230 protein-coding genes, 2 tRNA genes, 1 other RNA gene and 1 pseudogene (1 of these 234 only partly in view) are annotated in these 219252 nt (G+C 62.4%); 130 read left to right on the forward strand and 104 right to left on the reverse strand.

The genetic code is table 11. The features are described from left to right. Positions 1-33: 33 nt before the first annotated feature. Positions 34-186, forward strand: coding sequence for a hypothetical protein (locus tag GQ59_RS32655; protein ID WP_037079592.1), 153 nt, complete (start codon positions 34-36; stop codon positions 184-186). A 39-nt stretch (positions 187-225) separates the two neighbouring features. On the opposite strand, the gene GQ59_RS07685 is transcribed toward GQ59_RS32655, so the two are convergent. Continuing rightward, positions 226-1032 carry an undecaprenyl-diphosphate phosphatase gene (locus GQ59_RS07685; protein ID WP_037079593.1) on the reverse strand — a complete coding sequence of 269 codons (807 nt, stop codon included), beginning with the start codon at positions 1030-1032 and terminating at the stop codon, positions 226-228. A 156-nt stretch (positions 1033-1188) separates the two neighbouring features. Here GQ59_RS07685 and GQ59_RS07690 point away from each other — a divergent pair, with 156 nt between their 5' ends. The 13 genes from GQ59_RS07690 (at position 1189) to guaA (ending at position 14581) form a co-directional block, all read left to right on the forward strand. Continuing rightward, on the forward strand, positions 1189-1881 hold the full coding sequence (locus tag GQ59_RS07690; protein ID WP_037079594.1) for a glutathione S-transferase family protein: 693 nt from the start codon (positions 1189-1191) through the stop codon (positions 1879-1881). Then, positions 1862-3037 (forward strand): tRNA epoxyqueuosine(34) reductase QueG, encoded by a 1176-nt coding sequence (gene queG, locus GQ59_RS07695; RefSeq protein ID WP_051903863.1) that lies wholly within the window; start codon positions 1862-1864, stop codon positions 3035-3037. Before GQ59_RS07690 ends, queG begins: the two co-directional genes overlap by 20 nt. Continuing rightward, on the forward strand, positions 3037-3909 hold the full coding sequence (locus GQ59_RS07700) for an SDR family oxidoreductase (protein ID WP_037080249.1): 873 nt from the start codon (positions 3037-3039) through the stop codon (positions 3907-3909). The genes queG and GQ59_RS07700 overlap by 1 nt, the downstream gene beginning before the upstream one ends. A 382-nt stretch (positions 3910-4291) precedes the next feature. Beyond that, positions 4292-4702 (forward strand): septal ring lytic transglycosylase RlpA family protein, encoded by a 411-nt coding sequence (locus GQ59_RS07705; protein ID WP_051903864.1) that lies wholly within the window; start codon positions 4292-4294, stop codon positions 4700-4702. 97 nt (positions 4703-4799) lie between these two features. After that, complete coding sequence (locus GQ59_RS07710) at positions 4800-6089, forward strand: RsmB/NOP family class I SAM-dependent RNA methyltransferase (RefSeq protein ID WP_037079595.1); 1290 nt, start codon at positions 4800-4802, stop codon at positions 6087-6089. A gap of 133 nt (positions 6090-6222) precedes the next feature. Then, positions 6223-7500 (forward strand): imelysin family protein, encoded by a 1278-nt coding sequence (locus GQ59_RS07715; protein WP_037079596.1) that lies wholly within the window; start codon positions 6223-6225, stop codon positions 7498-7500. A 51-nt stretch (positions 7501-7551) separates the two neighbouring features. Beyond that, the gene (locus GQ59_RS07720) at positions 7552-9090 is read left to right on the forward strand and encodes a di-heme oxidoreductase family protein (RefSeq protein ID WP_432762571.1); all 1539 of its coding nucleotides are present in this window, start codon (positions 7552-7554) and stop codon (positions 9088-9090) included. Next, a complete protein-coding gene (locus tag GQ59_RS07725) occupies positions 9090-10193 on the forward strand; it encodes an imelysin family protein (RefSeq protein ID WP_037079598.1) in 1104 nt (367 codons plus the stop codon). The genes GQ59_RS07720 and GQ59_RS07725 overlap by 1 nt, the downstream gene beginning before the upstream one ends. Positions 10194-10197: 4 nt before the next feature. Continuing rightward, positions 10198-11280 (forward strand): DUF1513 domain-containing protein, encoded by a 1083-nt coding sequence (locus GQ59_RS07730; RefSeq protein WP_037079600.1) that lies wholly within the window; start codon positions 10198-10200, stop codon positions 11278-11280. A 38-nt stretch (positions 11281-11318) separates the two neighbouring features. Continuing rightward, the gene (locus GQ59_RS07735; protein ID WP_037079602.1) at positions 11319-11771 is read left to right on the forward strand and encodes a TspO/MBR family protein; all 453 of its coding nucleotides are present in this window, start codon (positions 11319-11321) and stop codon (positions 11769-11771) included. A gap of 71 nt (positions 11772-11842) precedes the next feature. Next, positions 11843-12292, forward strand: a complete 450-nt coding sequence (locus tag GQ59_RS07740; RefSeq protein WP_037079604.1) for a PaaI family thioesterase — start codon at positions 11843-11845, stop codon at positions 12290-12292. Further along, positions 12289-12942 carry a 5'-methylthioadenosine/S-adenosylhomocysteine nucleosidase gene (locus GQ59_RS07745; protein ID WP_037079605.1) on the forward strand — a complete coding sequence of 218 codons (654 nt, stop codon included), beginning with the start codon at positions 12289-12291 and terminating at the stop codon, positions 12940-12942. The genes GQ59_RS07740 and GQ59_RS07745 overlap by 4 nt, the downstream gene beginning before the upstream one ends. A 61-nt stretch (positions 12943-13003) precedes the next feature. Beyond that, positions 13004-14581, forward strand: coding sequence for a glutamine-hydrolyzing GMP synthase (guaA, locus tag GQ59_RS07750; RefSeq protein ID WP_037079607.1), 1578 nt, complete (start codon positions 13004-13006; stop codon positions 14579-14581). 105 nt (positions 14582-14686) lie between these two features. Here the strand turns inward: guaA and GQ59_RS07755 are convergent, their stop codons facing one another. After that, the gene (locus tag GQ59_RS07755; RefSeq protein ID WP_037079609.1) at positions 14687-14983 is read right to left on the reverse strand and encodes a YciI family protein; all 297 of its coding nucleotides are present in this window, start codon (positions 14981-14983) and stop codon (positions 14687-14689) included. A 61-nt stretch (positions 14984-15044) separates the two neighbouring features. Beyond that, positions 15045-15878: an oxidoreductase gene (locus tag GQ59_RS07760; protein ID WP_051903865.1), complete on the reverse strand. Its 834-nt coding sequence runs from the start codon at positions 15876-15878 to the stop codon at positions 15045-15047. Between the two features lie 166 nt (positions 15879-16044). Here GQ59_RS07760 and GQ59_RS07765 point away from each other — a divergent pair, with 166 nt between their 5' ends. Next, positions 16045-16635, forward strand: a complete 591-nt coding sequence (locus tag GQ59_RS07765; RefSeq protein ID WP_037079612.1) for a TetR/AcrR family transcriptional regulator — start codon at positions 16045-16047, stop codon at positions 16633-16635. A 19-nt stretch (positions 16636-16654) separates the two neighbouring features. Further along, positions 16655-16840 (forward strand): annotated as a pseudogene (locus GQ59_RS31010) (YqaA family protein); the annotation flags it as partial. A 42-nt stretch (positions 16841-16882) separates the two neighbouring features. Here the strand turns inward: GQ59_RS31010 and GQ59_RS07770 are convergent. Continuing rightward, on the reverse strand, positions 16883-17440 hold the full coding sequence (locus tag GQ59_RS07770) for a methylated-DNA--[protein]-cysteine S-methyltransferase (RefSeq protein WP_037079614.1): 558 nt from the start codon (positions 17438-17440) through the stop codon (positions 16883-16885). Between the two features lie 395 nt (positions 17441-17835). Here GQ59_RS07770 and GQ59_RS07780 point away from each other — a divergent pair, with 395 nt between their 5' ends. Together GQ59_RS07780 and GQ59_RS07785 are read left to right on the forward strand one after the other, a co-directional pair. Continuing rightward, positions 17836-18495 carry a 2'-5' RNA ligase family protein gene (locus GQ59_RS07780; RefSeq protein ID WP_162183288.1) on the forward strand — a complete coding sequence of 220 codons (660 nt, stop codon included), beginning with the start codon at positions 17836-17838 and terminating at the stop codon, positions 18493-18495. A 76-nt stretch (positions 18496-18571) separates the two neighbouring features. Next, positions 18572-19054, forward strand: a complete 483-nt coding sequence (locus tag GQ59_RS07785; RefSeq protein WP_037079620.1) for a VOC family protein — start codon at positions 18572-18574, stop codon at positions 19052-19054. A gap of 19 nt (positions 19055-19073) precedes the next feature. Here GQ59_RS07785 and GQ59_RS07790 read toward each other — a convergent pair whose 3' ends face one another. Continuing rightward, entirely contained in the window at positions 19074-20516 is a 1443-nt protein-coding gene (locus GQ59_RS07790; RefSeq protein ID WP_051903867.1) for a methyl-accepting chemotaxis protein, read from the reverse strand. Positions 20517-20649: 133 nt separating this feature from the next. Continuing rightward, complete coding sequence (locus GQ59_RS32660) at positions 20650-20814, reverse strand: hypothetical protein (RefSeq protein ID WP_167336294.1); 165 nt, start codon at positions 20812-20814, stop codon at positions 20650-20652. Positions 20815-20988: 174 nt separating this feature from the next. Between GQ59_RS32660 and GQ59_RS07795 the strand changes: the two genes are divergently transcribed. From GQ59_RS07795 to GQ59_RS07805, 3 genes are read left to right on the forward strand one after another with little or no spacing between them, the layout of a single operon-like run. Further along, entirely contained in the window at positions 20989-21342 is a 354-nt protein-coding gene (locus GQ59_RS07795; RefSeq protein WP_037079627.1) for an ArsC family reductase, read from the forward strand. Positions 21343-21357: 15 nt separating this feature from the next. After that, positions 21358-21831: a Cys-tRNA(Pro) deacylase gene (gene ybaK, locus GQ59_RS07800; RefSeq protein WP_037079630.1), complete on the forward strand. Its 474-nt coding sequence runs from the start codon at positions 21358-21360 to the stop codon at positions 21829-21831. A 4-nt stretch (positions 21832-21835) separates the two neighbouring features. Continuing rightward, the gene (locus GQ59_RS07805) at positions 21836-22723 is read left to right on the forward strand and encodes an MBL fold metallo-hydrolase (RefSeq protein WP_037079633.1); all 888 of its coding nucleotides are present in this window, start codon (positions 21836-21838) and stop codon (positions 22721-22723) included. Positions 22724-22741: 18 nt separating this feature from the next. Here the strand turns inward: GQ59_RS07805 and GQ59_RS07810 are convergent, their stop codons facing one another. Beyond that, the gene (locus GQ59_RS07810; RefSeq protein ID WP_152564268.1) at positions 22742-23554 is read right to left on the reverse strand and encodes an Ivy family c-type lysozyme inhibitor; all 813 of its coding nucleotides are present in this window, start codon (positions 23552-23554) and stop codon (positions 22742-22744) included. A gap of 78 nt (positions 23555-23632) precedes the next feature. Between GQ59_RS07810 and GQ59_RS07815 the strand changes: the two genes are divergently transcribed. Next, the gene (locus GQ59_RS07815) at positions 23633-24886 is read left to right on the forward strand and encodes an aminopeptidase (RefSeq protein ID WP_037079636.1); all 1254 of its coding nucleotides are present in this window, start codon (positions 23633-23635) and stop codon (positions 24884-24886) included. A gap of 3 nt (positions 24887-24889) precedes the next feature. On the opposite strand, the gene GQ59_RS07820 is transcribed toward GQ59_RS07815, so the two are convergent. Then, entirely contained in the window at positions 24890-25483 is a 594-nt protein-coding gene (locus GQ59_RS07820) for an NAD(P)H-dependent oxidoreductase (protein ID WP_037079638.1), read from the reverse strand. Continuing rightward, positions 25483-27090 carry an exodeoxyribonuclease VII large subunit gene (xseA, locus tag GQ59_RS07825; RefSeq protein ID WP_037079641.1) on the reverse strand — a complete coding sequence of 536 codons (1608 nt, stop codon included), beginning with the start codon at positions 27088-27090 and terminating at the stop codon, positions 25483-25485. Before xseA ends, GQ59_RS07820 begins: the two co-directional genes overlap by 1 nt. Positions 27091-27392: 302 nt before the next feature. Here xseA and GQ59_RS07830 point away from each other — a divergent pair, with 302 nt between their 5' ends. The 3 genes from GQ59_RS07830 to GQ59_RS07840 all read left to right on the forward strand — a co-directional run bounded on the left by GQ59_RS07830 (position 27393) and on the right by GQ59_RS07840 (position 28321). Further along, positions 27393-27656 (forward strand): spike base protein, RCAP_Rcc01079 family, encoded by a 264-nt coding sequence (locus GQ59_RS07830; RefSeq protein WP_037079644.1) that lies wholly within the window; start codon positions 27393-27395, stop codon positions 27654-27656. A gap of 18 nt (positions 27657-27674) precedes the next feature. After that, positions 27675-27950 carry a hypothetical protein gene (locus GQ59_RS07835; RefSeq protein ID WP_037079646.1) on the forward strand — a complete coding sequence of 92 codons (276 nt, stop codon included), beginning with the start codon at positions 27675-27677 and terminating at the stop codon, positions 27948-27950. Between the two features lie 140 nt (positions 27951-28090). Next, positions 28091-28321 carry a hypothetical protein gene (locus tag GQ59_RS07840; protein WP_037079649.1) on the forward strand — a complete coding sequence of 77 codons (231 nt, stop codon included), beginning with the start codon at positions 28091-28093 and terminating at the stop codon, positions 28319-28321. Between the two features lie 15 nt (positions 28322-28336). Here the strand turns inward: GQ59_RS07840 and GQ59_RS07845 are convergent, their stop codons facing one another. Then, the gene (locus GQ59_RS07845) at positions 28337-30178 is read right to left on the reverse strand and encodes a hypothetical protein (protein ID WP_152564269.1); all 1842 of its coding nucleotides are present in this window, start codon (positions 30176-30178) and stop codon (positions 28337-28339) included. A gap of 137 nt (positions 30179-30315) precedes the next feature. Between GQ59_RS07845 and GQ59_RS07850 the strand changes: the two genes are divergently transcribed. Genes GQ59_RS07850 through GQ59_RS07865 form a run of 4 tightly spaced genes read left to right on the forward strand, consistent with a single transcriptional unit; the run spans position 30316 to position 32763 of the window. Beyond that, positions 30316-31323 (forward strand): glycosyltransferase, encoded by a 1008-nt coding sequence (locus GQ59_RS07850; protein WP_037080264.1) that lies wholly within the window; start codon positions 30316-30318, stop codon positions 31321-31323. Then, positions 31320-32018: a class I SAM-dependent methyltransferase gene (locus GQ59_RS07855; RefSeq protein WP_037079654.1), complete on the forward strand. Its 699-nt coding sequence runs from the start codon at positions 31320-31322 to the stop codon at positions 32016-32018. Before GQ59_RS07850 ends, GQ59_RS07855 begins: the two co-directional genes overlap by 4 nt. 9 nt (positions 32019-32027) lie before the next feature. Beyond that, positions 32028-32390 (forward strand): DMT family transporter, encoded by a 363-nt coding sequence (locus GQ59_RS07860; protein ID WP_037079657.1) that lies wholly within the window; start codon positions 32028-32030, stop codon positions 32388-32390. Between the two features lie 7 nt (positions 32391-32397). Further along, a complete protein-coding gene (locus GQ59_RS07865; protein WP_037079659.1) occupies positions 32398-32763 on the forward strand; it encodes a hypothetical protein in 366 nt (121 codons plus the stop codon). On the opposite strand, the gene GQ59_RS07870 is transcribed toward GQ59_RS07865, so the two are convergent. Then, a complete protein-coding gene (locus GQ59_RS07870; protein ID WP_037079661.1) occupies positions 32760-33746 on the reverse strand; it encodes a Gfo/Idh/MocA family protein in 987 nt (328 codons plus the stop codon). The genes GQ59_RS07865 and GQ59_RS07870 overlap by 4 nt on opposite strands. A gap of 191 nt (positions 33747-33937) precedes the next feature. Between GQ59_RS07870 and GQ59_RS07875 the strand changes: the two genes are divergently transcribed. From GQ59_RS07875 to GQ59_RS07885, 3 genes are all read left to right on the forward strand, one after another. Then, on the forward strand, positions 33938-34888 hold the full coding sequence (locus GQ59_RS07875) for an aldo/keto reductase (protein ID WP_037079664.1): 951 nt from the start codon (positions 33938-33940) through the stop codon (positions 34886-34888). A gap of 61 nt (positions 34889-34949) precedes the next feature. Then, the gene (locus GQ59_RS07880; protein ID WP_037079666.1) at positions 34950-35945 is read left to right on the forward strand and encodes an aldo/keto reductase; all 996 of its coding nucleotides are present in this window, start codon (positions 34950-34952) and stop codon (positions 35943-35945) included. Positions 35946-36021: 76 nt separating this feature from the next. Continuing rightward, positions 36022-36381, forward strand: coding sequence for a nuclear transport factor 2 family protein (locus GQ59_RS07885; RefSeq protein WP_037079668.1), 360 nt, complete (start codon positions 36022-36024; stop codon positions 36379-36381). Positions 36382-36396: 15 nt separating this feature from the next. Here GQ59_RS07885 and GQ59_RS07890 read toward each other — a convergent pair whose 3' ends face one another. The 6 genes from GQ59_RS07890 to infC all read right to left on the reverse strand — a co-directional run bounded on the left by GQ59_RS07890 (position 36397) and on the right by infC (position 42123). After that, positions 36397-37014, reverse strand: coding sequence for a hypothetical protein (locus GQ59_RS07890; RefSeq protein ID WP_037079670.1), 618 nt, complete (start codon positions 37012-37014; stop codon positions 36397-36399). 77 nt (positions 37015-37091) lie between these two features. Beyond that, entirely contained in the window at positions 37092-39515 is a 2424-nt protein-coding gene (pheT, locus tag GQ59_RS07895) for a phenylalanine--tRNA ligase subunit beta (protein WP_037079673.1), read from the reverse strand. Positions 39516-39528: 13 nt separating this feature from the next. After that, the gene (pheS, locus tag GQ59_RS07900; protein ID WP_037079676.1) at positions 39529-40611 is read right to left on the reverse strand and encodes a phenylalanine--tRNA ligase subunit alpha; all 1083 of its coding nucleotides are present in this window, start codon (positions 40609-40611) and stop codon (positions 39529-39531) included. Between the two features lie 130 nt (positions 40612-40741). Then, positions 40742-41146: a 50S ribosomal protein L20 gene (rplT, locus tag GQ59_RS07905; RefSeq protein ID WP_037079680.1), complete on the reverse strand. Its 405-nt coding sequence runs from the start codon at positions 41144-41146 to the stop codon at positions 40742-40744. Between the two features lie 40 nt (positions 41147-41186). Beyond that, entirely contained in the window at positions 41187-41390 is a 204-nt protein-coding gene (gene rpmI / locus GQ59_RS07910; protein ID WP_037079683.1) for a 50S ribosomal protein L35, read from the reverse strand. A 196-nt stretch (positions 41391-41586) separates the two neighbouring features. Then, positions 41587-42123 (reverse strand): translation initiation factor IF-3, encoded by a 537-nt coding sequence (infC, locus tag GQ59_RS07915; protein ID WP_046603008.1) that lies wholly within the window; start codon positions 42121-42123, stop codon positions 41587-41589. A gap of 182 nt (positions 42124-42305) precedes the next feature. Between infC and GQ59_RS07920 the strand changes: the two genes are divergently transcribed. From GQ59_RS07920 to GQ59_RS07930, 3 genes are all read left to right on the forward strand, one after another. Continuing rightward, positions 42306-43109 carry an alpha/beta hydrolase gene (locus tag GQ59_RS07920; protein WP_037079688.1) on the forward strand — a complete coding sequence of 268 codons (804 nt, stop codon included), beginning with the start codon at positions 42306-42308 and terminating at the stop codon, positions 43107-43109. A 130-nt stretch (positions 43110-43239) separates the two neighbouring features. Next, on the forward strand, positions 43240-43854 hold the full coding sequence (locus GQ59_RS07925; RefSeq protein ID WP_037079691.1) for a transglutaminase-like cysteine peptidase: 615 nt from the start codon (positions 43240-43242) through the stop codon (positions 43852-43854). 139 nt (positions 43855-43993) lie between these two features. Further along, complete coding sequence (locus tag GQ59_RS07930) at positions 43994-45574, forward strand: sensor histidine kinase (protein ID WP_152564270.1); 1581 nt, start codon at positions 43994-43996, stop codon at positions 45572-45574. A 141-nt stretch (positions 45575-45715) separates the two neighbouring features. Here the strand turns inward: GQ59_RS07930 and mbfA are convergent, their stop codons facing one another. After that, complete coding sequence (gene mbfA, locus GQ59_RS07935; protein WP_037079696.1) at positions 45716-46699, reverse strand: iron exporter MbfA; 984 nt, start codon at positions 46697-46699, stop codon at positions 45716-45718. A 240-nt stretch (positions 46700-46939) separates the two neighbouring features. Here mbfA and GQ59_RS07940 point away from each other — a divergent pair, with 240 nt between their 5' ends. Further along, the gene (locus GQ59_RS07940; protein ID WP_037079698.1) at positions 46940-48046 is read left to right on the forward strand and encodes a TRAP transporter substrate-binding protein; all 1107 of its coding nucleotides are present in this window, start codon (positions 46940-46942) and stop codon (positions 48044-48046) included. Positions 48047-48105: 59 nt separating this feature from the next. Here GQ59_RS07940 and GQ59_RS07945 read toward each other — a convergent pair whose 3' ends face one another. Further along, a complete protein-coding gene (locus GQ59_RS07945) occupies positions 48106-49008 on the reverse strand; it encodes an AraC family transcriptional regulator (protein ID WP_037079700.1) in 903 nt (300 codons plus the stop codon). 155 nt (positions 49009-49163) lie between these two features. On the opposite strand from GQ59_RS07945, the gene GQ59_RS07950 reads away from it, so the two are divergent. The 6 genes from GQ59_RS07950 (at position 49164) to GQ59_RS07975 (ending at position 52684) form a co-directional block, all read left to right on the forward strand. Further along, positions 49164-49892, forward strand: a complete 729-nt coding sequence (locus GQ59_RS07950) for an SDR family oxidoreductase (RefSeq protein ID WP_037079703.1) — start codon at positions 49164-49166, stop codon at positions 49890-49892. A gap of 145 nt (positions 49893-50037) precedes the next feature. Further along, entirely contained in the window at positions 50038-51144 is a 1107-nt protein-coding gene (locus GQ59_RS07955) for a TRAP transporter substrate-binding protein (RefSeq protein WP_037079705.1), read from the forward strand. Between the two features lie 359 nt (positions 51145-51503). After that, positions 51504-51713, forward strand: coding sequence for a cold-shock protein (locus GQ59_RS07960; protein ID WP_007770461.1), 210 nt, complete (start codon positions 51504-51506; stop codon positions 51711-51713). Between the two features lie 126 nt (positions 51714-51839). Next, entirely contained in the window at positions 51840-52127 is a 288-nt protein-coding gene (locus GQ59_RS07965; RefSeq protein ID WP_037079707.1) for a hypothetical protein, read from the forward strand. Between the two features lie 51 nt (positions 52128-52178). Then, on the forward strand, positions 52179-52421 hold the full coding sequence (gene rpsU, locus GQ59_RS07970; protein ID WP_037079713.1) for a 30S ribosomal protein S21: 243 nt from the start codon (positions 52179-52181) through the stop codon (positions 52419-52421). Positions 52422-52462: 41 nt separating this feature from the next. Beyond that, positions 52463-52684, forward strand: a complete 222-nt coding sequence (locus tag GQ59_RS07975) for a hypothetical protein (RefSeq protein WP_037079716.1) — start codon at positions 52463-52465, stop codon at positions 52682-52684. A gap of 61 nt (positions 52685-52745) precedes the next feature. Here the strand turns inward: GQ59_RS07975 and GQ59_RS07980 are convergent, their stop codons facing one another. After that, entirely contained in the window at positions 52746-53960 is a 1215-nt protein-coding gene (locus GQ59_RS07980; protein ID WP_037079719.1) for an MFS transporter, read from the reverse strand. 200 nt (positions 53961-54160) lie between these two features. Next, a complete protein-coding gene (locus GQ59_RS32665; RefSeq protein ID WP_167336295.1) occupies positions 54161-54331 on the reverse strand; it encodes a hypothetical protein in 171 nt (56 codons plus the stop codon). Between the two features lie 190 nt (positions 54332-54521). Here GQ59_RS32665 and GQ59_RS07985 point away from each other — a divergent pair, with 190 nt between their 5' ends. The 4 genes from GQ59_RS07985 to GQ59_RS08000 all read left to right on the forward strand — a co-directional run bounded on the left by GQ59_RS07985 (position 54522) and on the right by GQ59_RS08000 (position 58323). Then, positions 54522-55130, forward strand: coding sequence for a TetR/AcrR family transcriptional regulator (locus tag GQ59_RS07985; RefSeq protein ID WP_037079721.1), 609 nt, complete (start codon positions 54522-54524; stop codon positions 55128-55130). Positions 55131-55165: 35 nt separating this feature from the next. After that, positions 55166-56380: an MFS transporter gene (locus tag GQ59_RS07990; RefSeq protein WP_051903869.1), complete on the forward strand. Its 1215-nt coding sequence runs from the start codon at positions 55166-55168 to the stop codon at positions 56378-56380. A 111-nt stretch (positions 56381-56491) separates the two neighbouring features. Next, positions 56492-57565 carry an alpha/beta hydrolase family protein gene (locus tag GQ59_RS07995; protein WP_037080269.1) on the forward strand — a complete coding sequence of 358 codons (1074 nt, stop codon included), beginning with the start codon at positions 56492-56494 and terminating at the stop codon, positions 57563-57565. 137 nt (positions 57566-57702) lie between these two features. Further along, a complete protein-coding gene (locus GQ59_RS08000; protein WP_037079722.1) occupies positions 57703-58323 on the forward strand; it encodes an HAD-IA family hydrolase in 621 nt (206 codons plus the stop codon). Positions 58324-58370: 47 nt separating this feature from the next. On the opposite strand, the gene GQ59_RS08005 is transcribed toward GQ59_RS08000, so the two are convergent. The 3 genes from GQ59_RS08005 to GQ59_RS08015 form a co-directional block, all read right to left on the reverse strand. Further along, positions 58371-58733: a hypothetical protein gene (locus tag GQ59_RS08005; RefSeq protein WP_046634163.1), complete on the reverse strand. Its 363-nt coding sequence runs from the start codon at positions 58731-58733 to the stop codon at positions 58371-58373. A 134-nt stretch (positions 58734-58867) separates the two neighbouring features. Then, entirely contained in the window at positions 58868-59389 is a 522-nt protein-coding gene (locus GQ59_RS08010; RefSeq protein ID WP_037079725.1) for a GNAT family N-acetyltransferase, read from the reverse strand. Positions 59390-59420: 31 nt separating this feature from the next. Beyond that, the gene (locus tag GQ59_RS08015; RefSeq protein WP_037080274.1) at positions 59421-59996 is read right to left on the reverse strand and encodes a helix-turn-helix domain-containing protein; all 576 of its coding nucleotides are present in this window, start codon (positions 59994-59996) and stop codon (positions 59421-59423) included. Positions 59997-60170: 174 nt separating this feature from the next. On the opposite strand from GQ59_RS08015, the gene GQ59_RS08020 reads away from it, so the two are divergent. The 5 genes from GQ59_RS08020 (at position 60171) to GQ59_RS08040 (ending at position 65113) form a co-directional block, all read left to right on the forward strand. Beyond that, positions 60171-61424: an MFS transporter gene (locus tag GQ59_RS08020; RefSeq protein WP_037079728.1), complete on the forward strand. Its 1254-nt coding sequence runs from the start codon at positions 60171-60173 to the stop codon at positions 61422-61424. 82 nt (positions 61425-61506) lie between these two features. Next, a complete protein-coding gene (gene lepA, locus GQ59_RS08025) occupies positions 61507-63333 on the forward strand; it encodes a translation elongation factor 4 (protein ID WP_037079730.1) in 1827 nt (608 codons plus the stop codon). A 55-nt stretch (positions 63334-63388) separates the two neighbouring features. Then, entirely contained in the window at positions 63389-63619 is a 231-nt protein-coding gene (locus GQ59_RS08030) for a type II toxin-antitoxin system CcdA family antitoxin (protein WP_037079733.1), read from the forward strand. Next, a complete protein-coding gene (locus tag GQ59_RS08035) occupies positions 63619-63918 on the forward strand; it encodes a CcdB family protein (protein ID WP_037079736.1) in 300 nt (99 codons plus the stop codon). The genes GQ59_RS08030 and GQ59_RS08035 overlap by 1 nt, the downstream gene beginning before the upstream one ends. Positions 63919-64165: 247 nt before the next feature. Further along, a complete protein-coding gene (locus GQ59_RS08040) occupies positions 64166-65113 on the forward strand; it encodes a flagellin N-terminal helical domain-containing protein (protein WP_037079738.1) in 948 nt (315 codons plus the stop codon). Between the two features lie 876 nt (positions 65114-65989). On the opposite strand, the gene GQ59_RS08045 is transcribed toward GQ59_RS08040, so the two are convergent. After that, a complete protein-coding gene (locus GQ59_RS08045) occupies positions 65990-66241 on the reverse strand; it encodes a hypothetical protein (RefSeq protein WP_037079740.1) in 252 nt (83 codons plus the stop codon). 179 nt (positions 66242-66420) lie between these two features. Between GQ59_RS08045 and GQ59_RS08050 the strand changes: the two genes are divergently transcribed. Then, positions 66421-67104, forward strand: coding sequence for an ankyrin repeat domain-containing protein (locus GQ59_RS08050; RefSeq protein WP_037079741.1), 684 nt, complete (start codon positions 66421-66423; stop codon positions 67102-67104). A 19-nt stretch (positions 67105-67123) separates the two neighbouring features. Here the strand turns inward: GQ59_RS08050 and GQ59_RS08055 are convergent, their stop codons facing one another. Next, a complete protein-coding gene (locus tag GQ59_RS08055; protein ID WP_037080277.1) occupies positions 67124-67612 on the reverse strand; it encodes a MarR family winged helix-turn-helix transcriptional regulator in 489 nt (162 codons plus the stop codon). Between the two features lie 122 nt (positions 67613-67734). Here GQ59_RS08055 and GQ59_RS08060 point away from each other — a divergent pair, with 122 nt between their 5' ends. The 4 genes from GQ59_RS08060 to GQ59_RS08075 all read left to right on the forward strand — a co-directional run bounded on the left by GQ59_RS08060 (position 67735) and on the right by GQ59_RS08075 (position 72389). Next, positions 67735-69663 carry an FAD-binding monooxygenase gene (locus GQ59_RS08060; protein ID WP_037079742.1) on the forward strand — a complete coding sequence of 643 codons (1929 nt, stop codon included), beginning with the start codon at positions 67735-67737 and terminating at the stop codon, positions 69661-69663. A gap of 137 nt (positions 69664-69800) precedes the next feature. Beyond that, on the forward strand, positions 69801-70478 hold the full coding sequence (locus tag GQ59_RS08065) for a TetR/AcrR family transcriptional regulator (RefSeq protein ID WP_037079743.1): 678 nt from the start codon (positions 69801-69803) through the stop codon (positions 70476-70478). Further along, positions 70475-71350, forward strand: coding sequence for an amidohydrolase family protein (locus GQ59_RS08070; protein ID WP_051903870.1), 876 nt, complete (start codon positions 70475-70477; stop codon positions 71348-71350). The genes GQ59_RS08065 and GQ59_RS08070 overlap by 4 nt, the downstream gene beginning before the upstream one ends. Positions 71351-71432: 82 nt before the next feature. Next, a complete protein-coding gene (locus GQ59_RS08075; RefSeq protein ID WP_037079744.1) occupies positions 71433-72389 on the forward strand; it encodes a Bug family tripartite tricarboxylate transporter substrate binding protein in 957 nt (318 codons plus the stop codon). A gap of 31 nt (positions 72390-72420) precedes the next feature. On the opposite strand, the gene GQ59_RS08080 is transcribed toward GQ59_RS08075, so the two are convergent. The 9 genes from GQ59_RS08080 to GQ59_RS08120 form a co-directional block, all read right to left on the reverse strand. Beyond that, a complete protein-coding gene (locus GQ59_RS08080) occupies positions 72421-73227 on the reverse strand; it encodes a crotonase/enoyl-CoA hydratase family protein (RefSeq protein ID WP_037079746.1) in 807 nt (268 codons plus the stop codon). Next, positions 73227-74084, reverse strand: a complete 858-nt coding sequence (locus tag GQ59_RS08085; protein ID WP_037079749.1) for a hydroxymethylglutaryl-CoA lyase — start codon at positions 74082-74084, stop codon at positions 73227-73229. Before GQ59_RS08085 ends, GQ59_RS08080 begins: the two co-directional genes overlap by 1 nt. Beyond that, the gene (locus GQ59_RS08090; protein WP_037079752.1) at positions 74077-76092 is read right to left on the reverse strand and encodes an acetyl/propionyl/methylcrotonyl-CoA carboxylase subunit alpha; all 2016 of its coding nucleotides are present in this window, start codon (positions 76090-76092) and stop codon (positions 74077-74079) included. Before GQ59_RS08090 ends, GQ59_RS08085 begins: the two co-directional genes overlap by 8 nt. A 10-nt stretch (positions 76093-76102) precedes the next feature. Then, a complete protein-coding gene (locus GQ59_RS08095) occupies positions 76103-77710 on the reverse strand; it encodes a carboxyl transferase domain-containing protein (RefSeq protein ID WP_037079759.1) in 1608 nt (535 codons plus the stop codon). Next, a complete protein-coding gene (locus GQ59_RS08100) occupies positions 77710-78858 on the reverse strand; it encodes an isovaleryl-CoA dehydrogenase (protein ID WP_174459610.1) in 1149 nt (382 codons plus the stop codon). Before GQ59_RS08100 ends, GQ59_RS08095 begins: the two co-directional genes overlap by 1 nt. 157 nt (positions 78859-79015) lie before the next feature. Next, positions 79016-79378 (reverse strand): hypothetical protein, encoded by a 363-nt coding sequence (locus GQ59_RS08105; protein ID WP_037079765.1) that lies wholly within the window; start codon positions 79376-79378, stop codon positions 79016-79018. Between the two features lie 92 nt (positions 79379-79470). Next, a complete protein-coding gene (locus tag GQ59_RS08110) occupies positions 79471-80331 on the reverse strand; it encodes a C40 family peptidase (RefSeq protein ID WP_037079767.1) in 861 nt (286 codons plus the stop codon). 35 nt (positions 80332-80366) lie between these two features. Further along, positions 80367-80708 carry a MarR family transcriptional regulator gene (locus GQ59_RS08115; RefSeq protein WP_037079769.1) on the reverse strand — a complete coding sequence of 114 codons (342 nt, stop codon included), beginning with the start codon at positions 80706-80708 and terminating at the stop codon, positions 80367-80369. Between the two features lie 85 nt (positions 80709-80793). Then, positions 80794-82188, reverse strand: coding sequence for a leucyl aminopeptidase family protein (locus tag GQ59_RS08120; protein ID WP_037079771.1), 1395 nt, complete (start codon positions 82186-82188; stop codon positions 80794-80796). Between the two features lie 141 nt (positions 82189-82329). Between GQ59_RS08120 and GQ59_RS08125 the strand changes: the two genes are divergently transcribed. Beyond that, positions 82330-83163 (forward strand): tetratricopeptide repeat protein, encoded by an 834-nt coding sequence (locus tag GQ59_RS08125; protein ID WP_037079774.1) that lies wholly within the window; start codon positions 82330-82332, stop codon positions 83161-83163. 308 nt (positions 83164-83471) lie between these two features. On the opposite strand, the gene GQ59_RS08130 is transcribed toward GQ59_RS08125, so the two are convergent. The 9 genes from GQ59_RS08130 to GQ59_RS08170 form a co-directional block, all read right to left on the reverse strand. Next, complete coding sequence (locus GQ59_RS08130; RefSeq protein WP_037079777.1) at positions 83472-84446, reverse strand: type II secretion system F family protein; 975 nt, start codon at positions 84444-84446, stop codon at positions 83472-83474. 12 nt (positions 84447-84458) lie between these two features. Then, positions 84459-85472: a type II secretion system F family protein gene (locus tag GQ59_RS08135; protein WP_037079780.1), complete on the reverse strand. Its 1014-nt coding sequence runs from the start codon at positions 85470-85472 to the stop codon at positions 84459-84461. Positions 85473-85485: 13 nt separating this feature from the next. After that, positions 85486-86973, reverse strand: a complete 1488-nt coding sequence (locus GQ59_RS08140; RefSeq protein WP_037079783.1) for a TadA family conjugal transfer-associated ATPase — start codon at positions 86971-86973, stop codon at positions 85486-85488. Between the two features lie 15 nt (positions 86974-86988). Continuing rightward, positions 86989-88284, reverse strand: a complete 1296-nt coding sequence (locus GQ59_RS08145) for a CpaE/TadZ family protein (RefSeq protein WP_037079786.1) — start codon at positions 88282-88284, stop codon at positions 86989-86991. 21 nt (positions 88285-88305) lie between these two features. Further along, on the reverse strand, positions 88306-89031 hold the full coding sequence (locus GQ59_RS08150) for a CpaD family pilus assembly protein (protein WP_174459609.1): 726 nt from the start codon (positions 89029-89031) through the stop codon (positions 88306-88308). A gap of 6 nt (positions 89032-89037) precedes the next feature. Then, positions 89038-90579 carry a type II and III secretion system protein family protein gene (locus GQ59_RS08155; protein ID WP_037079789.1) on the reverse strand — a complete coding sequence of 514 codons (1542 nt, stop codon included), beginning with the start codon at positions 90577-90579 and terminating at the stop codon, positions 89038-89040. A gap of 13 nt (positions 90580-90592) precedes the next feature. Next, complete coding sequence (cpaB, locus tag GQ59_RS08160; protein ID WP_037080285.1) at positions 90593-91405, reverse strand: Flp pilus assembly protein CpaB; 813 nt, start codon at positions 91403-91405, stop codon at positions 90593-90595. Between the two features lie 113 nt (positions 91406-91518). Beyond that, on the reverse strand, positions 91519-92031 hold the full coding sequence (locus tag GQ59_RS08165) for an A24 family peptidase (protein ID WP_037080287.1): 513 nt from the start codon (positions 92029-92031) through the stop codon (positions 91519-91521). A gap of 141 nt (positions 92032-92172) precedes the next feature. After that, positions 92173-92367, reverse strand: coding sequence for a Flp family type IVb pilin (locus GQ59_RS08170; RefSeq protein WP_037079791.1), 195 nt, complete (start codon positions 92365-92367; stop codon positions 92173-92175). 421 nt (positions 92368-92788) lie between these two features. Here GQ59_RS08170 and GQ59_RS08175 point away from each other — a divergent pair, with 421 nt between their 5' ends. The 7 genes from GQ59_RS08175 (at position 92789) to GQ59_RS08205 (ending at position 98190) form a co-directional block, all read left to right on the forward strand. Further along, positions 92789-93181 carry a pilus assembly protein N-terminal domain-containing protein gene (locus tag GQ59_RS08175; RefSeq protein WP_037080290.1) on the forward strand — a complete coding sequence of 131 codons (393 nt, stop codon included), beginning with the start codon at positions 92789-92791 and terminating at the stop codon, positions 93179-93181. A gap of 100 nt (positions 93182-93281) precedes the next feature. Continuing rightward, complete coding sequence (locus GQ59_RS08180; RefSeq protein ID WP_037079794.1) at positions 93282-93920, forward strand: TadE/TadG family type IV pilus assembly protein; 639 nt, start codon at positions 93282-93284, stop codon at positions 93918-93920. After that, positions 93920-94513: a TadE/TadG family type IV pilus assembly protein gene (locus GQ59_RS08185; protein ID WP_037079797.1), complete on the forward strand. Its 594-nt coding sequence runs from the start codon at positions 93920-93922 to the stop codon at positions 94511-94513. The genes GQ59_RS08180 and GQ59_RS08185 overlap by 1 nt, the downstream gene beginning before the upstream one ends. Before the next feature lie 112 nt (positions 94514-94625). Then, positions 94626-95846 carry a phosphopentomutase gene (locus tag GQ59_RS08190; protein WP_037079800.1) on the forward strand — a complete coding sequence of 407 codons (1221 nt, stop codon included), beginning with the start codon at positions 94626-94628 and terminating at the stop codon, positions 95844-95846. Continuing rightward, entirely contained in the window at positions 95843-96859 is a 1017-nt protein-coding gene (locus GQ59_RS08195; protein ID WP_037079802.1) for an adenosine deaminase, read from the forward strand. Before GQ59_RS08190 ends, GQ59_RS08195 begins: the two co-directional genes overlap by 4 nt. Before the next feature lie 61 nt (positions 96860-96920). Further along, positions 96921-97550, forward strand: a complete 630-nt coding sequence (gene upp / locus GQ59_RS08200) for a uracil phosphoribosyltransferase (protein WP_037079805.1) — start codon at positions 96921-96923, stop codon at positions 97548-97550. Between the two features lie 124 nt (positions 97551-97674). Beyond that, the gene (locus GQ59_RS08205) at positions 97675-98190 is read left to right on the forward strand and encodes a TIGR02281 family clan AA aspartic protease (protein WP_084683107.1); all 516 of its coding nucleotides are present in this window, start codon (positions 97675-97677) and stop codon (positions 98188-98190) included. On the opposite strand, the gene deoA is transcribed toward GQ59_RS08205, so the two are convergent. The 9 genes from deoA to GQ59_RS08250 form a co-directional block, all read right to left on the reverse strand. Continuing rightward, entirely contained in the window at positions 98191-99501 is a 1311-nt protein-coding gene (gene deoA / locus GQ59_RS08210; protein ID WP_037079808.1) for a thymidine phosphorylase, read from the reverse strand. 4 nt (positions 99502-99505) lie between these two features. Continuing rightward, positions 99506-100276 (reverse strand): deoxyribose-phosphate aldolase, encoded by a 771-nt coding sequence (gene deoC / locus GQ59_RS08215; protein WP_037079810.1) that lies wholly within the window; start codon positions 100274-100276, stop codon positions 99506-99508. Between the two features lie 212 nt (positions 100277-100488). Continuing rightward, positions 100489-101277: a purine-nucleoside phosphorylase gene (locus GQ59_RS08220; protein ID WP_037079812.1), complete on the reverse strand. Its 789-nt coding sequence runs from the start codon at positions 101275-101277 to the stop codon at positions 100489-100491. Between the two features lie 10 nt (positions 101278-101287). Further along, complete coding sequence (locus GQ59_RS08225; protein WP_037079815.1) at positions 101288-101680, reverse strand: cytidine deaminase; 393 nt, start codon at positions 101678-101680, stop codon at positions 101288-101290. A 4-nt stretch (positions 101681-101684) separates the two neighbouring features. Beyond that, positions 101685-102656, reverse strand: a complete 972-nt coding sequence (locus tag GQ59_RS08230; protein WP_037079817.1) for an ABC transporter permease — start codon at positions 102654-102656, stop codon at positions 101685-101687. Between the two features lie 4 nt (positions 102657-102660). Continuing rightward, the gene (locus GQ59_RS08235) at positions 102661-103764 is read right to left on the reverse strand and encodes an ABC transporter permease (protein WP_037079819.1); all 1104 of its coding nucleotides are present in this window, start codon (positions 103762-103764) and stop codon (positions 102661-102663) included. A gap of 94 nt (positions 103765-103858) precedes the next feature. Beyond that, the gene (locus GQ59_RS08240; protein ID WP_037079822.1) at positions 103859-105382 is read right to left on the reverse strand and encodes an ABC transporter ATP-binding protein; all 1524 of its coding nucleotides are present in this window, start codon (positions 105380-105382) and stop codon (positions 103859-103861) included. A gap of 75 nt (positions 105383-105457) precedes the next feature. Beyond that, entirely contained in the window at positions 105458-106450 is a 993-nt protein-coding gene (locus GQ59_RS08245; protein ID WP_037079824.1) for a BMP family lipoprotein, read from the reverse strand. A 252-nt stretch (positions 106451-106702) separates the two neighbouring features. Further along, the gene (locus GQ59_RS08250) at positions 106703-107029 is read right to left on the reverse strand and encodes a hypothetical protein (protein ID WP_051903880.1); all 327 of its coding nucleotides are present in this window, start codon (positions 107027-107029) and stop codon (positions 106703-106705) included. Between the two features lie 221 nt (positions 107030-107250). Between GQ59_RS08250 and GQ59_RS08255 the strand changes: the two genes are divergently transcribed. After that, positions 107251-107340, forward strand: a tRNA-Ser gene (locus tag GQ59_RS08255). 93 nt (positions 107341-107433) lie between these two features. Here GQ59_RS08255 and GQ59_RS31795 read toward each other — a convergent pair. Continuing rightward, positions 107434-107703: a hypothetical protein gene (locus tag GQ59_RS31795; protein WP_152564272.1), complete on the reverse strand. Its 270-nt coding sequence runs from the start codon at positions 107701-107703 to the stop codon at positions 107434-107436. Positions 107704-107810: 107 nt separating this feature from the next. Between GQ59_RS31795 and GQ59_RS08260 the strand changes: the two genes are divergently transcribed. From GQ59_RS08260 to GQ59_RS31800, 3 genes are all read left to right on the forward strand, one after another. Beyond that, the gene (locus GQ59_RS08260; RefSeq protein ID WP_037079827.1) at positions 107811-108800 is read left to right on the forward strand and encodes a cytochrome-c peroxidase; all 990 of its coding nucleotides are present in this window, start codon (positions 107811-107813) and stop codon (positions 108798-108800) included. 10 nt (positions 108801-108810) lie between these two features. After that, positions 108811-110724 carry a methyl-accepting chemotaxis protein gene (locus GQ59_RS08265; protein WP_037079829.1) on the forward strand — a complete coding sequence of 638 codons (1914 nt, stop codon included), beginning with the start codon at positions 108811-108813 and terminating at the stop codon, positions 110722-110724. A gap of 179 nt (positions 110725-110903) precedes the next feature. Beyond that, positions 110904-111179 (forward strand): hypothetical protein, encoded by a 276-nt coding sequence (locus GQ59_RS31800; RefSeq protein ID WP_152564273.1) that lies wholly within the window; start codon positions 110904-110906, stop codon positions 111177-111179. A gap of 67 nt (positions 111180-111246) precedes the next feature. Here GQ59_RS31800 and GQ59_RS08275 read toward each other — a convergent pair whose 3' ends face one another. Beyond that, a complete protein-coding gene (locus GQ59_RS08275) occupies positions 111247-111576 on the reverse strand; it encodes a hypothetical protein (RefSeq protein WP_037079835.1) in 330 nt (109 codons plus the stop codon). A 234-nt stretch (positions 111577-111810) separates the two neighbouring features. Between GQ59_RS08275 and GQ59_RS08280 the strand changes: the two genes are divergently transcribed. The 3 genes from GQ59_RS08280 to GQ59_RS08290 all read left to right on the forward strand — a co-directional run bounded on the left by GQ59_RS08280 (position 111811) and on the right by GQ59_RS08290 (position 115598). Next, entirely contained in the window at positions 111811-113229 is a 1419-nt protein-coding gene (locus GQ59_RS08280; RefSeq protein ID WP_037079838.1) for a phosphomannomutase, read from the forward strand. Positions 113230-113266: 37 nt separating this feature from the next. After that, positions 113267-114694 carry a mannose-1-phosphate guanylyltransferase/mannose-6-phosphate isomerase gene (locus GQ59_RS08285; protein ID WP_037079841.1) on the forward strand — a complete coding sequence of 476 codons (1428 nt, stop codon included), beginning with the start codon at positions 113267-113269 and terminating at the stop codon, positions 114692-114694. Positions 114695-114785: 91 nt separating this feature from the next. Beyond that, the gene (locus tag GQ59_RS08290; protein WP_341872375.1) at positions 114786-115598 is read left to right on the forward strand and encodes an FkbM family methyltransferase; all 813 of its coding nucleotides are present in this window, start codon (positions 114786-114788) and stop codon (positions 115596-115598) included. A 91-nt stretch (positions 115599-115689) separates the two neighbouring features. Here the strand turns inward: GQ59_RS08290 and GQ59_RS08295 are convergent, their stop codons facing one another. Then, on the reverse strand, positions 115690-116697 hold the full coding sequence (locus GQ59_RS08295; RefSeq protein WP_037079845.1) for an NAD-dependent epimerase/dehydratase family protein: 1008 nt from the start codon (positions 116695-116697) through the stop codon (positions 115690-115692). 101 nt (positions 116698-116798) lie between these two features. Then, positions 116799-117194: a response regulator gene (locus tag GQ59_RS08300; protein ID WP_037079848.1), complete on the reverse strand. Its 396-nt coding sequence runs from the start codon at positions 117192-117194 to the stop codon at positions 116799-116801. Between the two features lie 319 nt (positions 117195-117513). On the opposite strand from GQ59_RS08300, the gene GQ59_RS08305 reads away from it, so the two are divergent. Continuing rightward, positions 117514-117912: a DUF1236 domain-containing protein gene (locus tag GQ59_RS08305; protein ID WP_037079851.1), complete on the forward strand. Its 399-nt coding sequence runs from the start codon at positions 117514-117516 to the stop codon at positions 117910-117912. Between the two features lie 79 nt (positions 117913-117991). On the opposite strand, the gene pncB is transcribed toward GQ59_RS08305, so the two are convergent. The 9 genes from pncB to GQ59_RS08350 all read right to left on the reverse strand — a co-directional run bounded on the left by pncB (position 117992) and on the right by GQ59_RS08350 (position 127539). Next, on the reverse strand, positions 117992-119296 hold the full coding sequence (gene pncB, locus GQ59_RS08310) for a nicotinate phosphoribosyltransferase (protein WP_037079854.1): 1305 nt from the start codon (positions 119294-119296) through the stop codon (positions 117992-117994). Between the two features lie 162 nt (positions 119297-119458). Beyond that, positions 119459-119788, reverse strand: coding sequence for a hypothetical protein (locus GQ59_RS08315; protein ID WP_037079856.1), 330 nt, complete (start codon positions 119786-119788; stop codon positions 119459-119461). A gap of 81 nt (positions 119789-119869) precedes the next feature. Then, a complete protein-coding gene (locus GQ59_RS08320; protein ID WP_037079859.1) occupies positions 119870-120820 on the reverse strand; it encodes a 2-hydroxyacid dehydrogenase in 951 nt (316 codons plus the stop codon). Between the two features lie 26 nt (positions 120821-120846). Beyond that, complete coding sequence (locus tag GQ59_RS08325) at positions 120847-122475, reverse strand: ABC transporter ATP-binding protein (RefSeq protein ID WP_037079861.1); 1629 nt, start codon at positions 122473-122475, stop codon at positions 120847-120849. After that, positions 122472-122969, reverse strand: coding sequence for a type II toxin-antitoxin system VapC family toxin (locus GQ59_RS08330; protein WP_037079864.1), 498 nt, complete (start codon positions 122967-122969; stop codon positions 122472-122474). The genes GQ59_RS08325 and GQ59_RS08330 overlap by 4 nt, the downstream gene beginning before the upstream one ends. Continuing rightward, on the reverse strand, positions 122969-123265 hold the full coding sequence (locus tag GQ59_RS08335; protein ID WP_037079867.1) for a hypothetical protein: 297 nt from the start codon (positions 123263-123265) through the stop codon (positions 122969-122971). The genes GQ59_RS08330 and GQ59_RS08335 overlap by 1 nt, the downstream gene beginning before the upstream one ends. A 63-nt stretch (positions 123266-123328) precedes the next feature. Then, positions 123329-124477 (reverse strand): ABC transporter permease, encoded by a 1149-nt coding sequence (locus GQ59_RS08340; protein WP_037079870.1) that lies wholly within the window; start codon positions 124475-124477, stop codon positions 123329-123331. Next, positions 124477-125559, reverse strand: coding sequence for a microcin C ABC transporter permease YejB (locus GQ59_RS08345; RefSeq protein ID WP_037079873.1), 1083 nt, complete (start codon positions 125557-125559; stop codon positions 124477-124479). Before GQ59_RS08345 ends, GQ59_RS08340 begins: the two co-directional genes overlap by 1 nt. A 144-nt stretch (positions 125560-125703) precedes the next feature. Continuing rightward, the gene (locus tag GQ59_RS08350; protein WP_037079876.1) at positions 125704-127539 is read right to left on the reverse strand and encodes an extracellular solute-binding protein; all 1836 of its coding nucleotides are present in this window, start codon (positions 127537-127539) and stop codon (positions 125704-125706) included. 196 nt (positions 127540-127735) lie between these two features. Here GQ59_RS08350 and mepA point away from each other — a divergent pair, with 196 nt between their 5' ends. From mepA to GQ59_RS08375, 5 genes are all read left to right on the forward strand, one after another. After that, complete coding sequence (gene mepA, locus GQ59_RS08355) at positions 127736-128791, forward strand: penicillin-insensitive murein endopeptidase (RefSeq protein WP_037080297.1); 1056 nt, start codon at positions 127736-127738, stop codon at positions 128789-128791. A gap of 119 nt (positions 128792-128910) precedes the next feature. After that, complete coding sequence (locus GQ59_RS08360; protein WP_007758050.1) at positions 128911-129291, forward strand: methylglyoxal synthase; 381 nt, start codon at positions 128911-128913, stop codon at positions 129289-129291. 8 nt (positions 129292-129299) lie between these two features. Further along, positions 129300-130322: a glucokinase gene (locus GQ59_RS08365; RefSeq protein ID WP_037079880.1), complete on the forward strand. Its 1023-nt coding sequence runs from the start codon at positions 129300-129302 to the stop codon at positions 130320-130322. Positions 130323-130477: 155 nt separating this feature from the next. After that, positions 130478-131296 carry a 4-hydroxy-tetrahydrodipicolinate reductase gene (gene dapB, locus GQ59_RS08370; protein WP_037079883.1) on the forward strand — a complete coding sequence of 273 codons (819 nt, stop codon included), beginning with the start codon at positions 130478-130480 and terminating at the stop codon, positions 131294-131296. A gap of 25 nt (positions 131297-131321) precedes the next feature. After that, positions 131322-131957, forward strand: coding sequence for a 2,3-bisphosphoglycerate-dependent phosphoglycerate mutase (locus tag GQ59_RS08375; protein ID WP_037079885.1), 636 nt, complete (start codon positions 131322-131324; stop codon positions 131955-131957). A gap of 14 nt (positions 131958-131971) precedes the next feature. On the opposite strand, the gene GQ59_RS08380 is transcribed toward GQ59_RS08375, so the two are convergent. Genes GQ59_RS08380 through phnF form a run of 3 tightly spaced genes read right to left on the reverse strand, consistent with a single transcriptional unit; the run spans position 131972 to position 133382 of the window. Next, positions 131972-132301 (reverse strand): BrnA antitoxin family protein, encoded by a 330-nt coding sequence (locus tag GQ59_RS08380; protein ID WP_037079888.1) that lies wholly within the window; start codon positions 132299-132301, stop codon positions 131972-131974. Between the two features lie 48 nt (positions 132302-132349). Next, a complete protein-coding gene (locus tag GQ59_RS08385; RefSeq protein ID WP_341872377.1) occupies positions 132350-132583 on the reverse strand; it encodes a BrnT family toxin in 234 nt (77 codons plus the stop codon). Positions 132584-132641: 58 nt separating this feature from the next. Then, positions 132642-133382 carry a phosphonate metabolism transcriptional regulator PhnF gene (gene phnF / locus GQ59_RS08390; protein ID WP_037079891.1) on the reverse strand — a complete coding sequence of 247 codons (741 nt, stop codon included), beginning with the start codon at positions 133380-133382 and terminating at the stop codon, positions 132642-132644. 84 nt (positions 133383-133466) lie between these two features. On the opposite strand from phnF, the gene phnG reads away from it, so the two are divergent. From phnG to GQ59_RS08465, 16 genes are all read left to right on the forward strand, one after another. Further along, positions 133467-133940 carry a phosphonate C-P lyase system protein PhnG gene (phnG, locus tag GQ59_RS08395; protein WP_037079894.1) on the forward strand — a complete coding sequence of 158 codons (474 nt, stop codon included), beginning with the start codon at positions 133467-133469 and terminating at the stop codon, positions 133938-133940. Beyond that, positions 133940-134542 carry a phosphonate C-P lyase system protein PhnH gene (phnH, locus tag GQ59_RS08400; RefSeq protein WP_037079896.1) on the forward strand — a complete coding sequence of 201 codons (603 nt, stop codon included), beginning with the start codon at positions 133940-133942 and terminating at the stop codon, positions 134540-134542. The genes phnG and phnH overlap by 1 nt, the downstream gene beginning before the upstream one ends. Positions 134543-134631: 89 nt before the next feature. Then, complete coding sequence (locus GQ59_RS08405) at positions 134632-135738, forward strand: carbon-phosphorus lyase complex subunit (protein ID WP_037079899.1); 1107 nt, start codon at positions 134632-134634, stop codon at positions 135736-135738. Next, entirely contained in the window at positions 135735-135944 is a 210-nt protein-coding gene (locus GQ59_RS31805) for a hypothetical protein (protein ID WP_152564274.1), read from the forward strand. Before GQ59_RS08405 ends, GQ59_RS31805 begins: the two co-directional genes overlap by 4 nt. Beyond that, positions 135941-136822: an alpha-D-ribose 1-methylphosphonate 5-phosphate C-P-lyase PhnJ gene (locus GQ59_RS08410; protein WP_037079902.1), complete on the forward strand. Its 882-nt coding sequence runs from the start codon at positions 135941-135943 to the stop codon at positions 136820-136822. The genes GQ59_RS31805 and GQ59_RS08410 overlap by 4 nt, the downstream gene beginning before the upstream one ends. Continuing rightward, complete coding sequence (gene phnK, locus GQ59_RS08415; RefSeq protein WP_037079905.1) at positions 136819-137595, forward strand: phosphonate C-P lyase system protein PhnK; 777 nt, start codon at positions 136819-136821, stop codon at positions 137593-137595. Before GQ59_RS08410 ends, phnK begins: the two co-directional genes overlap by 4 nt. A 68-nt stretch (positions 137596-137663) precedes the next feature. Continuing rightward, positions 137664-138374 carry a phosphonate C-P lyase system protein PhnL gene (gene phnL, locus GQ59_RS08420; RefSeq protein WP_037079908.1) on the forward strand — a complete coding sequence of 237 codons (711 nt, stop codon included), beginning with the start codon at positions 137664-137666 and terminating at the stop codon, positions 138372-138374. Then, on the forward strand, positions 138371-138988 hold the full coding sequence (locus GQ59_RS08425; RefSeq protein ID WP_037079910.1) for a DapH/DapD/GlmU-related protein: 618 nt from the start codon (positions 138371-138373) through the stop codon (positions 138986-138988). The genes phnL and GQ59_RS08425 overlap by 4 nt, the downstream gene beginning before the upstream one ends. Positions 138989-139102: 114 nt before the next feature. Beyond that, positions 139103-139957 carry a phosphonate ABC transporter ATP-binding protein gene (phnC, locus tag GQ59_RS08430; RefSeq protein ID WP_037079913.1) on the forward strand — a complete coding sequence of 285 codons (855 nt, stop codon included), beginning with the start codon at positions 139103-139105 and terminating at the stop codon, positions 139955-139957. 80 nt (positions 139958-140037) lie between these two features. Further along, the gene (gene phnD, locus GQ59_RS08435; protein WP_037079916.1) at positions 140038-140949 is read left to right on the forward strand and encodes a phosphonate ABC transporter substrate-binding protein; all 912 of its coding nucleotides are present in this window, start codon (positions 140038-140040) and stop codon (positions 140947-140949) included. Between the two features lie 72 nt (positions 140950-141021). Further along, positions 141022-142002 carry a phosphonate ABC transporter, permease protein PhnE gene (gene phnE, locus GQ59_RS08440; protein WP_037079919.1) on the forward strand — a complete coding sequence of 327 codons (981 nt, stop codon included), beginning with the start codon at positions 141022-141024 and terminating at the stop codon, positions 142000-142002. Beyond that, a complete protein-coding gene (gene phnE / locus GQ59_RS08445; RefSeq protein WP_152564275.1) occupies positions 142002-143345 on the forward strand; it encodes a phosphonate ABC transporter, permease protein PhnE in 1344 nt (447 codons plus the stop codon). Before phnE (GQ59_RS08440) ends, phnE (GQ59_RS08445) begins: the two co-directional genes overlap by 1 nt. A 112-nt stretch (positions 143346-143457) precedes the next feature. After that, positions 143458-144171, forward strand: a complete 714-nt coding sequence (locus GQ59_RS08450) for a DUF1045 domain-containing protein (protein ID WP_037079925.1) — start codon at positions 143458-143460, stop codon at positions 144169-144171. Then, on the forward strand, positions 144168-145307 hold the full coding sequence (locus tag GQ59_RS08455; RefSeq protein ID WP_037079928.1) for an alpha-D-ribose 1-methylphosphonate 5-triphosphate diphosphatase: 1140 nt from the start codon (positions 144168-144170) through the stop codon (positions 145305-145307). Before GQ59_RS08450 ends, GQ59_RS08455 begins: the two co-directional genes overlap by 4 nt. Beyond that, positions 145307-145906: a phosphonate metabolism protein/1,5-bisphosphokinase (PRPP-forming) PhnN gene (gene phnN, locus GQ59_RS08460; protein WP_037079931.1), complete on the forward strand. Its 600-nt coding sequence runs from the start codon at positions 145307-145309 to the stop codon at positions 145904-145906. Before GQ59_RS08455 ends, phnN begins: the two co-directional genes overlap by 1 nt. A gap of 75 nt (positions 145907-145981) precedes the next feature. Continuing rightward, the gene (locus tag GQ59_RS08465) at positions 145982-146278 is read left to right on the forward strand and encodes a hypothetical protein (RefSeq protein ID WP_037079934.1); all 297 of its coding nucleotides are present in this window, start codon (positions 145982-145984) and stop codon (positions 146276-146278) included. A gap of 9 nt (positions 146279-146287) precedes the next feature. Here the strand turns inward: GQ59_RS08465 and polA are convergent, their stop codons facing one another. Beyond that, positions 146288-149278, reverse strand: coding sequence for a DNA polymerase I (polA, locus tag GQ59_RS08470; protein WP_037079937.1), 2991 nt, complete (start codon positions 149276-149278; stop codon positions 146288-146290). Positions 149279-149691: 413 nt separating this feature from the next. Between polA and GQ59_RS08475 the strand changes: the two genes are divergently transcribed. Next, positions 149692-150123 carry a MarR family winged helix-turn-helix transcriptional regulator gene (locus GQ59_RS08475; protein WP_037079940.1) on the forward strand — a complete coding sequence of 144 codons (432 nt, stop codon included), beginning with the start codon at positions 149692-149694 and terminating at the stop codon, positions 150121-150123. Between the two features lie 130 nt (positions 150124-150253). Then, the gene (locus GQ59_RS08480; protein WP_037080300.1) at positions 150254-151642 is read left to right on the forward strand and encodes a M20/M25/M40 family metallo-hydrolase; all 1389 of its coding nucleotides are present in this window, start codon (positions 150254-150256) and stop codon (positions 151640-151642) included. Between the two features lie 479 nt (positions 151643-152121). Here GQ59_RS08480 and GQ59_RS08485 read toward each other — a convergent pair whose 3' ends face one another. Beyond that, positions 152122-152331, reverse strand: coding sequence for a cold-shock protein (locus GQ59_RS08485; protein ID WP_007754264.1), 210 nt, complete (start codon positions 152329-152331; stop codon positions 152122-152124). Positions 152332-152802: 471 nt separating this feature from the next. Here GQ59_RS08485 and GQ59_RS08490 point away from each other — a divergent pair, with 471 nt between their 5' ends. Then, the gene (locus GQ59_RS08490) at positions 152803-153288 is read left to right on the forward strand and encodes a YbaK/EbsC family protein (protein ID WP_037079945.1); all 486 of its coding nucleotides are present in this window, start codon (positions 152803-152805) and stop codon (positions 153286-153288) included. On the opposite strand, the gene GQ59_RS08495 is transcribed toward GQ59_RS08490, so the two are convergent. From GQ59_RS08495 to GQ59_RS32670, 7 genes are all read right to left on the reverse strand, one after another. Continuing rightward, entirely contained in the window at positions 153285-153656 is a 372-nt protein-coding gene (locus GQ59_RS08495) for a hypothetical protein (RefSeq protein WP_037079948.1), read from the reverse strand. The genes GQ59_RS08490 and GQ59_RS08495 overlap by 4 nt on opposite strands. 76 nt (positions 153657-153732) lie before the next feature. Continuing rightward, positions 153733-153945, reverse strand: coding sequence for a hypothetical protein (locus GQ59_RS08500; RefSeq protein WP_046638097.1), 213 nt, complete (start codon positions 153943-153945; stop codon positions 153733-153735). 296 nt (positions 153946-154241) lie between these two features. Continuing rightward, positions 154242-154436: a hypothetical protein gene (locus GQ59_RS08505; RefSeq protein WP_037079954.1), complete on the reverse strand. Its 195-nt coding sequence runs from the start codon at positions 154434-154436 to the stop codon at positions 154242-154244. Between the two features lie 93 nt (positions 154437-154529). Beyond that, entirely contained in the window at positions 154530-154772 is a 243-nt protein-coding gene (locus tag GQ59_RS08510; protein WP_037079957.1) for a hypothetical protein, read from the reverse strand. A gap of 134 nt (positions 154773-154906) precedes the next feature. After that, the gene (locus tag GQ59_RS08515; protein WP_244447934.1) at positions 154907-155110 is read right to left on the reverse strand and encodes a hypothetical protein; all 204 of its coding nucleotides are present in this window, start codon (positions 155108-155110) and stop codon (positions 154907-154909) included. A gap of 119 nt (positions 155111-155229) precedes the next feature. After that, positions 155230-155412, reverse strand: a complete 183-nt coding sequence (locus tag GQ59_RS08520) for a hypothetical protein (RefSeq protein WP_037079960.1) — start codon at positions 155410-155412, stop codon at positions 155230-155232. Between the two features lie 151 nt (positions 155413-155563). Then, positions 155564-155737: a hypothetical protein gene (locus GQ59_RS32670; protein ID WP_007754297.1), complete on the reverse strand. Its 174-nt coding sequence runs from the start codon at positions 155735-155737 to the stop codon at positions 155564-155566. Between the two features lie 197 nt (positions 155738-155934). On the opposite strand from GQ59_RS32670, the gene GQ59_RS08525 reads away from it, so the two are divergent. The 3 genes from GQ59_RS08525 (at position 155935) to dnaJ (ending at position 161741) form a co-directional block, all read left to right on the forward strand. Then, complete coding sequence (locus tag GQ59_RS08525; protein ID WP_037079963.1) at positions 155935-158412, forward strand: transglycosylase domain-containing protein; 2478 nt, start codon at positions 155935-155937, stop codon at positions 158410-158412. A gap of 196 nt (positions 158413-158608) precedes the next feature. Beyond that, positions 158609-160510: a molecular chaperone DnaK gene (dnaK, locus tag GQ59_RS08530; RefSeq protein ID WP_037079966.1), complete on the forward strand. Its 1902-nt coding sequence runs from the start codon at positions 158609-158611 to the stop codon at positions 160508-160510. 97 nt (positions 160511-160607) lie between these two features. After that, complete coding sequence (dnaJ, locus tag GQ59_RS08535) at positions 160608-161741, forward strand: molecular chaperone DnaJ (protein WP_037079969.1); 1134 nt, start codon at positions 160608-160610, stop codon at positions 161739-161741. A 68-nt stretch (positions 161742-161809) separates the two neighbouring features. Here dnaJ and GQ59_RS08540 read toward each other — a convergent pair whose 3' ends face one another. Together GQ59_RS08540 and GQ59_RS08545 are read right to left on the reverse strand one after the other, a co-directional pair. Further along, complete coding sequence (locus GQ59_RS08540; protein ID WP_037079972.1) at positions 161810-162793, reverse strand: carbon-nitrogen hydrolase family protein; 984 nt, start codon at positions 162791-162793, stop codon at positions 161810-161812. Between the two features lie 204 nt (positions 162794-162997). Beyond that, positions 162998-163579 (reverse strand): LysE family translocator, encoded by a 582-nt coding sequence (locus GQ59_RS08545; RefSeq protein WP_037080305.1) that lies wholly within the window; start codon positions 163577-163579, stop codon positions 162998-163000. 220 nt (positions 163580-163799) lie between these two features. On the opposite strand from GQ59_RS08545, the gene GQ59_RS08550 reads away from it, so the two are divergent. After that, positions 163800-164978, forward strand: a complete 1179-nt coding sequence (locus GQ59_RS08550) for a low temperature requirement protein A (protein WP_037079975.1) — start codon at positions 163800-163802, stop codon at positions 164976-164978. 15 nt (positions 164979-164993) lie between these two features. On the opposite strand, the gene GQ59_RS08555 is transcribed toward GQ59_RS08550, so the two are convergent. From GQ59_RS08555 to GQ59_RS08565, 3 genes are all read right to left on the reverse strand, one after another. Beyond that, a complete protein-coding gene (locus GQ59_RS08555) occupies positions 164994-165200 on the reverse strand; it encodes a SlyX family protein (RefSeq protein ID WP_037079978.1) in 207 nt (68 codons plus the stop codon). Then, positions 165193-165747, reverse strand: coding sequence for a cupin domain-containing protein (locus tag GQ59_RS08560; RefSeq protein ID WP_037079981.1), 555 nt, complete (start codon positions 165745-165747; stop codon positions 165193-165195). Before GQ59_RS08560 ends, GQ59_RS08555 begins: the two co-directional genes overlap by 8 nt. Positions 165748-165816: 69 nt before the next feature. Further along, positions 165817-167316 carry a globin-coupled sensor protein gene (locus GQ59_RS08565; RefSeq protein WP_037079983.1) on the reverse strand — a complete coding sequence of 500 codons (1500 nt, stop codon included), beginning with the start codon at positions 167314-167316 and terminating at the stop codon, positions 165817-165819. Between the two features lie 314 nt (positions 167317-167630). Between GQ59_RS08565 and recF the strand changes: the two genes are divergently transcribed. From recF to GQ59_RS08580, 3 genes are read left to right on the forward strand one after another with little or no spacing between them, the layout of a single operon-like run. Then, entirely contained in the window at positions 167631-168755 is a 1125-nt protein-coding gene (gene recF / locus GQ59_RS08570) for a DNA replication/repair protein RecF (protein WP_037079986.1), read from the forward strand. A gap of 43 nt (positions 168756-168798) precedes the next feature. Continuing rightward, positions 168799-169584 (forward strand): molybdopterin-synthase adenylyltransferase MoeB, encoded by a 786-nt coding sequence (locus GQ59_RS08575; RefSeq protein ID WP_037079989.1) that lies wholly within the window; start codon positions 168799-168801, stop codon positions 169582-169584. Further along, positions 169584-170069 (forward strand): GNAT family N-acetyltransferase, encoded by a 486-nt coding sequence (locus tag GQ59_RS08580; RefSeq protein WP_037079992.1) that lies wholly within the window; start codon positions 169584-169586, stop codon positions 170067-170069. Before GQ59_RS08575 ends, GQ59_RS08580 begins: the two co-directional genes overlap by 1 nt. Here the strand turns inward: GQ59_RS08580 and GQ59_RS08585 are convergent, their stop codons facing one another. Continuing rightward, positions 170070-171074 (reverse strand): 2-hydroxyacid dehydrogenase, encoded by a 1005-nt coding sequence (locus GQ59_RS08585; protein WP_037079995.1) that lies wholly within the window; start codon positions 171072-171074, stop codon positions 170070-170072. A 252-nt stretch (positions 171075-171326) separates the two neighbouring features. Between GQ59_RS08585 and GQ59_RS08590 the strand changes: the two genes are divergently transcribed. Beyond that, the gene (locus GQ59_RS08590; RefSeq protein WP_037079998.1) at positions 171327-171869 is read left to right on the forward strand and encodes an SH3 domain-containing protein; all 543 of its coding nucleotides are present in this window, start codon (positions 171327-171329) and stop codon (positions 171867-171869) included. Between the two features lie 18 nt (positions 171870-171887). Here GQ59_RS08590 and GQ59_RS08595 read toward each other — a convergent pair whose 3' ends face one another. Next, complete coding sequence (locus GQ59_RS08595; protein ID WP_037080001.1) at positions 171888-172880, reverse strand: adenosine kinase; 993 nt, start codon at positions 172878-172880, stop codon at positions 171888-171890. A gap of 388 nt (positions 172881-173268) precedes the next feature. Between GQ59_RS08595 and GQ59_RS08600 the strand changes: the two genes are divergently transcribed. Continuing rightward, entirely contained in the window at positions 173269-174213 is a 945-nt protein-coding gene (locus tag GQ59_RS08600; protein ID WP_037080004.1) for an AEC family transporter, read from the forward strand. Between the two features lie 88 nt (positions 174214-174301). Here GQ59_RS08600 and GQ59_RS08605 read toward each other — a convergent pair whose 3' ends face one another. Further along, positions 174302-174883, reverse strand: coding sequence for a c-type cytochrome (locus tag GQ59_RS08605; protein WP_037080007.1), 582 nt, complete (start codon positions 174881-174883; stop codon positions 174302-174304). A 151-nt stretch (positions 174884-175034) separates the two neighbouring features. Between GQ59_RS08605 and GQ59_RS08610 the strand changes: the two genes are divergently transcribed. Continuing rightward, positions 175035-175793 (forward strand): 3-deoxy-manno-octulosonate cytidylyltransferase, encoded by a 759-nt coding sequence (locus GQ59_RS08610; RefSeq protein ID WP_037080010.1) that lies wholly within the window; start codon positions 175035-175037, stop codon positions 175791-175793. Positions 175794-175804: 11 nt separating this feature from the next. After that, positions 175805-176668 carry a prephenate dehydratase gene (locus GQ59_RS08615; protein ID WP_037080013.1) on the forward strand — a complete coding sequence of 288 codons (864 nt, stop codon included), beginning with the start codon at positions 175805-175807 and terminating at the stop codon, positions 176666-176668. A gap of 483 nt (positions 176669-177151) precedes the next feature. On the opposite strand, the gene GQ59_RS08620 is transcribed toward GQ59_RS08615, so the two are convergent. From GQ59_RS08620 to GQ59_RS08635, 4 genes are all read right to left on the reverse strand, one after another. Beyond that, complete coding sequence (locus GQ59_RS08620) at positions 177152-177523, reverse strand: VOC family protein (protein WP_037080016.1); 372 nt, start codon at positions 177521-177523, stop codon at positions 177152-177154. A gap of 69 nt (positions 177524-177592) precedes the next feature. Beyond that, the gene (locus GQ59_RS08625) at positions 177593-178288 is read right to left on the reverse strand and encodes a helix-turn-helix transcriptional regulator (protein ID WP_037080019.1); all 696 of its coding nucleotides are present in this window, start codon (positions 178286-178288) and stop codon (positions 177593-177595) included. Positions 178289-178292: 4 nt separating this feature from the next. Next, a complete protein-coding gene (nudC, locus tag GQ59_RS08630; RefSeq protein ID WP_037080022.1) occupies positions 178293-179252 on the reverse strand; it encodes an NAD(+) diphosphatase in 960 nt (319 codons plus the stop codon). Further along, positions 179249-179656, reverse strand: a complete 408-nt coding sequence (locus GQ59_RS08635) for an HIT family protein (protein WP_037080025.1) — start codon at positions 179654-179656, stop codon at positions 179249-179251. The genes nudC and GQ59_RS08635 overlap by 4 nt, the downstream gene beginning before the upstream one ends. 86 nt (positions 179657-179742) lie before the next feature. On the opposite strand from GQ59_RS08635, the gene ffs reads away from it, so the two are divergent. The 4 genes from ffs to GQ59_RS08650 all read left to right on the forward strand — a co-directional run bounded on the left by ffs (position 179743) and on the right by GQ59_RS08650 (position 182794). Next, positions 179743-179839, forward strand: an RNA gene (gene ffs, locus GQ59_RS31020) — signal recognition particle sRNA small type. 86 nt (positions 179840-179925) lie between these two features. After that, positions 179926-181812, forward strand: coding sequence for a DNA polymerase III subunit gamma/tau (locus tag GQ59_RS08640; RefSeq protein WP_037080028.1), 1887 nt, complete (start codon positions 179926-179928; stop codon positions 181810-181812). An 18-nt stretch (positions 181813-181830) separates the two neighbouring features. Further along, positions 181831-182154 (forward strand): YbaB/EbfC family nucleoid-associated protein, encoded by a 324-nt coding sequence (locus GQ59_RS08645; RefSeq protein WP_037080031.1) that lies wholly within the window; start codon positions 181831-181833, stop codon positions 182152-182154. 28 nt (positions 182155-182182) lie between these two features. Further along, on the forward strand, positions 182183-182794 hold the full coding sequence (locus GQ59_RS08650) for a LysE family translocator (RefSeq protein WP_037080034.1): 612 nt from the start codon (positions 182183-182185) through the stop codon (positions 182792-182794). Here the strand turns inward: GQ59_RS08650 and GQ59_RS08655 are convergent. After that, positions 182791-183402, reverse strand: coding sequence for an MOSC domain-containing protein (locus GQ59_RS08655; protein ID WP_037080037.1), 612 nt, complete (start codon positions 183400-183402; stop codon positions 182791-182793). The two genes, GQ59_RS08650 and GQ59_RS08655, sit on opposite strands and share 4 nt — an antisense overlap. Positions 183403-183454: 52 nt before the next feature. Between GQ59_RS08655 and recR the strand changes: the two genes are divergently transcribed. Together recR and GQ59_RS08665 are read left to right on the forward strand one after the other, a co-directional pair. Then, on the forward strand, positions 183455-184060 hold the full coding sequence (recR, locus tag GQ59_RS08660) for a recombination mediator RecR (protein WP_037080040.1): 606 nt from the start codon (positions 183455-183457) through the stop codon (positions 184058-184060). 216 nt (positions 184061-184276) lie between these two features. After that, positions 184277-185545 (forward strand): lytic murein transglycosylase, encoded by a 1269-nt coding sequence (locus GQ59_RS08665; RefSeq protein ID WP_037080308.1) that lies wholly within the window; start codon positions 184277-184279, stop codon positions 185543-185545. Here the strand turns inward: GQ59_RS08665 and GQ59_RS08670 are convergent, their stop codons facing one another. Both GQ59_RS08670 and GQ59_RS08675 read right to left on the reverse strand, forming a co-directional pair. Next, positions 185546-186001, reverse strand: a complete 456-nt coding sequence (locus tag GQ59_RS08670; protein ID WP_037080043.1) for a GNAT family N-acetyltransferase — start codon at positions 185999-186001, stop codon at positions 185546-185548. 5 nt (positions 186002-186006) lie between these two features. Continuing rightward, complete coding sequence (locus GQ59_RS08675; protein ID WP_037080046.1) at positions 186007-187638, reverse strand: MFS transporter; 1632 nt, start codon at positions 187636-187638, stop codon at positions 186007-186009. Positions 187639-187880: 242 nt separating this feature from the next. On the opposite strand from GQ59_RS08675, the gene rimP reads away from it, so the two are divergent. The 4 genes from rimP (at position 187881) to infB (ending at position 193767) form a co-directional block, all read left to right on the forward strand. Then, positions 187881-188471: a ribosome maturation factor RimP gene (rimP, locus tag GQ59_RS08680; protein WP_037080049.1), complete on the forward strand. Its 591-nt coding sequence runs from the start codon at positions 187881-187883 to the stop codon at positions 188469-188471. A gap of 67 nt (positions 188472-188538) precedes the next feature. Beyond that, positions 188539-190155 (forward strand): transcription termination factor NusA, encoded by a 1617-nt coding sequence (gene nusA / locus GQ59_RS08685; protein WP_037080050.1) that lies wholly within the window; start codon positions 188539-188541, stop codon positions 190153-190155. After that, positions 190152-190856 carry an RNA-binding protein gene (locus GQ59_RS08690; protein ID WP_037080052.1) on the forward strand — a complete coding sequence of 235 codons (705 nt, stop codon included), beginning with the start codon at positions 190152-190154 and terminating at the stop codon, positions 190854-190856. Before nusA ends, GQ59_RS08690 begins: the two co-directional genes overlap by 4 nt. 100 nt (positions 190857-190956) lie before the next feature. Continuing rightward, positions 190957-193767, forward strand: a complete 2811-nt coding sequence (gene infB, locus GQ59_RS08695; protein ID WP_037080053.1) for a translation initiation factor IF-2 — start codon at positions 190957-190959, stop codon at positions 193765-193767. A gap of 164 nt (positions 193768-193931) precedes the next feature. Here infB and GQ59_RS08700 read toward each other — a convergent pair whose 3' ends face one another. Continuing rightward, positions 193932-194135: a hypothetical protein gene (locus tag GQ59_RS08700; protein WP_037080055.1), complete on the reverse strand. Its 204-nt coding sequence runs from the start codon at positions 194133-194135 to the stop codon at positions 193932-193934. A gap of 222 nt (positions 194136-194357) precedes the next feature. Here GQ59_RS08700 and kduD point away from each other — a divergent pair, with 222 nt between their 5' ends. The 5 genes from kduD to GQ59_RS08725 all read left to right on the forward strand — a co-directional run bounded on the left by kduD (position 194358) and on the right by GQ59_RS08725 (position 199109). Beyond that, positions 194358-195116, forward strand: a complete 759-nt coding sequence (gene kduD / locus GQ59_RS08705) for a 2-dehydro-3-deoxy-D-gluconate 5-dehydrogenase KduD (RefSeq protein ID WP_037080057.1) — start codon at positions 194358-194360, stop codon at positions 195114-195116. 293 nt (positions 195117-195409) lie between these two features. Further along, positions 195410-196576, forward strand: a complete 1167-nt coding sequence (gene exbB / locus GQ59_RS08710; protein WP_051903882.1) for a tonB-system energizer ExbB — start codon at positions 195410-195412, stop codon at positions 196574-196576. Position 196577: 1 nt separating this feature from the next. After that, complete coding sequence (gene exbD, locus GQ59_RS08715; RefSeq protein WP_037080059.1) at positions 196578-197084, forward strand: TonB system transport protein ExbD; 507 nt, start codon at positions 196578-196580, stop codon at positions 197082-197084. Then, positions 197081-198070 carry a cell envelope integrity protein TolA gene (gene tolA, locus GQ59_RS08720; RefSeq protein ID WP_037080061.1) on the forward strand — a complete coding sequence of 330 codons (990 nt, stop codon included), beginning with the start codon at positions 197081-197083 and terminating at the stop codon, positions 198068-198070. The genes exbD and tolA overlap by 4 nt, the downstream gene beginning before the upstream one ends. Before the next feature lie 49 nt (positions 198071-198119). Beyond that, positions 198120-199109: an Ldh family oxidoreductase gene (locus tag GQ59_RS08725; RefSeq protein ID WP_037080062.1), complete on the forward strand. Its 990-nt coding sequence runs from the start codon at positions 198120-198122 to the stop codon at positions 199107-199109. On the opposite strand, the gene GQ59_RS08730 is transcribed toward GQ59_RS08725, so the two are convergent. The 4 genes from GQ59_RS08730 to GQ59_RS08745 all read right to left on the reverse strand — a co-directional run bounded on the left by GQ59_RS08730 (position 199106) and on the right by GQ59_RS08745 (position 203361). Next, positions 199106-200377 carry an ABC transporter permease gene (locus GQ59_RS08730; RefSeq protein WP_037080064.1) on the reverse strand — a complete coding sequence of 424 codons (1272 nt, stop codon included), beginning with the start codon at positions 200375-200377 and terminating at the stop codon, positions 199106-199108. The two genes, GQ59_RS08725 and GQ59_RS08730, sit on opposite strands and share 4 nt — an antisense overlap. Beyond that, entirely contained in the window at positions 200374-201063 is a 690-nt protein-coding gene (locus GQ59_RS08735; protein WP_037080313.1) for an ABC transporter ATP-binding protein, read from the reverse strand. Before GQ59_RS08735 ends, GQ59_RS08730 begins: the two co-directional genes overlap by 4 nt. 2 nt (positions 201064-201065) lie before the next feature. After that, the gene (locus GQ59_RS08740) at positions 201066-201530 is read right to left on the reverse strand and encodes a hypothetical protein (RefSeq protein ID WP_037080066.1); all 465 of its coding nucleotides are present in this window, start codon (positions 201528-201530) and stop codon (positions 201066-201068) included. Between the two features lie 79 nt (positions 201531-201609). Beyond that, on the reverse strand, positions 201610-203361 hold the full coding sequence (locus GQ59_RS08745; protein WP_037080068.1) for an alkaline phosphatase: 1752 nt from the start codon (positions 203359-203361) through the stop codon (positions 201610-201612). Positions 203362-203833: 472 nt separating this feature from the next. On the opposite strand from GQ59_RS08745, the gene GQ59_RS08750 reads away from it, so the two are divergent. The 3 genes from GQ59_RS08750 (at position 203834) to GQ59_RS08760 (ending at position 207519) form a co-directional block, all read left to right on the forward strand. Next, a complete protein-coding gene (locus GQ59_RS08750) occupies positions 203834-204457 on the forward strand; it encodes a ribonuclease D (RefSeq protein WP_037080070.1) in 624 nt (207 codons plus the stop codon). A gap of 129 nt (positions 204458-204586) precedes the next feature. Continuing rightward, on the forward strand, positions 204587-205621 hold the full coding sequence (locus tag GQ59_RS08755) for a hypothetical protein (protein WP_037080071.1): 1035 nt from the start codon (positions 204587-204589) through the stop codon (positions 205619-205621). A gap of 239 nt (positions 205622-205860) precedes the next feature. Further along, entirely contained in the window at positions 205861-207519 is a 1659-nt protein-coding gene (locus GQ59_RS08760; protein WP_037080072.1) for a hypothetical protein, read from the forward strand. A gap of 77 nt (positions 207520-207596) precedes the next feature. On the opposite strand, the gene rpsA is transcribed toward GQ59_RS08760, so the two are convergent. From rpsA to GQ59_RS08775, 3 genes are all read right to left on the reverse strand, one after another. Next, positions 207597-209303 (reverse strand): 30S ribosomal protein S1, encoded by a 1707-nt coding sequence (gene rpsA / locus GQ59_RS08765; RefSeq protein WP_037080073.1) that lies wholly within the window; start codon positions 209301-209303, stop codon positions 207597-207599. A gap of 139 nt (positions 209304-209442) precedes the next feature. Then, a complete protein-coding gene (cmk, locus tag GQ59_RS08770; RefSeq protein WP_037080074.1) occupies positions 209443-210102 on the reverse strand; it encodes a (d)CMP kinase in 660 nt (219 codons plus the stop codon). After that, positions 210099-210740 carry an FMN-binding negative transcriptional regulator gene (locus tag GQ59_RS08775; protein WP_037080316.1) on the reverse strand — a complete coding sequence of 214 codons (642 nt, stop codon included), beginning with the start codon at positions 210738-210740 and terminating at the stop codon, positions 210099-210101. Before GQ59_RS08775 ends, cmk begins: the two co-directional genes overlap by 4 nt. 248 nt (positions 210741-210988) lie before the next feature. On the opposite strand from GQ59_RS08775, the gene GQ59_RS08780 reads away from it, so the two are divergent. Beyond that, positions 210989-211378, forward strand: a complete 390-nt coding sequence (locus GQ59_RS08780) for a TIGR02300 family protein (RefSeq protein WP_037080075.1) — start codon at positions 210989-210991, stop codon at positions 211376-211378. Between the two features lie 169 nt (positions 211379-211547). After that, positions 211548-211623: transfer RNA gene (locus GQ59_RS08785), tRNA-Ala, on the forward strand. 68 nt (positions 211624-211691) lie between these two features. Here the strand turns inward: GQ59_RS08785 and GQ59_RS08790 are convergent. The 3 genes from GQ59_RS08790 to GQ59_RS08800 are packed head-to-tail and all read right to left on the reverse strand — an operon-like array spanning position 211692 to position 216232. After that, positions 211692-212588, reverse strand: coding sequence for an EamA family transporter (locus tag GQ59_RS08790; protein WP_037080076.1), 897 nt, complete (start codon positions 212586-212588; stop codon positions 211692-211694). Continuing rightward, the gene (locus tag GQ59_RS08795; protein WP_037080077.1) at positions 212585-214987 is read right to left on the reverse strand and encodes a PIG-L family deacetylase; all 2403 of its coding nucleotides are present in this window, start codon (positions 214985-214987) and stop codon (positions 212585-212587) included. The genes GQ59_RS08790 and GQ59_RS08795 overlap by 4 nt, the downstream gene beginning before the upstream one ends. 18 nt (positions 214988-215005) lie before the next feature. After that, entirely contained in the window at positions 215006-216232 is a 1227-nt protein-coding gene (locus GQ59_RS08800; protein WP_037080078.1) for an ROK family protein, read from the reverse strand. A gap of 247 nt (positions 216233-216479) precedes the next feature. Between GQ59_RS08800 and GQ59_RS08805 the strand changes: the two genes are divergently transcribed. The 3 genes in view from GQ59_RS08805 to GQ59_RS08815 are tightly spaced (at most 29 nt apart) and all read left to right on the forward strand, a layout consistent with a single transcriptional unit that may run on beyond the window. Next, complete coding sequence (locus GQ59_RS08805) at positions 216480-217745, forward strand: sugar ABC transporter substrate-binding protein (RefSeq protein ID WP_080955779.1); 1266 nt, start codon at positions 216480-216482, stop codon at positions 217743-217745. A gap of 29 nt (positions 217746-217774) precedes the next feature. After that, entirely contained in the window at positions 217775-218710 is a 936-nt protein-coding gene (locus GQ59_RS08810; RefSeq protein WP_037080080.1) for a carbohydrate ABC transporter permease, read from the forward strand. After that, positions 218707-219252 carry the 5' portion of a carbohydrate ABC transporter permease gene (locus GQ59_RS08815; protein WP_037080081.1) on the forward strand. It continues 297 nt past the right edge of the window, so only the first 546 of its 843 coding nucleotides appear in the window; it begins with the start codon at positions 218707-218709; its stop codon lies beyond the right edge, outside the window. The genes GQ59_RS08810 and GQ59_RS08815 overlap by 4 nt, the downstream gene beginning before the upstream one ends.

Raw genomic sequence — 219252 nt, forward strand, 5'->3', positions numbered from 1 at the left:
ACGATAAAATCATCCATCGAAAGGCATTCCTCCATGGGCAAGCCCATCGCCCTTTTTTTTGCATGCGCAGCGCTGATCATCCTCGCGGGCTCCTTCATGGCCCCGACGACGGGAGCCGCCGGCAAGAGCGAATGCACGCCTGCATACGGCGTCGATCCGTGCAGCACGGCATCCATCCAGCACTAAGATGATTTGGAAGTTGGCGGCCTTTTGAGCCGCCTTCTTTTATGCTCCGAGGAGCAGTGCGACCAGGCCCAGCGCACCAACGGCGATTCGCCAGTAGGCGAACGGTGCATAACCGCGGCTCGACACGAAATCGAGCAGCGAACGCACTACCAGGATGGCAGTGACGAAGGCGGCGACAAAGCCGACCGCGATCACCGCGCCGTCGTCGAAACTCAAGGCATTTCGGTTTTTGTAAAGATCGAGCACGAAGGCGCCGAGCATGGTCGGCATGGCGAGGAAGAACGAAAATTCCGCCGCCGAGCGCTTGTCCGCACCGAGCAGAAGCGCGCCTACGATCGTCGCGCCGGAACGCGAGGTCCCGGGGATCATCGCCACGCATTGGAAGAGCCCGATCTTGAACGCGAGCAATAGCGGATATTCCATCACGTCGTGGTATTTCGGCTGGAACTTGATCCTGTCGACCACGAGCAGCACGAAGCCCCCGAGGATCAGCATGATACAGATCAGCATCGGCGTCTCGAACAGCACGGCCTTGATAAAGCCGTGGGCCAGAGCGCCGATCACCGCGGCCGGCAGGAAGGCGATCAGTACCGTCACCACGAAATGGCGGGCCTTCGGGCTGGTCGGCAGGTCGGCCGCGATCTGCAGCAGCTTGCGGGCGTAAACGAGCAGGATGGCGAGGATCGCACCGAGCTGGATCAGGACCGCGAACGTGTTGCCGGGAGATTGGAAACCGAGGAAATGACCAGCCAAAAGAACATGGGCGGTCGAGGAAACAGGAAGAAATTCAGTGAGCCCCTCGATCAAACCGAGGACGAGCGCGCTGATGATGGACTGATCCGCCATTCTTAATCCTTTATTGAGCAGATAAGGGCAGTTTTAAGCAGTTTATGAGCCGTTGCTTGTCTTGGGCCTACCAAATCCATATAGCTGCCATATGTCAGGCGGGCGCGCGAGGCGCCCCTGCCCCTCCTATACGAAGTTCGTGAAGTTCAAGTATCCATGCCCACGCTCTATCATCATTCCATGTCTTCGGCCTCGCGGTTCGTCCGGCTGATTCTCGCCGAATATGGCTTCCAGGCGGATCTGGTCGAGGAGCAGCCGTGGGAAAAGCGGCGGGAATTCCTGACGCTCAATCCTGCGGGCACGCTCCCGGTCTATGTCGACGACAGCATGAGAGTGCTTTGTGGCCCTTCCGTGCTCCTGGAATTTCTCGATGAAACCCACGGCGTGCTGAAGCGCGACCGCCGGCTGCTTGCGGAAGACCCCTGGCAGCGCGCCGAGATCCGGCGCCTGACGGAATGGTTCCTGCAGAAGATGGAGCAGGACGTCACCCGGCCGCTGACCCGGGAGCGGGTCTACAAGCTGCAGATGACCACTGCCCAGGGCGGCGGCGCGCCGGACTCGAAGGTGCTGCGCACATCCCGCGCCAATATCCGCCAGCACATGAAATATCTCTCCTGGCTTGCCGGCTCCCGGCCCTGGCTGGCGGGCGACCGCCTGAGCTATGCCGACCTTGCCGCCGCCGCCTCGATTTCGATCCTCGATTATCTTGGGGAAATCGACTGGTCGGAGACGCCGGTCGCCAAGGACTGGTATCAGCGGCTGAAATCCCGCCCTTCCTTCCGGCCGATGCTTGCCGAACGCATCCGCGGCCTTACCCCGGTATCCCATTATGCGGACCTTGATTTCTGACGCGACCTCGCGGGAGGAAGAAAAGGCGCTCCGGCGGCGGGAGAAGCTGACCGCCTTCATTCGCGAGGAAGCGGCGGCCCAGGGCTTTGATCTTTGCCGAATCACGGGCCCTGACAGCATTCCGCGGGCGCCGGAGCGGCTGGAGATCTTTCTCGCCGACGGGCACCACGGCAGCATGGACTGGATTGCGGAGACGAGGCTGCGCCGCGCCGACCCGAAGGTCCTGTGGGATCAGGTGCGGTCGATCGTGATGTTCGGACTGAACTACGGGCCGGAGGAAGATCCGCGCGGCATTCTCGATAAGCCGGACAAGGCGGCGATCTCGGTTTATGCGCGCAATCGCGATTATCACGACGTCATCAAGGGCCGGCTGAAGGAGGTCGCCACGCGTTTTGCGGCGCGGGCCGGCGAGGACGTCAAGGTTTTCGTGGACACGGCGCCGGTCATGGAGAAGCCGCTGGCGGAAGCGGCCGGGCTTGGCTGGCAGGGCAAGCATACCAATCTCGTCAGCCGCACCCACGGCTCCTGGCTATTCCTCGGCAGCCTGTTCACCACGGCGGACCTTATCGTCGACGAGGCCGAAACAGACCATTGCGGCTCCTGCCGAGCCTGTCTCGACGCCTGTCCCACGGCAGCCTTTCCGGCGCCCTATCGGCTCGATGCCCGCCGCTGCATTTCATACCTGACGATCGAGCACAAAGGTCCGATCGATCCCGAATTCCGGCCGTTGATCGGCAACCGCATCTATGGCTGCGACGACTGTCTTGCCGCCTGCCCCTGGAACAAGTTTGCGGCAAGCGCCTCCGAGATGAAGCTGCAGGCGCGCGAGGACTTGAAGGAACCGTCGATCGCGTTTCTGCTGACCTTGGCGGATGCGACTTTTAGGACATTCTTCAGCGGCTCGCCGGTCAAGCGCATCGGCCGTGACCGGTTCATCCGCAACGTGCTGATCGCCGCCGGCAATTCCGGCGATGCCAGCCTCATCGGGCAATGTCTGCAACTTGCCGGCGACCCCTCGCCCACGGTGCGCGGCATGGCTATATGGGCCCTGAAGCGGCTGATGACGGATATGGACTTCGCGCGGTTTGCCGAGGCGCGTGGTGTGGAAGACGATCCGGACGTACGGCAAGAATGGCGATTGGCGGGAGCGGCCTGATGAATGTGATGATCTTCGGATGCGGCTATTCGGGCCAGGCGATCGCCGGGGCCTTCAAATCCGAAGGTCATCGGGTCTCCGGCACCGTCAGAACAGCCCACAAGGCACTGGAACTCGCGGCCCGTGACATCAAGGCCTTCGTGTTCGATGGCAGCCCGTTCAGCGACGAATTGCTGACAGAGCTTCGGGAGACCACGCACTTGGTGCAGTCGATTCCGCCCGGCACCGAGGGCGATCCGCTGCTCAAGCTCGTCTCGGGGCAGCTGCGCGCGCTTTGCCCGAAGCTCGAATGGATCGGCTATCTCTCGACCGTCGGCGTCTATGGCGATCATGGCGGCGGTTGGGTCACCGAGGAGACCCTAGGCAGCCCGAGCCAGGGGCGGTCGATCGAACGGGTGGATACGGAAGAGGCTTGGACCACGGAAGGGCGGGCCGCCGGCGTGCCCGTGGCAAACCTTCGCCTCTCCGGTATCTACGGCCCCGGCCGCAACGCCTTCGTCAACCTCGCGCGCGGCACTGCGCGACGCATTATAAAGAGAGACCAGGTCTTCAACCGGATCCGTGTCGAGGATATCGGCGGCGCGGCGCTCTTTCTCGCCAAAGGCAATATGGGCGGCCTATATAATGTCACCGACGACGAGCCCGGTCCGCCGCAGGATGTCATCCTCGAAGCAGCACGACTGATGGGCGTCGAGCCTCCGCCGGAACAGGATTTCGAGACTGCCGACATGACGCCGATGGCGCGCTCCTTCTATGGCGCCAACAAGCGCGTTTCGAACGCCAAGATCCGCGCGGCCGGGTTCGAATTCCGCTTCCCGAACTACCGGATGTCGCTCGCCGAAATGTGGACCTCGGGCGGCTGGCGAGGTTGAAATTCCCGTTTTGAAACGGGTGAAATTTTCATCCTGATCGGTTGATCTAGTTATTATTTCTTAATGCTTATGGCTGACCGCCGCAAAATTTGCTCAAATAGGGCAATAGGCCTCGCATCACGATAAATTTTTTTCTGCACTTTTCGTGATCGCAGACTCCTTGCGAGTCTCGCTGAAACTACATTCCGCTTTCTGACTGTTTTTAAAGGTTTTCTTCCGCAGAAGCTTAGCTGGCTTCTTAAAAAGATCGACGGCAATCTAATCACAAATGTTACAGGCTGTAACGTTCCGTGATCGAAAGTCTCACTTTTTTGCCACTTTTCGCCCCGCTTAGCCTTTTTGCACGCAACGTGCAGGGACAAAACGAACGGGGACGACCGACTTGACAACAATTCGACGCTCGACTTTCGCCGCGGCCTCCATTGCTGCTTTTGCAACTCTCGGCGCCGCGCAGGCCCATGCTGCGCCCGGATGCGGTCACGCATCCTGGTATGCCCTCGGATCCAAGACCGCATCCGGGGAAAGAATGAACCCCTCTCTGATGACGGCGGCCCACCGGACGCTGCCATTCGGCACCAAGGTTGTCGTGACGAACAAGCGCAACGGCAAAAGCGTGGTCGTTCGCATCAACGACCGCGGTCCATTCATCCGCGGCCGGGTGATCGACGTTTCCAAGGCCGCCGCCAAGAACATCGGCATGATCAGCTCCGGCACCGCCCAGGTCTGTTACCAGATCGTCGATGCCGGCGATCAGAAGGTCCCGGGCAAGGGCCTGAAAGCGATCGAAGGCTGAGGCTGGCCAGAGGGACGGTTTAGACCGGCCTATTGCCCTATCGCGCAATCGCGGTTACGACCCGTGCCATACGGGTGCAACCGACACGGAGAGCGACATGCGATTGGGCGGACGAATTGCCGGGGCCATTGAGGTTCTGGCCGATATCGAGACGCGCAGGCGTCCTGTCGCCGACGCCCTCAAGGACTGGGGCCTCGCCCATCGTTTCGCCGGCTCCGGCGATCGTGCCGCAATCGGCAACATCGTCTACGACGCGTTACGCATGCGGCTGTCGCATGCCTGGCTCATGGACGACGAAAGTCCGGCGGCCCTCGCCTACGCGGTCCTGATCCGGCAATGGGGCCTGACGCCCGAGGCACTCCAGGCCGAGTTCACCGACGACCGTTTCGCGCCGCCGGCCCTGACCGAGGCGAACCTCTCGTTGCTCGCCTCCCGCAACCTCGAGGACGCGCCCCTGCATGTGCAGGGCGACATACCCGACTGGATCCAGCCGTCCTTCGAAGCCAATTTCGGCGAGGACTGGCTCGCCGAGGCCAAGGCCTTGGCAGGCCGCCCGACCCTCGATCTGCGCGCCAACACGCTGAAGGCGTCCCGCGAGAAGGTCGTCAAGGCGTTGGAACGCTCGAACGCAAAGGCTTCGCGCATCGCCCGCAACGGCATCCGGATTGCCGCCGGCGAAGGAGCGTCCCGCCTGCCCAACGTGACCGCCGAGCTTTCGTTCCAGAAAGGCTGGTTCGAAGTTCAGGACGAAGGTTCGCAGATCGTCGCCGAGCTCGTGCAGCCGGGCGAACACGACCAGGTTCTCGATTATTGTGCCGGTGGCGGCGGCAAGACGCTCGCCATGGCGGCCGCGATGCACAACAAGGGCCAGATCCACGCCTACGACGCCGACCGCAAGCGGCTGGCCCCGATCATCGAGCGGCTGCGGCGCGCCGGCACCCGCAATGTGCAGGTGCATGACGACGCGCGCCAGCTCAACGCCCTGAAGGGCAAGCTCGATGCGGTCCTGGTCGATGCGCCCTGCACCGGCACCGGCACCTGGCGCCGCCGCCCGGACACCAAATGGCGGCTGACCCCGAAGAACCTCGACGAGCGCATTGCCCAGCAGCAGGAGGCGCTTTCCGAAGCCGCCATCTTCGTGAAGCCGGGCGGCGCACTTCTCTATGTCACCTGTTCCATCCTGCCGGAGGAGAACGATGCCCAGGTCTCGCGCTTCTGCGCCGAAAACCCGGAATTCTCCATCGTGCCAGCCGCCGAGCACTGGGACTACATTTTCGGAAAAGAGGCGCCGCAGCCTCGCTCCAGGGATGCACTGACCGTAACGTTGACGCCCGCAAGTACCGATACGGACGGATTCTTTTTCTGCCGCATGCAACGCAAAGTTTGAGTGCGCTGGGGTGAAAGTCGAAGTCGAATTCCTTTTTTAAACTATTCTAAACTAGATAATTTGACACCAGTTTCCAATTGCGCGATGAACCCTTTGAACGGCCGGGGAAATCCGAGCCGTGAAGGAGAGGGACATGATCCGAAAGACCGTTCTCGGCGCCGCCCTGGCGCTTTTCGCCGCCTCCGCGGCGTTCGTCGTGACTGAGGCGCAGGCCGCCACCACATCCGCCGCCGTCCTCAAGCATTATGCCGAGCTGGCGCATGCGAAATACGAGGACTCGCTGACGACCGCGCAGGCCCTCGACAAGGCCGTCAACGCGCTGATAGCCAAGCCCAGCGAAGAGACGCTGAAGGCTGCCAAGGACGCCTGGCTCGCCGCCCGCGTTCCCTACCAGCAGACGGAAGTCTATCGTTTCGGCAACCCGATCGTCGACGATTGGGAAGGCAAGGTGAATGCCTGGCCGCTCGATGAAGGTTTGATCGACTATGTCGACGCCTCCTATGGCACAGAGAGCGACGAGAACGCGCTCTATACCGCCAATGTCATCGCCAACCCGAAGATCAAGGTCAACGGCAAGACGCTCAACCTCTCGAAGTTCGACGCCAAGACGCTGCGCAGCCTCAACGAGGCCGGCGAGATCGAGGCGAACGTCGCGACCGGCTACCACGTCATCGAATTCCTGCTCTGGGGCCAGGACCTGAACGGCACCGGACCAGGCGCCGGCAAGCGTTCCTATACCGACTACGACAAGGCCAATTGCACCAACGGTCATTGCGACCGCCGCGCCGACTATCTGAAGGCCGCGTCCGCCCTGCTCGTTTCCGACCTCAAGGACATGGTCACCGCCTGGGGACCGAAGGGCAAGGCGACCAAAAACGTCGAGGCCAACTCCAAGAAGGGCCTGACTGCCATCCTGACGGGCATGGGCTCGCTCTCCTATGGCGAGCTCGCCGGGGAGCGCATGAAGCTCGGCCTGCTGCTGCACGATCCGGAAGAAGAGCACGATTGCTTCTCCGACAACACCTACAACTCGCATCTCAACGACGCGATCGGCATCAAGTCGGCCTATACGGGCGAGTATACCCGTGTCGACGGCACCAGGATGACCGGGCCTTCGCTCTCCGAACTGGTTGCTGCGACCGACAAGACGCTCGATACCGAGATGCTCGGCAAGCTCGACGCGACGCTCGCCGCCATGAACACCATGGCCGACCGGGCGAAGACGGTCGAGGCCTATGACCAGATGATCGGCGAGGGCAACAAAGAAGGCAATGCGGTCGTCCAGAAGGCGATCGACGGCCTGATCGACCAGAGCAAGAGCGTCGAGCGCGTCATTGCGTCGCTGAAGCTTGGCAAAGTAGAGCTTGAAGGTTCCGACAGCCTCGATAATCCTGACGCCGTCTTCAAATAAGCAATGAAAAGGCGGGCCGCGGCTGACCTTCAGCCTGCGGCCCGATTTCCCATGAGAACGCCCAGGTCTTTCGTCTTCCTGTTGCCGGCACTGTCGGGTGCTCTTCTTCTCACGCCGCTGATGGCGACCGGTGGCGATGCCCTCTTCCCGACCGTACGCACGGATCTCAATCCGAAGGACCAGAAACGCGTCGAGAGCGTTACCCGCCCGACGACGGATTTCTCCAAGCCCGAGCCGTTCGAGACCATGTCCGCCGGGGCGGCGACCAGCCGCGCCGACATCAATGGCGACGCCTTTTCGCATTTCTCCGCCAACATCACCTTCGAGGAAGAAGGGACGTTCAAGCTCGGCAATGCGCTGTTCACCAAGCTCTGGGTCTCGGCGCCGTCCTCGACGCAGGCATCCGACGGGCTGGGGCCGCTGTTCAACGCCCGCGCCTGCCAAAGCTGCCACCTGAAGGACGGCCGCGGTCATCCTCCGGAAGGCGGTGCCGACGCGACCTCGATGTTCTTCCGGCTCGCTCGTCCGGCGCGCACCGACGAGGAGCGCGAAGCGGTCGCCGATTACAGGAAGCTCAATTTCCCCGACGCGATCTATGGCGAGCAGCTGCAGGACCTCGCCGTGTCCGGCCTCGCCTCCGAAGGCCGGATGCAGATTTCCTACGAGGAAATCCCGGTCAAGCTCGGCGACGGCGAAGTGGTCCACCTGCGCAAGCCGACCTATTCGGTGACCGACCTCGGCTACGGCGCGATGGAGGGCGACGTGACGTTGTCGCCACGGATCGCGCCGCCGATGATCGGCATGGGGCTTATCCAGGCGATCCACGATGCGGATATTCTTCGCCTGGCCGACCCGGATGACAAGGACGGCGACGGGATTTCCGGCAAGCCGGCCATGGTGCGCGACCACAAGACCGGCGAACTGAAGCTCGGCCGCTTCGGCTTCAAGGCGCAGAACGCCTCGGTCCGCGACCAGAGCTCGTCCGCCTTTGCCGGTGACCTCGGCATCTCCACTCCCGACAATCCGTTCGACCACGGCGACTGCACCAAGGCGGAGGCTGCATGCCTCGCCATGCCGACCGGCGTGCAGCAGCGGCTCGGGCCGGTCGAGGCGCCCGACCCAGTTCTGCCGCTCGTCACCTTTTATTCCGAAAACCTCGCCGTGCCGGCCCGTCGCGACATCGGCGACAAGACGGTGCTGAAGGGCAAGGAGCTGTTCTACCAGGCCGGCTGCGCCGCCTGCCACGCGCCGAAATTCGTGACCAGCCGCGATGCTGGCAACAAGGCTCAGGCTTTCCAGCTGATCTGGCCCTATTCGGATTTCCTGCTGCACGACATGGGCGAAGGCCTCGCCGACGGCCAGCCGGTGGGCGTTGCCACAGGCAACGAGTGGCGCACACAACCGCTCTGGGGCATAGGGCTGACCGAAACCGTCAATGCCCACACGTTCTTCCTGCATGACGGCCGGGCGAGAAACCTGACCGAAGCCGTTCTCTGGCACGGCGGAGAGGCGCAGAAGGCCCGCGACGCCTTCGCTGCCCTCTCGAAACAAGACCGAGCTGCCCTCCTCAAATTCCTGGAGTCTCTCTGATGCGGAAGATCCTCTTTGCCGGACTGGTCTCGCTGCTCCCCACCGCCGTTGTCGCACAGGAGGACGATGCCGCTCCATCCGTCGATCTGCCGATGGCTGAGGTCACAAAGGTGATGACGGCTGCGGTCGACGGCTTCATCCGGCCTGGTTACGACGCATTCCATGAATCCGCGGACAAGATGACGACCGCGATGAAGGCACTCTGCGAGGCACCCTCCAAGACAAAATACGATGCCGCGAAAAGCGCCTTCCGCGATGCGGCCGTGAGCTGGGCGCATATCGAAGTGGTCCGCGTCGGTCCCGTCATCGAGCAGAACCGCTTCGAACGCATCCTCTTTTATCCCGACCGCAAGAGCACGGGACTGAAGCAGGTCCAGTCGGTCCTGTCCAAGGTCGATGAGACCGCCACCGATCCCGCCACGCTCGGCACCAAGAGCGTCGCCATGCAAGGTTTTGGCGCGCTCGAATATGTTCTTGCCGGCACCGGCTCCGACGAACTTCTGAAGGCGAAGAACAGTTACCGCTGCCGCTATGGCGCGGCCATCGCCGGCAATATCGCCAATGTCGCCAAGGAACTTTCCGATATCTGGGACGCGCCCGAGGGCATCCAGAAGGCCTGGGAACAGCCGGGGCCGGACAACCTCAATTTCCGCACCGGCGGCGAGGCGATCACGGCGCTGCTCGGCATTCTCGTGCATGGCGCCGAAGCGGTACGCGACCAGCGGATCGAGACCTTCTACAAGGGCGCCGACAAGGCGACATTCCCGAAACAGGCACTGTTCTGGCGCTCGGAAAACACCTGGCCGGCTATCAAGGGCAATCTCGAAGGCCTTTCGGCTCTGCTCGAAAAGTCCGGGATGGTGGAACTGCTGAAGGAGAAGGACAGACCGATCGTTGCCGCCACCCAGGCGAAGCTGAAGTCGATGATCGTGCTTTCGGCGAAGATCACGCCGGATCTCGAAAAGGCGGTCGAGAATGCCGCCGAGCGAAAGAAGCTCGATACGCTGCTCGCGGACGGCAAGGACGTTATCGCCAAGCTGAACGACGGTTACGGCGGGGCGATCGGCCTCAGTTCCGGCTTTTCCTTCTCGGACGGCGACTAAGACCATGTGGCGCGGCGAGGCCATCGACCGGCGCGGTTTCCTCAAAGCGGCGGGGATCACGTTTACCGCCGCGCTTGCTCCCCGCTCGCTGATGGCGCTCGAACGCGCCGATGCGGTCTATGCCTCGGGTTTCCGCGCGCCGGACGGTTCGTTCGGCATTGCCACCGTTTCGGAACGCGGCGAAATCATCGACCGCGTCGCCCTTCCCGCCCGCGCCCACGGCCTGGCCTATAGCACTGCGACCGGCCGCACTGTCGCCTTCGCTCGCCGCCCGGGCACGTTCGCCATGGTGTTCGATCCGGCGCGGCAGGCCGAACCGGTGATGATCACCTCCCCGGAAGGCCGGCATTTCTACGGCCACGGCCATTTCTCGCCGGACGGGACCAGACTCTATGCCAGCGAGAACGATTTCGACGGCAATCGCGGCATGATCGGCATCTACGATGCCCGAGGCAAATTCCGCCGCATCGGCGAGTTCGACGCCCACGGCATCGGCACCCATGACATGACCGTCTCGGACGATGGCAAGCTGTTGATCATCGCCAATGGCGGCATCGAGACCCATCCGGATTTTGGGCGCACCAAGCTCAATGTCGACCGCATGGAACCGTCGCTGGTTCTGCTCGATGCGAAGACCGGCGCTCTCATTCAGCGGCACCACCTGCCCTCCTCACTGAAACAGCTCTCCACCCGCCATCTCGACATCGCTGACAACGGTCGCATCTGGTTTGCCTGCCAGTGGGAAGGCGCGCGCAACGCCCTGCCGCCGCTCGCCGGCTGGTTCTCCAGGGGCGAGGACCTGTCCTTCGTCCCGCTGCCCGAGGAGACGGCCCTCCGCCTCGGCAACTATGTCGGCGCCATCGCCGTAAACCGCCGTGACGGCGTCGTCGGCCTCACCTCGCCGGTGGGCGGGGCCGCGGTCACGCTCGATGCCAGGACCGGTGCCGTTCTGAAGGAAGAGACCATCCACGAAGCCGCCGGCGTCGCGCGGGCGGCGCATGGCATTGCCGTTTCGTCCTACGAAGGGCAGTTCAACGAGACCCGTAGCCGAGTTGCCTGGGACCAGCATATCGCTCGGCTCGGCTGATCTGGCCAGCGGCGGCGTCCGCACTATCTCAGGCCGGCATGAACAGAACCCTTGTCACCATCCTCTTCATCGTCGCCTGTGTCGCCCTCGGCGCCTTGAGCGGCGCAAGCAATGTCCCGGGCGAATGGTATCAATCGCTCAACAAACCCTTTTTCAATCCGCCGGGCTGGATCTTTGCGCCGGTCTGGACGGTCCTCTATGTCCTGATCGGCGTCGCACTTTCCGAGACCTGGTATGACGAGAACAACGGCCGCCGCCTCGTTCTCTTTGCCATCCAGGCCGCGCTCAACCTTCTGTGGTCGCCGGCTTTCTTCGGCCTGCAGAGCCCTGTTCTCGGCCTCGTCGTCATTGTGCCGCTGCTGGTCTCGATCCTGCTCTTCATCGCCGCCAGCTGGCAGGAGAACCGCAGGGCTGCGTGGCTTTTCGTGCCCTATGCACTCTGGGTCGCGTTCGCGACGCTCCTCAACCTGTCGATCGTCCTCATGAATTAAGCACGCTCCATCGTACGGCTTGCCGAACATCGCCCGCCATGCCAATTTCGCAACTGCGAAAGGGATGGGACATGAACGGGAAAGATACGGGCGACTTCCGCGAGCGGGTACGCCAGAGCTTCGCCCGGCAGGGCGCGATGGGGATGCTCGGCGCAGAACTGACACGCGTCGAACAGGCGATAGTCGAGATCGAGCTGCCTTTCGACATCAAGCTCACCCAGCAGCACGGATTTTTGCATGCCGGCGTGATTTCCGCGGCGCTTGATGCCGCCTGTGGTTATGCCGCCTATACCGTCATCGAACCGGAAGCCTCGATCCTCACCATCGAATTCAAGGTGAACCTGATGTCGCCCGGCCGCGGTGAACGCTTCCTGTTCCGCGGCGAAATCACCAAGCCGGGCTCGACGATAATAGTCGCCGACGGCCGCGCCTATGCAATCGGCGACGGCCCCGCCAAACTCATCGCATCCATGACCGGCACCATGATGGTGATCCGCGGCCGAGAGGACGTAACCGGATGACTTCTTTACTTCCGCTCGGCGAACCGAGCCTTGCCGGCGGCAAGTCCATTCTCTTCGTCATGGCTGTCGATGCCGAATACGGTCCGGCGCTCAAGTCCCGCATCAAGCCCTTGATGACGGGGGTCGGCCCGGTCGAGGCGGCTGTCGTGCTTTCCCATGCCCTGACCCGGCTCGAAGCGACAGACGATCTGCCCGATCTCGTCGTCTCGCTCGGTTCCGCCGGTTCCCGCACTCTTGAGCAGACGGAAATCTACCAGGCCTCGTCGGTCGCCTATCGCGACATGGACGCCTCGCCGCTTGGCTTCGAAAAGGGCCGCACGCCGTTCCTCGACCACCCGGCGATCATACCGCTTCCCTTGCGCATCCCGGGGGTCAGACAAGCCTCGCTGTCGACCGGCGGCAATATCGTCTCAGGCGCCGCCTACGATCTCGTCGGCGCCGACATGGTCGATATGGAGACGTTCGCGGTGCTGCGCTGCTGCCAGCTTTTCGGCCTGCCGCTGATCGGCCTGCGCGGTATTTCCGACGGCAAGGAAGAGCTGAAGCATGTCGGCGACTGGACCGAATACCTGCATGTGATCGACCGGAAGCTGGCGGATGCGGTCGACAGCCTGTTCGAAGGGCTGGAGGATGGCGCCATCGCGCTTTGAAGGCACGATTTTCGCCTCATTCCCCGTTGCCAGAAAGGGGAAGTTTCTTTAAAGGCTCGGCATGACCCAGATAGCTCATCCCGACAGCATTCTCATCATCGATTTCGGCAGCCAGGTGACGCAGCTCATCGCGCGTCGCGTCCGTGAAGCCGGCGTCTACTGCGAAATCCACCCATTCCAGCATGCGAGCGCCGCGTTCGAGAAACTTCAGCCCAAGGGCGTGATCTTCTCCGGCGGCCCGGCCTCGGTGACGACCGAAGGCAGCCCCCGCGCTCCGCAGGCGGTGTTCGACAGCGGCGTTCCGATCCTCGGCATCTGTTACGGCCAGCAGACGCTGGCAACCCAGCTCGGCGGTGTCGTCGAAGGCGGGCATGCAGCCGAATTTGGCCGCGCCGACGTGGAGATCAAGGCCAAGAGCCCGCTGTTCGAAGGTTTCTGGGAGGTCGGCGGCCGCTATCCTGTCTGGATGAGCCATGGCGACCGCGTCACCCAGCTTCCGGAAGGTTTCGAAGTCATCGCGACTTCGGAGAATGCGCCCTTCGCGATCGCTGCCGACGAGAGCCGGCACTATTACACCACCATGTTCCATCCGGAAGTGGTGCATACGCCCGACGGCGCCAAGCTGCTCTCCAATTTCGTGCACAAGATCGTCGGCCTGAAGTCCGACTGGACGATGGCGGCCTATCGCGCCGAGATGATCCGCAAGATCCGCGAACAGGTCGGCAAGGAACGGGTGATCTGCGGCCTTTCCGGCGGCGTCGATTCCTCCGTCGCGGCCGTGCTGATCCACGAGGCGATCGGCGACCAGCTGACCTGCATCTATGTCGACCACGGCCTGATGCGGATGGGCGAGACCGAGCAGGTCGTCGGCATGTTCCGCGACCATTACAATATTCCGCTTGTCCATGTGGACGCTTCCGATCTGTTCCTCGGCCAACTCGAGGGCGTCACTGACCCGGAAGTGAAGCGCAAGACGATCGGCCGGCTGTTCATCGAGGTGTTCGAGGCGGAAGCTGCCAAGATCGCCGCCGACGGCAAGGGCTCTCCGGCCTTCCTCGCCCAGGGCACGCTCTATCCGGACGTGATCGAAAGCGTCTCCTTCTCCGGCGGACCTTCGGTCACCATCAAGAGCCACCACAATGTCGGCGGCCTGCCCGAGCGGATGAACATGAAGCTGGTCGAGCCGCTGCGCGAGCTCTTCAAGGACGAAGTGCGAGCGCTCGGCCGCGAACTCGGCCTGCCGGAAAGCTTCATCGGCCGCCATCCCTTCCCCGGTCCGGGCCTCGCGATCCGCTGCCCGGGCGGCGTCACCCGCGAAAAGCTCGACATCCTGCGCAAGGCGGATGCGATCTATCTCGACGAAATCCGCAAGGCCGGCCTCTACGACACGATCTGGCAGGCTTTCGCCGTGCTCCTGCCGGTGCAGACCGTCGGCGTCATGGGCGATTACCGCACCTACGACTTCGTCTGTGCACTCCGCGCCGTCACCTCGGTCGATGGCATGACGGCGGATTTCTATCCCTACGACATGAACTTCCTCGGCCGCACCGCGACCCGCATCATCAACGAAGTCCGCGGCATCAACCGCGTCGTTTATGACGTGACCTCGAAGCCGCCCGGCACGATCGAGTGGGAATGACGGAAGGCGGGCAATAGCTTCGGCGGTGATTTTGCCGCCGGACCGCCATTGTCCCCCGTCATATCCGCGCCCGACGATTATCGGCGGCGCGTCGCAGCAGGGATGTCAGCCGCGCGCCTTCAGGTGGAGCATCGGATGATGCTCGTAGTGACCGGCGCCGTGCTTCACGATGGGGTCTTCCGACGTGATCGCCCCGATGTCCAGATCATCGGCGATCTGGTAGAGCGACACACCATACCCACCGCTCGGGTCCATCACGGGGCCGTGCGCGACGATCTGCCCCTTTTCGAGCAGGTCGTCCAGGAACGCACCGTGCTGCTTCATCCAGTCTTTCTCGTCGGCGGTCATCGTCGCCAGAAAATCCGTACGCGGCGGAATATATTTGCACAAATAGTATTTCATTCTTTCGCTCCTCGGGTGAAGGCACGCGCCTGCTTGTTTCGGCGTGCCACGATTTGAGAGATCAGTCGGCCACGCCCATCTGCTTGCGGAAGCTCTTGTCGAACATCTTCTCGGGGACGAAACGCCGCATGAGGCGGAGACGGCCTGCCGTTTTTCCGGGCGTGTAGCGAATGCTCGGCTCCTTTTCGGTGGCGGCGAGCACCACCTTGTCGGCCACGGCTTCCACGGGATCACCATTCGCGATGCCGTTGCGCCAGGTCGCATTCGCCGCTGCCCGCCCCTTGTCGTAGACATTCAGGATTTGGTCGGGTTGGTCCCCATGATCTCCCAGCCCCGTGCGGGTGAAGACGGGTTCGACCAGGGAGACGCGAATTCCGAACGTGCGAAGCTCGTGATCGAGCGATTCGGAATAGCCTTCCACGGCGTGTTTGGTGGCGTTGTAGAGAGCCGTATAGGGTCCGGGCAGGAAACCGGCCACGGAACTGATATTGATGATCCGACCGCTGCGCTGCTTGCGCATGATCGGCAGCACTGCGTTGGTGGCGCGAAGGATGCCGTAGACATTGATGTCGAACAGGCTTTGCGCCTGAGCGATCGATGATTCTTCGGCGGCACCGATCAGGCTGCGGCCAGCATTGTTGACGAGCACGTCGATCCGGCCTGCAAGCCCGATGACGTCCTGAACCAGCTGCTTGACGGATTCATCGTCGGTGACGTCACAGCGCAGCATATGAATGCCCTCGCGCACCTCATTGGTCGCGGCCTGACGGCTGGTGCCGAACACCCGATATCCCGCGCGGATGAGTGCGACCCCGGCCGCAAACCCTATGCCACCCGATGCGCCTGTGATCAGCGCGACCTTTTCACCTGCCGCCCGCGATTGACCCTCTACCATCCCTGGATTCCCTTTTCTGCTACAATGATTATGCTCGACATCATTGGTGAGTTATGATTACTATCATAATCATTGTCAAGCACTGTTTCGGATGGTGCCGGGAGCTGATGAAAAAGGCCCCCTGTGCTTGTATGCCAGGCATCATCATTAACGAGGGAATACGGTCGTGAAGGTAAGCAAGGAGACGGTCGAGCAGAATCGCGAGCGGGTGATCGATACCGCCGCAAGGCTCTTCCGCGAACGAGGGATCGATGGGATTGGCCTTGTCGACCTGATGAAGGCGGCCGGGCTCACCCACGGAGGTTTTTACCGACAGTTCAAGTCGAAGGACGACCTCGTCGTTCAGGCCGTCAAGCGCGCCTATGACGACATGAGCGAGGATCTGGCGCGTCATATAACCGGTAGCGATGATCCCCTGCAGGCGCTCGTACGCCACTACGTTTCGGACTATCACCGGGATGACCCGGGGCACGGATGCAGCCTGGCGTCGCTGGCTGCCGACGCGGCACGGCACGACGATCCGGCGCTACGGGAATTGTTCGGCAACATCGTCGGTAACTATATCGAGCTTCTCACCGCGCTCGTCCCAGGACGCGACCCGACAGAGAAACGGAGTACAGCGATCGCCGCACTTGCCGAGATGATCGGATCGATTGTCCTCTCCCGCGCCGTGCCCGATCCGAAGCTTTCCGGCGAAATCATCGACACCGTCTCCCATGATCTCGTGACGCGCCACCCGACATCGACGTCCGCATGAACGGCGACGTGGAGCCGCTCCGATCAAGGCGGTGACGACCCTGTCCGGTGTGGCGCAGGTCAATCTCGGCCTGTTCGTGATTTCGGCGATTGCCACCCGCGGCGCCCGTTTCCTCCTGCTCGCCTGGCTGCTGCGCCGTTATGGGAAGGACATCCGTCATTTCGTCGAAAAGCGGCGGGGCCTGATCGCCATGGTGGCGGCAGGAGGGCGGATTGTCGCCCTGCAAATTTCTGACATGCTGAGACGATCAGAACCCCAGGGATTGCTGTGCGGGCTCCGGCGGTGTCAGTCGCACGCCTTCGAGTTCCAGCATGCGCGTCTTTGAAGTCGAACCGCCTGGAGCCGAGAACCCGCCGATCTTGCCACCGGCGGCAAGCACGCGGTGACATGGGATGATCAGCGCCACGGGGTTTTTCGCCATCGCCTGGCCGACGTCGCGGGCGGCCTCAGGACCGGCGCCGAGTTCTCTGGCGATCGCGCCATAGGTCGTCGTGTGGCCCCAGCCGATCCGACGGGCGGCGGCATAAATCTGCTTGAAGAAATCGTCTTGGCCTTCGAGATCGATTTTGACCCTCGAGAAATCGACTTCCTCGCCTGCAAAATAACGCTTCACGGCATCGACAGCTTCCAGAACCTCGGCCGGCGGCGTGCCCGGCTCGGCTTCAGACAGCCGGCGCAGCAGCAACTTCTCGGTCGAATCCGCGCTTTTGGTCGGGAGCTGGAAACGAGTGATACCGACCTCATTCCAGGCAATGCCGCAGAAGCCGGCTGTGGTTTGAAAAATCAGGTATTGATGCGTTGTCATGAGGAAACCTCCGCATTGCGATTGACCTTAAACTCGTACCTTGGACCCAGGGATTCAACCCGTTTCTTGCCTGCGAGAGCGAAGTTCTCACATAACTGTTGTTGGCTGGAAGAGCGCGACTGACGGCAGCGGACGCTTTGGGATATCGCACCTGGCGCTCGGGGTGCTCGCCTTCCGCATAAAGGACGGCAAGATCTGGGAAGCCCGCAACTTCTCCCAGGATCAGGCTGCCGCCGACAACTTTTTCCGGCAGGCCTATCAATTAAAGCCGTTGCCGGACCGGCTTGCGAATTAACCATGATTGCAATTGTTCCGCATTTGTTCTTTACTCATCCAATGAGCCCCGCTAGATTTCGTTCAACGGCATGAGGTCGCATTACTATGACGGTAGCAAGATGAGCTTGCGCAAGCACGCCGGCCAGCCTTCGCTCCCCTTTGGCGAAGGCTGGCTTTCGAAAAAGGCCCCGCCTGCCCGACGCAAGAGCAAGCTCATGTTCGTGCTCAAGCCGTCCGCTCCCGTCGGTCTCGTCATGCATGACGACGCAATGATCCACGCCGCGAACGAGAATACCCGCGATGCCTATCCCGCCGAGCTTCTCCATATGAGCCTGCTCTGCATGGAACAGTTCGAAGAGCCGCCAACGCCGCTTATCGAGGCAACCAAAATGGTCGCAGCCAGCCTCCAGGCGAGACCTGTCCCGATCACGCTCGACAGCAGCGCCCTGTTCGGAGGCAAGCGTCATCTCGCCCTCTATCGCGCCAGGGGCAACCCGGTGGTCGTCCAGTTCGCGCAGATGCTGCGCCGCGCTCTCGCCCGTCACAACCTTCCGAACTCCTGGATGGCGGACACTACTCCGCATGTCACGCTGATCTATGGCTGCGGGCGCATAGAACCCATGCCCATCGAGCGGAATTATGCCTGGATCGCCGGCGAGTTCATGCTGGTCTACAGCCATTGCGGCGAGACGCGGCACGAGGAATTCGGAAGATGGAGCTTCGATCCGAATGCTCCTGCCTATCCGACGCGGCCGGAACAGCTCCGCATGATGATCTGAAAGAATTTTGCCAGGCGAGTCGGATTGGCGGGCGCCTGAGCGTCCTATGGACGGTCGCCCATTTGAGGAGAGAACAATGGCCATCCAGAGGCATAAGATCGTTCCGCATCTCTGGTTCGATAACAACGCGGAAGAAGCCGTCAATTTCTACATATCGGTATTCGAGGATTCGAGGATCACCGATGTCTCGCGTTTTGGCGATGCCGGTCCCGGGCTCAAGGGTTCGGTGATGGCGATGAGCTTCGAGCTTGAGGGCCAGAATTTCGCGGCGATCAACGGCGGACCCTGGGCGAAGTTCAACGGCGCTGTTTCCTTCCTTGTCCATTGCGAGACGCAGGACGAGATCGACCATTATTACGACAAGCTCGTCGAGGGCGGCCAGCAACAGCCTTGCGGCTGGCTGACGGATCGTTTCGGGCTGATCTGGCAGGTCACCTACACCAGGATGCCTAAAATGCTGACGGACAGCGATAGCACCCGCGCCCATCGCGTCATGCAGGCCATGTTCTCGATGAGGAAGATCGATATTGCCACGCTGGACGCGGCCTACGCGGGATGACCGAAGCTGTCTCCCGATATCAAACCTTGATGGCGAGCCGCAGACCGCCCCAATGGCGCCCGTTGACGGTGATCGGGGCGGAAATGTCCTTCATCAGCACAAATTCACCGCCCCCCATGTCGCGGCGGTAGGTCTGCAGCAGGAAGGGCTCCTTGTTACGGCCGGCCGCCAAGCCCACGCGGTCGTTGAAGATGCGCCGGTTGCGGCAGTTGGCCGTATTCCATGTCACGTCGCCCGGACGCTGGCGCTGCGAGAATTTTCGGTTGTGGGTCGGCAGGTAGCCGTTTTCATCTATGGCGGCGCAGAACGCGACCTGCGGGTCGCTTTCGGCCGCCCGTTCCTGGATAGGCGGCAGCACGGTATCGGTAAATTCGGTAAAGCGCGTCATGTACTGGACAGGATCGCTGCCGGGGATCGCAACATATTGCCGGTCGAACAATGCGCCGAGATCGATGCGTCCCGACTTTACGCCTGCCTCGAAGGCGGAGGAAACCTCGGCGGCATAGGCCATGACCGCACGGATGTGGGGAGTGTCCGGGGTCTCTATGCCGGCACTCGCCGTCGTCTGGATCATCCGCTCGGAAATCGTCACCACCTCTCCGACGCGGGACGAGGTCTGCTGCAACTGATCATTGGATTTCAGGATCGCGCTGGCCGCGGACGCAATCGACGAGGCAAATTCGCCGCATTGCCTGTCGACCGTTTCGGTCGTTCCGGCGAGCGAAGATGCCTTGTCGAGGATCTGAGTCATGACGCCTTCGACGCCCTTGAATGAGCCCTGAACCTTCATCGCAGTCGTCTTGACGCCCTCGGCCGACTGGCTGGCACCTTCGCCGGCCATTACCAGCTTGTCGATGCGGCTGTTCAACTGATCGAGCGTGGTCTGGATCGAACTTGTCGTCTGGGAGGTTTGCAGCGACAGCGCGCGTACCTCCGCGGCAACCACGGCAAAACCCTTGCCGGCTTCGCCCGCACGCGCCGCTTCGATTGCGGCATTCAATGCCAGAAGGTTCGTCTGCCGGGCAATCATGCCGATCGCATCTGCCAAACGTCCAACGTCTCCGAGTGCCGCGGAAAACAGCTTGATCTCGGCGCCGATTTCCTGGGACGCATGGACCATGTGATCGATAGCGGTGATCGAGCCGGAAAGCTGCTCAGCCTGCTCGCCGAGCACCTTACGCGCGTTCGCCGTCAGCTTGTCGGATTCCTGGAGGGAGCGGGCAACGTGGCCATTGGCGTCCGCGATCGATTGCGCTGACTGCGTCAGGCGGCCAAGCAGTGTCGCGTGTGCGGAGGATTGCGCAGCCGTATCCTGGATAGCACCTGCAATGTCGACCAGATGGAGGCCGAGCGCGGAGGCTTCGTTCGCCAGCTTGGCGACGGACCGCTTCAACCCATCGCCGTCGACAGATACCGGCCCCGACGGCGCTTCTTCCCTGACAACCTGCCCGACCAAATCCACACCTCCCGGAATATTAGGAGAATATAGGATGGCATGGTTAACGGACAGTTTCCGCGGGTACTCCGCAAAGCCTTATACTTAAGGCTGAGATACAAAGCCCTTTCCCAGCCCACGCAAGGCCGGGAAAGACGGATCAGCCGAGACGATCGAAAGCCTTCGGGTCGATGCCAAGGGTGGTCAGGTCGCGGTTGCTCGGGCGGCGGTGGTTTTCCACGGCAGCCGAAACCGAGATTGCGGCGCTCATAACTGCGAAGGCGCGGCCAATGGCGCTGCCACGGATCTTCTTCTGTACGGACATGTGAAACTCTCCTTTTTCATTCTGCTAAAATATGATGCCTGTGCTGTTTTTGTGCAATGCACAACGGGACAGGGGAGCCATGCAACTGTCACATAACAACCGTTAACCACGCCGAAAGGCTTGCACGGCAAGGGGTGCCCTTGGTATCGGTCGAGCCCGAATGAAGAGGCTTCGATGGCAATCACGATCTACGGCATCAAGAACTGCGACACGATGAAAAAGGCACGCGACTGGCTCGACCACAAGGGCGTCACTTACACTTTTCACGACTACAAGGCCGAAGGTATCGACCGCGCACATCTGGATACCTGGACGGATCGCGCCGGCTGGGAGATCGTGCTCAACCGCACCGGCACCACCTTCAAGAAACTCGACGAAGCCGACAAGACGAACCTCGACCGTGAGAAGGCGATCACGCTGATGCTCGCCCAGCCCTCGATGATCAAGCGGCCTGTCCTGGAGGCGGACGGAAAGCTGATCGTCGGTTTCAAGCCGGAGGTTTATGAAGAGGCTTTTGCCGGTATCTGAAACCAGGATTCATCCATGTCCAAGACAACCCGTGCCACCCAGATGCTCGAAAGGGCTGGCGTCGCCTTCGCCACCGTCACCTACGAATACGATCCGACTGCGGACCGGATCGGCATGCAGGCGGCGGAGGCGATCGGCGAGGAGCCCCGTCGTGTCTTGAAGACGCTGATGGCGGAGGTGGACGGCAAAGCGGTCTGCGTCGTGGTGCCGTCGGACCACGAGGTTTCGATGAAGAAGCTCGCGGCCGCATTCGGTGGCAAATCTGCGAACATGATGAAGCCCGCCGATGCGGAACGGGCAACCGGCTATCATGTCGGCGGCATCAGCCCCTTCGGTCAGAAGAAGCTCGTTCCGACGGCGATCGAGATCACCGCGCTCGACGAACCGCATGTCTTCATCAATGGCGGCCAGCGCGGATTGCAGGTGCGGCTGGACCCGAAGGCGGCCCGCGATGCACTGAAGGCGGTCGCAGCACCGCTGGTGGCATGAAATCATGAGTGAGATGACCTCGACGCTTCGGATTCTCGAACCCTATCCCGGCATCTTCGCCTATTATGACGGCCGAATATCGGGCAAGCGGCTCCATGCGAAAACCGCGAACTGGCTGGACGACGGCGCCTATTCGCTCGGCGTCGCCTCCTATGCGATCGTCGATCGGGACGAGGCGCTGGTCTATGATACGCATATCTCGCTCGACCACGCCAAGGCGATCCGCACCCATCTGGAGGGGCTCGGCGTCACGAAGATTCGCGTGGTGCTCAGTCACTGGCACAAGGATCATATTGCCGGGAACGCGATCTTTTCCGATTGCGAAATCATCGCGCTGACGCTCACGGCCGAGAAGCTGAACGAAAACCGAGAGAAGATCGAGAGCGCCAACCCGCCGATCTCGCCGCTCGTTTTGCCGACCACCCTGTTCGACGGCCGGCTGGAGCTGACCGTCGGGCGCCGCCGGATCGAACTGCACCATTTCGCCATCCACAGCGCCGACGGCAACGTGGTCTGGATGCCGGACGAACGGCTTCTGCTCGCCGGCGACACCCTGGAAGACACCGTGACCTATATTTCGGAAGCCGCCGAGATCGGCACGCATATCGCCGAGCTCGCCCGGATGGCCTCCTGGCCGATCGCAAAAATCCTGCCGGCGCATGGCGATGCAGAGCGGATTGCCTCAGGCGGTTATGGGCCGGACCTCATCGAGGCCAACCGCGCCTACCTGCGCCACATGGCAGGCGCAATCGCCGCTGGTCAGGATATCGATCCTTCCTTGAAATCATTCGTCGAGGAGGAAATCGCCTCGGGCCAAGTGCTCTATTTCGCGCCCTACGAGGAAGTTCATGCCAGCAACATCGCCGCGGTCAGAGCGGCGCTGTTGCTCTGAAGGGGCTTTGTCCCACCTTCACGGCCACTTTGCCGACCATTGCTTGAGCGCGGCCAGCGCCGGTGCCGGCCATCTGCGGACCGCTGGACGCAGTATGATCTTCTTGCCCGCGGGCTTCCAGGCGAGATAGAGCTTTCTCGCCGAATTGTCGGCGGCGATCAATGCCTCAGCCTCGGTGCACATATGCGGCGTGCAGGCTTCGCCGATGTAGAAGCCGTTCTTGAACGCACCGCTGCCGGGCCCGGTGATGGAACTCTCGAACTCCTGCCTATGCTCGCCGAGCATCGCGTTTGCCGCCTCGGCAATCGGCCCGATGCCGAGGAGGTCGGACGGATGCTGCGCCTTTTTCATGTCGTCCCACCCCATCGTCGCATTCGGCTGGAAGGCGACCTTGCCAGCCTCGGCGAAGCCTTTTTCAGGCGTCCAGATCCAGCGCAGGCTCGGCTGGCCGGCAACCGCCTGCGTCGCAAGGAGAAGATGGTCGTCGTCCTGCACGGTGATCGAGGCGGCACCGCGGCAATCGTCTATCGGCTCATCGACGCGCGGCTCCCCACCCGGCGGGAACGAGACGATCAGAGGCGAACCCGGGCAGGCGTTGCCGCCGTCCGAACTCACCACCACGACGAAGGGTACACCTGCGACCAGACCAACATTGTCGATCAGCAGGAACCGGTTGGAATGGACTTGCCTGCCGTCGATCGTCAGTTTCTCCTCATCGTCATCGGATGCGATGACGACCTGATGATCGAACATCGTCGCCGCAAAGTCGGCCGAGAGACCGGCAGAAGCCGAGGCGCCGAACAGACCGGCACACAGCAAGGCGGTTTTCATGAACATGGTTCCCTCAGCTTCAATTTTGCCCCAAACCTCTTTAAGTCTCTTCGATGCAGAAATCAGGTGAGGTCCAACATGACAATCGTGCCGAATTTTCAAACCGTCGTCGATCCTCAAAAACTCGAAAAGCTGGCGGAAGTCGCCATCAAGGTGGGCTTGCGCCTCGAGAAGGGACAGGATCTGGTGATCACGGCACCGCTCGCCGCCCTGCCGCTCGTGCGGCTCCTCACGAAATACGCGTATATCGCCGGCGCCGGCATCGTCTCGACCTTCTATTCCGACGAAGAGACGACGCTCGCGCGCTATGAATACGCGCCCGATGCAAGCTTCGACAAGGCGTCGGACTGGCTCTACGAGGGCATGGCCAAGGCCTATGCCAACGGCGCCGCGCGGCTTGCCATCTCCGGCGACAACCCGATGATGCTCTCCGGCCAGGACCCGTCCAAGGTGGCGCGCGCCAACAAGGCCAATTCCATGGCCTACAAGCCGGCGCTCGAAAAGATCGCCAATTTCGACATCAACTGGAACATCGTGTCCTATCCCAACCCCTCCTGGGCGCGGCAGGTCTTCCCGGATGTCCCGGAAGACGTCGCAGTCGGCAAGCTGGCGGACGCGATCTTCGCCGCCTCGCGCGTCGATCTCGCCGATCCGATCGCGGCCTGGGCCGAACATAACGGCAATCTCAAGAAGCGTTCGACATGGCTCAATGGCGAGCGCTTTTCCGCGCTCCACTTCACCGGCCCGGGCACCGATCTGACGGTCGGGCTCGCCGACGGCCACGAATGGCATGGCGGCGCCTCGACAGCCAAGAACGGCATTACCTGCAACCCGAACATCCCGACCGAAGAGGTCTTCACCACGCCGCATGCGCTGAAGGTGGAAGGCCATGTCTCCAGCACCAAGCCGCTGTCGCACCAGGGCACGCTGATCGACAATATCCAGGTGAAGTTCGAAGGCGGCCGGATCGTCGAGGCCAAGGCTTCGAAAGGCGAGGAAGTGCTGAACAAGGTTCTGGATACGGACGAAGGCGCCTGCCGGCTCGGCGAAGTGGCACTGGTGCCGCATTCCTCGCCGATCTCCAAAAGCGGCATCCTGTTCTACAACACCCTGTTCGACGAAAACGCCTCCTGCCACATCGCGCTTGGTCAGTGCTATTCGAAATGCTTCCTCGACGGTGCATCCTTGAGCCAGGAGCAGATCAAGGCCCAGGGCGGCAATTCGAGCCTGATCCACATCGACTGGATGATCGGTTCCGACAAGGTCGACATCGACGGCGTCCGCGCCGACGGCTCGAAGGTGCCGGTGATGCGCAAGGGTGAGTGGGCCTGATCCTCACCTTAACTTCTGGAGCGTGGCCTTCACACGCTCCAGATGCCGCCGGCGCTTGTCATCCGTGGCGCGGTCCATGTCGTGCAGCGCCAGCATGCGGAATTCGGCTTTTCTGTTGCAGAAGACAGCGATGCCGCGCTTGAGCTGTCGGCGCACGGGATCGCCCATGTAGAACTTCACCACCCACCAGGGCGAACCTGTGGTGGTGAAGACCCAGAAATGGCGAATGTTGGTGAGCAGCGGGACGATCCGTCCGCCCGCCTTGTCGTGGCGGAAGGCGACGCCTGGCGCGAACACCCGATCGAAGAAACCCTTCAGCACCGCCGGCAGATTGAACCACCATTGCGGGAAGACGAACACCAGCGCCTCGGCCTTCTGCAGCCGCATCACGAGATCCGCGACCCCCGACGTGTCATAGGGCACTTCGAAATAACCGCGCCGCTCCTTTTCCGTCAGCCGCGGATCAAAATTCTCGGCATGAAGATCGAGGAGGTCGACGCTGTGACCCTGCCCTTCCAGTGTCTCGCGAACGGTGCGAGCGACCGAATGCGCGAAACTCTCCGGCAGCGGATGGGCAAGCACCAGGAGCAAATGCATCAGAAGAGCGTGCCCTGTTTTGGCGCGCCTCCCGGCGGCTCCGGTTTCGCCGGTCGCTTCCTGGGCTGGGATGACACAGCGGACGGAACAGCAGGATCGCCACCCTCGCCCGTCATCGCCGCAATCCGGCCGTCGGCGAATTCCACGGAAATCGCCTGCCCTTCGCCAATGCCGGCGGCGCGCGTCAGCGGCCGGTCGTCCTCGCCGCGTACCACGGCAAAGCCGCGCTTCAGCACGTTCTTGTAGGAGAGCGATTGCAGAACGCGATCCTGCGCGGTGATTGCCGCGCGGCTGCGGATAAGCGTGTGCGAGATCGCCGTATCCGCATGGCGGGCCATCGACGCGAGATGCTGGCGCTCGCGCTGCAACTGGCCGAGCAATCTTGCGGGCAGCGCCGAAAGCGAGACGCCGGCCCTGGCGACACGATTGTTCTCCTTCAGCAATTGCCGCTCCAGGCAACGGTCGCTGCGCGTCAGACGGTCGGCCAGCAATTGCCGCTGCTGGACAAGGCGGTTGGTCAGCAGTTCAAGACGCAGTCCCGACGATGCCCGCTCGAAACTGCGGCGCTTGACCACCGTCGTGCGCTCCAGCCCGCGGCCGAGACCAGCCGCCGCCTCGTCGAAACGACGGCGCGGCAAAGCCAGCAACTGGTCGATGGAGGGCAGCGCGCGGACCAGCGCCCGCACCGACTGGCGGCGCAGGTCCATCTGCCGACTGGCGGCACCCCGCAGGCGGGCCGTCAGATTGGCGACCTGCGCTTCCATGTCCGCCTTGACCGGCACCGCCATTTCGGCGGCACCCGTCGGGGTTGGCGCGCGGACATCGGCGGCGTGGTCGATCAGCGTCCAGTCGGTCTCGTGGCCGACAGCCGAGATCAGCGGGATTTGGCTGTCCGCCGCGGCGCGCACTACCGCCTCGTCGTTGAAGCTCCAGAGGTCTTCAAGACTGCCGCCACCACGCGCGACGATCAGGACGTCCGGCCGCTTGATCGGGCCGCCCGGCGCCATCGCGTTGAAGCCACGGATCGCATTGGCGACCTCATCGCCCGATCCTTCACCCTGCACCTTGACCGGCCAGACGATGACATGCACCGGAAAACGGTCGGCGATACGATGCAGGATATCCCTGATGACGGCGCCGGTCGGCGAGGTCACGACGCCTATCACTTGCGGCAGGAAGGGAAGAGGTCGCTTGCGGCTCTGGTCGAACAGGCCCTCGCCGCCTAGCCGCCTCCGACGTTCTTCGAGCAGCGCCATCAGCGCGCCCGCACCTGCCGGTTCCAGGTTCTCGATGACGATCTGATATTTCGAGGAGCCCGGGAAGGTGGTGATCTTGCCCGTCGCTATCACTTCCATGCCCTCTTCCGGGCGGAATTTGATGCGCGGGAAGGTGCCCTTCCAGATCACGGCGTCGATCCGGGCGCGATCGTCCTTCAGCGAGAAATAGGCGTGGCCTGAGGAATGCTGGCCGCGATAACCGGAGATTTCGCCACGTACGCGCACATGGTCGAACGCGTTCTCTACCGTGCGCTTGATCGAGCCGGACAGTTCCGACACCGAAAACTCGGTGAGGTTCGTGGGCGAATCGTTGTCGAGCAAACTGGTCATCCTTCTCTTCTAAAGGAAGAGCGCGGCGATTTCACCAGTACCAGACAGCGGAAACGGGGATGACGTCGCCTGCAAACCTGCCGTTTTGCCGGGCTTTTCCAGCGATGCGTGAGCGCCTGTCCGCTCGCTCCTGCGCGCCCAAGTATTTGACGCTGCATCTTTTCTTTTGCCGGACACGCCACATTTCCTTCTCTGGAGAGGCAGGAAACTTCCGGCACGCGCCTTTTTAAGGCCTCGTATTTTCCCCGCCGGAGAGAGGAGGGCGACAATGAAGGGCAGCGATATTCAAGGAGATCTCGCCCATGCCAGACCGTTTCGCCAATACTCAAGCCTCGCTCTCCGGCCCCGCCGCCTCCGGATTTGCGATCACGCCCGGCGACAGCGCCGACCTGCCGGAGACGACGCGCGCGCTCTATGTGGGCACCGGGGGCCATCTGTCCGTCCGCATGCTGTCCGGAGAAACACTGACGCTTTCGAACGTACCTGCCGGCGGCGTGCTTCCGTTGCGGGTGACCCGCGTATTTGCGACCGGCACGACGGCGGTGGCGATCACCGGGCTCGTCTAAGGGGAACGGTGGTCAGCAATGCGGCGTGAACCCTTGCTGCTGCGCTTCGAGGACAGGCAGCAAGCGATGTCCGTGCTCGGCGAGATCGGCATTAAGTTCGATGCCGTCTCCGGTGACGGCATCATCCGCAAGCCGACGGGCGAAACGGCCGAATTCGAAGGCGAGGTCGTCGCCTTCACCTGCCCGGTTTCGGGCTACCATGTCCGGCTGGTCTGGCGAGGCGAAGAACTGCCTTGTTCATTGACGCCATATCTTGTGAATGCCGGCGCTTCAGGCAAGGACCAGAGCCATTGAACATGGCCAAGCCGCACCGAATCAGGTCGTATCACAGCCATCGCGTGGCGCATTAGTGCCTGCCACGCTGGAACGAAAGCATTTATTAGCAAGTCGCTAATAGGCTCAGTTTCACTGAAGGCCGATAAGGAGATATCCGCGTGCTTTTCCTGACCGCTGTATCGATAGGCGTTTGCGTCGGCATGATGCGGTCGGTGTTCTCGACCGCTTTCATCGCTGTCGTGATCACTGCGACATTCGCGCTTGCGACCGCCGTATCGCCTGGGCCTGCGTCCTATTTCAATCTTCTGATCGCCGTTCTCGGTTATAATGCCGGCTTGATTGCGTTCCTTGCAGGTCTTTTCGCCCTGCAGAGCCGCCAGGTGGCCTAAGGGCACTTCCCGCCATCAATTCCTGTCCGGCAGTACCTTGTAAAGGCGGAAGCCGCTCTTGCTCGGTTGTCCGAACGGCTGGAGATAATCCGGCACCTGACCGCGAGCGAGGTTGGCATAGAGCCCGTCCGGCTTGCGCCGGATCAGGGCATCGGTCTGCGGATCCGTCTTGCAAAAGGCGAGCGCAGTCACGTCGGCCCCCCTCAGGAAGGCTTTTGCCTCGCTCGGCTGGGCCATCCCGATATAAAGTTCGGTCAGCATGCCCTTCTGGTTGCGATGATAGGGCGCCGACAGCACCCGATGAGGGGTGAAGCGCAAGATGTCGGCGCCGCTGTTGGAGGGTGCGACTATGACACCGGTAGGCAATGCGTTCAACGCCGTCATATCCGCCGGATCGCCGCACTCCCCGACTTCGCCGTTGGAAATGCCCGCCCTCGAAAGCGTCCGCATGTCGGCCGCCTGTTTCCAGCCATGTACCGCAAGGACGCCGCCCAAAGCCCAGACGACGGGAACGGACATTAGCACCGCGCTGACATAGGCAAAGGCGGCACTGGGATTTCCGGGGTCGGCCGCGGAGGCGCGTCGCAGGTCGCTGATCAGCAGTGACAACGGCAGGATGGCCAGCATGTTGGAAAAGAAGGCGCCGCGCACCTGCAGCAGCGCGATCCCCCATGACGCCCCGATCAGCGCGAGAAGCACGAGATGCAGTTCGGTCTCTTCGCGCCTCAGGCTGCGGACAAGGCAGACGACGATCGCAAAAAGCCCGACGGCGTAGAACCCGCCCACCATTTCCGGTTCGGTCTGGGCCTCGGCCAGAAACGAGCGCGCCTCCGTCACGCCGTTCAACCAAAGCTCGACCAGCAGCGGGTCGAGCGTGCTCAACGGATCGGCAAGGCATTGCGGCGCGATGATGCGGGCCGTCAAAAGGATGAGCCCGCCGGTAATGCCGGCCAGGCCGATACGGACGAGGCGGGAGGGCTGTTTCGGCAGGCTTGCGAGGAGGAAGAGTGCCGCTCCTCCCAGCGCGGAAAGGGCATAGAAACCGAGCGAAAAGTTGTCGCAGGTGACGACCGCATAGGCGCGCGGCGGTATCGTCAGGAAAAAGACCGCCGAGACGGAGAGGGCCAGCGACAGGCCGAAAGCGCGGGCCGGCCGGGAGAACGGTTGGCCATGCCAGACCCACTGAAGCGCGACGCAGACGCAGACGACGGCAACAAAAGGCGTCGTTTCGACACCGATCGCCAGTGCCAGCGCGCAGGCGATGGCAGCGACGACGTAGCTCGATGCCCGCCGTTGCGGATCGACCAGCATGGCAGCGATCCACATCACAAGCATGAGCTGGACGTTGTGATGGTCGATGGACCCGGGCTTGAAGCGGACGCAGCCGAGGACGAAGAGCGCTCCAAGGCCGAGCGCGATATGCATGGCCGCGACACCGGCCAAGCGGCGGACAGCCAGGCCAAGCGGCAGGAGCAGAAGCGGCACCAGAAGGAGAGGCCAGATCGTGACGACGACGGCCTCGGCCTTGTCCGGGGTGAGGAAGAGCGAAAACAGCCGGATCAGCAGCGCGATCGGCAGATCGATCAACCGAGACCAATGCATCAAGGTGCCGCCCTCGAGGCCGAGCCGGTACTGGGTGAGATCGAACCAGTTCTGGCCGCCGAGAAAATCCCTAACCTCGACGAGCCGCATGACGTCGTCGTTGTCGGCCCCGACGTAATCGGTCGCACCGGGAAGAAAAAACGAGAGAGCCGCGATGGCGACGATGACCGTGTAAAGGGCAACCGCCGGCAGAAGCTGCGACAAGAGCGGCACGGCAGCCTGGTCTGTCGCCCTCGATAAGGATCTGTCTGCCATGTTTTCCGTCATCTTGGTGCGGACTTTTCGCCTGTTTCGAGGGTCGAGGAAACCTAGCCTTAACCTTCCCAAGAAATAGTAAAGCCTGCGGCACGGGAGACTCCCGCGTTCGGTTTTCAGTGTATCGAGTGAACAACATGACCGACGCCCTGACCGGCCATTTCGACATCGCCATCCTGCTGCCCTGTTACAACGAAGCGATGACCATCGCCGGCGTGGTGCGCGGCTTCCGGGAGGCGCTGCCGGGTGCCCGGATCTTTGTCTACGACAACAATTCCACGGATGGCACAGCCCTCCAGGCCATGCTGGCGGGTGCCCTGGTGATGCGCGAGCGCCGGCAGGGCAAGGGCCATGTGGTGCGCCGCATGTTCGCCGACATCGAGGCGGACGTCTACATCATGGCCGACGGCGACGGCACCTATGCTCCCCACGATGCGGAAGAACTGGTCCGCACCCTGCTCACCGAGCGCGCCGACATGGTGGTCGGCACCCGCCGCGGGGTGCATGCGGATGCGGGGCGGCAAGGTCATGCGGCCGGCAACCGGCTGTTCAACTTCCTCTACCGGACGATGTTCGCTTCCGACTTCACCGACATCTTCTCCGGTTACCGCGCCTTCTCGCGCCGTTTCGTCAAGAGCTTTCCGGCCGTCTCCGGCGGCTTCGAGATCGAGACCGAGATGTCGGTGCATGCCTCGCTGCTGAAGCTGCCGGTCTGCGAGATCGAACTCGACTACGGAAGGCGCCCCGAAGGCTCGCATTCCAAGCTCTCGACCTTCAAGGACGGCGCCAGGATCCTTTGGATGTTCGCCATGCTGATGAAGGAGACGCGGCCGTTCGCCTTTTTCGGGCTGATCAGCGGCGCCTTCATGGCGGCAAGCCTGGTCTTCATGGCCCCCGTCCTCGTCGCCTATTTCCAGACCGGCCTCGTGGAGCGTATGCCCACCTGGGTCTTCTCGCTGGTGCTGATGCTGGTGTCGCTCTTAATCTTCACCGCCGGGCTGATCCTCGATTCCGTGTCCCGCGCCCGCGCCGAACAGCTCCGCATCCACTATATGAGCCTGCCGGCCAGCGCCCATGTGGCCGGTCCCGCGCAGGCGCCCGCCAAGCCCGCCAAGCCCGAACGGCGCAGGACCAAAGCGGCATGAACCGGGAAACCACCAATCGCATCCGCTTTGTCATCGAGGACCTGCTGCCGCCGATCCTGCGGGATTCGCCGCTTTTCCTCTGGCTCGCCAAGCGCGTCTGGGGCGACCATATCAGCCACCTCGCCCGCTTTCGCGAGCGGGCGCCTTTCCTGACCGCGGAGGAATATGCGGACCTCTACCGCAACCATCCGCGCGTCCATGAAGGCACGGATAATTCGGCGGCCTGCATCCGGCGCATCAATTCCATGATCACCGGGACAAGCGTCTGCGACGTCGGTTGCGGCACGGGCGCGCTGCTCACCCATATCCGCGCCGCCCATCCCGAACTCAAGCGTCTCGTCGGCGTCGATTTCGTCGTCGAAGATGCGGCCGCCATCGAAGGCGTCGAATACGTGGCGGCCAAGATCGAAGACCTGCCGTTTGCCGACGGCGAATTCGACACGGTGGTCTGCACCCATGTGATCGAGCATGTGCTGGAATATCAGAAGGCGATTGCGGAACTGCGGAGGATCGCGAAAAGACGGCTGATCATCGTCGTGCCGCGCGAACGGGAATCCCGCTACACGTTCAACCCGCATTTCAACTTCTTCGCCTACCCGCATTCCTTCCTGCGCGCCGCGCATCCGGTGCCGGACGTCTATGTCTGCGAGGATATCGGCCGCGACATCTTCTACAGCGAAGACCGGCCGGGCTGAGGATATCGCATGTTCGCCTCGCTTTCCCCCATCACCTGGCTCGGGCTTCTCGGAACGCCCCTGCTGATCGCCATGGGGCAGGTTCTGTTCAAGATGACCAGCTCCACCGCCGGAGACTTCTCGCTGCGCGGGCTCGCGGCGCTCGCCGCCAATCCGGTGCTGATCGCGGCGCTGGCGCTTTACGGATTCGGCACGATCGTCTGGATCTATGTGCTGAAATCCGTGCCGCTGACGCTCGCCTATTCCTTCATGGGGCTGACGTTCTGCTTCGTGCCGCTGCTGGCGCAACTGTTCTTCGGCGAGCCGCTGACGTTTCGATATGCGCTCGGGACCGCGCTGATCTTTGCCGGTCTGCTGGCGATCAACGGCTGACGGCGCGATGACCAGCCGCGCCCGGTTTGCCATTCTCCTCGCGCTGCTGGTCTTCATCGATGCGCTGTTGCTGCAGCTGCTGACCACGGCGACCGAGGCCGGCACGCTGATAGACCGGCTGATATCGCTCGGCGCGGGCCTCGTTGCCGCGCCGATCCTGCACAGGATCGTTCCCGCGGCCCGGGGCCAAGTACGCCAGCCGGGTTTCTGGCCGCTCGTTGCAGTCGGCCTTGCCCTCAATTACGGGATTTTTGCAGTATTGGCTTCGCGCGCGCCGCACGTGCAGCCGCTCGTGCATCTCGGCTTTTCCTGGGCCTGCACACTCATCTTCGGTGGCTACGGCCTATATCGCATCCGCCGCTGGCAGAACTAGACCTTTTCCCAGCCGTCGTGGCCGCCGGCGCGATAGATCGCGTCGATGAACTTCTGGTTGGCCAGCGAATTCTCCAGCGTCACGACTTCGACCGGTTCGCCCTTGGCAGCCTTTGCAAAGGCCTCCGCCTGGCGCTTGTATTGCCGGCTGTCCGGGAAGCGGAAGATCTGCGACACCGCGTGGTTCTGGTTGGTGAGCTCGATTTCCTCGGCGCCCCAGCGGCCGGCATTGAAGGGCGACTTGACCTCGATATAGCCCTCGGTGCCGTGGAAGACCATCAGCTGGCGGGCGGCCATCTGGGTCGCGATATAGAAGGTCATCTCGAACGAACCGAAATCCGCCTTGACGCTGGAATAGATATCCGTGCCGAAACCGGGATCGCGCTCTACGCGCGCCTGCACCCGCTGCGGCTCCTGGCCGGTCACGAAACGTGTGGTGATCGTCGGATAGACGCCGATATCCGGCAGGGCGCCGCCGCCGAGTTCCGGGATGTTGCGCATGTTGGACGGATCGCGGTTGAAATAGCTGAACGAGCCTTGCACGTGCTTCAGCTCGCCGATCGCCTTTTGGCTCAGGAGTTCGCGCACCTTCAGCCACACTGGTGCGTAAGTGACCATGAACGCTTCGCAGATCAGCTTGCCGGTGCGGTCGCGCACCTTGATCAGCTCTTCGATCTCGCTCGCCTTGATCGCTATCGGCTTTTCGGACAGCACGTGCTTGCCGGCTTCGGCAGCCTTGATCGACCATTCGACATGCTGGCTGGACGGCAGGGGAATGTAGACGGCGTCGATGACGTCGGAGGCCAGCATCTCGTCGTAGGAACCGAAGGCATGCGGGGCGCCGAAACGGTCGGCGAGCGCCCGCGCCTTGGCGAGATCGCGGCTGGCAAAGGCGGTAACGACGCAGTTTTCCGCGTCCTGGATCGCCGGCACCACCTGTTCATGACCGATTCTGGCAGTCGACAGGATTCCGAAACGCAGCATGTGAGCCTCCCTATGGCATTGTTGCCGCACCTTATTGGCCTACCACGGACCGCGCAACGGCCCGCCGGATGCAGCGCTTGAAAAAGTGATCGTCCGCCCAAAATAGGGACTGGTCGGCGGCGGAACATCGGCTAATCTCGGGCTCCTTTCCCAGGCTCAGCCACTCACTTAAAAAATTTTGGAGGAATATCATGGAGCTGCGCGCACTCGGCCGAACCGGCCTTTCCATTACGCCCGTCGTTCTCGGCTGCAACGTGTTCGGCTGGACCGCCGACGAGAGGACGTCCTTCGACATCCTCGACCGGTTCTTCGATGCCGGCTTCAACACGGTCGATACGGCCGATTCCTACAATCGCTGGGTACCCGGCCATGTGGGCGGCGAGTCCGAGACGATCATCGGCAGATGGCTGAAGAGCGGCGGCATCTCGCGCGACAAGGCGGTCATCGTCACCAAGGTCGGGTCCGACATGGGCCAGGGCAAGAAGGACCTGTCGGCCAAGTGGATCCTCGAAGAGGTCGAAAATTCCCTGCGTCGCCTGCAGACCGACTATATCGACCTCTACCTCGCCCACTGGCCGGACGACACGGTCAGCCACGAGGAAACGCTCGGCGCCTTCGCCAAGCTGAAGGAACAGGGCAAGATCCGCGCGATCGGCTGCTCCAATTACGACGCCAGACTGCTGCAGGAGAGCTTCGACGCCGCCAAAAAAGCCGGACTGCCCCGCTACGACGTGCTGCAGCCGCAATACAATCTCTATGACCGCGATACGTTCGAAGGCCCGCTTGCGGATCTCTGCGTCAAGGAAGAGATCGGCGTCATCAACTATTACGGCCTCGCCTCCGGTTTCCTCACCGGCAAGTATCGCGACAAGGCCGATACCGAAGGCAAGGCACGCGGCGGACGCGCGCTCGGTTATCTCAATGACAAGGGCCTGCGCATCCTGGCAGCCCTCGACGAGATCTCGGTCGAGACCAATGCCGAGCCCGCCTCGATCGCTCTCGCCTGGCTGATCCAGACCCGCGGCGTCACCGCGCCGATCGCCAGCGCCACCAGCGTCGGCCAGCTCGACGCGATCATCGGGGCCGGCAACCTGACGCTTTCAGCTGACCAAATGAAACTGCTCAACGAAGCCGGCGCCTGATCCATTCGGCGGGCGCTGCAGGGCGCCCGCCAGTTATTCTGCGATCACAAAGGAGGCTCTCATGAAAATGAGGAAGCTCGGAAAAGAACTGACCGTCTCTGCCGTCGGTCTCGGCTGCATGGGCATGAGCCACGGCTACGGCGGCCAGGACGAACAGGAAGCGATCAGGACGCTGCACCGCGCCGTGGATCTTGGCGTCAATTTCTTCGACACGGCCGAAGTCTACGGTCCTTTCAAGAACGAGGAACTGCTCGGCAAGGGCCTCAAACCCTTCCGTGACAAGGTTGTCATCGCCACCAAGTTCGGCTTCAGGATCGATCCGAATGCATCCGATGCCCGGGCCATGTCCGGTCTCGACAGCCGGCCGGAACATGTGCGCGAAGTAGCCGAGGCCTCGCTGAAACGCCTCGGCGTCGAGGTGATCGATCTGTTCTACCAGCACCGTGTCGATCCGAACGTGCCGATCGAAGATACGGTGGGCGCGATGGCCGAACTGGTGAAGGAAGGCAAGGTGCGTGCGCTCGGGCTTTCCGAAGCGGGTGCGGCCGTCATTCGCCGTGCCCATGCGGTTCATCCGATCACCGCCCTGCAGAGCGAATATTCGCTCTGGACCCGCGAGCCGGAAGGCGAGATCCTCGATACCTGCCGCGAACTCGATATCGGTTTCGTGCCGTTCAGCCCGCTCGGCCGCGGTTTCCTCACCGGCAAGATCCAGAAGCCGGAGGATTTTGGTCCGGACGATTTCCGCAACACGCTGCCGCGCTTCAGCGCCGAGAACATGGCCGCCAATGCTGCCCTGGTGAAGATGCTGGAGGATATGGCAGCCCAGAAGGGTGTGACAGCCGCGCAGCTGGCGCTGGCCTGGGTTCTCGCCCAGGGCGATTTCATCGTCCCCATCCCCGGTGCCCGAAAAATCCCGCATCTGGAACAGAACGTCGCCGCCACCGAGATTTCGCTGTCGGCGGATGAGCTGAAGACGCTCGGCGACCTGCTGGCCCCGGAGAAATTCTCCGGCACCCGCTATGCGGCACAGGCCATGGCCTGGACCAATCGTTAAGTTTGCCCTTGCTAACGCAACCTTGGATTTCCATCTTCCCGTGTTAGCATGATGAAGCTAACACGGGAGGAGATCGATGTCCGAGGAACGGGCCGTTCAGGCCGTGATCCATCTCTATGTGGACGGAATGACATTTGCGCATGAGGCTGCGCTTCGGAAGGCGTTTCATCCGAAGGCGTGCATCATCGGCAATTACGATGGGGCGGTCGAGTGGCTGTCGCTTGACGATTTCATCGGGGCGGTCACCTCTGAAGGTGCAGCCCCCGCCGGCACGCAGCCGCTGATCCAGATCGAAACGCTCGACGTGACCGGCGATGCCGCGACCGTCAAGGTCGTCGACCAGTTCGCCGGCATGCGGTTTTCGGATTACCTCTCGCTGCTGAAGATCGACGGCCGCTGGGTGATCGTCAACAAGCTCTATTACCTGCATTCCTGAACCGTTAGCCATTGCTTACCGTTCAAGCGCTGGAAACCCGATGTAGTGCTCGGAATGATCGCCTTCGTTGTTGGGCATGCCGATCTTGGTGAGCACGCCGCGCGGCTCGGCGAAACTGCGGATTCGGCGGGCGGGCTTCTCATGCCACTGGATGTTCATGGCCCAGAGTTTCGGGAAAACCATGATGGAGCTGTAGGGCAGATGATCGTGGATCCACCAGGCCATTTTCTGCCAATCGCCCTCGTCCTGATAGTTGTCGATCAGCCACGGGAAGACGACGCAAGCGGTGGCGCCCATGAAACCCTTGGCATCGCGCCGATCCCAGATATGGTCTGCCGCCGTGTTGGCATTGGAGGAGCAGTTGAGGTTGTTGCGGTTGCCGAATTCGTTGACCTTGGCGCAACGATAACCGGAGCGCAGGTGCAGCCGCCCGAAGGTCGCCTGCAGCGGCTCCAGCAGCTCTTCGCAGAGGTGCCGACCAGCTTCGATTGCCAGGTCCGGGTCTTCCGGCATGTTCGGGATGGCGTAGAAATTGGCGATCTCCGAAAACAGGAAATCGCGGAAGAAGAAATTCTTCGACAGCCGCACCCGGCCGAGTTCCTCGAGCCCCTTCATCGATCCCGGTGTGCGCATCGTTCCTCCAACAAAAAGCCCGCCCCACATCATCCGTGAGGCAGGCTATCTTTCGGAGGTGATTCCGGCCACCCGTTTCAGGCGCGCAAAGTGCCGCCAGTGGTCTTCTCGACATTGGCGACGATCTTGCCGGTCAGAGTGTCGAAATCCTCGTCGGTCAGCGTGCGCTCGACCGGCTGGATCAGCACTTCGATCGCCACCGACTTCCTGCCTTCGCCGAGCGACGCGCCCTCGAACACGTCGAAGACGTTGACGCCGGTGATCAGCTTGCGGTCGGCGGTCACCGCCGCCTTGACGATCGCGCCGGCTTCCACATCGCTCGAAACCACGAAAGCGAAGTCGCGCTTGACCACCTGGAAGGGTGAAAGCTCCAGCGGCGGCTTGGTGCGCGTCGCCTTCTTCTTCGGCTCGGGCATGGCATCGAGGAAGACCTCGAAACCGCAGAGCGCGCCGGAAACGTCCAGGGCGCCCAGCGTCTTCGGGTGGAACTCGCCGAAATAACCGAGGACGACTTTCGGACCCATCTTGATCGTGCCGGAGCGGCCCGGATGATACCATTCCGGGGCGCCCTTCTCGATCTGCACATTGCCCATCGGCAGGCCGCAGGCTTCGAGCACCGCCAGCGCATCGGCCTTGGCGTCGAAGACATCGACCGGCTTGCCGCCGCCCTTGGCGTTGTTCGACCAGAGACGGCCGGTGCCGTTGATGGAAGCCGTGCCACGGCGGATGCCGCCGGCGACGCGGCGCTGGCCTTCCGGCCTGTCGTTTTCGTAGGTGCCGGAGACTTCGAAGATCGCCACGTCACCATAGCCCTTGTCGGCATTGCGCTGCGCTGCCGAAAGCAGGCCCGGCAGCAGCGACGGCCGCATGTCGGACATGTCTGATGCAATCGGGTTGGCGAGCTTCAGTGCCCGGGCGCCGCCGCCGAAGAGCTTTGCCTGGTCTTCCGGAATGAACGACCAGGTGACCGCTTCCAGCATGCCGCGCGAGGCAAGCGCCCGCTTGGCGGTGCGGGTGCGGATCTGCAGGGTCGTCAGGATCTTGCCATTGACGCTCGACAGTTTCTCGATCGGCTCCGGCTTGATCTGGTCGACGCCATGGATGCGCATGACCTCTTCGACGAGATCGGCCTTGCCGTCGACATCCGGCCGCCAGGACGGAACGGTCACAGAGACGCGGTCGCCGGAACCCTCAACGACGAAGCCGAGGCGCGTCAGGATATGGCGGCTTTCCTCGGTCGAGACTTCGAGGCCGGTGAGACGCTTCACTTCCGAATAGGGGAAATCGACGACCTTCGGCTGATAACCTTTGTAACCGACGACTTTCGCTTGCGCGGCCACGCCGCCGCAGAGTTCCAGCACCAGCTGGGTGGTGCGATCGAGGCCGGGAACCATGTATTCCGGATCGACGCCGCGCTCGAACCGATAGCGAGCATCGGTGATGATGCCGAGCGAACGGCCGGACTTGGCGATGTTGATCGGATCCCACAGAGCCGATTCGATCAGCACGTCGACGGTATTTTCGTCGCAGCCTGAATGTTCGCCACCCATGATGCCGCCGATCGACTCGACGCCATTGTCGTCTGATATGACGACGTTATTGGGGTTCAGCTTGTATTCGCGGGTATCGAGCGCCAGCACCGTCTCGCCGTCCAATGCGCGCCGCACCGTCAGGTCGCCCTTCACCTTCGCGGCGTCGAAGACGTGCATCGGCCGGCCGTGGTCGAAGGTCATGAAATTGGTGATGTCGACCAGCGCGTTGATCGGGCGAAGACCGATCGCTTTCAGCCGCTGCTGCATCCAGAGCGGGCTCGGCCCGTTCCTGACGCCGCGCACGAGGCGCAGACCGAAACCGGGGCAGAGCCGCTCGTCGTCGAGCACGATCTTGAGGCCGACCGAGGTCTCGCCTTCGGTCCTGAAGTCCGGCTTTGCCTGCGGCTTCAGCGAGCCGAGGCCCGACGCCGCCAGATCGCGGGCGATGCCGTGGATCGAGGTGCAGTCCGGACGGTTCGGCGTCAGGTTGATCTCGATGACCGGATCGTCGAGGCCGGCATAGGAAGCGAACGGGCTGCCGACCGGCGCATCCTCGGGCAGATCGATGATGCCGTCGTGATTGTCCGACATGTCGAGCTCTTTTTCCGAGCACATCATGCCATGGCTTTCGACGCCGCGGATATTGCCGACGGCCAACGTCACGTCGATCCCCGGAACGTAAGTACCGGGTTTCGCAAACGCGCCGACCAGGCCGGCGCGCGCGTTCGGCGCACCGCAGACGACCTGCACCGGCTTGCCGTCGCCGGCATCGACCATCAGCACCTTGAGGCGGTCCGCAGACGGGTGCTTTTCGGCAGAGAGGACCCTGGCGATGACGAACGGCTTGTAGGCCGCCTTGTCATCGACATCCTCGACCTCAAGCCCGATCGCCGTCAGGCGCTCGCAGATCTCATTGAGGGTCGCATCCGTTTCCAGATGATCCTTCAGCCAGGAGAGTGTGAATTTCATTGTCGTTTCTCCCTTACGCGCTCAACCCGCCGAACAGCGTCGGCATGTCGAGCGGGCGGAAACCGTAGTGGTTCATCCAGCGGACGTCGGCGTTGAAGAAGTCGCGCAGGTCCGGCATGCCGTATTTCAGCATGGCGATGCGGTCCAGCCCCATGCCCCAGGCAAAACCCTGGAACTCGTCCGGGTCGAGCCCGCCGGCGCGCAGCACGTTCGGGTGCACCATGCCGCAGCCCAAAATTTCCATCCAGTCGGTGCCCTCGCCGAACTTGACGATCGGGCCGGAACGGTCGCACTGGATGTCCACTTCGAAGCTCGGTTCGGTGAACGGGAAGAAGGACGGGCGGAAGCGCATGGTGACGCTGTCGACCTCGAAGAAGGCCTTGCAGAACTCCTCGAGGATCCAGCGCATGTTGCCGACATGCGACTTGCGGTCGACGACCAGGCCTTCGACCTGGTGGAACATCGGCGAATGGGTCGCGTCGCTGTCCTGGCGATAGGTCTTGCCCGGAATGATGATGCGGATCGGCGGCTTCTGCGATTCCATGGTGCGGACCTGCACCGGCGAGGTGTGGGTGCGCAGGACCTTGCGCTCGCCATTCTCGTCCGGCTGGAAGAAGAAGGTGTCGTGCATCTCGCGGGCCGGGTGGCCTTCGGGGAAGTTGAGCGCCGTGAAATTGTAGTAGTCGGTCTCGACGTCCGGACCTTCGGCGATCGAGAAGCCCATGTCGCCGAAGATGGCGGTGATCTCGTCGACGATCTGGCTGATCGGATGGATGCGGCCGCGCTCGGCGGGCGAGGAGCGCACCGGCAGCGAGACGTCGACTGTCTCGGCCTTGAGGCGCGCCTCGATCGCCGCGTCCTTCAGCACTGTCTTGCGCTCGGTGATCGCGTCGGTGATCTCGTTCTTCAGCGCGTTGATCGCCGCGCCACGGGTCTGGCGCTCTTCCGCCGACATCGAGCCCAGCGTCTTCAAGAGCTCGGAGACGGAGCCCTTCTTGCCAAGCGCGCCGACGCGCACGGCCTCGATCGCCGCCTCGTCACCGGCGGCGGCGATTTCCGCTAGAAGCGAAGTTTTCAGGTTTTCCAGATCGGACATGATTTCTTCCGTTTGATGCTCGGCGAGGTGGATTGCGAGGACGTGACGGGCAAAAGAAAAACCCGCGCCAGCCGTAACCAGCGCGGGTTTCCCAAAATCAGTAGAGCTAATTAAGCTTGGGAAGCGCTGGTTAACGAACCGCGCTTTCAAACTCGTTGGTGGTGCCGGCTTCCTTGAGGTAATCAAGAGCCTTCTTGGCAGCAGCAACCAGAGCACCGAATGCTTCCGGCTCATGGATTGCCATGTCGGAGAGAACCTTGCGGTCGACTTCGATGCCGGCCTTGTTGAGGCCGTCGATGAAGCGGCCGTAGGTCAGGCCGGATTCGCGGACGGCAGCGTTGATACGCTGGATCCACAGGGCGCGGAAATTGCGCTTCTTGACGCGACGGTCGCGCGTGGCGAACTGACGCGAACGATCGACGGCAGCCTTGGCGGCCCGGATCGTATTCTTGCGGCGGCCGTAGAAGCCCTTGGCTGCCTTCAAAGTCTTGGTGTGCTTGGCGCGGGAAGTGACGCCCCGTTTTACGCGTGCCATGTCATGATCTCCTTAACTGATCCAAAAGTGACGAGGGGTCTCAGAGACCATTCGGCAGGTAGTTCTTGATAACCTTCTTGCCATCGGGTTCGGCAAGGACCATCGTTCCGCGTGCATCGCGGATGAACTTGTTGGACCGCTTGATCATGCCGTGGCGCTTGCCAGCGGCGGCTGCAACGACTTTGCCGGTCGCGGTGATCTTGAACCGCTTCTTGGCAGCCGATTTCGTCTTCATCTTGGGCATTTTGCTACTCCAGTTTTGTATCGAAACCACAGACGATGCTGGTTTCAAGCATTTAGAACAGCCACGGCATGCCCTGCCGGACCGTTCGGAACGCGCGCTTATAACCGCAGTCGGTCGAAAGCGCAATGGGAAAGAAAAACGCGGTAAAAGCCCGGCCGAAATGCCGGCTGATCCGCTAAAAGCAGATGGTGGGCGCTTATTTCGGCGCCAGCACCATCATCATCTGGCGGCCTTCAAGCTTCGGCTCGGCTTCCACCTTGGCTATTTCCGTGGTGTCGTCCTTCACCTGAAGCAGGAGCTTCATGCCAAGTTCCTGGTGGGCCATTTCGCGGCCGCGGAACTTCAGCGTCACCTTGACCTTGTCGCCCTCTTCAAAGAAGCGGTTCATCGCCTTCATCTTCACGTCATAGTCATGCGTGTCGATGTTGGGGCGCATCTTGATTTCTTTGATTTCGACGATCTTCTGCTTCTTGCGGGCTTCTGCCGCTTTCTTCTGGTTCGCATATTTCAGCTTGCCCAGGTCGAGGATCTTGCACACTGGCGGCTCGGTGTTCGGCGAGATCTCGACGAGATCGAGGCCGGCGTCCTCAGCCATCTTGAGAGCCTGCTCGGTCGGAACGATACCAAGGTTCAGGCCTTCGGCATCGATAAGCTGGACCTTGGGAATGCGAATTTCCCGGTTGGAGCGCGGCCCGTCCTTAACAGGGGCATCGGTTTTGAATGGTCTGCGGATGGTCGTATTCTCCTAGATTGTTTCGGCACCGCAGCGACACATCGAGAGCGTCCGGCTTGCGGCCGACGGCAATGTCGTGATCGCTACGGCGAAGTCAATAGCATAGCCGCGCGAAAAAATCACCTGCTGTCCTACGCCTAAGAATCTGTTTTATAGGCGCGGCAAAACCTCAGGATTCCAACATGACCGACGCTGCCAGCCTCACCCGCAAAACGATCACCGTCGGCTCCGGAACGCTTGCGCGGGATATCGCGATCATCCACCGGGCCGCGCGCAGGAAAAAGGCGGGTCCCGCCTTCGTCTGGCTCGGCGGCTACCGGTCGGACATGACGGGCACCAAAGCCGCCGAACTCGACGCGCTTGCCGGCGAACTCGGGCTTGCGGCGATCCGGTTCGACTACTCGGGCCACGGCACTTCCGGCGGCGCCTTCCGTGACGGAACGATTTCGCGCTGGCTGGAAGAGGCAATCGCCGTCCTTGACGACATCAAGCCGAAACGCGTCATCCTGGTCGGCTCGTCGATGGGCGGGTGGATCGCGCTGCGCCTCGTGCAAGAATTGAAGAAGCGCAAGAAGGCCGCGAAGGTCGACGGCATCGTGCTGATCGCGCCGGCTCCGGATTTCACGGCGGAACTGATCGAGCCCAATCTCACCGAAGCCGAACGGCAGTCGCTTGCCGAGCGCGGCTATCTCGAGGAGCGGTCCGAATACAGCCCGGAACCCAACATCTACACGCGCGCCCTCATAGAGGACGGCCGCAGCAATCTGGTCATGACAGGGATTATAGAGACCGGCTGCCCGGTCCATATCCTGCAGGGCATGAAGGATCCGGACGTGCCTTACGCCCACGCATTGAAGCTTGTTGAATTCCTGCCGGCCGACGATGTCGTCCTGACGCTGATCCGCGACGGAGATCACCGGCTTTCCAGGCCCCAGGACATCGAAAAATTGCGGGCTGCAGTCTCGGCCCTAATATTTAATGATTAAATTTTGGGCTGAGACAAAAATGTTGCAGCCTTAACCATAATACGAGCGATGACCCGTTAACAAAACTCGCTGATTGACTCTTTCGCCCCTCCGCCCTTAACGTTTCATTAGGATTTGAAGGGACGGGTCCATGATGATAGCCTTGCAGGCGCGGCGCATAGCCGTGATCCTAGTTAGCGTACTTGTACCAGTGAGTGCTGCAGTTCCGGCTCCAAGGCCAATGGCCGCAATGGTCACCGGCGCCGTCACTTCCCAGCCGATCGGCCATTACGAATTCTGTCACAAATATGCGGCGGAATGTTCGATCAAGAGCCGCTCCGCTCCTTCCCCCAAAGTCAGCGCCAAGGGCTGGGCCACGGTTCGTCAGATCAACCGGGCTGTCAACGCTCGTTACATCGCCAAGACGGACAAGGAAGTCTACGGCCGCGAAGAGGTCTGGAGCTATCCGAGCAATTTCGCCGATTGCGAGGACTTTGCGCTCGAGAAGCGCAAGGAACTCGCGGCGCAGGGCTTCGCCCTATCCGATCTCCTGATGACCGTCGTCCGCAAGCCGGACGGCGAAGGCCATGCGGTCCTGACATTGCGCACGTCCGACGGGGATTTCATCCTCGACAACCTCGATAACGAGGTGAAGCCCTGGTTCTCGACGCCCTACACCTTCCTGAAGCGTCAGGCCTCGTTCAACACGGGGCGCTGGGTCACCATCGAAAACGGCCGCGACCTGCTGGTCGGCGCATTGAAATAACATGCAGCCCTGAATACGAATTGACAGTCGCCCGCATCATCCAAGTTGCGGGCGAAGGTTTTTGGTATCGCCTTATCGGAAGACATTTCCCCGGTGCACCCAACCTGCTAGGAGGGAACCTCTGAAACCGGAGCGGGTTGTGCGTGACGATGTGAAACCAGTCTTGCCGCACGCGGCCCGTGCAACGAGGCCCATCCTCCCGATCCTGCTGACCGGTTTGTTCGCCGTTGCCCTGCTGGCGGTCGCCGGCCTTATCATCCTCGAAAACTACCGAACTGCCCTGAAGGAAGGCGAAGCTCGCGCGCTCTCGTCTGCGCATGTGGTCGCGGCCCATCTGGAGTGGATGATCGAGGCAAGCGATCAGGCACTGCGACGCATCGGAACCGAGGTGGAAGACAGGCCGATCGATGGTTCGCCCGGCCTTGCGGCCGACCTGTCGCGGGCTGTCGGGCAACTGCCGGCGGGTTTTCAATATTCGCTTCTGGATGACACCGGCCTGGTCCGCTTTTCCAGTGCCGGCGGCAATGCCCCTGGAAATGTATCCGACAATCACAGTGAGCGCGCATATTTCAGCAGGTTGAGGGATGGCCAGGAGCTGGCCTTCACCCGGCTGCTCGACAACGAACGTGCCGGCAAGCCATCCTTCACCGTTGCACGACGGATCGAACGAGACGGGATTTTCCGGGGCGTCGCCAGCATTACCATCCCGAACGAGAGCCTGGACGGTTTCTGGGCCTCCTTGGGGCTCGGGCCGAACTCTACGATTCTGATCATCAGGGATGACGGGTGGCTGATCGCCCGACGGCCGGCGACTACGCGCCCGATCGATCTCAGTACCACCGCGTGGTACCCGATGACGCGCCAAATGCCCTCCGGCTTCTACCACAGTCCGGCCTCGCCGATCGACGGCCATGCCCGTATCGTCGCCTTCTGGAAGGTCTCCGGCTGGCCGCTCATCGCCCTTGCGGCCATCGCGCGGCAGGAAGTTCTAGACCAGTTCTGGCGCAATCTCTTTTCGGACACGCTGGTCATGCTGCCGTTGATGGCGCTGCTGGTCCTCGGCGCCTTCTGGATCAACCGCCTTCTCTATCGCACTGCCGTCCGCAACGAAGAACTGGAGCAGGCGGTGGAGCGCAACCGCTTCCTGCTGCGGGAAATTCATCACCGGGTGAAGAACAATCTCCAGGCGGTGTTGGCGCTCGTGCGGCTTCAGGCCTTGCCGGTCGATGCTCGCGACGACATGACGAGGCGGATTGCCGCGATGATCGCCGTGCACGAACAGATCTACCAGAACGATCAGTTCGAACACGTCGAGGTGGCGCCCTATGCCACCAAACTGATCACCGACATCGCCTCGGGCTATGAGACGCCCGTCGTGCTCGACCTCAAGCTGCAGCCGCTCAGCGTGGATCGCGAGCAGGCTTTGCCGCTTGGAATGATCATCAACGAGGTCGTTTCCAACTCGTTCAAATATGCCTTTGCCGGTCGTCAAGGCGGCAGGCTTTCGGTCGAACTCCGCGAAGAGGGCGACAATCTGAGCCTCGTCATCCGCGACGACGGGCCGGGCATCGAGGCCTTCAGCCGGGCCGGCGGCATGGGCAGCAAACTGATCGCCAATTTCGTCAAGCAGCTCGGCGGGAATTTCACCACTCGCAACGACGGCGGCGCAGTGTTTACGCTCGAGGTACCCCGGACGCGGTCACCACAGGCGGCTGCGTGAGGATGGTTCACAGACCCCTGCCCACGCGTTTGGGCTCAGGGAGTATGACGCGCCGTATCCCGGCCCCTCGCTTTCGCTCAGGGCGTTCGAAACTGCAATCGATTCACTGGATCGATTGCTCGGGCTCCGCCTGACCGCTTCTCACCCATTCCCGATCAAGATACCTGCGGCCAGCACCAGCGATCCGCCGAACACCACCTGGACGACTGCCCTCAGGAACGGCGTTTCCATGTAGCGGTTCTGGATAAAGGCGATCGCCCAGAGTTCGAAGAAGACGATGATCGCGGCAACGATGGTCGCGGTCCAGAAATGCGGGATGAGGTAAGGCAGCGTGTGGCCGAGGCCGCCGAGCGCCGTCATGATGCCGGAGGCAAACCCACGCTTGATCGGCGAACCGCGGCCGGAAATCTTGCCGTCGTCGTGGGCGGCTTCGGTAAAGCCCATGGAAATGCCGGCACCGACGGAGGCCGAGAGGCCGATCAGGAACGTCGACCAGGTGTCGCCGGTCGCAAAGGCCGCCGCAAAGATCGGCGCCAATGTCGAAACCGACCCATCCATCAGACCTGCTAGTCCCGGCTGCACGTAGGTGAGGATGAACTGGCGGCGGGCGGTCTCGTCTTCCTCGGTCTTCACGTCGTCGGTCACATGCTTGTCGCCGAGCATGCGGGCGATATCCTCATGCCCCTGTTCGGCAATCGCCAGATCGCCGAGCAGCTGCCGCGTCGAGGCGTCGGAGACCTGCTTTACCGCTTCGGTATAAAACCGGAAAGCCTGTTGCTCCATGGCTTCCGCCTGTTCCCGGATGGTGTCGAGCGGCAGGTTGCGCGTCAGCCAATCCGGCTTGCGTTCGTAGAAACCGCGCACATGTTCGCGGCGGATCAGCGGGATGCGCTCGCCGAAGCGTGAGCGGAACATTTCGATCAGCATGTTCTTGTGGGTCTGCTCGACCTCCGCCATGTCCTCGAACACCTTCGCGGAGGCCGGAAACTGGTCTTTGAGATTGTCCGCGTAGGCGAGATAGATCCGCGCATCCTCTTCTTCCGAAGCGATGGCGAGCGCCAGGATCTCCTTCTCGTCGAGGGAGGCGAATGGACGCTTGGAGCTGGAAAGAAGGCGGGCGAGCATGGAAAACCTCTTATTAGAATAATTCTAAACTAAAGCCTCACCTGAAAACTTCAAGGGATTTCTGCCTTCCCGCGATTCGAAAGGCGGCGGGAGGGCGTGGCGCAATATCCGGAAAGATTTGCTGCACCGCAGCGTAATCTTCTGGATTTTTTTCTTGCTGTTCCCGAAACGAAAGGACTATGAGCGGCCCCGCGCGGGCAAAAATCCGGGCACTCCCAAAGTTTAGAAGGCATAGAACCCATGAACCGCAGAAACTTCTTCCGGCAGGCCGCGACCGCCGGCGTGGGCGCCGCTGCAGCGACCGCGCTCGCAGCGCCTGCCATTGCCCAGGAATCTCCGAAGATCACCTGGCGGATGACCTCGTCGTTCACCAAGAACACCGACATCCTCTGGTCCGCCGCCACCGACATCGCCGAAAGCGTCAAGGAAGCCTCGGACGGCAACTTTACGATCCACACCTTCTCCGCCGGCGAAATCGTGCCGGCTCTCCAGGCGGCGGATGCCGTTTCCAACGGCACGGTCGAAATGGCGCATACCTGCGCCTATTACTACATCGGCAAGGACCCGACGTTTGCGCTCGGCACCGCCGTTCCGTTCGGTCTCAACGCCCGCCAGACCAATGCATGGTTCTCGGTCGGCGGGGGTAACGAGCTGCTCAACGACTTCCTCGGCGGCTACAATCTGTTCGCGCTGCCGGCCGGCAATACCGGTGCCCAGATGGGTGGTTGGTACCGCAAGGAAATCAACACGATCGAAGACCTGAAGGGCCTGAAGATGCGCATTGCCGGCCTCGCAGGCCAGGTGATGCAGAAACTCGGCGTCACGCCGCAGCAGATCGCCGGCGGCGACGTCTACGCAGCGCTTGAAAAGGGCACGATCGACGCCACCGAATTCGTCGGCCCCTATGACGACCAGAAACTCGGCTTCGTGAAGGTCGCGAAATACTATTATTATCCGGCATGGTGGGAAGGCGGCCCGGCCGTCCACGCCTTCATGAACAAGGACAAGTTCAACGCCCTGCCGAAGAGCTACCAGCGCATGATCAAGGATGCATGCGCCAATGCCAACCAGAACATGCTCTCCCGCTACGACACCAGCAACGCCAAGGCGCTGCGTCAGCTCGTTTCGGAAGGCGCGGTCCTGAAGCCGTTCAGCCCGGAAATCCTCGAAGCCAGCTACAAGGCTGCGCTCGAAGTCTATGCCGAACTCAACGCCAAGAACGCCGCCTTCAAGAAGATCTACGACAGCCAGCAGGCCTTCAAGAAGGAAGGCTATCTCTGGAACCAGATCGCCGAATACAGCTACGACACCTTCATGATGGTGCAGCAGCGCAAGGGCACACTGTAAACAGCGTCCGAAATCGAACATCAAAAGCCCGGAGCATCGCTTCGGGCTTTTTTTGTTTGTCAGCCTTCGACCAGCTCGATATCGCCAGCCATCCTGTCGCGCAGGCGCCCGACATCGCGGGCCGGCGAGGCGCCGAACTGGCGGGAGTATTCGCGGCTGAACTGGGTGACGCTTTCGTAGCCAACCGAAAAGGCAACCCGCGCCGTATCGCCCGCTTCCGCCAGCAGCCGGCGGCGGGCTTCGTGCAGGCGGATGCTCTTCTGGTACTGGATCGGGCTCATGGCGGTCACTTCCTTGAAGTGGCGGTGAAAGACCGAGGCGCTCATGCCCGCGAGCCGTGCCAATTCATCGATCCTGAGCGGTGCATCGAAATGCGTGCGGATATGGCCGATCGCTCTGCGGATATGGCCAAGCCGGCTTTCCGGCCGCGCCAATTGGCGGATCGCCGCCCCCTGTGGCCCCTGCAACAGCCGGTAGAGGATTTCCCGTTCGATCAGCGGACCGAGCACGCGAACATCCTGCGGCCGTTCGATCAGCCGGGCAAAGCGCAGGAAGGCATCCGCCAGTTCCGGCGTCACGGGGCTCACCCCGAAACACGCACCGCTGCAAACAACGACATCATCCGGCATGTCGATGAGGATTTCGGCAATTGCCGCCATGTCGAGCGTCAGGCTGAGCGCAAGATACGGCTGTTCCGGGCTCGCATCGACAATCTGCCCGGAGGCCGGCACTTCGACGGACGAGACGAAATAGCTCGCACTATCGTAATGCATCGCCTGGTCGCCGATCACCACGCATTTCGATCCCTGCAGAACAAGGCAAAGCATCGGCTCGTAGACGCTCGGCAGCATGCTGGTCGGGTTCGTGCCCTTCATGATGACAAGCGGCACCGGCGTTTCGGTGCGGCGGCCGACAGCACGTCGCGAGACCAGATCGCGGATTTCATCCATGGGCTTCGTCATGCCCCTGAGATGCCAATTGGCTGGCGCGGGCACAAGAGCCCCCACGCATGCGGGAGCCTCAGTCGGGAGGATTAGGCAAGAAATCGGCAGTTCTTGGCTCACGCCCGGTGGTGGCCCGCTGCCATCTGTGGCCAGCAACAACAGGAGTTTTGCACATGACCAAACAGAAGACAGCACTCGTCACCGGCGCCAACAGGAGCATCGGTTTCGAGATCGCAAGACGGCTCGCCACCGAGGGATATCGCATCTGGCTCGGCAGCCGCGATGTCGGCCGCGGCGAGGAAGCCGCCCGCAAACTGCGCGACCAGGGGCTCGACGCGCATGTCCTGCAGCTCGATGTCACCAGCGACGAAAGCGTCGCCTCGGCGATTGCGGAACTCAACCGCCAGACCGACCATCTCGACGCGCTCGTCAACAATGCCGGCATCGCCGACAGCTTTACGCACCAGCCCTTCGATGAGCCGATCGAAGTGGTAAAAGCCGTCTATGAGGTGAATACGTTCGGCCCGATCCGCCTCACCCAGGCTGCGCTGCCCCTGCTCAAGGCATCCGGCGCGGGACGTGTCGTCATGCTGAGCAGCGAACTCGGTTCGCTCCAGGCTCTGCTCGACCCGCAGAACCAGTTCTACGGCATCAATGCGCTCGGCTACAATTCATCCAAGACGGCGCTCAATGCCGTGACCGTATCGCTCGCCAAGGCGGCAGAACCCTTCGGCATCAAGATCAATGCCGCCGATCCGGGTTATACGAAGACCGACATGAACGGCCATTCGGGCTACCGCACCGTCGAACAGGCGGCGGAGGCGCCGGTGCGGCTTGCCATGCTCGGGCCGGACGGTCCGACGGCGGGCTATTTCTTCGACGACCAGACACTTCCCTGGTAAATCCCGCGACCCGGCCGGCCCGACGTTGGGCCGGCCACCAATGCGAGTTTTTGGAATTTCCTTGCCGTTCCCGAAATGAAAGGATTATGAGCGAAACCGACAGGGCCGGGACAGGCCGCATACACTTCGCTTCAAGGAGGATTTCATGGACCGCAGACGTTTCTTCAAGCAGGCCGCCACGGCGGGGGTCGGCGCCGCTGCCGCAACCGCGCTCGCCGCTCCGGCCATCGCCCAGGAATCCCCGAGAGTGAACTGGCGGCTGACATCTTCCTTCCCGAAAAGCCTCGACATCATCTTCAACGCCGCCAACCAGATCGCCGACAGCGTCAGAAACGCCACGGACGGCAAGTTCACCATCCAGACCTTCGGGGCCGGCGAGATCGTGCCGCCGCTGCAGGCGGCGGACGCGGTCGCCAACGGCACGGTCGAGATGGCCCATACCTGTTCCTATTACTATATCGGCCAGGACCCGGCATTTGCGCTCGGTACCGCCATTCCCTTCGGCCTCAACGCCCGCATGACCAATGCCTGGTTCACGGCCGGCGGCGGCAACGATCTGATCAACGAGTTCCTCGCCCCGCGCAATCTCTACGCCCTGCCGGCCGGCAATAGCGGCACCCAGATGGGCGGCTGGTTCCGCAAGGAGATCAACACCATCGATGACCTGAAGGGCCTGAAGATGCGCATTGCCGGCCTGGCGGGCCAGGTGATGCAGAAGGTCGGCGTCACGCCGCAGCAGATCGCCGGCGGCGACGTCTATGCGGCGCTCGAAAAGGGCACGATCGACGCCACCGAATTCGTCGGTCCCTATGACGACCAGAAACTCGGCTTCGTGAAGGTCGCCAAGTACTATTATTACCCGGCCTGGTGGGAAGGCGGCCCGGCCATGCATGCCTTCTTCAACCTCGAAAAGTTCAAGGCCCTGCCGAAGAGCTACCAGCAGATCCTCACCGACGCCTGCGCCGCGGCCAATATGAGCATGCTCGCCAATTACGATGCCCATAACGCCACCGCGCTGAAGAAGCTCGTCGCCGAAGGCGCGATCCTGAAGCCCTTCAGCCGTGAGATCATGGACGTCTGCTTCAAGGCGGCAATGGAGACCTATGCCGAACTCTCGGCCAAGAGCCCGGCTTTCAAGAAGATCTATGACAGCCAGCAGGCCTTCAAGAAGGACGCCTATCTCTGGGCCCAGATCGCCGAATACAGCTACGACACCTACATGATGACGCAGCAGCGCGCCGGCACGCTCTGACCGTCCCATCGCAATGACATAAACCAAGCCCGGAGCAATCCTCCAGGCTTGGTCTTTGAAAATGCGGCCGCCAATGTGTCAGCATTGGCTTGCTAGACGGCCAAAGCGGTTGCTAATTTCAATATTGTATCGTAAAATCATGTCGTTGATTGAGAAAAACGGCATCACCGTCGAGCTCCCGGAAAATTAAATCTCCGTGGCAGCATTGATTATCAACGGATAAAGCTTATATTGACGCTATCGAAAATTGCTTGCGACCTTTGTTCACGGGCCTGGTGCTCAGTCAGATTTCCTCTCAAATATCGATCAAAGCGGATGGAATACTGTCCGCAATCTCTAACGATTGAAAGGAAATCGTTATGAATACTGGCACCGTGAAGTGGTTCAATAGCACCAAGGGTTTCGGCTTCATTCAGCCTGATGACGGCGCGACGGACGTTTTCGTTCACGTTTCGGCTGTCGAACGTGCCGGCATGTCTTCCCTGACGGAAGGTCAGAAGATCTCCTACGAGATCGTTCGCGACCGCAAGTCCGGCAAAAGCTCGGCCGACAACCTCCGGGCCGCATAAGGATGTCATTCGCCTCGGCTGACCACGGATGTACTGGCAGCGACGGCTTGAATGACGGGAAGAGGTCGGGGTAACGCCCGGCCTTTTTGTTTTGCCCCGGCTTTCGGCCGGTCCAAGGAGAACACGATGAGCGCAAATGTCTATGCCATAGGCGATAACATCGTCCTCAAGGCAGGCCTTACCCGGACCGCCACTGGCGACCGGACATGCCGCGTCGTGGGCCTTTTGCCGGCAGCCGATCGTGGTGAAAACCAATATCGGGTACGTTTCGGCAGCGAGAATTTCGAGCGCCGGATCGTCGAAAGCGATATCGACACTTCGGAGACCGCATCGTCTGCCAAGAAGGACGAGGCTTCCGCCGATGCTCCGAGCGGGCCTTGGCTGAAGCCGTCGAGCATTCGCATTGGCAAGTGATTCAACACTTCGATCGAACGCGGGATCTGCCCGCAATGGAAAGGATTTAGTTTGCAGGTTCTAGTCAGAGACAACAACGTCGAGCAGGCACTCCGGGTGCTGAAGAAGAAGATGCAGCGCGAAGGCGTCTTCCGCGAGATGAAGGCGCGCAGCGCCTACGAGAAGCCCTCCGAAAAGCGGGTACGCGAAAAGGCTGAAGCCGTTCGCCGCTACCGCAAGCTGGCGCGCAAGAAGATGCAGCGCGAAGGCCTCCTGCCGGCACCTAAGAAAGTGATCCGTCCGGCGCGCGGATAACTTGTCAACCGCACGGACATCCCATCAGGAAGGAGGATAGTATGGCCGCCACCAAGGACGAATTCTTCAATCCCATTAAGCTTTCCGCGCGTGACAAAGCCGCTGCGACAGATCACACCGCGCGCTCGATCATTAGTGCGGAAGCGACCCAGCGGGAAAAGAAAACCGAGAAATTGAGGCAGCTTCGTCTCGAACGGGAAGCTGCGGAGCCTGTTCCGGCCCCTGCTCGAGCCAAGGGCCGCAAGGCCCCGGCCGATCACTGAATTTCAAAAAGCCCGGAATTTTCCGGGCTTTTTGCTGTGTGGCTCACAGTTGCAGAGCTGCTCAGGCCGCCTGAAGCTGCGCCGGCTGGCGCGGCAGCGGCGGGAAGGCGAGAGCGATCGCCACGGCTCCGAGGCCGACCAGCGCCGAGCCGAAGAACAACCAGTCATAATTGGCGAAGTGGTCGAAGGCCCAGCCGCCGGCCAAGGGCCCGAAGGCCATGCCGAGGCTCGACAGCATGGTCGCGGCGCCGAACACGGTGCCCATGATCTTCGGTCCGAAATAGTCCCGCGCCAGCACCGCATAAAGCGGCATCACGCCGCCATAGGTGCCGCCGAAGATCACTGCCAGCATGTAGAACTGGCTGAGGTCGCTCGCCATCGTATAGGCGGCGATAACCGCGGCCTGGATCATCAGCCCGCAGATCAGCACCGGCTTGACGCCCAACCTGTCGGCAAGAACCCCAAACAGAATGCGCCCACCGAGACCGGCCGCGCCCTCGACGCTGTAGATGCTGACCGCCGCCATCGGCGCCACGCCGCAGAACATCGCGTAGCTGACCATATGGAAGATCGGTCCGGAATGGGCCGCGCAGCAAGCGAAGAAGGTAAAGCCGAGCACCAGGAACTGCGGCGAGCGGAACACCCGCGACAGCGGCATGCCGGCACCTTCGGCCCGGGGTTCAGACGTCATGCCGCCCGCGGTCGCCACGGCCGGCGGATTGCGCACCAGGAAAGCGGTCGGCAGGAGCAGGATCCAGGCGCCGATGCCAATGAAGAGCATGGCCAGGCGCCAGTCGTCATAGGCGGTGATCAGCCAGCGGGCGAAGGGTGAAATGGTCATCGGCGCCATGCCCATGCCGGCGGATACCAGCGAGACCGCCAGGCTGCGATGCTCGTCGAACCAGGACATGGTGACGGCGATCATCGGCGCGAAGAAGGCGCTCGCGGCAAGCCCGATCAGACAGCCATAGATCAGCTGGAAGGCTAGAAGGCTCTGTGCCTGACTGGCAAGCACCAGCGCCAGGCCGAGAAGTGCCGCTCCGATCAGCACGACGATACGCGCTCCGAAACGGTCGCTCAACGTGCCCCACATGAACCCGCCGAGGCCCATGACGACGAAATTCAGCGTCATCGCGCTCGAAATGCCGGCATGCGACCAGCCGGTCGCCTTGGCGATCGGCTCCAGAAAGATCGCCAGCGAAAACATCGTGCCGACGGCAACACAGCCCATCAGGGCGCCGGCCGCGACAATGACCCAACGATAGTTGCTACTCATGTCTACTCCCCATATGTCACAGGTTCCGAGATCCGGACGGATTGCGCGACATCGCAATGCCATCCTTGAACCCAGGACGTGCGAGGCCCCTCCCCGCCGACACACCAACCGATTTTTTTTCGCAACCGGATTTTGGGATCATATAACAAAAAGCCCCGCACGCGGCGGGGCTCTCCAAATCTGTTGATCGTGGTGACGTCCTAGCTACTGCCGGTGTTGGGACGGTTCTTGCCGACATTGGTATTCGTCGATGCCGTCTTGCCGTCCGGGTTCTGGCCGTAATAGGTGCCGCCAAGGTGGCCACCGGCACTGGTGTTCTCAACCTGGCGTTTGGCGCGTTTCACGGCTTGTTCTACGTCACTCTTGCTCATGTCTGCCTCCAGCTTTGGGGTTGGTGACAGAGGTTTAACTGCCCGGCACCCGAAGTGTTCCCCGCCCATTTAGCGGACCAGGCCCAAGTGCCGATACCAAAGCTTCACACGCCGCGAACAGGCTTTGCTCTTGACGAAGCGCAAACACGCTCCTATTAGGGAACGATCGTTTCCAAATTAAGCCGATATCATGAACATCAACACCGCGACGCGCACGCCGGGTCGCCCCCGCGAATTCGAGATCGAAGCAGCGCTCGACAAGGCGATCGTCGTCTTTTCCGAGAGGGGTTATCACGCGGCCTCGATTTCGGAACTCAAGGACGCCATGGGGCTTGCCGCCGGCAGCCTCTACAAGGCGTTCAAGGACAAGAAGGCGATCTTTCTCGCAAGCTTCGACCGCTACAAGCAGGTCCGCAACGCCCTTCTCGAACAGCAACTGGCCGAGGGCGAGAACGGCCGCGACAAGGTTTCCCGCATGCTGCGCTTTTATGCCGAGGCATCGCATGGAGACAACGGACGACGCGGCTGCCTGGTCGTCGGAACGGCGATCGAGCTTGCGGTCTACGATGCCGACGCTGCCGAACGGGTCGACCGCTCCATGGCCCGGAGCGAAGCCCTGTTCGATAGCCTGATCCGCGAGGGCCAGGCGGATGGCTCCATTCCTCAGGCGATCGATCCGGCCGCCACGGCCCGCCTTCTGCTCTCCGTCACCCAGGGCCTGAGGGTGCTGGGCAAGACCGGTCCGAACCGGGACCGGGCCTTTTCCGTGGTCGATACGGCCATGAAACTTCTCGACTGATTTTTTATCCGATCCTTCCTCCCAAGGAGCTTCCCATGACCACCAATACCGCAACCATGGCCACGCCGACGGCCGCTTCCGGACTGTCCGCCGCGATGACCTTCGTGATGGCCGCGGCCTGCGGGCTCATCGCCGCCAATCTCTATTATTCCCAGCCGCTCGCAGGCCCGATCGCCGCCTCGATCGGACTGCCGGCGCATGCCACAGGCCTCATCGTCACGCTGACCCAGATCGGCTACGGCCTCGGCCTGCTGCTGGTCGTGCCGCTCGGCGACCTTCTCGAAAACCGCCGGCTGATCCTCACCATGATCGGCGTCGTCACCGTGGCGCTGCTCGGCGCCGGCCTGTCGACCGCGTCGGTGCCGTTCCTTGCCGCATCGCTGGCGATCGGCATCGGCTCCACCGCGGTCCAGATGATCGTGCCGTTCGCCGCCAGCCTGACCAACGACGCCAATCGCGGCCGCGTGGTCGGCAATGTCATGAGCGGACTGATGATCGGCATCATGATGGCGCGGCCGGTCTCGAGCTTCGTTGCCGAGTTCTCCTCCTGGCACATCGTCTTCTTCCTGTCGGCAGCTGTCATGATCGTGCTCGGCTTCGTGCTCGCCGCCCGGCTGCCGAAGCGCATGCCGCAGACGAAGCTCTCCTATGTCGCGCTGCTCGCGTCGATGGGCAGCCTTTACGCCACCCAGCCGGTTCTGCGCCGCCGGGCATTCTACCAGGCCTGCCAGTTCGCCACCTTCAGCCTGTTCTGGACCGTGACGCCGCTGGTTCTGGCCGGCCCCGCCTTCCATCTCAGCCAGGCCGGCATCGCGCTCTTTGCGCTTGCAGGTGTCGCGGGAGCCATCGCCTCGCCCATCGCCGGACGTCTTGCCGACCGGGATCTTGGCCGGCCCGCGACGATCTTCGGCATCGCTGCCGTCGCCGTTGCCTTCCTGATCACCCATATCGCGCCGGAAGGCTCGATCATTGCGCTCGCGCTGCTGACTGTTGCTGCCATACTGCTCGATTTCGGGGTGACGATGACGCTCGTTATCGGCCAGCGGTCGATCTACAATCTCGGCGCGGACCTGAGAAGCCGGCTCAACGGCCTCTACATGGCGACCTTCTTCTGCGGCGGCGCAATCGGTTCGGCCGTCGGTGCCTGGGCCTTTGCCGAAGGCGGCTGGCTGCTCGCCTCCTCGCTCGGCCTTGCCCTGCCGGTCATCGCCTTCCTCTATTTCCTGACGGAAAAGCGCGCCAAGGCTTGAGGCGATAGGACAAGATCACGTTCGAGGACGACCTCGAACGTGATCGAGGTCGTCAACGTGCCGGCCTCCTGCCAGGGATCAGCCTTCGTTTCTCAGATCGACGAGGCTTCCATGCGACCCATCCTTCGCTTTTTTGCTCTTCTGCTGGCAGGTATCAGCAGTTCACCCGTCCTTGCCGCCGATCCCGTCGGCGTCCGGAAAATCAGCGTGGTTTCGCCCGAACACGACCGGGCACTTGCGGTAACCGTCTGGTATCCGTCAAAGGGTGACGGCGAAACGACGTCCATCGGCGACAACCGGATCTTCGAGGGATCGCCCGCGTCGAAGAACGCGTCCCTCGAAAGCGGCCGCTTCCCGCTCTTGCTCCTCTCCCATGGCTCCGGCTCGCGCGCCGAAGGCATGGCCTGGATTGCCACCAGGCTCGCCGAGGCGGGCTTCATCGTCGCCGGTCCCAACCATCCCGGCACCACGAGCGGCGATTCCACGCCGGCCGCGACACCGAAAATCTGGGAACGCACCCAGGATCTTTCCGACATCATCACCGCATTGACCGGCGAAGCCCCCTGGAAGGCGGCAATCGACGCGGAGCATATCGGCGTTCTCGGCTTCTCGCTCGGCGGCAGTACGGCGATGGAGCTTGCCGGCGCACGTGCCGATCTCCATGCCTACAAACGGTATTGCGACGACTATCCGGCCATGATGGATTGCACCTGGTTCCGAGGCGGGCGCGGTTTTGCCGATGGCGAACAGGTCGCGGTCGAAAAATTCGATCTCGACAGCATCGACAGGACACGCTTCGAGCGATCGAACCGCGATCCGCGCATCACGACGGCTGTCATGGTCGATCCCGGCCTTGCGACGGCTTTCACGGCGGGCAGCGTGGGAGCCATCGATATTCCGGTGGCCTTCATCAATCTCGGCAGCGTCGGGCAGATCCCGGTCGCGGTGCTTTCGGACGCGCTGGCGAAACAGGCCCCGAACGCCACTTACGCGCAGGTGAACGGCGCCAACCATTTCAGCTTCCTGCCCGTCTGCAAACCGGGTGCGGCCGCGTTCCTGAAATCGGTCGGAGAACCCGATCCGATCTGCGACGATAGCTCCAGCCGGACGCGGGCCGATATCCACCGGGAACTGACCGGCCTCATCGTTTCGGCCTTCGAGCGAGGCCTCGGGCCTCGTCGCTGAGCGGAAAGGCACGCTCTTCAAGCTTTCGTCGTTCGGCGGATTGGACAACCCTATCCGCCGGTCGTCATCATCCGGATATCACTCGTCGGTAAAAGCTGCGTCCAAACAAAACCCATTTTCAGAACCGGAAATAAGCAATGAAAGTTTTGATGGTCGATGTCGACGGCGTGCTCGTTCATGGACGACCCGCAGACGGCCTGCCGCTGTTTACCCATCTCGAACGCGACCTCGGCCTGTCCGTCGAGGTTCTGCAAAGGGAATTCTTCAAGCGCCACTGGCCGGATATCGTCGCCGGCCGCGAGCCGATCGAGCCACGCCTAAGCGCGGTGCTGCAGGAGATCGCGCCGCATCTCGAAGCGGAAACCTTGCTGCAATATTGGTTCGAAAACGATTCCCGGCTGGACCGGAAACTGATCGACGATCTTGCTGCGGTTCGGGAAACCGGCGTGGCGCTTTATCTCGCGACCAATCAGGAACACCGACGCGCCGCCTGGCTGATGGATGAACTCGGCCTCGCCCGCCATTTCGACGGCATTTTCTATTCCGCCAAATTCGGCCATCGCAAACCGGCGCAGGATTTCTTCCGCCTTGCCACTGCGGAGGTGGGTGCCTCGCCCGACGAGATCCTCTTCCTCGACGACACGCTCGAAAATGTGGAGGCCGCCCGAGTGTTCGGCTGGAACGCGGTCCAGTGGACAGCCGGGATGGTGCTGGAAACGGCCATCGCCCCGTTTACGGCCACTGAAGAAAACCACTGAAGCGAAGGGATCGGCCGGCCGAGCGGCCGATCCTGTTTCAGACCTGCTTACTCGACCAGGTTGATTTCCTCGGTCTCGCCGCCTTCGCAGACGTAGCAGCAGTCTTCGCAGCTCTCCTTGTTGTTCGGACCGGTGCCCCAATAGGTCTGCTTGTCGCCGGAGACCCACGCGCCGTAGCAGATGTTCTCACCCTGCTTGCAGGAGAGGTGGATCTGCTTGGATTCGCCGTCATCCAGGTAGTAGACCTGGTTGCCGCCCGGCCAGACATGCTTGCGGTCCTGGCTGTAAAGCTCGACCTCGACGGCGTTCGGATGCTCGTTGCGCATCACGAAGCTCACGTCCGCGGACAGCGCCTGTCCGGCCGTGGAGCAGATGGTTGCAGTCAGAACCACCAGGGCTGCGCGGCGCATCGCCGGCAGCGAAATAAAAGTCAACATGAAGTCCCCCATGATAGCGCCTGTTCAACGACGCCCATTCATATGTCCTGATTTGCAAGAATAAATCGAGATGGAGGGAGCCGTGTTGCTGGATTTTTATTTCGTCCTCAAGCAACCCTTTTGTAGAACAGCGTGGTGGCACAGAAACCGCCCTGCGGCCACAGGGCATAGTCCGGGATAACGCCGACGCGCTCCCAGCCGAAGCGCGGATAGATCTTTTCCGCATCGCTGCCGGTCGCCGTGTCGAGCACAAGAAGCGTGCGGCCGCGCCGTGCGGCTTCCGCTTCAACCGCCTCCATCAGCTTGCGCGACAGGCCGAGCCCGCGGGCGGAGCGATGCACGAGGAGCTTCATCAGGTCGCCGCGATGCGGCTGGTTCGGCTTCGAAGCAAGGCCCACCTGCACCGTGCCGACAACCTTGCCCTCCACTTCGGCCACGGCGAGGATGATGCCGCCCTTTTCGACCGCATCGGCAATCTCCTGCCAGTAACCGACCGCATCCTCCGGCTCGAATGGCAGCATGAAGCCGAGCGAAGCCCCGCCGTTGACGCAGTCGGACAGGGTCTCGGAGAGATCGGCGATCGCCGTGCGGGTTTCGCCGGCATTGAGGATGCGGATGGTGACGGTCATCTTGTGAAGGCTCCTGGCATCTTGGAAAGGTTCAGCGGCCGCGGTCGAGGATGACGGCGTAACGGGCCGGTTGGTCGGATGGATTGTGGAAGTCGAAGGCGTCGCCGATATCCATGTAGAGGCAGTCGCCGGGATGCAGCCTGTGGACGGTCTCGCCGATGATCATCTCCAGCACGCCTTCGAAGAGCCAGACATGCTGGGTCATCACCCGGCTTTCCTCGCGCGGCGGAAAGCTGACCCGCGCATGGGCGGGGAAATCCACCTCGACGATATCGACCCTGCTCGGCGTGCCCGGCGGTGAAACCGAGCGGCGCAGATAACCCGTATGCGGATCACGCCACAGCTTCTGCTCCGCCCTGCGGCTGAGCGGCGAGCTCTGAGTTTCGTCGTCGGCGAAGAAGGCGGAGAGCGAGAGGCCCAGTGCTTCCGACAGCCTTGCCAGCAGCGCCGCGGTCGGGCTCGCCTCCGCCCGCTCGATCCGGGAAATCATCGCGCGGCTGACGCCGGAGCGGCTCGCCAGTTCGTCGAGCGTCAATCCGGCCCGGGCCCGCAGGCTCTTCAGCCGCTCGCTGATGGCGCTCTCGATGTCATGATCCGTCGCTTCCATGATCTGAGAATTGCATTCTCTTATCATGGAATCAAGTGGCACTATGATGGAACCGTCGAATTTTACAAGCAATGGCGCTTCCGCGATAGCTCCTGTCATGGTCCATCGGCTATGGAGCATCATCGGGCTTCAAGTCGGCAGGAACTGCCGACGCCCGTGCTTGCGGGGGACGGGATGAGCGGCAAGATAATCGAAACGGCGTCGCCCCTGTCGATCGCCAGTATCGTCGTCTCGATGACGATCGCCGCCGTCGGCAGCGGCATCATGTCCGCCTATGTGCCTTTCGTGCTGACGCAGACGGGCGACACCTGGGCCGCCAGCGCCGCCGTTCCGACGCTCGCCTTCGGCGGCCTGGTCGGCTGCCTCGTCGGCGGGCCGCTGATCCGCCGGGTCGGGCATGCCCGCCTGTTCTCCTGCTCGATGGCGATGGTGATCATCGCCGCCGTGCTGATCGCCACCAACCCGCCGCCGATCTGGTGGGTTTTGGCACGCGGCGTTTACGGGGCAGCGTCCAACGTCAATTTCATCATTGCCCAGAGCTGGCTCAACCACGCCGCCTCGAACGAATGGCGCGGCCGGGCGATGTCCTTCTTCTACATGGCCTTCGTGCTGGGTCTCGGCGCCGGCGCCTGGCTGTTTGGCCGCATTCCCGCGGACGGCAATCTGGCGCCGCTTGCGGTTGTCTTCGTCACGGCGCTCGCCATCCTGCCGATCGGGCTCACCCGCCTGCCGAACCCGCCGGCGCCTGCGAGCGTCAGCGTCAATATTCCGATGGCCTGGCGCATCTCGCCCGTCGGGCTGATCGGCGTGCTCGCGTCCGGCGGGCTTTCGATGGTGGTACAGGGTTTCGTGCCGATCTATGCCACCACCAATCACGTGACGCAGACGGATGTGGCGCTGCTGATGCTGGTGATGCAGACCGGCCTGCTGTTCGTGCAATATCCGCTCGGCATGCTGTCGGACCGCATCGACCGCCGTTTCGTGCTCCTGATCACCTGCGCGCTGATCGTCGCGGCGGGTTTTGCGGCGCTGTTCGTGTCCTTTTCTATGATGATCATTTTGATGCTCGTCTTCCTCGTCTTCGGCGGCGCGGTCGAGACCGTCTATTCGGTCGCCAATGCGCATGCCAACGACCGGGCCGACCCCGGCGATTTCGTGCCGCTTTCCTCGACTCTGCTGGTTGCCTGGTCGACGGCGGCGACTATCGTGCCCCTCGGCGTCACCCTGCTTACTCCGGCTTTCGGCCAGCACACCTTCATCTATGCGGTAATCCTGGTGGCGATCGCCTATGGGGCTTATGTGATCTGGCGCCTCAGGGAACGCGAGGGCGTGCCTGCCGACGAGCGGGAGAATGTCGGGCTCAGAAGCGCCCAGCTTCCGAATGCCTCCGTCATGACCGGCCCGGAGGCGGAAAACCCCGCCAAATAGCCCGGGCTGCCGGGCTTTATCCTCAACGAAAGGTTATCTTTCCGCTTTGCGACAGGGATTCGCGCTGCTATATGCGCGAGCCATGAGCACCAATTCCACCCGCACTCCGCTTGACCATATCCGTAACTTCTCGATCGTGGCACATATCGACCACGGCAAGTCGACGCTGGCCGACCGGCTGATCCAGACGACCGGCGGCCTGGCCGAGCGCGACATGTCGGAACAGGTGCTGGACTCGATGGATATCGAGCGCGAGCGTGGCATCACCATCAAGGCCCAGACTGTGCGCCTGCACTACAAGGCGAATAACGGCGAGACCTATATCCTGAACCTCATCGACACGCCCGGCCATGTCGACTTCGCCTACGAAGTCTCGCGTTCGCTGTCGGCCTGCGAAGGGTCGCTTCTCGTTGTCGACGCCTCCCAGGGCGTCGAGGCCCAGACGCTTGCCAACGTCTATCAGGCGATCGACAACAACCACGAGATCGTCACCGTTCTCAACAAGATCGACCTGCCGGCCGCCGAACCCGATCGCATCCGCGAACAGATCGAGGAAGTGATCGGCATCGACGCGTCGCAGGCCGTGCTGATCTCGGCGAAGACGGGCTTAGGCATTCCCGACGTGCTGGAAGCGATCGTCCACCAGCTGCCGCCGCCGAAAAGCGAACTCGGCGAAAAAGGCCCGCTGAAGGCGCTGCTGGTCGACAGCTGGTACGACACCTATCTCGGCGTCATGGTTCTGGTGCGCATTCTCGACGGCGTGCTGACCAAGGGCCAGACCATCCGCATGATGGGCACCGACGCCAAATACCAGGTGGAGCGCGTCGGCGTTCTGACCCCGAAAATGCTGGCCGTCGACAGCCTCGGCCCGGGCGAGATCGGTTTCTTCACCGGCTCGATCAAGGAAGTGGCCGATACCCGCGTCGGCGATACGATCACCGAGGACAAGCGCCCGACCGCCAAGGCGCTTCCCGGTTTTAAACCTGCTCAGCCGGTGGTGTTCTGCGGCCTCTTCCCGGTCGATGCGGCCGATTTCGAGGACCTGCGCGCCGCGATGGGCAAGCTGCGCCTCAACGACGCCTCGTTCTCCTTCGAAATGGAAAGCTCGGCAGCTCTCGGCTTCGGTTTCCGCTGCGGTTTCCTGGGCCTCCTGCATCTCGAAATCATCCAGGAACGCCTGGAGCGCGAGTTCGACCTCGACCTGATCGCCACGGCGCCTTCGGTCGTCTACCAGCTGACGATGAGCGACGGCACCGAACGCGAACTCCACAATCCGGCCGACATGCCGGATGTCGTCCGCATCTCGGAAATCCGCGAGCCCTGGATCAAGGCGACGATCCTGACGCCGGACGATTACCTCGGCGGCATCCTGAAACTCTGCCAGGACCGCCGCGGCATCCAGACCGAACTCACCTATGTCGGCAAGCGCGCCATGCTCACCTACGAGCTGCCGCTCAACGAAGTGGTGTTCGACTTCTACGACCGCCTGAAGTCGATCTCCAAGGGTTATGCCTCGTTCGACTACCATCTGCACGGCTATCGCGAGGGCAACCTCGTAAAGATGTCGATCATGGTCAACGGCGAGCCGGTCGATGCGCTCTCCATGCTCGTCCACCGTTCCGCGGCGGAGAAGCGCGGCCGCGACATGTGCGAGAAGCTGAAGGACCTGATCCCACGGCACATGTTCAAGATCCCGATCCAGGCGGCGATCGGCGGCAACGTGATCGCCCGCGAAACGATCTCGGCCATGCGCAAGGACGTGACCGCAAAATGCTACGGCGGCGACGCCACCCGCAAGCGCAAGCTGCTCGACAAGCAGAAGGAAGGCAAGAAGCGCATGCGGCAGTTCGGCAAGGTCGACATCCCGCAGGAAGCGTTCATTGCGGCGCTGAAGATGAAGGACGATTGATCTTTCCAATGACCGTTTATGCGCATATGATCTGCGCATAAACTTGGAGCTCGGAATGTCCCAGTCCGCCCGAAAAGCAGCCAATCTTTCGCTGAACAGCAACCTTGTTTCCGAAGCACGCGAGCTGAAGATCAACGTGTCGCGGGCGGCCGAAGAAGGTATAACCAAGGCGATCAAGGCCGAGCGCGAACGCCTTTGGCGGCTGGAGAATGCGGAAGCAATCCGGCTGGAAAATGAATATATTGAGAAACACGGCTTACCACTCGCCAAGTATCGCCAGTTCTGATGGCACGTTTTCGTGCTTACAAAATGGCATCCAGCAAATTCGTGGTGCTCGACCTTCAGGCAGACCTTTTGGATGACCTCAAGACTCGCGTCATAGTCCCGCTATACCCGGTCGCGGAGCTTTCATGGTCGATGCCACGCCTTAACCCGCGTTTTGCAATCCGCGGTGAACTGCACGTGATGGCGACGCAAAGAATGGCCGCCGTGCCGGCCCAGGATCTCGGCGAACTCATTGCTGACCTTTCCGCATATCGCGACGAGATCCTCGCGGCGACAGACTTTTTGTTTCAGGGTTTTTAACGAACGAGAATGCAGTCGCGGTTACCCCGGCACTCCACATAGAGGAATTGCCCCGCGTCGCCCGCCCCTCAAAAAATCCGCCAATCACTAAAACCTTAATAAATCCTGCAAATGCTTTGAAAGCTCGCTCATGCAACGTCAATGCAGGTGATGGGTTCGTGCGCCAACGCGGCGACAGCTCAAGGGCATGACGCCAATCTTCACTGCCTGAGCCGTTAACGTGTCCTTCCCACCTGCGAGACGCTTCATGAGCAGCATTTCTTACAATCAGTCGGCGGCCTCTGCGCTGTTATTGCTGACCGGTTCCGCCAAGGCGCTGGAGCGTAACACGATCCAGGTGGCAACCGGGCGCAACGTCAATACGGCATCCGACAACGCCGCCTATTGGTCGATCGCCACATCCATGCGTTCGACCGGCATGTCGCTCTCGGCAGTCGGGGATGCGTCGGGCCTTGCCGCAGCGATGACGGATACGGCTTCGCTCGGCATGGAGGCCGCGACCAGCCTGGTTTCGGAGATCAAGGCGAAACTCATTCTGGCGCGCTCGCCGGGCGTGGACCGCGACGCGATCAATGCGGAGATCGGCCAGCTCAAGGAGCAACTGGGCATGGTCGCCGAATCGTCCTCCTTCAACGGCGAGAACTGGCTGAGTTCCGCCGGGGCACCGGGCGTCAAGTCGCTGCTTGCGTCCGCATCGACCAGCCCGGACGGCACCACGGGCCTTAACACGATCGATTTCGATACCGCCTCGACGACTCTGACCAGCAGCGGCGATGCGGCCAACGGCCTTCTGACCAAGGCCTATTCGGGCACCACCGACAACGGCACCGCCTACGAATATTATCTTCTCGATACGGGATCGCAGGGGTCGGCAACCGCCAGCGAAATCAAGATCTCGAATTCGACGACCGAAGACGAACTGGACGGCATGATCTCCGCCACCGACAGCATGCTTTCGAGCCTCACTTCCGCCGGCGCCAAGCTCGGCTCCACGTCGAGCCGCATCAGCGCCAATACGGATTTCCTCTCCAAGCTGCAGGACGCGATCGATCGCGGCGTCGGGCGTCTCGTCGATGCCAACATGGAAGAGAGCGCTGTCAAGCTTGCGGCCACCAAGGTGCAGCAGCAGCTCCAGACGATCGGTCTCAGCATCGTCAACGAGCAGTCGAAGCGCATTCTCGACCTCTTCCGCTGATCCTCCCCGATATCCGGCCCTCGGGTCTGCTCGGGGGCCGGATATGGCTTCTCCTTACGCACCGTTCCAGGCGCAACGCCCGGGTCTCGCCGTGCAGACGCACGGTGGCTGGATCCTCGGGTCAAGCCCGAGGATGACGCCGCTGGGTGGTGTGCTCCGCCCTTCCTCCGTCATCCTCGGGCTCGACCCGAGGATCCATGCCCCAAGCGCCAACCTATCCGGGCATATTCGACACCTCTCCATCAGCCTCATCAAACACTTAACCTCTCTCTCATCCCCGCCCTCCCAACCCATGCCTACAATCCCCCCGTTCCGTCACGGATACACCGGCAGGCGTGCCGGCGAGGCGGGACCGGCGCCGGGTGGGCAGGAAACGACGTAAGTCCTTCCAATCCGGGGTTCGCGGAAAATGGTCTCCCTCCGGCGACAACGGGGGAAGCAAAGGGCAACCGGACCGAGCCCCTTGCTTCTGATGCCCGAACGAGCGCGCCGGGCGTGCCTGTGCGGCACACAGGGTGGCAAACCGGATGGTTTCGCCGGATTTTCAAAAGTCCGACCGATTCCATCGGAGAAACCGGCGGAGACCCATGGAAGCCTTGCCGATAAGTCCTCGGGTTAAACCCGAGGATTCGGACGGGCGCCATGGGTCAGACGAACACCGTCCGGGAAAGCCACGGCAGAGGGACCGAAGTCGCGGGCATAAACAGCCGAACGGGGCGCTGAGAGGTGTCACTTATTACTTATCTTACGAGGCAGCTTTCAGCGCCCCGTCCGATCCTCGCCCTCGGGCTAAACCTGAGGGTCGCCCGAGGATGACGAAAAGAAACCGAGGATCGCCAAGGGATGACCATGCCTTCTTGCCAGTTCCAGCCTTTGTCAGTGGCGCCCCGGATGAAGCGGGCGCGGCATGTCGGAATGGGTAATCCAGACGCGCCCGTCGAAGGCCACTTCGCCGTGATCGCGCTTTCTGTTGGCGATCGTTTCGATGAGGCCCAGCTTCGAGCGCACGTCGCCGATCCTTCCGTCGTTGACCACGCAGACGGCCTGGCATGTGCCGCCGTCGCGCATGACCAGAAGCGTGTGATGGCTGTTTCGCATGATCTTGTTTGGCAATGTCACGAGCGTCATGCTCTTCTCCTTGCTGTAACCGGACCGAACGCGTGATGCGTGGATGGCAAGGCTCGGCAAATATGGTCAACAAAAGGTTAACGGAGCGCGATTTCGATACGCGGCAGGCTCCGGCAACCGGGCGGCCGGGCCTCGATAGTGCCGGTTTCCGGAGGGAAGAGACATGAACGAGGACCAAGATGTCTGCGCCTGAAAATTCCGGCCGAAGGCTGAAGGCGATGGTCGCGACGATCGCGATATCCGTAATGACCACGGGAGCCGCCATGTCCGATACCAGGGAGAGTCGCTTGATCGAAGCGGCGGAGCGCGGCGATACCGACGCAATCGGCTCATTGCTATCGAACGGCGTCAAGGTCGATGCCCGCAACGAGCGCGGTGAGACGGCGCTTCTTGCGGCGACCCATGCCAACAATATCGAGGCGGCCAAACGGCTCATGGCGGCGGGCGCCGATGTCAATGCCAAGGACCGCATCCAGGACAGCCCCTATCTCTATGCCGGTGCTCGCGGCCATCTGGAAATCCTGCGCCTGACGCTTGCGCATGGCGCGGATCTCAAGAGCACCAACCGCTACGGTGGAACGGCCTTGATCCCGGCCTCGGAGCGCGGCCATGTCGAGACCGTGAAAACCCTGATCGAGGCTGGCGTCGATGTAGATCACGTCAACAATCTCGGTTGGACGGCGCTGCTCGAAGCGGTCGTCCTCGGCGATGGCGGTGCATCCCATGTGCAGATCGTCAGGCTTCTAGTCGAGGCCGGCGCCAATACCCGGATTGCGGACAAGGAAGGCAAGACGGCATTGCAACACGCAAAGTCACGCGGCTTTGCGGACATCGCAGAAATCCTCGAAACCGCAAAACGCTAACGCCGCGGCCATGGGACCGTCAGGTGACAGGCTTGCTCTTGCCGGCCTCGGGAACCTCGCGCAGCGGCGCCCGGCTCAACTCATTGCCGGCGGCAATCGCCTTGCGCAACAGCCGCAGCAGTTCGTCGCCCTCCGCCGCCGTCAGCCCGCGCAGCATGAGTTCCTGCGCCGCCTCGACCACCGGCGCAACGCCGCTCAAGGTCTTGCGACCCTCGTCGGTGATCTGCAATTCGCGGGCACGCCTGTCCCTCGTGCTGGCATTGCGCACCAGCAGGCCTTTCTGGACCAGCCGGTCGACGACCCCGGTGATCGTCGTCCGGTCGTAGGCGATCAGCCCGGCGAGCGTCACCTGGTCGATCCCGGGATTGGTGCTGATCGCCGCAAGCGCCGCATATTGAACGGGTGTCAGATCGTAGCCGGCTTGCTCGACCTCGGCATGGAAGACCGCCACCGCGATCTGCTGAAACCGGCGGGCGAGATGGCCCGGCATGTCATCGTTGTCTTTCACCAGATTCTCCAAAACCAACGCAAGCTTGACACGTATACTGATAATCAGCATACTGATCAATATTGGATCCGCCGAATCCATTCCGCGGAGCCATCAAGAAACATGCGGAGGAAACTGGTTCCATGCAATTCCATCTGAACGGGTTCGAACCCGGCGACCCGGAAATCTTTCATCCTGAGGATCGATACGCCGCTCCCGCCAAGGGGCTGCCGCTTCCTCAGGAAGTCGATGTGCTGATCGTCGGCTGCGGGCCGGCGGGCCTGACGCTTGCCGCGCAGCTCTCCGCCTTTCCCGACATCAGGACCTGCATCGTCGACCAGCGATCCGGGCCCTTGCTGCGCGGCCAGGCCGACGGTATCGCCTGCCGCACCATGGAAATGTTCAACGCCTTCGGTTTTGCCGAGCGGGTGCTGAAGGAATCCTACTGGGTCAACGAGACCTCGTTCTGGAAGCCCGACGACGCAAAGCGCGAGAACATCGTCCGCAGCGGCAGGATTGACGACACGGAGGACGGGCTTTCCGAATTCCCGCATGTCATCCTCAACCAGGCCCGCGTGCAGGATTTCTTCCTCGACGTGATGCGCAAATCGCCGACCAGGCTCGAGCCGCATTATTCGCGGCGCCTGATCGATCTGGAAACCGACCCCGCCGCGTCGGATTATCCCGTGACCGCGAGGCTGGAGCGCCTCGACCCCTCCCACGAAGGTGAGATCGAGATCATCAGGGCCCGTTACGTCGTCGGCTGCGACGGGGCGCGCAGCACGGTGCGCAAGTCGATCGGCCGCGCGCTGCACGGCGATTCCGCCAATCACGCCTGGGGCGTCATGGACGTGCTCGCCGTCACCAGTTTTCCCGACATCCGTCTCAAGGCGCTGATCCAGTCCGCCGGCGAGGGCAGCATCGTGCTGATTCCGCGCGAAGGCGGCTATATGGTCCGCATCTATGTGGAGATGGACAAGCTCAACGAAAACGAGCGGGTCGCGAGCCGCAACATCACCGTCGACAAGCTCATCGCGGCCGTGCAGCGCATCCTGCATCCCCACACGTTCGAGGTGAAGGAGGTCGCCTGGTGGTCGGTCTACGAGATCGGCCAGCGACTGACCGACAGGTTCGACGACGTGGCCGAAGACGCGGTCGGGCAGCGTCTGCCCCATGTCTTCATCGCCGGCGACGCCTGCCATACGCACAGCCCGAAGGCCGGCCAGGGCATGAACGTCTCGATGCAGGACGGGTTCAACCTCGGCTGGAAACTGGCGGCCGTCCTGCAGGGACGGAGCAGGCCCGAACTGCTGCACAGCTATTCCGCCGAACGCCAGACCATCGCCAAGGAACTGATCGACTTCGACCGCGAATGGTCAACCATGCTGAGCGCGCCGCTGAAATCTCCGAACGATCCGGACGGCGTCGAGCCGGCGGAAGTGCAGAAGTATTTCGTCCGTTCGGGGCGTTATACGGCGGGCACGGCGACGCGCTACACGCCGTCAGTGCTCACCGGCCAATCGACCCACCAACATCTTGCCCAAGGGCTGACGATCGGCGCGCGGTTCCATTCGGCACCGGTAATCCGCCTGGCCGATGCCAAGCCAACACAACTCGGCCATGCCGCCAGGGCGGACGGCCGCTGGCGCATCTATGCCTTTGCCGGAGCGGACGATCGTGCACAGCCGTCTTCGCGGCTGCGCGCGCTTTGCGATTTCCTCGCGGACTCCCCCGCCTCGCCGGTGACGAGACATACGCCGGCAGGCCAGGACATCGACTCGGTGATCGATGTCCGCGCCGTCTTCCAGCAGGCCCACCGCACGCTTGCCGTCGAAACCATGCCGGCTTTCCTGCTGCCCCGGAAGGGCCGCTACGGGCTTTGCGATTACGAAAAGATGTACTGCCCCGATCTCAAGAACGGCCATGACATTTTCGACATGCGCGGCATCGACCGGGAACAGGGTTGCATGGTGGTTGTGCGGCCGGACCAGTATATCGCTCATGTCCTGCCGCTCGATGCCCACGCGGAACTCGCCGCATTTTTCGGCGGCTTCATGCTCCCACAACGCTAGCTCGTTTCCCTAGAAGGATCGGTTTCCCGGAGCCGGGCCGCAGCAAAATGGTCTCGACCCTCTCGTCGCGGAATTTCGATTGACGTCCAATTTGTACAACTGTACAAATTGGACGTACAGTTGATAATGGATCCTCGATGCGACCGAACCTGAGGGAAGCCTTGCTCAGAAACGCCGTCACCCTGTTTTCCCGCAGCGGCTACAATGCCGTGTCGCTGCGGGACATCGCCAAGGCGTCCGGAGCCAATGTCGGCAGCCTGACCTATCATTTCGGCTCGAAGGCGAAATTGCTGCGTGAGGTCTACGAGCGTCACACGGTGCCGATGAACGCCCGCCGGCGCGAACTGCTGGGCGAGGCCCTGCGGATCAGCGATGCGGATCAGCGGCTGATGGCGATCCTGCGCGCCTATGTCGTGCCGGCCTTTGTCTCCTCCTCGGAAGGCGATGGCGGCGGTGCCGAATTCACCCGCATGCGGGCAGTCCTGTCGGCAGAGGGAAACCCCGATGCGCAGGCGATCATCGCAGACGCGTTCGACGAGACCAGCCGCGCCTTCATCAAGGCTCTCGCCGACTGCGTGCCGGGCGCGCCATTGGGCGGGCTTGTCTGGCGCAGCCAGTTCCTGCTCGGCTCCCTCTATTACGCCCTCATCAATCCCGACCGCGTCACCCGTCTTTCGGGCGGTACGGTCGACGGAAACGACCGGGAAGCCGCCGTCAACCAGATCGTCGAGGCGAGCTATGCGAGCTTTAGAAGTCTCGGGGCCGAAGCCGGACAATCCGCGGCGCCCTTGAAATACGCGACGGAGGAAAAATGAGCCGGAATGTGCAGCAGAGCCACCACGGGGCCGACAATACCCGGCGCAAGCCGGACTTCACGCTGCTTGACGGCAGCTGTGACGCCCACTGCCATGTGTTCGGCCCCGGCGCCGTTTTTCCCTATGCGCCGAACCGGAGGTATACGCCGGATGACGCACCGAAAGAGGCGCTGGCACAGCTCCATGACCGGCTTGGCATCGACCGCGCCGTCATCGTCCAGGCGAGCTGCCACGGCACCGACAACCGCGCCATGCTCGACGCGATCGCGGGGCGGCCTGATCGTTACCGCGGCGTGGCGATCGTCGACGACAGTTTTGACGACCGCGCCTACCAGACGCTCGACGATGGCGGCGTGCGGGGCGTGCGGTTCAATTTCGTCCGACACCTCGGCGGTGCGCCGGACCTGGAGGTCTTCAACCGGGCGATCGACCGTATCAAGGGCCGCGGCTGGCATGTGGTGCTGCATCTCGACGCCACCGACATCGTGCCGCTTTCCGACATGATCGCCCGACTACCGGTGCCCTTCGTCATCGACCATATGGGGCGCATCGACACCAGCCTCGGGACCGACCAGCCGGCGTTTCGGACGCTGCTGGAACTGGTGCGGCGGGAAAACTGCTGGATCAAGGTCTGCGGGTCGGAGCGGATCTCCCGGTTCCCGTTCGATACCGCGGTGCCTTTCGCCAGGGCGCTGCTGGCGGCAAGCCCCGACCGGAGCCTCTGGGGCACGGATTTTCCGCATCCGAACCTCAAGGAGCCGGTCGACGAGGCCGACCTCGTCGATCTCGTGCCGAGGTTCGCGCTGACGGAAGAGGATCGGCGACGGCTGCTCGTCGACAATCCCGCACGTTTATACGGTTTTGCCGCCTGAGCGGCCTTTGGAGGAGGAGGAGAGAATGGATTACAAAATTACGGGGAGATCGGCGGGCCGATTCCGACAGCCGACGCGATGGATGAGATCACTGGCCGTCGCCCTGACGCTGATGCTGCCGACCGGCGCCTTGGCGCAGGATGCCTATCCGTCGAGAGACATCACCCTGGTTCTGCCCTTCGGCCCCGGTGGGATTGCCGACATTACGGCACGCCTGGTTGCCGAATCGCTCGGCAAGAAGCTCGGCAAACAGATCGTCATCATGAACCAGCCGGGTGCCGGCGGTTCCGTCGCGGCACGGGCGGCGTTGAACGCTCCGGCAGACGGCTACACGCTCGCCCTGCTTTCGAACGGCACCGCGATCAGCGTTCCGCTCTTCAAGAACCTGCAATTCGATCCGGTCGCCGATTTCGTGCCGGTATCGAGCCTTGCCTATTTCGATTTCGTGTTCGTCACCAAGGCGGATGGCAAGTTCAAGACCCTGAAGGATGTGCTGGAAGCCGCGAAGGCCAAGCCGGGCGCGCTCAATGTCGGGACGATCAATGTCGGCAGCAGCCAGAATCTTGCGGCTGAACTTTTCAAGTCGACATCCGGGATCGATTTCACGATCGTCCCCTACAAGGCCACGCCCGATCTTCAGGTCGCCCTGCTCGGTGGTGAACTCGACGTGATCGTCGACAGCCAGACGGCGCTGAAGGCGGCCCTGCAGCAGAACCAGGCGACCGCCATCGCCTCATCTGGCCCGGCGCGCTCCAGCCTCTCGCCGAACGTCCCGACCGCTGCTGAAGAAGGCGTCGAGGGCTTCGACGTGACCTCCTGGAACGCCATCTTCGCACCGAAGGGCACGCCACCGGAAGCGGTGAAGAAGCTGAACGCCGCGCTGGTCGAAGTCCTGGCCGACCCTGCCCTCAAGAAGCGGTTCGCGGATTTGGGCGTCGAAGCCCGATCCAGTACACCGGAGGAGATCGGCGGCCGCCTGAAGGCCGACATCCAGAAATGGTCGGACGTGATCCAGAAGGCGGGTATCCCGAAACAATGACGCTCGACTTGGTCCCGGAGCCCATCCGGGACTAATCCCCGCCTGCCTTGGGGGCCACCCAGGGCATCGGACGACGATTGAGGAAGGCCTCGATGCCGGCGCGGCCCTCGGTGCTTTCCCAACGGTCGGCGAGCAAGCCGGTGCTGTAGCCGACCGGATCTTCGATCGTCCGGCGGGCGAGATTTTGCACAAGGCTCTTGGCGCTGGCGACAGCGCCGGGAGCGCAATCGAGGAAAGCCGAGACCTCCTCTTCCACCGCAGCATCGAGTCGGTCGGCGGTGCGAACGGCGGAAACGAGACCGATCTCGCGGGCCGTGACCGCATCGAAGCGGCGGGCGTTGAGGAACAGCCGACGGGCATGGCCCTCACCGATCCGGCGCACGACATAGGGTCCGATGGTGGCGGGGATCAGGCCGAGCCGCGTTTCAGTGAGCGCAAACCAGGCGCTTTCAACCGCAATCACGATATCGCAGACGGCCATCAGGCCGATGCCGCCGCCGAAGGCATTGCCCTGCACCCGGCCGATCAGCGGTTTCGGCAGGTCGTCGAGCGCCTTCAGCATCAGCGCGAGTTCGGTGGCGCCCTCGATCTTGCCGGCACGGTCCCTTGCCGCCTGGTCGCGCATCCATTGCAGGTCGCCCCCGGCACAGAAGGTCGGGCCGGCGGATGCGAAAACCACGACGCGCACCGCCTCGTCGGCCGCGAGCTTGCCGGCCGCGTCCGCCAGATCGGCAATCATCCGCGCATTCATGGCGTTGAGCTTTTCGGGCCGGGCGAGCGTCAGGGTCACGACGCCGCGGTCATCCCGTTCCAGTGTCAGCGTGTCATAAGCGCCCATCAGCGCGCTCCTCTCAGGCTGCGGGCAAAATCTTCCGCTTCGGCAAGCCGGTCGCGGTCAATACGGGTCTCGAAACCCAGCGCATGCAGATGAGCGACCGTCTTGCCGGTCGCGACATTGCCCTCTGCTCCCGGGGCATAGGGGCAGCCACCAAGCCCGCCCGCCGCGGCATCGAAAACGCGCAGACCTTTTTCGAGCGAGACGGTGATGTTGTCGAGCGCCCGGCCGTTCGTGTCGTGAAAATGCCCGGCGAGATGTGCCGCCGGCAAGTACTTCAGCACCGCATCGAGCATGGCGGCGACCCGATCCGGGGTGCCGGTGCCGATCGTGTCGGCCAACGCCACCTCGCCGCAACCGAGCGCATGAAGCTCCGTTGCCACCCGCGCCACCTGCGCCGGTGGCGTCGGACCATCAAAGGGACAATCGACGGTGCAGGAGACATAGGCGCGGACGGGGATGCCGTCGCGGCGGGCGCTGTCGATCAGCGGCGCAAAACGCTGAAAGCTCTCCGCGATGCTGCAATTGATGTTGCGGTGGCTGAAGCCTTCCGACGCCGAGGCAAAGACGGCGACTTCATCCGCCTTGGCCGAGACGGCCCCCGCATATCCCCGCGCGTTCGGTGTCAGCACTGTGTACAGGGTGCCCGGACGACGGGTAATGCCGGCCATGACATCTGCAGCGTCGGCCATCTGCGGTACCCAGTCGGCACGCACGAAGCTCGTCACCTCGATCTTTTCGAAACCGCAGGCGGAGAGCAGGTCGACGAGGCGGATCTTGTCGGCCGTCGAAATGAGCCGTTTCTCGTTCTGCAGGCCGTCGCGCGGCCCCATCTCGTGGATGCGGACGAACTCAGCCATCTTCCGGCTCCACATCCTCGGGTTCCCCCTCTTCCGGCTCGAGGGTCAGCAGTAGGGCGCCTTCGATCACCTGTTCGCCCTGCGACACGAAGACATCGGCAAGCGTCCCATCGCGCGGGGCGGCAAGCGTTAGTTCCATCTTCATGGCTTCCATGACGACAAGGGCCTCACCCTTTGTGACAAAGGCTCCCGGCGTGGCACGAAGGAGTTTGACGAGGCCCGGCATGGGCGCGACGATGCGATCGCTGCTGGCAGCAATCTCATCTTCACCGGCGAGAGGGTCGATGAGGCCGAAGTGCCAGTGCTCGCCATCGCCGAAGATCGTCACGTCGCGTTCGCCGGAGACCAGATGGACGCGATGTTTCCGGCCGGCCGCCTCCAGAAGACAAGCCTCGGCGCCCAAGCGAGAGAGGCGGAAATCGACCGGCTTGCCGTCGACCGTGGCCGCATAGACGCCCTCTCCGATCGATCTGAACGAGACCGGCACGTGCTGACCACGGTAGTCCAACTCGACGAAATCAGAGGCTTCGGCCCATAACCGGAATCCGGATAAACGGTCCCAGGGATCACTTCCGTTCTTCGGCTCCAGGGCGCCGGAAAGCTTCAAGGCGGCCAAGGCCAGGGCTTCGCGAGACGGGACCTGACCGATCGTCAATTCCGCCAGATGCCTGTCGATCAGGCCGGTATCGGGCAAACCCTCGACGAAATCCGGCTGGATCGTTAGCCGGCGAAGAAATGCGGCGTTGGTGGTGACTCCGGTGGTACGAACTTCGGCAAGGGCAGCCGAGAGCAGCGAGAGCGCGGTCTGGCGGTCCGGGCCTCGAGTGACGATTTTCGCGATCATCGGATCGTAGAAGGGCGAAATGCGGTCGCCGGCGCGTACGCCGCTGTCAATGCGCGCCCGGTCTTCCGGCAGATCGAGATGGGCGAGCCTGCCGGTGGCAGGCAGAAAACCCCGCTCGGCATCTTCCGCATAAAGCCGCGCCTCGAAGGCCCAGCCGCTGATGAAAAGCTCATCCTGCAGCCGCGGAAGAGGCTCGCCGGACGCGACGCGAAGCTGCCATTCGACGAGATCGACGCCGGTGATCGCCTCGGTCACCGGGTGTTCCACCTGCAGGCGGGTATTCATCTCCATGAACCAGAAACGGTCTGCCTTCAGCCCGTCGGAGGCATCGGCGATGAACTCGATCGTGCCGGCACCGGAATAGGAAATCGCCATCGCCGCCTTGACGGCCGCCTCGCCCATGGCAAGGCGCATGTCTTCCGGCATGCCGGGGGCCGGTGCTTCCTCGATGACCTTCTGGTGGCGGCGCTGCAGCGAGCAGTCTCGTTCGAAGAGGTGCACGACATTGCCGTGGTCGTCGCCAAACACCTGGATCTCGATATGGCGTGGATGGGCGATGTATTTCTCGATCAGGCAGGCGGGATCGCCGAAGGCGGCCGAAGCTTCGCGCTGCGCCGAGGCGAGTGCTTCCGCGAAGTCCGCTGCGCTTTCGACCCGCCGCATGCCCTTGCCGCCGCCGCCAGCGCGCGCCTTGATCAATACCGGGAAGCCGATCCGCTCGGCCTCGCCCAGGAGAAAATCCGGATCCTGCTCGGCGCCGTGATAACCCGGGACGACAGGCACGCCGGCCTTTTCCATCAGCGCCTTGGCGGCGTCCTTGAGGCCCATGGCGCGGATTGCATCGGACGATGGACCTATGAACCGGACGCCGGCGGATGTTACCGCGTCGGCGAAATCCGGGTTCTCCGAGAGGAAGCCATAGCCGGGATGAATGGCGTCGGCACCTGTCCGCAGTGCCGCATCGATGATCGCGTCGCCGCGCAGGTAACTTTCGGCGGCAGGAGACGGGCCGATATGGACCGCCTCGCCGGCAAGCGACACGTGCAGCGCATCCCGATCGGCGTCGGAATAGACGGCGACGGTCGCGACGCCCAGACGGTGGCAGGTCCGGATGATGCGGCAGGCGATCTCGCCGCGATTGGCTATGAGGACTTTGCGGATCATGATGCGGCCCTCACATTCGGAACACGCCGAAGCGTGTATCCTCGATCGGAGCATTCAGCGCGGCGGAGAGGCTCAGGCCCAGGACCTGCCGTGTCCTGGCGGGGTGGATGATGCCGTCGTCCCAGAGACGGGCGGAGGCATAAAGCGGATGGCTCTGCTCCTCGAACTGGTCGAGCACCGGCTGTTTGAAGGCCGCTTCCTCGTCCGCGCCCCACGTCTTGCCGCCGCGTTCGATCGCCTCGCGGCGGACGGTGGCGAGCACGCCGGCCGCCTGCGGGCCGCCCATTACCGAGATGCGGCTGTTCGGCCAGGTCCACAGGAAACGCGGGGAATAGGCCCGGCCGGCCATGCCGTAATTGCCGGCGCCGAAGGAGCCGCCGACCAATATCGTGACCTTGGGCACGGACGTGGTCGCTACCGCCGTCACCAGCTTGGCGCCGTGCTTGGCGATGCCTTCCGCCTCATATTTGCGGCCGACCATGAAGCCGCTGATGTTCTGCAGGAAGACAAGCGGGATTTTCCGCTGCGAGCAGAGTTCGATGAAATGCGCGCCCTTCTGGGCGCTTTCGGAAAACAGCACGCCGTTGTTGGCGATGATGCCGACGGGGATGCCGAAGACATGCGCGAAACCGCAGACCAGCGTCATGCCGAACCGTGCCTTGAACTCCTCGAAACGCGAGCCGTCGACCACCCGGGCGATCACCTCGCGGATGTCGTAGGGGGTGCTTAGCGACGACGGGACGATCGCGGCGATTTCCTCCGGGTCGTAAAGCGGCTCCTCGGGGGTCGCCAGCACCACGGTATCCGGCTTGCGGGTGTTCAAGCCGGCGACGGCGCGGCGGGCGAGCGCCAGGGCGTGGGCGTCGTCGCGGGCGAGATGATCGGCGACGCCGGAAAGCCTTGTATGGACGTCGCCGCCGCCGAGATCTTCGGCCGAGACTTCCTCGCCCGTCGCGGCCTTCACCAGCGGCGGGCCGGCGAGGAAGATCGTTCCCTGGTCCTTGACGATGATCGCCTCGTCGGACATCGCCGGCACATAGGCGCCGCCGGCGGTGCAGGAACCCATGACGGCCGCGATCTGGGCGATGCCTTTAGCGGACATGCGGGCCTGATTGAAGAAGATGCGGCCGAAATGGTCGCGGTCGGGAAACACCTCGTCCTGGTTCGGCAGGTTGGCGCCGCCGGAATCGACCAGATAGACGCACGGGAGCCGGTTCTCCTCGGCGATTTCCTGGGCGCGGAGGTGTTTCTTGACGGTCATCGGGTAATAGGTGCCGCCCTTCACGGTGGCGTCATTGGCGACGATCATCACCTCGCGGCCTTCGACCCGGCCGATGCCGGTGACGATGCCGGCCGAGGGGCTCGCACCGCCGTAAAGCCCGTGGGCGGCGGTCATGCCGACCTCGAGAAAGGCAGAGCCGTGATCGAGCAGCCGGGCGATACGTTCGCGGGGAAGCAATTTTCCGCGGCTCGCATGCCGCGCCCGCGCTTCCTCGCCGCCACCAGCTTGGGCGAGCGCCACAGCCCCCTCGACCTCGGCAAGCTTTGCCTGCATCGCGGCGCGGTTCGCTTCGGCGGCTTCGCTCCTCAGATTGACCGCAGACCGGATGACAGCCATCAGGCGGTTTCCTTGAAGAGTTCGCGGCCGATCAGCATGCGGCGGATTTCCGACGTGCCGGCGCCGATCTCCATCAGCTTGGCGTCGCGCAGCAGCCGACCGGTCGGAAAGTCGTTGATATAACCATTGCCGCCGAGGATCTGGATTGCCTGCAGTGCCTGCTGGGTCGCCTGTTCGGAGGCATAGAGGCAGCAGGCGGCGGCATCCTGGCGCGTTACGGCGCCACGATCGCAGGCGGCGGCCACCGCATAGACATAGGCACGGGCGGAGTTCATCGCCGTGTACATGTCGGCGACCTTGGCCTGGATCAGCTGGAATTCGCCGATCGACTGGCCGAACTGCTTTCGCTCGTGGACATAGGGCATGACCACGTCGAGGCAGGCATGCATGATGCCGATGCCGATGGCCGAAAGCACGACGCGCTCGTAGTCGAGGCCGGACATCAGGACGCGGACGCCGCCGCCCTCGGCTCCCATGACGTTTTCGGCCGGCACTTCGCAATCCTCGAACACCAGTTCGCAGGTGTTGGAGCCGCGCATGCCGAGCTTGTCGAGCTTCTGGGCGGTCGCAAAACCCTTGAAACCCTTTTCGACGAGGAAGGCAGTGATGCCCTTCGAGGCCGCCGACGGATCGGTCTTGGCGTAGACGACCAGCACATCGGCATCCGGGCCGTTGGTGATCCACATTTTGTTGCCGTTCAGGACATAGCGATCGCCGCGCTTTTCGGCGCGGAGCTTCATCGATACGACATCGGAGCCGGCGCCGGGCTCGGACATGGCGAGGGCGCCGACATGCTCTCCCGAGCAGAGTTTCGGCAGGTAGCGCGCCTTCTGATCGGCATTGCCGTTGCGGTTGATCTGGTTGACGCAGAGGTTGGAATGGGCGCCGTAGCTGAGGGACGTGGAGGCTGAGGCGCGGGCCAGTTCCTCGACGGCGACCACGTGGGCGAGATAACCGAGGCCGGAGCCGCCGAAATCCGGGTCGGCGGTAATGCCGAGCAGGCCGAGCGCACCCAGTTCCGGCCAGAGATCGCGGGCAAATTCGTTGCTGCGGTCGATTTCGTCGGCGCGAGGCTTGAGTTTTTCCTGCGCGAAACGGTGGACCGTCTCACGAACAGCGTCGACCTCCTCGCCGAGCGCAAAATTCATGCTTGCGTGGAACACCCTGCATCCTCCCGGTGTACCAAGTTTAGTATGTCAGAAAGTAGTGGGGCAGCAGCGGCAGGTCGTCAATGCCTGGTCGGCGCTCCGGCGCGACATCGCAAGATACGGTCTTCCCGTTCGCCGCGTTTGAACGAAGATTGCCCTATTCGGGTAGATGATAGGGGTGAATGCCGGGAGCCCATGCATTGTTCGGCATGCGCGTGCCCGTAAAGGTCACGCCGCTCGGCGTCTTGCAGCGATAGATCCGGGTCGGCATCACGTCGCCATAGAGGATGTCGAAACTGCCGCGGCTGCGGTAGACGTTCTCGATATCGCTGGTGCATTCATAGGCCTGTTTCTTCGCGTGTTCTTCCTCGGGCACGACGCCTGGCAGGTTGCGGAAATAGGTCTGCACATCCTTGGGGAAGGCCTTGGGCTCGGCCGCGAATACCTCAGCCGGAACCAGCGCGGCGACAAGCAGCGCCACGAGCATCACGGCCGGCAGTATCCATGCACCTTTGAGCATCAATCTACTCCTCATCCACGAACGCTGCGGACGAATCAGAGATATGGACGGCAGGATGTCCAATCCATGGGCCATAGACCACGTTTGCGTGATCATCGGCAGTTATCCAGGCGGCGATAGCCGGTGGGTTGCTGGTAGAGCCAGCCGATCCGCTGGACGGCCGCCTCAAAATTCTCGCGGGCGACGCTCATCGTGTGACCGTTGGCGTGGAGAAGCGTCTCGGCATTCTCCATGATGCCGACATGACCCTTCCATAAAACGAGGTCGCCGCGGCGAAGTTCCCCTTGGCCGATCTCTTTGCCGATCGAGGCCTGCATATCGGAGTCGCGCGGGGCAAATTGGCCGGTCATCATCAGGGCGAGTTGCACGAGCGATGAGCAATCAAGACCGAAACCGGAACGGCCACCCCAGAGATAGGGCGTCTCGAGGAATTTTTCGGCGACGGCGACGTAATCGTCACCCAAGGTCTCCGCGATGGGGAGGCAATGGCGGGCGATCACCGCCTCGCCGCTTGCCAGGACGAAATAACGCGTGCCGCGGGTTTCCGCCTCGCCGACGACGGTGACGCGGCTGCCCATGGACAGGGCGCCGACCGGCGGCTTGCGAAGCTCCGGTTCCGGATACAGGAAGGTGCGGGGCACGGCGATGCGATGGGTGGGTTCGTCCAGGCTTCCGAGCATCGTCTCCGGCAGGTAGCCGACATAACCGTCCTGATCGGCCTGCACCCAGGCAAAACCATCGGCACGGTCGAAGACGCGGACGGTTTCGCCCCAGAGAAGTTCGGTATCGATGCCGCGGGCAAGGTCCGGTGCCGGGCGGAGCTGGGCCACCGGCACGGCGATGCGTGCCGGTTCGCCGCGGACGAACAGGTCTGCCTCGACGCTGCCCTTCAGCGTCTCGTCTGCGAGGTCGGGACGGAAGGCGTGCAGGCGTCTGTCGAGCAGTTCGGTCATCTCAAAATCCCTTCGGGCGCTTCACGGCAAACCCATCACTGGCGGCCTTCCCGGATGATCAAGTCGCCCAGCTTTTCCAGATAGAGCGCACCCGCCACGGTGCGCTTGATCACCACGTTGCGGCGGTCCCGCTCGTCGCGCTGGCGGTCCACCAGTCCCATCTCGCCCATCGTGTCGAGCGCGCGGGTGATGACCGGCTTGGTGACGCCAAGCGTCGCCGCCAGCCCGCGCACCGTATGCGGCGGCGGCACGAGGTAAATATGCAGCAGAATGGACATCTGGCGCAATGTCAGATCGCGGCCGTCGTGGCGCACCTGCTCCAGCGATACCCGGTGCCAGAGGCCCAGCGCTTCCGTGGCGGTCAGTTCAACCGGCATCACGACCCTCGGTTCAAAATCGGCCTTGGTTCAATATCGGGCGGACTTTAAGCCGAAGGTCTTACCGGTTTGTTTCGGAGCCGTTTTATTTCGCCGCCATGTCGCGGATCGTGCGGTAGAGCGCACGGATCGCAAACGCCTCGCCGCCGACCGGTGCCTGCGGCTTTTCGGCCGCCACCCAGCCATAGATGTCGAAATGCACCCAGCTCCTGGTCGCGGTGACAAAGCGCTTGAGGAAAAGTGCCGCGGTGATCGCACCGGCCATGCCGCCCGAGGGCGAATTGGTAATATCGGCGGCGCGCGAGCGGATATCCTTGTCGTAGCCCATCCACAGCGGCAGGCGCCACATCGGATCGGCTTCCGTGCGGCCCGCGTCCATCAGTTTGCCGGCAAGCGCTTCGTCGTCGGTGAAATAGGGCGCAAGCTCGGTGCCCAGCGCGACGCGGGCGGCCCCCGTCAGCGTCGACATATCGATCATCAGGTCCGGCGGGTTTTCGTCCGCGTAAGCCAGCGCGTCGGCAAGGACCAGCCTGCCTTCCGCATCGGTATTGTCGATCTGGACGGTGATGCCCTTGCGGCTCCTGTAGATATCGCCGGGACGGAAGGCATTGCCGGAAATGGAGTTCTCGACCGCCGGCACCAGAACCTGCAGGTCCACTTCAAGACCCGCATCCATAATCATCAGGGCAAGGCCCATGACGTTCGCGGCACCGCCCATGTCCTTCTTCATCAGCGCCATGTTGGCGGCACCCTTGATGTCGAGGCCGCCGGTATCGAAGCAGACGCCCTTGCCGACCAGGGTGACGCGCGGATGGCCCTTCTTTCCCCAGCGCATTTCGAGCAGGCGCGGAGGTGAGACGCTGGCGCGGCCGACCGTATGGACGAGTGGAAAGTTCCGCGTCAGCAGGTCTTCGCCGACGATAGAGGTGACGGTCGCGCCATAGTGTTCGCCGAGCGCCCGGAAAGCCGCTTCGAGCTCGAGAGGCCCCATCTCGTTGGTCGGGATATTGATGAGGTCGCGGGCGAGGAAGACGCCGGCAAGCTGGCGCTCGACATCGCCGGCATCGGCCGTGACCGGTATCGCAAGCCGGACATCCTTCTGCTTTTCGGACTTGTAGCGGCTGAAGCCATAGGTACCGAGGCCGTAACCGAGAGCAAGATGCGCATCGCCAAGCGTCGAGGTCTCGACATGCCAGTCACCCGCCGGCAGGAGCTTCGAGAGTTTTCCGGTGATGAAAGGCGCCTCGGCGGGTTCGCTGCCGAGGCCGAACAGGGCGCTGCCCACCTCACCCTCCGCCGTCGGCAACAGAAGCAGCGCGCCGGCTTCCGCCTTGAAGCCCGCCGCCTTCGCCCAGGCGAGTGCCACCGCGTCGAGCTTCCCAGCCTCGAGGTCGGAAGGCGTCACGGCATGGACCGGCCTGGTCGCCGCTCCTTTCGCGCTGAAGGGAGAGGGACGTTCGATATATTGATAGGGTGCCATGGAGGGAGCCTTCGGAAGCTGCTGGAATCGCTCATCTTAACGATCTGTTAGGGTTAACAGTTTATTGCTGGAGTGGAAATGCGCTATATGCCCGCTCCTTATTCGGAAGACGTGGCACCGGACCGAACGAGACCGCACCCCATGACCGCTTCCGCAGCCGTGACGCTTCGCAAGACCCGCCTCGCCCAGACCGCCGCTCTCGCAATTCTCGCCGTTCTCTCGGTTACCGGCTGCGCGACAAAGCGGGATGTGGAAACGACGGGCTCCATCCCGAGGACCTCGGCCGCCTCCATGGACGGCATGAACGCGAACGATCTTGCCAGCACCGAGAAGTCTGTCGGTGCGAGCTATGCCCGGGATCCCAAGAACAAGCAGATCGGGCTGCAATACGCGACAGTGCTCGGCATGACAGGCAAGAATACGCAGGCGCTTGCCGTGATGCAGCAGGTGGTGATCGCCCATCCTGCCGACCGCGACGTGCTGGCAGCCTATGGCAAGGCGCAGGCCGGCGCCGGCCAGCTCGAACAGGCGCTCGCGACCATCAACCGCGCCCAGACCCCAGATCATCCGGACTGGCGGCTTTATTCGGCCGAAGGCGCCGTGCTCGACCAGCTCGGCCGCTCGGCGGAGGCCCGCCAGAAATACCGCATGGCGCTGGACACACAGCCGAACGAGCCGAGCGTGATGTCCAATCTGGGAATGTCCTACGTGCTTTCCGGCGACCTGAAGACGGCGGAAACCTACATGCGCAATGCCGCCGGCCACCCCGCCGCCGACAGCCGCGTCCGCCAGAACCTGGCGCTCGTCGTCGGCCTGCAGGGCCGTTTCGCGGAAGCCGAACAGATCGCCCGCCGGGAACTCTCGCAGCAGCAGGCCGACGCCAACGTCACCTATCTGCGTTCGATGTTATCCCAGCAGAATGCCTGGGCAAAGCTCGCCGACAAGGACGGCAAAAGCAAACCCAGTACGAATTGATCGGGCTACCGTCATCCCAACAAAAAACCGGCTTAGCGCCGGTTTTACTGTTTTTGGGATGGGTCCTCCATCGCCACGCCCTCAGATGAGGCGCGAGATCACCGTAATGATTCCACCGATCAGGACGAGGTTCACGCAAAGTCTTGCCAGCATCGGGTATCCTCCAAAATCATGTGGTGCTTCGATCCGCGTTCGTAAACGGACGGAATTTTCGCTCGATGGGAGGATATTGATGGATCGCCGCTGAATACGGTCTGAAGCCGGAATTCAGGTGGCGTTCACCGTCGGCTCGGCGCCGGCCGGCTTTATCAAAACTTGTCGGCGACCTGGATGCCGGCTGGGCCGAGAATGACAGCAATCAGCACCGGCAGAAAGAACAGGATCATCGGCACGGTCAGCTTCGGCGGCAGGGCGGCGGCCTTCTTTTCCGCCTCGTTCATCCGCTCGTCGCGGCCTTCCTGAGCAAGCACACGCAGCGCCGAGGCGATCGGCGTACCATAACGTTCGGCCTGGATCAGCGCCTGGGTAACAGCCCGGACGATATCGAGCTGGGTGCGGATGCCGAGATTTTCGAGCGCGGTGCGGCGGTCCTGCAGGAAGGAGAGCTCGGCCGTCGTCAGCACCATTTCCTCGGCCAGCGGCGGCGATGCCTGCGCCATTTCCTCGGCCACGCGGCGCATCGCCGCTTCCATGGAAATCCCCGACTCGACGCAGATCAGCATCAGGTCTAGCGCGTCGGGCCAGGCCCGCTTGATGGAAAGCTGGCGCTTCTTGACCCGGTTGGAAATGTAGATGTTCGGTGCATAAAAACCGATATAGGCGACGACGATCGCCGCCAGCATCCGGATCGGGAACGGCCGGGTGGCGAGGTTGCCAAGCACGAAAATCCAGACGATGGCGCCTGCGAGGAAAACGAAGGGCAGCAGGAACCGGGCCAGCAGGAACATGTTGAGGGCGTTCTGCGACCTCAGGCCGGCGGCACGAAGCCTGTTGACGGTGTTGTCGTCCACCAGCGCCTTGCGCAGATTGAAGCGCTCGACGATCTGCCGGACGGACTGATTGTTCTGTGCGCGCAGCGAGGTCTTCGACTGTTCGGAATTCATGCGGGCGCGTTCGCGGGCGCGGATCTGTTCGCGCTCGGTGGAGACCGCCTTCATGCGCTTGTCGAGGTCTCCTTTTTCGAGGAACGGGCTCGCCAGCGTGTAGAGGGTCGCGAAAACCGCCACGGCCACCAGGATCGCCAGCAGTGTGGTCGGGTCGGTGAGCGTCGTTGCCAGTCCCATCGCTCCGTCCCCTCAGATGTCGAAGTTGATCATGTTGCGCATGACGAAAATGCCGATCGACATCCAGACGCCGGACATCAAAAGGATCAGGTGCCCGCGCGGATCGGTGAAGATGATCGAGATGTACTGAGGCGAGGTGAGGTAGACGAGCAGCGAGACGATGAAGGGCAAAGCGCCGATGATCACGGCCGAAGCCTTGGCTTCCATCGACAAGGCCTGCACCTTGGCCTTCATCTTCCTGCGCTCGCGCAGCACCTTGGAAAGATTGCCGATCGCTTCGGAAAGATTGCCGCCGGCCTGGCCCTGGAGGGTGATGACGATCGAGAAGAAATTCACTTCCGGCAGCGGCATGGTCATCATCATGCGCGAGCAGGCTTCCGGAATGCTCAAGCCCACCTGCTGGGATTCGATCACGCGGCGGAATTCCGTCTTCACCGGTTCCTGGCCGTCGGAAGCGATCAGCCGCATGGCATCGTTGAGCGGCAGGCCGGATTTGATCGAGCGCACCATCACGTCGAGCGCGTTCGGAAATTCCTCGAGAAACTTGTTCTGGCGACGCTTGACCAGGAAACCGATGATCCAGCGCGGCAGCCCGACCGAACTGACGAAGGCGGCACCGACGGCGGCAAGCAGCGGCAGGCCGGCGATCAGGGCCACAAGGAAAACGAAGACGCCGAACAGGACACTGAACATATAGAAGCGGCCCATCGTCAGGGACAGGCCGGTCTGGGGGAGCCTTGCCTTCAAGCTGCCGTCGGCCATCTTCTTGTTCTTCTCTTCCTGCTTCTTCTCCAGGTCCTTGATCGAATCCTGCATGGACTTGCGGCGCTTGGAAAGCTCCTGCACGCGGTCACGCGCGGCCTTGACCTTGTTGAGATCGGTTTCCGCCGATTTCACCCGGTTGAGCCGGCTGTCGGCCTTCTTTTCCACTTCCATGCGAGAGAACAACAGCGCGTAACAGACCGCCGCCGCGGCGACCCCCACGAGGGCGATGATCGCCACGACGTTGATATCCAACCCGAACATGGAACCCTGCTCCTCAGCTCTTGGTTTTTTCCATCGCGTCAAGCGCGGCAGAAAGGCGCTTTTCCTCGTTGTAATAACGGGCGCGGTCCCAGAAATGCGGCTTAACGATACCGGTCGACATGTGCTTGCCGATCAGGCGGCCATTGGCGTCCTCGCCGTCGATCTCGTAACGCATCAGGTCCTGGGTAATGATCACGTCGCCTTCCATGCCGACCACTTCGGTGATCTGGGTGATGCGGCGCGAACCGTCGCGAAGGCGAGCCGCCTGGATGATGACATCGATCGAACCGGTGATGATCTCGCGCACGGTCTTTGCCGGCAGCGAATAACCGCCCATGGCAATCATCGATTCCATACGGCTCAGGCATTCGCGCGGCGTGTTGGCGTGGATCGTGCCCATCGATCCGTCGTGCCCGGTGTTCATCGCCTGAAGCAGGTCGAAGACTTCGGGTCCGCGCACTTCGCCGACGATGATGCGTTCGGGGCGCATGCGCAGGCAGTTCTTGACGAGGTCGCGCATGGTAATCTCGCCCTCGCCTTCGATGTTCGGCGGGCGGGTTTCGAGCCGGACCACATGCGGCTGCTGCAGCTGCAGTTCGGCGGTGTCCTCGCAGGTGATGACCCGCTCTTCCTTGTCGATATAGTTGGTCAGGCAGTTCAGCAGCGTCGTCTTGCCCGAACCGGTACCGCCGGAAATGACGATATTGCAGCGGACGCGGCCGATGACCTGCAGAAGCACGGCGCCTTCCGGCGTGATCGCGCCGAACTTGACGAGCTGGTCGAGGTTCAGCTTGTCCTTCTTGAACTTACGGATGGTGAGCGCCGGCCCGTCGATGGCGAGTGGCGGCGCGATGACGTTGACACGCGAACCATCCGGCAGGCGTGCGTCGCAGATCGGCGAAGATTCATCGACGCGGCGGCCGACCTGACTGACGATGCGCTGGCAGATCGACAGGAGCTGGGAATTGTCGCGGAAGCGGATTTCGGATTCGATCGTCTTGCCGGCGACTTCGATGAAGGTCTGTCCGGCGCCGTTGACCATGATGTCGGAGATGTCGTCGCGGGCGAGCAGCGGCTCCAGCGGGCCGTAACCCAGAACGTCGTTGCAGATGTCCTCGAGCAGTTCCTCCTGCTCGGAGATCGACATCGCGAAGTTCTTGATGGTGATGATATCGTTGACGATATCGCGGATTTCCTCGCGCGCGCTCTCCGCATCGAGCTTGGCAAGCTGGGACAGGTCGATCGTATCGATCAGCGCCGAGAAGACCTGGCTTTTGGTGTCGTAATAGAGTTCCGTGCGCGCCGGGCGCTTGCGGGCTGCGGATTGCGGCGCGAGCGGCGGCGGAGAGACCTGCTGCCGCTGGGTAACCGGATCGCGCACCGGCTCGGCAAGGACTTCCGGAGCGGCGGACCGCGCCGCGGCAGGCGCAGGTGCAGCCGGCAGCGGCGGCGCTACGCTGCCGCTCTTCCCAAATCCCTCGTTTCCGCGTTTTCCAAACATACCGGTTTCCTGGTGTTATGCCTTCTTGCGCCCGAGCATGCCGAGCATCTTGCCGAGGCCACCCTTCTTCACCTTCTTCATGGCGACGCGACCCGTGACGATGTGGGCGATCTGGGAGAAGGTTTCGGCGATAGGCGACTTGGCGTCGATTTCGGAGATCATCCGGCCGCTATTGGCGGCATTGCCGAACAACAGCACGTCGAACGGCAGGATGGCGATCGGTTCGATCTCCAATGGTTCGATGAAATCGTTCGGAGCGATCTCCGGTCGTTTCGGCATGCCGACCTGGTTGAGGATCAGATGCGGTGCACGGTCGTTCGGGCGAAGCTTCTTCAACGCATCGATCATGTTCTTGGTATTGCGCAGGTTGGCGAGATCGGGAACCGCGCAGATCACCACCTCGTCGACCTCCGACAGAACCGCCCGCGTCCATTCCGTCCAGCCATGCGGGACATCCAGAACGGCCATCGGCGCGCTGCGCTGCAGAAGCTCGATGATCGGCGTGAAGGCGTTGCGATCGAAATCATAGGCGCGATCGAGCAGCGAGGGAGCCGCCAGCAGCGAGAGATGCTCGGAGCACTTGGTCAGAAGGCGATCGAGGAAGACCTCGTCCAGGCGCTCCGGCGCGAAGACGGCTTCCGCAATGCCCTGGGCCGGATCCTGGTCGAAATCGATATTGGCGGTGCCGAAGGGAAGATCGAGATCGGCGAGGATGGTTTCGGTCGAGAAGAGGTTCGAAATGCCGAAGGCGCAGTTATGCGCGATGGTCGAGGCGCCGACGCCGCCCTTGGCACCAATGAAGGCGATCGATTTGCCGAGCGGCTCGGCTTCAGGATCCACGAAGATCGCCGAGATCGAAGCCAGCATGTCAGGCATCTGCACCGGGCCGACAAGGTATTCGGAAATGCCGTTGCGGATCAGCTCGCGATAGAGCGAAATGTCATTGTAGCGGCCGACGACGATGACCCTGGTCGAGGGGTCGCACACTTCCGCAAGCGGCGTGAGCTCGTGGAGCAGGTTCTTCGGCTCGGCATCGGTTTCCAGGATGATGAGGTTGGGGGTCGGGGTGGACGAAAACATGTTGGCGGCCGCACTGGTGCCGCCGATGGTCACACGCAGATTGACCTTGGCCATGCGGCGATCACGGGCCATGCGGTCCATCATGCGCTGCATCCCGTCGCTTTCGCAGAAGGAATGGATAGAGATGCGCGGCAGCGGGCGCAGCGCGTCGAAATCGCCCGGGCGATCGGCGTCCTCGGCAAACCCTTCACCCTGGCCGGGAGTGCGGATTTCGTAGTTGATCGCGCTCATCGTGTTCTCCGGTTCACTGGCTTACGGCGTCGTCGTGGCGGTGCCGCCGGTGCGGTAGTCGCTGATGACCTTGGCGCGCTGGGTGGCGTCGATCGGTGTGATGGCCCGCGGGGCGATGAGGTCCGTGGGATTGGCAACCTGGGCTGCAAGATTGTTCTGGCTGGCGCAGCCGAAATTGTACCAGTTCTTGTTGCCGAACGTGTTGTCCGACAGGTCTGCCGGCCACTCGCCGCACTGGCCGGTCATCGCCTTGGTCGTCACGTAGGAAAGCCGGATCGGCGCTGCATCGCCATTCGGCGAGGCAGCGTAGCTGCTCATCAGTATCCGCTGCGTCTTGATGCCGGAACGCGTCAGCTCGCGGCGGATATCGCCCGCCAGATGCTGGGCTGCACCGGAATTATACGAGCCGGACGGCACCTGGATCTGCATCACGCCGGCCGGCGACGCCATGAAGTTCTGCGCAAATCCCTTGACCGTATCCCGCATCCCGGTCGACAGGCGGACATCACCCGAGGCGATCGGAATATCGAGGGTCGACTGGCCTTCCGCCAACACGATCGGATGCCGGGTGCGATAGTCGTCGGGGATGGAGCCCGTGGTGAGCTGGCTGTTGCCGCAGGCCGACAGGAGCAGGCCGGATACGGCAAGCGCCATGGCTGCGGCGACCCCGCTGCGACGGGGCCTGGTTACACCCTTGGTCATGGCATCCTGTCCTTCGGCCGAGATTTTCTGGGTTTCAATGTCCATGACCGCTCACTTGTAGATAAAGCCTACGGCGCCGTGATACTGGCCCGCCGCGACGGGTTCCTTGCGGCCGTAGATCTTGTTGACGCGGTTCAGGAAGAAGGTCGCGGCATCGTTTTCCGGATTGAAGTTGTCGTCCGGCCGGGCGATCTCGTTGCGCGCAACGGGACGGACCAGATAAGGCGTCGCGATGATCACGAGTTCGGTTTCGTTGCGGATAAAGTCCTTGCTGCGGAAAAGCGTGCCGAACACCGGGACCTTGGAAATGCCCGGAAGGCCGGACATTGCCTGTCGGACATTGTCCTGCACCAGGCCGGCGATCACGATGGAGCCGCCGGATGGCAATTCGACCGTGGTCGAAGCCTCGCGCTTGCGGATCGACATATAGGTATTGCCTGGAACCCGCAGCGAAGCACCATTGCCCGTCACGGCAGAACCTTCGTAAGTCGGCTCCGATACGTTGGTTTCGATCACCAGGCTGATTCGCCCGGGCGACAGAACGACGGGCTTGAAGTTCAGTTCGATGCCATAGTCTACCGTGTCGACCGTCTGCGTGACAGTGCCTTCCTGCCCATCGACTTCCTGCTGGCCTGGCAAGCGGTATTCGCCGCCTACATAAAATTTCGCCTGCTGGCCGGAAATGGCGGTCAGGCTGGGTTCGGCAAGCGTGCGCATGACGCCTGCCTGTTCCATGGCGTTCATGTAAGTCGAAAGGCCGACATTGCCTATGTTGCCGGACAAGACGCCTTGAGCAGCCAGGCCGACGGCGTTTCCAAGATTGGCGGGGTTGGCAAAGGAAATCGAGCCTTTGGGGCCGGTCACAGAGCCATTGAACCCGAGCTGCTTCAGCACCTGCCGGCTGACTTCCGCAACCGTCACCTTGAGCGTGACCTGGTCCTCGCCTTCGATCGTCAGAAGGTTGACGATCTGGGACTGCTGTCGAGCCTCGGCGAAGATATCCGCGTCGCCGTTATTGCCCTGGGCCGTAATATTCCGGGTGGTCGCCTCACCGCCCTTGAGGAAGGCGGTGGTCAGCTTTTCCGCCTGCGCCGAATCCTGCGGCGTCCTGACGCTGCCTGACAGAACGATGTTGTCCGAGATGATCTCGACCTTGATGTTCGATTCCGGGAGGAACCGGCTAAGGTTCTGCTCGAGACCGGAAATATCCCGCTCGATTGCCACGTCCAGGCTGACGATTTCCTCGCCGTTGGGTCCGAAGACGAAGATGTTGGTCTGGCCAACGGTCTTGCCGAACAGATAGATGCGACGCGAAGTGCGCGTCACCGCGTCAGCCATGCTTGGGTCGGCCACCAGAATGTCGTGGGCGTCGGATGGCAGGTCGACGACTAGGGCCTTGTTGAGGCCGAGTTGAAGCCGTTTGCGTATTCCAGGCCCGCCTTCGGTGATGCGGACGACGCTGTTTTCGGCCGCCAAGGCTTGCGCCGGCCGAAGGCTGATCGGGACGATATTCAGCGAAACGCCGGAAAAGGCGAGGCAAAAAGCCATGCCTGCCGCTACCGAGCTACGAATCTTGTGTTTCAGACTGTTCACTTGAGCGCTCCGTTCATTTCGCCTGCACCGCCGTCGCCGTGCTCTTGACGATCGCCCCCGATTTGATGACCTGGATATCCGCCTTGCCATCACCCCCATGCAGCAAATAGTCCGGGGCTACCGTGTCGCTTTCCTGCGAGTCGGCGACCGAGCGCAGCGCGAGCGTCAGCCTCTGAGCCATCTGCTGGGCAACGGCGATGACCTTTGCCTGATCCGGCGTCAGTTCCAGCGTCGCTGTCGTGCCGACGACGGATTTCTTGCCGTCCTCGCTCTCCTGGACCTGCTGGTCGATCGCGAGGACGCGGACGTTGCTCAGGATGTTTTCGGTAATGTAGTTGCCGTTATCCTTGTTCTCCCGCACCATGATGATGTCGACGCGATCATTCGGCAGCACGAAGCCGCCGGCGCCGGTCGCAACCGAGATCTCGGTAGCCACAGCCCGTTTTCCGGATGGCAGCAGCGAGGACATGATCCGGCTGGATGAATCAGCGATCTTCTCGGCCCGCATCGGCTCGCCCTTGAACATCGGCATGCGGACAACGACGCCCTGAAGCTCGGTCATGGCGTTCGGGCGCGTGGAATCGGTAATGAATCCATCGACGATGCCGCTCGAGGGCCAGGACATCCATGCCATCGACTTGTCGTTCAACCGGCTGCCCACGGGCAGGTTCTCGGCCGTAACGAGCACCTTGACCGTCGGCTCCTTCTGGATGACGGTTTCCACCAGTTCGGGTGCCTTGGTGCCGGAAAGGCGCATGGCAATCATGCCGGCGAGGCCCGCCGCCACCACGGCAACCGCTAGAATAATGATACGGGTGGGCTTCATGGCCATTCCTTGAGGGAACACTAACTTCCCGGAGAATGGCCTCCAATGGTGTAATTATAGTTAATGAGACGCTTACAATTCTGGTTAACGCGATCTTTCAATCGCTGAAACCTTTATTGAAACGCCTTCATGGCCAGGAGATGGATCGGTGCCTGCTCGAAGGTCAGGAAGCCCGCGATCGCGATGGCGATCCCATAGGGGATCTTCTTGGCATTGATGAGGGATGGCGGGAGGGGAATACCCATGGCCATGACCGAGCCCGCCTGCGAGCGCAGGAGGAGGAAAACGAGGGTCACAGCGCCACCGACATAACCGACCGTGACCAGGAATACGAGAAGCGAGTGATTGAAGCCAAACCAGATCGCGGCCGCGGTCAGTAGCTTTGCGTCGCCGCCGCCCATGACGTTCAAGGCGAATAGCGCAAAACAGACGCCGAACACGGCAAGGCCTGCGACGAGGTTCATGCCGATCTCCGGCCATGCGAGACCTGAGAGCGGCGCGAGAACCACGAAGGAGGCCAGAATTACCCCTGATACCCGATTCGGGATCGTCATGCTGACGAGATCCGAAATGGCGGCAAACGCCAGGCAAAGCGGCAGGATTGTAAGAATGGCCAGAGTGATCACGATCATTGGTGAACCACCGCCTCTGTCAGGTTTTACACGGGCAAGGTTCTTACGATCCGCAATCCTTGCTGAAATATAAAATAAGGCGAAGCCGCCCCGATGATGATCGAGCCGGCTCCAGCAAACTTATCACGACTGCAATCAGCAGGTCATGCCGCTGGCGGTGCAAGAAGCAGTCATCTTGCCGGAAATGGCGCTGAAGGTGTTATCCAGCGTGTTACCGAGAGTGGTAGCACCAGCGATCAGGGCAACTGAGATGAGTGCTGCGATAAGGCCATACTCGATGGCGGTCGCACCAGACTCATCTTTCATAAAACGAGCGAAAATCTTGGTCATGGAACTCTCCTACTCCACATTTGTTGTTCAGCACTTCCCGACAACTGTTTTCCGTTGTTCGGATGGCTGCAACCTACAGAGGGACGATTGCCATCGGCTTAAGGAACATCGTTACCTTCCGGTTAACGGAGGATTGCCGGTTGCGTGGTAAACGAAGGGGAAAGAAAAAGCCTTGTATCCGAGCGACCACCCGTTCCTGCTCATAATTTACTAATGTACTTTTTTTTACAGTGTCTTAATTTGCATGCAGAAAACCTGAAATTCGCCTCCATGGGTTGCATTCGAAGCCAATCGGCAATGGTTAAGGCGAGACCAGGAATCCGACTTCTGTGCCACTTAACCCTTCATTCACCAATCGCAGCCATCCTTGCGCAGATAACAATCTCACCTGAAGGCCCCTCCAATGCTGTTCCGTAGCGTCATGGTCCGACTCCTCGCCATATGCGGTGTCGTCTTCGCGGGCGCGGGGCAATCGGCGGCGCAGGATCAGGGGGACCTTCTGCGCGTATTCATGAATCACGCGCGCGTGCTGAAACTTGATAGGCCCGTCAGCAAGGTGATCGTCGGCAACTCGAACGTGGCCGATGCCACCGTTGCGGATTCGACCACGATCGTCCTTACCGGCCGCAGCTTCGGCACGACCAATCTCGTGCTGCTGGACGCCGAGGGCAATGCGATTGCCGACGAACGCATCCTCGTTTCGATCGACGAGGGAAACACGGTGCGCGTCTTCCGGCAAACCGAACGTTCCATCCTTTCCTGCACACCCAATTGCGAGCAGCACGCCGAGTTCAAGAACACCGCTACGCCCTGATCGGGGACAGGTGGTTAAACTGCGGCCAATCGCTGCAACGGAATCTCAATAATCCAGCCATAGGATCGGCACGCTCAAGCCGGGCTGTCGGACGGGAACCATGTGCCAGGATTATGACGATACCAGAAGCAAGGCGCCTCGGCCGGCGAGAGGCAAGGGCGCGTGGCGCCGGATTGTCCGCTCCAAGGACGGTGCGGCCGCAATCGAATTCGCGTTGCTGGCCATTCCCTATTTCCTGATCGTCTTCGCGATCGTCGAAACCTTCATCGCCTATACCGGAGAACAGCTAGTCGCCAATGCCGTCGACACGATGGCGCGCAAGCTCAGAACCGGCAACATTACCTATGGGCTCAATCGCGGCACAGACAAGAATGAAACGGAATTTCGCCGCGCCTTCTGCGATGAAATATCGATCATGATCAAGTGCAGCGAAGAGGAAATCGCGACGGCGGATAAACTTCACCTCGATGTCCGCTCGTTCGCCAGTTTTGCACTCATTCCAACCACAATTCCGCGTTCGGCATCCGGCGGTACTTTCGGCGAGCTTGACACGTCTTCCTTCGCCTATGCGCCAGGCCCCGCGAAAAGCATCAACATGCTGCGCGCCTATTACCGTTGGGACGTCATCACCGATCTGATCCGGCCTTACATCACCAATGTTCGGCCTGCGGGCGGCGGGCGTCCGAGCTATTTCCTGATCGTCGAAACATCCGCCTTCCGAGCCGAGGATTATCCGTGATGGAAGAGCAGCCGATCCAGCTCCAGAAGCGATCTCCGGGCGTGTTGACCCGCCTCAAGCGGCTGGTGGCTGACCGGCGCGGCGTCGGAGCAGTGGAGTTCGCCCTGATCGCGCCGCTCCTCCTCAGCCTCTATATCACATCGTTCGAGATCACCATCGGCCTCAGCGTGTCCAAGCGGGTGACGCATAGCGCCAGCACCATCGCCGATCTGGTTACCCGGGAAACGAGCGTCGACAAGACGATTCTGATGACGATGAAGGATGTAACCGCAAGTCTTTTTGCGCCCTATACGCCCAACACGCTCAGCATCAAAGTCACCGGGGTGACGCTCGATGCCAATGGCAATCCGACCGTCGCCTGGTCATGGGACCAGGCGGATGGCAGGCCGTATGCGATCGGTTCTGCGGTCCAGGTGCCGGCCGATATGCACATAGCCAATTCCTTCCTTGTCCGGGCGGAAGTCTCCGTCCATCATGAACTGTTGATGTTCATGTCGGGTCTTTTGCCGAGTGAGGTGCGGGACCTCACCATTTCGCGCGAGTATTTCTACCGTCAGCGCCTCGGAGACAGTGTCAACTGCACCAATTGCTGAAGCGCGTCGGACGTTATCCCCTTTGCCAATACGTGCACGCGGCTATATGAATCCCGATTCGAGCCGGCCAGCAGAACCGCCGGCTGACGATATTCAAACTTCCGGGTGACCGATGGCGCGTGCCTTCCTGTTCGTTCTTGATTCATTCGGCGTGGGCGGCGCCCCGGATGCGGATGAGTATGGCGATCTCGGCTCCAACACGCTCGGGCATATCGCGGAGTTCTGCGCTGCCGGCGTCGGCGACCGGGCGGGCCTCAGGGAAGGCCCGCTGCATCTGCCGAACATGTCGTCGCTCGGGCTTCTGGAAATCGCCAAGCTCGCCAGCGGCGACTATCCCGCCGGCATGCCGATGCCGGAGCGGATCTTCGGCCTGCACGGCGCGGCCAACGAAATCTCCCGCGGCAAGGATACGCCGTCCGGCCATTGGGAAATCGCCGGGACTCCCGTCATGTTCGATTGGGGTTATTTCCCGACCGAAGGCGAAGCCTTCCCGCCCGAACTGGTGGACGCCATCTGCCGCGAAGGTGACATTGCTGGCATTCTGGGCAATTGCCACGCGTCCGGCACCGAAATCATCGCCCGGCTCGGGGAAGAGCATATCCGCACCGGAAGGCCTATCTGCTACACGTCGACGGATTCCGTATTCCAGATTGCCGCCCACGAGACCTATTTCGGCCTCGACCGGCTGCTCAGGCTCTGCGAAACCGTGCGGGTGCTGCTCGATCCGCTGAATATCGGCCGGGTGATCGCGCGGCCGTTCCTGGGCGAAACGGCGACCACGTTCCGGCGCACCGGCAATCGCCGTGACTTCTCCGTGCCCCCGCCGGAGCCGACATTGCTCGACCGGCTGATCCGGGGCGGCCGGTCGGTGCATGCCATCGGCAAGATCGGCGACATCTTCGCACACCAGGGCGTTTCGCGCGTCATCAAAGCGGACGGCAATGCGGCGCTGATGGAGGCGACGCTTGCCGCGATGGACGAGGCGACCGTCGGCGATCTGGTCTTCACGAATTTCGTCGATTTCGACATGCTTTACGGCCATCGCCGTGACGTACCGGGTTATGCCGCGGCGCTCGAAGCCTTCGACCGTGCCCTGCCGGACGTCCACCGGCGGCTGAAGCCCGGCGATCTCGTGATCCTCACCGCCGACCACGGCTGCGATCCGACCTGGCGCGGCACCGACCACACCCGCGAGCGGGTGCCGGTTATGGCGTTCGGGCCAGGCATCCGCTCCCGCTCGATCGGGATCAGGTCAACCTACTCGGACATTGCCGAAACCATTGCCGCGCATCTCTCGATCCCGCTTGGGCCCAACGGATGGAGTTTCCTTTGACCAGACACCTCCTCAAGGCCGAGATTCACTGCCATATCGAGGGCGCCACGCCACCGGCGCTCGCCGCAGCCCAAGCCAAGAAATACGGCGTCGATGCCGGCAAGGTGCTGCACGACGGCGCCTATGTCTGGTCGGACTTTTCCGAATTCATCGTCTGCTACGATGCGGTCGCCTCCCTGTTCAAGACTGCAGACGACTACGCGCTGCTGACCGAAACCTATCTTCTGGAGCTAGCCGCCGCCAATACGATCTACAGCGAGATCATCGTCTCGCCCGATCACGGAGACCGGATCGGGCTTGGGGCAGATGCCTATCTTGCCGGCATCTGCGACGGCATCCATGCAGCACGCGAAAAAACCGGCATCGAGGCGCGGATCATCGTCACGGGCGAACGGCATTTCGGGCCGGACCGGGTGATCTCGGCCGCCGAATATGCAGCCCGTGCAAAGAACCCGCTGGTGACCGGCTTCAACATGGCCGGCGAGGAACGCATGGGCCGCGTCGCCGACTATGCCCGCGCCTTCGATATCGCCCGCGATGCCGGATTGGGTCTGACCATCCATGCCGGCGAGGTCTGCGGCGCCTTCAGCGTCTCCGACGCGCTCGATCTGGTGAAGCCTTCCAGGATCGGTCACGGCGTGCGGGCGATCGAGGATCCGGCACTGGTGGAACGGCTTGCCGAACTCGGCACCGTGCTGGAGGTCTGCCCGGGCTCGAACATCGCCCTCAAAGTGTTTCCGGATTTCGACAGCCATCCGCTGAAGCGCCTCAAGGCCGCCGGCGTGCGCGTCTGCATCAATTCCGACGACCCGCCCTTCTTCCATACCTCGCTCGCCCGTGAATACGACATCGCTTCGGGGATCATGGGAATGTCGGACGAAGCCATCGACGCGATGACGCGCACGGCGATCGAGGCTGCCTTCGTGGATGAAGCGACACGGGCGAAGCTGATCGCCCGGTTCGACGCGCAGAGCGGGCCAGAGGCTGGGGATGAGGCGGCCAGGCGCGCCTGACGGCTTGCAGAACCGGCCTTTTTCCTGAAAGAAGAGACAGGCAAACAACAAGGGGAAGCTCATGGACGGCGTCACTGTCATCGATCATCCGCTGGTGCAGCACAAGCTGACGATCATGCGCAAGAAGGAAACCTCGACGGCGGGTTTCCGGCGGCTGCTCCGGGAAATCTCGATGCTGCTCTGCTACGAGGTAACCCGCGACCTCGAACTGACCATGGAAACCATCGAGACGCCGCTCGTCGAAATGCAGGCGCCAGTCGTCGAGGGCAAGAAGCTGGTCTTCGCTTCGATCCTGCGTGCCGGCAACGGGCTTCTCGAAGGCATGCTGGAACTGGTGCCTTCGGCCCGCGTCTCGCATATCGGCGTCTACCGCGACCACGAGACGCTGCAGCCGGTGGAATATTACTTCAAGGCGCCGGAAGATATCGCAGAGCGGCTGATCATCGTCGTCGATCCGATGCTGGCGACCGGCAATTCCTCGATCGCCGCCGTGGACAAGCTCAAGGAACGCGGCGCGCACAACATTCGCTTCCTGTGCCTGCTGGCAGCCCCGGAGGGCATCGCAAACTTCCGCGCGGCGCATCCGGACGTGAGGATCTACACGGCCTCGATCGACAGCCATCTCAACGAGAAGGGTTACATCGTGCCCGGTCTCGGTGATGCCGGCGACCGCATGTACGGTACGAAGTAAGTAATTTAGAGTTCGCTTACCAAGCTTTGAAATGAACGGCCTGCGGAGATTTCGCGGGCCGTTTTCTTATGATTTCTCCGCTATGCAGGAAGTGGATGTCCGGTTCATGCCGAGAGGGTTGTTCATGCTTCTGCGCACCGTCATTTTTGCAGCCGTTACGGCGCTGCTGGCGACACAGATCCCCGCACTGATCCAGCGCGCCGATCATCCGTCGGCGGCGACTGTCGGGGTCGAGGCCCCGGCAAAGGCCATGCCGGTTTCTGTGACGTCCGGCAGCGTGACGCTGGAAGCGGATGGCCGCGGGCACTTCAACGGCACGTTCCGGATGAACGGCAAGCCCGTCGACGGCCTCTTCGATACGGGGGCATCGCTGGTAGCGATCAACGAGAGCACGGCGCGCAAGCTGGGCTACAGCGCCAACGGGCTGGACTTCCGCTACACGGTCAACACCGCCAATGGCGGCACCGAGGCGGCGCATGTGGTTCTCGACCGGATCGAGATCGGCGGGGTGCGCGTCAAGGACGTCGATGCGTTCGTCCTGCGCGACAAGGCGCTGGCTGGCACACTGGTCGGCATGAGTTTCCTGAAAAAGCTGAAATCCTTCCAGGTGGAAGGCGGGAACCTGAAGCTGATCCAGTGATCAGCCGATGCGCTTCAAGATGACCGGCGTGGCTGCGGGCGGGGCATCTGAGATGGTATAGAAGCGGGCAAAATCCTCAGCAATCCGCCTGGCATCCTCTTCAGTTCCGGCATGCACCATGGCGATCGGCTCGCCTTCCGACACCGGGCTACCGAGCGGCAGAAGCTCATTGATGCCGACACGATGATCGATCGGATCCGCGGCCCGCTTGCGGCCGCCGCCGAGTTCGACCACGGCAAGGCCGATGGCGCGGGTCTCGCAGGCGGCAAGGTATCCATCCTGCGGCGCCGGCACGCGCAGCCGCACCGGCGCGCTCTGCAGATAGACATCCGGCCGCTCGCAGAAATCCACTGGTCCGCCGAGCGCATGGACCATGCGGGCGAAACGCTCCATCGCTTCGCCTGAGGCCAGCGCCATTCGCGCGGTTTCCTCGGCTTGCGACAGGTCACGCGCCACACCTGCCTGAACCAGCATTTCCGCGGCCTCCGCCACGACGACGGCTTCGAGTCGCGTGCCTGCCTTCAGGCCGGCCAAGAAATCGAGACAATTGATGATTTCGAGCGCATTGCCGGCCGCATCGGCGAGCGGCTGGTTCATGTCGGTGATGAGTGCTGCCGTCTTCACGCCCGCTCCATTCGCAACCTCGACCAGCGAGCGGGCGAGTGTCTCCGCCTCACCGAAGCTCTCCATGAAGGCGCCGTTGCCGACCTTCACGTCCAGCACGAGGCTGCCAAGCCCGGCCGCAAGCTTCTTGGAAAGGATAGAGGCGGTGATCAGCGGTACGGATTCGACGGTCGCCGTCACGTCGCGGATGCCGTAGAGCCGGCGGTCGGCGGGGGCAAGGTCGCTCGTCTGCCCGATAATGGCACAGCCGACTTCGTCGACGACCTTCCGGAACAGCGTCTCGTCCGGCATCACGTTGTAACCCGGAATCGACTGCAGCTTGTCGAGCGTGCCGCCGGTATGGCCAAGCCCGCGCCCTGAAATCATCGGAACCGCAAGACCGCAGGCCGCAACGATCGGCGCGAGCATCAGCGAGACGTTGTCGCCGACGCCGCCTGTCGAATGTTTATCCGCCACCGGCCGGCCAATGCTGTCCCAATTCAGTACTGTTCCGGAATCGCGCATGGCAAGAGTGAGCGCGACCGTCTCATCACGGGACATGCCCCGAAAGAAGACAGCCATGGCGAAGGCAGCCGCCTGTCCCTCGGAGATTTCCTCTTTGGTCAGGGCCGCAATGAAGGCCGCGATCTCTTCACCGGCGAGAACCTTTCCGTCGCGTTTGCGGCGGATGATTTCCTGCGGGATCATCGCGTCAGTAGCCGCCCGACGCGCGGACAGCCGTGCTGCCGCTCAAAACGCCGAGGATGTCGTCGAGCAGGCCCGATGCGCCGAAACGGAAGGTGGAGGGCATGATCCAGTTGGGGGCCATGATCGTTTCGGCAAGCCGGAAGTAGAGATCGGCGTCGGCAACGGTCGAGATACCGCCGGCAGGCTTGAAGCCGACCCGCTTTTTCGAATCCCGGATCGCCTGCAGCATGATATCGGCAGCTTCGAGCGTCGCGTTGACGGCGACCTTGCCGGTCGATGTCTTGATGAAATCGGCGCCGGCGGCGATCGCCAGTTCGGAACCGCGGCGGATCAGCGCGCTGTCCTTGAGTTCACCCGTCTCCAGGATCACCTTCAGGGTGGCGTCCGGGCAGGCAGCGCGGACCGCCTCGACCATTTCGGTCACCGCCACCTCGTCACCGGCAAGCAGCTTGCGATAGGGAATGACCATGTCGATCTCGTCGGCGCCGTCTTCGATCGCCTGTCGCGTCTCTTCGATCACGGTCGCAACGGGCAAATCACCGGACGGGAAATTCACGACGGTCGCAATGCGGACCGGATGCTCGGGGCCCAAAATCTGGCGGGCATGGGCGACGAAACGCGGCCAGATGCAGATTGCCGCCGTATTGCCATAAGGCGTCTGCGCCCGCAGGCACAGGTTTTCGATCGCGGCGTTGTCGCAGTCCTCGCGCAGGTTCGTCAGGTCGAGAAGCGATAGCGCAAAGGCTGCCGCCTCGCGCGGGCTCAAGAGTTCCATGTCGAGTGCCTCCCCGGCTTGGTTACCGCACCGTGCGCCTGTGGCGCGCCGGGGACGCGGTAAATTCAAAGGCGACGCAGGTCCCGTCAAAATCTGTGGGATTTCCGGGTCATGCGGCTCGCCCATATTTATCGTTCAAACGATTAGATGCAAGCCGCACCCGGGCGACACATGGTCCCACGAGACGTATCCCATTGAAATATATCGTGTAATCAGGCCAACATTTCTTTCAGGATGGCCGCCAGGCACTGCCCGCCGATAGGCGCCATGTCCTTGGTTTCCGCATGGCTGAGTTCCGCACCGGTCATGCCTGCGCCGAAATTGGTGATGACCGAAGCGGCCGCGACCTTGAGCCCGAAATACCGGGCCAGGATGACTTCCGGCACAGTCGACATGCCGACCGCATCGGCACCGAGGGTTCGGGCCATGCGGATTTCCGCCGGCGTCTCGAAGCTCGGGCCGGAGAACCACATGTAGACCCCGGAAAACAGCGGAATGCCGCAACGGATCGCCGCGTTGCGCATGTCGAGCGCAAGGTCCGCATCATAGGCGGTGGTCATGCCGACAAAACGCCCGTCGCCTTCCTCGCCGATCAGCGGGTTCATGCCGGAATAGTTGATGTGGTCGGAAATCTGCATCACCGAGCCCGGCGGCATGTCTTCGCGCAACGATCCGGCGGAATTGGTGAGGATCAGCGACTGGACGCCGAGGCCTTGCATCACCTCGATCGGAAAGCGCATGACCTTGGCATCGCCGTGCTCGTAATAGTGAGCCCGTCCGGAGAGCATGATGACCGGCTGGGCTCCAAGATAACCGGCGACGATCTCGCCCGCATGGCCGGTGACACCGCTCACCGGAAAGCCCTCCAGCGCGCCATAGGGGATGCGGACAGCCTCCGTCACGTCATTCACCAGCGAGCCGAGGCCGGAGCCGAGCACGATCGCGTGGCGCGGCATCAGGCCGTCCAGGCGCTCGACGAGCAGATCGATCACGTCCTTCATGTCTGCCTCCTCAGCCGATCACGTCCGTCTCGAAAGCATAGGGAAGGAGTTCCGCCATGGTGACGGTCTTCTGGACACCTGTTTCGTCGCAGAGATAGATGCGCGTATTGGCGGAGGCGAATTCCGCGATCTTCTGCCGGCAGCCGCCGCAGGGCGAGCAGAGCGCCAGCTTTTCCGCGATCACGGCCAGCTCGACGATCTTCTTGCCCCCGCCCATGATCATTGCGCCGATCGCCGTCGGCTCGGCGCACCACCCTTGAGGAAAGGAGATGTTCTCGATATTGGCACCAAGATAGACCTTGCCGTCATCGGCGCGGATCGCCACACCCACTGGAAATTTCGAATAGGGGGCGTGAGCCTTGGACATCGCGTCGCGGGCGGCTTCGAAAAGGTCGTGAGACATCTGATCAGCGCTCCTTGGTATAGGGCACGCCGCCAGCCTTGGGCGGACGCGCGGTGCCGATGAAACCGGCGAGCAATACGCAGGTGAGGATATAGGGCAGCGCCTGGAATATCTGTACCGGCACTTCGCCGATCAGCGGCATCGATTTACCCTGCATGAAATTGGCGAACGCATCGAGGAAACCGAAGAGCAGGCAGGCGAGCATGACCGGCACCGGCTTCCACTTGGCGAAGATCAGCGCCGCAAGCGCGATATAGCCCTTGCCGGCCGACATGTTGTTGATGAAGGCCGCCGATTGGGCGATCGACAGATAAGTGCCGGCGAAACCGCAGAGGAATCCGGCGACGATCAGCGAGCGATAACGCAACCAGGCAACCGAAATGCCGGCGGTATCCACCGCACCCGGATTTTCGCCGACGGCGCGCAGGCGCAGCCCGAAGCGGGTGCGATAGAGAACCCACCAGGAGATCGGCACCATCAGGAAGGCGATATAGGTGAGGATGTTGTTGCCGGAGATCACGTTGGCATAAAGCGGGCCGATGATCGGCACGTCGCGCATCATGTCGGCGCCCGGCAGGACGATAGACGAGAACCGTCCCTCGGGCGGTACCTGGCCGGTGCGCCCGCCCTGCCTGAACCAGGCCTGGCCGAGCACGATCGTCAGACCGGCGGCCACGAAATTCAGCGCCACGCCGGAGACGATCTGATTGCCGCGATTGGTGATCGAGGCAAAACCGTGCACGAACGAAAACGCGATCGAGACGCCGATTCCGCCGAGCAGGCCGAACCAGGCATTGCCGGTCCAGTAGGCGACGCAGGCTGCCGCGAAGGCGGATGCCAGCATCTTGCCTTCGAGGCCGATATCGAAAATGCCGGCGCGTTCCGAAAAGAGGCCGGCAAGCGCCGTGAACAGAAGCGGGATCGAAAGGCGAACCGCCGAGCCGAGAATGCTGATGAAAATATCGAAATAATCCATGAGCCTACTTCCCGGTGAGCTGCTGGTAGAGCCGGACGATGGACGGGCGCAGCATGTATTCCAATGCACCGGCGAACAGGATCACCATGCCCTGGATGACGACGATCATGTCGCGCGTGATGCCCGGCATGTCGAAGGAGAGTTCGGCCCCGCCCTGATAGAGAATGCCGAAGAGCAGCGCCGCCAGGATGATGCCTGCCGGATGATTGCGCCCCATAAGCGAGACGGCGATGCCGACGAAGCCGGCGCCCCCGACGAATTCGATCTGCAGGCGGGCGGAAGCGCCCATCACCGGGTTCAGCGCCATCATGCCCGCAAGGCCGCCGGAGATCAGCATGGTGATCATGACGATCTTGGAATAGCGGATGCCGGCGTAACTCGCAGCCGTCGGGCTGATGCCGAGCGTGCGCATTTCGTAACCGAGCTTCGTGCGCCAGATCAGCACCCAGACCAGAAAGCACATGATCAGTGCGATCAGGAAGGAGAAGTTGAGCGGCGCCGCACCGATCTTGCCGCCGAACGCGGCGATCAGCCAGTCGAGCTTGGGAAGCTGGCCGCCGGGCAGGAAGGTGCGGGTTTCCGGCGCCATCTTGCCAGGCACGATCAGCAGGCGCACCAGCATGTAGTTCATCAGCGACGAGACGATGAAATTGAACATGATGGTGGTGATGACGATATGGCTGCCGCGCTTGGCCTGCAGCCAGGCGGGAATGGCGGCACAGGCCGCACCGAACAGCGCAGCGCCGATCACCGCGAAAGGCATGGTGACATACCAGGGCACATAGCGGTCCATGGCGAGCGCCACCAGCGCCGCGCCGAGGCCGCCGAGATAGGCCTGACCTTCCGAACCGATGTTGAACAGGCCGGCATGGATCGCGACCGCCACCGAGAGGCCGGTGAAGATGAAGCTCGTCGTGTAGAACAGCGTGAAGCCGATGCCCTCGCCACGGCCGAGCGCGCCGATCAACAGCAGCTGCAGCGCCTCGAACGGGCTTTCGCCGATCGCCCAGACGACCAGGCCGGAAAAGAAGAAGGCCAGGATGAGATTGAGCACCGGAATGAGGCCGTAATTGATCCAGGCGGGAAGCGGAACGGATGCGGTGCTCATGCCCCTGCCCTCGTCCGCCGCGCCGCCGCCACAGCAAGCTCAGTCATTCCATGCTCCAGATGGGTCATTGCTTCAAGCGTCATTGCTCCAGGCATCATGCGGCGATCCCGGCCATCATCAGGCCCAGCGTCTGTTCGCCCGCCTCGCTCGACTTTTCGCCGACGATCTTGCCTGCGAACATCACCAGGATGCGGTCGGAAAGCGAGCGGATCTCATCGAGCTCCACCGAGACCAGCAGCACCGCCTTGCCGGCATCGCGCATCTCGATGATCCGCTTGTGGATGAATTCGATGGCGCCGATATCGACGCCGCGGGTCGGCTGGCCGATGATCAGCATTTTCGGATCGCGCTCGATCTCGCGCGCCACGACGATCTTCTGCTGGTTGCCGCCCGAGAAATTGGCGGTCCGCAGCCGCGGGTTCGGCGGGCGGATGTCGTATTTGCCGATCTTCTCCTCGGCATCCTTCCTCATCGCGTCGAGATCCAGCAACGGGCCGCGGCCGTATCTGGGATCGCGGTGATAACCGAGGATCGAGTTTTCGTATTCCTCGAATTTCAGGACCAGGCCCATGTGGTGGCGGTCTTCGGGGATATGCGCAAGCCCGAGATCGCGCAGGCCCGCCGGATCGATGCCCGCGGCAGGCTTGCCTCCGATGAGGATCTCGCCGGACGACGGCTTGCGGATGCCGGCAATCGCTTCGAGAAGCTCCGACTGGCCGTTGCCGGCGACGCCGGCGATGCCGACGATCTCGCCGGCGCGCACGTCGAAGGAGACGTTGTCGACCATGGTGACGCCGCGGCTGTCCTTGACCGTCAGGTTCCGGACCGACATCAGGACCGCGCCGGGATTGGCTGCGCCCTTTTCGACGCGCAACAGGACGCGGCGGCCGACCATCAGCTCGGCGAGCTCTTCGACAGTCGTTTCGGCGGTCTTGCGGGTCGCGACCATTTCGCCGCGGCGCATGACCGACACCGTATCGGTGATCGCCATGATCTCGCGCAGCTTGTGAGTGATGAGGATGATCGTCTTGCCCTGGTCGCGCAGCACGCGCAGGACCTTGAACAGGTGGTCGGCCTCCGGCGGAGTCAGCACCCCGGTCGGCTCGTCGAGGATAAGGATTTCGGCGCCGCGATAGAGCGCCTTCAGGATTTCGACCCGCTGCTGGCTGCCGACCGGCAGTTCCTCGATGACCGCATCCGGATCGACCTCGAGGCCGTAGTCGTCCTCCAGCCGCTTCAGTTCCTTGCGGGCGCTTGCAACGCCCTTGGCGAGGAGCTGGCCGCCTTCGGCGCCGAGCATGACGTTTTCGAGCACGGTGAAATTTTCGACCAGCATGAAGTGCTGATGCACCATGCCGATGCCCGCGGCGATCGCCGCCTGGCTGTCACGGATCGTCACCGGCTTGCCGGAAATCCGGATCTCGCCGTGGTCGGCCTGGTAGAAGCCGTAGAGGATCGACATCAGGGTCGACTTGCCGGCACCGTTCTCACCGATGATACCGTGGATCGAGCCCTTGGCGACTGTCAGATTGATGTTCTTGTTCGCGTGTACCGTACCGAACTTCTTGTCGATGCCGACAAGCTCGATCGCGGGCTCCTTCGGAGAATCGAGGCTCAATGGTCCGCCCTTCCGCCTGATATGCAAAAAGGGCGCATGGCGATTGTCGTCGCCCTGCGCCCCTCGAAACCTGCCTTACTTGTTGCAGGCCTTATCCGACATATAGTCGTGCACCTTGATGGTGCCAGCGATGATGTCGGCCTTGGCCTTTTCGACGGCAGCCTTCATCTCAGGCGTGATCAGTGCCTTGTTGTTATCGTCGAGCGCGTAGGCAACCCCGTCTTCCTTGACGCCGAGAGCCTGGATGCCGGCCGTGAACTTGTCGTCCTTGGTGTCCTTGAAGGCATTGTAGACGGCGAGATCGACGCGCTTGACCATCGAGGTCAGAACCGAACCCGGATGCAGGTGGTTCTGGTTGGAATCGACGCCGATCGACAGCTTCTTGTTGTCGGCAGCGGTCTGCAGCACGCCGAGGCCGGTCGCGCCGGCAGCCGCGTAAACGACGTCGGCGCCCTGATCGATCTGGTTCTTGGTAAGTTCGCCGCCACGGACCGGATCGTTCCAGGCAGCACCGGTCGTGCCGGTCATGTTCTGGAAGACCTGCGCATCGGGCCTGGCCGCCTTGACGCCCTGGACATAACCGCAGCCGAACTTGCGGATCAGCGGGATATCCATGCCGCCGACGAAACCGACCTTGCCGGTCTTCGACGCCATGCCGGCGAGAAGGCCGACGAGGTAGGAACCTTCTTCCTCCTTATAGAGGATGGAGCGGACGTTCTTCAGGTTGACGACGGAATCGACAATCGCGAACTTGGTGTCCGGAAACTCGGCCGCGACCTTTTCCATGGCCGAGGTCCAGGCGAACGATACGGCGACCACCGGGTTGAAGCCGCGGCTTGCGAAGTTGCGGATAGCCTGCTCGCCCTGGGTGTCGCTGGTCGGTTCGAAATCCCGGAATTCGATCCCCGTTTCCTTCTTGAACCTTTCGGCGCCGACGGAAGCGGCTTCGTTGAAGGATTTGTCGAACTTGCCGCCCGTGCCATAGACCAGCGCCGGCTTGATCTCCGCGGCAAGCGCGGTTGCCGACATGGCAGCCATGGCAATGAGGCTCAAAAGGGTTTTCTTCATCGTGCAGCCCTGTTTTTTAGCTGTTAGGTCCCCCCGCAATCCCGTTATCCGGGCATGTCTGCGGCCACCGGCCCTTTTTCTTCAAGGGTCTGGCTTCGGTCACTCTTGCACGGGTTTCGGAAAAATTCACGAGATTTTTTTCAACTGGTAAAAAACAACGAACCTGCTGAAAACTTCGACAATGCTGTGGAAAAACTGCACAAACACGAGGCTTTAGGCGCGACCTTGGGAGAGCCGGCACGACCAGTCTTTTCAGGCGGAAAACCGCCCTGCGAAATGCGGCCGGCTGTATCCGGCCATCCAGAAGATCAGTGCGATTGCCAGAAACACCGCGAATGCCGGTTGCGCCAGCACCGGTGTCACGAAGGGCCGCCAGATATCCTGACTGAGGTAGGTGCTCACGACGAACTCCGCGAGCGTCAGACTTTCCGGATCGAGATTGAGCCAGGCGTTGCCAAGGCTGGTCAGCACCACCGACGAAGATGAAACGGACTGGATCGAATCCAGCGTGCCGGCAATGATCGCGGCAACCAGCGCAAGCCCGCTGAGCAGATGGAAGACGAACCGTATGACTGCCATTCCGAACAAGCCCGCGTCGTTGATCACGGTCGCGCCGCTGCAGCACGACGGCGTTTATGGGAGAAGAAATAGTCCGCGCGCCGAGGCTTGGCAACGCGGCCAGGAAGGTTTTCCCGCCCACTGTCAAAAAACGTTCAGATTCGGGTTGATCCCGGGGAATTGATCGGTATATATCGCGGCCGTTCCAACGTTTTGCTTCTCAGACGACGCAAAGCAACCAAGGACAGGTGGCCGAGTGGTTTAAGGCGCACGCCTGGAACGCGTGTGTGCGTGAAAGCGTACCGTGGGTTCGAATCCCACCTTGTCCGCCATTGGCTTCTTAAATAGCTTTTTCTGCTCAGTATTTAGTGGCCGGGGCTCATGTCCTCGATTGCCTCGGATGGTGTTCGGGCCGAACAGCGGCCTCACCCCTCGGAACCATCGCGAAATTTCCAGGAATTGTTCGATCCGTCTTCCAAAAAGGTTTTCGGGGCGGCCGGCAACGGTTGTATGCCTGCAGCCGCATCGCCACCCGGAGGTGGGACAAAGACGTCAGGACGCGCATCGCGCGATGCCGTCGAACCGAGGAACATCAGGCTCTCCGCGACCCGCCCAGCATCAAGGCCGGGTTGGAGCGGTTTCTTATCATTTGCCAATTTTTCAATAATAGGTTGAGTTAGAAACTTGTTATGCAAAAATTTTACTCTTTCTGGTTACTTTCCTTTCAGACGACAACCGGATGACTGCGACTCAAGCGCGTCCGGTCTTCGAGCGCTAAATTCACCTTCTGGATAATTCCGCCATGCGCCTTTCGGTTCTCTGCATCGCCCTCTTCGCAGCCGTGTCGTTCCAAGGCGCGACAGCTGGCAATCTTGCCGATTTCAAGCGGCCTCTCGCAATTCCCTTCGACAAGGTGACACCCTATTCGTTGCAGCTGGCGACGCTTGGAAAGATGCTGTTTTTCGATCCGCGGCTGTCGGGTGCGAAAAACATGAACTGCGCCAGCTGTCACAATCCGTCCTTCGGGTTCGAAGTGCCGGTCAAGACGCCGGTGGGTGCAGCCAACACACATCTGTCCCGACAGGCACCGACCATTCTGAACGTTGCGTGGACCACTTCCCTCTTCTGGGATGGCCGGTCGCCGACGCTCGAGGCGCAAGCCGCAGGACCAATCACCGCACCCGCCGAGATGAACGGCAAGCTTGACCAGATTGTCGCCGACCTGCGGGCCATTTCCGACTACGACAACTGGTTCAAGCAGATATTCCCGGACAAGGGCGCGACCCAGGAGACGCTGTTGGCGGCGATCGCGACCTATGAACGCACCGTTGTCTCCGCGTGGTCGCCGTTCGATCGCTGGGTGGACGGCGACCAAGCCGCGGTCTCGGACAGTGCCAAGCGGGGGTTTGAACTGTTTACCGGCAAAGCAAATTGCTCGGTCTGTCACACGGGTTGGAATTTCACCGACCACAAGTTTCACAATACGGGATTGGTCACAAGCGACATGGGGCGGGCCAAGCTGGAGCCGAACAATCCCAAAGCCTTGTATGCTTTCAAGACGCCCAGCCTTCGCAACACTCTCTATCGAGGCCCCTATATGCATAACGGCAGCCTGGCGACCATGGAGGACGTGATTGCCCACTACGAAAGCGGCGGTGCCGAAAGCCCGGCACGCTCGGATCACATATCCCCATTTTTCGTGACCGATCGCGAGCGGGAAGACCTGATCGCTTTCCTGAAGACCCTCACTCCCGAGCAGCAGGATTTGCTCCTGCCGACCTTGCCAAACTGAGTAGCACGCCATGGCACTTTCAGTCCGATTCCAAATCCTTCTTCCCCTTATTCTCTCCATTCTCGCGGGCCTGGGTGCTGCCGCTCTGGTCGGATCGCAGGCGATCGACGGCCAGGCGCAGGTGGAACGCGTCGTGCAAGACGCGATCGCCGCCAAGACGCTGGCTGCAAGGACAGGAGCACAGTTCGACAATGTGTCCGGCGTGGTTGCAAATCTCCTGGCGATGACGACGTTCGTTTCGGTCGAAGAGGTCAAGAAGCGGTTTGACACGACAAATGGCGCTTTGGAGACGACGCTTGCCGAGTTCAGCCGCAATTCGCTGTCGCCTGCCGTTTCCGACAACGTCAAAAACCTCACCGAACTGCATGCGGCATGGCGCAGCAATGTGCGCATCATGCTCGGACTCGATCGCTCGAACGCCATTCCGACGGCCGAGCAGCTTACCCGCTCGCGCACGGCCATATTGGCAAAGATTCTCGACATCAACACGGTTGTGGACAAGGCAGCATCCGACAGGGTTGCGTCAGCCGGCGACACGCTTGAGACCGAGATCCGCAACGAACTGACGACCGCCGCCGCACTCGCGGTCGTGGGCATCGTCATTCTGCTGTTCGTCGCCCAGCGGATCGCCGGTCCGATCGTGCGGATCACCGCGTCGATGAAGCTGCTTGCGGGCGGCAACATCGAGGTCGTCGTGCCAAAGCGTCGGGGCGCCAAGGAAATCCGCGCCATGATCGATGCCCTGGCGGTGTTCCGTGAAAATGCCCGAATGCGTGATACGCTGGAGAAGGAAGCGCAATCCCAGACCGCCAGTCTCGCCAATGTCTCGGCGGAAGCCGGGCTGCTGCAGAGCCAGGTCCGCGGCGTTGTCCACAAGGCCACCGAGGGCGATTTCTCCGGTCGCGTCGACGGTCCATTCGACCGTCCCGAACATCACGAGCTGGCTCAGAGCCTCAATACGCTGATATCGAGCTTCGAAGGCGGGCTCAACGAAACCAGCCGCGTCCTGGATGCACTTGCCAATGCAGACCTGACGATCCGGTTCGAAGGCGTCCACAAAGGCGCATTTGCCGAGCTGCAGAACAATGCGAACGCGGTAACGAGTCGCCTCTCGGCGGTCGTGTCGCGACTGGCCGATGCGTGCGCGTCCGTCTCGGCATCCAGCGACGAGATCCTGCGCGGGACCACCGAATTGAACGGGCGGTCTACGCGTCAGTCGTCGATGCTTCAGACAACGGCTGTGACAACAAATGCCGTTGCCGAAACCGTCGGCCAGAACTCCAAGCGGGCGGGCGAGGCCACCAGCGTGATTTCGGATACCAGCCACATGGCTGAAAACGGCAGCCAGGTCATGAACGGCGCGGAAAGCGCCATGGCGCAGATCACCGTCTCCTCCGGCAAGATTTCCGAAATCATCGGGGTCATCGAGGATGTCGCATTCCAGACAAACCTGCTGGCGCTCAACGCCGGGGTCGAAGCTGCGCGTGCAGGCGAAAGCGGGAGAGGGTTCGCGGTCGTCGCAACCGAGGTGCGCTCTCTCGCCCAGTCGACTGCCAATGCTTCCAACGAAATAAAAGCGCTCATTCAGAAAAGCCAGGCGGAGGTCAAGGCAGGCGCAGAACTGGTCCGCCAGGCGAGCGAGCAGTTTTCCCAGATCGTCTCGTCCATCGCATTCGTCTCTTCGCTTTCCAGCCAGATAACCAGCGAGAGCAACAATCAAAGTGCCAACCTGCGGCAATTGTCGAGCGCAATGAGGGATCTCGATGAGCTCAATGCCCATAGCAACCGGCTCGTCGGGGATCTCTCAGCGTCCACCGAGAGGACAAGCCGGGAAATGGAGGCACTGGCCGAGATCGTCAATCTGTTCCGCATCGACAGTCGGGAGCAATCCCGCATCCGATCGCGATCGGATCGGGCTGCTTGAGACAAGCCGACCCCGCGGGGCGTTGCGCTGTCGATATGAACGAAATTTTCAACGCAACGAGCGACGCCGCGGCCGGCAACTCTGACGAAACATGAACGCAGCCGTCAGCCTTGGTTCATTTTCTGCGGCCTACCTTCACGGAAACCGCCAATCCGGCGGCCAATCCGAAGGAGGAGAAAATGAAAAGGTTCATTGCCGCCTGCATCATCGGGCTTGGATGTCTTACCACGACCGCGGCCCCGACCCTCGCCGATGGTTTCAGCATAACGATCGGCGATCGAGGATACCGGCCGGCCGGACATCATTATCGGCCGGGGTACCACCGCTACCATCGCCCCTACTACCGGCAGTATTCCAGGCACCATTACCGACCGCACTGCCGCGTCCGGAGCGTCGAATACCGCCATCACGGGCGGTGGGTCACCAAGACGACACGCGTCTGCCGAGGCAGATAAATCGATCCCGCCCCGCTAGCCCCCCGACATGGCTGGCGGGGTCGGCTGGTTCGCGGCGCGCTCTGCATTATTGGGAGATCGAAAAGCTGACCTGCTGCCAGCGGCGCAGTTGCGGATCGAAAGCGACCACGAGTTCGAAATCCCTGCGGTCCAGCCCATTTTCCGTGTTGATGTCGGCATTACCGCCCATGGAGAACCGGCAATCGGCGATCCAGCGGAAATTGCCCCAGTCGACATCGACGATATCGGGGTGTTGTTCGACGAGCTGGCGCGACTTCTCAAACGCGAGGCTTCCCGGGCACCTCTGGTCTTCGACCGGTTCGCCCACGGCCATGAGAAACGCGAGGCCGGCAATCGGCACCACGAAGGCGACGCTCTTTACGATATTCGCTTCCATGACGGCTCTCCCAAGCTTCGAACCCGAAGCAGCCGAACTCAAGAACGGGCCTAAACATCCGGTACAAGGCCTGATCATGCCGTAAAGGATAGCATCATTTCGGCTGTCTGGCCAAGCTTTGCGGAAAGAGCTATGGCACGACACCGCCGATTTGGGGTATTGCCAATTTCAACTTTATCTTCATAGGAAATGAACTAGGACGATCATCCTTGAAGTCTCCTTGATGGATATCGCATGAAGTTTGGAACGAGCGGCCTTCGCGGCCTAGTGACTGACCTGGAGGGGCGGGCTTCATCCCTCTACACCCAGGCTTTTGCCCGGCATCTCCTGGAAACGGGTGCTGCCCGGCCGGGTGATGCGGTGCTGGTCGGCCGCGATTTCCGCCCGTCGAGCCCCGACATCGCCGCCACCTGCATCGGAGCGCTGAAGCGCGCCGGCCTTTCGCCGATCGACTGCGGCGCGGTGCCGACGCCGGCGCTGGCGCTCTACGGACTTCAACTCAAGGCCGCATCGCTGATGATCACCGGCTCGCACATCCCCGCGGACCGCAACGGGATCAAGTTCTACCGGCCCGACGGCGAGATCGACAAACAGGACGAAATGCGGATCACCGCGATCGCAGCCGAACTGGACAGGAGCGAGATCGACGCGACGCGTGGCGAAGCGCCGGATCATTTCGCGGAAGCCGAGGCGCTGTTCCTCGCCCGCAATGCGGCCGTGCTGCCGGAGAGAGCGCTCGCCGGCCTCAGGGTCGGCGTCTACCAGCACTCGACCGTCGCCCGCGATCTTATGGTCCAGGTTCTTGAAGGCTATGGCGCAGACGCCGTACCGCTCGGCCGCTCTGAAGAGTTCATTCCGGTCGACACGGAAGCGGTCTCGATCGAGACGATCGACCTCCTCAAGCGCTGGGCGCGCGAACATGGGCTCGACGCGATCATCTCTGCCGATGGCGATGGCGACCGGCCGCTGGTTTCCGACGAGACCGGAGACCCGCTGCGCGGCGACCTTCTCGGCCTGATCGCGGCGAAGTTCCTGAAAGCGCAGGTCGTCGTGACGCCGGTCACCTCCAATTCGGGCATCGAGGCGGCTGGTGATTTCGAGGTTGTCCGCACCAAGGTCGGATCGCCTTTCGTCATCTCCGGCATGCTCGCGGCACTCGAAGCCGGCAAGACGGGCGTCATGGGTTTCGAGGCGAATGGCGGGCTTCTGACCGCATCTCCTTTCGAAGCCGGCACGGGCAGGCTCTTGCCGCTTCCTACCCGCGACAGTTTCCTGCCGGTGCTGGCAACGCTTGTGCTGGCCGCGCGCGAGAAAAAGCCCCTGTCGCAAATCGCCGCCGGTTTCCGCCTGCCGTTTGCGGCGGCCGATCGGCTCGAAAATTTCCCGGTCAAGACCAGTGCCGCACTGATGGCCTATCTCAGACAATCCGACGACAATCTTGCAGCCTTCCTCGCACCGATTTCGACAGTCGCCGCCAAAAGCGATATCGATGGCCTGCGGGTGACGCTCGAAGACGGCCGGATCGTGCATTTCCGACCATCGGGCAACGCGCCGGAAATGCGCTGCTATGTCGAGGCCGAGACGGAAGACGAGGCGAAGGCCTTGTTGCACGAGGGGCTGAACCTCATCCGCGCCTGGGCCAGTAAAGCTTAAACGATAATTTTGGACGAGAATTGCCGGAGATATTGGAATGAATAGCAAGATCATCCCCGTCATCATGGCCGGCGGCAAGGGAACGCGGCTCTGGCCGCTGTCACGCGCCAGTGCGCCGAAGCAGTTCATCCAGTTCATCGGCGACAAGACGCTGTTCCAGGCGACGCTGTCGCGCGTTTCGGACCCGAAGCTCTATGAGGCTCCGGTCGTCATCACCAACGAGGATTTCCGGTTCCTGGTCGCCGAACAGGCCCGCGAACTCGGCATCAAGCTCTCCGGCATCCTGCTCGAGCCCGTCGCCCGCAACACGGCACCGGCAGTTGCCGCCGCTGCCGCCTTCGTCGAAGGCCGCTTCGGCGAAGATGCCATCCTGCAGGTGCTTGCGTCGGATCACGAGATCACCGCCGACGCCGGTTATTTCGATGCGATCCGGATCGCCAAAGAGACCGCCCTTTCCGGCAAGCTCGTGACCTTCGGCATTGCCCCGACTGAGCCCGCTACCGGTTATGGTTACATCGAGATCGGCGAGGCGCTGCCTTCCGGCGCCTGCAAGGTCAAGCGTTTCGTCGAGAAGCCGGTCCTGGCCGAGGCCGAGGAAATGCTGTCGACCGGCGGTTTCGCCTGGAACTCCGGCATCTTCATGTTCAAGGCCGGCCAGGTGCTGAGCGAACTCGGTAACTTTGCGCCCGAAGTCGAGGCCGCCGCCCGCGCGGCTCTTGCCAAGGCTTCGAGCGATCTCGATTTCACCCGCCTGGATGCGCAGGAATTTGCCGCAAGCCCGGATATCTCCGTCGACTACGCGCTGATGGAAAAGACCTCCAATGCGGCGGTCGTGCCCTCATCGTTTACCTGGTCCGATCTCGGAAGCTGGGACGCCGTCTGGAAGCTCGGCGCCCGCGACGAGGCCGGCAACGTCGCTTCAGGCAATGCCACGCTGATCAACACGACGAACTCGCTCGTCATGTCTCGCACCAGCCATCTCGCCGTTCAGGGCCTGGATGGCGTCGCGGTCATCGCCAGCGAGGACGCCGTCTATATCGGCCGGCTGGAAGACAGCCAGGATGTCGGCAAGATCGTCAAGCAGCTCGCCGCGGCCAAGGCGACCGCAGCGCTCACTGAAACCCATCCGACCTCCTATCGTCCCTGGGGCGGCTATACGTCGGTGCTCAACGGCGATCGTTTCCAGGTGAAGCGGCTGTTCGTGACGCCCGGCAAGAAGCTCTCGCTGCAGAAACATCACCACCGCTCGGAGCACTGGATCTGCGTCAAGGGCACAGCGGAAGTGACGATCGGCGAGGAAACCAGGATCGTCAGGGAAAACGAGTCCATCTATATTCCGCAGGGCGAAGTGCACCGGCTCGCCAATCCGGGCAAGATCATGCTCGAAGTGATCGAGGTGCAGACCGGTTCCTATCTCGGCGAGGACGACATCATCCGCATCGTCGACGAGTTCGGACGCGGCTGAGGCCTTCCTGGAAGTTTACCGCAGCTCTGAAACAGGCGGATTGTCCCGCCGATAGTGGAAAGGGTATCGCATGCGCTCCCGGAATTTTCTGTTGTCCGCATCAGCACGAAGCGTCGGATCGTGGCTGCACAACCCTTCCCTTCAAAGGAAAATATTTAACGCCGTGCGGCTGAACCGTCCCGAGGTAACGGATTGGCTGCAATCCGAGGACTTGTCGTTCCTGGCATACTCGATTGCGAGGCGCCGGAAATCCAGGGCGCAAATACTGCAGGATCTGTGGGTTTGTTATGAGCTCGGGGAAAAGCGCGGCGGGTTCTTTGTCGAGTTCGGCGCGACAAATGGACTGATCAACAGCAATACGTGGTTGCTTGAGAAAGAACTCAATTGGCGCGGGATCCTGGCGGAGCCAAATCCAGTCTGGCATGCCGCACTTGCTAGAAACCGGACGGTTCATATCGAACATCTATGCGTGTCTTCCAAGTCGGAAGAAGTCGTGAGGTTTCTGGCCATGGACGGCGTCGATCCTGAGCTCAGTGCGATCGCGTCTTTCGCTGACGGCGATCACTTCGCCGACGTTCGCAAGGGCGGAACCGTTCTCGACATCAGGACGATCTCTCTGAACGATCTGCTCGACAAATATGACGCTCCGCAAGAGATCGACTATATTTCCATCGATACGGAAGGCAGCGAGCTCGATATCCTATCCGCTTTCGATTTTCTCCGACGACGTTTCAGTCTCATTTCGGTCGAGCAAAATCCCAAGACCGAGAAGGGTATCGAGGAACTCTTGCTGCGAAACGGCTACACTCGCGTTTTTCCGCAGTTCTCGCAGTGGGATGGATGGTATGTTTCCTCGGAACTGAGATCGGGAGCCCCCTTCGAGATCGCCGCGCCATTTGTCTAAGGCAGGAAGCGCCGAGCGGCCGCGTTGTCAGGACCGCTACAGTGTTTACCGGCGCCGGTTTTCGGCCCGCACCTTCTCGGCAGGAAGCGGCTCAGTCGATCTCGTGGCGGTGGTCTAGATACCATTGCACGAATGCCTTGACGCCTTCCTCCAGACCGATCTCCGGCTTGCGGCCGGTCAGCGCCACGAGAAGATCGGGGCTGGCGAAGGTTCTCGGCACATCGCCCTTCTGCATCGGCAGCATCTTGCGCTTGGCCGGCTTTCCCATGATCCGTTCGATGGTCTCGACGAAATCGATCAAGCCCGACGGCTGGCCGCCGCCGATATTGACGACGCGGAACGGTGCCTGATGGGAGAGCGTATCGATGTCCGCGACGCGATTGTCCTCGCCGGGATAGACCTTGGACAGGTCGATGATCGAATTCACCAGGTCGTCGATATAGGTGAAGTCCCGGCTCATCTTGCCTTCGCCGTAGATCTCGATCTCGCGATCCTCGATGATCGCCTTGACAAACTTGAAGAGCGCCATGTCCGGCCGGCCCCAGGGACCGTAGACCGTGAAGAAGCGGAAGGCGGTGATCGGCACCTTGTAGAGATGGGCGTAGCTGTGCGCCATCAGTTCCATGGCCTTCTTGCTCGCCGCATAGAAGGTCAAGGGTTCGTCGGCGCGGTCGCTTTCGCGGAAAGGAATGTCCGGGTTGGCACCGTAGACCGACGAGGTCGAAGCGAGCATCAGATGGCCGACGCCATAGTTGCGGGCAATCTCCAGGATATTCCAGGAGCCGATGAGATTGGAATCGAGATAGGCCTTGGGATTTTCAAGGCTGTAGCGCACGCCGGCCTGGGCGGCGAGGTGGACCATCACATCCGGCTTGAAATCCTCGACCGACTTGTCGAGCAGCGACTTGTCTTCCAGCATGCCGATGACCGGGCGGAAGGCAGGGAATTGCGCGAGCCCGGCATTGCGGGCTTCCTTGAGGCGCAGGCTGTAATAAGGAGTCATCCCGTCGAAGCCGAGAACCTCGTGGCCATCCTCGAGCAGGCGTCGCGCCAAATGGAAACCGATGAAGCCTGCCGTTCCGGTGATGAAATAACGCATGTATGCCCCGCTGTCGCTCTGGGGCCGATCCCATAGCGCGGATATCCGGTCCTGTCATCCAAGAGGCGGGAAGTTATTTGAACGCCGAACCGAGATCAGGCTCAGTGGAAGAGCCGCAGCCGCGCCGGCGGCACGCCGGGCCGGCCGTTCTTGCGATCGACGGCGAACTGGATGAGATCCATCGAAGCCTGGTCGGTCATCGGTTTCGCCATCACCCCAAGGACCCCGGAGACGCCCGCCGCCACCAGCCCCGGATTACCGGTGATCATGATCACCACGATGCCGTATTCCGCCAGCGCCTTGGCGATCTCGGGACCGGTCTCGCCGTCGGCAAGTCGCACGTCCACGAAGGCTATATCCGTGTCACGGGTATAGTTCAGCGCCACGGTCATGTCGGGTGCTATTCCGACGACGTCATGGCCGCTCCGATGGATGGCGTCTTCGATATCCATCGCGACCAGCAAACTGTCTTCGACGATCAGGAAACGATATTCCAACGGCAGATCCTCCCAGACTGAAGGAGGCAAATAGACTCCGATCGCAGCTTGGCAATAGGAGCAGGGTCCCGATATCGATTTTTTGATCTAGACCGCTGGCGTCGAGCCGCCTCGCCGCCGCCAGGCCGATCGCTTTACCGGAACGGAGGTCGTGAGGCTAACGTTGCCGGCTCAGTTTTGGCGAACGGAACATGGCTACATCTCCCGACTACCTCCTCGCTCAAGATTTCATTGCCTTACGAAAGGTGACTGGCTGACAGGAACCACTCAAAAACTGGCGGGTTAGCCCTTCGGAAGTCCAACGAAAAGGAGAAGACCCATGAAGAAGATCATCCTGGCGTCCTGCGCCATTCTCGCCGCTTCCTTCGCGACACAGGCCGGAGCCCAGCAGGGCACCGTCAACGGCGCTGCCGGCGGCGCAGTCACCGGCGCAATCGTCGGCGGTCCAGTCGGGGCTGCAGTGGGCGGGGTCGTCGGCGCCGTAGCCGGTACCGCCATCGACCCGCCGCCGCGCGAGGTTGTCACCTATGTTCAGGAGCAGCCTGCTCCAACCACATCCGTGGTGGTCGAACAGCCGATCGCTGTCGGCAAGCCGATCCCGCAGAGTGTGGTCGTAACCCCGGTGCCGAGCAATCCGAAATATGCCTATACGGTCGTCAACAACCAACGCGTGATCGTCGATCCGCAGACCCATACAGTGGTTCAGGTCCTCCGATAGGCAGGCACAACGGCTTTCAACCAACAACAGCGGGCTCCGCCGGTCCTCGGCGGGGCCTGTTGTGGTTTGAGCGCTTCAATCAGACCAGGACGACCTGGTCGACGCGGTCTTCCTGACCGAAGAATTTCAGATACCGCTCGACCTCGGCCGGATCTCCGGTCGCCTTGCGCGGATTGTCCGAAAGTTTTACCGCAGGCCGGCCATTCGCCTCGCTTACCTTGCAGACGATGGAGATCGGCATCAGGCCGGCAATCTCGTGCGGCGCGCAGCCGGCGAAATCGTTGGTGAGGTTGGTGCCCCAGCCGAAGCTCATGCGCACGCGGCCTTCGAAATGCCGGTAGGTATCGACGATCGCCTCGACATCCAGCCCGTCGGAAAAGATCAGCAGCTTGTCCTTGGGATTGCGGCCCATCTTCTTCCACCAGGCGATGATCTTTTCGCCGCCTTCGATCGGCGGCGCGCTGTCGGGGCGGAAACCGGTCCAGTCGGCCACCCAGTCCGGCGCATCGCGCAGGAACGCAGCCGTGCCGAAAGCGTCCGGCAGGACGATCAGCAAGTTGCCGCCGTAGAGCCGGTTCCAGTCCTTCAGGACCTGATAGGGCGAGGCGCGCAGCTGCTCGTCGGTCTCGGCGAGTGCAGCAGCCACCATTGGAAGCTCGTGCGCATTGGTGCCCACCGCTTCGAGATCGGAATCCATGGCGAGCAGAACGTTGCTGGTACCGGTAAAGGCCGGGCCGATGCCTTCCTTCAGCGCCTCGACGCACCAGCGCTGCCAGAGAAAGCTGTGACGGCGGCGCGTTCCGAAATCGGAGATGCGCAGACCCGGCAAGGCCTGCAGCCGCTCGACCTTTTCCCACATCTTGGCCTTGGCCCGCGCATAAAGCACATCGAGCGTGAAGAAGCCGAGCGAGCGCATGGCGGAACGGGAGCGCAATTCGTTGATGATCGCGAGGGCCGGGATTTCCCAGAGCGTCGTTTCCATCCATTTGCCATGGAAGGTCAGCTCATACTGGCCGTCGCGCTTCGAGAGTTCGTATTCCGGCAGCTTGTAGGTGGACAGCCAGTTGAGGAATTCCGGCTCGAAAATCTGCTTGCGGCCATAAAACGTGTTACCCGCGAGCCAGATCATCTCCTTCTTGGACAGGCCGACCGTGCGGGCATGGTCGAGCTGCTCACGAAGCGCGCCCTCGTCGATCTCCTCCGCCAGCTTGACGCTGGTCGTGCGGTTGATCAGCGAAAACGTGGCGTCCACGTTCGGATACAGCTTCCAGATCATCTGCAGCATCAGGAGCTTGTAGAAATCCGTATCGATCAGACTGCGGATGATCGGGTCGAGCTTCCAGGTGTGATTATACACCCTGCTGGCGATATCGGTCTTTGTCATGCCTGCCCCTGCCCCGGCCCTCCCGGGCCGGCTCCGCCGATTCGATGCATAGGGAGGCAGCGGCTGATCAACCTCCGGGCATTTTTATCGAAAAAAATGCAGAGTAAGTCCAGACGCAATTCGGCCGCGAGGGATCGCGGCCGAATAAATCAGGGATGCCGGTCAGTTGCCGGTCTGGGAATTCGTTGCCGGCGGCGTGGCAGCTGGCGGAGCCGAGGGACTGGCGGTCGGCGGCGCATTCGGGTTCTGGGGCGTCGTGCTGCCGGCCGGCGGCGTTGCGGTCTGCTCTGCCGGAGGTGCGGTGCTTCGACCGTACCACTCGGCACCGGCCCAGGCGACCATTGCCAGGATGAGGCCGGCAATCAGTACCTTCAGCACCGGCGCCCCCCAACTGCCCTGACGCGCTTCCGTGGCGGTTTCCACCACCGGCGGCGAGCCGCTCTGGTTCGGATGACGGGGGTTGGCTTCCTTGGGATCGAAATGGCTGTTCATTGATTTCGCTCCTTATTCGGCCGGAATGCCCCGGCTCGTGAACAAGGAACGGTCAGGGGATATGAATGTTCCCCTTAAGGATCAATAGCCGGCCTTTCGGTCTACGACGTGCTGCAGAGGCGCACCCGTCTCATGGCGCTCCATCTGGGCTTCGGCATGGCGAAACAGCGCCCGGACGTCGGACGCCGAAGCGGCGTGCGGGGTGATGATGACCTTGTCCATTGCCCAGAGCGGGCTATCTGCGCCGAGCGGCTCCTTCTCGAACACATCCAGCGACGCGCCGCCGAGAATGCCGTTATCGAGCGCGGCGACAAGATCGGTCTCAACCTGGCTGCCGCCGCGTCCGGCGTTGATGAAGACCGCCTTGCCCAGGGCCCCGCCCTGGCGAAGTTTTGCAAACAGGGAGGCATTGAAGATGCCGCGCGTATCCGGCGTCAGCGGCAGGAGGCCGACCAGAATGTCCGTGCGAGCGAGGAAAGCATCGAGCTCGCCACCGTCGAAGGTTTCGACACCCTCGATGGTCTTTTTGCTGCGTGACCAGCCGATCACATCGAAGCCCATGACCTTGAGCTTGCTGACAGAATCCAGGCCGAGCACGCCAAGGCCCATGACGCCGACGGTCAGGTCCTTCGCTTCCGGTTGGGAGAGTTCGCGCCACTGGCGTTCGCGCTGCTGCCCGAGATAGGCCGGCACCTGCCGCAGGTGGCTCAGGGCCTGCAGCACGACCCATTCGCTCATCCGCGTCGTCAGGCTTTCGTCGACGAAACGGACGATCGGGACGTCAGGCAGGCCGGGCATGGTGAGGATATAATCGACGCCGGCGCCGCCGGAAAACAACACCTCCAGCTTCGGCGCCCGCTGGAAGAGGTCCGGGTCCGGCTTCCAGATCACCGCGTAACGGGCCTCCGAAAGATCGCCACCCGGATCGGAAGCGTGCAGAACCTGGCGACCGGCAAAAGCATTGGCGAGCGCGGCATCGACCTCGCGGCGTTCGAACTTGAGATCGATGACGACCGGATGTTTGGCGGGCATGGACGGATTGACCTTGATTGCTGTGATTACTGGTTGATGGCTTCGATTTCGACGGCTTCCAGATTGAAGGCAGCGGCCATCAGGGCACGGGTATAATCCTGTTTCGGCGCCTGGAAAATCTGGTCCGCGGGACCTTCTTCCACCACCTTGCCGAGCCGCATGACGATGACGTGGTTGGCGAGCGCCTTCACGACCTTCAGATCGTGGCTTATGAAGAGATAGGCGAGATCGTGCTTCTTCTGCAAGTCGCGCAAGAGATCGACAACCTGCGCCTGGACGGTCATGTCGAGCGCCGATGTCGGCTCGTCGAGCATCACGAAACGCGGTTTCAGCACCATGGCGCGGGCGATCGCGATGCGCTGCCGCTGACCGCCGGAAAATTCGTGCGGATAGCGCCAGCGTGTCGCCGGATCGAGGCCGACTTCCGTCAAAGCCCAGGCGACGCGCTCGTCGCGCCCGTCGGCGGATAGCGACCTTTCGTGGACCTTGAGCCCTTCAGCGACGATATCGCCGACCGACATGCGGGGGCTCAGCGAGCCGTAAGGGTCCTGGAAGACCACCTGAAGACGGTCGCGGAACGGACGCATCTCCTTGAAGGAGAACTTGTCGATATCCGTTCCGACGAAGGCGATGCGGCCGGTGGAAGAGATGAGCCTTGCGAGCGCCAGGCCGAGCGTCGTCTTGCCGGACCCGGATTCGCCGACGACGCCGAGCGTCTCGCCGGCCCGCAGCTCGAGATCGACGCCGTCGACCGCCTTCACATGATCGACAACCTTGCGCAGGAAACCCGCCTTGATCGGAAACCAGACACGGATGTCCTTGCCTTCCATCACCACCGGCTTCGAGGGATCGGCCGGCGGCGGCTCGCCGCGCGGTTCGGAGGCGAGCAGATGGCGCGTATAGGCGTGCTGCGGGTTGGTGAAGACCTCCTCTACCGTGCCGGTCTCGACGATCTTGCCCTTGGTCATGACGCAGACGCGATCGGCGAACTTGCGGACGATGCCGAGGTCATGGGTGATGAACAGCATGGACATGCCGTGCTCGCCCTTCAGGCCACGCAGGAGGTCCAGAATCTGGGCCTGCACGGTGACGTCGAGCGCCGTGGTCGGTTCGTCGGCGATCAGCAGCTTCGGGCGGTTGGCAAGCGCCATGGCGATCATCACGCGCTGGCGCTGGCCGCCGGACAGTTCGTGCGGATAGGCTTTCAGACGTTTTTCAGGCTCGCGTATGCCGACCTGGTTCAGGAGTTCGAGCGTGCGGATCCGCACTGCCTGGCCGTTGATTCCGTGATGAAGCTCGAGGATCTCGCCGATCTGCTTTTCGATCGAATGAAGCGGATTGAGCGAGGTCATCGGCTCCTGGAAGATCATCGTGACGTCGTTGCCGCGCACACGACGCAGTTCCGGCTCGGACGCCTTCAGCATATCCTTTCCGTCGAACAGGATCTCGCCGGACGGGTGGCTTGCGGACGGATAAGGCAGCAGCTTGAGGATGGAATTGGCCGTCACCGACTTGCCGGAGCCGGATTCCCCCACCAGCGCCATCACCTCGCCGGGCATGATGTCGAACGAGACCCTGTCGACGGCAATCGACGTATCGCCACCCTGGTGGAAGGCGACGGAAAGATCGCGGACGGAAAGAAGTGGCTCTGTCATCGGCCCAGGCTTTCGATGAGGGAACGAAGCGTCGTTTCGTCTGGCCGAAGGACGGTTAAAGGTGAGCTGCTTTTCGTCAGACCGAAGCGGAAATGCGTAATTTCGTAGATGTTTTTCAGCCCCATATCGGCGGTGAGCATGTGCGTGCAGCCGGCTCCGAATGCGGTAGAAATATGGATCGAGTCCGGAAGCTTCAGCCCCACGTTTTGAGATCTTAGGATCGCGGCGTACCATAGCATCTGCCTGCCGACGGGAAGCACTTCGAGCCATTCGTTTGTTTGAATCAGCCCTTCATATTTGTCGATGGCGCTATCATTTCCGTCTCGGTACGGCTTGACCAACAATTCGGACAGCGTCAGTTCGCTGGTGGCGAAACGCTGAGAATGCTCGTCTGTCGAAAGGAGACTGCCCAACGCGGCGCTGATTTCGCTGTCGTTCTCAAATGCCAGAATGAAGATATTCGTATCCAGATAGATTTTTCCGAGCCCGAGCATCAATCGTCCCATTCATCGCGCAATTCGCGTATGCGGGAGACAGCTTCCTCGACGCTGACAGACGGCCTGCCTTCAGCCTTGTATTTCCTGATGGCTTCCAGCGTATCTGCGATGCTCATCGGCTTTCGCTCGACCATCGGGAAATCCTTGAAACCGGGATATCTGCCGATACCGTTTTGAATCGCGGCATCTTCCACCTCGACGACGATCCTCACGGTTGCGTCAGCCGCCAGTCCCTCCCGCAGATCCTCGGGAAGATTGGCGACTGGATAGTGCTCTCTGACGATCTTGTTCATGGCGTCACGCTCGCTGGCATCCTCGATAATCTAGCGCATCCATCGCGCAATTACGACCCGCGCTCATCCGAACGTCTTTCTGGGATCGAAGGCGTCGCGCACGGCTTCGCCGATGAAGATCAGCAGCGACAGCATGATCGACATGGTGAAGAAGGCCGTGAAGCCGAGCCATGGCGCCTGCAGGTTGTTCTTGCCCTGCGAGATCATCTCGCCGAGAGACGGAGAGCCTGCCGGAAGGCCGAAGCCCAGGAAGTCCAGCGAGGTCAGCGTCGCGATCGAACCCGACAGGATGAAGGGCAGGAAGGTCAGCGTCGCGACCATGGCGTTCGGCAGCAGGTGCCGGGACATGATCGTCCAGTTGCCGACGCCGAGCGCGCGGGCGGCGCGGACGTATTCGAAATTGCGGGCCCGCAGGAACTCGGCGCGCACGACGCCGACGAAACCGACCCAGGAGAACAGCAGGAGGATGCCGAGCAGGACGAAGAAGCCGGGCGGCAGGATCGAGGCAATGATCAGCAGGATGTAGAGAACCGGCATGGACGACCAGATCTCGATGAAACGCTGCATCAGCAAGTCCGTCCAGCCCCCGAAATAGCCCTGCACGGCGCCGGCCGTCACCCCGATCACTGCCGAGCAGATCGTCAGCACCAGGCCGAACAGGACCGAGATGCGGAAACCGTAGATCATGCGGGCGGTCACGTCTCGCGCCTGGTCGTCGGTGCCGAGCCAGTTCAGGTTGCCGAGGATGCAATTCGGGTCCTGATCCTTCTGCGGATAGGCGGCGCAACGATCCGCCTTCTCCATCAGCCAGAATGGTTCGGTCGGCGCCGAATGGGGGATGTTGGAATTGACCGTCTGATAGGAATAGCGGATCGGCGGCCAGACCATCCAGCCGTTCGTCTCGATTTCCTGCTGGATGTAGTCGGAGCGGTAATCGGTCGTCGCCAGGAAGCCGCCAAACTTTTCTTCCGGATAGTCCACCAAGACCGGGTAGAGGATCTCGCCCTTGTAGGAGGCGACGATCGGCCGGTCGTTGGCGATGAATTCCGCAAACAGGCTGAGCACGAAAAGGATCATGAACAGCCAGAACGACCAGTAACCGCGCTTGTTGGCGCGGAAATTGGCAAGCCGCCGCCGGTTGGTCGGCGAAATCCAGGGCCGCTTCTGCGGCGGTGCCGTCTGCACGGTGGCCTTTGCGGCAGTCGCCTCCATCAGACATCCCTCCGCTCGAAATCGATGCGCGGATCGATCCAGGTATAGATCAGGTCCGAAATCAGGCTGACGAACAGGCCCATCAGAGAGAAGATGTAGAGCGTGCCGAACACGATCGGATAGTCGCGGTTGACGATCGCGAGATAACCGAGGCGCCCCAGCCCATCCAGCGAGAAGATGTTCTCGATCAGCAGCGAGCCGGTGAAGAAGGCGGAGATGAAGGCGCCCGGGAACCCCGCAATGACGATCAGCATGGCGTTCCGGAAAACGTGGCCGTAGAGAACCTGCCGCTCGTTGAGGCCCTTGGCGCGCGCCGTCGTCACATACTGTTTCTTGATTTCGTCGATGAACGAGTTCTTGGTCAAAAGCGTGGTGGTGGCGAAGGCCGAAAGCGACATGGCGATCAACGGCAATGTCAGGTGCCAGAAATAGTCGATAACCTTTTCCCACCAGGAAAGTTCTGAAAAATTGTCCGAAACCAGGCCGCGCAGCGGGAACCAGTCGAAGAAGGAACCGCCTGCGAAAAGCACAATCAGCAGGATGCCGAACAGGAAGCTCGGCACCGCATAACCGATGATGATCACGCCGGAGGTCCAGACGTCGAAGGTCGAGCCATCCTTGACCGCCTTGCGGATGCCCAATGGGATCGAGATCAGATAGGAGACGATCAGAATCCAGAAGCCGAGCGAGATCGATACCGGCATCTTGTCGATGATCAGATCGAGCACCGAGGTATTGCGGAAGAAGCTCTCGCCGAAGTCGAAGCGGATGTAGTTCCACATCATTTCGAGGAACCGCGTCGCGGGCGGCTTGTCGAAACCGAACTGCTTCTCGAGCTTGGCGATGAATTCCGGATCAAGGCCCTGGGCGCCGCGATAGCGGCTTTCCTCGCCTCCACCTTGCTGGAGCACGTCGCCGCCCCCGCCGGAAAGCCGGTCGCCGGTATCCTGACCCTGGATCTGGGCGATCACCTGCTCGACCGGGCCGCCCGGCGCGAACTGCACGACAAGGAATGAAATCGCCATGATGCCGACGATGGTCGGTATCATCAGCAGGAGACGGCGGAGAATATAGGCGCCCATCAGAGCTCCCTGCCTGGCGGGCCGGCGTTCGTCTCAGCGCATATCCCAATGCCGATCAAATGGCTCTTTCCTCTTTTCCGGTGCGAATCATGCGGGTTCATTTGGAACAGGTGCCGGTCGGCGGCGCAAGTCCGCGGCCGATCTTCACTTCGCGGCGCTTCTGGCCGACCAGGTTTCGGGGAAACCTGTGCTGTATTCCGGCAGTCTCTGCGGATGCGTGATGCGGTTCCAGTAGGCGATCCTCGCTTCGCCGGAATAGAACATCGGGACCACATAGTGGTTGGCGAGCAGCACCCGGTCCATCGCCTTGACGGCTGCCACCTGATCTTCCCGGTTCGGCGCGAAGGTGATCATGGTGATCAGCTGATCCACCGCGGGATCGGCGATGCCGGCATAGTTGCGTGATCCAGGCCGATTGACCGAGGCCGATCCCCAGTAGTCCGCCTGCTCGTTACCGGGGTTCATGGTCTGGGCCCACACCCCGTACATCATGTCGTAATCGAAGCTGCGGATTCGATTGATGTATTGCGATGCGTCGACTATCCGGAGCCGGGCGTCGATGCCGATTTTCTTGAGGCTTGTCACATAGGGCATCACGGTGCGCTCCTGCGACTGGCTGTTCAGGAGAATTTCGAAGCCCAGGGGCTGCCCCGTCTTGGCATTGACCATTCGATTGCCCTTCAACTCCCAGCCGGCCTCCTTCAGCAGGCTGATGGCTGTGCGCAGGTTATCGCGCACCTTGTTGGGGTCGCCACCGACGGGGTTGGCATACGGGGTTGTGAACACCCGCGCGGGGACCTTGTCCTTCAATCCGTTGAGGATTTCCAGCTCTTTTCCCTGCGGCAGGCCGGAGGATGCAAGCTCGGTGCCCCAGAAGAAGCTGTCGACCCGCTTCAGGCCACCATAGGCAAGGTTCTTGTTGAGATCCTCGAAGTCGTAGGCATAGTTCAGAGCTTCGCGGACCCGCGCGTCCTTGAAGATGTCACGCCGCATGTTCGGCACGAAAGCCTGCATGACGCCGACGGCCTTGAACGGATTGGTTAGCGCTTCCTTGATCACCCGCCCGTCCTTCACCGCGTCGAAATCGTAACGCGTGACCCAGCGGCTCGAACTGTTTTCCTGGCGGTAGTCGATCGTACCGGCCCGGAAGGCCTCGAATTCCACGTCGGCATCCGAAAAATAGGTATAGCTGATCGCCCGGAAGTTATACTGGCCGAGATTGATCGGCAGATTCTTGCCCCAGTAATCGTCGCGCAGCTCGTAGCGAATGGTGGAGCCCGGCTGAACGGCGCCAATCTTGTAGGGGCCGGACCCCATCGGCGGCTCCAGGGTGGTGCGGGAAATGTCGCGCTGGTTGCCCTGCGGATCCTTGCCTTCCCACCAGTGCTTCGGCAGGACCGGAAAATCGCCGACGATCGAGGGTAGTTCGCGGTTGTTCTTTTCGTCGAAGCGGAAGGTCACTTCGCGATCGCCGGTCCTTTCAACACTGGTGACGTGCCGATAGTAGCCGGAATACTGGGCGCTATGCTCCTTCAGCTTCTCCAGGCTGAAGATCACGTCTTCCGGAGTGACCGGCTGGCCGTCCGCCCATTTCGCCTCCTGCCTCAACCGGAAGGTCACCGAAGACACATCGTCCGGATAGGACACCGCCTCGGCCAAAAGGCCGTAGGTGCCGAAAACCTCGTCCTCCGACCGTTTCATGAGCGTATCGTAGATCAGGCCGACACCCGAAGCCACGGCACCCCGGTCGATCACCAGATTGAGGTTGTCGAACGTGCCTTCGTCGCCGAGGCGCAGTTCGCCGGCCTTCGGCGCATTCAGATCGACATAGGGGAGTTGCTTGAAGTCTTCCGGCAGCTTGAGGTCACCGACAACGGCCATGCCATGCCGCCATTTCGGTTCCTGGGCCGGCACGTTCGACGCTGCGAGAACCGTCGCCAGGACGATCGCGAAACCAACCTTCAGCCGAGCCAGAACCATTCGTTACCTCTTCCGAGTTTCTGTGTTGCGGTGAAGCATAGGACAAAAGGCGGCGAAAAACAGGAGTCCGGCGCTCACATCCGTTTTATCCGGCGTTTATCTTCCGGAAATCTGGAAGGGCTCCACCATCTCCATTTCACCAAAATCCTGTTTCACGGTAGATTCGCGGCGATCAGGTGATTTGCGACGGATGGGCATGAGATCGATTTCGGGTACTATTTTACGACTGACGGTGACCGCTTTCCTTTGCGGCGCGTTCGCAGGATCGGTGGCAGCGCAGGAAGGCACACCGGCGAAACAGCTTTTTGGCACCGTGAAGCTCCCGAGCAAGGCGGAGGCGGAACCGCTCGGTTTCTATGCGAAGGGTTGCATGTCCGGCGCCGTGGCGCTGCCGACCGACGGACCGACCTGGCAGGCGATGCGCCTCTCGCGCAACCGCCGCTGGGGCAACCCGGCGATGATCGCACTGCTCGAACGGTTCTCCGGCGATGCCGCCAGGCTCGGCTGGGGTTCCGGCATTCTCGTCGGCGACATTTCGCAGCCCCGCGGCGGCCCGATGATCACTGGCCATGCCTCACACCAGATCGGCCTCGACGCCGATATCTGGTTCACGCCGAAACCCGCCCAGCCTCTGAGCGCGCAGCAACGCGAAAGCCTGCCTTTCACCTCCATGCTCGACAAGAGCAAATTCCTGACCGTCGATCCCAGCCGCTGGACCAGCACCCACGCCAAGGTCGTCATGCAGGCGGCGAGCTATCCGCAGGTGGAGCGGGTCTTCGTCAACCCGGCCATCAAGAAGAAGCTTTGCGAGACCTGGACCGGCGATCGAAGCCTGCTGGGCAAGGTGCGGCCGATCTACGGCCATGACGAACATTTCCATATCCGCATCCACTGCCCGGCCGGTGCTACGGCCTGCCAGAGCCAGGCGCCGGTCGCCAAGGGCGACGGCTGCGACAATTCCCTCGCCTGGTGGTTCAGCAAGGAGCCGTGGGCGCCGCCGCCGAAGCCGGATCCGAACAAGAAGCCGGTCAAGCCTCGCCAGGTCATGCTCTCGGATCTGCCGAAAGCCTGTGCCGCCGTGCTTGCCGCCCCCGCGCGCTCCGAAGACGACGCGACCTTCGGCGGCAGCGCCGTGGCCTACACGGCTCAGCCCGCCGCGTCGGCGCCGGCAAAGACCATCGAGGCGATCGTCAACGATCCGCCGCCCGCTTCCGATGACATGCCGATCCCGACACCGCGCCCGCTGCAATAGTTCCGGATGAGGCCGGCAATCGAAAACGCCGGTCTCGACGCCACCTTTCCAAGAACGAAGCGGCACGCTAGAACGCGTTACAAATCGATTGAAAATCGTTCTGGCGAGGACACCCATTCATGTCGGCCAAACCCTGCATCGCGTTGATAGCGCATGACCAGAAGAAGAATGACATGGCGGATTTCGCCCGCCATCACCAGGTGGCGCTTTCGCGGTTCCGCATCGTCGCCACCGGCACGACGGGCGGTCGGGTTCAGGATGCCTGCCCCGGCCTCGAAGTGACGCGGCTGAAGAGCGGCCCGCTCGGCGGCGACCAGCAGATCGGCGCGATGATAGCCACCGGCGAGGTCGACATGCTGGTGTTCTTCATCGACCCCTTGAGCGCGCTTCCCCACGACGTCGACGTCAAGGCGCTGACGCGGCTTGCGACCGTCTACGACATTCCCATGGCGCTCAACCGCGCCACCGCCGAAAAACTCATCGACTTTCAGAAGGACTAAGCTTCCCGATGGCCGATAGCATGAAGACCGACAAACTGCCTTTTCCGATCCTGATCGGCGATATCGGCGGCACCAATGCGCGCTTCTCCATCCTCCTCGATGCCGATGCGGAACCGAAGCCGTTCCCCAACGTGCGCACCGCCGACTACCCGACGATCGACGATGCGATCCAGAAGGTCGTGCTCGACATGAGTTCGGTGCAGCCGCGCTCGGCCATCCTTGCCATCGCGGGGCCGATCGACGGCGACGAGATCGATTTGACCAATTGCCACTGGGTGGTGCGGCCGAAAGGAATGATCGCTGATCTCGGTTTCGAGGACGTGCTGGTCGTCAACGATTTCGAAGCCCAGGCACTTGCCGTCGCGGCCATGCCCGACGAATACCGCGAGACGCTCGGCACCAACAGCGAGCCGCATATGGCGTCGCGCGTGGTGCTCGGCCCGGGTACCGGCCTCGGCGTCGCAGGCCTCGTCTATGCGCGGCACATGTGGTTTCCGGTTCCCGGCGAAGGCGGACATGTGGATGTCGGCCCGCGCTCGGAGCGGGATTTCGAGATCTTTCCGCACCTCAAGCGCATCGAGGGCCGCGTTTCTGCGGAAGAAATCCTGAGCGGGCGCGGCGTCGTCAACATCTACCAGGCCGTCTGTGCGGCCGACGGTCTGCAGCCAGCGTTTTCCGATCCGGCGGATATCACGGCCCACGGTCTGAACCGTTCAAATTCGCAGGCCGTCGAAACGCTTTCGCTATTTGCCACCTATCTCGGCCGGGTCGCCGGCGACATGGCGCTGATCTTCATGGCACGCGGCGGCGTCTATCTTGCCGGCGGCATCTCACAGAAGATCGTTCCGGCGCTCAAAGGACCGGAATTCCGCGCTGCCTTCGAGGACAAGGCGCCACACACGGAGTTGATGGGCACTATCCCGACCTTCGTGGTGACCCACCCGCAGGCCGCACTCGCCGGCCTTGCCAGCTTTGCCCGCACGCCTTCCGCCTATGGCCTTTCCATGGATGGCCGCCGCTGGCAGCGTTAGATGCGGCCCCAGATCATTGTAGCGGGCGCGGCTCGTTTTCCTGGATACGGCCTGCAAGAGATGCTTGCGCAGTGCGGAAGCGGCCTTTACGCTCGCCCCAACAAGCTGTAACCGCTCGAAAAGACCGACCGACAAAAGCAGGGACTACGCCGCATATGACCGCAAATGACATGAAACTCGTGGTGGTTGGCGCTGCGGGGCGGATGGGCCAGGCCATGATCCGGGTCATCCATGAAACAGCAGGCGTGACGCTGCACGCGGCCGTTCAGCGCGAAGGTTCGCCGTTCATCGGCAAGGACGCCGGCGAGCTTGCGGGTGTCGGAACTCTTGACGTACCCGTAACCTCCGATCCCCTGAAGGCTTTTCTCGATGCCGACGGTGTGCTCGATTTCACCACGCCTGCGACCAGCGTCGCCTTTTCGGTCCTCGCCGCACAGGCACGGATCGTTCATGTGATCGGTACCACCGGCTGCTCGGCCGAGGACGAGGAAAAATTCAAGGCGGCGGGCCGTCATGCGCGCGTGGTCAAATCCGGCAATATGAGCCTCGGCGTCAACCTGCTCGGCGTGCTCGTCGCGCAGGCGGCGAAGGCCTTGCCCGCCGCCGGGTGGGATATCGAGATCGTCGAAATGCATCACAAGCACAAGGTCGATGCGCCTTCCGGCACGGCGCTGCTGCTCGGCGAAGCGGCGGCACAGGGCCGCGGCATCGATCTCGCAAGCCAGTCCGTCCGGGTGCGAGACGGCCATACGGGCGCCCGCCCGACCGGCACGATCGGGTTTGCGACTTTGCGCGGCGGCTCGGTCGTCGGCGACCATTCGGTCATCCTTGCCGGCGAAGGCGAACTGGTGACGCTCTCCCACAGCGCGCGGGACCGCTCGATCTTCGCGCGCGGCGCGGTTGCCGCCGCGCTCTGGGCGCGCGACAAGAAGCCCGGCCATTATTCCATGCTCGACGTGCTCGGGCTTTCCTGAAAATCTCCCCGGAGGAAATCATCTCATGAGCGGAACTCTCGTCCTCGTTCGCCACGGCCAGAGCGAATGGAACCTCAAAAACCTGTTCACCGGCTGGCGCGATCCGGATCTGACGCCGCTCGGCATCCAGGAAGCCGAGGCCGGGGGCGTGGCGTTGGCCGAGACCGGCATCAAGTTCGACATCGCCTTCACCTCGGTGCTGAAGCGCGCCCAGGACACGTTGAAGATCGTCCTCGACAAGGTTGGCCAGCCGGATCTCGAGACGATCCGCGACCAGGCCCTCAACGAGCGCGACTACGGCGATCTATCAGGCCTCAACAAGGATGATGCGCGCGCCAAATGGGGCGAGGAACAGGTGCATATCTGGCGCCGTTCCTACGACGTACCGCCACCGGGTGGCGAAAGCCTGCGCGACACCGGCGCCCGCGTCTGGCCCTATTACATGACGGAAATCCTGCCGCGCGTGCTGCGCGGCGAAAAGGTCCTCGTCGCCGCACACGGCAATTCGCTTCGCTCGCTGGTGATGGTGCTCGACCGGCTCAGCAAGGAAGAGATCCTCAAGCTCAATCTCGCGACCGGTGTGCCGATGGTCTACACGCTGAAGGCGGACTCGACCGTCGCATCGAAGGATGTTCTCGGAGACATGTCCGGCGCGCACTGAGCGCGTCGAACTGATCAGGACCGCTTCTGGGATTTCAGTGACGCCAGCATTTCCCGGCGAAGGATCGCGTTCATGCGGGCCTGATACCCTTTGCCCTGCGACTTGAGCCAGTCCACTACATCGGCGTCCACTCGGGCCGTAATCTGCTGCTTCAGGGGGCGATAGAATCGCCCCCGTCCAGCATTCTGGAGTTGTTCGTCGGTCAGGCCTGGAATGTCGCTGTAATCTATCTGCTCGTCAGGAAGCTTCGACAGGGCCTCAAGCTCGGCTTTCTGCTTCTCGGTCAGAGGCGGCAGACTATCCCTATCGACCTCATATCTAACGATCTCAGCGCTCTTCTTCATAACGTCGTCTTTCTTTCGGATCGGCTTTTCGTGCCGAAATGATGCGGATCACCTCGTAGGTCTGCCGTCATCCTCCTCATCCTCATAGACGGTGTGAGCAACCAGCAGGATGGCGGGACCATCAACAGAACCCAGTGCCTGCCAACGCTGCTCTCCACCTTCGATACGATCCTGCTCGATGAGGACGAAAGGGTCGGCGAACACACGCGCCGCGGTCTCGAAGCTGATGCCGTGCTTCTTGACGTTCGTCGCCGCCTTTGCGCGATCCCATTCGAAACGCATCAGGTTCATTGCAAATATATAATTATAATTTTGCAACTACACAAGCGGATCTCGATACTCAATTCTCGATCGTGAACTGCACCATGTCGGCAGGAAAGCGGCTGACGGCGTATTGCACCGGCACGCCGTCCGGATCTGTGTTCAGCGCGCGGGCCACAAGGATGATGGCTCCCGGCGACAGCTGCAGGTCGGCGAGATCCGCGCCATCCGCATGGGTCGCGGTCACTTCCGTCGAGACACGCAGATAATCCGAAAGGCCGAGCATCCGGAATGCAACCGTGATCGAGCCGCTTTTGCTGTAGGCGTCCTCGATGCCGCCGAAACGGTCGGCCGGAAACCAGGTGGTCGAGCGGGAGACCGGGCGGCGATCCGCCTTCCGCAGTGTTTCCAGCCGGATGACCGGCGCACCTGCGGGAATGTGCAGGCGGGCTGCCAGATCAGCTGAGGCCGGCTCCTGGGCCGAATGCAGCAGCAGTCCTTCCTTTTCGCGCGCCTGGTCGCCGATACCTTCGCTGAACCGGGTGCGCCGCGTGATCGGGAAGTTCAGCCGCTCCTTGCGCTCGATCAGCGTACCGCGCCCCTGCACCGAACGAACGATGCCCTCCTGAGCGAGGGCGGCAAGGGCGCTCCTAACCGTGTGACGATTGACGCCGAACTGCGCGGCCAGCGAGAATTCCGGCGGCACCTTGCCGGTCGCGTCGTAGTCGCCATTGGCGATCGAGGCGCGAATGCGGTCGGCGATCTGCCGCCATAGCGCCACGCCGTTTTGACGGTGAACGTTTGCCTGCCCCGTATCCATGTCACACGCTTGTTATATCCCGAAGTTAGTAGTACATATAACTTGTATGGTTGTCTATATCAATAGACATTTAGGAGCTCGGCAATGGACCTGGCGAAACAAATCGAGCCGAATGCGGAAATCGCCGCGCGCCGTCGCGCCGCTGGGCTTCTCGCACGCGCGACGACGGACGAACTGCATGCCGCCTGGGACAAGCTTCCAGCCAAACCGGAGGTTAAGCCGGTCCGCGGCCCCGAGACCGGGCTGGTGATGGTCCGCGGTCGCATCGGCGGCGGCGGAGCACCCTTCAATCTCGGCGAGGCGACGGTGACGCGTGCGACCGTGCTTCTGGTATCCGGAACTGCCGGCCATGCGCAGGCGCTCGGCACTGCGAAGGCGAATGTGCGGCTCGCCGCCATTTTCGACGCGCTCTGGCAGGAGGACGGCACGCGCGATTTCGTGGAGGCCACATTGCTCGGTCCGATCGAGGCCCGTGTCGCAGCGGAAGATAAACAGAAGGCGGAAGAGACGGCCGCGACCCGCGTCGATTTCTTCACCATGGTACGGGGGGACGACTGATGAACATCAAGACTGAGGCGCTTTCCGGCGGGTTTAGAGAACCGGTCTTCGAATCCCAGGACGTTTTCCGCATGCTGATGGACAGCATGGCCCGTCCGGGAACGATCCGTACCGTCGGACCGGATGTCGGCCAGCCGGAGCCGCTAGGAGGAGCCGCCGGGGCGATCGCCGTGACACTCTGCGACCATGAAACGCCGGTGTGGCTGAGCGCCGGGCTTTTCAAATCGGCCGCCGGCGAGTGGATCGGCTTCCACACCGGTGCGCCGATCACCCGCGAGAAGGCCGAGGCCCGGTTCGCCTTCGTAGAGGCCGGCGCGACGCTTGCCTCGTTCGGTCTCTTCTCGGCCGGCACGCAGGAATATCCAGACCGTTCAACGACGCTGGTGATCGAGATCACGGCACTTGGCGAAGGCCTGCCACTGACACTGACGGGTCCTGGCATTCCGCACGCGACCACCGTCATGGTGAAGGGCTTGCCGGAAGTTTTTCTGCGGCTGTGGGCCGATAACCGGGCGCTCTTCCCGCGTGGCGTCGATGTCATCCTGACTGCCGGCAAGAACCTGTTGTGCCTGCCGCGGACTGTACGCATCGCCACCCAGTGAATGGTCGACTGACGTTTTAGTTTTGGGGCCGAACGACCAAACCTTCCCGCATCTTGATGGGATGCCGGCAATGGCCAGGAGAATGAACCATGTATGTTGCCGTCAAGGGTGGCGAGGCCGCCATCAACAATGCTCACAGGCTGCTGGCCGACCGGCGTCGGGGTGATCGCTCGCTTCCTTCCGTCACCATCGAGCAGATCGTCGAGCAGCTTGGTCTCGCCGTAGACCGCGTGATGGCCGAGGCCTCGCTTTATGACCGGGCGCTCGCAGCGCTTGCCATCCGCCAGTCACGGGGCGACATGATCGAGGCGATCTTCCTCCTGCGCGCCTATCGCACCACGCTGCCTCGCTTCGGCTCTTCCGTTCCGGTCGATACGGCGGCGATGAAGGTCGAGCGGCGCATTTCGGCGACCTACAAGGATTTGCCGGGCGGCCAGCTTCTCGGACCTACATTCGACTACACCCACCGCCTGCTCGATCCTTCGCTGCTCACCGACGAACCGGTGGACGAGCCGGAACGCCGCGACACGCCGCAGGAGCACGTCATGCGGGTCTCGGACATTCTCGCCCATGAGGGCCTGATCGAGGACGATGGCGAGTTTTCCGAGGATCATCAGGCAGGCGACCTCACCCGCGAGCCGCTGGAATTTCCGATGAGCCGGGATCTGCGGCTGCAGGCGCTCGCCCGCGGCGACGAGGGTTTCCTGCTGGCGCTCGGCTACTCCACCCAGCGCGGGTACGGCCGCAACCATCCGTTCGTCGGTGAAGTCCGCATCGGGGAAGTGGAGGTCGAGATCGAAGTTGCAGAACTCGGCTTTGCCGTCTCGCTCGGCCGCATCCGGATCACCGAATGCCAGATGGTCAACCAGTTCAAGGGTTCGTCGAAGGCGCCGCCGCAGTTCACCCGCGGTTACGGCCTGGTGTTTGGTCAGAGCGAGCGCAAGGCGATGTCGATGTCGCTGGTGGATCGCGCCCTGCGGGCCGAAGAGCTCGGCGAGGATATCACCGCGCCGGCGCAGGACGAGGAATTCGTGATCTCGCATTCGGACAACGTGCAGGCGACCGGTTTCGTCGAGCACCTGAAACTGCCGCATTACGTTGACTTCCAGGCCGAGCTTGCACTGGTTCGCAGGATGCGTGCCGATATCGAAGCCAGCAGAAATGGCGGAAAAGACATGCGGGAGGCGGCGGAATGACCGAAATCGCCGCACATCCTTCAGTCGCCGCCGTCTCCTCCGTCGCCGCCATCCCCGTCAAAACTGCTGCTGCCCTTTCCCGGTCCAAAGATGGCGCGATAGAGCAGCGCGAGCGCGATAAGGCCGAAGAGCACGATACTCGAAAGCGTCTCGGCACTGAATTCCATGAACTGCCCTCCCAATTGCTCAAAGGTAACCGTAAATGACGGACCTCGCCACTTACAACTTCGCCTATCTCGACGAACAGACGAAGCGGATGATCCGCCGCGCAATCCTCAAGGCGATCGCCATCCCCGGTTACCAGGTGCCCTTCGCGTCGCGCGAAATGCCGATGCCCTACGGCTGGGGCACCGGCGGCGTGCAGGTGACAGCCGCGATCATCGGCCCGGAAGACGTGCTGAAGGTGATCGACCAGGGCGCCGACGACACGACCAATGCGGTCTCGATCCGCGCCTTCTTCCAGAAGGTCGCCAATGTCGCCGTCACCACCCACACCAAGGACGCGACGATCATCCAGACCCGCCATCGCATTCCCGAGCACAAGCTCGCCGAGGGCCAGATCCTCGTCTACCAGGTGCCTATCCCGGAGCCCTTGCGTTTCCTCGAGCCGCGCGAGACCGAGACCCGCAAGATGCATGCGCTGGAAGAATACGGGCTCATGCATGTGAAGCTCTACGAGGATATCGCCCATAACGGCCGGATCTCGAAGACCTATGCCTATCCGGTCAAGGTCGCGGGCCGCTACGTGATGGACCCGTCGCCGACGCCTAAGTTCGATAATCCGAAGATGCATCGGTCGGAGGCGCTGCAGCTGTTCGGCGCCGGCCGCGAGAAGCGCATCTACGCCGTGCCGCCCTATACGGATGTCGTCAGCCTCGACTTCGAGGATCATCCGTTCGAAATCCAGACCTTCGACAAACCCTGCGCGCTCTGCGGCGCCGGGGACGTCTATCTCGACGAGGTGGTGCTGGACGACAAGGGCGGCCGCATGTTCGTCTGCTCCGACACCGACAATTGCGAGGACCGCCGCGAACACGGCCATGTCGGCGCCATGCTGGCGCCTGCCAAGGAGGCAGCGGAATGACCGATACCCCCCTCCTCAAAGTCAGCGGCGTCTCGAAGTTCTATGGCAGCCGGATCGGCTGCAAGGACGTGTCCTTCGACCTGTGGCCGGGCGAGGTGCTCGCCATCGTCGGCGAATCCGGCTCGGGCAAGACGACGTTGCTCAATTGCCTGTCGACCCGGCTGATGCCGACCGCCGGCAGCGTCGAATACCGGATGCGCGACGGCAATTTCCGCGACCTCTACCATATGAGCGAGGCCGAGCGCCGTTTCCTGATGCGCACCGACTGGGGATTCGTCCATCAGAACCCGGCCGACGGCCTGCGCATGACGGTCTCGGCTGGCGCCAATGTCGGCGAGCGGCTGATGGCGGTCGGCGACCGGCATTACGGCAAGATCCGCGAGACGGCGAGCGACTGGCTGACCCGCGTCGAGATCGGCACCGACCGCATCGACGACCAGCCGCGCGCCTTTTCCGGCGGCATGCGCCAGCGCCTGCAGATCGCCCGCAACCTCGTCACCGGCCCGCGCCTGGTGTTCATGGACGAGCCGACCGGCGGCCTCGACGTCTCGGTTCAGGCCCGCCTGCTCGATCTGGTTCGCGGCCTCGTCAACGATCTCGGCCTGTCTGCGATCGTCGTCACCCACGACCTCGCCGTCGCCCGCCTCCTGTCGCACCGGATGATGGTGATGAAGGACGGCCATGTGATCGAACACGGGCTGACCGACCGCGTGCTCGACGATCCGCGCGAGCCTTACACCCAGCTTCTCGTCTCTTCCATTCTTCAGGTCTGAGGGGCGCATGGTCCCGAAAAGTGGTCGCCGGTTTTCGGACAAGACCATGCGCAAACAAGGATAAAGTCATGGCCACCCCTCTCGTCGTTTCCGAAGTCTTCAAGAGCTTCACCATGCATCTGCGCGACGGCATCAAGCTGCCGGTCGTCAACGATGTGAATTTTTCGGTCGCGAGCGGCGAATGCGTCGTGCTCGGCGGCCCGTCGGGCATCGGCAAGAGTTCGATCCTGAAAATGCTCTACGGCAACTACGCCGTCGATGCCGGGCAAATCCTCGTCGACCACAACGACCGGCTCGTCGATATCGCCCGCGCCGATCCGCGCACCGTGCTCGACGTGCGCCGCCATACGCTCGGTTACGTCAGCCAGTTCCTGCGCACCGTTCCGCGCGTCTCCGCGCTCGACGTGGTCGCCGAACCGCTCGTCGCCCGCGGCATCGCAGCGCCGGAAGCGCGCGACAAGGCGGCCGAGCTTCTGGCCAAGCTCAATCTGCCGCGGGAGCTCTGGACCCTGCCTCCCGCCACGTTTTCGGGTGGCGAACAGCAGCGGGTCAACATCGCCCGCGGTTTCATCACCAGCCACCGCATCCTGCTCCTCGATGAGCCGACCGCTTCGCTCGACGCGGTCAACCGGCGGGTCGTCGTGGAGATGATCGCGGACAAAAAACGCGATGGCGTCGCCCTTCTCGGCATTTTCCATGACGAGGAAGTGCGCGAGGCTGTGGCTGATCGCGTTCTCGACGTCTCGCAGTTTTCCCCCCGAAAGGCAGTCGCAGCATGAGCGTCAAGGTTGGGTTGGAGCCCGCGATCCACGAAACGGCAAACGTCAGCAATTCCACGCTCGGTCCGTATACGGAAGTTTCCGAGCGCTGCCGCATCAGCGAGGCCGAGATCGGTGCTTATTCCTACATCATGCAGGATGGCTCGATCTGGTGTGCGACGATCGGCAAGTTCGTCAACATGGCGGCCTCGGTGCGCATCAACGCCACCAACCACCCAACCTGGCGGGCGACGCTGCATCATTTCACCTATCGCGCCGCCAGCTACTGGGACGACGCCGAAGACGAAAAGAGCTTCTTCGAATGGCGGCGCGACCATCGCGTCACCATCGGCCATGACGTGTGGATCGGCCATGGCGCCACCGTATTGCCGGGCGTCACCGTCGGCAACGGCGCGGTGATCGGCGCCGGCGCGGTCGTCTCCAAGGACGTGGCGCCCTATACGATCGTCGGCGGCGTGCCGGCAAAACTCATCCGCGAGCGTTTCACGAAAGCAGTCGGCGAAGCGATGGACCGGCTTGCCTGGTGGGATTGGGACCACCTGAAACTAAGGGCTGCTCTCGACGATTTCCGGGTACTTTCGGCCGAAGAATTCGTGTCGCGTCACAGCAGGTAACGCAAGCGCTGCAGGCGCTTTCGAAATATAATAAAACCGACATAAATCCGACATTCAGACTTCATCAACCATCGCTATCGAGCTCTCAGAAAAAAGCTGAATTGGCGAGAGAGCATGAAGTTCGAATTGAGGGACATCACCCGCCGTTTTGGCGATCGTATCGCGGTGAGCGCCGTGAACGTCGAGATTCCCCAGGGCCAGATGGTCGGCATCATCGGCCGTTCCGGCGCCGGCAAGTCGACCCTGCTGCGCATGATCAACCGCCTGCAGGAGCCGAGCTCCGGCTCCATCTACTTCAACGGCTCCGAGGTCTCTTCCCTCAAGGGCCAGGCGTTGCGCAACTGGCAGCGCGACTGCGCGATGATCTTCCAGCAGTTCAACCTCGTCCCGCGCCTCGACGTGATGACCAACGTACTGCTCGGCCGTCTCAATCACCGTTCGACGACGATGAGCCTGCTCAAAATCTTCAGTCGTGACGAGCGCGTCATGGCGATGGCGGCGCTCGAGCGGCTCGGCATCGAACAGACGGCGCTGCAGGCGGCCGGAACGCTCTCGGGCGGCCAGCAGCAGCGCGTCGCGATTGCCCGCGCCCTGGTACAGGCACCGAAGATGATGCTCGCCGACGAGCCTATCGCCTCGCTCGATCCGCTCAACGCCAAGATCGTCATGGATGCGCTGCGCGACATAAACGAGCGCGAAGGCATCACGGTCATCACCAATCTGCACACGCTCGATACGGCCCGCAGCTATTGCGAGCGGATCATCGGCATGGCGGGCGGCCGCGTCGTCTTCGACGGCCCGCCGCAGGAGCTCAATGCCAATGCGGTGCGCGAGATCTACGGTTCCGACAAGGATGGAGCCGGGATCGACGAGACCATGACATCGACCAGCCTTGCCCCCGCCCGCCGCGGCGAGGCGGTCGCGATCGACCCATCCGGCATGATGGCCGAAACCGCCGCCATGCGCTGACCCGTTTCCGGCTGCGCCCCGCGGCCGGAAGACTGACGCCCTTTCCGGGTTGACCACCCCAATCACCAAAGGAGACTTCCATGTCTGCATTCCGCAAGATCCTGATGGCGACGATCGCCATCGCAGCCGTTGCCGGCCAGGCCCACGCCCAGAGCGCACCGGTTCTGCGCATCGGCCTCGACGGCGGCGAAAACGAAGCCGACCAGGTCCGCCGCACCGAATGCGTCAAGCCGGGCCTGATCGCCGCGACCGGCGCATCGGACGTCAAGCTCTTCCCGTCGCCGAACTACAACGGCGTCATCCAGGGCCTGCTCGGCGGCACGATCGACCTCGCCGTCATGGGCGCTGCTTCCTACGCAGCGATCTACATCAAGGACCCGAACGCCGTTACCCCGGTTCTGACCACCAAGCAGGCCGACGGCTCGACCGGCTACTACTCGATCATGGTTGCCCGCAAGGACTCGGGCATCAAGACGCTCGCCGACGCCAAGGGCAAGAAGATCGGCTTCGCCGATCCGGACTCGACCTCCGGCTACCTCGTCCCGAACGTCGCCCTGCCGAAGGATGTCGGCATGCCGGTCAAGCAGTACTTCTCCGAAACCGGCTTCGGCGGCGGCCACGAGAACCTCGTTCTCGGCGTTCTCGACAAGAAGTTCGACGTCGGCACCACCTTCGGCTCGGCCGTCGGCGACTGGGCACAGGGCTACTCGTCCGGCAACCTGCACATCATGGTCTCCAAGGGCCTGCTCGACATGGACGACATCGTCCAGGTCTGGAAGTCGCCGCTCATCCCGAACGGCCCGCTGATGGTGTCCAACAAGCTTTCGGACGACATGAAGAAGAAGGTGACCGCCTTCTTCGCCGAGCTGCCGAAGAAGGACAAGTCTTGCTTCGAGAGCTTCACGGGCGGCGGTTACGTCGACTGGTCGCCGGTCGACCAGAAGTTCTACCAGACCATTATCGACGCTCGTAAGGCTGTCATCGGCGGCTGATCCAACGTCTGATCAATGTTCCTGCGGCGGCATCATAACGATGCCGCCGCTCGTTCAACAAGGATACCCAGAATGGCGCATGCGACCGGACCCGCCCAGTTCAGCGGGCTGCAGGAAAGCTCCCGCACCATCCTCGACCATTATCAGCAACAGGTGCGGACCCGGCGGATCTATACCGTCGTATCCATCGTCGTTTTCCTGATCGTGCTCGCTGCGTCGCTGGATTTCGCCAACGAGGCCAATTCCGGCAAGTTCTTCGAACGCCTTCCCTATTTCTTCGATTTCCTGAAGAGCTTCGTGCCGAACAGTCCGCTGGAGATCTTCCGCGCCATGTTCGACCTGCCATCGCCCTATGCGGACGGATCGATCAAGTTCGACTATACGAGCGACCGTATCTGGATCACCGACAGTTTCTATATTCCGAACTTCTTCTACCAGTTGGCGATCACCATCAATATCGCCATCGTTTCGACCATTCTCGGCGCCACAGGTGCTTTCCTTCTCTGCTTCTTCGCCTCCACCAATCTCGTCGGCGCCGGTCTCACGCGCTGGGTGGTTCGGCGCATCATGGAAATCCTGCGCGCCTTTCCGGAGATCGTCGTCGCCGGCCTGCTGGCCGCGATCCTGTCGATCGGTCCGATCGCAGCGATCATCGCCGTGTCGATCCACACCATAGGGGCGCTCGGAAAGCTGTTCTTCGAAGTGGTCGAGAATGCCGACATGAAGCCGGACGAGGGCCTGCGCGCCTCTGGCGCCAGCTGGCTGGAGCGCGTGCGCTTCGCGATCCTGCCGCAGGTCCTGCCCAATTTCGTCTCCTACACGCTGCTGCGCACCGAGATCAACGTGCGCGCCTCGACCATTATCGGCGCCGTGGGCGGCGGCGGCATCGGGGAGGTGTTCAGCCTGTCGATCGGCCGCGACCACGCCGCCAAGACCTATGCGATCATCATCCTCCTGCTGGTCACCGTCATCTGCGTCGACCAGTTCTCTGCCTGGCTGCGCCGCCGGCTGATCGGCAAGCAATCGTTCGAATTCGGTCGGGGAGCTGCCTGATGTCCAATCTTGCCGTCAATGCCGCCGATCGCGAACGCCTGCTCGCCGCCTATCCGGAAGTCTTTCACCGCAGCTTCATGCAGCGCTGGGGCCTGGCGGTCGCGGCCGTCGCGGTCCTCGTCTATCTCGCCTTCTGCTTTTCCTTCTTCAACGTCATCCCGACCTTCGTCAACGGCAACTGGGATCGCGCGGCGATCTACCTCCAGGACTGGTATTCATGGCGCGCGCAGCCTCGCCTGCGTTTCCAGAACGGTCAGGTCGTGCCGCAATGGACGAGCCGCGGGCAATATCCTGACGGTGCGGCGATCGACTGGCTGAAGCCGACCTCGAACGGCGGTTACACGGTGATCTTCGGTAGCGACGACCGGCTCGACGTGACCCCGAGCCAGGTCGACGTCTATATCGACGGCAAGCTCTATCCCGTAGCGATCAGAGGGGACCGAGCTATCCTGCCGGCCGGTGCGCCGGCGCGGATGGTGCAGGACGACAACAAGGTCAGCGTGCGTTTCGGCTTTGCCGGCCAGGCGGAGATCCGCAACAACCAAGTCTATGTGCAGCGGCGTTTCCTCGGCTGGGCAAATTTCTTCTTCGACACGCAATCGCCGTTCTGGGGCCGCAGCCTCACCAGCGTGGCCGGGCTGACGCTTTTCGGCGAGCGGCTCGACCCGAGCCAGTCCAATGCCTCGCTGGCGCTCGACAACTTCTTGAACAATAGCAGCTGGCAGCATGGCGACATTCTCTCCAAGCTGATGCAGACGCTGGTCATGGCCTTCGTGGGCACGCTGTTTGCCACGCTCATCGCCTTCCCGCTTGCCTTCGTTGCGGCGCGCAATATCACCACGAACCGGCCGATGAACTGGGGGATGAAGCGCTTCTTCGACTTCCTGCGCTCGATCGACATGCTGATCTGGGCCCTGTTCTTCACCCGCGCCTTCGGGCCAGGGCCGCTTCCGGGGATCGCCGCCATCTTCTTCACGGATACCGGTGCGCTCGGCAAGGTCTATTCGGAGGCACTGGAAAATGTCGACGACAAGCAGCGCGAGGGCGTCAAGTCGGTGGGTGCCGCGCCGGTCATCGTGCAGCGCTACGGCGTGGTGCCGCAGGTCCTGCCGATCTTCATCTCGCAATCGCTGTATTTCTGGGAGTCCAACACCCGTTCGGCAACCGCGATCGGCGCTGTCGGCGCGGGCGGTATCGGCCTCAAGCTGCTCGAATCCATGAAGACCAATGCCGATTGGGACAAGGTTGCCTACATGGTCCTGCTGATCCTCCTGGTGGTCTTCGTCTTCGACAATCTCTCCAACGCGCTGCGTTCCCGCGTCATGGGCAAAAAGGGCCACTGACAGGCCGGATTATCATCATTCTGTCATGGAAATCTTTTAGCCGGGGGTCCTGTTTCGCGGGCCGGCGCACAGGTAAAGTCGGCCGGCCTTCTCCTGATTCCGGAATCCCGTCTTGCGCTACGCTCTCTATTTTTCGCCCGCCGAAAACCATCCGCTGACGAAAGCGGCAGCGCGTTGGCTCGGCCGTGACGCCTTTACAGCCGAGACGTTTCCGACGCCCGATGTCGAAGGCCTGTCCCCCGACACCGTCCATGAACTGACCGCCGATCCGCGGCGCTATGCCTTTCACGCGACGCTCAAGGCACCGTTCGAGCTGCATCCGGACCGGACAGAAGCCGAGTTGATCAGGGCCGCCGACCGGTTTGCCGCAGAGACGCCGGTCTTCGACATCCCGAACGTCATCGTCGGCCAGCTCGGGCGGTTCTTCGCGCTGGTGCCGGATACGATTTACCCCGAGCTCCAGCATTACGCCGGACGCGTCGTCGAAGAGTTCGAACCTTTTCGCGCGCCGCTGTCGGAGGCCGATATCGCGCGGCGTAAACCTGATATGCTAAGCTCGGCCCAGCGCGCCAATCTCGACCGCTGGGGTTATCCCTATGTCATGGACGAGTTCCGCTTCCACATGACATTGACCGGCCAGGTTCCGCCCGAGCATGCGCCCATCATGCGCCGCGAGCTCGACCGCCGCTTTGCCGATTTCGCCAACACCCCGCTGACCGTCGATGGGCTCGCCATCTTCGTGGAGCCCGAGCGCGGCGCACCCTTCATCGCCCATCGCTGGCTTCCCCTAGCGTCCGCCTTCGAAAACAGAAAGACTGCATCATGACCGCCGAACTCGTGCTTACCAATGCCCGCATCGTGCTCGAGGACAGCGTGATCTCCGGTTCCGTCCAGATCCGGAACGGCAAGATCACCGATATCTCAGAAGGCAATGTCCATAGCGGCGAGGATTTCGAGGGCGACTACCTGATCCCCGGACTAGTCGAACTTCATACCGACCATCTGGAACAGCATTATTCGCCGCGGCCGGGCGTGCGCTGGAACACCACGGCGGCGATCCAGGCCCATGACGCACAGATTGCCACCTCCGGCATCACCACCGTCTTCGACTGCCTGCGCATGGGTGCCGACGAGGACGGCGGCTTTGCCCATGGCGAAATGCGCGCCATGGCGGACGCGATTGCCGCCGCCGGCGCCTATGGCCGCCTGCGCTCCGAACATTTCCTGCACCTGCGTTGCGAAGTCTCGGCGGACAATTGCATGGAGCATTTCGTCGATTTCGAGAACGACCCGCATGTCCGGCTCGTCTCGCTGATGGATCACGCCCCCGGCCAGCGGCAATTCCAGACGATGGATCAGTACACGCTCTACTACCAGAAGAAGCGCGGCCTCAGCGACGAGGCATTCGCCGCTTTCGTGGCCAAACGCCAGGAAGAATCGGCACGTAACGCAACACCGCACCGCGTTGCGATCTCGAAGGTCTGCGCCGAGCGTGGCATTACGGTCGCAAGCCATGACGACGCGACGCTTTCCCATGTGGGCGAAGCGATCGACAACGGCGTTCGGCTGGCGGAATTCCCGACCAGTTTCGATGCGGCAAAGGCTTCGCACGAAGCGGGAATGAGCGTGCTGATGGGTGCCCCGAACATTGTTCGCGGCAAGTCGCATTCCGGCAATATCGCCGCTCGCGACCTTGCCGAGCGCGGCGTGCTCGACGTGCTCTCCTCCGATTACGTGCCGCTCAGCCTGCTGCATGCCCCCTTTGTGCTTGCCTCGGAGGTGGAGAGCATCTCGCTGCCGAAGGCGCTCGCCATGGTGACATCGACCCCTGCCCGCACCGTCAGCCTCGACGACCGGGGCCGGATCGCGACCGGCCTGCGTGCCGATATCGTCCGCGTCCATCACGAGGAGGGGGTTCCCGTCTCCCGCGCCGTCTGGCGGGAAGGCCGGCGGGTCGCCTGATGGACGTCAAGCCGACAGCAACGGAACGGGAGCGAAGCGGCTGCATGGTCGCGGTCGTCGGCCCGAGCGGGGCCGGCAAGGACACGCTGATGGCCTATGCCGCCCGGTTCTTCGAGGGCCGCGATGACGTCGTCTTCGTACGACGCGTCATAACCCGCAACGCCGCCGCAGGCGGTGAAGACCATGACGGCGTTTCCGAAGCGGAATTCGAGGCTCTGGAACAGGCCGGCCGTTTTGCGGTCTCCTGGGGCGCCCACGGTCTGCGATACGGCATTCCCGTCGAGACGAAAGAGGCCATGGCGAAAGGCCGGCTGGTCGTCGCCAACGGCTCGCGTTCCGCGCTTGCCCGGTTCAAGGATGCCTATCCCTCGCTCGTGGTCATCAACATCACCGCCAGCCTGGACGTGCTCGCGGCCCGGCTCGAAGCGCGTGGACGGGAAACGCGCGAGGAGATACTTCGGCGTCTCGAACGCAGCTCGCTTACCGTGACCGGCGACTACCAGGTGGTGACGATCGACAATAGCGGATCGCTCGAAGATGCCGGCAGGGCCTTGGTCGGCGTCCTCAACGGTTGCTTTGCGAACCGTCCGGTTGGTTAGCGAAAAACGTTCGATCGTCCTTTAAAGTCCCTGAACCGGCTCTATGTGCCTTTTCTTATAAAGAAAGGAAAAATCATGGGCCAGAGCAAGCCGCGCGAAGGGCAACATCCCGATGAGGCAACCGCCACCGATCTGGAAGCGCGCATGGTTGTTCTGGAAATCGTCTCCATGACGGCATTGGCGCTTGCCATGGACACGTCAGAGAACGCGGATGTCGAACATGCCCGCGGGATCAGCAACCTCATTCTCGAGACCGTTCGCCAGCGTTGCCACGAAATGAACATGCATGACGATGCGCGGCTTACCGCCTGCGCCTATGCCGACGAGCTGCTTTCGACTGCGCTTCTGTCTCTTTATCCGCGGGAACACTGAGCCTTAGGCTCAATGCGCCTCATCCCAATTGCTGGCGGCGCGGGCATCGACCTTCAGCGGCACCCGCATCGAGATCGCCGGCATGGCCGCGTGTTCCATGGTCGACATGATCACCGGCAAGGACTTGTCGATCGCTTCGTCCTCGACCTCGAAGATCAGTTCGTCATGCACCTGAAGCAGCATGCGGGCTCTTCCGTTCAGTCCGGCCGTTTCCAGCGCCGGCTCCATCTTCGCCATCGCGCGGCGGATGATGTCGGCGGCCGAGCCCTGGATCGGCGCATTGATCGACGCACGTTCGTTGAAGGCGCGCACCGAAGGGTTGGAGGACTTGATCTCCGGATAATGCGCCCTGCGACCGAAGATCGTCTCGACGTAGCCGTTCTCGCGCGCGAAGGTCTTGGTGCTTTCCATGTAGTCCCGGATGCCCGGGAAGCGCTCGAAATACTTCTTGATGTAGTCGCCCGCTTCGGAGCGCTCGATCGACAGCTGGTTGGCCAGCCCGAAGGCGGAAATGCCGTAGATGATGCCGAAGTTGATCGCCTTGGCGCGGCGGCGCACTTCGCTCGGCATGCCTTCGACCGGCACGCCGAACATTTCCGAAGCCGTCATCGCATGAATGTCGATCCCATCAGCAAAGGCCTGGCGCAGCTGTGGAATGTCGGCCACATGGGCCAGCACGCGCAGCTCGATCTGGCTGTAATCTGCCGAGACCAGCTTGTGGCCGGGCGTCGAGATGAAGGCGGTGCGGATCTTGCGGCCTTCCGCGGTACGCACCGGAATGTTCTGCAGGTTCGGCTCGGAGGAGGACAGGCGGCCGGTCGTTGTCGAGGCCAGCGCATAGGAGGTGTGCACCCGCTTGGTCTCGGGATGGACGTAACCCGGCAACGCATCGGTATAGGTGGATTTCAATTTGGTCAGCTGGCGCCAGTCGACGATCTTGCGCGGCAGGGGATGGCCTTCGGCAGCCAGATCTTCCAGTACGCTGGCCGAGGTCGACCATTGGCCGGTCTTGGTCTTGGCGCCGCCCGGCAGGCCCATCTTGCCGAACAGGATGTCGCCGAGCTGTTTCGGCGAACCGATGGTGAACCTTTCCCCCGCCAGCTCGTAGATCTCGTCTTCGAAGGCGGCGGCCCGCTGGGCAAGCTCTCCCGAAAGCCTGGACAGGATCTGCCGGTCGATGGTGATGCCGCGCTCTTCCATGCGGGCAAGCACCGAGACCAGCGGCCGCTCCAGCCGCTCATAGATGCGCGTCAGCCCCGCGGCCGCCAGCTGCGGTTTCAACACCATCCACAGGCGCAGCGTCACGTCGGCGTCTTCCGCCGCATAGGCGGTTGCCTTGTCGATATCGACGAAATCGAAGGTCACGCCGGCCTTGCCGCTGCCGGCAACCTCCTTGAAGGTGATCGGCTTGTGGTTCAGCCAGCGCTCCGACAGAGCGTCCATGCCGTGGCTCGCCTTGCCGGCTTCCAGCACATAGGACATCAGCATCGTGTCGTCATAACTCTCGACGGTGATGCCGTGGCGCTTCATTACGAGGTAGTCATATTTCAGGTTCTGCGCCACTTTCAGGACCGACGGGTCCTCCAGCAGCGGCTTCAGGCGCGCCAGCGCCTCCCGGGTCGGGATCTGGTTTTCGGCAAGCCCCCCGCCGAGCAGATCGCCGACCCCGGTCTTGTGGATCAGCGGCACATAGGCCGCACGGACTTCCAGACCTGAGGGGTTGGCCGTATTGTCGGCAAGCGCCAGAGAAAAGCCGACCAGTTCCGCCTGCATCGGATCGAGCGACGTGGTTTCCGTATCGAAGGCGACGAGTCCGGTTTCCCGCGCGGCCTTGATCCAGTCGTCCAGGACTTCGACATCGCGAATGGTCACGTAGCAGCTCGGATCGAGCTTGGCATTGGCAAAGGCTTCGATGCGGGTCTTGGCAAATTCCGAAGGCGTGGCTTCTCCGGTGCCCTTGGCGACCGGTGCCTTGGCCGGATTGGCAGGCGCTTCGGCCGCCGCCTCGCCGGTATCAACCGTTGCCGAACCACCGGCATCGAGGTCCGGGCCGCGGGCGGCCTGGCCCCATTCGACATTCACGACGGCGGGTTCGATGGCATCGGCATCGCAGTTGCAGGCGGCGGCGACGCGGCGCGTCAGCGTGCCGAATTCCATGGTCTTCAGGAAGGCGACCAGTTTCGGGCCGTCCTGCGGCTCCAGTACCAGCGCGTCGAGATCGAGGTCCAGGGGCACGTCGAGCCGAAGCGAGACGAGCCGGCGCGACAGGCGGGCCAGATCGGCATTGGCGACGATGTTCTCGCGGCGCTTCACCTGCTTGATCTCGCCGGCGCGGGCAAGCAGCGTGTCGAGATCGCCGAATTCTTCGAGAAGCTGGGCTGCCGTCTTCGGGCCGATGCCCGGAATGCCCGGCACGTTGTCGACCGAATCGCCGACCATCGCCTGCAGGTCGATCATCTTCTCCGGCGGCACGCCCCATTTCTCGATGACATCGGGAATGCCGATCTGCTTGTCCTTCATGCTGTCGTACATGTGGACGTTCGGCGTCACGAGCTGCATCAGGTCCTTGTCCGACGAGACGATGGTCACATCGGCACCGGTCGCCTCGGCCTGGCGGGCGTAGGTGGCGATGATGTCGTCCGCCTCGAAACCTTCGGTCTCGATGCAGGGCAGGTTGAATGCGCGGGTCGCCTGGCGGATCAGGCCGAACTGCGGGATCAGTTCTTCCGGCGGCGCCGAACGGTTCGCCTTGTAGGCGTCGTATAGGTCCTTGCGGAAGGTTTTGGCGGAATAGTCGAAAATGACGGCGAAATGGCTGGGCGTCACGCCGACCGAAGTGTCGCGCGCATCGGTCAACAGCTTCCACAGCATGTTGCAGAAGCCGGATACGGCGCCGACCGGCAGGCCGTCGGATTTGCGGGTGAGCGGCGGCAACGCGTGGAAGGCGCGGAAAATGAAGCCGGAACCGTCGATAAGGAAAAGATGATCGCCTTTTTTCATGGCGCAAGGAATAGCGTGGGGCATTTGATCCGTCCATGAAAACTTCGCCGCCGCGAAGCCTCCCGCCCTCACCGGAACGTTACCGATTTGTAACATGCCTTTCTCTTGAAAAGCCCGGTTCGGCCCCACATTTTCTAGTCACCGGCGATTGATCACGCCGCAGTCTGGCAGCCGGCCTGTCCCCCGCCGAACCAGACCGGACAAAGGCCTATCCCCCTCTCCGGGCCTTTGTCCTTCCATCAGAACCGCCACGGCTGTCCCCTCCCTGCCGTGGCGGTTTTTTATTGCCCTTTCGCAGGAAAGACTTGTCATTTCCCCCGTCTTCGCACAGGCTTGGCGAAAGCATGGCGTGCGATATATCTGGCAGATATTGCTCGCAAACGGGCTCGTTCAGGGAGGGATGAAGACCAGCCATGGGATTCGACCGCTCGCATTCGGCGACATACCTGGCGGGCCAACTCGCCAAAGGCTTTGCGCGCTCGTTGCAGAAGCGGGCCATGGTGCTTGGCTTTTCTCCCGGCCAGTTTCCCGTCCTGCTCGAACTCTGGCAGGAAGACGGTCTCACGCAGAAGCAGCTCCTCGACAAGCTGGAGGTCGAGCAGGCGACGCTTGCCAACACGCTGGCCCGCATGGAACGGGACGGCCTCATCCAGCGCACCCCCCATCCGAACGATCGCCGGGCGCAGATCATCACGCTCACCCCGCTCGGCCGCGAGCTGGAAGTCCAGGCCGTGGAAGCGGCCTCGGAAGCGGATGCTGCCCTGTTCTCGGGCTTTCGTCGTTTCGAGCGTGAACTGATGATCGAATACATGCGGATGATCGTCGAGAACGCACGCAAAATCTAAGCCAGCGGCGTTGGCGTCTTTGCCATTGTCTCCTCTGCCCCTGACTTGCTAACAAGGTCGGGCATTCGAAACGATGGACCGCTTCTTGCCTCCTGGGCTCGAGGTCTCGCATTTCAAAGACAGGATTCCCATGACCGATCTTTCCTCCGTCCTCGACCGCGCCGACCAGAACCTTCCCGCAAGCCTCGAGCGCCTGTTCGGCCTCGTCCGCATCAAGTCGATCTCCACCGACCCCGCCTTCAAATCCGATTGCCGCGAGGCTGCCGAGTGGCTGGTGGCCGAACTGAAGGATCTCGGCTTCGAGGCGTCGGTTCGCGATACGACCGGTCATCCGATGGTCGTCGGCCACCACCCGGGCGCCCGCGCCGATGCGCCGCATGTGCTGTTCTATGGTCATTACGACGTCCAGCCGGTCGATCCGATCGATCTCTGGGAGGACGACCCCTTCGACCCCAAGCTCAAGGATCTCGGTGCCGGCCGCAAGGTGGTGACGGGCCGCGGCGTCGCCGACGACAAGGGACAGCTGATGACCTTCGTCGAAGCCTGCCGGGCCTACAAGGACGTGCATGGCTCGCTGCCGGTGCGCGTCACCATCCTCTTCGAAGGCGAGGAAGAATCCGGCTCGCCGTCGCTCAAACCCTTCCTCGACGCCAATGCCGCCGAGCTGAAGGCCGATTACGCCCTCGTCTGCGATACCGGGATGTGGGATGCGGATACGCCGGCGATCACCGCGTCGCTGCGTGGTCTGGTCGGCGAGGAAATCATCGTCACCGCCGCCAACCGCGACCTTCATTCCGGCATGTACGGCGGCGCTGCCGCAAACCCGATCCAGATCCTGTCGAAAATCCTCGCCGGGCTGCATGACGATACCGGCCGCGTGACGCTCGAAGGTTTTTACGACGGCGTCGAGGAGACACCATCCAACATCAAGGCGGCCTGGGAAAGCCTGGTCAGCGGTCGCGACGACTTTCTTGGGGAAGTGGGCCTGTCGGAACTGGCCGGTGAAAAGGGCCGTTCGCTGCTCGAACTGCTCTGGGCGCGGCCGACCTGCGAGTTCAACGGCATCAGCGGCGGCTACGAAGGCCAGGGCTTCAAGACCGTCATCGCGTCGAAGGCCTCGGCCAAAGTGTCCTGCCGTCTCGTCGGAGGCCAGGATCCAGAAAAGATCCGAGAGAGTTTTCGCGCCTATGTGCGCTCGAAGATCCCGGCTGATTGCTCGGTGGAATTCCTGACGCATGGCGGCTCGCCGGCAATCCAGCTCGGTTACGATTCACCGGTGCTCACCAAGGCCAAGACGGCGCTTTCCGAGGAGTGGCCGAAGCCGGCCTTGGTTGTCGGCGTCGGAGGATCGATCCCGATCGTCGGCGATTTCCAGAAGACGCTGGGCATGGAATCGCTGCTCGTCGGGTTCGGCCTCAGCGACAACCGCATCCACTCGCCGAACGAAAAATACGACCTTCGCTCCTTCCACAAGGGTATCCGCTCGTGGGCGCGCATCATCGCTGCGCTGGCGGACTGACCTTGGAAGGCCTGAGACGGAGAAGGGCCTGACGCTTCTCCGCGTCAGGCCCTTAAAAACAAAAAGGCCGGGCAAGCCCGACCTTTCCACTCCCATTCACTGGTGCCAGTACATCCGTGGTCACTCGAAATGGGACAAGCATTTCCGACGCGGCCGCTCTTCGATCTTTTCAGATCACTGCGGCTCTAGCGGTCATCGTCCCCCGGTTAAGTAAACATCCCGTTAACGCGGATATGAAAACTGCCTCAGGACGGCACGGTCGCCCGTATTTGCCGTAACACACATGCTCGCTGAAGCTTTTGGAGCCCGAGCATGCGGTGCGTCGGAAACGCTATTGACCCCTAGATGGGAGCTGCGTTTTTTGTTTACAAGAGGCCAAACTTAGAATCGGTCTAAACAATGAAACAACTTGTTCCAGAAAAGCAGAAAGGCCGGACGAGCCGGCCTTTCGCGAGTTCGACACGAAGGTCTTCAGCAGATCATGCGCCCTGAAGGCGGTCTGCGGAAACCTTGCCAGAACGCTTGTCGCTGACGAGTTCGTAAGAGATCTTCTGACCGTCCTTGAGCTGGCCGAGGCCAGCGCGCTCAACGGCGGAGATGTGAACGAAAACGTCCTGCGAACCGTCGTCAGGCTGAATGAAGCCGTAGCCCTTGGTTGCGTTGAACCACTTTACAGTACCGGTAGCCATAACGATGCCTTTCCCTTGCAAATATGACCGACTATTCCACGCCCGAACGCGTGGAACGTTGAAGTTTCGTATTTGAAGAGAGATCGTCGCAAACGCCGCGAGGCGCTTAGTGCTGGCTATCAAACAAATATCGATGGCGAACCAAATAGGGGCTTAGCGCCAAAAGGTCAAGATCGGGAAAATTATGCGCCGCTTTGAAAAGGGAAATCACCAGCGATTTCAAGGCGCGTAAAACAGAAAACCCGGCGCGGGAGGAGGTGCGCCGGGTTTCCGAAACTGACCAACAACTGGGAGGAGGAGGTGTTGTCGGTCCCATCGGGGGCGCTGGGAGGAGGAGTGCGCCCGTCGATGATTTGAATATACAGGAGCGACGCTTAAAAAACAGTCACGATATCGCAGTGCAGCATTGCAATTCTCGCATAGCTTCATTCCCCACTTGCGGCGCGCCGTGTCCTGCGTCAATTTCCAGCCATGAGCCTTGAATCCGTCCGCGCCTTTTTCGCCGTCCATGCCCCCGATATCGACGTCATCGTGACCGAACAGAGTTCGGCGACCGTGCCGCTCGCCGCGGCCGCCCACGGGGTGGCGCCCGAGCAGATTGCCAAGACGATCTGCGTGCGTTCCGGCGAAATTACGGCGCTGGTGGTGATGTCGGGAACCAGCCGTCTCGACAACCGCAAGTTCCGGGATCATTTCGGGGCCAAACCGCGCATGCTGGGCGGCGACGAGGTGGCCGGCATCACCAGCCACCCGGTGGGTGGCGTATGTCCGTTCGGACTGCCGTCGCCGATCCCGATCTATTGCGACGTGTCGCTAAAAAGATTCCCGGAAGTGGTTCCCGCGGCCGGAGCCATCAACGCCGCGGTGCGCATCAGCCCCGAACGTATGGCAGACCTGACCGCAGCGACCTGGGTCGATGTCGGTCAGGATCCGGTTTCGGGCGGCGATGCCGCTTAGAGGCGGCCGCTCAGGTAACGGTCATACCAGGCATTCTTGCTTTCCGCCGAAGCGGTCGCAACCACATAGCCGATCGCAAAACCGATTGCCCCGATCAGCGTGAACAGCGTCGTGGTGGCTGCGGGATGTTCGCGGATGGTACCTGCGACCGAGCTTGCCTCGTGCTGGACATAGCTCGCGGCGCTACCAGCCCGCTCGGCGACCTTGTCATAGGCAGCGCCGGTCTTTTCGGCGAGCATCTCGCGCAGACTGGCGATCTCGGAACGAAGCGTCGCAATCTCGGTCCGGACGTTTTCGCTGGGTTCGTGGTCGAAAGAGGGCGTATCCGACTTCGCGGGCGTATTCAGGTTTCTGATGGGCTCTGCCATTACCGGCCTCCTTGAGTTGATCGAGAGATCGGTCAACTGCCGAAGGACTGATAGGTTCCTCGTTTAAAGCAGGAACCTATCGGCTTTTCGCCAGCGCCTCGGCCAGCGCCGCGAGCTTCTGCTTGTCGTCCGAGCCTTTTTGAAGGGAATTCACCAGGATCAGTGCGAGCGCCTCGGCATCGGGGCTCGCCTTGTCGATCTGGTGTTCGGCGCAAGCCTGGTCAAAGACCTGCTGCAGCAAGCTGAGCTGGTCGGGGTTGACAGGATTTCTAACCATCTGTGTAGGCATATAACCCTCCCGATCATACGGTGCCCGACCGGCGGACCATCCTCCTCGCCCTGCTCCGCGATGGCGGCTGGAGAAAATTACCAGCGGCCTTCTATTGCGACAGTCTTGCGCCGGCCTTGTCGGCGCTCGAGGAACAAAAAAGTCTACAAGCCACAGGAGTGAGGATTTTGAGCCTTGGCTAATAAATTGACAATAACAATAATAGACGGGTGCAATATAAGGGTGGACCCGTACGTGTTACTACCTATACGGGTCCAAAGGGTGTCCGCAGACGAGGCATGAGGCCCAACGGCGCCTTATGCCATGCCCGCCGGATCGCCGGTCGGCATCAGAGCGGGCTTCAGCGTCGGATCCTGCGGGTTCTTGCTGTCGCCCGGATCCTGTGCAGGCGTCAATGGCGGTTTTTCCTGGATGCGATCTGGAATTCCGTCTGTCGGTGTCGGCCCGCGCGGCTGCGGGCTCGGAGTCGGGATAGGGTCTCGATTGGACATGAAGGTCTCCTTTTCCTGTCAGGAAACCAACGACTGAGGACAGCCACAGTTCCGGCGGCGGCCAGGATATTCCGAAGAAAACCTCACTCGCCTTCACCGATACCATCGACGGTCGCGGGAGGCGGATGACATGCCGAGCATGTAGCCTATCGCCAGCCCGAGCAGACCGACGGCGGCAATTGCCGAGCCGGTCGCGGCCGGATGATCAACGGCGTGGGCTGCGACCATACCTGCCTCGTCCTTGACATGATGAACGGCAGATTTCGCGCGAGCACGAACGCCTGTCTCTTGGGCGACATCACCGGTAAAGCCGGCGGCGAGAGGTTTTTTGGCCATTGGAAGTCTCCTTTTCGGAAACAACACTCAAACGGTACGGGAGGTTCCGTCTCCAGCTTCCCATCTGAACGGTCGGGGTCTTTATCTGAAGGGAATGAAAACCCGCGCCGACAAGGCCGGCGCGGGCAAAACCACTATTCGGTGACTTTAGCCTGTCCTTCAGACTGCTTCAGCACGACGGCTTCCTCGCGCGGATCCATTTTCGGAGCCGCGATGCTTGCCGTGGTGATTTCCTTGTCCACCGTGGCGGAAGCCGTGACATTGTGGCCGGCACATTCCGCAAGAGCTGCGGTGGACGACAGGCCGAGGACGGCGGCGATTGCGAGAACTGTCTTCATGTCATTCTCCTTCGCTGTGGTTGCAGCCGGCAGGGTAACGCGCAAAGCAATGAACCCGAAATCACGAATTCGCGTTTCGAGCTGCCATCATGCTGTCTGTTTTTCGTCGCCTGCCGCGATCACATCAGCTTTGAAAGGGTTTCGCGGTTGACGAAGATATCGGTCTTTCCGGCCTCATAGGCGGGATGACTGAATTCCAGCACCCCCCTTTCAGGCATTTCAAGCGCCTGCTTGACGGTGACCAGCCCGACCGGGACACGCTGGTCGCCATTTCGGACGACTGCCTCGACGATTTTCTGCATATCCTCCCCTCCTCCAAGGTCGAATCCGTCGTAACGCGGATCTTGTCTCATTGTTCCATCAGGAATCGGATTTTTTTAAGGTTGGATGCGGTAGCGAGGCGGCTTTTATGACATGGGCCAACGCCCCGGCATTGCAGGGCGTTGCGGCATATCAATGAAGGTCCAGCGGCAGCTGGATGCCCTTGGGAATATTCGGGCGTCGCTGGTTGGCAATCTGTATCTTCTGAAACGTCTCTTGCCGACGCTGCGCTTCAGCCTCGCGCAGGGCCCTCGATGCCGCGACAGCGGCCATGGCACGTTCGATCACCTGTTCGGTTCTGCTCATCAGCACCCTCCAAATGTTCTCTATTTGTTCTCATAAATGGAGACGGAAGTCAAGCGGTTCAAGAAGTAACGGCCGATAAACCATTCCTTTACGCCTCCTTAAATCGCCGCATTTAGAGTCCAGCCAAGGTTTGGGCGATCAGACATTCAGTAACAGCCTGTTTTGACAGGCCCGTAACAGGGGTATGCCGGCTCACCATGGCAGCCAGGGGCAGATCAGACAAACGTGTTGAACCGTCCTTCGAGGGTTCGCGGCCGAGCGACGATTTCCGCCTCGACGCGGACGAACGGGTCGTGGGCAACGGCCGACCCGGCAAGCGTCCATCGAGAGCCGAAAGCCAAGACCACGACGAGCGCCCGGAGCGCAACCGCCCCTCCCGCAACAAAAAGGCTCCACCCCGTCGCCAGGGCGGCGGATTCTTCGCGCCGCTGCGCAGACTGATCTACTGGTGTTTCGTGCTCGGCATCTGGGCCGGCATCGCCGTCGGCGGGCTGGTGCTCTATTACGGCGCAAAGATGCCGGCTGCCAGCACGTGGGCGATCCCGGATCGTCCGCCGAACATGAAGATCACCGCGGTCGACGGCACGGTCGTCGCCAACCGCGGCTCGACCGGGGGCGAAGCCCTGGCGCTCGAGGAAATGTCGCCCTACCTGCCGCAGGCGGTGATCGCCATCGAGGACCGGCGCTTCTATTCGCATTTCGGCGTCGATCCGCTGGGCCTGGCGCGCGCCTTGGTCAACAACCTGACCGGCCAGCCGATCCAGGGCGGTTCGACGATCACCCAGCAGCTCGCCAAGAACCTGTTCCTGTCGCCGGACCGCACGTTCGAGCGCAAGATCCAGGAGGTACTACTGTCCTTCTGGCTGGAGCACAAGTTCACCAAGGACCAGATCCTCGCCATGTACCTGAACCGCGTGTTCTTCGGTTCGAACGCCTATGGAGTTGAGGCCGCCTCGCGGCGGTATTTCAACAAGTCCGCCCGCGACGTGAACCTCGGCGAGGCGGCGACGCTTGCCGGTCTCCTCAAGGCACCTTCCCGCCTCTCGCCGGCCCGCGATCCGAAGGCAGCGGAAGCCCGCGCCCAGGTCGTGCTCGGCACGATGCGCGAGGAGGGTTACATTACCGACAGCGACCTCAAGAGCGCCATGTCGCAGCCGCCGGCCAAGGCGAAGCGCTACTGGACCGGCGCACAGCATTATGCCGCCGACATGGTCGTCGACGAGGTGAAGAGCCTGATCGGCGAGCCGAAGGTCGACGTGACCGTCGAAACCACGCTCGACATGCGCCTCGAAGCCGCCGCCGAAAAGTCGCTGAACGACGTTCTCAAGAAGGAGGGCGGCAAGCTCAATGCCTCGCAGGCGGCCCTCGTGTCGGTCGATGCGACCGGCGCGATCCGGGCGCTGGTGGGTGGCCGCGATTATGCGACGAGCCAGTTCAACCGCGCCGTCAAGGCGAAGCGCCAGCCGGGTTCGGCCTTCAAACCCTTCGTCTATGCCGCAGCACTCGAAGCCGGCGCCCGGCCGGACTCGATGGTCAACGATACGCCGGTCAAGATCGGCAACTGGTCGCCGGAAAATTTCGACGAGAAATACCGCGGTCCCGTGACGCTCGCCTCGGCTTTCGCGCAGTCGCTGAATACCGTTGCCGCGCAGCTCGCCATGCAGGTCGGGCCCGACAAGGTGGTGAGCCTCGCCCACCGGCTCGGCATCGATTCCGATATCCAGGCGAATGCCTCGATCGCGCTCGGCACCTCGGAAGTCTCGCTGGTCGAGCTCACCTCGGCCTATGCCTCGTTCATGAACGGCGGCTACAAGGCGACCCCGCATATCGTCAAGCGCATCATCGATCCGGACGGCAAGGTGCTTTACGAGGCCGATTACGCCAATCCGCCGCGCGTGCTCAGCGAACCGGTGGCGGCGACGATGAACGGCATGATGAACCGCGTCATCAACGAGGGCACCGGCAAGGCCGCCAAGATCGACGGCTGGCAGGCAGCCGGCAAGTCGGGCACCACCCAGTCGTTCCGTGATGCCCTGTTCGTCGGCTATACCAGCATCATGACGACCGGCATCTGGTTCGGCAATGACGACGGCGCCTTCATGAAAAAGGTCACCGGCGGCGGACTGCCGGCAAAGGCCTTTAAGGAATACATGACGTCGGCGATGAAGGGCTATACGCCGACGCCGCTGTTCGGCACCGGCCGCGGCCTCGATCTGCCGCCGCCTGCCGCGCCCCAGCCGGACTCTCCGTCGACGACGATCGGCGATATCATTTCCGGCATCCTGCCCGGTGGCCGCCGAACACAGGACGAACTCCCGGCCGACTACCCGCCGGCGCCGCGCCCTCCCGCCCAGGATTCCGCCTCGATCGAACGGGAACCCGCCCGCGTGCGGCCCGTCTATGGCGACAACCAGGGATACGACAACAGGGACAACAGACAGACTTACGACAACAGGCCAGTCTATGGCGACCGCGGCCGCCGTGGCGACGTAATACCGCCGGGCGACGTTCCGGTCCGTGATTATCGCCAGTATCGCGGCCCCTATGATTCGCCCGCTCCGGTGCCGCCGGGAGCGATCGGCGGCGGCCCCATCCCGCCCGGCGACGTCGGCGTTGCGGGCTCCAGAGACCAGCCGCGGCAGACCACGCTTTTCGACCTGATCATGGGGCAGTGAAGCGTATTGACAGTATTGCTCGGCAAACTGTTCTTTTTGCTAGGATCCGGGCGATTTCTCGCCTTGCAGTCCTAAAAACCCGTCCTTATATACGCCGCATGACCGCAGCCGATGCTGCGCACCATCCCAGTCGAGGAACTGTCAGTGGAATGCCTTTGAGGGGTTCCGATGGTTCGCTTAAAGGAGAGAGAAGAAAATGGCAAAAGTAATTGGCATCGACCTCGGAACCACCAACTCCTGCGTCGCCATCATGGACGGCAAAGATGCGAAGGTGATCGAGAACGCCGAAGGCGCGCGTACCACGCCCTCCATGGTCGCATTTACCGATGACGGCGAACGCCTCGTCGGCCAGCCGGCCAAGCGCCAGGCAGTCACCAACCCCACCAATACCCTCTTCGCCGTGAAGCGCCTCATCGGCCGCCGCTACGAAGATCCGACGGTCGAAAAGGACAAGGGCCTCGTCCCGTTCGATATCGTCAAGGGTGACAATGGCGATGCATGGGTCAAGGCCCAGGGCAAGAACTATTCCCCCGCACAGGTTTCCGCGATGATCCTTCAGAAGATGAAGGAAACCGCTGAATCCTACCTCGGTGAAAAGGTCGAAAAGGCCGTCATCACTGTTCCGGCCTACTTCAACGACGCGCAGCGCCAGGCAACCAAGGATGCCGGCCGCATTGCAGGTCTCGAAGTGCTGCGCATCATCAACGAGCCGACCGCAGCCGCTCTCGCCTATGGCCTCGACAAGAAGGACGGCAAGACGATCGCCGTCTACGACCTTGGCGGCGGCACGTTCGACATCTCGGTCCTCGAAATCGGCGACGGCGTCTTCGAAGTGAAGTCCACCAACGGCGACACCTTCCTCGGCGGTGAAGACTTCGACATGCGTCTCGTCGAATATCTTGCCAACGAGTTCAAGAAGGACCAGGGCATCGACCTGAAGAACGACAAGCTCGCTCTGCAGCGCCTCAAGGAAGCTGCCGAAAAGGCCAAGATCGAACTCTCGTCCTCGCAGCAGACCGAAATCAACCTGCCGTTCATCACCGCCGACGCTTCCGGTCCGAAGCACCTGACGCTGAAGCTGACCCGCGCCAAGTTCGAAAGCCTGGTCGACGATCTCGTCCAGCGCACGATCGCGCCGTGCAAGGCAGCCCTCAAGGATGCCGGCGTCACCGCAGCCGAAATCGATGAAGTGGTTCTCGTCGGCGGCATGAGCCGCATGCCGAAGGTCCAGGAAGTCGTCAAGCAGCTGTTCGGCAAGGAGCCGCACAAGGGCGTCAACCCGGATGAAGTCGTCGCTCTCGGCGCCGCCATCCAGGCCGGCGTTCTGCAGGGCGACGTCAAGGACGTTCTGCTTCTCGACGTGACCCCGCTGTCGCTCGGCATCGAAACGCTCGGCGGCGTCTTCACCCGCCTGATCGACCGCAACACGACGATCCCGACCAAGAAGAGCCAGACCTTCTCGACCGCCGAAGACAACCAGCAGGCCGTGACGATCCGCGTGTCGCAGGGCGAGCGTGAAATGGCAGCCGACAACAAGCTGCTCGGCCAGTTCGACCTCGTCGGCCTGCCGCCGTCGCCGCGCGGCATGCCGCAGATCGAAGTGACCTTCGACATCGACGCCAACGGCATCGTCCAGGTTTCGGCCAAGGACAAGGGCACCGGCAAGGAACAGCAGATCCGCATCCAGGCCTCCGGTGGTCTCTCCGACGCCGAAATCGAAAAGATGGTCAAGGACGCCGAGGCCAATGCCGAAGCCGACAAGAAGCGCCGCGCCGGCGTCGAAGCCAAGAACCAGGCAGAAAGCCTCGTTCACTCCAGCGAGAAGTCGCTGAAAGAATATGGCGACAAGGTTTCCGAGACCGACCGCAAGGCGATCGAGGATGCGATCGCTTCGCTGAAGACCGCCATCGAAGCCTCCGAGCCGGATGCCGATGACATCCAGGCGAAGACGCAGGTCCTGATGGAAGTGTCCATGAAGCTTGGTCAGGCCATCTATGAGGCCCAGCAGGCCGAAGGCGGCGCAGGCTCCGAGGGCGGCAAGGACGATATCGTCGATGCCGACTACGAGGAAGTCAAGGACGACAAAAAGTCCGCCTAATCCGCCGGTTGCCTGATGGCCAGACCTTGACCATAGTTGACTAGAGTATCCGGCTGCCTTCGTGCAGCCGGAATCCTTTCCGGAGCCGGTTACCTCCATGGCAAAAGCAGACTTTTACGAAACGCTGGGTGTCGGCAAGACCGCCGATGAGAAGGAGCTGAAAAGCGCCTTCCGCAAGCTCGCGATGAAATATCATCCCGACAAGAATCCGGGCGACGCAGAAGCCGAAAAGAAGTTCAAGGAGCTCGGCGAGGCCTATGAGACCTTGAAGGATCCTCAGAAGCGCGCGGCCTACGACCGCTTCGGCCATGCCGCCTTCGAACAGGGCGGAATGGGCGGCGGTGGCGGCGGCTTCTCGGGCGCGGGTGCGGGCGGCTTCTCCGATATCTTCGAAGACATCTTTGGCGAAATGATGGGCGGCGGACGCGCCCGTCGGTCGTCCGGCGGTCGCGAACGCGGCGCGGACCTTCGCTACAATATGGAAATCACGCTGGAAGAGGCGTATGCCGGCAAGACGGCGCAGATCCGGGTTCCGACCTCGATCACCTGCGACGTCTGTTCCGGTTCGGGCGCCAAGCCCGGCACGCAACCGAAGACCTGCGGCACCTGCCAGGGTTCCGGCCGCGTGCGCGCATCCCAAGGCTTCTTCTCGGTCGAGCGCACCTGCCCGACCTGCCACGGCCGCGGCCAGACGATCACCGATCCCTGCGGCAAGTGCCACGGCCAGGGCCGCGTCACAGAAGAACGTTCGCTGTCGGTCAACATCCCGGCCGGCATCGAAGACGGCACCCGCATCCGCCTGCAGGGCGAAGGCGAAGCCGGAACGCGTGGTGGCCCTGCGGGAGACCTCTACATCTTCCTGTCGGTCAAGCCGCATCAGTTCTTCCAGCGCGACGGCGCCGACCTTTATTGCGCCGTGCCGATCTCCATGACGACGGCCGCCCTTGGCGGCACGTTCGACGTGGCGACGCTCGACGGAACCAAGTCCCGCGTGACGGTGCCGGAAGGTACCCAGCCCGGAAAACAGTTCCGCCTGAAGGCCAAGGGCATGCCGGTGCTGAGATCCAGCCAGACGGGCGATCTCTACATCCAGATCCAGATCGAGACGCCGCAGAAGCTCACCAAGCGGCAGCGCGAGCTGCTGCAGGAATTCGAGGAACTGTCCTCGAAGGAGAACAATCCGGAATCGACGGGCTTCTTCGCCCGGATGAAGGAATTCTTCGAGAACTGAGCTTCTGGAGCCCAAACATTAAAGCCGTCCGCAACAGATCGTCGCGGACGGCTTTTTCGTTGGTTGCCTCAGAACCTGTCGCGGCCGCCGCTGCGCGGATCGGTCACCATATGCTGCTCATAGATGCCGGCCCGTGCCCTTCGCCTCCAGGGGCGGGCGATCTCTCCCGGACTGTGGTCGATATCGACGATCGCAAGCGAGGGCGTCGCATCGGCCCGACATTGGGCCACCCATTCGCCGCTTGGGGCGGCGATCCCGGAAGGCGGCATGAGGCCGGGATAGGCGAGCACCGAGAAACTCACCCAGTATCTGTTGCTCGCCGCATGTCCCAGCGCCTCGGCCGCGAAAGCCGGCGTTGCGCCGGTGGTCGAGAACAGGACGCAATCGACGTCGAGCTGCTCGTATTCCCTGAAGATTTCGGGAAAGTGCGTCTCCATGCCGAGCGAGCAGCCGAAGCGGACGCCATCGACCTCGAAGGTCACCGGCATAGAGCCCGGCGTGTACATGAAGGAGATCTTGGTGTTCGACAGCAGGCGCTCGTCGTAGCGCGTCACCAGCTCTCCCTTGTCGGAGACGATATAGAGGCTGTTGTGCGGCCGATGCGGCTCGGTGAGCCGGTGCACGGAGCCGATCACCGCAAAGAGCCCGAGTTCCCGCGCCAACGCCCGCGTGGCATCAAGTTCCTCGCGCAGCACAGCCCATTCGAACCGGCTCCAGTCAGACGGCCCGACGGGATCGCGGCCGGTCGATGACATGATGCGCTTGTTGGGAGAGCAGGTCGAACCTTCGGGAAAGTGGATCACCCTCACGCTCGCCTTTTGCGCCTCGCGCATCAGGCGCCGCATCTCCTCCCCGCTTGCGCGAAGCTCGGTTATGCTGCGGGGATCGACATAGGGCGTGGTCTGGGCCACCGCCAGGCGCACCGACCGGGCCTGCGGCCTCGGATCGCTCGGGGCAGTCTCGCGGATGTGGCTGAGGGCTGTGGTATAGGATTCGCCCGTCTTTGCGGCACGGGCGCGGACACGGCGTTTGAAATTTCCGTTCTGGGTCATCTTGAGCCTTTCACGTCCCGGACGGAGTTCCCCAGCAACCACATCCGAAACGGTCGGACCAAGATAGCGACCCGAGACTGAAGTCCCTTTGCCTCCGTGTCAGGACCATGCTGGGGAAGGTCCGGGGAGGTTCGGCGTAGGCCACGCGAGGGCCAAGATGCCGAGGCGGCCTTGATTCGTCAACTCGGGTCGGGGACGTCTATGTCAGGCCAGCGACTGGATCGACGCGCTGGCGAGGATCATGGCGAAGAGCACGAGGCAGGCGGCAGCGATGCGGCGCACGACGATCGGCTTCACCTCGAAACGCTCGGTCCGCCGCATCAGGCTGCCGAAGGCGATCCAGCCATTGGCGGCAAGGAGCACCAGTCCGGCAAACAACGCAAGCCAGTGCGCGAGTTCGATGAGGCCGCCATGCGGCATGATGACGAGCGCGATGATCAGCGCCTTGGGGTTCAAAACCGTGGTGACGAAAACCTGCCGGACAGAAATTTCCGCCGCGTCCTTCGCCTGCTTTTCGGAGGTCCACAGGCGGTAGCCCAGGTAAAGCACCCAGGCGCCAGCGATGAGCTTCGCCCAGACCGAAGCCTGCGGATAGGCATCGAAGAACGGCGCCGCAAGCGTCGCAACCGGCACGACCACGATCAGATAACCGCCGAGTTCCCCGCCGATCAGCGGCAGGCCCCTCAGCCAGCCGCGCGCATATCCGCCGAGCGCCATCAGCGTGTTGGTCGGCCCCGGCGTGCAGAGAAGCAGAAGGATGGCGAAGGTGAATTGAAGCACTGTCACGGAACGGCCTGTCGGAATGGCCGGCATATTCCGGCGGATCACGTCTACGCGCTTTTCCAGCACGCTACTTGACATCGGTCAACCCGGCTCGATTTGCCGAGCGGGACGGGCCAGCAATGAACCAGGTGAGGCGGCGGCCAACCACCCGCAGCGCCTCCCCTGCGCATTTTCTTCGGGCACCCTATCTACCTGTTCCGGTTCACCACGTGCGGGAGATGGCATGGTCGAGAGCACACGCGGCTGGCTTCGCAAGGACGATCAGGACTCGACCAAGGCGAGCTTTCCGGAGCTTTTCTTCGATCTCGTCTTCGTCTTCGCGCTGATCCAGCTCTCGGAGACGCTCGCCTCCGACTTCAGCATCGGCATCGCCGCCGAGGCAATCCTCTTCATCTTCGCGCTCTGGTGGGTGTGGATCCACACGACCTGGGTCACCAATCTCCTCGATACCGAGATCGAGCCGGTCAGACTGCTGCTCTTCGCGCTGATGTTCTGCGGCATCGTGCTGGCCATCGCACTGCCCAAGGCCTTCACCGACATGGGCCTCGCCTTCGCACTCGCCTATTCGGCAATGCAGCTCATCCGCTCGCTGTTTGCGCTCTATGCCTTCCGGGGAACCGATACCGCCTCGTTCATGACCTTCTTCCGGATCACCGTCTGGCTGGTCATTTCAAGCGCGTTATGGATCGCCGGCGGACTTGTTGAGCCGCAGATGCGGGTGATCCTGTGGATCGCGGCACTTGCCATCGAATATGCCGGGCCGGCGATGCGCTACTGGGTACCCTCGATCGGCGCCTCGCCGCCCGAAACGCTCGACATCAGCGGCGAACATCTGGCCGAACGCTGCGCTCTCTTCGTCATCATCGCGCTCGGCGAGACCATTATTACCACCGGCAAGAACGCCTCCAGCCACATGGACAATGCCGGCACGCCGCTGGTGCTCTGCTGCGCGTTTCTTTCGACCGTCGCCATGTGGTGGATCTACTTTCACGACGGGCAGGAAAAGGCCGCCGACAAGGCTGAAGAGACCGCCGAGCCGCAGGCGACCGCCCAGCATCTCTTCACCTACGGCCACCTGCCCATCGTCGCCGGCATCATCCTCACCGCCGTCGGTGAGGATTTCAGCCTTTCGCATCCCGATGAAAGAGGCTCCTACGTCCACGCGGTGGCGCTGCTCGGCGGGCCGATCCTGTTCCTCGCCGGCATGGCCGGGATGAAGACGGTCTCGTCGCGCATCATGCCCTATTCGCACGTCGCGGGCATCGTCCTACTCGCCGCCTGCTTCCTGCTGGTACCCTTCATTGCCAATTTCGCGATGCAGGTCCTCGCCACCGCAGTCCTGCTTTTCGTCGCCACCTGGGAATATGTCGCGCTCAAACGGCGCATGCCCCGCGCCGCCTGAGCGGCAATCGGATGATCAATAGTGCGGCGGCCTGGTGATAGAAGGCGCTTCCAGGGAGGATTCCTCCAGCGACAGAAACCGCTCGGTCAGCCGGTCGAGCTTGGCACGCGTCTGCTCCATCACCTTCCACTGCTCGGCGAGCTGATCGGACAGTTCCTCGATCACCTTGGTTTGGTAGGCGGCCAGCTCCTCGAGCTTGACCAGTCTTTCCTCGTCACTCACCGCCGGCTTCCTTTGCTGCTTTCTCGGCCTTCCAGACCCGTACCTTGTCCGGCATGCCGTCATGGTCCCCGAGCGGCCGCCGGGGCGCGTCATCCCACCAATCCGGACGGATCGCCTTCAGGTCGAGATTCTTGGGATAAAACAGTCGGTTTTCGTCCTTGTTGGCCTCCCCGATCACCAAAAGGCGCACGTCCGCATCCGTGTTGTTGATGAAGGTATGCGCAATCCCCGTACCGGCCGGGAAACCGACCGAGTCGCCCGGTTTCAGGGGATGGATCTCGCCATCCAGCCAGACCTCCGGATTGCCTTCGATCACGAAGATGAATTCTTCCTCGAGTTCCTCCGCATGCGGGAAAGAGGTGCGGCGGCCAGGTGGCAGGCGATGGTGGTGAATGCCGAGCCGCATGAGACCGAACTGCCGGGCGAGCGGGGCGCCGAAACCCATCAGCTCGTCATCACCGCGATAGTGTTTCTCCTGGGGCTTTTCCACCTCGGTCCAGTGGCGGATATAGGAAGGGCGGTCCCCGTCACGGGTCGGATCGGTCATGTCGCGGCTCCTCTTGGAGCCCGCACACTAGCCGACCGGGACCGCCCGGTCCATGTTTCAGGTCGAAGATCAGGCGCGCAGGCGCGGGCGCTCGGTGCGGGTCTCGCGCGCGGCCCTTGTCTTGAAGCGGCCAAGCAGCGACGCCAGCCGGCTGCTGATGCCGACCAGGCTCTGGGTCGAGGCATTGGTCTCTTCCATCAACGCCGCGTTCTGCTGGGTGATCTGGTCCATGCTGCGGATCGCGGAATTGATCTCCTCGATGCCGGAAGCCTGTTCCTGAGCGGAACGGGCGATCGACGAGATGTGTTCGTCGATCGACTTCACCCGCCCGCCGATACCGACCAGCGCCTGACCGGTCTTGTTGACGAGTTCGACACCGCGATGGACGTCGGTCGACGACTGGTCGATCAGTTGCTTGATTTCCTTGGCGGCTGCGGCGGATCGTTGCGCCAGTTCGCGGACTTCCTGCGCGACGACGGCAAAGCCCTTGCCCTGTTCGCCGGCGCGGGCTGCTTCGACACCGGCGTTCAGCGCCAGGAGGTTGGTCTGGAAGGCGATCTCGTCGATCGCGCCGATGATCTGGGTCATCTTCTGCGAGGACTGCTCGATGTCGCCCATGGCGGCAATGGCCTCCTCGACCACCTTGCCGGAGCGAACCGTCTCGGAAGCCGATTCGCGCACGATTTCCTGCACTTCGCGGGTCCGCTGCGCGGCCTGGCCGGATATCGTGGTGATCTCTTCGAGAGCTGCAGCCGTCTGCTCGATCGCCGAGGCCTGCTGTTCAGCGCGCCTGGCCATGTTTTCGGAGGCCGACGAAATGCCGCCGGCTTCGGCGCGCACCTGCTCAACCGAGGTGCTGATTTCGCGCATCGCCGCGTCAAGCTCGGAGATCGACGAATTGTAGTTCTGCTGCAGCTTGGCGAAGCTCGGCGCCAGTTCCTGCCAGAGTTCGGATGTCAGGTCGCCGCTGGAAAGGCTCTTCAGGGCGCCATCAAGCGCACCAAGCGCTGTATCCTGCTCGGACTTGGCCTTTTCCTGCTCGGCCTCCACCTTCTGGCGCTCGTCGCTCAACGCCTGAAGATAGACCGAGATGGCATAGTCCATGTCCAGCAGGGCAGCCTTGACCACCGCCGAGAGATGTTCGGACAGAACCTTCGCCTTCTTGTCCTGAAAGAACCCGGTCATTTCGCGGGCCACCACGGCCCGGATGATGCCGTCGAGAATCAGTGCATAGCCGCCAATATACCAGCGGGGTTCGAGGCCGAGGCGGGCATGGGTGCGGCCGATGGTGGAAACCGCTTCCACATAATCGGCCTCATATTTGCCGGATGCGATGCCCTCCCAATGGGCCGCCTGCCGGGTCTTGGCATGGGCGATATGGCCATCGTTGGAGAAAAATTTCGCCGTCTGCGGATTGCTCTTCACTTTGCGATAGAACGCGTCCAGCGCGCCGCCGATGACGTCCTTGATGACTGGACGGATTTCCGCCAGAGACCGGCGCTGCTCCTGGCCAAGGCCGATGAAGTCAAGGCGCTCGGCGAGATCGGCTTTGTGGTTCTGGTCTTTCATGGAGGTCTCCGCGGATTGAATGGTTCCACGCGACCATCCGGACTTGAGATGCGTATGCGTGCGTGGTCACTTCTAGCAGCCAAGTTTTAACGCGTTGTTAGCCATACCCCCTAGTTTATGAGTAATCATAAATTAGAATTGCATTGGAAACGCATATTGCGGCAGGCAGAACCGTTGAGGCCCCGTCGGGCGCGCTTGGGACGGCGGGGCGCAACGGCAGCGACGACAAAGGAGCACAGCCTTCCCCGGAAGCAAAGCTTGCCATCCGGGCTTGGAGCCCTTAGCTCCTGTTCGACGATAACCCAAGATTCCTGATGGCTCAGAAGACCTCCCTTTCCCGGCTGAAGCTCACCGATTTCCGCAATTACGCGGAAGCGGCGCTGCCGCTCGACGGGCGGCACGTGGTGCTGACCGGTGAGAACGGCGCGGGCAAGACCAATCTCCTCGAAGCCGTCTCTTTCCTGTCGCCGGGCCGCGGCCTGCGCCGCGCCGTGCTGTCCGACGTGACGCGCGTCGGCGCCGCCGGCGGCTTCACCATCTTCGCGGATGTCGACGGCATGGACGGCGAGGTGTCGATCGGCACCGGCATCGAGCCGGGGGAAGGCGAAAGCGTTACCCGCAAGCTCAGGATCAACGGAACCCCGGCCAAATCCACCGAGGAGCTTACCGACCACCTGAGCGTCCTGTGGCTGACGCCGGCGATGGACGGACTGTTCACCGGCGCCTCGTCCGACCGCCGCCGTTTCCTCGATCGCCTCGTCCTGTCGCTCGATCCCGCCCATGGCCGGCGAGCGAGCGACTTCGAGCGCGCCATGCGCAGCCGCAACAAGCTATTGTCGGAAGGCCGTTTCGACCCCTCCTGGCTGTCGGCCATCGAGGCGCAGATGGCCGGTCTCGGCATCGCCATGGCTGCGGCACGGCAGGAGATGCTCGGGCTTCTGAGGACCCTATCTGGCAATTCCGGTGAAACGCCGTTCCCGACGCCGGTGCTGGCGCTCGAAGGTTTCATGGACGGAGCGATGGACCGCCCGTCAGCCGAGCTCGAGGAAGACTATCTCGACACGCTTCGCAACGGCCGCGGCCGTGATGCCGCCGCGGGGCGGACGCTCGACGGGCCGCACCGCTCCGACCTTCTGGTGCGCCACCGCGAAAAGGACATGGAGGCCGAGCGCTGCTCGACCGGCGAGCAGAAGGCTCTGCTGATCGGGCTGGTGCTCGCCCATGCGCGGCTCACGGCAGATATGACCGGTTACGCGCCGATCCTGCTGCTCGACGAGATCGCCGCCCATCTCGATGAAGGCCGGCGGGCCGCTCTCTTCGATCTCGTTCACGGCCTCGGCGGCCAGTCCTTCATGACCGGCACCGACCGGGCGATGTTTTCCGCGCTGGCCGACCGGGCGCAGTTCTTCACGGTCGCGCATGGCGGCATCGGCGATTGAAATCCACCTTACACGGCCCGACGGCCGGTGATATGGTAACACCATGGAAAGCCTGACACCGGAAAAACTGAGCCAAGACGAGATCGAGCGCTACCGCCGGCATATCCTGCTGCCGGAAATCGGCGGCACTGGTCAGCAGAAGATGAAGAACGCCCGCGTCCTGGTGATCGGCGCCGGCGGGCTCGGCGCACCGATCCTCGAATATCTGGCGGCCGCCGGTATCGGCACGCTCGGGATCATCGACGACGACCTGGTTTCCCTTTCCAACCTGCAGCGGCAGGTCATCCACGATACCGGCACGATCGGCGAGATGAAGACGCGGAGCGCCCGCGAGGCGATCGCCCGGCTCAACCCGCATGTCCGGGTCGTCGATTTCGAGGAGCGTTTCTCCGCCGAATGGGCGGCCCGCAAGCTCGCCCTGTTCGACCTGCTGATCGACGGTTCCGACAATTTCGACACCCGTTATGCGGCCGCCGACGCTGCGGAAGCCACCCGGATTCCGCTGGTGACCGGCGCGGTCGGCCGGTTCGACGGCTCGGTGACGGTGATGAAGCCCTACGAGACGGGACCGGAGGGCGTTCTCAATCCCGGCTATCGCGATCTCTTTCCGGAAAAACCTCCGGCGGGACTGATCCCGTCCTGCGCCGAGACCGGCGTCGTGGGTGCCCTGACGGGGGTGATCGGCACGCTGATGGCGATGGAGGCCATCAAGCTCGTGACCGGCATCGGGGAACCGCTGGTGGGGCGGCTGATGCTCTACGATTCGCTGTCGGCCCGTTTCGACATGATCAAATACAAGCGCCGCACGGCCAAAGCTGCCGCCGAGTGATGGAGTCCGCCGCGGTTGAGATCGTCCGCATCGACGACGATTTGGGGCGCTGGGACGAACTTCTGGCGCTCATCCTCTCCTCCTTCGCCTATATGGACGGCGTCATCGACCCGCCCTCCTCGGCCCATCGGCTGACGCTCGCCTCCCTCGCTCAAAAAGCCCGCGACGAGATCGCGTTCGCGGCGGTCGAAAACGGCCGGATGACCGGCTGCGTCTTCTGCAAGCCGGAACCCGGCTTCCTCTATATCGGAAAGCTCGCCATTGCGCCGGCCAGCCAGGGCAAGGGCATCGGTCGTCGGCTGCTGGCGGTCGCGGAAGGCGTCGCACGGGAGAAAGGGCTGCCGGCGCTGCGGCTCGAAACCCGTATCGAACTGACCGGCAATCACGCGACCTTCGCAAGATGGGGTTTCGCCAGAACGGCGGAAAACTCCCATCCGGGCTTCACCCGCACCACCTCGATCGAGATGCAGAAGCGTCTCGACTGATCAGTTGCGGCCCGGGAGCACCCGGTTCGGCGGGCGGTGGCCGTCGAAGAAGGTGCGGATGTTGATGATCACCTTCTCGCCCATGTCGATCCGGCCTTCGATCGTCGCCGAGCCCATATGCGGCAGCAGCACCACCCGGCCCTGATGGGCGAGCTTGACCAGTTTCGGGTTCACCGCCGGCTCGTTCTGGTAGACGTCGAGACCGGCGCCGGCGATCTTGTTGTCGCGCAGGAGCTGGATCATTGCCGTCTCGTCGATGATGTCGCCGCGCGCGGTGTTGACGATGATCGAGCCGGGCTGCATCAGCGCCAACCGCCGCGCCGACAGAAGATGGAAGGTCGCCGGCGTCGAGGGACAATTGATCGAAACGATATCGACGCGGGCGAGCATCTGGTCGAGGCTGTCCCAATAGGTCGCCTCCAGCTCCTCTTCGGTCGCGGGGCTGACGCGCTTGCGGTTGTGGTAGTGGATCGAGAGGCCGAAAGCCTTGGCGCGGCGCGCGACCGCGGTGCCGATGCGACCCATGCCGACGATGCCGATGCGCTTGCCCCAGATCCGACGGCCGAGCATCCAGGTGGGACTCCAGCCGGTCCACTCGCCCGGCTTGTCGGTGAGGATGCGCGAACCCTCCGCGAGCCGTCGGTTGACGGCGAGGATCAGTGCCACGGTCATGTCGGCCGTGTCCTCGGTCAGCACATTCGGCGTATTGGTGACGGTGATGCCTTTCCGCGCGGCCGCATCGACATCGATATGGTCGAAGCCGTTGGAGAAGCTGGCTATCAACTTGAGTTGCGGCCCGGCCTCCTCGATCAGCGCCTCGTCGATCCGGTCGGTCACCGTCGGCACCAGCACGTCGGCCGACTTCATCGCCGCCGCCAGCTCGTCGCGGGAACGGGGCGTGTCGTGGATATTGAGTTCGGCTTCGAACAGCTCGCGCATGCGGGTTTCCACCGCATCCGGCAGCTTGCGGGTAATGTAGACCTTGGGTTTCTTCTTCGCCGTCATGAAACTCTCTGCCTGACGCCTTGAAGCACGAAGCCTGAACGTATTCGGGGTTCGTGCTTCAAGCTTTGTTCGACATATGTCGTTATCCCGAAACCGGTACCCGCTTTCGGGCGACCTGCTTTAGGAGGTCCTTAACCAAGTCGCGCGATATTCAGTTCATCCAGGGCGTTTTCTACCAGACCCGTCAGCGAAGACAAACAAAACCTCGCGAGGTTTCCGAAAGCCCGAGATCGCTCAGCCGGAACCAAACACATGCGTCGCGCCATTCTTTCCTCCTTCATCGCTCTTTCCTTCGGGCTTGTCGCCTCCCTGTCCGCACCCGCCCCGAGCTATGCGCAGGGCGCCGCCAAGGGTCCGAGCGGCCTGCCGCTGCCGCGTTTCGTCAGCCTCAAGTCGAGGAAGGTCAATATCCGCATCGGCCCGAGCACGGACTATGCGGTGTCCTGGATGTATATGAAGTCCGGCACGCCGATGGAAATCATCCAGGAATACGAAAACTGGCGGCGGGTTCGCGACGCCGAGGGCACCGAGGGCTGGGTGAACCAGGCCCTGCTCTCGGGCGACCGGACTGCGGTGGCTGCCCCGTGGATGCGCGGCAAGGGCAAGGATATCTACGTCAACATGCGCCGCGACCCGCAGGCCACGGCCGCCATCCTCGCCAAGCTGGAGCCGGGCGTCGTGCTGCAGATCAAGGAATGCAACGGCGACTGGTGCCGCGCCGAAACCAACGGCGCCGAGGGCTGGATCGCCCAGGCCGAAATCTGGGGCGCCTATCCCGGCGAGGCCTTCAAATAAGCTCTTCCCTGCGAGGCCTCAAAGGAGGCCCTGCTTCTTCGCAGCTTCGGTGAGCGACGCCATCGGGCGCGGGCCGATCTGCTGGATGCAGATGGCGGCAGCGAGGCAGCCGAGCTTGCCGCAATCCTCGAGCGAACGATCCTGGGTATAACCGAACAGGAAGCCGGCCGCGAAGAGATCGCCTGCGCCGGTCGTATCGACCAGTTCCCTGATCGGATAGGCGTCGATCTTCACGCGTTCGTCGCCGCGAACGATGATCGCGCCTTCCTCGCTGAGCGTCACGGCAGCCAGCTTGCAATCTTCAGAAATCTTCTTCAGCGCCAGTTCGAAATCCTCTGTCTCGTAGAGCGACAGCGCTTCCTGTTTGTTGGCGAACACGATGTCGACCGTGCCGGAACGCATCAGGTCGAGGAATTCGGCACGGTAGCGTCCGACGCAGAAGGGGTCGGACAACGTCATCGACACTTCGCGGCCATGCTCATGGGCGATGCGGGCCGATTCGCGGATCGCTTCCTTGGCGCGCGGCGGATCCCAGAGATAACCTTCGAAATAGGTGACCTTGGCCTCGGCGACGACATCCTCTTCGACATGTTCCGGGCCGAGATCGACGCAGGCGCCGAGATAGGTATTCATCGAACGTTCGCCGTCGGGCGTGACGAAGATCATCGAGCGGGCGGTCGGCGGATTATTGCCTTCCGGCCTGGTCTGGTAGTGCACGCCCTGGGCACGGATGTCGTGCTGGAAGATGTTGCCGAGCTGGTCTTCCGCAACCTTGCCGAAATAGGCCGCCTTGCCGCCGAAACCGGCAATGCCGGCCGCCGTGTTGCCGGCCGAACCGCCGGATGCCTCGACCGCCGGGCCCATCTTCGAATAGAGGAGTTCGGCGCGCTCGGCATCGATCAGGTTCATCGCACCCTTGGTGATCGCATTGTCGTTCAGGAAATCGTCGTCGCAGCGGGCGAGAATATCCACAATGGCATTGCCGATGGTGAGCACGTCGAACTTGGGCATCCGGTCTTGATCCTCTTGGGAAGCAGTTTGTCGCGAAAACCGGTATTCGGGTTTTGGACCGATTGGAAGGGAAAATAACCGCAACGCCCGCAATCCGGGCGTTTTGCCCCAACTCTCGCAAGACCGACACCGGGTCGTCACTCTGCTGTCACGATCACAGGTTATACATTTGGCGATCCGGTTGTGTTGCCGACCACGGATGAACTGGCGGCCGACCACCGGATGTCCTGGACGAGACCAGGAGGGAAAGCGGGGAATTGCCCCGCTTTTTTGTTGGGCGCCCGTGGCCGCGCCTTCCTGCCAAACAGCTTCTCTGCACCAAACGCGTTTGTCGCCGGCCGCCACATGCGTTAGACGCATAAAAACGTCTCCACAGAAAGCCTGCCCCTTGTCCTCCGTCTTCCTGAATGTCGTGCCCCTCTTCATCCTGATCCTGATCGGCTGGATGACAGCGAAAACCGGGATATTGAAGGAGGAGACCGGCGACGCGCTCGGCGAATTCGTGTTCAAGATCGCGGTGCCGATGCTGATCTTCCGGACGCTGGCGGATGCGCATTTCGAAGGAGCCTCGCCGTTCCGGCTGTGGACCGTCTATTTCCTCGGGGTCGCCATGACCTGGGGGATCGGTCATATCCTCACCACCCGCGTTTTCGGCCGGGATGCGAAGATCGGCGTGATCGCCGGCATGTCCGGCTCGTTTGCCAACAACGTCTTCATCGGCCTGCCGCTGGTCGCCCAAGTCGTCGGCAAGGATGGGCTGGTAGCGATCTCCATCCTGCTTGCGATCCACCTGCCGCTGATGATGGTAGCCGGCACGATCCTCATGGAGGGCGCGGCCGCCAAGGTCGACGGCGGCGAAAAGCGCGGCATCGTAGCGGTCCTCGGGCAGGTGGGCTCCAACCTTGCCCGCAACCCCCTGGTAATCGCGCTAATCGTCGGCGTCGCCTTCAACTTCCTCGGCCTGCATCTCCCGTCGGCGATCACCATCGTCGTCGATCAGATTTCCGCCGCGGCAAGCCCGGTCGCGCTGATATCGATCGGCATGGCGCTGACCAGATATCCCATCCGGGGCGATATCGGCCTTTCGGGCGCCGCTGCGGTGCTGAAGCTGATGGTGCTGCCAGCGCTCGTCTTCCTGATGAGCTATCTGTTTGCCCTGCCGAAGGACTGGACCGCGGCGCTGGTGCTGACAGCCTCGGTGCCGACCGGCATCAATGCCTGGCTGATCGCCCAGCGTTTCCGCTCCGGCCACAGCCTTGCGGCCTCGGTGATCAGCATGACCACCGCATTCGGCGTCTTCACCGTCGGTTTCTGGGCATGGCTGCTCGGCTAAGCCGGCCGCATCTCGATCGCCAAAAGTCCAAAACAAAAATGCCCGACTGAACGCCGGGCATTTCATTTGGAATTCCTGGAATTGCCGATCAGTTGGTGGCGGGCGCCGGAGCAGCTGCATTCGGGTCCGGAAGCGGAACCGGCGAATCAGCCAGCGAGCGCAGGTAGGCAATCAGGTTGGCGCGCTCGGCATCGTTCTTCAGACCGGCGAAACCCATCGCCGTGCCCTTCACGAAAGCCTTCGGAGCGGCGAGGAAATGGTTGAGGTTGTCGAAGGTCCAGTGCTCGGCGCCGCCCTTGGAAAACTCCTTCATGCCGGCCGAATAGGAGAAGCCTTCATGTCCGGCGACCGGACGGTCGACAATGCTCCAGAGATCGGGGCCGACCTTGTTCGGTCCGCCCTTCTCCCCGGAATGACAGCTCTGACACTTCTTGAATGCGGCTTCCCCGGCCTTGGTGTCGGCCTTCGCCAGCAGTTGCGCGATCGGAACGGCGGCGGCAGCGGGTGCCGCGGCCTCACCGGCTGCGGGTTCTTCGGCGGCGACGATGGCAAAACCTGCCTTCTCGGGTACCTCCGAGTGGAAAATGCCTTCCGAGGCAATGGACACCGACATCAAGACGAAAACAGTAGCAAGCAGGGCGCCTGCCGCCATGTTGACATTGGGGTTCATCCGCAAAAGCTCCTTCGCAACCGCCTGTGGGAAAGCGGACCATCTTGAAATCGCGCGGAACCTATGTCTTTTGCATGGTTGTTGCAACACGATTATCGTCCCGCGCGTGAGACTTTTTGACACTGTTTACGCGGGAATAGAAGGGTCTCTCATGAAGAATTCGGCTTTTGACCGGACGCTGGTGTTGATCCCGGCGCGAATGGCGTCGACACGCCTGCCGGGGAAACCTCTGGCTGATATTGCCGGCCTGCCGATGATCGTTCAGGTAGCAAAACGGGCCGAGGAAGCGCAAGTCGGGCGAATCATCGTCGCGGTCGACCACCAGGACGTCTACGACGCCGTGGCCGCTGCGGGCTTCAACGTGGTGATGACGCGGCAGGACCATCAAAGCGGTTCGGACCGCATTTTCGAGGCGGTTCAGAAGGCCGATCCGGATGGGAAAATGGACTTCGTGATCAACGTCCAGGGCGACCTGCCGACGATCGAGCCGGAGGCGGTGCGCGCCTCGCTTCGCCCGCTCGACAATCCCTCGACCGATATCGCCACCCTCACGGTCGAGATCACCGAGGAACACGAAAAGACCAATCCGAACGTGGTGAAAATCGTCGGCTCGCCGATTTCCGCCACCCGGCTGAAGGCGCTCTATTTTACCCGTGCCACCGCGCCCTACGGTAACGGGCCGCTCTACCACCATATCGGCCTCTACGCCTATCGCCGCGCGGCGCTCGAAAAGTTCGTGTCGCTCGGGCCGTCCGTGCTCGAAAAGCGCGAATCGCTCGAACAGCTCCGAGCGCTCGAAGCCGGCATGCGCATCGATGCCGAGATCGTTGACTCGGTTCCATTAGGCGTCGATACTCCCGCCGACCTTGAAAAGGCCCGTGCGATCCTGTTTGCCCGCGCCTCCTCGTAACGGATAACCCCATGAACGCACTCACCAATCGCATCGCCTTTCAGGGCGATTTCGGCGCCAATTCCGACATGGCCTGCCGCGACATGTTCCCGACCATGGAACCGCTCCCCTGCCCGACTTTCGAGGACGCGTTCCAGGCGCTCGAAAACGGTGATGCGGACCTGGCGATGATCCCGATCGAGAACACGATCGCCGGCCGTGTCGCCGATATCCATCACCTCCTGCCGGAATCGCGGCTGCACATCATCGGCGAATATTTCATGCCGATCCGCTTCCAGCTGATGGTGCTGCCCGGCGTGACGCGCGAGGAAATCCGCACCGTCCACAGCCATATCCATGCGCTCGGCCAGTGCCGCAAGATCATCCGCTCCAACGGCTGGAAGGCCGTCGTCGCCGGCGACACGGCGGGTTCCGCCAAGATGGTGGCCGAGAAGGGCGACCGCACCATGGCGGCTCTCGCGCCGCGGCTTGCGGCCGATCTCTATGGCCTTGAAATCCTGGCGGAAAACGTCGAGGACCGGGACGACAACGTCACCCGCTTCGTGGTGCTCTCCCGCGACGAAAAATGGGTGCAGCGGAACAATCCCGACGAGGTGCTGGTCACCACTTTCGTGTTCAACGTCCGCAATATTCCCGCCGCGCTCTACAAGGCGATGGGCGGCTTTGCGACCAACGGCATCAACATGACCAAGCTCGAGAGCTATCAGCTCGGCGGCAAGTTCGTGGCGACCCAGTTCTATGCGGATATCGAGGGCCATCCGGACGACGCCCCCGTGCGCCGGGCGCTGGAAGAACTGCGGTTCTTCTCGGAGAAGGTCAGGGTTCTCGGCACATACAAGGGTCACCCGATGCGCGGGGCGCTGCAGAAGAACTGACAGGCGAGCCTCAGAACAATCGCCGAAACTGGACACACTACCCCCTTGGTGCTTTGCGGTTCTTGAATTTCGGCCGGGACACGTCGTGTGCCTCGATTGAAATTAGTTAGGTGACACGCGACGTGTCCCGTTCGGTGTGTTTTTCCGCGCAACTCCGGTCCCTCTGCGGCGATATGGAATTTAACTCCGTGGAAATGAGCACGGATGCCATACCGGGTTGTGTGCGACACACGCACGCCCCGCCTTGAGGCGAGAGGGGGACCATTTTCTGCGCAGCCCCTGACGACCCGCTTGCATAACGGCGGTTCGCCAGATCACCGGTCCCATCTCGCCGGTTATGCGGACCGGTGTAGCCGAAACGGGACGGGTCGATTGTAGGCATGGGTTTGAGGGGCGGGGATGAAAATGGACCGATTTTGGGGTAACTTTTCCCCAAGTGACTGATTTGCCTCAGCAAGCCCGCCGCGGCCCTGCCCTTCGCGCTTACTTTGCGTTCATCGCATAGACCCGCAGCCTATGCCCGTCCGGATCGGTCACAACGAACGTGTAGCCGAAGTCCAGCTCTACCGGCGTCTGCAGCACGCGCAGGCCGCGGCTCGTCCAGTCGGCATAGACCTCGTCCACGCCGGCAGCCTTATCAAGCTTGAAGCAGATCTCCGAGGCGCCGGTGCCGGCCGTTACCGAGGGCTCGGCGGTGTGGCGCGACCAGAGGCCGAACTTCATGCCGGTGTTCAGCACGAAGAGCGCAAAGGTCGGGGATTTTTCCACGGGTTCGGTACCGAACAGGGACTGGTAGAAATCGGCGCTGGCAAGCGGATTGTCGACGAAGAGGATGGTGAAATCGGGGTGGACCATGTAAGTTCTCCTTTGGTTGGGACTGACCGGAGATTATCGCACCCTACTGTCAGATAATGGCAGCAGCCTTCACGGCTGAGGCGGAATTCCTTCCTTCTCCCGCCACTCCTTGAGAAGCACCTGCCTGCGTCGCGGATAACGCCTTTCCGTCGAGACCGCGGATGCAATACGGTCCGTGCGGAAATGCCGGAAATCCTGCCGGAACTCGCACCAGGCGATCATCACCCGGACGCTGTCGAAGAAGCCCAGCGCGAACGGCCAGACTTTTCGATGGGTCAGCGCCCCTTTTTCGTCTTCATAGGCGAGGTCGAGGATATGTTCGGCGCGGATCGCCCGCCGGATCAGGGCGAGATCGGCTGTGCCCTCGCCTCGCCGTGGCGTGCCGACGAGCAGCGTCGAATTGTCGAGGTCCTCTTTCAGGTCCGGCGGCAGGACGGCGGCGATCTTGGCGAGCGCATCCACGGCGCCGGCGGCCAGCCGCGGATCGGCGGTCTTCGCCACCCAACGGGAGCCGAGCACCAGCGCCTCGATCTCCTCTTCCGAAAACATCATCGGCGGCAGCATGAAACCGGGCCGCAGCACATAGCCAAGACCCGCCTCGCCTTCGATGAAAGCGCCCTGCGCCTGGAGGCTGGCGATATCGCGGTAGAGCGTGCGCAGGCTGACGCCGGTCTCGACGGCAAGTTTTGCGCCGCTGACGGGCTGGCGGTAGCGCCGGAGCGCCTGGAGAAGAGCCAGTAGGCGCTCCGACCGCGCGACGGTCATGGTTCTACCGGCTCCACTCGATCCAGTCGCGGAGCAGGCGATGGGCGATTGCCCCGCTGACCGGCGCGAAAAGCGGGGCGTCCGGCCCGGCATCGAGCATGGCGGCGGCCTCGGCGCGCTCGAACCAGCGGACATCGGCCATTTCCTGCGGATCGATCCTGATCTCGGTGGACTTAGCCTCGGCGTAGCAGCCGATCATCAGCGAATGCGGCATCGGCCAGGGCTGCGAGGCGTGATAACGCACCCGGCCGGTCTCGATGCCGGATTCCTCGAAGGTCTCGCGGCGCACCGCATCCTCGAGGGTCTCGCCCGGCTCCACGAAACCGGCAAGGCAGGAATACATGCCCTCCTGGAAATGGTGGCTGCGGCCGAGCAGGCAGCGGTCGCGCTCGGTGTCGATGGTGAGCATGATCACCACCGGGTCTGTGCGCGGGAAGGTCATGTGCTGGCACTGGGTGCAGACGCGCTTGTAGCCGCCTATCCTGGTCTCGGTCGGCGATCCGCATTTGCCGCAGAACTTGTTGGCGGCGTTCCAATTCAGAAGCGCAACCGCCTGGGCGATCTCGCCCTGCAGCTCGCCTTCGATCAACTGGTCGCGGAACAGCGCGCGCGCCTCGGTCGGCTTGTAGTGGCCGGCGAGTTCCTCCGCCTCGATCAGCACCGGGACGGCAATGCGCGGCTCGCCGGTCTCGTGGTAACCGAGCAGCACGGCGTTATCGAAATCCGGCTTCAGTTCCGCAAGCTCGTAGGGCGAAAACAGCGGGTCGAGGATCTGGCTGTCGTGCTTGAGGATAACCCGGCTGCCGGTGAAGGCGAGGATATGGGCGCCTTCGACGGCGAGCGCCTTCTCGACGCAGTCGTCTTCTCGGTACTCGGCCCGGCGATCCAGCTTGTTGCCGGAAAACGCCGTCAGCGTGCTGGGTTCGGGGTGGGGTGCGTCGGTGTCGAATAGGGTCGCGGTCATGAAAGCGCTTCAACCAGTTTGTTGAGGAAATCTTGTTTCTGTGATTCGCCGTATGGCGCCGCCTGGCCGAAACCCCAGATCGGGCCGGGCCAGTTCGGATCGCCTTCGAACCTTGCAATGACATGGACATGCAGCTGGTGGACGATATTGCCGAGCGCACCGACATTGATCTTGGTGGCGCCGGTCACCGTCTTCAGGGCCGCTGCCACCTTGTTGACCTCGGCGGAGAGCAGGGCCTGTTCTTCCGGCGAAAGGTCGAAGATCTCGGTCATGTCGGCACGTTGCGGCACCATGACCAGCCAGGGCCAGCGGCTGTCGTTCTGGATGCGGAGCTGGCAGAGGGTGAGCACGCTCACAAGATCGGAATCGCGGGCAATCCTGCCATCCAGTTCGAATTCGCTCAAACTTTCCTCCCTTGTTTTTCTGTTCGATAGCAGTTTTTTACAGGGTTGGCTTGCATTTGGAAGCGTTATTGACGATATGGACGGTGGGAGGTTGGTGGTGGACGAGCCACTCGCCAACCGGGTCAGGTCCGGAAGGAAGCAGCCCTAACGAGCCAGGCACGGGTCGCCGTGCCAGCCTCCCACCCTTTTACTTGTACTACCATCTTGGTCAGCTTCCGGCCCGGTCAAGACCGTGCTCAGGATTGGCCCGTGCAGGCTGGCAGGACTGAATGAGCGATACCGGGCCCACATCTCCAAGCACTTCCGCCGCCAATCCCGCCACAGGCAGCGGATACCGGGTGCTCGCCCGCAAATACCGGCCCAAGGATTTCTCGGACCTGATGGTCGGCCAGGAGCCGATGGTCCGCACGCTCACCAACGCGTTCGAGACCGGCCGCATCGCCCAGGCCTATATGCTGACCGGCGTTCGCGGGGTCGGCAAGACGACGACCGCCCGCATCCTTGCCCGCGCGCTGAACTACAAGACGCCGGATATCGACAAGCCGACCATCGACCTCAGGATCCCCGGCGAACACTGCCAGGCGATCATGGAAGGCCGGCATGTCGACGTGATCGAGATGGACGCCGCCTCCCATACGGGGATCGACGACATCCGCGAGATCATCGAGCAGGTGCGCTACCGCCCGGTCTCGGCGCGCTACAAAGTCTATATCATCGACGAAGTGCACATGCTCTCGGCGCAGGCCTTCAACGGCCTGTTGAAGACGCTCGAAGAGCCGCCGGAACACGTGAAATTCATCTTCGCGACGACCGAAATCCGCAAGGTTCCGATCACGGTTCTGTCGCGCTGCCAGCGCTTCGACCTGCGCCGCATCAGTGCCGCCGATCTGGTCGGGCTGTTCACGACGATCCTCGAAAAGGAAGGCGTTCCGGCGGAACAGGAGGCGCTTGCCATGGTCGCCCGTGCCGCCGAAGGTTCGGCGCGCGACGGCCTGTCGCTGCTCGACCAGGCGATCGCCCATGGCGGCGGCAGCGTGGTGGCCGAAACCGTGCGCGGCATGCTGGGGCTTGCCGACCGAGCCCGCATCGTCGACCTGTTCGAGCATATCGTGCGCGGCGACGTGACGGCGGCGCTTTCTGAATTCACCGCGCAATACGAAGCGGGCGCCAATCCGGTCGTTGTCCTGACCGACCTTGCCGATTTCACCCATCTGACCACCCGTTTCAAATATATCCCGGATGCCGCCAGCGATCCTTCGATCAGCGAAGTGGAGCGCGTGCGGGGCCGGGAATTTGCGGACGGCGTGGCGGTGAGCACCCTGTCGCGCATCTGGCAGATGCTGCTGAAGGGCATTCCGGAAGTCGAAAATTCCTCGCGCCCGGCGGGTGCGGCCGAAATGGTGCTGATCCGGCTGACGCATGCGGCCCATCTTCCCTCGCCGGAAGATGCCGCGCGCCGGCTTGCGGATTTTTCCAACGGCGATGGCCAGCGTGCGCCGGTTCCGAACGGCAATGGCGGCGGGCGCCCGGTTTCTCCGCCGCAATCGCCGGTCAATGCGCGCGGCACCGAGATGTCGGCGCCGCGTATTCCGGCCGGCGGTCCGACCGCCATGCTGCAGGCCGTGCCAAACACGATGCCGCGGGACATGCCCGTCGGCCGCACCGAAGAACAGCCCGCTGAAAAGCCGGTGCCGAAGGTTCCGGTCAATTCGATATCGGACATCGCCGATCTCTGCTCCAAGAACCGCGACCCGCGGCTGAAGGCGCTGCTGCGCAATTTCGTGCGGCTGGTGAAGCTCGAGCCGGGCCGGCTGGAGATCAATCTTTCCGGCGACGCACCGAAGACCATTGCCGGCGACCTGAAGGCGCGGCTGGAGGAATGGACCGGGATCACCTGGTGGGTGACGCTCAGCAACGAGGCCGGCGAGCCGACCCTGGTCGAATCGGAAAAGAGCGTGCGGGAAGCGCAGTTCACCGACGCCCGCGCCGATCCGGACGTGGCAGCGATCCTTGCCCAGTTCCCGGGCGCACGGATCACCGACGTGCGTATCCGGGTGACGGAAGAGGATGACAGCGAGGCCGAGGACCTGCCGGCGGCAGCAACCGCGGAATCCGAAGAGGGCGACATCCTGCCCGGCGACGACATCGAACTATAAGAGAAGAGGACGAGACAGATGCGCGACATCATGGGCATGATGGGCAAGGTCAAGGAAATGCAGGCCAAGATGGAGCAGATGCAGGCGGAAATCGCCGCTCTCGACGTCGAAGGCACGTCCGGCGGCGGGCTGGTGACCGTGCGGCTCAACGGCAAGGGCGATATGCTCGGCCTCAAGATCGATCCGTCCTTGTTCAAGGAAGACGATATCGAGATCCTCGAAGACCTGATCGTCGCCGCCCACAAGGCGGCCAAGGAACGTGCCGAGGCGATCGCCGCCGAAAAGACCAAGGAACTGACGGCCGGCCTGCCGATCCCGCCGGGCTTCAAGATGCCGTTCTGATCCTGGTCGACGGAATAGGGAGGTTCCGATGACGTTGACGTCACTTCTGGTTTTCGCAGCGGCACTTTTCGTCGCCGCAGGTTCGCCTGGCCCCAGCATAGCTGCGCTCGTGGCGCGCGTTCTGTCCAAGGGTTATCGCGACGTATTGCCGTTTCTCGCGGCGATGTGGGTCGGCGAGGCCATATGGCTTTCGTTTGCGGTGGCAGGCCTTGCCGCCATCGCCGAAAGCTTCCATGCCGTCTTCGTGGCCATCAAGTGGATCGGCGTCGCCTACCTCCTCTATCTCGCATGGAAGATGTGGTTCACAAAGCCTGCCGGTTCCGGAGAAGAGCTCCCGGAAAATCGCTCCGTGCTGAAGATGTTTTTTGCCGGCCTTACCGTGACGCTCGGCAACCCGAAGATCATGATGTTCTATGTGGCGCTGCTGCCTTCGATCATCGATCTCGGCGGCGTGACACTGACCGGCTGGCTGGAACTGGTCGCCGCGATGTTCCTGGTGCTCGTCGTCGTCGACCTTGCCTGGGTGCTGCTCGCCGCCAGGGCCCGTCAGTTCCTGAAGAGCCCCCGGGCCTTGAAGATCGCCAACCGGGTTTCGGCCGGCGCCATGGCGAGTGCCGCGGCGGCGATCGCGGCCCGCTAGGTCTCGAACACCGGCCTCCAGCGGCGACCGATCGGGGCGCCGAGAAAACGGGCTCTTTCAGCCTCCGACAGGTTTTTGCCGACCGCCGCCAGCATTTCCGCGATCGTCACGCGCTCGCCGGCATAAAGTTCGTGGCGGGCGGGCTCGCCGGCAGAAACCGTGCCGGGCTTGATGACCCGGCAATAGATGCCGGGGCGGGCGGCACTCATATAGGTTTTCAGGAATTTCGGATCACCCATCTTCACCGCAAGTGTGTTGCAGGGAGAGCGGGCGCACGTCGCCTCAAGCACGACTTCGCCTATGTGAAAACGGTCACCGACGGCGACATCGCGGTTGTCGAGGCCTTCGACGATCAGGTTCTCGCCGAACGTGCCGGGCGCAAGATCGCGGCCGAGTTCGGCCGCCCACCAGTCCAGTGTCAGCGACCCTTCAAGCAGGATCGCCTGATCCTCGCCGCCGTGGTGTTTGGTGTTGCAGACCGCATCGCCGACGAGGCCGAGGCTGTCGATCATGACGGCGGCATTGACGGCCGACTTGTAGATGCCGGTCTTGAAGCTCTTGCCCGGCAGCTTTTCCGGGCGGCCGAGGCAGATGGCGAGAAGTTTCATGAGCGGTCCTTCCGCGATTCCGTTTTTCAAGCATATGGGCTAAAGGGAGAACATGGCAAAGCGAGTCACCGGCCCCGAAATCGAAAAACTCATCCAGCTTCTGGCAAAGGTCCCGGGCCTCGGGCCCCGTTCGGCACGCCGTGCGGCGCTGCATCTCATCAAGAAGAAGGAACAGCTTCTCGGGCCGCTTTCGAGCGCGATGGGCGAAGCCTATGACAAGGTGAAGATCTGCTCGCGCTGCGGCAATGTCGATACCGTCGACCCCTGCACAGTCTGCACCGATATCCGCCGCGACCAGACGATGCTGATCGTCGTCGAAGACGTCTCCGACCTCTGGGCGCTGGAGCGGACGGGCGCGATGAACACCGCCTATCACGTGCTCGGCGGCACGCTGTCGCCGCTCGACGGCATCGGCCCCGACGACCTCAATATCCGCGGGCTGATCGACCGGGTGAACGAGGGTGTCATCCGCGAGATCATCATCGCCGTCAACGCGACCGTCGAAGGGCAGACCACGGCCCACTATATTACCGACCAGCTTTCGGGGATCGACGTCAAGATCACCCGGCTGGCGCATGGCGTGCCGGTGGGTGGGGAGCTCGATTATCTCGACGAGGGGACGCTGACGGCGGCGCTTCGGGCGCGGACGGCGATTTAGCGTTTGAAGAGGATCACGATGAGCAAGCTCACCCCCCTCTGGCCTGCCGGCCATCTCCCCCTCATAGGGGGAGATCGGCAAGAGGCACGACCTTCGCTTCCTACTGGGAATCCCGCGCCTGCCTCAATCAAGCAACGTATGCTGCGCCTCTTCCAATCGCTTGCTGTGATCTGGGCAAGGCGCCAGCCCCACCCGATCTCCCCCCTTGAGGGGGAGATGCCCGGCAGGACAGAGGGGGGTGTCTCCAGGCGAGCGGCCGCATTGGTTTTCGCCATAGTCACAACCCTCCTCCCCCTCCCCGCGCTCGCGCAGAACCGCCCCGATGTCGAAAAGCAGTTCCAGCGATGGATCGCCGGCGATCTAGGACCGGTGGCGAGGAAAGCTGGGATTTCCGAGAAGACGCTGAAGGCTGCCTTCCAGGGCGTGACGCTCAATTGGGACCTGCCGGACCTCGTGCCGCCGGGGGCCACCCCGCCGAAGCAGCAGGACCAGAGCCAGGCCGAATTTTCCTCTCCCGGCGCCTATTTTTCAGAAAAGCGACTGCAGGGGCTGGCAGAAACCGGTCGCGGGCTTGCCTCAACCTATTCGACGACGCTGAAGAAGATCGAGGCGGCTTATGGCGTGCCGGGTGAGATCCTCGTCGCCATCTGGGGTCGCGAATCCGGTTTCGGCAAGGCACGGCTGCCCTATTCCGCCGTTCAGGTTCTGGCGACCAAGGCCTTCATGTCGACCCGCAAGGACATGTTCCGCGAAGAGCTGATCGCGGCGCTGAAGATGATCGAGCGGGGCGATGTCGATGCGGCGACGATGAAGGGGTCCTGGGCGGGTGCGCTCGGCCAGCCGCAGTTCATGCCGTCGAGCTACCTGAAATATGCCGTCGATTTCGACGGTGACGGCCGTCCCGACATCTGGAACTCGGTGCCGGATTCGCTTGCCTCGATCGCCCACTACCTGCAGAAGGAAGGCTGGCAGCGCGGCCGCGACTGGGGGTTCGAAGTGACGATTCCCGCAAAGGTTTCCTGCGCGCAGGAAGGGCCGGATCTCGCCAAGCCGATCTCGGCCTGGGCGGCAACCGGCATCACCCGCATTTCCGGCAAGGCGTTTCCCGCAGCCGACCTCAAGGCGGACGGCATGATGCTGGTGCCGGCGGGGCGCAACGGGCCGGAATTCGTGGTGACGCCGAATTTCTACGTGATCAAGGAATACAACAATTCCGACCTCTACGCGCTGTTCATCGGCAACCTGGCCGACCGGATCGCCTCGGGCGCAGGACCTTTCCAGGCACCCTGGGGCGATGTCGGCAAGATGCTGCGCTCCGACGTGCTCGCCATGCAGAAGGCACTGGTCGCCAAGGGATACGATGTCGGCAATGTCGACGGCCTGCCCGGCTACAAGACCCGCCGTTCGCTCGGGGACTGGCAGGCGAAGAACGGCATTGCCCCGACCTGCTTCCCCGATCCGTCGCTCAAGGGAAAAATCCGGTAGTCAGAGGCTGCGCTTCAGCCCCTCATGGCTCGCAGTGAAGCCAAGCTTCTCGTAAAAACGGATGGCATCCGGCCGGCCCTTGTCGGACGTGAGCTGCACCAGTTGGCATCCGCGCTCTGAGGCCCTTTCCACCGCCCATTCGATGAACTGCGATCCCAGGCCGGTGCCGCGCTCGCTCGCGGCAACTCGCACGCTCTCGATCTGGCCGCGCCACATGCCGGTGCGCGACAGACCAGGAATGAAGGAAAGCTGCAGGCAGCCGACGATCTTGTCTTCTCGGTCTACGGCAACAGCCAGAAGCTGATTTTGGTCGGCCGCGATCGCCGCGAAGGCCTGTTCGTAGCGTGGATCTATCGGATCGGAAACGACTTCGCGGGACTGGCCCAGCATATCGTCCACTAGCAGGTCGATGATAGCGGGAAGGTCGGAGCGGCAGGCTTTTCGGAAGGGAAACATCGGATCTAGTGGTGCAGGTCGGGCGGCGACTTGTGGAAAATGTCGTCGCTCGGCGGGATTGTCTGACGCTCGATCAACCGGTGGACGCGAGGGCCTTCTTCGCCGCGATGAAGAATGCGGATCGCGTCCCAGACCTCGGCATCCGCCTGGGTGCGGCGCTGGTTGTGGCGCACATAGTCGGCCCAGGTGGCGGTGTGATAGGTCTCCGTCCAGATTTCCGGATGTTCCAGGTCGCGCATCAGCGCCCATTGCCGAGCGCCATCGCGGATGCGAATACGGCGTCGCTGCGACATCAGCGTCAGGAACTCCGGCACGTCCTCGTCGGCGATGGTATAGTCCACCAGGGAGACGATGGGTCCGCTGCGCGGCTGCAGGTCGAGGCTCAGCATCGGCACGTTGAAGCGGTTGAGCGGATCGAGATTGGCATCGCTGAACTGCGGCAGCGGCAGGCGCATGCCGACCAGAGCGCCAAGCAGCATGACCAGGCTCGACAGTGTCAGCGCGATCGAGACGCCGAACGTATCGGACAGGATACCCCACACCCAGCTTCCGCCGGCAATGCCCCCGAACGTCGCCGTCTGATAGAAGGAAAGCGCGCGGGCGACCACCCAGCGCGGCGTCGACAGCTGCACCGTCGTATTGAACAGCGACAAAGCCAGAACCCAGCAGGCGCCAGGCACGAGCAGGACGATCGCGGTCAGCAGCGTGCTTGAACTCATGGCGATGATCGCGGCGCTCGCGGCAAAACCCAGAAAGGACAGGCGGACGATCGACTCGCTCGACAGCTTTTCGCGCAGCCGCGAATTGCCCATGGCGCCGGCGATCGCGCCGACCCCGAAGGCGCCGAGCATGATGCCGTAGGTCAACGGGCCGCCGGAGACCAGGTCGCGGGCGACGATCGGCAGAAGCGCCAGGACAGCACTCGCCGAAAGACCGAAGACAAGGCCGCGGAACAGCACGTTGAGAATGTTCGGCGACATGAGGACATAGCCGAGACCGGCCGAAAGCGCCCGCATAAGCGTCTCGCGCGGCAGCGCATTGTCGCGGCTTTCCGGTTTCCAGCGGATCAAGGCATAGATCAGAGCGAAATAGCTCATCGAATTGGCAGCGAACGCGGCCGCGGCACCCGCAGCCGCGACGATCGCACCGCCGATCGCAGGACCGACGCTGCGAGTGATGTTGAAGCCAACGCTATTGATCGTCACCGCCGCCGGCAGGACCTCGCGAGGCACCATATCACCGACAGAGGCCTGCCAGGCAGGATTGTTGAGCGCCACGCCGCAGCCGAGCAGAAAGGTGAAAGCCAGAAGCAGCCAGGGCGTCAGCAGGTCGAGATAGGCGAAGACCGTCAGGGTGAGCGAGACGGTGAGCATGAAGAACTGCGCCGTCAGCATCAGGGTGCGGCGGTTGACGTTATCGGCAAGCGCGCCCGCGATCAGCGAAAAGAGCATGATCGGCAACGCCGTCGAGGCCTGGACCAGCGCGACCATGTCCTCGGAATCGGTGATCGAGGTCATCATCCACGCCGCACCGACCGCCTGGATCAGGCTGCCGAAATTGGAGGCGAGGCTGGCGATCCAGATCGTTCTGAAGGTTTGGTGCCTGAAGGGAGCCAGGGTCGATATCCGATCGGGCACTTTGTCCTCGTTCTTTTCATGCGTCGTCCCGAACGGTTATAGACCTGGCGGAACCAAATTCCAGTCGCCAAAGCGCCGGAATATGCGACTCTTGCATTCGGGGGGCTGAAAGCGTATATGCACCCCATATTCTTGATCGTCCGATGAAGAGTGGGCCCCACCGGACCCGCTCTTTTTTGTTAGGCGATCACTGTAACCCAGACATTGGGCCCAGCTATGGGGCAATGATTGCCGGAGAGCTTATGCCGCAAACCGAATACGAGCCGCGGCTCATCATCGAGACCGGGCTTGACCTGAGGGTCGCCGAAATCATCGAGCCAGTCCTGACCGCCATGGACTATCGCCTGGTGCGTGTGAGGATGCTGAACCAGAACGGCGCGACGCTGCAGATCATGGCCGAGCGCAACGACGGCACCATGGACGTCGAGGGCTGCGAGGCCGTATCCGTCGCGATTTCGCCGGTCCTGGATGTAGAAGATCCGATCGATCGGGAGTATCATCTGGAAGTGTCCTCGCCGGGCATCGACCGCCCGATGGTCCGCAAGTCGGATTTTACCCGCTGGCTGAACCACCTGGTCAAATGCGAAACGTCGATCATGATCGACAACCGCAAGCGGTTCCGCGGCAGGATCATCGAAAGCGATACGGACGGTTTCACGATCGAGCGGGATCAGGTCGCCTATGGCGAGGAACCGCGGGTGACGATCCCGTTTTCGGCACTGGCCGAGGCAAAGCTCATTCTGACCGACGATCTGATCCGCGACGCGCTTCGGGCCGACAAGCTCGCCAAGGCGCAGGCCGCAAACCAGAACGAAGAAGCAGAAGACGAATAAACCGAACAGAGACTTGTGCCTTTCCCCAGGAAAGGCCTCATCGTTTGACCTACGGAGACCAACGACAATGGCAGTGAGTGCGAACCGGCTTGAACTTCTGCAGATCGCGGATGCAGTGGCGCGCGAAAAGGTCATCGACCGCGAGATCGTGCTGGCTGCGATGGCCGACGCCATCCAGAAGGCTGCCCGCTCCCGCTACGGCTCGGAAACCAATATCCGCGCCGACATCAATTCCAAGACCGGTGAAATCCGCCTCCAGCGCCTGCTGGAAGTCGTCGAGCACGCCGAGGACTACGGCACGCAGATCCCGCTGGCACTGGCGCTCGACCGCAACGTCGATGCCAAGATCGGCGACTTCATCGCCGATCCGCTGCCGCCGATGGATTTCGGCCGCATCGCCGCCCAGTCGGCCAAGCAGGTCATCGTCCAGAAGGTGCGTGAAGCCGAGCGTGATCGCCAGTTCGACGAGTTCAAGGACCGCGTCGGCGAAATCATCAACGGCACCGTCAAGCGCGTCGAATACGGCAACGTCATCGTCGACCTCGGCCGCGGCGAAGGCATCATCCGCCGCGACGAGATGATCCCGCGCGAGAACATGCGTTATGGCGATCGCGTCCGCGCATACGTCTATGATGTCCGTCGCGAACAGCGCGGCCCGCAGATCTTCCTGTCGCGTACCCATCCGCAGTTCATGGTGAAGCTGTTCACCATGGAAGTGCCGGAAATCTACGACGGCATCATCCAGATCAAGTCGGTCGCCCGCGATCCGGGTTCGCGCGCCAAGATCGCCGTGATCTCGAACGACTCGTCGATCGATCCGGTCGGCGCCTGCGTCGGTATGCGTGGTTCGCGCGTCCAGGCCGTCGTCGGCGAATTGCAGGGCGAGAAGATCGACATCATTCCGTGGTCCCAGGATCCGGCGTCGTTCATCGTCAACGCGCTGCAGCCGGCCGAAGTCGCCAAGGTGGTTCTCGACGAGGATGCGGAGCGCATCGAAGTCGTGGTTCCGGACGAGCAGCTGTCGCTTGCCATCGGCCGCCGCGGCCAGAACGTCCGTCTCGCGTCGCAGCTGACCGGCTGGGACATCGACATCATGACGGAAGCTGAAGAGTCCGAGCGCCGCCAGAAGGAATTCAACGAGCGCACCAACCTCTTCATGGAGGCCCTCGACGTCGACGAAATGGTCGGCCAGGTGCTGGCTTCGGAAGGTTTTGCGCAGGTCGAGGAACTGGCTTACGTCGATCTCGACGAAATCTCCTCGATCGACGGTTTCGACGAAGACACCGCAACCGAAATCCAGACCCGCGCCCGCGAATACCTGGAACGGATCGAAGGCGAGATGGACGCCAAGCGCAAGGAGCTCGGCGTCCAAGACGAACTGCGCCAGATCAACGGCCTGAACGGCCAGATGCTCGTCGCGCTCGGCGAAGACGGCATCAAGACGATCGAGGACTTTGCCGGCTGCGCCGCCGACGACCTCGTCGGCTGGAGCGAACGCAAGGACGGCGTGACGAAGAAGTTCGAGGGCCTGTTCTCGAAGTTCGACATTTCCCGCGTCGAAGCCGAGAACATGATCGTCCAGGCCCGCCTGTCGGCAGGCTGGATCACCGAGGAAGATCTCGCAAAGGGTGCCGCCGAGCCGGAAGCTGAAGCGGAGGAGGCGGACGCCGTTGAGCAGGAATGATCCCGCTCGCGAATGAGCCGGACGAGAACGATGACGGACCTGTCGACGATGACCTGGGCGAGATCGTCGTGAACGACCGTACCTGCATTGTCACCCGCGAGGCGGGATCGCCGGAAACGCTGATCCGCTTTGTGGCCGGCCCAAACGGCCAGGTCGTTCCCGACCTGAAGCGTCAGCTTCCAGGCCGTGGCTGCTGGATCAAGGCTGAACGGTCGCTCGTCGACCGGGCGGTCCAGAAAAAGCTTTTCGCCCGGGCCCTCAAGGCCGAGGCGAAGGCGGATGCGGATCTCGGCGCGCTGGTGGATCGCCTGCTCGCCGCCGATCTCGTCGGCATGATGAACATGGCGCGCAAGGCGAGCCAGTTCGTCACCGGTGCGACGAAGGTTGATGCCGCCGTGCGCTCAGGTGCGGCGCTCGCAGTGTTCCATGCGGCCGATGCGGCCGCCGATGGAGTGAGGAAAATCGACCAGGCCCGCAAGGCCTGGAAGCTCGGTTCGAATACCGGGGAAGACATTCCGTCCTTTTCGCTCTTTACGAGCGCGGAATTGGACGAAGTGATGGGCCAGAATGCTTTTATCCATGCTTGCGCGCTTGCAGGGCAGGCGGGTGAGGGTGTAGTGAAGCGCGCAACCATGCTCGAAAGGTACCGCGATGTCGGTCAATCCGGAGCAGATGGCGGCGCTGGCCAGCGAAAACTATGACGCGGTCACCGGCGAATGCCGGCCGCCATTTTGGATGTACGGATTAAACGACGGGTTCTGATGGCTTCCATCCGTTCCTGTCCGAAGGAACAGGAACGGAATGACCGACAACAAAGACGATAAGACACTCGGCGTAAAGAAGACCCTTACACTGAAGCCATCTGGGATGAGCCAGGGTACCGTCCGCCAGGACATGGGTCGCGGCCGCACCAAGGCCGTCGTCGTCGAAACAGTGAAGCGGCGGCCGACCCGGCCGCTGGACGAAAAGCCTGCAATCACGCCTGTAGCCCCGGCGCCCGCGCCGCGGGTGGTAGAGGCCGTTGCGCAGCCGGTCGCTCCCCAGCGTCCGCCGCAGCCGCAGCAACCGGCCGCTCCCGCGCCGCGTGTCCACCAGCCGGGCTCGCAGAACGCACGGCCGCAGCAGAACCAGCGCCCGCCGCAATCCAATCAGCCGCAACGCCCGCAGCAGCCCAACCAGCCGCAGCGTCCGCAGCAATCAAGCCAGCCGCAGCGTCCACAGCAGCGTCAGGGCGGCGCCGTCCTGCACGATCTTTCCGCCGGCGAGATGGAAGCCCGTCGCCGCGCTCTGATGGAAGCGCAGGCGCGTGAGGTCATCGAGGCCAAGCAGCGCGCCGAAGACGAGGCACGACGCCAGGTCGAGGAAGAACGCCGCAAGATCGAGGAAGCCGCCGAGGCTGCCCGCCGCGCCGCCGAACCCAAGGTCGAGCCGGTCGAGGCCCCGGCCCCGGCTGAGGGGCCTGCACCCGCGGTTGCCGAAAAGCCGGCCGAGCGCGCCGCTGGAGCCCCTGCCGGCCGTCCCGGAGAAGCACGTCCCCAGGCTCCCCGGCCTGCAGCTCCCGGCGCCGCACCTGCGGCACTGCCGGTTGCCGGCCGCCGCAAGGGCGCTGACGAAGAAGACGAAGATCGCGGCCCGCCGCGCGGCGCGCCCGGCCGAGGCCGTGTCCCCGTCGCTGCTCCCGCCAAGGTTCCGGCTCGCCCGAAGACCGAAGACGAACGCCGCCGCGGCAAGCTGACGGTGACCACGGTCAGCACGGACGACGACGGCAATGCCCGTGGCCGTTCGATGGCCGCGACCCGCCGCCGGCAGGAGAAGTTCCGCCGCAGCCAGATGCAGGAAACGCGCGAAAAGGTCATGCGCGAAGTCATCCTGCCGGAAACCATCACCATCCAGGAACTGTCGCAGCGCATGTCCGAACGCGCCGTCGACGTCATCAAGTACCTGATGAAGGAAGGCCAGATGATGAAGCCGGGCGACGTCATCGACGCCGACCTCGCCGAAATCATCGCCGGCGAATTCGGCCATACCGTCAAGCGCGTCTCCGAATCCGACGTCGAGGAAGGCATCTTCAACGTTGCCGACGACGAAGGCGAAATGGTTTCTCGCCCGCCGGTCGTCACCATCATGGGTCACGTCGACCACGGCAAGACCTCGCTGCTCGACGCCATCCGCCATGCCAACGTTGTCTCCGGCGAAGCCGGCGGCATCACCCAGCATATCGGCGCCTATCAGGTGGAGCACAACGGCCAGAAGATCACCTTCATCGACACCCCCGGCCACGCCGCCTTCACGGCCATGCGTGCCCGTGGTGCTCAGGCGACGGATATCGCAATCCTGGTGGTCGCAGCCGACGACAGCGTGATGCCGCAGACGATCGAATCCATCGCCCATGCCAAGGCAGCGGGTGTTCCGATCATCGTGGCGATCAACAAGATCGACAAGCACGAAGCCAACCCGGACAAGGTTCGCCAGCAGCTTCTGCAGCACGAAGTGTTCGTGGAATCGCTCGGCGGTGAAGTGCTCGACGTCGAAGTGTCGGCCAAGAACAAGGTCAATCTCGACAAGCTGCTCGAGGCCATCCTGCTGCAGGCCGAAATCCTCGACCTCAAGGCCGATCCGAGCCGGACGGCCGAAGGCATCGTCATCGAAGCCCAGCTCGACCGTGGCCGCGGCGCGGTTGCGACCGTGCTCGTCCAGAAGGGCACGCTGAAGCCCGGCCAGATCATCGTCGCCGGCGACCAGTGGGGCCGCGTTCGCGCGCTCGTCAACGACAAGGGCGACCATGTGAAGGAAGCCGGTCCTGCCATGCCGGTCGAGGTGCTCGGCCTTTCCGCCACCCCGGCCGCCGGCGACAGGTTCGCCGTGGTCGAGAGCGAAAGCCGTGCCCGCGAGATTTCCGAATACCGCCAGCGGCTTGCCCGCGACAAGGCGGCTGCCCGCCAGTCCGGACAGCGCGGTTCGCTCGAACAGATGATGAGCCAGCTCCAGAATACCGGCTTGAAGGAATTCCCGCTGGTCATCAAGGGTGACGTGCAGGGTTCGATCGAAGCGATCATCGGCGCACTGGACAAGCTCGGCACCGACGAGGTCCGTGCCCGCATCGTTCATTCGGGTGCCGGCGGCATCACCGAATCGGATATCTCGCTTGCCGAGGCATCCAATGCGGCGATCATCGGCTTCAATGTCCGCGCCAACCCGCAGGCACGAACCGCGGCTGAACGCGAAGGTCTCGAAATCCGCTACTACAACATCATCTACGATCTGGTGGATGACGTGAAGCAAGCGATGTCGGGCCTCCTGTCTCCGGAACGTCGCGAAACCTTCATCGGCAATGCCGAGATCCTGGAAGTGTTCAACATCACCAAGGTCGGCAAGGTCGCCGGTTGCCGTGTCGTCGAGGGCAAGGTCGAGCGTGGAGCGGGCGTCCGCCTTATCCGCGACAACGTCGTTGTCCACGAAGGCAAGCTCAAGACGCTCAAGCGCTTCAAGGACGAAGTCAGCGAAGTGCCGATGGGCCAGGAATGCGGCATGGCGTTCGAGAATTACGAAGACATGCGCGCGGGCGACGTCATCGAATGCTTCCGCGTGGAGCATATCACGCGCACGCTGTGACGACAGGCGAACTGCCCGAACAATTACAGGAGCCGTCCGTGACATTCGCGGACGGCTCCTGGTCGTTTTGAGTATGTGATTTCCGACGCTGAACTCGCGGACATCGATCTTGTCGTGCAATACCATTTCGAGAGGCGGCAAAAGCTGATGGGATTGCTGGGGTTTTACAATGCCCTGGCAAAGAGGTTCAGGCAGGCCGGCCCATCTCCGCTCATGGTTGGCGCGAAATTCGCTCCATCAGGGCGGAATTCGGACCCGCTATCGTCCGGGCACGGGGCGACGGCCTGCTGATCGAACTGGATACGAAACGGCTCAGGAAGCTGATGCCGCTGGGCAACTAGCTGGTTCTTTTCTACGACGGCAGGCATCTGCTTTTGTCCCGGCGGATTTTCCCCGACGACGCAACGGCTGAACGTTATATCAGCTTTGTTCGTAGCCTGATACGCCGCCGGTAGCGCGCCGGAGATTCAACGCTTTTACCCGCTTTCGGCATCGACCTGCGGCGTGGCAAAAATTTTCAGCTTCTACCGGAGAGCTCGCGACGGTAAGCATCTACCCTATCCGCATTTTCAGTTTCCGAGGAGGACAGCATGCCGATTTCATTCGACCTGACGGGTAAGACGGCGATCGTTACCGGCGCCAATACGGGCCTCGGCCAGGCGATATCCGTGGCGCTGGCGCAGGCCGGCGCGGATGTGGCACTGGTCGGACGCTCCTCCATGGCCGAAACGGAAGCAGCGGTCAGCGCGGCGGGCGGCCGCAGCCTTTCGATCCAGGCGGATCTTTCGTCGCTCGAACCAGTCGATCGGATCATCAGCGAAACGGTCGCCTGGACCGGGCGTGCCGATATCCTCGTCAACAATGCCGGGATCATCCGCCGGGCCGATGCGATCGACTTCACCGAGGCCGACTGGGATGCGGTGATGGACGTGAACCTGAAGACCGTGTTCTTCCTTTCCCAGGCGTTTGCACGCCGGCTGATCACCGAAGGCAAGAGCGGCAAGATCGTCAACATCGCCTCGCTGCTCTCCTTCCAGGGCGGCATCCGCATCCCTTCCTATACTGCCTCGAAAAGCGGCCTCGCCGGCCTGACCCGGCTGCTCGCCTGCGAATGGGCGGCCAAGGGCATCAACGTCAATGCCATCGCACCCGGCTATTTCTCGACCAACAATACTGAGGCGCTGCGCGACGATCCGGACCGTAACGCGGCGATCCTCAGCCGTATTCCTGCCGGACACTGGGGTCAGCCGGAAGAGCTCGGGGGAGCCGCCGTATTCCTTGCCTCGCCGGCATCCGACTATGTGCATGGTGTCGTGCTGCCGGTCGATGGCGGCTGGCTGGCGCGCTGAGCGCGTCCAACTGCTTGATTCTCCGGGTAACGGAACGCTCATGTCATCCGCAAACGGGGCAATTGCCCCGATGCGCGTGAATTTGATCGGCATCCCGCAGATTTATAGTTGCCATTTCTACTCATGTTTATTATCCGGTAGCTGCAACATCGGGAACCCGGCGGCAGTCGCCGGCGGCGTTCCGGTGTCCCGTTTCCGTCATTGTCGACCAGTGCCCCCGGGGCGCCGTCCGCGATGCCGAATAGTCCGGAGTATCGCCTGCCATGCCTGCTGCCCTGAAGCCCGCCTTTTCGATGCGCCAGCCAATCAGGAGCCGGTTCCCGATCGTTCTCGCGGCCGTGGCACTGACGGCTTCGGCGGTGATGGCGCAGGCGCCTGCACCGGATGCGTCGATCCAAGCACCGCCCTCGCCACAGGCGGCCTCACCTTCCGGTGCGCAGCCAACCCAGGCGCTCCCCGCTCCTGCCGCGCAGGCAGCGCCGACAACCTCCCGCACGGCGCCGAACGAGCCGGCGGCCTTGCAGACCGCGGCACCGCCCGCCGCGCAGCCGACCAATCCCGCTGCCCCGCAGCCGGAAGCCTCCGCGTCGCAACCCACCGTTCCGACGGGAGCACCGGCGAGCAACAACGCCCAGCCCGCGTCGGCAAGCCCGGCCCAGGCGCCAGCCCAGGCACCGGCGGCGCGCCAGCCGATCGACATGTTCACCCAGTTCCTGGAGCCTGAGCAGCGTTCGGACCTGCCGCATAACCTTTCGCCCTGGGGAATGTTCATGGCGGCCGACTTGGTCGTCAAAGGCGTGATGATCGGGCTCGCGTTTGCCTCGCTGGTTACCTGGACGGTCTGGCTCGCGAAGACGCTGGAGCTTGCAGGCGCCCGCGCCCGCGCCGCCCGCACGCTGAAGATCATCCGCACCTCCCGCACGCTTTCGGAAGCCGTCGGCGGCGCCGGTGGCCGCGGCGGTCCCGCCGCGCTGATGCTGCGGTCCGCGGCCGAAGAAATGCAGCTTTCAGAAGCCGCACTCGACCATGCCCATGGCGACGGCGTGAAGGAACGGGTCGGCTCGGCGCTTTCCCGCATCGAGGCCTATGCCGGCCGACGCATGTCGCGCGGCACCGGCGTGCTTGCGACGATCGGTTCGACGGCGCCGTTCGTCGGCCTGTTCGGCACGGTCTGGGGTATCATGAACGCCTTCATCGGCATTTCGGAATCGCAGACCACCAACCTCGCCGTCGTTGCGCCCGGCATCGCGGAAGCGCTGCTTGCGACCGCGATCGGCCTCGTTGCGGCCATTCCGGCGGTTGTCATCTACAACGTCTTCGCCCGTTCGATCACCGGTTATCGCCAACTGCTGGCGGATGCCGCGTCGGGTGTGGAGCGACTGGTGAGCCGCGACCTCGATTTCCGCAAGGTTCCTCCGGGCAGCCGCAAGGCGCCGGTCTCGCTGGTGGCAGGAGGCTGACATGGCCGGCGGCATCCGCGAACAGCACGGCGACGAGCTTTCCGAAAATCACGAGATCAACGTGACGCCGTTCATCGACGTCATGCTGGTGCTGCTGATCATCTTCATGGTGGCGGCGCCGCTGGCGACCGTCGACGTCAACGTCGATCTTCCCGCCTCAACCGCAAAGCCCGCCGAACGGCCGGACGAGCCGCTCTACCTGACGGTCAAGGAAGACCTGAGCCTCAATATCGGCAATGACGCAGTGGCGCGCGAGCAGCTTGCGGCGACCCTCGACCGGGTGACGGAAGGCAAGAAGGACACCCGCGTGTTCCTGCGCGCGGACAAGGCGGTCGATTACGGCCAGTTCATGGAGGTCATGAACCTGCTGCGCGATTCCGGCTACCTCAAGATCGCGCTTGTCGGGCTTGAAACGCTGCCGGCACCGGCCCCCCCAGTCGCGCCGGCGCCCGCTGGAAATGCTCCTGCGGCCGCGCCCGCCGTACCGGCAACCGGGGGCAATCCATGAGCCTCGTCGTCTCGCAGACAGGTCCGGGGGGACGCGTCGGCGAGCTGGCGCTGTGGGGCGCTGCCGGACTGCTGATGCTGACGGTGCATTTCGGCGCCGCGGCCTATCTGATGCGCGAACAACCCGAGGTGCTCGCCGACAACGCACCGCCTGCAGCGATCATGATCGAGCTGGCGCCGGAACCGGAAGCCGCCAATACCGAGGAAGAACAGATCTCTCCTGACATGCAGGAGCAGGAACAGGTGATGAGCGAACAGGCGGAGCCTGTCGAGGAACCGCAGCCGGAGCCCGTTACCGAACCCGTCGAGCAGCCGATCGAACCGCCGCCGCAGGAAGTCGCCGAACCGGTCGAGCCCGAACCGGTGCAGCCGCCCGTGGTGGAGCCCCCGCCGGAGCCGGAGCCCCAGGTTGCCGAAACCATCCCCGAACCGCCGCCGGAACCGATCGAGGAGATCAAGCCGGTCGACGAACAGATGACGGCAGCGCTGGAGAATGTCGAAGTGCCGTTGCCGGCGATGCGGCCTCTGCCGCCTCCGGTCGCGGAAAAGCCGCCGGAACAGCCAAAAAAGCCGGAACCCCGAAAGGAACCGGTGAAGAAGATCCAGAAGCCGAAGCAACAACAACAGCAGGCCCGTCCGGACATGGCCGAGGCGAAAATCCAGGCCAGGCAATCGGACCGCACGGCAGCGAGCCAGAATTCCACGACCCTCTTCTCTTCGTCGGTCTCGCCGCAGCAGTGGATGACGCGCGTGCGGACGAAAATTGCTCGATACGCCCGCAAATGCCCTGGTAACGGAACTGGCGTCGTGACGATCCGCTTCAGCTTCGACGGGAGCGGCAACATCGGCAACGTGGCGGTCGCGGGATCGTCGGGCAACTCGTCTATCGATGACTATGTCGCATCGGCTGTCCGACGTGCTTCGCCCATCCCTGCGCCGCCCTCCGGTGTTGCAAGTTCGCTCAGCCAGCCGGTAAAGTGCGAATAACCGCCTGATTTCCTCGCGGTGTTCGCCCCTGAACCGATCTGGATCCAGCATGCACATCCCTCTCCATGACGCCGAAACGCTCGTCAGAAGCGTATTCGAAGCCAATGGCGTTATCGCCGACACCGCCCGCTCCGTCGCCCACGCGCTTGTGCAAGCTGAAGCTGCCGGGCAATACGGCCATGGGCTGCGCCGCGTTGCCGCCTATATCGGCCAGGCACGCACCGGCAAAGTCGATGGTAAAGCCAAGGCGATAGCTTCCCGGCCGCGGCCGGCGTTGCTTGTCGTCGATGCGGCACTCGGTTACGCCTATCCGGCCTTCGATCTCGCGGTTGCCGAACTTCCGGCGATCGCCCGGGAACAGGGCATCGCGCTCGGCGCCATTCACCGTTCGCACCATGCGGGCGTCATGGCGCTGACCGTGGAGCGGTTTGCGGAACTCGGCCTCGTGGCACTGATGTTTGCCAATGCGCCGGCCTCCATGGCCGCCTGGGGCGGCAGGAAGCGGCTGTTCGGCACCAACCCGATCGCCTTTGCGACCCCGGTCGCCGGCGAGGAGCCGCTGGTGATCGATCTCGCGCTTTCGACCGTCGCCGCCGGCAAGATCATGGCCGCCCGCCAGAAGGGCGAGAGCATTCCCGAGGGCTGGGCCTTCGACGCCGACGGCAAGCCGACCACCGATCCGCACGCGGCTCACAAGGGCCTGATGGCGCCTTCCGGCGGCGCCAAGGGGGCGGCGCTGGCGCTGATGGTGGAAATCCTCTCGGCGGGCCTGACCGGATCGAACTTCTCCTATGAGGCAAGCTCGTTCATGGACGAGAAAGGCCCGCCGCCATCGGTCGGCCAGACGCTGATCATCATCGATCCTTCCGCGAGTACGGCTTCAGCGGCCGAGCGGATCGCCGAACTTGCCCACGAGATGGCCTCCGAAGAGGGCGTGCGGCTGCCCGGGCGGCGCGGCCAGAACGCGCGCCGGACGGCGATCGAGCAGGGGCTCGATGTCGAGGACGAAGTGATCGCCGCGATCAAGGCGCTGGCTTAGGCCCGGAGCGCTGCCGCGGGCGACTGGCGATAGGCGAGGATGGCGGGCACGGCGGCCAGAATGGCCGATACCGTCAGCAGGATCAGCGCCATCCGCAGGTCCTCGCCCGTGAAGCCGACCGGCAGGACGATCCCGCTCTTGACGGTGAAGGCATTGGCGATCAGTTGGGCCGCGGCAAGACCCGTCAGGAAGCCCAGGCCGATGCCGAGTGCCACCAGCAGGAAAAGCTCGAGCCAGACGATCATAAACACCGACAGCCGCGGCGCGCCAAACGCCCGGAGCGCGCCGATCTGGCGCCGCCGCTGGCCGATATGGGTCACTGTGACGAGAACCAGCGCGGCCGCCACCAGGCCTTGCGAGCCGGCTGCGACGGCGCTCAGAACCATCCTGGCATCGCCGAGGGTCGCATAGAGGCCGGTGAGCACCTCGCCCGGGAAAACCGCGAGCGTATTGCCGTTGCGGTATTCCTGACGGAGCTTGTAGGCATCGGCAATCGTCTTCGGCTTTACGAGGACGGCCGGAAGGCCAGGCGCTTCTGAGGCGAAATCCTCGTCGATAACAGCATCCGCATCGATGGCGCCGTGATGATCGTGATCCTCATCCGGGTGGTCAGCCGCAGCGACCTCGCCTTCGTGATGCTGTTCATCCTGGCGCTCATGCCCGTGGCCGAGGCCATGGACGTGCCAGACGGCCTGGATCGGCACCAGGATGGCCCGATCCCAGGGCGTCCCCGTCGGCGGAAGCTTGCCGGTCACATGGTACACGACGCCTGCATGGGTCTCGCCGCCCATCTGCGCCGTGCCGTGCATGGGCTTGATTTCGGCACCGACCGGCAGCTTCACGGCAGCGCCGACCACCGCCTCGCCCTCCTTCTCGAACATGCGGCCCTCGGCAAAGCCGGAAACGGTGCTTCCGATCAGCGCGCGGGTCGTGCCGACAAAAGGGTAGCCGGCAAAGGAATCGCCGAACCCAACCGGCGCCACCCAGGCAACTCGCGGATCCTTCGAGAGCTTCGCCAGCACATCGCCCGGCATCAGGGGCAGCGGCGCGGGCTGCAGGAAGATCGAGGAGAGCACGAGCTGGGTTTCGCTGCCCGCCGCGCCGATGACCAGATCGAACTTGTCGGCGGCGCGGGCGCTGCCGAGCCGCAAGGCGCGCTCCTGCAGCGTGACCGTGACGCCAAGGGCAGTGGCAAGCGCCACGAGCAGCACGACGACGACGGCGCCGGCCCAGAGACGGCGCAGATCGGCCAGGATGAAACGGATCATGCGGCCACCTCCTCGCGCAGGTCGTCGGCGACGACGCGGCCGGCGCTAAGGGTGATGCGGCGATCCAGGCGATCGATCAGCCGCTGGTCATGGGAGACGACGATCAGCATGCTTTTCGCCTCCGCCGCCATGTCGAACAGCAATCGTCCAACCGCCTCGCCCGCCTCCACATCGAGGCTGGCCGTCGGCTCGTCGGCGACGATCACGCCCGGCTTGCGCAGGACCGCGCGGGCAATCGCAACGCGCTGCATCTCGCCGCGCGACATGGTCTCGATCTTCTGGTCCGGGCGGGAAAGCCCGACGCTTTCGAGAAGATCGTGCGCACGGGCGATCATGGGCGTATCGGCGACACGCGCCAGCCGCGCCGGCAGGAGCACGTTCTCGACCGCCGAAAGACCTGGGAAAAGATGGAAATCCTGCATGACGAGGCCGACATGCTCGGCCCTCCAGCGGTCGCGCGCCGTTTCGGAAAACCGGCTGATATCCTCGCCGCTCCAGACGACCTTTCCGGAAGTGGGGCGTTCGAGCCCGGTAATGACATTGATGAAAGTGCTCTTGCCGGAGCCTGAACCGCCGGTGACGGCAACGCGCTCTCCGGCTGCGATCGCCAGGAAATCGACCAGTAAAACCGGGTTGTCGAGGCCGGGGAACGATTTTCCCAGACTGTCCAAATGCAGAAAAAGCATGGTCATGCGGCCTGATATGCCGCGTCTCGGATCCGCAGAAGGCTGACAAATCCGGTCTCGGGATCCTTCCAAGAGCCAACCTCAAGGGTGCCGCGCACCTCGATCGTTTCATTCGCCTGGGTGAATGTCTGCTTGCGGTGAAGATAGATGACGATGATGTTGTCGGGCCAGTCCGCATCGGAGGAGCAGAAGGGGCAGAGCGCCATCGGCACTTCGGTCAGCACGAAGAAAGCGGCCTCGGCCTTCAGCGGCGGCGCCATGAAACCGCGGATTGCTACTTCCCGGCCGGCCAGCTTCTTCACCTTGTCGGAAAATTCGAGGCCCAGAACGCCGTATTTGCCATAGAGTTCGTTGAAACCAAGGTCATCGGCAGCGACAGCGGCACGGGCTGCCGCAAGCAGCGGCGCGGCGGCTGCCAGGCCCAGCAAGCTGCGCCGGCTGAAACCCCGGGAAAAGCGCTTTTCCATGAAACCTCCTGAAACGGTGTTCCCGGCCAAGTCTCGGCCGGGAACGGTGTTTTACCACGGGTTCGGCCCGCGACAGACCTTAGTTGGTCTGCTTGCTGCCGAGGGCGAAGGTATCGGCGAGCACCTTGTAGATGTCGCTTTGTTCCATATAGCCCTTGAACCCTTCCGAACCGGGGCCGGCCGCCTGCAAGACGACGTCATCAACCGAGTGTACGCCGCTATCGCCGCTTTTCGGGATATTGCCCTGGACGAAGACTGCGCCGGGCACATTCTTGTACTGTTCGTTGACGACATATTCCTTCTTCTCGTTCTGGATGGCCGGAACGAACGGGCCATCCATCTTCGGGCGGAAGGTTTCGTAGTGGTCAGGGCCGTTGTTGGCGGCGAGGAACAGGCGGCGCGAGACGTCGATCTTGTCCGGATAACCGTCGCCGTTTTCGTCCTTGTAGTTCGGGAAACCGGCTTCCGCATAGATGCCGACCTTTTCGCGCATCTCGGTGCCCGGCTTTTCGTCGTCAACCGTGCCGATGATGGAAACGCCGTGGGTATGGTCGCCGGTGACGACGATCAGGGTGTCCGGATGCGTCTTCTGGAACTCGCGGGCAACCGCGACCGCCTGGTCGAATTCGATGGTGTCGACGACGGCGCGGTCCCAGTCCAGCGGATGGGACATCTTGTCGATCGAGGAGGCTTCGACCATCAGGAAGAAACCATCCTGATCCTTGGAAAGGCGATCGAGAGCAACCTTGGTCATCGCGACCAGACCCGGCTGGTTCGGATATTTTTCGACGGTACCCTTCTTCAGGAACTCGCGGTCGAGCGTGACGTCCAGATTGCCGGGATGGAACAGGCCGAGCAGCAGCCCATTGGCGTTTGCGCCGGCGGCAAGTTCGTTCTTGTCGGTGGCCAGCGTGTAGCCGGCATCCTTGAAGAGCTTGATAAAGTCCTTGTCGTCCTTGCGCTTCGAACCGGCGGTCGCCTGCGGCAGGAAGTAAGCGGAGCCACCGCCAAGCACGACTTCAGGCTTCACGTCGAGAAGCATGCCGACGACATCTGCCTTGTCGTTGCGGTTGCGGGTGTGGGCGACGACGGCAGCCGGGGTGGCGTCTTCGATTTCGGACGTGGCGACGATACCGATGGATTTACCGGTCTGGCGGCGAAGGGCTTCGGCGATCGTTTCGACCCTCGGATCGTCCAACGGGTCCGGCGTACGGTCGGCGTAGACGCCAATCGCGTTCACGGCGGTCTTGTGACCGGTCATGTAGGCGGACATCGTGTTGGCCGAGTCGGTGTTGATCGCGTTGGTGGCCGAGGTGCCGACGAAAGCCATGCGGTCGAGGTCGTCCATGGCGAGGCGGCCGTTTGCCTTACCCTCGGTCATCCCCTTGGACATGATGCGGGCAGCGGTGCGGTGGGCGACCGACAGGCCGTCGCCGAGCAAGAAGATGACGTTCTTGGCCTTCGGGGCAGCGCCCGTGCCGTAGACGTTCCAGGTGACGGTCCTGGTCTCGGAACCGGCCGAGATCTCGACCTTGTAGTCGCCGGCATTGGCGAGCGTCAGACCGCGCAGGATGACCGCAGAACCGAGGAGCTTGTCCTTGTTCTTCTCTTCCGCGACGAACTGGACTTCCTTGCCGAGGACGGTCTTGTAGTCCTGGCCGTTGACGGTGATCTTGACGTCTTCCGGCTTTACGACCGAGGTGAACTCGACCTTGAAGTCGAAGGGGGAGCCGGCGAGGATCGTGGCGCGATCCAGCGGATATACGGTGGCGGCCTGGGCGGCGCCGGCAAGCACGGTCGAAACGACCAGGGCGGCAAAAATCTTGCGCATAGTAACCTCACGAAAAATTCAAAGGGAAGGCGAGGTTCGTATATCGGCGGTGCATGACACACACGTGACGCCAGCCAGCCCGGCTGCCGTGAATCAAAACGCAACGTCCTGAGGGGGAAATCCTGCTCCAGAAACGGAAAAAGCCTGGCGCGGGAGGAGGGTGCGCCAGGCTTTAAACTTGATCGACAACTGGGAGGAGGAGGATGTTGTCGATCCGTATCGAGCAACACTGGGAGGAGGAGTGCGTCGCTCGATGAGCAAAGATATAGGCTAATCGTTTAATCACGCCAACCCATCCTGCCGCAATGCAGCAATGCACTGAACGCAGAGCTGAGCAAATGCCCGAGGCTGACCCCATCGCTCAATGGGGCTTTTTCGGCGCCTGCTGCTGGGTCCCCTGAAGATCACCATATCCCTCGGTAAAAACGTGGTTTATAGCGAATTCGCGGCAGATAGACGGACGGAGACGGACATGGCAGAGATCAGGTATCACGAAGGCGATATTCCGGCAGCGGATGCGGCGCGTTATACGGGGGCGATCGCCATCGACACGGAAACCCTCGGCCTCGTGCCCCGCCGCGACCGGCTTTGCGTCGTGCAGCTTTCGCCCGGGGACGGTTCTGCAGACGTGATCCGCATCGCTGCCGGGCAGAACGAGGCTCCAAACCTCGTCTCCATGCTTGCCGATCCGACGCGCCAGAAGATCTTCCACTACGGCCGCTTCGATATCGCGGTTCTCTTCCACACGTTCGGCGTGACCACGACGCCGGTGTTCTGCACCAAGATCGCCTCGCGGCTGACCCGCACCTATACGGACCGGCACGGACTGAAGGACAATCTCAAGGAAATGCTCGATGTCGACGTTTCCAAGGCCCAGCAGCAATCCGACTGGGCAGCCGAGGTCCTTTCGCCGGCGCAGCTCGAATATGCGGCCTCCGACGTGCTGCACCTGCATGCGCTCCGCGACAAGCTGAGCTACCGCCTGGTGCGCGACAGGCGTGCCGACCTCGCCCAGGCCTGTTTCGAGTTCCTGCCGACGCGGGCGAAGCTGGACCTGCTGGGCTGGGAAGAGGCCGACATCTTCGCCCATAGCTGACGTCCGCGAAGGTCCTCCGCCCCAATCCGAGAAGCGCTGCATAACCTGTAGTTGTCCGGTAACGTTCCGTTAACTGTTCGAATCTAATTTTGCCCGCGGTATACCCCTCGACGAGACCGGAATTCGGGCATGTTGCTTCCTACCCAGCAGACTTATGGGCTTGCCGCGACCAACATGATGCAGTCGATGCTCGACAGCATCGAGGAGCAGCGCAAGAAGGACGACGAACAGCGGACCGGCAAGAAGAGCGACCCGGTTACCGAAGCCCGTATCAGCGCCAGCGAAGATGCCCAGCGCGCCCGCGACAAGATCACCTCCGCCCTTTTCGGCGTCACCAAGACAGACCCCAACGAGCTGAAGATCGAACTCGTCGACCGCCTGGCTGCCAAGCTCGGCATCGATACCGACGAAGCGCGCTCGTCCTACAAGCTCGGAAAAGCCCTGGAAGACGCGCTGAAAGAGATGATGCCGGATGAGATCGGCGAACTCGTCGAAGATCTCGGCCTCGAAGACATCGGCATCTCGATGGATACGCTGCTCTCGGCAATCAAGAACCCTTACGGCGACGACAACCAGCGCCTGATGGACGGCCTCAACCGGAAGGCCAATGGCGGCAAGCTCGACACGGAAGTCGAACGCGTCGTGCAGAGGCTGGAGGATGTCGCCGATCCTAAGACGCTCGAAGAGCTGAAGCTCGGTCCACAGGGCTACGATCCCACCCGTGTCGAAGATGCCGAAACCCGCGCCGAGCGCCGGGCCGACATCGAGGCGGCCGAAGCCGGCAAGAAACTCGAAGACGTCCAGAAGGTCCAGGACGTCATCGAAAAGAAGAACGACAAGGCGAATGCCGAACCCGCTGCCGACGGCGCTACATCCGTGGACGATACAGCATTGCTGGCCCTGTTTGCTGCCGCCGCCGAACAGGTCGCCGGTTCCGATACCGGCAACGCTGCCGACAGCCTCGTTTCCGACGATAGCTCCGGCAAGGACGAAGCCTCCGACGGCCTCCCGGCGGAAAACGAAGCGCCGACCAATGAAATGGCGGCGAATGCGATCGAGGAGCTTGCAGCCGATAACGCCGAGAAGTCCTATGCCGACATCGTGCCGGTGCATGTGGACGAAATCGGGATTTATGAATTGTTGAAGAAGAAGTTGGCTGCGTGATCCTGCAATAACCCCCAATCTCCCCCTCATCTGCATCGGAACGGATCATTTTCGCTGAGCTGTCAGCGAAAGGTGGAGCCCGTTAGCGAGTTGTTAACCTTTTTGCCCCACAGTCATGTCTGTGTATCGGCACTGGCGACGCCATGAGGCGTTCCGGTCGCAACGCCGCTCGTTGCGAAAAGACAAGAATCCGTTCAGCCGAGCTGTCCTATCGTCTCTATCAGACATTGGAGCGGACGATGCTGCCCCCGGTTCGTACCAGTTCATTCGTTGACTATCAGACACCGTCGCAGCAACCGATGCTGCGTCAGCGGATCGACGTGGCCAATACCGCGGCGAACAGCGGGTTGATCGGTTCCTCGCCGATGTCGGCGGGGCGGCTGGACATTCTCTCGCTTTCGGCGCAGCTCCAGCTCGCCCAGGGTTTTTCCATCTTCGCCGAAACCATCGGCAGGCTGATCAAGGTCCCTCGCCGCGAAGGCGAAGCATTGGCGGATTATGCCCAACGCCTTTCCGAGGCGGTCAAGGGGATGAATCCGGCCGAAAAGGCGGCTCTCGAGCGCACGCTCAACCAGCTCGTCAAGGGCATTTCGCTGCGCCTGCTCACCGAAATCCTCAACAATCCGGCAGGTCCCGATGCTGCCCGCGTCGCCATACAGCTGGAGACCGCGCAGCTGCTCGAGCGCGACCTCGTGGCAAAAGCCGTCGTCAGCTCCTATCGGCAGAATGCCGGGGCGGAGCAGGCGCCGAGCATCTTGCCGCAGCCGGCGAACGCGGCGCCATCAGCATCCGGCGGGACTTCCGTGCCCACCGCCGAAGCCGAGGGCCAGGCCGCGCAGCCCGGCGAGGAAACTGCGGTCGACGGAGCGTCGCCAGAGGCTATGGCTGCGGAGGCGGCTACGCAGGACCCGGATGCACCGCGGGTTTCGACGGCAACTTCCGGCGCCACTCCAGGCCCGACCATGCTTTCGGCGGAAGCCGAAGCCTCGCCGGCGCAGACCGGCAACAATGCATCGCAGAGCCCAGAGAACGATCTCGACGCGGCACCCGCGTCGGTGTCCGCGCGGGACGCGGCCGAGCTCCCGGAGAGCGGGACGCCAGAGGTTGCAGCCGCCCAGGCCGACGAGACAGCGGAGACCCCATCCGCAACGCGCCCGGACGACGGCCGGCAAACCGCAAGCGCCGCCGGCGATCGACGCATGTCTCAGCCCGTGTTTTACGATGGTCCTGCCCTGGCCCGGCTTTCCCAGCGCGGCCTTGAACAGCAAAACGGCGTTCGCGGGCCGAATGCAGAGAAGCTGGCGAACGAGGCGACGACCATATGGCTCGCGGAAGTGCTTGCCGAGGCCACCAGCGAGCTTCTCGACGGCCTGCCGGTTGCGGCAAGGCAATTGCCGGAACAGCAGGCGCTGCAGCAGCTGACCGACCAGGAGCTTTTCGGAAAATCCGCCAGCCAGGCGAAAGAGGCCGCGAGCGCCGCCGCGACGAAATCCGGGCCGCCGATCACCGACGAACCGGCAAGCACCGGTTCAACGGGCGGCACGACAGGTCCCTCCGCGAACGCAGGCAGCCAAGCCGCCGGCGCGACGGAACTCGCCGAACAGCTGGCGCTCCCGATCGCCCTGCCGCATGCCTTTCGCGAGGGCGTTGCTCTGCCCTACGTCGCCTATCCGCCGGAGGAGCGCGAGCGGGACCCCGAGGAGCGCAAGACCAAGGCGATCTCGGAAACCGACGAGGACGGCGAACAGCAGCATTCGGCCGGCGAGCAGGCGTTCAGCGACGATCACCCGGACGACGACCACGCCCAGGACGACGAGAGCGACGACGCTTCGAAGGAAGCCGTCGAAGATGCCGACCGGGCCAACGATCTCTATTGGCGCATGGCCGGCTGGACGTAATTCGATCCATGAAAACTGCGCATGAAAAAACCGCCGGACTTGCATCCGGCGGTTTTTGATTCTCAGAGAAGCTTCGATTACTCGTTGCTGCCGCGGTTCTTCAGAGCCGCACCAAGGATGTCGCCGAGCGAAGCGCCGCTGTCGGACGAACCGAACTGAGCGACTGCTTCCTTCTCTTCTGCGATCTCGAGAGCCTTGATCGACAGCATGACCTTGCGGTCCTTCTTGGAGAAGTTGACGACGCGGGCATCGAAGACCTGGCCGACCGAGAAACGCTCCGGACGCTGATCGTCGCGATCGCGTGCCAGGTCGTTGCGGCGGATGAACGAGGTGATGTCCTCGTGGTTGACGAGCTTCACTTCCACGCCACCGTCGTTGACGGCGATGACTTCGCACGAGACGACGGCGTTCTTGCGCAGTTCGCCGGAAGCAGCGGCGTCGCCAACCGAGTCCTTGCCGAGCTGCTTGATGCCGAGCGAGATGCGCTCCTTGTCGACGTCCACATCGAGAACGACAGCCTTGACGACGTCGCCCTTGTTGAACTCCTCGATGACCTGTTCGCCCGGACGGTTCCAGTCGAGGTCGGAGAGGTGGACCATGCCGTCAACGTCGCCTTCGAGGCCGATGAACAGGCCGAATTCGGTCTTGTTCTTGACTTCGCCTTCGACTTCAGTGCCGGCCGGATGGCTGTAGGCAAATGCCTGCCACGGATTTTCGAGCGTCTGCTTCAGGCCAAGCGAGATACGGCGCTTGGACGGATCGACTTCGAGAACGACCACGTCAACATCCTGCGTCGTGGACAGGATCTTGCCGGGATGAACGTTCTTCTTGGTCCAGGACATTTCGGAAATGTGGATGAGGCCTTCGATGCCCGGCTCCAGCTCGACGAATGCACCGTAGTCGGTGATGTTCGTGACGGTACCGGAAATCTTCTTGCCGACTGGATACTTGGCGGCAATGCCATCCCACGGATCCGACTCGAGCTGCTTCATGCCGAGCGAGATGCGGTGGGTTTCCTGGTTGATGCGGATGATCTGTACCTTGACCTGCTGGCCGATGGACAGGATTTCCGACGGATGGTTCACACGGCGCCATGCCATGTCAGTGACGTGCAGGAGGCCGTCGATGCCGCCGAGGTCAACGAACGCACCGTAATCGGTGATGTTCTTGACGACGCCGTCAACAACCTGGCCTTCTTCGAGGTTCTGAACGATTTCAGAACGCTGCTCGGCGCGGGACTCTTCGAGAACCGTGCGGCGCGAAACCACGATGTTGCCGCGGCGCTTGTCCATCTTGAGGATTTCGAAGGGCTGCGGGTTGTGCATGAGCGGGGTGACGTCGCGGATCGGACGGATGTCGACCTGCGAACGCGGCAGGAAGGCAACGGCGCCGTCGAGATCGACGGTGAAGCCACCCTTGACCTGGTTGAAGATAACGCCTTCGACGCGCTCGCCAGCTTCGAACTTGAGTTCGAGCTTGACCCAGCTCTCTTCGCGGCGAGCCTTCTCGCGCGACAGAACTGCTTCGCCCAGCGCGTTTTCGATGCGCTCGACGTAAACTTCGACTTCGTCGCCGACCTTCAGCGAACCGTCCTTGCCCTTGGCGCCGAATTCCTTCAGCGCGATGCGGCCTTCGACCTTGAGGCCGACGTCAACGACGGCCATGTCCTTTTCGATCGCGGTGACGCGACCCTTGGTGACGTAGCCTTCAGCCAGATCGTTGGTAGCGAAGGATTCTTCGAGGAGGGCTGCGAAGTCCTCCCGCGTGGGGTTAGATACTGCCATGAAATCTCCTGAGGTACCCTATACGGGCCCATTCAGCGCCGGTGGTTCGTGTTGCACATGCCCAATGTTCAGGTCCGCCTCCCTCATCGGAATTATCCGGGGGAGGCAATCCGGCGCGGGGACCGAACCTCGGGCTATTCTAATTCGATTGTTTCTTCAGGGCGGCGTCTATGATGGTCTTCGCTGCCCGAAACGCGGCCTCTATACTCATTTCCGAGGTATCAAGCAAGTGCGCATCGTCGGCTGGCTTCAGAGGGCTGTCGGACCGGCCCATGTCGCGTTCGTCGCGCTTCTTCACGTCTGCGAAGATTGCATCGTAATCCGCCTCGCCGCCCTTGCCGACGATCTCGTCGTAACGGCGCCTTGCCCTCACATCCGCGGATGCGGTGACATAGAGCTTCACCGGAGCATCGGGACAGACGACCGTGCCGATATCGCGGCCGTCGAGCACCGTTCCCGGCTGCCTTAAGGAAAAGGCGCGCTGCGCCTCGACCAGAGCCCGGCGGACGGACGGCATGACCGCGATCTTCGAGGCCGCCTCGCCGATCGCATGGGCGGACAATATATTGCGATCGAGGCCGGCGAGTTCCACCTCACGCGCCATCTTCCCGGCGATCTCCTCATTATCGAGCGGCAAGCCTGCATCGAGCAGCGCCTTGGCGGTGGCGCGATAGGTCAATCCCGTATCCAGATGGTGAAAGCCGTAGGCGTCTGCGATCTGGCGCGACAACGTGCCCTTGCCGGCGGCTGCGGGACCGTCGATGGCGATAACGATTGCGGGGGTCGAATTCAAACTCATGCTTCGCGCAGGCCTCCATACTGGCGGACGAGATCCGCCATATCGCCCTGCCCGGGCATTTCATCAAGCCCCGCCGCAACACCTTCGCGGTCGCCGACCGGGCGGTTCTGGCTGACCTTCCACTTGCCTTCGATCGCGGCGATCTCGATTTCGATACCGACAATGCCTTTCAGCTGGGCGCGGATGAAATCGTCTGGCGCGTCGGTGACGGCCCAGGGCATGGCGCGCCTTCCTTCATGCTGGCTGGTGATGGCGTTGATCTGCGCGAGCAGCCAATCCGCGTCCTCGACGATGCGGGCCGAGCCTCTTGCCTGGACGATCGCATAGTTCCAGGTCGGCACGACCTTTCCGGTCTCGCGCTTGGTCTGATACCAAGAGGGCGTGACGTAGGAATCCGCGCCCTGGAAGACGGCGATAACCGACGCGCCGTCGCGAATGTCCTTCCACTGGCCGTTGGCACGCGCCAGATGCAGCCGAAGCGTCCCTTTTTCCGAGGCCTCGGCATCCAGATGAAAGGGCACAGGATTGGCGAGCAGGCCGGAATTGCCGGATGTGACCAGCAGACCGAGCGGATGGGCGCGGATCAGCGCATGCTGAGTTCCGAGATCCTCTTCGCGAAAATGGGGCGGCTGGTACATGCTCTCGACCTCTTTCATCGCTCATCCGCAGCGGCCGGCAGTACCTGCCCGCCGCCGCGGAAATTTCCACCGTGCCTAACATAAAGCCCGTGATCGGTCACCGCTTTCACCCTTATGGGGTCCATGAAAAGTTTGTCTTTGACATCAAAGAGCGCAGGCTTTATGGGGACCGGCTTAGATTTTCACCCTATAAAGCCGCGATACAAGCGGCGCGCCGAACTATTCGGCCATCCCATGAGGCTCTGACTGTGGCAAAAGCGGAACTCGGAACCAAGCGAACCGACCCCGATACCGGCAAGAAATTCTACGACCTGAACCGCGATCCGGTCGTCTCCCCCTATTCCGGCAAATCCTGGCCGCTGTCCTTCTTCGAGGAGCACAGCGCCGCCAAGAAGATGGAACAGGCCGAGGAAGAAGACGTCCAGGAAGTCGATACCGAAAATCCGGAAGTCGAACTCGTATCGCTCGAAGAGGGCGACGAGGCCGCCAGCGGCGACGATATCCCGGATATCGGCGATGACGACGATGTCGATATCGGCGATGACGACGACGATACCTTCCTGGAAGCCGACGAAGACGAAGACGACGACGACATGTCCGGCATCATCGGCGTGACCGGCGACGACGACGAAGTCTGATCCGATTTTCAAGTTAACGCCCGGCAATTCAATAAAAATTGTCGGGCGGATAAAATACGGCTTGCACTCTCCGTAAACCGGAAGTAATAAGCCGCCACTCCAACGGGGCAGCGCTCAACAAGCGTCCCTCGGGAGTTCCCAGGACCGGCAAATACCGGACCACCCTGATGGGGCTATAGCTCAGCTGGGAGAGCGCTTGCATGGCATGCAAGAGGTCAGCGGTTCGATCCCGCTTAGCTCCACCAAATTTCTTTCCCAGACAGATAAAGATCGACCGGCCGGAACGCCTATTCGCGCTCGCGCTATCTCACCATCAAAGTCGGGCGCGGCGGCGGTCGAGCCAGGCTGCGCCTTGCAGTGCGGCCAGGATGATCAGCACGCCGATCACCACCCTCACCTCGGGCACTTCATTAAAGAAGACGTAGCCCGTAACGGTCACGAAGACGATCGAGAGGTAACCGACGGGCGCGAGCACGCTGGCATCGGCGATCCGGTAGGCGCGCAGGAAACAATATTGGCCCAGCTGGGCGAGGAAGCCGATGCCGAGCAGCGGGATCCAGTCGAAGGGCAAAACCGGCTGCCAGGTGAAGACCGCGGGCACGGCGGTGATGACGGCGAGGCCGACCGTGTAGAAAACCATCATCACTGTGGTGTTCTCGTCCTTCAGCGCCCGGGTCTGGATGATCGCCAGCGAACCGAAGACGACCGAGACCAGCACGACCAGAACCTCGACATCGAAGCTCGACGTGCCGGGCGCCATGACGATCAGCACGCCGATGAAGGCGAAGCCGGCGCCGAGCCAGCGGATGCGGCTCACCCTCTCGCCGAGCATGGCGACCGCCATGGCCATGGTGATCAGCGGCCGGGAGAAGCCGACCGCATTGACCATGGCGAGCGGCAGCATGGTGATGGCGAGAAAATTGCTGGTGAGCGCCACCGCATTGCAGGAAATGCGAAAAATGTTGCGCCACGGGTGCTTGACCCGGCGCATTTCGGCGCGGTGCCGCCAGATCAGCGGCAGGATGAACAGAAGACCGATCATCGCCCGGATGAAGACGAGCTGGAAGGCCGGATAGGTCGCGCCTTGCGCCTTCACCAGCGCTGTCATGCCGCCGGAGACCAGCGTCATGTCGAGAAGCAGCCAGCCGATGCCGGTGCGGGCGTTCGAGGCCCGTTCGCTATCCGACTCGGGAACTGCCTCCGTGCTCACGCCGGCTGCACGAGGTTCGCCATCAGCCGGAAGGCGCCGGGCACGAGCTTGCCGAGCTGGTGATGCAGCACGAGGCTGGTATGGGTGTGGCGGCCCTTGCCGATCGCTCCCGAGATCAGCGCGCCCTTGAGGGGCTGTTCGTTGGCGTCGTGCATGGCCAGCAGCGGCTCGTAGGCGTCATCCCAGCGGGAGACGAAATAGAGGCCGCGCTCCTTGTCCCATCCCTGCCAGTCTTCCGGGCCGATCACGTTCGGCCCCTTGAGGAGAACGTGGTCGGGCGCGAGCACCGTGACTTCGGCCTTCGGATCGGTGACGCGCCAGCGCAGCGACGGCGAGCCGATCTCGATGCGGCGGACAGGGGTCTCGGTCGGGTCCCAGCCGTCGCTCGGACGGTGGTAGAGGGTGACGAGGTGGCCGCCCTCTTCGACGAAGCGGTGCAGGCGTTCGGTGGCGGCGGCGAGGTCCTTGCGGATGCCGAAGGCGAAGATGCCGACGACGATCGTGGTGAAGCGTGACAGATCGCCAGAGAGTGCCTGGGCGTCGAGTTCGGTGACGTCGAGGCCCATGCGGGCGAGCCACAGGCCGACGCGGTCGGCACCGGCGCCGACATAACCGACCCGCGCGCCTTCGGGCAACTTCAGGTCAACCGACAGGATTTTCAGCGTCGCGGGCGCGCGAAAACCGGTGCGGCCGATATGCCGGTAGGCGATCGGGGTGACCTGGAAGGCCGGGTGGCCGTCGACCTGCGGTTCGAGCTCGACGAGGCCGGGCTTGGCCGCGTCGGTCGAAGAGGCAGTCCAGCCGTCATCGGTCTTTTTCATCATCCAGCCGGCCGGTGTCTTGAAGGAGACCGGCGCGTTGACGCCGGAGACATTGGCCTTGATCGGCCATTCCGTCTGCTTGGTGCCGAGGGGCACGAGCAGCGCATCCGGCAGCAGGGTCAGTGACTGGGCGGGCGTCACCGCAAACGGTTCTTCGAGGTCGAACGTGCCGGAGACCGTGCGGCCCCAGATCTCGGCCGAGACTTTTACATGCGCGTGGCCGTTGCCGCCGAGTGCCGACCAGGCGGGCAGGTAGAGGCCCGAAAGCGGCGCATCCGATGCTGCCGTCAGCGCAAATACGCGGTCATGGGCGAGCGACTGGACGGAGGACGACACGCCGGCCGGGAGAACCGGGGCGACGTCGACCTTGTGGCTCGAAGCGCCTTCGCCAAGCTCGACGGTGAGCGTCGCAGCACCTCCGGGGGAAATGACGGAGGGATCGGCATAGGCACGGTCGAAGATCGCCGCTGCATCGAGGATGGCGGCATCGACTTCCATCTGCTTGCGGGCGATGCGGTGGCCCTGCAGGGTCGTGAATTCTTCCGGTGCGGCGGAGGCTACGATGTCCAGCCAGCCGGCGGCCTCGGTCAGCGCCCTGATGATGGCATCGCGATCGGGGAAGGCCGCAATTGCAACGGCGATGGCGGCATCCGCAGAACGCAGGGCCTCCGCCACATTGGCGGGCAGGCCGGCGAAACCGGCAAGAACGGTCAGCGATGCCGGCAGGTCTTCGAGCACCGACTGCTCGGATTTCGAGCGCGTGGCGGAAAGCTTCAGGTGCAGCTGCCAGTCCTTTTCCGGCCGTTTCGGCCAGTGGCCCATGCCCTGGGACGCGTGGTAATAACGCGACCATTCGCCGATCCGGTCATAGTCCGCGCCGGTGGCTGGATCGCGGCCCGTGGCCACAACCGTCACCGTCGTATCCGGCGGCGGCACTTCGTCGTCATAGGTATCGCCACCGCCGGACCAGGCCGGCAGGTAATATTTGGCGACCTTCCAGGGTTTCAGGCCCTCGGTGAGATGTTCCGGATAGGCATTGGGGTCGGCTGCGAGCATAATCGCCGTCTCCGCCGCCCGCGTCATGGCGCGGTGGTGGCCGTGCTGGCCGGGGACGTCGAGGAAGGTCGGGATGACGATATCGGGGCGTTCCATGCGGTAGGCGCGCACCAGGCGCTCGACCGTGCGTGCCTCGCCCCAGCGGGTGAAGGTCGCGTCGCCATCCTTGGAGAAGCCGAAATCGTGGACCGGGTCGGTGGGACCGTGGCCGAGCCAGGAGACATCGCTGTCGATCGCCCGGGCGGCCTCTTCCAGCTCGCGGGAACGGATGACGCCGAGCGCGCCGAGACGCTCGGGCCCAAGCGCATTCTGACCGCCCTCGCCGCGCGTCGAGCAGGCGATGATGACTCGCATGCCGAGGCCGAGACGGAACCAGGCGAGCATGCCGTTCTGCTCGTCGTCCGGATGGGCACCGGTATTCATCATCGTGACCGTCGACTTCAACCGCGAAAGCTTGCGATGGAGCCGGACGAGCGAGGGATCGGCCATCTGCCGTTCGATGCGTTCGCGGGCGGTCAGCATGAAAGGTTCTCCAATCGGTCAGGCAGGAATATCGGCAAGCGCGGCAAGCGAGGTCTCCAGCTTGGGCGTCACCATGTCGAAAAGCGGAAGGGCAGCAGCGCCAAGCGCTGCCGTCAATTGCCCCGTCTTGCCGCGCATCACGCGGGGCAGATCGCGCTGCCTGCGGCTCGCGACCGAGGTCGGCAGGTTGCCCATGCGAGCGACGATGTCCTCGATGATCGCATCCGGCAGCGCGCCGCCGAGAATCACGGTCTGCGGATCGAGGATGTTTTCAAGCATGGCGACCATCGGGCCGAGATAGGTCGCCGCCTCGTCGATCCATTCCTCGACGACCGGATGGCGGTTGGCATGGAGCTTTTCGAGATCGGAAAACTCGGTGTCGGAAATACCGACGCAGCTCAGTTTTTCCTTCAAGACATAGGCGGAAACATAACCTTCCAGGCAGCCGAGCTGGCCGCAGGAAGGGCAGGGCCTGCCCTTCGGCACGACGGTGACGTGGCCGATTTCGCCGGCATTGCCGAAGGCGCCGCGATAGGGCGCGCCGTCCTGGATGATGCCGAGGCCGATACCGACGCCGAAATAGATCATGCAGAAATTGGAGATTGCCAGACCCGCACCGAAGAGCCGCTCGCCGACGGCCGCCGCCGTCGCGTCGTTTTCGACGATCACCGCATGACCGCAGGCTTCACTGAGCGCCTGGGCGGCATCGAGCCCCGCCCAGCCCGGAAGCGTGGTCGGGCCGACCGAGGTCATGCCGTCGATCTCGAACGGACCCGGCATGACGACGCCGGTGCCGAGCAATCGGGTGCCGGCCAGTTCCGTGACGGCGGCAAGCTCCGCCGCGAAGGCCGACAGGATATGCCCGGGAGTAGTGTCCTTCAGCGGCGTGATGCGCTTTGCCCTCAAGCCCCCGGAGAGATCGAGCGCCACCGTGACCATGTGGTCGGCGGCGATTTCGACGCCGATGGTGGCGCCGCCTTCCGGATTGACCGCGAACTGAATCGGCGGCTGGCCCCGGCCGGATTTCAGCCGGCCCATTTCCATCAGCAACGCCTCGCCGACCAGTTCGTCGACGATATTGGCGACGGCCTGAGGCGTCAGGTGAGTGAGCTTGGCGATATGGGCGCGGCCGAGCGAACCGTGGCGGCGCACCACATCCAGCACGACGCGGCGATTGTGCTCGCGGCTCCGTTCGGGGTTCTTGCCGATAGCCACCGGGTGTGTGCCGATCGTGTGTATTGTCATCTCGCCCACCTTAGGTTGGCAGAATTCATAACGCCGGGAAACGGCATCCGGCAATAGAATAATTCAAGTAAATTATCTTATTGACAAACGACCTTACTCAGGAAAGCGTAAGGGGAAGGCTGGGGCAATGCGCCGCAGTGCTTGAAGGGAGGTTCGTCTCCCGAAACCAATAAACGCGTCGGGCCGCAGGTCGCGTCCGAATGCAGGGAACAATCAGACCCCAAGACCGGTGCACCCGGCGGGGCAAATGGAGGCTCACATGCGCAAGGCAACTTTGTTCGCCGGACTCGTCGCCGGTTTCAGCACATTCGCATTCAATGCCGCGCAGGCGGTCGAAATCGAATACTGGCAGTATGTCTTCGACACGCGCGTGAAGGCGATGGACCAGTTGATCGCCGAGTTCCAGAAGGCCAATCCGGGCATTACCGTCAAGCAGGTCACCTTCCCCTATGCCGACTACCAGACGCGCGTGATCGCCGCCAACATGGCCGGCAACGCGCCGGACGTCATGCAGCTCTTCTACGGCTGGCTCGACAAGTTCGTCGCCGGCGGCCTTCTTGCCCCACTGCCGAAGGACGCTTTCCCGCATGACAAGATCGAGAAGGACTTCTTCCCGATCGTTTCGGCCATGAAGCGCGACGGCGAATATTACGGCCTGCCGACCGCCGTGCGCTCGCTCGCCCTGTTCTACAACAAGAAACTCTTCACCGAAGCCGGCCTTGACCCGAACAACCCGCCGAAGACGCTCGATGAATTTGTCGCCGCCGGCCAGAAGATCGCCAAGCTCGACGGCTCGGGCAATATCGTGGTTGCCGGCTCGACGGTCGACATGGGCGGCCAGGATCACCAGTGGTGGCGCGAAGTGCTGATCCGCCAGTTCGGCGGCGAGCCCTACAAGGACGGCGACACCAAGGTCAATTACAACAACGAGGCGGGCCTCAAGGCGCTCAACTTCTACACCAGCCTGCAGCTTGAAAAGAAGATCGGCAAGGCAGGCTTCATGGACGAAGGCCAGGCCGCCTTCCGCGGCGGCAAGGCCGGCATGACGATCGACGGGACCTTCCGCCTCGGCTCGTTCAAATCCATCAAGGACTTCGAATGGGGAGTGACCGAACTGCCGGCAAATGCGCAAGGCGTGCGCTCCAACTATGCGAGCTATTTCGCCAACGGCATCAGCGCCAAGACCAAGGGCGAAGAACTGGAAGCTTCCAAGAAGTTCCTTGCCTACATCACCTCGCCTGCCGCCATGGAGATCTGGCTGAAGACGGTCGGCGAGCTGCCGGCGCTGCGTTCTGCCGCGCTCACGGACGCCAACCTGAAGGACCCGATCTACGCGCCGTTCCTGAAAGGGCTGGAATACGCCCATACGACGCTCTTCAAGGATGAGCAGGGCCAGCGCCAGAACGCCATCGACATGGTCAATCGCGTGCTGCTCGAAGGTCAGTCGACCAAGGATTCGCTCGCTCAGGCCGCCGAAGCCGAGCAGGAAATGATCGACGCGGCCAAGCCGTAATCCCTTGATGCAGCCGAGTGGAGCCGGTCATGGCAGCGATTGAACAACAGGGGGCGGCATCCGGCCGCCCCGGCTCCGGTGGCGGACTGTCCATGCGGACGAAACGGCTCCTCTGGGTCTGGAGCTTTCTGGCGGTACCGATCCTGTTCTACACGATCATCCGCTTCTATCCGACCTTTCAGGCCTTCTACCTGTCGCTCACAAGCTGGGACCTGGTGCGGCCGCCGAAGCTCGTGTGGTTCGCCAACTATATCAAGCTCTTCAAGGACCCGCAGTTCTGGAAGGTGTTCAAGAACACGTTCACCTACCTGATCATCGGTACACCGATCAGCCTCGTGCTCGCTTTTACGATCGCCTTTTTCCTCGATCGCGTCCGCTTCATGCACAATTTCATCCGGGCGCTGTATTTCCTGCCCTTCCTGACCACGGCGGCGGCGATGGCCTGGGTCTGGCGCTGGTTCTACCAGCCGCCGCCGATCGGCGTCATCAACGACGTATTCGGCATGCTCGGCATTCCGCAGCAGCCGTTCATCCGTTCGACCGACCAGGCGCTGTTCTCGATCATGGTGACGGCGATCTGGGCCGGCCTCGGTTTCCAGATCATCATCTTCATGGCGGGCCTGCGCGCCATTCCGGGCACGTTCTACGAAGCGGCCCGCATCGACGGCCTCGGCGAATGGGCGATCCTGCGCAAGATCACCCTGCCGCTCCTGAAGCCCACCACCGTCTTCCTCGTGGTGTTCTCGTCGATCGGCTTCCTGCGCATCTTCGACCAGGTCTACAACATGACCACCAACGATCCCGGCGGACCGCTCGGATCGACCAAGCCGCTGGTTCTGATGATCTACCAGACCGCCTTCAACTCCTATGCGATGGGTTACGCGGCGGCGCAGACGGTGGTGCTGTTCACCATCCTGCTGATCGTCTCACTGCTGCAGCTCTGGATCCTGAGGGAAAAGAAATGAGCGAAGCCACTCGCCTCAGCCACGGCAGGATCCGCCCCGGCCTGATCGTCACCTGGACCGTGCTGTTCATCGGCGGCCTGATCATGATCTCCCCGCTCGCCTTCATGTTCTCGACGTCGCTGAAGACCGCCGACCAGATCTATGACCTGCGCCTCATCCCGGCCGCGCCGACGCTGGCGAACTATATCTCGGTGCTTGCCGACGGACGGTTCATGCGCTGGTTCTTCAACTCGACGCTGATCGCCGTCCTCGTCACCGTGTCGAACTGCTTCTTCGACAGCCTGGTCGGCTACACGCTCGCCAAGTTCGAGTTCCGCGGGCGCTATTTCATCTTCATCGCGATCCTCTCGACGCTGATGATCCCGACCGAGATGCTGGTCATCCCGTGGTACCTGATGTCGAGCCAGCTCGGCTGGCTGGACAGCTACTGGGGGATCATGTTCCCCGGCATGATGACCGCCTTCGGCACTTTCCTGATGAAGCAGTTCTTCGAAACCGTGCCGAACGACTTCATCGAGGCGGCGCGCGTCGACGGGCTCAAC

Origin of the sequence: Neorhizobium vignae (assembly GCF_000732195.1) — a bacterium.
Taxonomy (GTDB): Bacteria; Pseudomonadota; Alphaproteobacteria; order Rhizobiales; family Rhizobiaceae; genus Neorhizobium; species Neorhizobium vignae.

What these genes read in the sequence shown, in the direction of transcription:
- GQ59_RS07860 (WP_037079657.1), top strand. Translation starts at nt 32,028, where the DNA reads ATGTTCGCCTCGCTTTCCCCCATCACCTGGCTCGGGCTTCTCGGAACG.
- phnK (WP_037079905.1), top strand. Translation starts at nt 136,819, where the DNA reads ATGACCGATACCCCCCTCCTCAAAGTCAGCGGCGTCTCGAAGTTCTAT.
- GQ59_RS08075 (WP_037079744.1), top strand. Translation starts at nt 71,433, where the DNA reads ATGAGATCACTGGCCGTCGCCCTGACGCTGATGCTGCCGACCGGCGCC.
- GQ59_RS08665 (WP_037080308.1), top strand. Translation starts at nt 184,277, where the DNA reads ATGCCCGGCAGGACAGAGGGGGGTGTCTCCAGGCGAGCGGCCGCATTG.
- GQ59_RS08515 (WP_244447934.1), bottom strand. Translation starts at nt 155,110, where the DNA reads ATGAAGACAGTTCTCGCAATCGCCGCCGTCCTCGGCCTGTCGTCCACC.
- GQ59_RS08645 (WP_037080031.1), top strand. Translation starts at nt 181,831, where the DNA reads ATGCGCGACATCATGGGCATGATGGGCAAGGTCAAGGAAATGCAGGCC.
- GQ59_RS07980 (WP_037079719.1), bottom strand. Translation starts at nt 53,960, where the DNA reads ATGAGTAGCAACTATCGTTGGGTCATTGTCGCGGCCGGCGCCCTGATG.
- GQ59_RS08135 (WP_037079780.1), bottom strand. Translation starts at nt 85,472, where the DNA reads ATGTTCGGGTTGGATATCAACGTCGTGGCGATCATCGCCCTCGTGGGG.
- GQ59_RS08615 (WP_037080013.1), top strand. Translation starts at nt 175,805, where the DNA reads ATGAACGCACTCACCAATCGCATCGCCTTTCAGGGCGATTTCGGCGCC.
- phnF (WP_037079891.1), bottom strand. Translation starts at nt 133,382, where the DNA reads ATGGATACGGGGCAGGCAAACGTTCACCGTCAAAACGGCGTGGCGCTA.
- GQ59_RS08455 (WP_037079928.1), top strand. Translation starts at nt 144,168, where the DNA reads ATGACCGCCGAACTCGTGCTTACCAATGCCCGCATCGTGCTCGAGGAC.
- GQ59_RS07890 (WP_037079670.1), bottom strand. Translation starts at nt 37,014, where the DNA reads ATGCGCACACCGGGATCGATGAAGGGGCTCGAGGAACTCGGCCGGGTG.
- GQ59_RS08655 (WP_037080037.1), bottom strand. Translation starts at nt 183,402, where the DNA reads ATGAAACTTCTCGCCATCTGCCTCGGCCGCCCGGAAAAGCTGCCGGGC.
- GQ59_RS08365 (WP_037079880.1), top strand. Translation starts at nt 129,300, where the DNA reads ATGGCCGATAGCATGAAGACCGACAAACTGCCTTTTCCGATCCTGATC.
- GQ59_RS08500 (WP_046638097.1), bottom strand. Translation starts at nt 153,945, where the DNA reads ATGCCTACACAGATGGTTAGAAATCCTGTCAACCCCGACCAGCTCAGC.
- GQ59_RS07805 (WP_037079633.1), top strand. Translation starts at nt 21,836, where the DNA reads ATGAGTGAGATGACCTCGACGCTTCGGATTCTCGAACCCTATCCCGGC.
- GQ59_RS08220 (WP_037079812.1), bottom strand. Translation starts at nt 101,277, where the DNA reads ATGAAGGACGTGATCGATCTGCTCGTCGAGCGCCTGGACGGCCTGATG.
- GQ59_RS08670 (WP_037080043.1), bottom strand. Translation starts at nt 186,001, where the DNA reads ATGTTTCCCTTCCGAAAAGCCTGCCGCTCCGACCTTCCCGCTATCATC.
- mbfA (WP_037079696.1), bottom strand. Translation starts at nt 46,699, where the DNA reads ATGCTCGCCCGCCTTCTTTCCAGCTCCAAGCGTCCATTCGCCTCCCTC.
- GQ59_RS08495 (WP_037079948.1), bottom strand. Translation starts at nt 153,656, where the DNA reads ATGGCAGAGCCCATCAGAAACCTGAATACGCCCGCGAAGTCGGATACG.
- GQ59_RS08340 (WP_037079870.1), bottom strand. Translation starts at nt 124,477, where the DNA reads ATGGAGGCGACTGCCGCAAAGGCCACCGTGCAGACGGCACCGCCGCAG.
- GQ59_RS07710 (WP_037079595.1), top strand. Translation starts at nt 4,800, where the DNA reads ATGCGATTGGGCGGACGAATTGCCGGGGCCATTGAGGTTCTGGCCGAT.
- xseA (WP_037079641.1), bottom strand. Translation starts at nt 27,090, where the DNA reads ATGACCAGTTTGCTCGACAACGATTCGCCCACGAACCTCACCGAGTTT.
- GQ59_RS07965 (WP_037079707.1), top strand. Translation starts at nt 51,840, where the DNA reads ATGAGCGCAAATGTCTATGCCATAGGCGATAACATCGTCCTCAAGGCA.
- GQ59_RS08170 (WP_037079791.1), bottom strand. Translation starts at nt 92,367, where the DNA reads ATGACCAAGATTTTCGCTCGTTTTATGAAAGATGAGTCTGGTGCGACC.
- GQ59_RS08610 (WP_037080010.1), top strand. Translation starts at nt 175,035, where the DNA reads ATGAAGAATTCGGCTTTTGACCGGACGCTGGTGTTGATCCCGGCGCGA.
- GQ59_RS08760 (WP_037080072.1), top strand. Translation starts at nt 205,861, where the DNA reads ATGCTGCCCCCGGTTCGTACCAGTTCATTCGTTGACTATCAGACACCG.
- tolA (WP_037080061.1), top strand. Translation starts at nt 197,081, where the DNA reads ATGAGCCTCGTCGTCTCGCAGACAGGTCCGGGGGGACGCGTCGGCGAG.
- GQ59_RS08230 (WP_037079817.1), bottom strand. Translation starts at nt 102,656, where the DNA reads ATGGATTATTTCGATATTTTCATCAGCATTCTCGGCTCGGCGGTTCGC.
- GQ59_RS07875 (WP_037079664.1), top strand. Translation starts at nt 33,938, where the DNA reads ATGGAGCTGCGCGCACTCGGCCGAACCGGCCTTTCCATTACGCCCGTC.
- GQ59_RS08490 (WP_037079945.1), top strand. Translation starts at nt 152,803, where the DNA reads ATGAGCCTTGAATCCGTCCGCGCCTTTTTCGCCGTCCATGCCCCCGAT.
- GQ59_RS07740 (WP_037079604.1), top strand. Translation starts at nt 11,843, where the DNA reads ATGAACGGGAAAGATACGGGCGACTTCCGCGAGCGGGTACGCCAGAGC.
- pheT (WP_037079673.1), bottom strand. Translation starts at nt 39,515, where the DNA reads ATGAAATTCACACTCTCCTGGCTGAAGGATCATCTGGAAACGGATGCG.
- GQ59_RS07830 (WP_037079644.1), top strand. Translation starts at nt 27,393, where the DNA reads ATGCCAGACCGTTTCGCCAATACTCAAGCCTCGCTCTCCGGCCCCGCC.
- nudC (WP_037080022.1), bottom strand. Translation starts at nt 179,252, where the DNA reads ATGACCGCGACCCTATTCGACACCGACGCACCCCACCCCGAACCCAGC.
- GQ59_RS08605 (WP_037080007.1), bottom strand. Translation starts at nt 174,883, where the DNA reads ATGAACCCCAATGTCAACATGGCGGCAGGCGCCCTGCTTGCTACTGTT.
- GQ59_RS07855 (WP_037079654.1), top strand. Translation starts at nt 31,320, where the DNA reads ATGAACCGGGAAACCACCAATCGCATCCGCTTTGTCATCGAGGACCTG.
- GQ59_RS07735 (WP_037079602.1), top strand. Translation starts at nt 11,319, where the DNA reads ATGAACAGAACCCTTGTCACCATCCTCTTCATCGTCGCCTGTGTCGCC.
- GQ59_RS08140 (WP_037079783.1), bottom strand. Translation starts at nt 86,973, where the DNA reads ATGTTTGGAAAACGCGGAAACGAGGGATTTGGGAAGAGCGGCAGCGTA.
- GQ59_RS32665 (WP_167336295.1), bottom strand. Translation starts at nt 54,331, where the DNA reads ATGAGCAAGAGTGACGTAGAACAAGCCGTGAAACGCGCCAAACGCCAG.
- GQ59_RS07865 (WP_037079659.1), top strand. Translation starts at nt 32,398, where the DNA reads ATGACCAGCCGCGCCCGGTTTGCCATTCTCCTCGCGCTGCTGGTCTTC.
- exbD (WP_037080059.1), top strand. Translation starts at nt 196,578, where the DNA reads ATGGCCGGCGGCATCCGCGAACAGCACGGCGACGAGCTTTCCGAAAAT.
- GQ59_RS08640 (WP_037080028.1), top strand. Translation starts at nt 179,926, where the DNA reads ATGAGCGATACCGGGCCCACATCTCCAAGCACTTCCGCCGCCAATCCC.
- GQ59_RS07845 (WP_152564269.1), bottom strand. Translation starts at nt 30,178, where the DNA reads ATGGCAGACAGATCCTTATCGAGGGCGACAGACCAGGCTGCCGTGCCG.
- GQ59_RS08100 (WP_174459610.1), bottom strand. Translation starts at nt 78,858, where the DNA reads ATGAATTTTGCGCTCGGCGAGGAGGTCGACGCTGTTCGTGAGACGGTC.
- GQ59_RS08625 (WP_037080019.1), bottom strand. Translation starts at nt 178,288, where the DNA reads ATGACCGTCGCGCGGTCGGAGCGCCTACTGGCTCTTCTCCAGGCGCTC.
- phnC (WP_037079913.1), top strand. Translation starts at nt 139,103, where the DNA reads ATGAAGTTCGAATTGAGGGACATCACCCGCCGTTTTGGCGATCGTATC.
- GQ59_RS07795 (WP_037079627.1), top strand. Translation starts at nt 20,989, where the DNA reads ATGGCAATCACGATCTACGGCATCAAGAACTGCGACACGATGAAAAAG.
- GQ59_RS08745 (WP_037080068.1), bottom strand. Translation starts at nt 203,361, where the DNA reads ATGCGCAAGATTTTTGCCGCCCTGGTCGTTTCGACCGTGCTTGCCGGC.
- GQ59_RS08260 (WP_037079827.1), top strand. Translation starts at nt 107,811, where the DNA reads ATGCGCCTTTCGGTTCTCTGCATCGCCCTCTTCGCAGCCGTGTCGTTC.
- GQ59_RS08505 (WP_037079954.1), bottom strand. Translation starts at nt 154,436, where the DNA reads ATGTCCAATCGAGACCCTATCCCGACTCCGAGCCCGCAGCCGCGCGGG.
- GQ59_RS08750 (WP_037080070.1), top strand. Translation starts at nt 203,834, where the DNA reads ATGGCAGAGATCAGGTATCACGAAGGCGATATTCCGGCAGCGGATGCG.
- GQ59_RS08000 (WP_037079722.1), top strand. Translation starts at nt 57,703, where the DNA reads ATGAAAGTTTTGATGGTCGATGTCGACGGCGTGCTCGTTCATGGACGA.
- GQ59_RS07700 (WP_037080249.1), top strand. Translation starts at nt 3,037, where the DNA reads ATGAATGTGATGATCTTCGGATGCGGCTATTCGGGCCAGGCGATCGCC.
- GQ59_RS07985 (WP_037079721.1), top strand. Translation starts at nt 54,522, where the DNA reads ATGAACATCAACACCGCGACGCGCACGCCGGGTCGCCCCCGCGAATTC.
- GQ59_RS08800 (WP_037080078.1), bottom strand. Translation starts at nt 216,232, where the DNA reads ATGACAATACACACGATCGGCACACACCCGGTGGCTATCGGCAAGAAC.
- GQ59_RS08465 (WP_037079934.1), top strand. Translation starts at nt 145,982, where the DNA reads ATGGGCCAGAGCAAGCCGCGCGAAGGGCAACATCCCGATGAGGCAACC.
- GQ59_RS07835 (WP_037079646.1), top strand. Translation starts at nt 27,675, where the DNA reads ATGCGGCGTGAACCCTTGCTGCTGCGCTTCGAGGACAGGCAGCAAGCG.
- GQ59_RS07815 (WP_037079636.1), top strand. Translation starts at nt 23,633, where the DNA reads ATGACAATCGTGCCGAATTTTCAAACCGTCGTCGATCCTCAAAAACTC.
- GQ59_RS08065 (WP_037079743.1), top strand. Translation starts at nt 69,801, where the DNA reads ATGCGACCGAACCTGAGGGAAGCCTTGCTCAGAAACGCCGTCACCCTG.
- GQ59_RS08540 (WP_037079972.1), bottom strand. Translation starts at nt 162,793, where the DNA reads ATGACCCAGAACGGAAATTTCAAACGCCGTGTCCGCGCCCGTGCCGCA.
- rplT (WP_037079680.1), bottom strand. Translation starts at nt 41,146, where the DNA reads ATGGCACGCGTAAAACGGGGCGTCACTTCCCGCGCCAAGCACACCAAG.
- GQ59_RS07760 (WP_051903865.1), bottom strand. Translation starts at nt 15,878, where the DNA reads ATGGTAGAGGGTCAATCGCGGGCGGCAGGTGAAAAGGTCGCGCTGATC.
- GQ59_RS08035 (WP_037079736.1), top strand. Translation starts at nt 63,619, where the DNA reads ATGGCACGTTTTCGTGCTTACAAAATGGCATCCAGCAAATTCGTGGTG.
- GQ59_RS08245 (WP_037079824.1), bottom strand. Translation starts at nt 106,450, where the DNA reads ATGAAGAAAACCCTTTTGAGCCTCATTGCCATGGCTGCCATGTCGGCA.
- GQ59_RS07990 (WP_051903869.1), top strand. Translation starts at nt 55,166, where the DNA reads ATGACCACCAATACCGCAACCATGGCCACGCCGACGGCCGCTTCCGGA.
- polA (WP_037079937.1), bottom strand. Translation starts at nt 149,278, where the DNA reads ATGAAAAAAGGCGATCATCTTTTCCTTATCGACGGTTCCGGCTTCATT.
- GQ59_RS08560 (WP_037079981.1), bottom strand. Translation starts at nt 165,747, where the DNA reads ATGACCGATCCGACCCGTGACGGGGACCGCCCTTCCTATATCCGCCAC.
- GQ59_RS08405 (WP_037079899.1), top strand. Translation starts at nt 134,632, where the DNA reads ATGTATGTTGCCGTCAAGGGTGGCGAGGCCGCCATCAACAATGCTCAC.
- GQ59_RS08520 (WP_037079960.1), bottom strand. Translation starts at nt 155,412, where the DNA reads ATGCAGAAAATCGTCGAGGCAGTCGTCCGAAATGGCGACCAGCGTGTC.
- GQ59_RS08360 (WP_007758050.1), top strand. Translation starts at nt 128,911, where the DNA reads ATGTCGGCCAAACCCTGCATCGCGTTGATAGCGCATGACCAGAAGAAG.
- GQ59_RS08315 (WP_037079856.1), bottom strand. Translation starts at nt 119,788, where the DNA reads ATGAACAGCCATTTCGATCCCAAGGAAGCCAACCCCCGTCATCCGAAC.
- GQ59_RS07925 (WP_037079691.1), top strand. Translation starts at nt 43,240, where the DNA reads ATGATGATAGCCTTGCAGGCGCGGCGCATAGCCGTGATCCTAGTTAGC.
- GQ59_RS07810 (WP_152564268.1), bottom strand. Translation starts at nt 23,554, where the DNA reads ATGAAAACCGCCTTGCTGTGTGCCGGTCTGTTCGGCGCCTCGGCTTCT.
- GQ59_RS08755 (WP_037080071.1), top strand. Translation starts at nt 204,587, where the DNA reads ATGTTGCTTCCTACCCAGCAGACTTATGGGCTTGCCGCGACCAACATG.
- phnH (WP_037079896.1), top strand. Translation starts at nt 133,940, where the DNA reads ATGAACATCAAGACTGAGGCGCTTTCCGGCGGGTTTAGAGAACCGGTC.
- kduD (WP_037080057.1), top strand. Translation starts at nt 194,358, where the DNA reads ATGCCGATTTCATTCGACCTGACGGGTAAGACGGCGATCGTTACCGGC.
- GQ59_RS08595 (WP_037080001.1), bottom strand. Translation starts at nt 172,880, where the DNA reads ATGCCCAAGTTCGACGTGCTCACCATCGGCAATGCCATTGTGGATATT.
- nusA (WP_037080050.1), top strand. Translation starts at nt 188,539, where the DNA reads ATGGCAGTGAGTGCGAACCGGCTTGAACTTCTGCAGATCGCGGATGCA.
- GQ59_RS08110 (WP_037079767.1), bottom strand. Translation starts at nt 80,331, where the DNA reads ATGACCGAACTGCTCGACAGACGCCTGCACGCCTTCCGTCCCGACCTC.
- GQ59_RS07725 (WP_037079598.1), top strand. Translation starts at nt 9,090, where the DNA reads ATGCGGAAGATCCTCTTTGCCGGACTGGTCTCGCTGCTCCCCACCGCC.
- GQ59_RS08205 (WP_084683107.1), top strand. Translation starts at nt 97,675, where the DNA reads ATGCTTCTGCGCACCGTCATTTTTGCAGCCGTTACGGCGCTGCTGGCG.
- phnN (WP_037079931.1), top strand. Translation starts at nt 145,307, where the DNA reads ATGGACGTCAAGCCGACAGCAACGGAACGGGAGCGAAGCGGCTGCATG.
- dnaK (WP_037079966.1), top strand. Translation starts at nt 158,609, where the DNA reads ATGGCAAAAGTAATTGGCATCGACCTCGGAACCACCAACTCCTGCGTC.
- GQ59_RS08735 (WP_037080313.1), bottom strand. Translation starts at nt 201,063, where the DNA reads ATGCTTTTTCTGCATTTGGACAGTCTGGGAAAATCGTTCCCCGGCCTC.
- phnE (WP_037079919.1), top strand. Translation starts at nt 141,022, where the DNA reads ATGGCGCATGCGACCGGACCCGCCCAGTTCAGCGGGCTGCAGGAAAGC.
- queG (WP_051903863.1), top strand. Translation starts at nt 1,862, where the DNA reads ATGCGGACCTTGATTTCTGACGCGACCTCGCGGGAGGAAGAAAAGGCG.
- rimP (WP_037080049.1), top strand. Translation starts at nt 187,881, where the DNA reads ATGCCGCAAACCGAATACGAGCCGCGGCTCATCATCGAGACCGGGCTT.
- phnE (WP_152564275.1), top strand. Translation starts at nt 142,002, where the DNA reads ATGTCCAATCTTGCCGTCAATGCCGCCGATCGCGAACGCCTGCTCGCC.
- exbB (WP_051903882.1), top strand. Translation starts at nt 195,410, where the DNA reads ATGCGCCAGCCAATCAGGAGCCGGTTCCCGATCGTTCTCGCGGCCGTG.
- GQ59_RS08095 (WP_037079759.1), bottom strand. Translation starts at nt 77,710, where the DNA reads ATGGCTGTCATCCGGTCTGCGGTCAATCTGAGGAGCGAAGCCGCCGAA.
- GQ59_RS08345 (WP_037079873.1), bottom strand. Translation starts at nt 125,559, where the DNA reads ATGGGCGCCTATATTCTCCGCCGTCTCCTGCTGATGATACCGACCATC.
- guaA (WP_037079607.1), top strand. Translation starts at nt 13,004, where the DNA reads ATGACCCAGATAGCTCATCCCGACAGCATTCTCATCATCGATTTCGGC.
- deoA (WP_037079808.1), bottom strand. Translation starts at nt 99,501, where the DNA reads ATGATCCCGCAGGAAATCATCCGCCGCAAACGCGACGGAAAGGTTCTC.
- recF (WP_037079986.1), top strand. Translation starts at nt 167,631, where the DNA reads ATGGCTCAGAAGACCTCCCTTTCCCGGCTGAAGCTCACCGATTTCCGC.
- phnD (WP_037079916.1), top strand. Translation starts at nt 140,038, where the DNA reads ATGTCTGCATTCCGCAAGATCCTGATGGCGACGATCGCCATCGCAGCC.
- GQ59_RS08380 (WP_037079888.1), bottom strand. Translation starts at nt 132,301, where the DNA reads ATGAAGAAGAGCGCTGAGATCGTTAGATATGAGGTCGATAGGGATAGT.
- GQ59_RS08410 (WP_037079902.1), top strand. Translation starts at nt 135,941, where the DNA reads ATGACGGACCTCGCCACTTACAACTTCGCCTATCTCGACGAACAGACG.
- GQ59_RS08425 (WP_037079910.1), top strand. Translation starts at nt 138,371, where the DNA reads ATGAGCGTCAAGGTTGGGTTGGAGCCCGCGATCCACGAAACGGCAAAC.
- GQ59_RS08480 (WP_037080300.1), top strand. Translation starts at nt 150,254, where the DNA reads ATGACCGATCTTTCCTCCGTCCTCGACCGCGCCGACCAGAACCTTCCC.
- GQ59_RS08010 (WP_037079725.1), bottom strand. Translation starts at nt 59,389, where the DNA reads ATGACCGTCACCATCCGCATCCTCAATGCCGGCGAAACCCGCACGGCG.
- GQ59_RS07940 (WP_037079698.1), top strand. Translation starts at nt 46,940, where the DNA reads ATGAACCGCAGAAACTTCTTCCGGCAGGCCGCGACCGCCGGCGTGGGC.
- GQ59_RS08030 (WP_037079733.1), top strand. Translation starts at nt 63,389, where the DNA reads ATGTCCCAGTCCGCCCGAAAAGCAGCCAATCTTTCGCTGAACAGCAAC.
- pheS (WP_037079676.1), bottom strand. Translation starts at nt 40,611, where the DNA reads ATGTCCGATCTGGAAAACCTGAAAACTTCGCTTCTAGCGGAAATCGCC.
- GQ59_RS08810 (WP_037080080.1), top strand. Translation starts at nt 217,775, where the DNA reads ATGGCAGCGATTGAACAACAGGGGGCGGCATCCGGCCGCCCCGGCTCC.
- GQ59_RS07780 (WP_162183288.1), top strand. Translation starts at nt 17,836, where the DNA reads ATGAGCTTGCGCAAGCACGCCGGCCAGCCTTCGCTCCCCTTTGGCGAA.
- GQ59_RS08325 (WP_037079861.1), bottom strand. Translation starts at nt 122,475, where the DNA reads ATGACAGAGCCACTTCTTTCCGTCCGCGATCTTTCCGTCGCCTTCCAC.
- cpaB (WP_037080285.1), bottom strand. Translation starts at nt 91,405, where the DNA reads ATGAAGCCCACCCGTATCATTATTCTAGCGGTTGCCGTGGTGGCGGCG.
- GQ59_RS08090 (WP_037079752.1), bottom strand. Translation starts at nt 76,092, where the DNA reads ATGATCCGCAAAGTCCTCATAGCCAATCGCGGCGAGATCGCCTGCCGC.
- infB (WP_037080053.1), top strand. Translation starts at nt 190,957, where the DNA reads ATGACCGACAACAAAGACGATAAGACACTCGGCGTAAAGAAGACCCTT.
- GQ59_RS07685 (WP_037079593.1), bottom strand. Translation starts at nt 1,032, where the DNA reads ATGGCGGATCAGTCCATCATCAGCGCGCTCGTCCTCGGTTTGATCGAG.
- GQ59_RS08045 (WP_037079740.1), bottom strand. Translation starts at nt 66,241, where the DNA reads ATGACGCTCGTGACATTGCCAAACAAGATCATGCGAAACAGCCATCAC.
- GQ59_RS08775 (WP_037080316.1), bottom strand. Translation starts at nt 210,740, where the DNA reads ATGTACCAGCCGCCCCATTTTCGCGAAGAGGATCTCGGAACTCAGCAT.
- GQ59_RS08120 (WP_037079771.1), bottom strand. Translation starts at nt 82,188, where the DNA reads ATGGCACCCTATCAATATATCGAACGTCCCTCTCCCTTCAGCGCGAAA.
- GQ59_RS08550 (WP_037079975.1), top strand. Translation starts at nt 163,800, where the DNA reads ATGGTCGAGAGCACACGCGGCTGGCTTCGCAAGGACGATCAGGACTCG.
- GQ59_RS08565 (WP_037079983.1), bottom strand. Translation starts at nt 167,316, where the DNA reads ATGAAAGACCAGAACCACAAAGCCGATCTCGCCGAGCGCCTTGACTTC.
- GQ59_RS08225 (WP_037079815.1), bottom strand. Translation starts at nt 101,680, where the DNA reads ATGTCTCACGACCTTTTCGAAGCCGCCCGCGACGCGATGTCCAAGGCT.
- GQ59_RS08795 (WP_037080077.1), bottom strand. Translation starts at nt 214,987, where the DNA reads ATGCTGACCGCCCGCGAACGCATCGAACGGCAGATGGCCGATCCCTCG.
- GQ59_RS08150 (WP_174459609.1), bottom strand. Translation starts at nt 89,031, where the DNA reads ATGGACATTGAAACCCAGAAAATCTCGGCCGAAGGACAGGATGCCATG.
- GQ59_RS08060 (WP_037079742.1), top strand. Translation starts at nt 67,735, where the DNA reads ATGCAATTCCATCTGAACGGGTTCGAACCCGGCGACCCGGAAATCTTT.
- GQ59_RS08485 (WP_007754264.1), bottom strand. Translation starts at nt 152,331, where the DNA reads ATGGCTACCGGTACTGTAAAGTGGTTCAACGCAACCAAGGGCTACGGC.
- GQ59_RS07950 (WP_037079703.1), top strand. Translation starts at nt 49,164, where the DNA reads ATGACCAAACAGAAGACAGCACTCGTCACCGGCGCCAACAGGAGCATC.
- GQ59_RS08070 (WP_051903870.1), top strand. Translation starts at nt 70,475, where the DNA reads ATGAGCCGGAATGTGCAGCAGAGCCACCACGGGGCCGACAATACCCGG.
- GQ59_RS08725 (WP_037080062.1), top strand. Translation starts at nt 198,120, where the DNA reads ATGCACATCCCTCTCCATGACGCCGAAACGCTCGTCAGAAGCGTATTC.
- GQ59_RS07690 (WP_037079594.1), top strand. Translation starts at nt 1,189, where the DNA reads ATGCCCACGCTCTATCATCATTCCATGTCTTCGGCCTCGCGGTTCGTC.
- GQ59_RS08690 (WP_037080052.1), top strand. Translation starts at nt 190,152, where the DNA reads ATGATCCCGCTCGCGAATGAGCCGGACGAGAACGATGACGGACCTGTC.
- ybaK (WP_037079630.1), top strand. Translation starts at nt 21,358, where the DNA reads ATGTCCAAGACAACCCGTGCCACCCAGATGCTCGAAAGGGCTGGCGTC.
- GQ59_RS08085 (WP_037079749.1), bottom strand. Translation starts at nt 74,084, where the DNA reads ATGGCTGAGTTCGTCCGCATCCACGAGATGGGGCCGCGCGACGGCCTG.
- GQ59_RS08305 (WP_037079851.1), top strand. Translation starts at nt 117,514, where the DNA reads ATGAAGAAGATCATCCTGGCGTCCTGCGCCATTCTCGCCGCTTCCTTC.
- GQ59_RS07920 (WP_037079688.1), top strand. Translation starts at nt 42,306, where the DNA reads ATGACCGACGCTGCCAGCCTCACCCGCAAAACGATCACCGTCGGCTCC.
- GQ59_RS08175 (WP_037080290.1), top strand. Translation starts at nt 92,789, where the DNA reads ATGGTCCGACTCCTCGCCATATGCGGTGTCGTCTTCGCGGGCGCGGGG.
- GQ59_RS32670 (WP_007754297.1), bottom strand. Translation starts at nt 155,737, where the DNA reads ATGAGCAGAACCGAACAGGTGATCGAACGTGCCATGGCCGCTGTCGCG.
- mepA (WP_037080297.1), top strand. Translation starts at nt 127,736, where the DNA reads ATGAGATCGATTTCGGGTACTATTTTACGACTGACGGTGACCGCTTTC.
- upp (WP_037079805.1), top strand. Translation starts at nt 96,921, where the DNA reads ATGGACGGCGTCACTGTCATCGATCATCCGCTGGTGCAGCACAAGCTG.
- GQ59_RS08105 (WP_037079765.1), bottom strand. Translation starts at nt 79,378, where the DNA reads ATGCTCAAAGGTGCATGGATACTGCCGGCCGTGATGCTCGTGGCGCTG.
- GQ59_RS08050 (WP_037079741.1), top strand. Translation starts at nt 66,421, where the DNA reads ATGTCTGCGCCTGAAAATTCCGGCCGAAGGCTGAAGGCGATGGTCGCG.
- GQ59_RS08275 (WP_037079835.1), bottom strand. Translation starts at nt 111,576, where the DNA reads ATGGAAGCGAATATCGTAAAGAGCGTCGCCTTCGTGGTGCCGATTGCC.
- GQ59_RS08285 (WP_037079841.1), top strand. Translation starts at nt 113,267, where the DNA reads ATGAATAGCAAGATCATCCCCGTCATCATGGCCGGCGGCAAGGGAACG.
- GQ59_RS08525 (WP_037079963.1), top strand. Translation starts at nt 155,935, where the DNA reads ATGGCAGCCAGGGGCAGATCAGACAAACGTGTTGAACCGTCCTTCGAG.
- GQ59_RS08265 (WP_037079829.1), top strand. Translation starts at nt 108,811, where the DNA reads ATGGCACTTTCAGTCCGATTCCAAATCCTTCTTCCCCTTATTCTCTCC.
- dnaJ (WP_037079969.1), top strand. Translation starts at nt 160,608, where the DNA reads ATGGCAAAAGCAGACTTTTACGAAACGCTGGGTGTCGGCAAGACCGCC.
- GQ59_RS08650 (WP_037080034.1), top strand. Translation starts at nt 182,183, where the DNA reads ATGACGTTGACGTCACTTCTGGTTTTCGCAGCGGCACTTTTCGTCGCC.
- GQ59_RS08180 (WP_037079794.1), top strand. Translation starts at nt 93,282, where the DNA reads ATGTGCCAGGATTATGACGATACCAGAAGCAAGGCGCCTCGGCCGGCG.
- GQ59_RS08005 (WP_046634163.1), bottom strand. Translation starts at nt 58,733, where the DNA reads ATGCGCCGCGCAGCCCTGGTGGTTCTGACTGCAACCATCTGCTCCACG.
- GQ59_RS08185 (WP_037079797.1), top strand. Translation starts at nt 93,920, where the DNA reads ATGGAAGAGCAGCCGATCCAGCTCCAGAAGCGATCTCCGGGCGTGTTG.
- GQ59_RS08040 (WP_037079738.1), top strand. Translation starts at nt 64,166, where the DNA reads ATGAGCAGCATTTCTTACAATCAGTCGGCGGCCTCTGCGCTGTTATTG.
- pncB (WP_037079854.1), bottom strand. Translation starts at nt 119,296, where the DNA reads ATGACAAAGACCGATATCGCCAGCAGGGTGTATAATCACACCTGGAAG.
- GQ59_RS07945 (WP_037079700.1), bottom strand. Translation starts at nt 49,008, where the DNA reads ATGACGAAGCCCATGGATGAAATCCGCGATCTGGTCTCGCGACGTGCT.
- rpmI (WP_037079683.1), bottom strand. Translation starts at nt 41,390, where the DNA reads ATGCCCAAGATGAAGACGAAATCGGCTGCCAAGAAGCGGTTCAAGATC.
- GQ59_RS08700 (WP_037080055.1), bottom strand. Translation starts at nt 194,135, where the DNA reads ATGCCTGCCGTCGTAGAAAAGAACCAGCTAGTTGCCCAGCGGCATCAG.
- GQ59_RS31800 (WP_152564273.1), top strand. Translation starts at nt 110,904, where the DNA reads ATGAAAAGGTTCATTGCCGCCTGCATCATCGGGCTTGGATGTCTTACC.
- GQ59_RS07720 (WP_432762571.1), top strand. Translation starts at nt 7,552, where the DNA reads ATGAGAACGCCCAGGTCTTTCGTCTTCCTGTTGCCGGCACTGTCGGGT.
- GQ59_RS08115 (WP_037079769.1), bottom strand. Translation starts at nt 80,708, where the DNA reads ATGCCGGTTGAACTGACCGCCACGGAAGCGCTGGGCCTCTGGCACCGG.
- GQ59_RS08130 (WP_037079777.1), bottom strand. Translation starts at nt 84,446, where the DNA reads ATGGGACTGGCAACGACGCTCACCGACCCGACCACACTGCTGGCGATC.
- GQ59_RS07885 (WP_037079668.1), top strand. Translation starts at nt 36,022, where the DNA reads ATGTCCGAGGAACGGGCCGTTCAGGCCGTGATCCATCTCTATGTGGAC.
- GQ59_RS07955 (WP_037079705.1), top strand. Translation starts at nt 50,038, where the DNA reads ATGGACCGCAGACGTTTCTTCAAGCAGGCCGCCACGGCGGGGGTCGGC.
- GQ59_RS08590 (WP_037079998.1), top strand. Translation starts at nt 171,327, where the DNA reads ATGCGTCGCGCCATTCTTTCCTCCTTCATCGCTCTTTCCTTCGGGCTT.
- phnL (WP_037079908.1), top strand. Translation starts at nt 137,664, where the DNA reads ATGGCCACCCCTCTCGTCGTTTCCGAAGTCTTCAAGAGCTTCACCATG.
- GQ59_RS07880 (WP_037079666.1), top strand. Translation starts at nt 34,950, where the DNA reads ATGAAAATGAGGAAGCTCGGAAAAGAACTGACCGTCTCTGCCGTCGGT.
- deoC (WP_037079810.1), bottom strand. Translation starts at nt 100,276, where the DNA reads ATGGAACTCTTGAGCCCGCGCGAGGCGGCAGCCTTTGCGCTATCGCTT.
- GQ59_RS08320 (WP_037079859.1), bottom strand. Translation starts at nt 120,820, where the DNA reads ATGCCCGCCAAACATCCGGTCGTCATCGATCTCAAGTTCGAACGCCGC.
- GQ59_RS32660 (WP_167336294.1), bottom strand. Translation starts at nt 20,814, where the DNA reads ATGTCCGTACAGAAGAAGATCCGTGGCAGCGCCATTGGCCGCGCCTTC.
- GQ59_RS08020 (WP_037079728.1), top strand. Translation starts at nt 60,171, where the DNA reads ATGAGCGGCAAGATAATCGAAACGGCGTCGCCCCTGTCGATCGCCAGT.
- GQ59_RS07850 (WP_037080264.1), top strand. Translation starts at nt 30,316, where the DNA reads ATGACCGACGCCCTGACCGGCCATTTCGACATCGCCATCCTGCTGCCC.
- GQ59_RS08280 (WP_037079838.1), top strand. Translation starts at nt 111,811, where the DNA reads ATGAAGTTTGGAACGAGCGGCCTTCGCGGCCTAGTGACTGACCTGGAG.
- GQ59_RS08335 (WP_037079867.1), bottom strand. Translation starts at nt 123,265, where the DNA reads ATGAACAAGATCGTCAGAGAGCACTATCCAGTCGCCAATCTTCCCGAG.
- rpsA (WP_037080073.1), bottom strand. Translation starts at nt 209,303, where the DNA reads ATGGCAGTATCTAACCCCACGCGGGAGGACTTCGCAGCCCTCCTCGAA.
- GQ59_RS08250 (WP_051903880.1), bottom strand. Translation starts at nt 107,029, where the DNA reads ATGGCAGTCATACGGTTCGTCTTCCATCTGCTCAGCGGGCTTGCGCTG.
- GQ59_RS32655 (WP_037079592.1), top strand. Translation starts at nt 34, where the DNA reads ATGGGCAAGCCCATCGCCCTTTTTTTTGCATGCGCAGCGCTGATCATC.
- GQ59_RS08575 (WP_037079989.1), top strand. Translation starts at nt 168,799, where the DNA reads ATGGAAAGCCTGACACCGGAAAAACTGAGCCAAGACGAGATCGAGCGC.
- GQ59_RS08585 (WP_037079995.1), bottom strand. Translation starts at nt 171,074, where the DNA reads ATGACGGCGAAGAAGAAACCCAAGGTCTACATTACCCGCAAGCTGCCG.
- phnG (WP_037079894.1), top strand. Translation starts at nt 133,467, where the DNA reads ATGGACCTGGCGAAACAAATCGAGCCGAATGCGGAAATCGCCGCGCGC.
- GQ59_RS07715 (WP_037079596.1), top strand. Translation starts at nt 6,223, where the DNA reads ATGATCCGAAAGACCGTTCTCGGCGCCGCCCTGGCGCTTTTCGCCGCC.
- GQ59_RS08190 (WP_037079800.1), top strand. Translation starts at nt 94,626, where the DNA reads ATGGCGCGTGCCTTCCTGTTCGTTCTTGATTCATTCGGCGTGGGCGGC.
- GQ59_RS07745 (WP_037079605.1), top strand. Translation starts at nt 12,289, where the DNA reads ATGACTTCTTTACTTCCGCTCGGCGAACCGAGCCTTGCCGGCGGCAAG.
- GQ59_RS08375 (WP_037079885.1), top strand. Translation starts at nt 131,322, where the DNA reads ATGAGCGGAACTCTCGTCCTCGTTCGCCACGGCCAGAGCGAATGGAAC.
- GQ59_RS08385 (WP_341872377.1), bottom strand. Translation starts at nt 132,583, where the DNA reads ATGCGTTTCGAATGGGATCGCGCAAAGGCGGCGACGAACGTCAAGAAG.
- GQ59_RS07755 (WP_037079609.1), bottom strand. Translation starts at nt 14,983, where the DNA reads ATGAAATACTATTTGTGCAAATATATTCCGCCGCGTACGGATTTTCTG.
- GQ59_RS31805 (WP_152564274.1), top strand. Translation starts at nt 135,735, where the DNA reads ATGACCGAAATCGCCGCACATCCTTCAGTCGCCGCCGTCTCCTCCGTC.
- lepA (WP_037079730.1), top strand. Translation starts at nt 61,507, where the DNA reads ATGAGCACCAATTCCACCCGCACTCCGCTTGACCATATCCGTAACTTC.
- GQ59_RS08740 (WP_037080066.1), bottom strand. Translation starts at nt 201,530, where the DNA reads ATGGAAAAGCGCTTTTCCCGGGGTTTCAGCCGGCGCAGCTTGCTGGGC.
- GQ59_RS08475 (WP_037079940.1), top strand. Translation starts at nt 149,692, where the DNA reads ATGGGATTCGACCGCTCGCATTCGGCGACATACCTGGCGGGCCAACTC.
- GQ59_RS08330 (WP_037079864.1), bottom strand. Translation starts at nt 122,969, where the DNA reads ATGCTCGGGCTCGGAAAAATCTATCTGGATACGAATATCTTCATTCTG.
- GQ59_RS08295 (WP_037079845.1), bottom strand. Translation starts at nt 116,697, where the DNA reads ATGCGTTATTTCATCACCGGAACGGCAGGCTTCATCGGTTTCCATTTG.
- GQ59_RS07730 (WP_037079600.1), top strand. Translation starts at nt 10,198, where the DNA reads ATGTGGCGCGGCGAGGCCATCGACCGGCGCGGTTTCCTCAAAGCGGCG.
- GQ59_RS08145 (WP_037079786.1), bottom strand. Translation starts at nt 88,284, where the DNA reads ATGAGCGCGATCAACTACGAAATCCGCACTCCCGGCCAGGGTGAAGGG.
- GQ59_RS08805 (WP_080955779.1), top strand. Translation starts at nt 216,480, where the DNA reads ATGGAGGCTCACATGCGCAAGGCAACTTTGTTCGCCGGACTCGTCGCC.
- GQ59_RS08015 (WP_037080274.1), bottom strand. Translation starts at nt 59,996, where the DNA reads ATGGAAGCGACGGATCATGACATCGAGAGCGCCATCAGCGAGCGGCTG.
- recR (WP_037080040.1), top strand. Translation starts at nt 183,455, where the DNA reads ATGGCAAAGCGAGTCACCGGCCCCGAAATCGAAAAACTCATCCAGCTT.
- GQ59_RS08235 (WP_037079819.1), bottom strand. Translation starts at nt 103,764, where the DNA reads ATGAGCACCGCATCCGTTCCGCTTCCCGCCTGGATCAATTACGGCCTC.
- GQ59_RS07770 (WP_037079614.1), bottom strand. Translation starts at nt 17,440, where the DNA reads ATGACAACGCATCAATACCTGATTTTTCAAACCACAGCCGGCTTCTGC.
- GQ59_RS07960 (WP_007770461.1), top strand. Translation starts at nt 51,504, where the DNA reads ATGAATACTGGCACCGTGAAGTGGTTCAATAGCACCAAGGGTTTCGGC.
- GQ59_RS08125 (WP_037079774.1), top strand. Translation starts at nt 82,330, where the DNA reads ATGACCGCTTCCGCAGCCGTGACGCTTCGCAAGACCCGCCTCGCCCAG.
- GQ59_RS08620 (WP_037080016.1), bottom strand. Translation starts at nt 177,523, where the DNA reads ATGGTCCACCCCGATTTCACCATCCTCTTCGTCGACAATCCGCTTGCC.
- GQ59_RS07785 (WP_037079620.1), top strand. Translation starts at nt 18,572, where the DNA reads ATGGCCATCCAGAGGCATAAGATCGTTCCGCATCTCTGGTTCGATAAC.
- GQ59_RS08350 (WP_037079876.1), bottom strand. Translation starts at nt 127,539, where the DNA reads ATGGTTCTGGCTCGGCTGAAGGTTGGTTTCGCGATCGTCCTGGCGACG.
- GQ59_RS07870 (WP_037079661.1), bottom strand. Translation starts at nt 33,746, where the DNA reads ATGCTGCGTTTCGGAATCCTGTCGACTGCCAGAATCGGTCATGAACAG.
- GQ59_RS07995 (WP_037080269.1), top strand. Translation starts at nt 56,492, where the DNA reads ATGCGACCCATCCTTCGCTTTTTTGCTCTTCTGCTGGCAGGTATCAGC.
- cmk (WP_037080074.1), bottom strand. Translation starts at nt 210,102, where the DNA reads ATGAGTTTGAATTCGACCCCCGCAATCGTTATCGCCATCGACGGTCCC.
- dapB (WP_037079883.1), top strand. Translation starts at nt 130,478, where the DNA reads ATGACCGCAAATGACATGAAACTCGTGGTGGTTGGCGCTGCGGGGCGG.
- GQ59_RS08580 (WP_037079992.1), top strand. Translation starts at nt 169,584, where the DNA reads ATGGAGTCCGCCGCGGTTGAGATCGTCCGCATCGACGACGATTTGGGG.
- GQ59_RS07820 (WP_037079638.1), bottom strand. Translation starts at nt 25,483, where the DNA reads ATGCATTTGCTCCTGGTGCTTGCCCATCCGCTGCCGGAGAGTTTCGCG.
- GQ59_RS07975 (WP_037079716.1), top strand. Translation starts at nt 52,463, where the DNA reads ATGGCCGCCACCAAGGACGAATTCTTCAATCCCATTAAGCTTTCCGCG.
- GQ59_RS08510 (WP_037079957.1), bottom strand. Translation starts at nt 154,772, where the DNA reads ATGGCCAAAAAACCTCTCGCCGCCGGCTTTACCGGTGATGTCGCCCAA.
- GQ59_RS08080 (WP_037079746.1), bottom strand. Translation starts at nt 73,227, where the DNA reads ATGGGCGCTTATGACACGCTGACACTGGAACGGGATGACCGCGGCGTC.
- GQ59_RS08730 (WP_037080064.1), bottom strand. Translation starts at nt 200,377, where the DNA reads ATGATCCGTTTCATCCTGGCCGATCTGCGCCGTCTCTGGGCCGGCGCC.